Origin of the sequence: Streptomyces doebereineriae (genome assembly GCF_031845645.1) — a bacterium.
Classification (GTDB): Bacteria; Actinomycetota; Actinomycetes; order Streptomycetales; family Streptomycetaceae; genus Streptomyces; species Streptomyces canus.
On sequence record NZ_JAVREZ010000003.1, the window covers coordinates 55965 to 281863 of the forward strand.

Here is a 225899-nt window from a genome sequence, read left to right on the forward strand (position 1 = left end):
TGGACTGTGGGCCGAGCCGGACGCGGACACGCTGGAGCGGCTGCGGGCCATGTACCTGGAGCTCGAGGGCGACTTGGAGGGTGACGAGAAGTGAGTACCCCGTTTCCGTTCACGGCCGTCGTCGGCCAGGAGGACCTGCGGCTCGCGCTGCTGCTGAACGCCGTGTCACCGGCGGTCGGCGGTGTGCTGGTGCGCGGCGAGAAGGGCACCGCCAAGTCGACGGCGGTCCGCGCGCTCTCGGCGCTGCTGCCCGAGGTCGCCGTCGTCCCCGGCTGCCGTTTCTCCTGTGACCCCGCCGCGCCGGACCCGTCCTGCCCGGACGGTCCGCACGAGACGGGCAACGGCGGCATGCGCCCCTCCCGCATGGTCGAACTCCCCGTCGGCGCCTCCGAGGACCGGCTCGTCGGCGCCCTCGACATCGAGCGGGCGCTCGCGGAGGGCGTGAAGGCCTTCGAGCCGGGACTCCTCGCCGACGCGCACCGCGGGATCCTCTACGTCGACGAGGTCAACCTCCTCCACGACCACCTGGTCGACCTGCTCCTCGACGCCGCCGCGATGGGGGCGTCGTATGTCGAGCGGGAGGGCGTCTCGGTGCGGCACGCCTCGAAGTTCCTGCTCGTCGGCACCATGAACCCCGAAGAGGGCGAGCTGCGGCCGCAGTTGCTCGACCGGTTCGGGCTGACCGTCGAGGTCGCGGCCTCGCGGGAGGTGGACCAGCGGGTGGAGGTCGTGCGGCGGCGGCTCGCGTACGACGACGATCCGGCGGGGTTCGCGGCGCGTTGGGCGGACGAGGAGCGTGCCGTACGGCAACGGATCGTCGCCGCGCGGGAGTTGCTGCCTTCGGTGCGGCTTGGCGACGGGGCGCTCCGGCAGATCGCGGCGACCTGTGCCGCGTTCGAGGTGGACGGCATGCGGGCCGACATCGTGATGGCGCGCACGGCGACCGCGCTGGCGGCGTGGGCCGGGCGGACCGATGTGCTCGCGGAGGACGTGCGGCAGGCCGCGCTCCTCGCGCTGCCGCACCGCCGCCGCCGTAATCCTTTCGACGCGCCGGGACTCGACGAGGACAAGCTCGACGAGACGCTGGAGGAGTTCAGCGGCGAGGGCGACGAGGATCCCGACCCGGACGGGCCCGGTGGGGGCGGCGGGCAGCCGCCGTCGTCCGACGGGCCGCAGGCCGATGGGGGTTCCGGTGCCCAGCCGGAGGCGGGGGACGGCGGCGAGCCGCAGGCGTCCGGTGCCGGTTCCGGGGAGCAGTCCGCCGCACGGGCTTCCGAGCCCTTTCGTACCAAGGTGCTCAGCGTGCCCGGGCTCGGCGACGGCGCTGCCGGGCGGCGGTCCCGTGCGCGGACCGAGCACGGGCGGACGACCGGTGCCCGGCGACCCCGAGGGGCCCTGACCAAGCTGCACTTGGCGGCCACCGTGCAGGCGGCCGCCCCGCATCAGCGGGCACGGGGGCGGACGGGGCGTGGGCTCGTCGTCCGGCGTGACGATCTGCGGCAGGCGACGCGGGAGGGGCGCGAGGGGAATCTCGTGCTGTTCGTCGTCGACGCCTCGGGGTCGATGGCGGCGCGGCAGCGGATGAGTGCGGTGAAGGGGGCCGTGCTGTCGCTGCTCCTCGACGCGTATCAGCGGCGGGACAAGGTGGGGCTTGTGACGTTCCGGGGTTCGGCGGCGGAGGTCGCCCTGCCGCCCACGTCGTCGGTGGACGCCGCGGCAGCCCGGCTTGAGACCTTGCCGACCGGTGGGCGTACTCCGCTCGCGGCCGGGCTGCTGCGGGCGCACGAGGTGCTGCGGGTGGAGCGGCTGCGGGATCCCGCGCGGCGGGCGCTGGTCGTCGTGGTGACGGACGGGCGGGCCACCGGTGGGCCCGAGCCGGTCGCGCTCGCGGGGCGGGCGGCTCGGCTGTTCGCCGCGGACGGCGTCGCCTCCGTCGTCGTCGACTGTGAGTCCGGGCCGGTGCGGCTGGGGCTCGCCGGGCAGCTCGCGGGTGAACTGGACGGTACGGCGGTGACGTTGGACGAGTTGCGGGCCGACTCGATCGCCGGACTGGTGAAGGACGTACAGAGGAGGGCCGCGTAATGCCTCAGGGACAGCCGAGTGTGGTGCCGGAGGATGGACTGACGACTCGTCAGCGTCGTAATCGGCCGTTGGTGGTGGTGCACACGGGCATCGGCAAGGGGAAGTCGACCGCCGCTTTCGGGCTTGCCCTGCGGGCCTGGAATCAGGGGTGGCCCATCGGAGTGTTCCAGTTCGTCAAGTCGGCCAAATGGAAGGTCGGCGAGGAGAACGCGCTGCGGGTGCTGGGGGCGTCCGGGGAAGGCGGGTCGGTCGACTGGCACAAGATGGGTGAGGGCTGGTCCTGGGTGCAGCGCGACGCCCAGATGGACAATGAGGAGAAGGCCCGGGAGGGCTGGGAGCAGGTCAAGCGGGACCTCGCCGCCGAGACGTACAAGCTGTATGTGCTCGATGAGTTCGCCTACCCGATGCACTGGGGGTGGGTGGACACGGATGAGGTTCTTGATGTGCTCAGGAATCGACCCGGGACCCAGCACGTGGTCATCACCGGCCGCAACGCGCCCGAGAAGCTGGTCGACTTCGCCGATCTCGTGACCGACATGTCCAAGGTGAAGCACCCCATGGACGCCGGGCAGAAGGGGCAGAGGGGCATCGAGTGGTGACTGCTTCCGTCCCCCGGCTGGTCATCGCCGCGCCGTCCTCCGGCAGCGGCAAGACCACCGTTGCCACGGGGTTGATGGCCGCGTTCGCCGCGCGGGGGCTCGCCGTGTCTCCGCACAAGGTGGGGCCGGACTACATCGATCCCGGGTATCACGCGCTCGCGAGCGGGCGGGTGGGGCGGAATCTCGACGCGTATCTGTGTGGGCCGGAGCTGGTGGCTCCGCTCTTCCTGCACGGGGCGCGCCGGTGTGACATCGCCGTCGTGGAGGGGGTGATGGGGATGTTCGACGGGGCCGCGGGGGAAGGGGAGCTGGCGTCCACGGCTCATGTGGCGAAGCTGTTGCGGGCGCCCGTGGTGCTGGTCGTCGATGCCTCGTCGCAGTCCCGGTCCGTTGCCGCGCTGGTGCACGGGTTCGCGTCGTGGGACCCGGAGGTGCGGGTGGGGGGCGTGATCCTCAACAAGGTCGCGTCCGATCGGCATGAGGCGTTGCTGCGGGAGGCTTTGGAGTCGGCCGGGGTGCCGGTGTTCGGGGTGCTGCGGCGGGTGGCCCAGGTGGACACGCCTTCTCGGCATCTGGGGTTGGTGCCGGTCGCCGAGCGGCGGGGGGCGGCGGTGGACGCCGTCGCGGCGATGGCTGCGCAGGTCGAGCGGGGATGTGACCTCGAGGGGCTGGTTTCGCTGGCGCGGGGTGCGGGGGCGTTGTCGTGTGCGGCTTGGGATGCGGCTGAGGTGTTGGCTCAAACGCCGGAGGGGCTGGATTGTGCGAACGCCGGAGGAGGAGCCGAGACACCTAGGGGCGCGGGGAACTGCGCGACCAGCCCCCACCGACCCGCACCCGGCCACGAACCGCCGCATGGGCAGGTGATCGCCATAGCCGGTGGTCCCGCGTTCACCTTCTCGTATGCCGAGCACGCCGAGCTGCTCACCGCCGCAGGAGCCGAAGTCGTTCCCTTCGATCCGCTGAGGGACGAGCAACTGCCCGACGGGACCGCCGGCCTGGTCATCGGGGGCGGTTTCCCCGAGGTCTACGCCGCCGAGCTGTCCGCCAACGAACCGCTGCGGAAAGCCGTCGCCGCGCTCGCGGAGACCGGCGCTCCCGTCGCCGCCGAGTGTGCCGGCCTGCTCTATCTGTGCCGTGAGCTCGACGGGCAGCCCATGTGCGGGGTGCTCGATGCCTCGGCCCGGATGGAGGACCGGCTCACCCTCGGGTATCGGGACGCCGTCGCCGTCAGCGACAGTTCGCTGGCCGTCGCCGGGACGCGGATGCGCGGGCACGAGTTCCACCGGACCGTGGTGGAGCCGGAGGCGGGGGACGCCGCGGCCTGGGGTGTGCGGGTGCCCCGGCGGCGGCTCGAGGGTTTTGTACAGCGTGGTGTGCACGCGAGTTATCTGCACACGCACTGGGCCTCGGTGCCCGGTGTCGCCCGTCGGTTCGTGGAGAGGTGCCGGACGTCATGAGCAGCAGCAGGTTGATCGGGGTCGGGGTCGGGCCCGGGGATCCGGAGCTGGTGACCGTCAAGGGTGTCAACGCCCTGCGCGCCGCCGACGTGGTCGTCGTGCCCGTCATGGACACGGGTGAGAAGGGGCGGGCCGAGGCCACCGTTCTGCACTACGTGCCCCAGGAGAGGATCGTCCGGGTCGTCTTCGCTCTCAACGAGCGCAGTGATCACGCCCGGCGCGAGGCCGCCTGGGACGCGGCCGGGGAGCGGGTCGCCGAGTTGCTCGCCGCCCACTCGTGCGTCGCCTTCGCCACCATCGGCGACCCCAACGTCTACTCCACCTTCACCTATCTCGCCCAGACCATCGGCGAGCTCGTGCCCGACGCCGTCGTCGAGACCGTGCCCGGCATCACCGCCATGCAGGATCTCGCGGCGCGTTCCGGGGCCGTACTGACCGAGGGCACCGAGCCGCTCACGCTGGTGCCCGTCACCGCCGGTTCCGCCGTCCTCAAGGACGCGCTCAACGGGCCCGGGACCGTCGTCGCGTACAAGTTCGGCCGGCTGGCCGGTGAGGTGGCCGAGGCGCTCAGGGAGACCGGGCGGATCGAGGACGCCGTATGGGGATCGGCGCTCGGCATGGAGGCCGAGTCCATCCGGCCCGCCGGTGAGCTCGACGGGGCTCCCCTGCCGTACCTCTCCACCCTCATCGCGCCCGCGCGGCGGGACGGCACCCGGGGTGGCAAGTTGTGACACCCTCCGCGAGCCCCTTCAGAGCCGCCGGTTCAGCCGGCCAGGCCCACCACCAGCCAGATGAAACCCACGCCCGCGACGGTGCACAGCAGGGTCGAGCGGGCGGGGTGTTCGTGGTGGGCCTCGGGGAGGATCTCGGCCGCCGCGAGATAGAGCAGCGCGCCGCCGAAGAGACCGAGATAGCCGCCGAGCAGACCCTCCGGGATGGTCACGAACGACGTCGAGGCGGCGCCCACCACCGGGGCCGCCGCGTCGGCGAACAGCATCCCCAGCGCTCTGCGGCGGGCGTTTCCGTACAGGCTCGTGATCGTGTACGTGTTGAAGCCGTCCGCGAAGTCGTGGGCCACGACGGCGAGCGCGACGGCTGTACCCATGCCGCCGCCCACCTGGAAGGCCGCGCCGATCGCCACGCCGTCCATGGCGCTGTGGCCGACCATCGCGGCGGCTGCCGTGAGGCCCACCTCGGGCGCCCGGCCGTCCTTCTCCTCGCCGCCGTGCGCCGCCTGACGGGCGGCCAGCAGACGTTCCACCAGATGGGCCAGCAGGAAGCCGGCCACGAAGAGGAGCAGGGCCGCGGGGACGCCGAAGACCTCGTCGCCGGCCGCGTGCAGCGCTTCCGGCAGCAGGTCCAGGCCGACCACGCCGAGCATCAGGCCGCCGGCCAGTCCGAGGACCAGATGACGGCGGTCGGTCACCCGCTGTGCCGTCCAGCCGCCGGCCAGCGTCATCAGGAACGCGCCGAGCGCGACGAAGACCGCCATAGGGCCTTGGTATCCGATCAACCCCCGTTCGCGCACATCCGGCCACCGCACCGGCGACACCCTTGACACCTTTTGCAACGAGAGGACCGATTCCCATGGCCGATGCCCCCACCGGCAAGGTGACCTTCGTCGGTGCCGGCCCCGGCGCCGCCGATCTGCTGACGTTCCGGGCCGCGCGCGCCATCGCCGAGGCCGACGTCGTGATCTGGGCCGCGAGCCTGGTGCAGGCGGAGGTCCTCGAGCACGCGCACGAGGACGCGGAGATCCTCGACTCGGCGACCATGTCGCTCGAGGACGTCGTCGCGGTGTATGAACGGGCGCGCGACGAGGGCTTGAAAGTCGCCCGGATCCACTCCGGCGACCCCGCCCTGTGGGGCGGCACGCAGGAGCAGCTCGACCGCTGTGCGCGGATCGGCATCGAGACCGAGATCGTGCCCGGTGTCTCGGCGTTCTCCGCGGTCGCCGCGCTCGCGCAGCGCGAGCTGACCATCCCCGAGGTCGCGCAGTCCGTCGTGCTGACCCGGCTCGGCGGTGGCAAGACGCCCATGCCGCCCGGCGAGGAGGTGCGGGAGTTCGCCAAGCACGGCACCACCATGGCGATCTTCCTGTCGGCGGCGCGCAGCGGGCAGCTGGTGCGGGAGCTGCTCGAGGGCGGTTATCCGACCTCCACGCCGGTCGTCGTCGCCTACCAGGCGACCTGGCCGGAGGAGCTGGTCGTGCGGTGCACGATCGAGACGCTGGAGGCGACCGTCAAGGAGCACAAGCTCTGGAAGCACACGCTCTTCCTGGTCGGCCCGGCCTTGGACTCCGAGGGCACGCGGTCGCACCTCTACCACCCCGGTCACTTCCACGGGTACCGCAAGGCCGACCCAGAGGCCCGGCGGGCCCTGCGCGCGGCGCGGGGTGCCGGCACATGATCACGGTCGTGGGTACGGGGACGGGGGCGCCGCCCCAGGAGTGCCTGGCCGGCGCCGAGCTGGTGGTCGGCGGGCGGCGGCACCTGGATGCCGTACGGCTGCCGGAGGCCGCGGAGCGGATCGTGCTCGGGCCGCTGGCTCCCGCCCTCGACACCGTGGCGGAGTACCTGGAGAAGGAACGGCGGGTGGTCGTGCTGGCCTCCGGCGACCCCGGGTTCTTCGGGATCGTGCGGGTGCTGGCCGAGCGGTTCGGGCCCGCCGCGCTGGACGTGCGGCCCGGGGTCTCCTCCGTCGCCGCCGCCTTCGCGCGGGTCGGACTGCCGTGGGACGACGCGGTGGTGGTCAGCGCGCACGGGCGTGATCTCCGTACGGCGGTGAACGTGTGCCGCGCGCGACCGAAGGTGGCGGTGCTGACGGGGCCGGGGGCGGGTCCCGCCGAGCTGGGAGCCGCGCTCAGGTCCCACACCCGCGTTCTCGTCGTCGCCTCCGCCCTGGGCACCGACGACGAACGCGTCGAGCGTGTCACCCCCGCCGAGGCCGCCGCCCGGGACTGGGGTACGGCGGTGAGTGTCGTGCTGTGTCTCGACGAGTCGCGGGCGCTCGGTGCCGTGCGCACGGTAGCCGGGCCCGCGGCCCCGCCCGCCCGATGGGCCCTGGAGGAGGGCGAGTTCACCCACCGGGACTCGATGATCACCAAGTTCGAGGTGCGGGCGCTGGCGCTGGCGCGGCTCGGGCCGCGGCTCGGGGATCTGGTGTGGGACGTCGGCGCTGGCTCCGGTTCCGTGGCCGTGGAGTGCGCGCGGCTCGGCGCCGCCGTCGTCGCGGTCGAGAAGGCGCCCGACGGCGTCGAGCGGATCCGCGCCAACGCGGCCGCCCACGAGGTCGGCGTACGGATCGTGCACGGGTCCGCGCCGGACGCGCTCGCGGAACTCGACGACCCGGACGCCGTGTTCGTCGGCGGTGGTGGACGCGAACTGCCCGACATCGTCGCCGTGTGCGCGCGACGGGCCCGGCGGAGCGTCGTCGTCGCCATGGCCGCGCTCGACCGGGTGCCCGCCGTACGCGCGGCACTCACCGAAGCGGGGTTCGACTGCGACGGCGTACTGCTCCAGTCGTCCCGCCTCGCACCGCTGCCCGGGGACGTGACCCGGCTCGCGGCGACCAATCCGGTCTTTCTGCTGTGGGGTGCCAGAAACCCCGTCTCTCGTGAAGGAGTTGCTCAGTGATCGGCCTCATTTCCGCCACCGCGGCGGGGGCGGCGGCACGCGACCGGCTGGCCGCGGCATGGCCGGACCGTACGCGCGTGTACGACGGGCCCGTGGGCGACGCCGTACGGCGGGCGTTCGCGGAGTGCGAGCAGCTCGTGTGTTTCCTGGCCACGGGGGCGGTCGTACGGCTGATCGCGCCGTTGCTCGGCGACAAGGCCCGCGACCCGGGTGTGGTGTGTGTCGACGAGGGCGGGCGGTTCGCCGTGTCCCTGGTCGGCGGGCACGGCGGCGGTGCCAATGAACTCGCCCGGGAGGCCGGGGAGTTGCTGGGTGCCGAGCCCGTGGTGACGACGGCGACCGACGCGGTGGGGGTGCCCGGGCTCGACACGCTCGGGCTGCCGGTGGAGGGCGCGGTGGCCGCCGTCTCACGGGCGCTGCTGGACGGGGAACCCGTCGCCCTGCACAACGAGTCGCTCTGGCCGCTGCCGCCGCTGCCGGTCGCCGGGGAAGGGGCGTACGGCATCCGGGTCACGGACCGGCTCGTCGAGCTCTCCGAGCGGGAGGTCGTGCTGCGTCCGCCCACCCTCGTGGTCGGCGTGGGTGCCTCCAGGGGCGCGCCCAGCGAGGAGATCGTGGAGCTGGTCGAGGGTTCGTTGCGACAGGCAGGGCTGTCCGCCCGCAGCGTCGCCGAACTCGCCACCGTGGACGCCAAGGCTCAGGAGCCGGGGATCGTGGCGGCGGCCGAGCGGCTCGGCGTGCCCCTGGTCACCTACTCCGCCGAGGAGTTGGCCGCCGTCGAGGTGCCCAACCCGTCGGACGCGCCCCTCGCCGCCGTGGGCACCCCGTCCGTCGCCGAGGCCGCCGCGCTGATCGGCGGCGGTGAACTCCTCGTCGCCAAGCGGAAATCGGCCGCGCGGCCCGCCATGGCGACCTGTGCTGTCGTACGGCGTCCCGCGCGCGGCCGGCTCGCGGTCGTCGGGCTCGGTCCCGGCGCCCGGGACCTGCTCACGCCCCGCGCGAAGGCGGAGTTGCGGCGCGCTTCGGTGCTGGTCGGGCTCGACCAGTACGTCGACCAGATCCGTGATCTGCTGCGGCCCGGCACCCGGATCCTGGAGTCGGGGCTCGGGGCCGAGGAGGAGCGGGCGCGGACCGCCGTGGCCGAGGCGCGCAAGGGCCAGGCGGTCGCGCTCATCGGCAGCGGGGACGCCGGCGTGTACGCCATGGCCTCCCCCGCGCTCGCCGAGGCCTCCGACGACATCGACGTGATCGGGGTGCCGGGGGTCACGGCCGCGCTCGCGGCGGCCGCGCTCCTCGGTGCTCCGCTGGGCCACGACCACGTGTCCATCAGCCTGTCCGACCTGCACACGCCGTGGGAGGTCATCGAGCGGCGGGTGCGGGCCGCGGCCGAGGCGGACATCGTGGTCACCTTCTACAACCCGCGTTCCCGGGGCCGGGACTGGCAGCTGCCCAAGGCGCTGGCGATCCTCGCCGAGCACCGGGAGCCGGCGACGCCGGTCGGTGTCGTACGGAACGCGTCGCGGCCGGACGAGTCCGCCCGGCTGACGACACTGGCCGCTCTCGACCCGGCCACGGTCGACATGATGACGGTCGTGACCGTGGGCAACACGGCGACCCGCGACATCGCGGGGCGCATGGTGACGCCGCGCGGCTACCGCTGGCAGGAGGGCGCCAAGTGAACCGTGTCGTCCACCCGATCGAGGTGGAGTCCTACCGGCGGCTGCGCGCCCGCCTGGACACCTCGCACTTCCCGCCGCTGACCCGGGCCGTGGTGGAGAGAGTCATCCACTCCGCGGCCGATCTGGAGTACGCCACCGATCTCGTCATGGACGAGGGCGAACTGGAGAAGGCGCACACCGCGCTGCACTCCGGCGCGCCCGTGGTCACGGACGTGGAGATGGTCGCGGCCGGCATCACCGGGCGGGAGACCGTCTGCCGGCTGAGGGACGCCGAGTCGGGGCCCGGGCTGACCCGTTCGGCCCACGCCATCCGCCTCGCCCACGAGCAGGTCGGCCCGGGGGCGATCTGGGTGATCGGCAACGCGCCCACCGCGCTGGAGGAGTTGCTGACCCTGGACGCGGCACCGGCGCTCGTCATCGGGCTGCCCGTCGGCTTCGTCGGCGCGGTCGAGTCCAAGGCCGCGTTGCGCGAGAGCGGGCTGCCCGCCGTGAGCAACGTGTCCGAGAAGGGCGGTTCGGCGGTCGCCTCCGCGGCGCTCAACGCCCTGCTGTACCACCCCACCCACCCTTCCGAGGAGACATCGTGACCACCCCGCCGCCCGCCCTGCTCATCGCCGGTCATGGCACCCGGGACGAGGCCGGAGCCGAGGCGTTCCGTGACTTCGTCCGGGAGCTGGGGGCCCGCCACCCCGAACTGCCCGTCGCGGGCGGCTTCATCGAGCTCTCCCCGCCGCCGCTGGGCGACGCGGTGGCCGAGCTGGTGGAGCGCGGTGTCCGCCGGTTCGCCGCCGTACCGCTGATGCTGGTGTCCGCCGGACACGCCAAGGGCGACATCCCGGCGGCGCTGTCACGCGAGCAGGAGCGGCACCCCGGGATCTCGTACACCTACGGGCGTCCGCTGGGCCCGCACCCTGCGCTGCTGAACGTCCTGGAGCGGCGTCTCGACGAGGCGCTGGGCGCCACCGGCGGGCGCACCCCGATGGACCGGGCGGACGTGACCGTGCTGCTCGTCGGGCGGGGTTCCACCGATCCCGACGCCAACGCCGAGGTGTACAAGGCGGCCCGGCTGCTGTGGGAGGGACGCGGATACGCGGGCGTGGAGACCGCGTTCGTGTCGCTGGCCGCGCCGGACGTGCCGAGCGGGCTCGACCGGTGTGTGGCCCTGGGGGCGCGCAGGATCGTCGTGCTGCCCTACTTCCTGTTCACCGGGATCCTGCCGGACCGGGTGAAGCAGCAGACCGAGGGCTGGGCAGCCGCCCATCCGGAGGTCGAGGTGCGCTCGGCGGAGGTCATCGGTCCGGAGCCGGAGCTGCTCGACCTGGTGATGGAGCGGTACGAGGAGGCCGTCAAGGGCGATCTGCGGATGAACTGCGACTCGTGCGTGTACCGCATCGCGCTGCCGGGCTTCGAGGACAAGGTGGGTCTGCCGCAGCAGCCGCACTTCCATCCGGACGACGACGGCCACCATCACCACCACGGCCACCACCACGGCGCCCACACCCATGCGCACTGACCGAACCGGCGGCCACGACCTGCGGCACCACGGCGACGCCGAGGTGCGGGACGACGGGGCGCGGCTCACCGACCTCGCCGTGAACGTCCGCGCGGACACTCCCCCGGTCTGGCTGCGGGAACGGATCGCCGGATCGCTGGCCGGGCTCGCCGCCTATCCCGACGGGCGTGCGGCGCGGGCAGCCGTGGCGGTCCGGCACGAGGTGCCCGTGGAACGCGTGCTGCTGACGGCGGGGGCCGCCGAGGCGTTCGTGCTGCTCGCCCGTGGCCTGACGATTCGTCATCCGGTGGTGGTGCACCCGCAGTTCACGGAGCCGGAGGCCGCGCTACGGGATGCCGGGCACACCGTCGACCGGGTGCTGCTGCGGGAGGAGGACGGCTTCCGGCTCGACCCGGCGGCGGTCCCCGAGGACGCCGACCTGGTGGTCGTCGGCAATCCGACCAACCCCACGTCGGTCCTGCATCCGGCCGCCACGATCGCCGAACTGGCCCGCCCCGGGCGGACGTTGGTGGTGGACGAGGCGTTCCTGGACGCGGTGCCGGGCGAGCGCGAGGCCCTGGCCGGGCGGACGGACGTGCCCGGACTCGTCGTCCTGCGCAGCCTGACGAAGACCTGGGGTCTGGCCGGGCTCCGGATCGGCTACGTCCTCGCCGCCCCGGAGACGATCACCGCCCTGGAGCGGGCCCAGCCGCTGTGGCCGGTCTCCACACCGGCCCTCGCGGCGGCCCTGGCCTGCATGGAGCCACGCGCCGTGGCGGAGGCCGCCCACGCGGCCCACCGCGTGGCCACCGACCGGGCCCATCTCGTCGCCGGGCTGCGGGAGTTCGCCTCGGACGGGCTCCGGGTGGTCGAGCCGGCACAGGGCCCCTTCGTCCTCGTACGACTGCCGAAGGCGGCTGTCGTACGACGGCATCTGCGCGATCTCGGTTTCGCGGTGCGGCGCGGGGACACGTTCCCGGGGCTCGGCGAGGAGTGGCTGCGGCTCGCGGTGCGGGACCGGACGACGGTCAACTCCTTTCTGCAGGCCCTGGATCAGTCGGTGACGCTGGCAAGGGTTTGATGACCGGGCACCCTCTCCCCCTTCCGCGGAGTCCCACCATGCATCTCCCGCCCCACCGCCCCCGGTACGCCGCCGTGCTGGTCGCCGCCGCGCTGGCCCTGACCGGCTGTTCGGCCGGCCACGGCACCGACCGCGCTCATTCGTCCGCGTCTTCGGGGACGACCCCCACCGCGGACGCCTCTCCGAGCGCGGCCGCCGCTGCCGTCGGCCCACAGCCCCGCCCGACGGGCATCGACAACTGGCCGACGTACCCGGCTGCCAAGCAGGACGTGCCCACGGACGTGAAGTCCGCGGTGATGGCGAAGGGCTACACCGGGCAGAGCTTCCTCAAGGGACTCGCGGCCGACTGGCACATCACGCTCAGGAAGCGGCAGAAGCTCACCTTCAGCGAGCCGGCCTGGCAGGTCGGCGGAGAGGCACACCCGACCAAGAACAGCGAATTTCAAGTGGCTGCCATCTGGGACCTCTCCGGCGACCTCAGGCAGTTCTACTGCTCGGCGACCGCGAACGCCCCCCCGGTACGAGGAGTTCCTGCGCGCCTGCGTCGGTCTCGACCACCCGGGCTCCGACGCGAAGGCCGCCGCAGCCTGGCTGGACGGGGTGAAACCCCAGGTGGACAAGGCGTTCGCCAAAGAGAAGGTGCCCATCACCAGCCCTCTTCTGCGTTCGGGCAACACGGCCACCTATCTACGGAAGGGCGCCTACTCCCCGTCGGGCACCTGCCAATTGGAGATCTTCGGCACCTCCGACGCCAAGAACTGACCCCACCCCTACGCCTCCACCCGTGCCTGCACGCCGTCCGGAAACCGCACCTCCACACCCCCCTCGGCATCGACCCGCGCGCTCGCCCCGGTGTGCGGGCCGGTGCCGAGCATCACGAGGGTGACCAGAAGCGGGCCGGTGCCTTCGAGGACGGGGGTCGCGGAGTACCGCCCGTACGCGTTGGTGTCCTCGGCCGCCACGACCGTCCCGGCGCCCTCGCCCCAGCCGTACAGCCCTACGACGGCGCTGGTCAGCCCGTCGGCGCGGCGGGCCAGTGCCCAGCCTGTCCCGGACTCGACGACGGGCGGCGCGGTGTCGTCGGCGAGGGCCCAACCGCCCTCCCGTACCGGGGCGGCGGCCGCCGGGTCGATGCGGTGCACGCGGATCTCCCACGGCCCGTGCACCACGCTCACCGTCTCGACACGATGCCCGAGTGCGAGATGCCAGGAGGCTGCCCTGCCGCCTTCGCAGTGCAGCGGGTGGATACGGCCGCGACGGGACGGGGTGCCGTCGGGGGCGAGCAGGGCGAGGTGGTTGTCGGGGCCGAGGGGGGTCTCGGGGGCGGTGGCGGAGGAGTAGGCGAGCTTGGAGTAGTGCGGGCTGTCGTCGTCGGCCGCGGGCGGGGGCGGAAGGCGGTCGGTGCCGTGGTTGACGAGGCGGACGATGCCGTCGGAAGCGGTCGAGTGGATCAGCCACCCGGGGGCGGGCAGGGCGAGGACGGTGTCGGTGGTGTCGACGGGGCCGGGCTCCTCGGGGGCCGTCCACACCGGGTGGTCCGCGGGCAGCAGCAGGCCGAGGAACGCCTTGCTCGCCCAGTACGGGGAGGCGGGTCCCGAGTAGCGCTGGAGCACTCCCCCGAACGGCCGGTACCAGCCGAGGGTGAGCAGGCCGCGCTCGTCGGGGGCGCCCCGCTCGGTGAAGTGCTTCAGGGTGCCGGAGGCCAGGCGGCGGGTGACGCCGGGCGGCAGCGGGGTGGCGTCGGCGAGGGCTCCCGCCCAGAGCGGGGCGGCGGCCGCGAACCGGTAGGTGAGGGAGCGGCCCTGGTGGACGGGGGCGCCGTCGGAGCCGAAGAAGTACCGGTGGACGCCGAGGAACTCCCGCAGCCGGTCGCGGTGGCGGGACACGGTCCCCGGGTCGGCGCGCGGTCCCGCGATCCGGGCCCACAGCACCGGGTACAGGTGCAGCGCCCAGGCGTTGTAGTAGTCGAACTTCTTCCCGTCCCCGTCGGTGTACCAGCCGCCGCCCCGGTACCAGTCGTCCAGCCGGGCGAGGCCGGCGTCGATCTCCTCCCGGCTGTGCGGGGCGCCGACGGAGGCCAGGAACTCCTCCGTGATCACCTGGAAGAGCCGCCAGTTGGAGTCGTTGGCGGTCGCCCCGACGAACCGGCCGAGCCACTCGGCCACTCGGCCCCGCACACTGTCGTCGAGCCGATCCCACAGCCAGGGCCGGGACTCGTGCAGCGCGAGGGCGATCGAGGCCGCCTCCACCATCGGCTGGGCACGGTCGGCGATCGCCGGCCAGTGCTCGGGGTGGTGCGGATCGGTGCCGGCGGCGAGTCCGGCGGCGTACCGCTCGACGAGCGCGGGGCCGACCCGCCCCGCCGACCCGGCGATCCGGAAGGCGGCGAGCAGGAAGGACCGCGCGAACCCCTCAAGGCCGTCGGACCAGGCCCCGGAGTGACTGGGCGGCCCGGGCAGCCGGTACTGGGCGAAGCCCGGGGTGGCGTAGGGCAGGAGCCCGTCGAGCAGCCGGTCGGCGACGGCCTCCCAGTGGGCACGGGTCCAGCCGGTGAGGGGGGACAGCAGGGAGTCGGTGGGAGGCAGTCCGGCAAGGTGCGGCGGGTCGTCGGGGAGCGACACATGCAGCGCGGTCATACGGGGGTGAGTCCTCCGTCGGTCGGTGGTGGGGCGACGCTTTTGCGCACGACGATGTGGGTGCCCAGCAGATGACGGCTCCCGGCGGCGTGTTCGGGGTCGCGCAGGGCGATGCGTACGGCGGCGCGGCCGAGTTCCTCGGCGGGTGTCCGGACCGTCGTCAAGGGTGGGTTGAAGTCCTCGGCGAGCGGGATGTCGTTGTAGCCGACGACGGAGATGTCCGCCGGCACCCCGAGCCCGGCGTCGGCGATGGCACGCAACGCCCCCGCCGCGACCATGTCGTCCCCGGCGACCACCGCCGTGAACTCCCTGGTCTCCTTGAGCAGTTCGGCCATCGCCCGCAACCCCGCCGCCCGCCCGAGGCCGCAGTCGACGACCCGCGCGGCCGCCGGGGGCAGCCCGTGCTCGGCGAGCGCGGCCCGGTATCCCGCGACGCGCGCGTCGAGGGCGGTGTTCCCGGGCAGCCCCCCGAGAAAGACGATCCGCCGATGACCGGCGGACAGCAGGTGCCCGGTGATCGCCCGGGCCCCCGCCTCGTTGTCGAACTCGACGACCAGCGCGGGGATGTCGGGGTCAGGGGCGGGACGGCCGCACAGCACCAGCCGCGCCCCGGAGGAGTCGAGGGCCTGCGCGTAGTGGGCCACACGCGAGCGATACGCCTCGTCCTCGACGACCCCGCCGACGAGGATCACCAGCCGGGCCCCCTCCTCCCGCATCAGTTGCACGAACTCCATCTCCCGCTGCGGATCCCCGGCGGTCGCCCCGACCACGCACAGCCACCCGCGGTCGGCGGCCTCGGCCTCCACTCCCTCGGCGACCTGGGCGTAGAAGGGGCTGGTGACCTGCCGGACGACGACGGCGGCCATCTTGCGGCCCCCGCCGACCAGGGCCCGGGCATGCGCGTTGGCGACGTAGTCGAGATCGCGGGCGGCACGCAGGACACGGGCCCGGGTCGCGGCCGGCACCGGATGATTGCCGCTGAGCGCGCGTGAGGCGGTCGCCATCGACACTCCCGCGCGCTCGGCGACGTCACGGATCGTGACCCGCCGTCTGGACCCCGTGTCCGTCATGTCGTTCTCCATCCCCCGCGTCTCCTGTTCCTCCGGCGGCGCCTCACGTATTGGCCGCGTAGTCCTTCGCGAACTCCCCGGCCATTCTGTCGCCGCCCTGGGCACGCCACTTCTTGACCACCGCGTCCCACTCCGACAGCGGCAGCCGCCCGGCCACGATCCCGGTGACCGCGTCGTCGAGCAGCGCCTTGAGCGTGGTGCCCTGGGCGTTCTTGGTGCGGGACTGCAGGCCGTTGGAGGCGTTGCGGATGGCGTACGGCACGACCTTCTGCTGCCAGGAGTGCAGGGCCCGTACGGCATCCGGCATGCCCGGCACGAACAGCACCTGCGGGCCTTCGGCGAGGTACTTCAGCGGCAGGTTGGTGTTGTTCTCGACCTCGCCGAGCTTGGTGGGCTCGGGGGAGCCGTCCCTGCCGCGGGTGAAGTGGGTGCCCTCGACGCCGTAGTGGACGAGCTCCCACTCCTGACTGCCGAAGGGGGCGGCGAGGTAGTCGAGGATGCGCAGAAGGAGCTCGACGCGCTCCTTCTTGGCCTTCTTCAGGACGGTGTAGCCGAAGGAGCGGCGGGCGGCGACGACTCCGCCGGGCTTGCCGTCCACGCTGTACGGGAGGGCCGCAGCCGGGGTCAGCTTGCCCTGGGACTCACGGTACTTGGGGAGGTAGGCGCCGAAGCCGTCCTGCATGGAGCCGACGGTGCCGTTGTAGTAGAGGGTGGTGAGGTCGATCTGGGAGACGGACGTCGAGTCCGGGTAGTAGGAGCCGCCCTTGCGGAGCCGGGCCTGGTAGGCGATGGCCGCCTTGTAGCGTTCGTCCGCGGCACAGTGCTGGAAGGTGCCGTCCTTGGTGACGGCCCACTCGTTGGGCGCGTTGTGGGCGGCGGCGTGCACGGCGTTGCCGAACAGGGAGCCGTTGGCGGCCCCGAGCGCATAGGTGCGGCCGCTGGTGGCCCGCTGGGCGACGGCGGCGAAGTCCTCGGAGGTCCAGCCCTCCTTCATGCCGGCGTCGGTGAACATGCCCTGGTTGAGCCAGAGGGTGGAGCCGGGCAGCGGGCGTTCGAGGGGGATGCCGTAGATGCGGCCGCCGACGCGGCCCATGTCCTGCCAGGCGTGGGTGGGGATCCCGGCCAGGTTCGGGTACTCGCTGATCGCCTCGCCGGAGAGGTACGGCGTGAGGTCCTCGGCCCGTCGCTGCACGAACTCCGCCTCGCGGGGCAGGACGAAGCCGGAGAACAGGTTGATGATGTCGGGCAGGGTGTCGGGGTCGCCCGCCATGACCGTGGCCATCTTCTTCTGGTAGTCGGCCTGGGAGACGATCGTGTACTCGATCTTCACGCCCAGCGCCTTCTCGACGGCCGCCCAGAACCGGTTCGCCGAGGCCGGCTTGGGCGGGGTGCCGAAGGACACCGACATGACCTTGACGGTCGATCCGTCGCCGGGCGTACGGGAGACGGACTTGACGAGGTCGGCGGGGTAGGCGGTATATCCGGCCTGGACGCCCGCCTCGGTCGGGGCGAGGTCCGGCTTGGGTCCGCTCGCGGCCTTGTACGCGGGCCAGGGGGCCAGCTTCTTCCCCGCGTTGGAGACGTCGCTGTCGCCGGAGCCGGTGGAGCAGGCGGTCAGCGCACCGGAGACGGAGGCCGCCGCCGCGGACAGCAGCAGGGTGCGTCGGGACATGCTGGGCATGGGTGAATCACCTCGTGTCGGCTTGGGTCGGTCAGCTCTTGATGGCGCCGGTGAGCACGCCCTTGGTGAAGTACTTCTGGAGGAAGGGGTAGATCAGCAGGATCGGCACGGTGGCGATCACGAGGACCGCCATCTGCACGGTCTGCGGGGCGGTGACGGTGCCCTCGCCGGTGGTGGCGTCGGTGAGCCCGGAACCGGCCACCACGTAGGTGCGCAGCACCTGTTGGAGGGGCCAGTGGTCGCTCTCCAGGTAGAGGGAGGCGTAGAACCAGGAGTTCCAGTAGGCCACCGCGTAGAAGAGTCCCACGACGGCCAACGCGGCCTTGGACAGCGGCAGTACGACGGAGACCAGCACGCGCCAGTCCCCCGCCCCGTCGAGGCGCGCGGCCTCGTAGAGCTCGTCGGGGATGCCCTGGAAGAAGCCGCGCAGGACGACCAGGTTGAAGACGTTGACCAGGACGGGCAGGACCAGCGAGGCGTAACTGTCCAGCAGTCCGAGCTCCTTGACCAGCAGGAAGCTCGGGATCATGCCGGGCGGGAAGAGGAAGGTGAACAGGACCAGGAGGAGCACCGGCCGGCCGCCGAAGACTCCGGGGCGGGCCAGGGCGTAGGCGAGGGTGACCGTGCACAGGAGGCTCAGCAGGGTTCCCACGACCGTGACGCCGACGCTGACGCCCAGTGCGTGGGTGACGATGCCGCCGTCGAGGATGTCGCGATAGGCCTTGAGCGAGGGTTCGGTGGGCCACAGCACCCAGCCCCCGTTGTCGACGACCTCCTCGGTGGAGGCGAGCGAGGTCGACACGATGACGAGGAACGGCACACAGACCAGCAGCACGACGACGGCGAGGGCCACCGCCTTCGCGGCCTGCGTCACCGGCTTCGGTTTCTCCATCCATCCCGGACGGGCCTGGGCACTCACTTGTAGACCCCCTGTTCGCCGAGGCGGTGGGCGACCTTGTTGGCGGCGTAGACGAGAAGGGCGCCGACGACGCCCTTGAACAGGCCCGCGGCGGCGGCGAATCCGTAGTCGCCGCCGACGATGCCCTGGTAGTAGACGAAGGTGTCGATGATCTCGGAGGCCTCGGGGCCCACCGCGTCGCGCTGGAGCAGCATCTGCTCGAAGCCGACCGAGAGGATGTCGCCGAGCCGCATGATGAGCAGCAGCACGATCACCGGGCGGATGGCGGGCAGGGTGACGTGCCAGAAGCGCCGCCAGGGGCCCGCTCCGTCGATCGCGGCGGCCTCGTACTGCTGCTCGTCGACCTGGGCGAGGGCGGCGAGGAAGATGATCGTGCCCCAGCCGGCGTCCTTCCAGATGACCTGGGCGACGACGAGCGGCTTGAAGGCGTCGGGGTTGCCGATGATGTCGACGGTGTGCAGCCCCATGCCGTCCAGGCCGGAGTTGAGCAGTCCGGTGTCGCCGAGCAGCTGCTGGAAGAGGGCGACGACGATCACCCATGAGATGAAGTGCGGGAGATAGGCGACCGACTGCACGAACCGGCGGATGCTGCTCCGGGTGAGGCTGTGCAGCAGCAGGGCGAGGCCGAGCGGCACCGGGAAGTAGAAGACGAGCTGGAGGACGGCGATCCAGACGGTGTTGAGCACCGCGTCCCAGAACGCGGTGTCCTCGAACATCCGCCGGAAGTTGCCGAGTCCGGTCCAGGGGCTGCCCCACAGGCCGTCGAAGGGGACGTACTCCTTGAACGCGATGACGTTGCCGACCAGCGCGCCGTAGTGGAAGAGCAGGAAGTAGGCGAGGCCGGGCAGCATCAGCAGGAAGAGAGCTCTGCTCTGAAAGCGTTTTCGTCGGACGACTGCCAAGGCTCTCCCTCTTCCTGGTGGCTCAGATCGAAGAGGAAGTTAAAGCGCTTTCATACTCGGGTCAACAGTTCTGACAAAGCTGGTGAGTTGACGCAGGTCAGAGAGGCGCACCGAAGCGTGACTGCGAGTGAAAACGCTCTCAGTCAGCGGTGGGGCGGCGGGCCAGGAGGACGCTCACGACGGCCACCCACACGCCCGCGAGGACGAAGGCGAAGAACCCGACCCAGGGGATGAACACCAGCACCCCGACGACCACGGCCGCCCAGGCCAGCCAGCGGGGCAGGGGCGAGTCCGGGGCACGCACCGTGGCCAGGCCGGTGGCCAGCAGCATCAGGCCCATGCCGCCCACGAACGGGATGAAGAAGTCCTCGTTGACGGCATTGAGCGCCTGCAGCGCCTCAGGGGTCGCCGAGGACTTGTCCGAGAGGTCCAGCAGGGCCAGGGTGAGGGACGCGCCCACCAGGAAGCCCACGGCGACGAGGACGCCGCCCGAGAAGACGACGTGGTGCAGCCAGCCGTCACCGGGCGCGATGTCCCGGACCAGACGGGCGAGATGGGCGGCGAAGAAGACGAAGAGCACCGAGGCGACAACCAGGAAGTACAGGCCCACGCCGAGCTGTCCCTTGTGGTCGGAGTAGTAGAACCTCACCTGGCGGCCCGGGGCGTCGTACGCCGGGGTGTCGCCGAACAGCAGAAAGCCGATGACCGTGAACACCACGGCCACCAGACCGGTCAGGGGTGCAACGCGCATGCGGACCTCCTACACCCCCCGGCGGGGCCCACCCCCTCGTCCTCCACGGTGACAGGGATACGGGCGCTGTGCCATCCGGGAGAAGGCCGCGCGGCGGCCCGGGGCCCCTACTGCACCACCCGGCCGTTCAGCACGACCCGGAGCGGGTTCGCCAGTACGCGTACGTCCGTGCGCGGGTCCTGTTCGTACACCACCAGGTCCGCGGCGGCGCCCTCTTCAAGGCCGGGGCGTCCCAGCCACTTCCGGGCACCCCATGTGGTCGCCGACAGGGCCTCCAGCGGGGGGATGCCGGCCGTCACCAGTTCCGCGACCTCCGCCGCGACCAGACCGTGCGGGAGGGTGCCGCCCGCGTCCGTGCCCACGTAGACCGGGATGCCGGCGTCGTAGGCGTTCCGTACGGTGTCGTAGCGGCGTTCGTGGAGCCGGCGCATATGGGCGGACCAGCGGGGGAACTTGGATTCGCCGCCGTCCGCGAGCTTCGGGAAGGTCGCGATGTTGACCAGGGTCGGCACGATCGCGACGCCCCGGGAGACGAACAGCGGGATCAGGTCCTCCGTGAGGCCCGTCGCGTGTTCGACGCAGTCGATGCCCGACTCGACCAGGTCCGTCAGGGAGTTCTCGGCGAAGCAGTGCGCGGTGACCCGGGCGCCCAGGCGGTGGGCCTCCGCGATCGCCGCCTCGACGGCGTCCCGGGGCCAGCTGGGGGCCAGGTCGCCCACCTCGCGGTCGATCCAGTCGCCGACCAACTTGACCCAGCCGTCACCCCGCCGGGCCTCCTGGGCGACGTACGCGACGAGGTCCTCGGGCTCGATCTCCCAGGCGTAGTTGCGGATGTAGCGGCGGGTGCGGGCGATGTGCCGACCGGCCCTGATGATCTTCGGCAGGTCCTCGCGGTCGTCCACCCAGCGGGTGTCGGAGGGTGACCCGGCGTCGCGGATCAGCAGGGTGCCGGCCTCCCGGTCGGCCAGGGCCTGCTTCTCGGCCACGTCCTGGTCGACCGGGCCGTGCGCGCCCAGGCCCACATGGCAGTGCGCGTCCACCAGACCGGGCAGCGCCCAGCCCGACACCGTACGGATGTCACGGGCCGCGACGGGGCGGTCGTAGGAGATCCGCCCGTCGACCACCCACAGCTCGTCCCGGACGTCCTCGGGGCCGACCAGGATCCGGCCCTTCACGTGCAGCACCGTGCGATCGTTCATGGACCGCACACTAGCCAGCGGGAGGCCACTGCTCCCAGGTGGTCCCTCGAAGGGGGCCCTTGGTGTGCTCGGCGTGCGCGGCCAGGGGAACGTACGTCCCCTTCACGCGCCGTCCTCCTCCACGTCGGCCATCGCGGGGTCGAGGAGCCGGGAGAGGAAGTGGCGGGTGCGTTCATGGCGCGGGGCGCCGATCACCTGGGCCGGGGTGCCGTCCTCGACGATGGTGCCGTCGTCCATGAAGACGACCCGGTCGGCGACCTCGCGGGCGAAGGTCATCTCGTGGGTGACGACCATCATCGTCATGCCCTCCCGGGCGAGCATCCGCATGACCGCGAGGACGTCGCCCACCAGCTCCGGGTCGAGGGCCGAGGTCGGCTCGTCGAAGAGCATCACCTCGGGGCCCATGGACAGCGAGCGGGCGATCGCGACCCGCTGCTGCTGTCCGCCGGAGAGGGAGGCGGGGTAGGCGTCCGCCTTCTCCGCCAGGCCCACACGCTCCAGGTTCTCGGCGGCCACCTCGGCCGCCCGCGCCTTGCCCCGCCTCAGGACCCTGCGCTGCGGCAGCGTGAGGTTCTCGGTCACCGTGAGGTGCGGGAACAGGTTGAACTGCTGGAAGACCATGCCGATACGGCGGCGGACGGCGTCGATGTCTACGTCGGGGTCGGTGAGTTCGGTGCCGCCGACGAAGACCTGGCCCTTCGTCGGTTCCTCCAGGAGGTTCACGCACCGCAGCAGCGTCGACTTGCCCGAGCCGGAGGGCCCGATCACACAGACGACCTCGCCCTGGCCGATCTCCAGGTCGATGCCCTTGAGGACCTCATTGGTGCCGAACGACTTGTGCAGGCCGCGTACTTCGATCTCCGGCCGGCTCGTCTCAACGGTCATTTCACGGCCTCCTGGGCCTTGGCCTCCATACGGCGGACCACGAACCCGAGCGGGATCGTCACCAGCAGATAGCACAGCCCCGCGACGAGGATCGGCGTGGAGTTGGCGGTCGTACTGGCCAGGTCGCGGCCGTACTTGGACAGTTCGCGCTCCTCCAGGGTGACGCCGAGGAACAGCACGAGGGAGGAGTCCTTGAACAGGAGCACCAACTCGTTGGTCAGCGGCGGGAGGATGATCCGGAACGCCTGCGGGATGATGATCGACACCATCGCGCGGGCCGGTGAGAAGCCCAGCGAACGGGCCGCCTCCATCTGCCCCTTGGGCACCGCCTGGATGCCCGCGCGGATCGTCTCCGCCATGTACGCCGCCGCGACCAGACCGAGCGCGAGGGCGACCTTGCCGTACGTCCCGCCGATGATCTCCGTACCGGGAAACGCGAGCGGTACGGCCACGCCGATGAAGATGAAGATCAGCAGCGCGGGCAGACCGCGGAAGATCTCGATGTAGACGCCGGCGAACCAGCGGTAGGGGCCCACCGACGACAGCCGCATCAGCGCGATGACCATGCCGAGGACGAGTCCGACGACGAAGCCGGACAGCGTGTAGAGCACGGTGTTCTTCAGCGCCAGGGTGATGACGTCGGGGAACATCTGGTCGGCGATGTCCGCCTGCGCGAACTGGTTCTTCAGCCGCCCCCAGTCCGCCGACACCGCGAAGGCCACCACGACGCCGACGAAGACGACGTACTGGACGCCACGGGACAGGCTGCGCTTCTGACGTCGGGTCAGGCCCTTTTTGCGAGGCTGGAGTTGTGCGTCCGTCGCGGTCATGAGGCGGACGGAGACGCGACCGACTCGTCGTACGGACCGATCCACTTCTCGTAGAGCTTCTTGTACGTGCCGTCGGCCTTGGCGTCCGCGAGCGCCTTGTTGACGGCGGCCAGCAGCTTGGTGTTGCCCTTCTTCACCGTGAAGCCGTACTGCTCACCGGTGTTGATGTTGTCGGCGACCTGGAAGGCGTCGGCGTTGGCCTTGTTCTTGAGCCAGCCCTGGACGACCGGGTAGTCGATGACGACGGCCTTGACCTGGCCGGAGCGCAGGCCGCTCAGGACGGCGTCGGAGGACTCGAAGGAGACCGGGTCGAAGCCCTGGCTCTTGACGTAGTCCTCGCCGGTGGTCTGCGCCTGGGCGCCGAGCTGCACCTTCTTCGCCTTGGCGTCGGCGAGCGAGGAGATCCCGCTGCCCTTGGCGACCAGGAGCGCCTGGGTGGCGTCGAAGTAGGGGTCCGAGAAGTCGACGTTCTTCTTGCGCTCCTCGGTGATGGTCATGCCGGCCGCGGCCAGGTCGCACGAGCCGGAGTTGAGGAAGGCGCCGGTCTTGAAGTTCTCGAAGGGGGTGTCGAGGATCTCCTGCTTCACGCCCAGGTCCTTGGCGACCAGGTCGACGAGCGAGACGTCGAAGCCCTGGACCTTGCCGTCGATCTCCGACTGGAAGGGCGGGTACGGCAGGTGGGTGCAGGTGGTGAGCTGTCCGCCCTTGACCAGTTCGACCCCGCCCGCGGCGGTCTTCGAACCGCTGCCGCCGTCGTCGCTGGAGGTACAGGCAGCGACGAGCAGGAGCCCGGCCGTCGCGGTGGTGGCGGCCAGGACGCGGGTCCGGCGCCCGGAAAGGGTGTTCACGGGAGGCCTCCTGTGGGGGAACTGTGGGTTCCGATTATAAGGAGAAGTTTGAGTCTCTCAAACCAAACCGATGGTTGCGAGGCCGTTCAGCCTAGGAACTCGCCGGTCGTCGGGGGTGGAGGGGGAACGGTTACGCTCGTCACGTCTACCCCAGTGAGCGAAGAGAGCACCGTCGTGACGCACCCCTTCCTGGATCTGGCCCCGCTCGGCGCGGCACAGTTCGCCTCGATCGAGGACCGCGTGGCGCGGCTGCTGCGCACCGAGCAGGACGTCGTGATCATGCAGGGCGAGGCGCTGCTGCCGCTGGAGGGGGCGATCCGCTCCACCGCCGGTCCGGGTACGACCGCGCTGAACGTCATCACCGGTCCGTACGGGCAGACCTTCGGGAACTGGCTGCGGGACTGCGGTGCGACGGTGATCGACCTCGCGGTGCCGTTCCACACGGCGGTGACGGCCGAGCAGATCTCGGCGGCCTTCGAGGAGCACCCGTCGATCGACTTCGTGTCGCTGGTGCACGCGGAGGCGGCGACCGGCAACACCAATCCGGTCGCGGAGATCGGTGAGGTCGTACGGCGGCAGGGGGCGCTGTTCTATCTGGACGCGGTCGCCTCCGTCGGGGCGGAGCCGGTGCTGCCGGACGCGTGGGGCGTGGACCTGTGTGTGATCGGTGCGCAGAAGGCGATGGGCGGGCCGGCCGGCGTGTCGGCGGTGTCGGTGAGCGAGCGGGCATGGGCCCGGATGGCCGCGAATCCGGCGGCGCCGCGGCGGTCGTATCTCTCGCTGCTCGACTGGAAGGAGCGCTGGATCGACGGCGGCCGGAAGGTCCTGCTGCACGCTCCGGCCCAGCTGGAGATGCTGGCACTGGAGGCGTGCGTCGAGCGGATCGAGGCGGACGGGCTGGATGCGGTGATGGGCCGGCACCGGGCCGCCGCAGCGGCGACCCGTGCGGGGGCGCGGGTGCTGGGCGCCGGCCTGGAGCCCTATGTGTACGAGGACCGCGAGGCCGCGCCCGTCGCCACGACGCTGCGCTCCCCCTCCGGCCTGGTGGCATCGGAACTCGTCGCCCGGGCACTGGCGTCCGACCCCGCGCTGCCGCTGGCCGCGGGTGGGGGCGCGCTGGCCAAGGAGATGATCCGGGTCAACCACTACGGGGTGGACGCAACGCGGGGCGCCGTGCGGGCGAGTCTGGCGGCACTGGGCGCGGCACTGCGGGAGAAGGGACTCGCGGTGGACGTGGAAGGCGCGCTGCGCGCCGCGGAGGATGCGTGGCGGTAGTCCCCGGCCGGCCTTTTCATTAACCGGGGCATAATTGTCAGGGTAATTCCGGGGTTTATCAGAGAACAGCTTCCCGTATTCTTCTGCCCGCTTTCCCTGGACCTAAACGCAAAGATTCTGCGAACGCGAAGCGGCTGAATTCGGGGAGATCTCGTGGGGGTTACATGCCTGTGACGCGTTACACATCGTGATCCATTTGCCCCTTATTTGCTGGGCGTAACCGTACATAACGGTCACTTCTTGCGCGTCGGCGCGCGCCCGCGTGATAACACATGGACCGCCCGCACGTAACCCCATCCGGCGATGCAATTTTGAATTTCCCTCGGTAAATTCAATTCGCATGACTGCCGCACAAGCAGACCTGCAAATCGACCGGCCGACGGTCGCGGACGGAGCCGCACTGTGGCGGATCGCCCGCGACTCCGAGGTCCTCGACCTGAACTCGTCGTACAGCTATCTGCTGTGGTGCCGCGACTTCGCCGCCACGTCGGCCGTCGCACGGAACGACAGCGGGGAGCCGATCGGCTTCGTCACCGGGTACGTCCGCCCGGACCGTCCCGGCACCCTGCTCGTCTGGCAGGTGGCGGTGGACTCGGCGTACCGCGGCCGCGGACTCGCCGCCGCCCTGCTCGACGGACTGACCGCGCGACTCGTCGCCGAGCGCGGGCTGACCACTGTCGAGACCACCATCACGCCGGGCAACACCGCCTCCGAGCGGCTGTTCACGGCGTTCGCCGAACGCCGTGGCGCCGGCCTGGAGCGCGAGGTGCTGTTCGACGCGAGCCTGTTCCCCGACGGGCAGCACGACCCCGAGGTCCTCTACCGCATCGGACCCCTCTTCCCCGCCTCCGCCACTCCCTCCGCCTGACCCCCCACGCACCCGAGGAGCGATTCGTCGTGACCATCACCCAGCCCGACCTCAGCGTCTTCGAGACCCTCGAGTCCGAGGTGCGCAGCTACTGCCGCGGCTGGCCCACCGTCTTCGACCGCGCGCAGGGCAGCCGCATGTACGACGAGGACGGCCACGCGTACCTGGACTTCTTCGCCGGCGCCGGTTCACTGAACTACGGCCACAACAACCCCGTGCTGAAACGGGCGTTGATCGACTACCTGGAGCGCGACGGCGTCACGCACGGGCTCGACATGTCGACCACCGCCAAGCGCGCCTTCCTCCAGACCTTCCAGGACCTGGTGCTGCGGCCGCGCGACCTGCCGTACAAGGTCATGTTCCCGGGGCCGACGGGGACCAACGCCGTGGAGTCGGCGCTCAAGCTCGCCCGGAAGGTCAAGGGGCGCGAGGCCATCGTGTCCTTCACCAACGCCTTCCACGGGATGTCGCTGGGCTCCCTGGCCGTCACCGGCAACGCCTTCAAGCGGGCCGGCGCCGGTATCCCGCTGGTGCACGGCACGCCGATGCCGTTCGACAACTACTTCGACGGCACCGTCGAGGACTTCCTGTGGTTCGAGCGGCTCCTGGAGGACCAGGGCTCGGGCCTCAACAAGCCGGCCGCCGTGATCGTCGAGACCGTGCAGGGCGAGGGCGGCATCAACGTCGCCCGGCGCGAGTGGCTGCAGGCGCTCGCCGCGCTGTGCGAGCGGCAGGACATGCTGCTCATCGTCGACGACATCCAGATGGGCTGCGGGCGTACCGGTGCCTTCTTCTCCTTCGAGGAGGCGGGCATCACGCCGGACATCGTCACCGTGTCCAAGTCCATCAGCGGCTACGGCCTTCCGATGTCGCTCTGCCTGTTCAAGCCGGAGCTGGACATCTGGGAGCCGGGCGAGCACAACGGCACCTTCCGCGGCAACAACCCCGCCTTCGTCACCGCCACCGCCACCCTGGAGCAGTACTGGGCGGACGGGTCCGCGATGGAGAAGCAGACCCGCAAGCGTGGCGAGCAGGTCGAGCAGGGGCTCATCTCCATCACCGAGGAGAACCTGGCCGACGTGAAGGAGTACCGCGGGCGCGGGCTCGTGTGGGGCATGGAGTTCCACGACAAGGAGCGCGCCGGCCGCGTGGCGCACCGCGCCTTCGAACTCGGGCTGCTCATCGAGACGTCGGGCCCCGAGAGCGAGGTCGTGAAGCTGCTTCCGGCACTCACGATCACCCCCGAGGAACTGGACGAGGGACTCAGCATCCTCGCCCGTTCCGTACGCGAAACCGTCTGAATCACCGTCTACGTAGGAGGCATCGCAGCACCGTGATCGTCCGTTCTTTCAAGGACATCGAAGGCACCGACCGGCATGTGAGGGCAGCGTCCGGCACCTGGGAGAGCAAACGCATCGTGCTCGCCAAGGAGCGGGTCGGCTTCTCGCTGCACGAGACGATCCTGTACGCGGGTACGGAGACGTCGATGTGGTACGCGAACCACATCGAGGCCGTCGTCTGCGTCGAGGGCGAGGCCGAGCTGACCGACCACGAGAGCGGGCAGACGCACTCGATCACGCCCGGGACCATGTACCTGCTGGACGGTCACGAGCGGCACACGCTGCGGATCAAGGAGGACTTCCGCTGCATCTGTGTGTTCAACCCGCCCGTGACCGGCCGGGAGGACCACGACGAGAACGGCGTCTACCCGCTGCTCACCGAACCCGAATCCGAGGAGGTGTGACCGCACCCATGACCACCACCGTCACCGATCTCTATCCCAGCCGCGGCGCCACCGAGGTGTCGACGCCCCGCAAGGACCCTGTCGTCTGGTCGGCCCCCGGCGCGCCGGGACCGATCGCCACGGGCGAGCTGGAGGCGTTCGAGCGCGACGGCTTCCTCGCCGTCGACCAGATCATCGGCCCCGACGAAGTCCCCGTCTACCAGCGTGAGTTGGAGCGGCTCGTCACCGACCCGGACATCCGCGCGGACGAACGCTCGATCATCGAGCCGCAGTCCAAGGAGATCCGCTCGGTCTTCGAGGTGCACAAGATCAGCGAGGTGTTCGCGAGTCTGGTGCGCGACGAGCGGGTCGTGGGCCGGGCCCGGCAGATCCTCGGCTCGGACGTCTACGTCCACCAGTCGCGGATCAACGTCAAGCCCGGTTTCGGGGCCAGCGGCTTCTACTGGCACTCCGACTTCGAGACCTGGCACGCCGAGGACGGCCTGCCGAACATGCGGACGGTGTCCGTCTCGATCGCGCTGACCGAGAACTACGACACCAACGGCGGCCTCATGATCATGCCGGGGTCCCACCGCACCTTCCTCGGGTGCGCGGGGGCCACCCCGAAGGACAACTACAAGCAGTCGCTGCAGATGCAGGACGCGGGCACGCCGTCGGACGAGGCGCTGACGGCGATGGCCTCGGAGTACGGCATCAAGCTGTTCACGGGCAAGGCCGGTTCGGCGACCTGGTTCGACTGCAACTGCATGCACGGCTCCGGCGACAACATCACGCCGTTCCCGCGCAGCAACGTGTTCATCGTGTTCAACAGCGTGGAGAACCAGGCCGTGGACCCGTTCGCGGCGCCCATCCGGCGGCCGGAGTTCATCGGAGCGAGGGACTTCACGCCGGTGAAGTGACCCCGCCTCACAGCCACGACAGCGACGCGGCCCGCTCCAGTACGTTCCGTACGGCGGCCGCGTCGCCCGTGGTGTCCCGGGGAACCGTGTCCGGCGCGTGCCGCCCGCCGATCAGCAGACAGAAGTCCACGGCATCCAGGGTGAGTTCGGCGGCCACGGGATCGCTCTGCGAACCCAGGACCCACTCCTCGCCGCCCCTGACCGCGAACAGCACCGGCGGCGCCCCGGCGCCGAGGACGGTGCCGAGAACGCGGACGGCCAGCCTGACCAGCTGCCCCAGGTGCTCCTCGGGCGGCGGCGGCACGGCCAGGCCCAGGGCGCGGCCGATGTCGTCGGTGTGGATCCACGCCTCGAAGGCCCGCGCCAGGAAGTGCTCGGTGACGGGCAGCCTCAGGCCCATCAACAGGGTTGTTCCGGCGGCGAGTTCGGGATCGCGGGCATGCGGGGTGCCGAGGAGCGCGGCCGCCTGCGCGGACCAGTCGGCGACGGTCTCCTCGGGCGTACGGCCGTACTCATGGCCGATCACCTCGGCGGTACGCCTCTCCCAGGCCTCCGCCCAGTCCGCGTCCTCGTCGATCCGCGCACCCGGCACCCGGGCGTCGATCCCGAGCCGCAGGGCCAGATGTTCGTCGGCGGCCAGCAGATGGGCGACCGTGGCGTGCACGTCCCAGTCGTGCACGACCGGCGTCGACCAGCGTCCCGCCAGCTCGGGCAGCAGCGCCTCGAGCCCGGCGACGGCGGCCGCGTAGGGGGCGGCGTGCCGGGCCACGCGGGGTGGCGCGGGGCGGGCACGGAGGGCGCCGGTGAGAAGGGTGTCGAGGGGGGACGGCGGCTCGTCGAGCGGCGGGCCGGCCAGCAGCCGTACGGTCGCGCTCAGCCGTTCCGCCTCCGCCGCACAGCTCTCGCACTCGGCCAGATGCGGTGGGACCAGCCGCTCCTCGGCCGGTTCCAGGGCGCCGAAGGCCCAGGCGGCCAGCAGGTCGCGCACGTCGTCGTGATCGGTCACCGCTCGCCCCCTTCCCTGTGTTCCCCTGCCGCCATCATGCGCCCTCTTCCCACGCCGGGTCGGGTGGGTCGGCCAAAGTCTCCGCGAGGGCGCGCAGAGCGGTGCGCAGCCGGGTCTTCGCGGTGCCCTCGGGGATGCCGAGCTCGACGGCGGCCTGCCGGTAGGTGCGGCCCGCGAAGTAGGCGAGGTGCACCACCTCCCGTTGCGGCTGCGGGAGCTCGGCGAGAGCGGTGTGCAGCAGGAGGGACCGCTCCCGGTCGACGACCGCCTCGGCGGGGCCGGGAGCGGCGTCCGGGATGCCGTGCAGGGCCAGGTCGTCGGCGCGGGCGTCCTTGCGGTGCCGGGCCTCGCTGCGCACCCAGTCCACGGCCCGCCGGTGCGCCAGCACCGACAGCCAGGTCCGCAGACTGCCCCGGCGCGCGTCGAAGGCGTACGGCCTGCTCCACAGCTGCGCGAAGACCTCCTGCGCCACGTCCTCGGCCGCGGCCCCGCTGCGGGTCACGCGCACCGCGACCGCCCGCACCAGCCCGCCGTACGCCCCGTACGCCTCGGCCAGCGCGGACTCGTCGCCGTACACCAGCCGCCGGTGCAGCTCCGCGTCTGCGGGTTGCTGTACGGACGTCGTCCCGTCCGTGGACTCCACGGCACCACCACCCCTTGGTGCCCTTCCTAGCGTCCCGGGCGGCGCGGCGCCAGCGGTTCAGGCAGACAGGGCATCCAGGAGCCGGTCGACATCGGCGGCGGTGTTGTAGAGGTGGAAGGAGGCGCGCAGGTTGCCCGCGCGGTCGGAGACCTCGATGCCGGCGGCGCTCAACTCGCGCTGCCGGTGGCCGAGTCCGGGCACGGACACGATCGGCGAGCCGGGGGCCGGGAGCGGTGCGTGGCCGAGGGCGGCGAGTCCCGTACGGAAGCGGTCCGCGAGGGCGAGGTCGTGGGCGCGCACGGCGTCCACGCCGAGCTCCTCCAGGAGTTCGAGGGAGCGGCGGGTGCCCGCGTAGGTGAACAGGGCCGGGCTGACGTCGAACCGCCGGGCGGAGTGGGCCAGTTCGGCGACCGGGCCGTAGCAGCTGTCCCACGGGACCTCCCCCGCGACCCAGCCGGCCAGCACCGGCCTCAGGTCGCCGAAGTCCTCCGGCACGGCGAGGAAGGCCGCGCCGTGCGGGCCGAGCAGCCACTTGAAGGTGGTGGAGACGGTGTAGTCGTACGACCGCGCGTCCACCGGGAGCCAGCCCGTGGCCTGCGAGAAGTCGACGTAGGTGCGGGCTCCGTGGGCCCTGGCCGCTTCCCGCAGGGCGGGCAGGTCGGCGATCCGGCCGTCGGCGGACTGGGCGGCGCTGACCGCGACGAGGGCGGTGCCGGGGCGGACGGAGTCGGCGAGCCGTTCCAGCGGCACGATCCGCACCTTCAGGTCGCCGCGGGTGTGGAAGGGGTTCACGACGGAGGTGAAGTCGTCCTCGGCGGTGAGGACCTCGGCACCCGGCGGCAGCGAGGCGGCGACCAGGCCCGAGTGGGTGGAGACGGACGGTCCCGCCGCGACCCGGGCGACCGGGACGCCGGCGAGCCTGGCGAACGCGGCGCGGGACATCTCCACGTCCTGGAACAGCGGGTCCAGCGGCCTGCCCTCGGCGCGGATCAGCGCGGCCTCCTGGAGGGCGGTCACGGTGCGTGCGGGGAGCAGGCCACTGCTCGCGGTGTTGAGGAAGGTGTTCTTCGGGGCGAACTCGGCGCGGACGAGGCTCTCGAAGGTCTCCATGGCTCCACTGTGGGGCCGGAAGACCTCTCGGTCCATTGCGAATCTCTACGTGGTTTCGCCAAGGAACGCTTATACGTCCGCGCCGACCTGCGTGTTCTGTCAGCCCTGCTGGGGTACGGCGCACCCGTCGGGGCCGCAGGCCTCGGCGGAGGTGTCGCCCTGGTCGATCAGCTTCAGCGGGGAGCGGTTGCCCCAGGCCTGGGTCAGGGCCTGGGTGAAGACCTCGGCGGGCTGGGCTCCGGAGACGCCGTACGTGCGGTCCAGGACGAAGAAGGGGACGCCATTGGCACCGAGCTCGGCGGCCTCACGCTCGTCGGCGCGGACGTCGTCGGCGTAGGCGGTGGGGTCGGCGAGGACCTTGCGGACCTCGTCGGCGTCCAGGCCGGCCTCCACGGCGAGCTCCACGAGGCGCTCGTCGCCCTCGGTGTACAGGGACCTCTCCTCGGCGAAGTTGGCCCGGTAGAAGATCTGGACGAGCTCGTCCTGCCTGCCCTGTTCCTTGGCGAGGTGGAGGAGCCGGTGCAGGTCGAAGGTGTTGCCGTGGTCGCGGTCCCGGGTCCGGTAGGCGAGCCCCTCGGCGGCGGCCTGGGCGCCGAGGTTCTCCTCGCCTGCCTGGGCCTGGGCCTCGCTCATGCCGTACTTCTTGCTGAGCATCGCGAGGACGGGCTGCACGTCGCTCTTGTCCCGCCCGGGATCCAGCTCGAACGACCGGTGGACGACCTCGACGCCGTCGCGGTGCGGGAAGGCCTCCAGCGCCTTCTCGAAGCGGGCCTTGCCCACGTAGCACCAGGGGCAGGCGATGTCGCTCCAGATCTCGACGCGCATGTCTACGGCTCTCTCCAGGTCGGACGGCTGCGGAGACTCCCTCCGCTGGTTGGATGAACGTTCAAGCAGCGGGTTCCATTCCCAGGGGGCTCAGCTGCCGTCCCGCAGGTCGGCCGGCCACTCGGGCCTGAACTCGATGTGGTCGTACGTCACCACACAGCCCTCCCCCATCGGCGACTGGGCCATGAAGCCGATCAGGGCCGCGTCGGTCTCCTTCTCGTCGCCCAGGGTGAAGAGGCGGACGAAGGTCCAGTGCTTGCCGTCGCGGGAGGCGTGGAAGGCGAAGGCGCGGCCGGTGCGGCTGACCCGCAGCCACACCGAACTGCCGTCCACGGTGAAGGAGTTGCAGTCGTCGGAGTGCCCCCGGGTGACGACCGTGCAGACCGTGGGCACATCCGGGGAGTTCTCCAGGCAGAGTTTGGCCCAGGCCCGCTCGCCGACATGGACGTAGAGCACGCCCGCGTCGAACGATCCGTTGAAGCCCACCGTGACGCGGGCTATCAGCTGGAAGTCCCCCTCGGGGGCACCGAGCAGCCGCGGCGCGTCGGCGGCGGGGTCCAGGGACTCCCCGGTGGGCGGCACGAACCGGTCCTGCCGGGGGCCGGCCCACCCGGAGAGAATGCCGTCCTCGTGGGCCCAGTGCCCGTCGGGGCCGTAGGTGCGGAGAGAGAAAGGGAGTTCGGGAAGTTCGACGTCCATCCTCAGAGTTTTCCAGCTCCCTCTCCGCGCGCGGCTCTCGGGTGTTTCTAGCGCTCCAGCTGGTTGTTGAAGCGGCGGGGCAGGCCCAGCGGGTTGTCGTCCCTCAGTTCCGGCGGGAGCAGGGCCTCCGGCGCGTTCTGGTACGCCACCGGGCGCAGCCAGCGCTCGATCGCCGTACCGCCCACCGACGTCGACGTGGACGTCGTCGCCGGGTACGGGCCGCCGTGCTGCTGGGCCGGGGCCACGGCCACGCCCGTCGGCCAGCCGTTCACCAGGACCCGGCCGGCCAGCGGCGTCAGCTCCGCCAGGATCTCGGCACCACGCCCCTCGCCCGCGGCCTCCTGCGCCGACAGGTGCACCGTCGCGGTGAGGTTGCCGGGGAGCCGGGACAGCACGGCCCGCGCCTCGTCGTCGTCCTCGTAGCGGGCCACCACGGTGACCGGGCCGAAGCACTCCTCCAGGAGCAGGTCGTACGCCCCCTCGTGGGTCAGCTTGTCCGCCGCGACCGTGAGGAAGCCCGCGCTCACCGTGTGCTCGCCGCCCGCTCCGGGCGTCACCGGCGACTCGACCTCGGGAAGCTCCACGCGCTCGGCGACCCCGGCGACGAAGTTGTCCCGCATGCGGTGGTCGAGAAGGACACCCGCGTCGGTGTCGCTGACGGCGTCGGTCAGGGACTTCAGCAGGCCGTCGCCCGCCGCGCCGGACGGCACGAGGACCAGGCCCGGCTTCACACAGAACTGGCCGACACCGAGGGTCATGGAGCCCGCGAGCCCGGCGCCGATGGCCTCCGCGCGCTCGGCGGCCGCCTCCTCGGTGATCACAACGGGGTTCAGGGACCCCAGCTCGCCGTGGAACGGGATCGGCACCGGCCGCGCGGCCGCCGCGTCGAACAGGGCACGGCCGCCCTTCACGGAACCGGTGAAGCCCGCGGCCGCGACCAGCGGGTGCTTGATCAGTTCGATGCCGGCCTCGAAGCCGTGGACGAGACCGACCACGCCCGCGGGGATGCCGTGCTCGGCGGCGGCCCGGCGCAGCACGGACGCGACCAGCTCGGACAGGGCCGGGTGGTCGGGGTGGGCCTTGACGACGACGGGATTGCCGGCCGCGAGCGCGCTCGCGGTGTCACCGCCGGCGACCGAGAAGGCGAAGGGGAAGTTCGAGGCCGAGTAGACGGCGACGACGCCGAGGGGGACCTTGTAGCGGCGCAGGTCCGGGATCGGCGGGGTGGCGGTGTCGTCGGGGTGGTTGATCACCACGCCGAGGAACTCGCCCTCGTCGACGATGTCGGCGAAGGCCCGCAGCTGGTAGCTGGTGCGGGCGAGCTCGCCGGTCAGCCGGACCGGGCCGAGCGCGGTCTCGGCGTCGGCGGCTTCGACGAGGTGGTCCTTGGAGTCCTGGAGCCGGTCCGCGGCGGTGCGCAGGAAGGCCGCCCGGACGGTGCGGTCGGCGAGGGACGCGCGCGCGTCGTGCGCGGCGCGGACGGCGGCGTCCACCTCCTGGGCTGTGGCCTCGACCGCAACCTGCTCGCGCTGCTTCCCGGTTCGGGGGTCGACACTCCAGACTGGTGCTGCTGCCACCGCGGGTCCCTCCACGTGTATCTGGGTCAGCCACCAGGACCGTTCGATATGCTGAACGCTGTCCCTGATGGTGAATATGCTGTTGGAGACTATTTCCCGTCGAACGAAGGGGTCAAGGGCGATGTCGGCTGGCGAGACGGGCGGCGGGTCACAGGTCAAGTCCGCGGTACGGACGGTTGAACTGCTCGAATACTTCGCCGGACGTCCCGGCATGCACTCCCTCGCGGCGGTCCAGGAGGCCGTCGGGTACCCCAAGTCAAGTCTCTACATGTTGCTGCGCACGCTTGTCGAGCTGGGCTGGGTGGAGACCGACGCGACGGGCACGCGGTACGGCATCGGGGTGCGGGCGCTGCTCGTCGGCACCTCCTACATCGACGGCGACGAGGTGGTCGCGGCGGCCCGGCCGACGCTGGACCGGCTCTCCGACGACACCACCGAGACCATCCACCTCGCGCGTCTGGACGGCACGAACGTCGTCTACCTCGCCACCCGGCAGTCGCAGCACTACCTGCGGCCCTTCACGAGAGTGGGCCGCCGGCTCCCGGCGCACTCCACCTCCCTCGGCAAGGCGCTGCTGAGCACGTACTCCGACGAGCAGGTCCGCAAGATGCTGCCGGAGACCCTGCCCGCGCTCACCGAGCACACGATCACCGACCGCGAGAAGCTCATCGAGGAGCTGCACCAGATCCGGGAGCAGGGCTTTTCCGTGGACCGCGAGGAGAACACGCTGGGGCTGCGCTGCTTCGGCGTCGCGATCCCGTACCGCACGCCCGCGCGTGACGCGATCAGCTGCTCGGTGCCGGTGGCGCGGCTGACCCCGGCCCACGAGCAGCTGGTGAAGGACGCGTTGTTCGACGCGCGGGACCGGCTGACACTGGCCACCCGTAGGCTCTGAGGCATGCAGATCGTTCTCCGCGAGGTTCATGACAGCGATCTGCCGGTGTTCTTCCGGCAGATGAACGACCCAGAGGCCCTGCACATGGCCGCCTTCACGCCGAAGGACCCGGCCGACCGGGACGCCTTCGACGCCCACTGGAAACGGATCCGGGCCTCCGCGGACGTGCAGCGCACGATCCTGGCCGACGGGGACGTGGTGGGCAGCGCGGCCGTGTACGGCGAACCGGGCGAGCGCGAGGTGACGTACTGGATCGACCGCGCCTACTGGGGGCGCGGCATCGCCACGGCGGCGCTGCGGGAGCTGGTCGTCCAGGTGCCCGAGCGGCCCCTGTACGCCCGCGCGGCCACCGACAACACCGGCTCGCTGCGCGTCCTGGAGAAGTGCGGATTCCGGGTGACCGCCCAGGCGTCGGGGTACGCCCAGGCGCGCGGGGCGGAGATCGACGAGTTCGTGCTCACGCTGGACGCGTGAGACCGCCGTAGAAGAAGCCGTACAACAAGCCTCAAATGAACGTCCGATGAGAAAAGCGGACGCGTGGGAACGATCCGCTTCCGCCTGATCGTCTTGTCAGTGGGATGAACAAGACGATCAGGCGCGCATCGGTCTTCGCGCTGCTCCTGGTGTTCGCTCTGCTGATCCGAGCGACCTGGGTGCAGCTCTACGAGGGCCAGGCACTCGCGGACGACAACGACAACCGGCGGAACGCGATCGAGACGTACTCCTCGCCGCTCGGGAACATCATCGTGGCCGGAAAAGCGGTCACGGGTTCCGAGAAGGTGACGGACAGCGACCTCGCGTACAAGCGGACGTACACGAACGGCAAGCTGTACGCGGCGGTGACGGGCTACGCCTCGCAGGCCTACGCCCCGACCCAGCTCGAGGGCATCTACGCCGACCTCCTCAACGGCACCGACAGCCGGCTGAAGACCGTCATGGACACGGTCACCAATCAGCGGGCCGAGCCCGGTGATGTGATCACCACGATCGACCCCGCCGTGCAGAAGGCGGCCTATGACGCGCTCGGCGACAAGAAGGGCGCCGCCGTCGCGATCGACCCGACGACCGGCAAGATCCTGGCGGTCGTGTCGACGCCGTCGTACGACCCGTCCTCGCTGACGGACGCCAACACCGCGGGCAGTGCCTGGAAGCAGCTCAACGCGGACTCCGACAAGCCGCTCACCAACCGCGCGCTGCGCCAGCCGCTGCCACCGGGCTCGACGTTCAAGCTGGTCGTGGCCTCGGCCGCGCTGGAGGACGGCCTCTACTCCTCGGTGGACGAGAAGACCCAGAGCCCGGACCCGTACACCCTGCCGGGCACCACCACGGAACTCGCGAACGAGAACACCTCCGCGCCCTGCGAGAACGCCACGATCCGCACCGCGCTGCAGTACTCCTGCAACAACGTCTTCGCGAAGATGGCCGTCGACCTCGGCCAGGACAAGGTGAAGGCGATGGCCGAGAAGTTCGGCTTCAACGACGCCGCACAGGACGTCCCGGTGCGGGCCTACGAGAGCGTCTACCCGTCGGGCATGGACAAGTCCTCGACGGCTCTGACCGGTATCGGCCAGTACGACGTCACGGCCACCCCGCTCCAGATGGCCATGGTCTCCGCGGCCATAGCCAACGGCGGCAAGCTGGTGACGCCCCACATGGTGTCGACGATCACCGACAACGGCGGTGACGTCCTGAAGAACTACGACGACGAGGCGAGCACCGAGCAGATCGTCGGCTCCGACACGGCGGAACAACTCCAGTCGGCGATGCAGACGGTGGTGGAGAAGGGCACCGGCACCAACGCCCTGATCGACGGCGTCACGGTGGGCGGCAAGACGGGCACGGCCCAGCACGGCGAGAACAACAGCCAGACGCCGTACGCCTGGTTCACGTCCTACGGAAAGGCCGACGGGAAGGAGGTCGCCGTGGCGGTGGTCGTGGAGCAGTCGAACGCGGCCCGCTCGGAGGTGAGCGGCAACGGACTGGCCGCCCCCGTGGCCAAGGCCATGATGGAGGCGGCCCTCAAGAACTGAGGCGTCCCGGTGGCTACTTGGCGCCGAGGATCTGCTCGATCGGGTCGATCGCGAAGTACACGAGGAACAGCGCCGAGGTCGCCCACAACAGCCAGTGGATCTCCTTGGCCTTCCCCAGCACCGCCTTGATCACGACGTACGCCAGGAAGCCGGCCCCGATTCCGTTCGTGATCGAGTAGGTGAACGGCATCACGGCGATGGTCAGGAACGCCGGGATCGCGATGTCGTACTTGTCCCAGTCGATGTGCTTGACCTGCGTCATCATCAGGAAGCCCACGGCGACCAGGGCGGGAGCGGCGGCCTGGAGCGGGACGATGGTCAGCAGCGGGGTCAGGAACAGCGCCAGGCCGAACAGCCCACCGGTGACCAGGTTCGAGAACCCGGTGCGCGAGCCCTCACCGACGCCCGCCGCCGACTCGATGTACGACGTGGCGGAGGACGCGGAGGCCGCACCACCGGCCACCGCCGCCGCCCCGTCGATCAGCAGCACCCGGCCGAGGTTGGGCACCTTGCCCTCCTCGTCCAGCAGTCCCGCCTCCGCGGTGATCCCGACGACCGTTCCCATCGTGTCGAAGAAGTCGGACAGGATCAGCGTGAAGATCAGCAGGACGATCGTGACGATCCCCACGCCGGGCGCGCTGAAGGAGCCGAACAGGCTGAAGTGACCGATCAGCCCGAAGTCGGGGGTGTCGACGACCTTGTCGGGCCATGCCGGTGTCGTCAGCCCCCAGGCCTTGATGTCGGCGACGGAGTTGATGATCATCGCGAGGACCGTCATGGTCACGATGCTGATCAGGATCGCGCCCTTGACCTTGCGCGCGAGCAGCCCGATCGTCAGCAGCACTCCGAGGCAGAAGACGAGGATCGGCCACCCGGTGAGGGCGCCGGTGCCCCCGAGCTGCACCGGCACGGTGGTGTTCGCGGCGTCGGGGATACGGCTCACGAACCCGGCGTCCACGAAGCCGATGAACGCGATGAACAGCCCGATCCCGACGCTGATCGCCTGCTTGAGCGGTTGCGGAATGGCGTGCATGACGGCTTCCCGCAGTCCGGTGACCACCAGCACACAGATGAGCAGGCCTTCCAGGACGACAAGGCCCATCGCGTCGTCCCAGCTCATCAGCGGGGCGATCTGGAAGGCGACGACCGCGTTCAGTCCGAGCCCGGCGGCGAGCGCGAGCGGCAGGTTGCCGCCCACACCCATGATGATCGTCATCACCGCAGCCACCAGAGCCGTCGCGGTGGTCAACTGCACCGCATCCAACTGGTGTCCGAACTTGTCCTTCGCGCTGCCGAGAATGATGGGATTCAGGACAAGGATGTAGGCCATCGTGAAGAACGTGGCGAAGCCGCCGCGTATCTCACGGGCGAAGGTGGATCCCCTCTCGGAGATCCTGAAGTACTGGTCGACGGACATGCTCGATGCTCCTTGGTGCCTGAATGATCGGTGTGCGGATGCTGGCTGGATTGTTCCTGCGTTGAACGCGCTTCAGGTTTTCTTCGTGTTACGGATTCGGGGGCCGCCCCGTCATACACCGTTCGAAGGACCGTACGAAAGCACGTACTCGATCACTGCTACGCTTCCGGATCTCCGCCCGGCCACCCCCGGACGATCACATGTCATTCACATGACACGCAAAGGAGAGGGAGCCCGTGGGCACAGTCGTCGACGACGCCGCCTCCGTGGAGTTCCACGCCTTCTTCGAACGCCACTATGCCGAACTCTCCCGCCTCGCCCATCTGTTGACCGGCGAGTCGGACGCCGCCGACGATCTGGCGGCGGACGCCCTGCTGGCGCTGTGGCACCGCTGGGACCGGGTGCGCGCGGCCGACCACCCGGCGGCGTACGCGCGCGGAGTGGTCGCCAATCTGGCCCGCACCCGCATCCGCAGCGCGGTCCGTGAGCGCCGGCGCATCGCCCTGTTCTGGTCCCAGCGCGAGGAGAAGGTCGAGAACCCCGACGTGGCGGGCGTGGTCGACGTCCAGGAGGCGCTGCGCAGGCTGCCGTTCCGCAAGCGGGCGTGTGTCGTGCTGCGGCACGCGTTCGATCTCTCGGAGAAGGACACCGCGCTGGCCCTGGGTGTGTCGGTCGGTACGGTTAAGAGCCAGACCTCGAAGGGGATGGCCGAGTTGCAGCGGCTGCTCGGCCCTCAGAACGCTCCGCTGAGGATGCACGCCGCGATGGCGCGCACCGGTGACGCCGGAGGAAGGGACCGATGACCATGCGGCGGGACGTGCACGGCGAACTGCGCGCCCGGCTGCAGGACGCGGCCGAGGCGCACGAGCCGAACCGCGAGCAGATCCTCGCCCGGATCGAGCGCGGCATGTCGGAGCAGACCCGCCCCGACCACCGGGCGACCCGGCCACCGGTCTACGGCTGGGTGCGGGTGGTGAGCGCCACGGCCGCGGTCGCCTGTGTGCTGGGCCTCGGCGGTTACGCGGTGGCGTCCGCGGTCAAGGACGAGACACCCGCGCAGACGTCGGTCGCGGCCACGGGCACGCCCACTCCGTCGCCCGACGCGACCAGCCGGCCGCCCGCCCCGCCGGCGGATCCGACGCCGAGGACCACCCCCGCACAGGAGGCCGAGAAGCCGAGCGGTACGCCCTCGCGCACGCCGAGCGCCTCCACCGAGGTGCAGGCGTCCGGCGTCGAGGACGGCCCGCTGTGGTCGGACGGCTCGGTGGACCCGCACAGCAACGAGTTCTGGGCGCAGAGCAATCTGACCTTCAAGACCTTCGAGCAACTGACCGCGCTCACGGTCGAGTTGAGGATCGAACAGACCGGCGGTGTCACGAATGCCGGCGCCTGGCGCTCACTGCCCGAGGACGACTTCACGCTGACGGTCGCCAAGAAGGACAGCTTCCTCGTCTACACCTGGGTGCTCAAGGACGGCCGTACGGTCCCCAAGGGCGAGTGGGTCTTCGCCGGGCAGTACAACCACGAGCGCGGCGGCCGGGACGCGAAGGGCGACGGCTACACGGCGACGGCGACCGCGAAGTCCGGGGACCTCGCCGTGAAGGGCGACTTCGCGGCCCAGGACGACGGCGGGGACGAAGGGGACTCCTAGGCCTCTTGCCGGAGTCTTACCAAGAACCTCCGCCGGCGCGGCAACCGTTTCCTCATCAGCGGCCACTTAATGGGTGCACGGTCCCCCTGATGACGGAGCACCTTTGAGCACGCACAAGAGACCCCTCACCCGCCGGCGGGTGCTCGGCGCCTCGGCGCTCGGCGTGGCCGCCACCGGTGCCGCCGTCGCGGGAGGCACCGGCCTCCTCTCCGCCGCCTCCGCGGCGACCTTCGGCTACTCGGACGACGGCAGGAACTACGTCGTCGACACCGGAACCTCTCTGGTCTTCAAGGTCTCGAAGACGACCGGCGACCTCACGTCCCTGGTCTACAAGGGCAAGGAGTACCAGGGGTACGGCGGCAAGAACTCGCATGTCGAGTCGGGGCTCGGGGCCTCCACGGTCACCGTCGGGAAGTCCGGACCGGTCGTCCTGATCAAGGTCGTGCACGGCGCGATCACCCAGTGGTACGCGGCCCGCAGCGGCCAGAACAACGTCTACCTCTGGACGGACAAGAAGGACGCCTCCTTCACCGCGACCCGCTACATCGTCCGCCTCAAGCCCGGGATGTTCCCCAACACGGGCCCGGACAGCTGGATCGAGACCTCGGACAAGATCATCGAGGCCGGTGACGTCTGGAGGCGTGCCGACGGCACGACCCACTCCAAGCACTACTCGGGCAAGCGGACCATCGACTACGACCACGTCGGCTTCACCACCGGCTCGGTGGGCCTCTGGCTGGTGCGCTCCAACCACGAGAAGGCTTCCGGCGGTCCCTTCTACCGCTCGCTCCTGCGGCACTCGAACGACAAGGGCGCCGGGCTCTACGAGATCCTGCACTACAACGAGGCCCAGACCGAGGCGGAACGTTTCGGCCTCCAGGGTCCGTACGTCCTCTCCTTCACCGACGGTGGCGCTCCGTCGTCCGCCCTCTCCCACGACAGGCTCGACACCGGCTGGGTCGACGGTCTCGGCATCACCGGCTGGGTCGGCGCGGCAGGCCGGGGCAGGGTGGCCGGGGTGGGCCTGAAGGGCATGGACGCCGCGTACCCGTACACGGTGGGCTTCGCCAACGCGGACGCTCAGTACTGGGCGAAGGCCGCAACCGGAACCGGCGCCTACTCCTGCACGGGGATGCTGCCGGGGACGTACACCATGACCGTCCACAAAGGCGAACTCGCCGTGCACACCACGTCGGTGAAGGTCACGGCGGGCGCTGTGACCTCCCTGCACAGCCTCACGATCTCCGGCGACCCGTCCACCGCCAAGGCCGTCTGGCGGCTAGGCGACTGGGACGGCACGCCCGGCGAGTTCAAGAACGCCAAGCTGATGACGTACGCCCACCCCTCCGACGGCCGCGCGGCCAAGTGGACCGGCAACGTCACGATCGGCGGCGGGGACGAGGCGGCGTCCTTCCCGGCGTACATGTGGAAGGACGTCAACAACGGCGTCCTGGTCTACTTCAAGCTGACCAAGGCCCAGGCGGCCGTCGCGCACACGCTGCGGGTCGGGGTGACCGACGCCTTCGCGGGCGGCCGTCCCCGCGTCAGCGTCAACGACTGGGTTTCGGCCATTCCCACGGCCCCCACGCAGCCCGGCACGCGCTCCCTCACCACGGGTTCGTACCGGGGGAACAACCATTCGTTCATCTTCAACGTCCCTAGTAGTGCGTGGAAGACGGACACCACGCAGTACAACGTCCTGAAGCTCGACATCGTGAGCGGCTCGGGCGGCAGTGCCTATCTCAGCGCGGGCACGTCGTTCGACTGCTTGGACCTGCTGGCCTGAGCCCCCCTCGGCCAGCAGCTGCCGGCTGGAGCCCCCCTCGGGCCGGCACGAGGAACGCCCCGCCTGTGACGACAGGCGGGGCGTTCCGTCGTTCCCCGCTCAGTTCATCGTGGTGCCGACGGCGATGGAGCCGGTGGTCAGGAAGGCCGTCGAGGGCAGCGAACCGCCCGGCTCGCGGGCGCCGTACGCCGTGGTGGCATCCGTCGACCCGAATGCCGGAGTCGGCACCCCGCTGTCCCAGTTGTTCGCCGCGGACACCGTGGACGAACCCCGCTTCGACAGCCCGCCCTTGTTGCTCACCGCCAGATTCCGCGCCAACCGGGCCTTGCCCGTGGCGAAGTAGAACCCGGCCTCGGCATTGGAGTACGCCGTGTTGCGGTTCAGCACGATCGCCCCGGTGTTGGAGTTCTCGGTGAACCCGTTCAGCGTGTTGTCCCAGGCAGCGTTGTTGTTGACGATGTGCGCCACCGTGACGCCCCCGCCGCCCAGCTTGAACCCGTTGCCGTTGCCCTCGAAGGCGCCGTCCCCCCACCGGTTTTTGCCGTTCCCGAAGGCCCAGCTGTGCTCGACGGTGACCGGCGAGGAGAACTGCCACAGGTCGAGCCCGTCGTCGGAGTTGTTGTAAAGGCGCGCCCCGGTGATCCGGTTGCCGGTTCCGGACCCGAACTTCACGGCGATCCCGTCGGCGTTCTGCCCGTGCCCGGCGTGGTCGTAGTTGCCGTAACTGTCCAGGTTCTGCACGAGGTTGTCGCTGGTCCCGTCTCCGCGCAGGGTGAACCCGGAGTCCCCGTTGTTCGCGGTGACGAGGTTCTTGAAGATGCCGCCGACGGAGGAGGTGACCACGAAGCCCTGGGCCGGCGAGTTCTGGAAGGTGAGGTTCTGGACGGTCCAGTAGTCGCCGTAGATCCCGGCCAGCCAGGACCCGGCGGGCAGTCTGGACCCGTCGATCCTGACCTTGTCGCTGCCGTGCGCCCGCAAGGTGATCCGTGCCGAACTCGTGCCGCTGGCCGTGGACTTGAGGGTGGCCGACGGCTTGTACGTACCGGCGCGGACCTGAATGACCGTACCGGCGGTGGCGTTCTTCACAGCCGCTTCCAGCTGAGCCGTGCCGGACACGGTGACCGTCGTCGACGCGGCCTCGGCCCCGCCGCCCGACAGGCCGAGATGGACGCCACCGGCGCACGCGGCGACGGCGACCGCCGCGGCGATGGAGAGCGTGCGGGTCCGGCGGTGGCGTCCGGTGCTGTGACGCACGGAGGCATTCCTTTCCTCGGGAATGGGGACGCCCTGAAGTCGCCGCCGTGGCCGACGAGGTTGCCGCGCCTCGACGAAAACAATCGAAACTTTCGCTGCTTCTCCTCGCGCACTCATCGATTGACGTGCTGTTTCCCACTCGTAACACTCCGAAGGCGCGCACAGCCCCCAACAGAAACCCCCACACCCCCACACTCACAGGAGCGACATGCGCCCTCGTATCCTCCTCGTCGCCTGTCTCTCGCTACTGCTGGCCCTTCTCACCGCACCGCCCGGTTCCGCCCACTCAGGAGCACCACCCGTGAACCACCCCAAGTACGCCGGCTATCTCTTCGCCTACTTCACCGGTGAGGGCACCGCCGACGGCGAGCAGATCCGCTACGCCCTCAGCCGCGGCAACGACCCCCTGCACTGGCGCGAGCTGAACCAGGGCAAGCCGGTCCTGACGTCGACGATCGGCGAGAAGGGCCTGCGCGACCCCTTCGTGATCCGCTCCCCCAAGGGCGACAAGTTCTATCTGATCGCCACCGACCTGCGCATGTACAAGAACAGCAGCGGCAGTTGGGACGACGTCCAGCGGCACGGCAGCAAGTCGATCATGATTTGGGAGTCCACCGACCTGGTCCACTGGACCGACCAGCGCCTGGTGCAGGTCGCCCCGGACAACGCGGGCAACACCTGGGCACCGGAGGCCTACTGGGACGACAGCCTCGGCGAGTACGTCGTCTTCTGGGCGTCGAAGCTGTACGCCGACGACGACCCCGGGCACACGGGATCGACGTACAACAAGATGCTGTACGCGACCACGAAGGACTTCCGCACCTTCAGCGCGCCCAAGGTCTGGGACGACCCCGGCTACTCGGTCATCGACTCGACGGTCGTGAAGTACAAGGACACCTACTACCGCTACACCAAGGACGAGCGGGACCCCACCTCCAGCTCGCCCTGCGCCAAGTTCATCACCGGCGAGAAGTCGACGAGCCTGACCTCGGTCAAGTACGACCTGGTCGCGGACTGCATCGGCAGCGGTGCGATGGACCGGGGCGAGGGCCCGACGGTGTTCAAGTCGAACACCGAGAAGAAGTGGTACCTGTTCATCGACGAGTACGGCGGTCGCGGGTACGTCCCCTTCGAGACCACCGACCTCGACTCGGGCAAGTGGACCCCGTCCACGAACTACCAACTGCCCGCGAGTCCACGGCACGGCACGGTACTCCCGGTGACGCAGAAGGAGTACGACCTGCTGCTGGCCGCGTATCCGTCGACGTCCGCCTCTGTGGTGGACGCGACGGCCAAGGGTCAGAAGGGGTACGCGATCGTCACGGAGGCCGCGTCGAAGGTCGTGCTCCCGGTGCAGACCGACACCGACCTCACGCACCTCGCTCCGAAGATCGCCGTGGGTGAGGGCGCGAGCATCGCCCCCAGGTCCGGTACCCGGCGTGACTTCCGCAGGCCACAGTCGTACACCGTGACAGCCTCCGACGGCAGCAGTCGCAGCTGGACGGTCGAGGCGGTGCGGACCGGCAGCCCCGTCCTCCCCGGCCTCAACGCCGACCCCGACGTGCACTATCTGAACGGCGAGTACTGGATCTACCCGACCACCGACGGCTTCAACGGCTGGAGCGGGACACGATTCAAGGCGTACTCGTCGAAGGACCTGGTCCACTGGAAGGACCACGGGGTCATCCTCGACCTCGGCGCAGACGTGTCGTGGGCCGACAAGTACGCGTGGGCCCCGGCCATCGCGGAGAAGAACGGCAAGTACTACTTCTACTTCTGCGCAGAGCAGCAGATCGGCGTGGCGGTGGCGGACTCCCCCGCCGGTCCCTTCAAGGACGCGCTGGGCAAGCCGCTGGTGGCGAAGGGCGGCTCGCTGCAGGGCCAGATGATCGACCCGGCCGTCTTCACGGACGACGACGGGACGTCGTACCTCTACTGGGGCAACGGGCACGGCTATGTCGTCCCGCTGAACGACGACATGACGTCCTACGACGCCGCCGCGGTGAAGGACATCACCCCGGACAACTTCCGCGAGGGTTCCTTCGTGATCAAGCGGAACGGCACGTACTACTTCATGTGGTCCGAGGACGACACCCGCAGCGAGAACTACCACGTCGCCTATGCGACGGGACCGTCCCCGCTCGGCCCGTGGACCAAGAAGGGGACGATCCTGTCCAAGCGTCCCGAGTACGGCATCCTCGCCACCGGCCACCACTCCGTGGTGAACGTCCCCGGCACCGACGACTGGTACATCGTCTATCACCGGTTCGCCCTGAACGGGCCGGGGAAGCCCGGCGGCGACGGAATGCACCGCGAAACCACCGTCGACCGGCTGGAGTTCGCGGCGGACGGCACGATCAAGCCCGTGGTGCCGACCCTCGAGGGGATCCGGCCGGTGAAGAACTAGCTCACGAAGTACGTCGGGTTCGGGAGCTTGTACGTCTTGTCGGCGTAACCGCCCTCGAGGTCGGAGTACTGGTCGCCGAAGTTGGCGATGATCTCGTACCCGAGGTCCTTCTCGATGTGCGCGCGGGTGCCGGACTTGTACTGCACGGTGGTGCAGGTCCAGGTGCCCGGCGTGGCGCAGGCGCTCAGGTAGGACGGCGGGTTCGCCTTGTCCTTGAGGAACACGTGGTCGGCGTCGAGGTTCACGTCGGCGCCGATCTTCTTCAGGTTCTCGACCGCGGCCGAGCGCTGCGCCTCGCTGAGGCCCGAGTTGTAGAAGACCTCGACGCCCTTCTTCTCGGCGTACTGCACGAGCTCGGGGCTGCCGAAGACGGCCGGGCGGTCGGCCCGGTTCACGTAGTCGGCCCACGTGGTCGCGTTGTACGTGTAGTTGTAGCGCTTCTCGTAGTCGAGGCTGAGCAGCAGCGTGTCGTCGATGTCGAAGACGACGGCGGGCTTCTCACCCTTGTGGTGCGCCTTGCGGGCGGCCTGGTCGATGTACTTCCGGGCCGCCTTGTCGAGGGACGCGAGGTCCTTGGCGTACGGGCTGGTGGGGGACGCCTGGTAGACACCGTTCGCGTCGGCCGCGGTGCCGTAGTAGGTGTCGATGTCCTTGACCAGGAGCCCGATGTTGTAGGGCTCGTGTGTGGAGTTCGCCGTGGACTGACCGGCGGTGGCCGCGCCGGCGCCGTACAGGGCGCCCGCCGCGACGGCACACGCCGCGGTGACGGCTGCGATACGCAGTGACTTATGCATGACAGACGTTCTACGCGCGTCACCATGTCGGGCGCGAGACCCGCCTGGTAAAAAACGGGTCAAGCGCCCCGGGTCGGGGTTTTCAGAGGTCAGTTCATGGTGGCGCCGATGGTGGTGCTGCCCGTCGTCAGGAACGTGGTGGCGGGCAGAGTGCCGCTGGAGCTGCGGGCGTTGTACGTCGTCGAGGCGTCCGTCGACTTGAAGGCGGGGGTGCTGATCCCGCTGTCCCAGTTGTTGCCGGACGAGGTGACCTTGGAGCCCTTGTTGACCGAGCCGCCGCCGTTGCTCACCGCGAGGTTCTTGCCGAGCTTCGCGGAGCTGGTGGCGAAGTAGTAGCCCCACTTGCTGTTGGCGTAGGCAGTGGTGCGGTTGATGACGATGGCGCCGGTGTTGGAGTTCTCGGTGAACCCGTTGCCGGCGTTGCCCCAGGCGGCGGAGTTGTTGATGACGTGCGCGACGACCTCGCCGTCGCCGCCCAGCTTGTAGCCGTTGCCGTCGCCCGCGAAGGCGGAGTCGGACCAGCGGTTGACGCCGTTGCCCATGGACCAGGTGTGCTCGATGGTGACGGGAGAGGAGAAGGACCAGAAGTCCAGACCGTCGTCCGAGTTGTTGTAGAGGCGGGCGCCGGTGATGAGGTTGCCGGAGCCGGAGCCGAACTTCACGGCGATGCCGTCGGCGTTCTCGCCGTGGTTCGCGGCGTCGTAGTGGCCGTAGGAGTCGATGTTCTTGACTGTGTTGTTGACGGTCCCGTCGCCGGTGAGCGTGAAGCCCGAGTCGCCGCCGTTGATGGTCTTGATGTTGTTCCAGACCGTCCCGGTGCAGGACTGGCAGACGACCGCGCTGTCCGGGGAGTTCTGGAAGGTGATGTTGGAGACGTTCCAGTAGTCGGCGGTCAGCTTGAAGATCCAGTCGCCGTCGGGGAGCGACGAGCCGTCGATCTTCACGGTCTCCGAGCCGTAGGCCGTGAGCGTGACCGGCGCGGAGGAGCTGCCGTTGGCCGTGGACTGGAGGGTGGCCGTCGGGTAGTAAGTGCCGCCTCGGACCTGGATGACGGTGCCGGCGGTGGCGTTCTTGATGGCGTTGGACAGGTCGGTCGAGTTGCTGACGACGACTGTCGCGGCCTGGGCCTGGGTGGGGAGAACGGCGAGGCCGGAGCCGAGGGCGAGGGCGGCCGTGGCGATGAGAGCGGTACGACGAGACATGGAGTGCGGGTCCTTTCGCCGTGCTTTTTCGGGGAGGGGGGTTACAGGACGGCGTCGAGCCAGTCGAAGACCTCGTCCTGCATGCGGTCGACGAAGACGTGGCCGAGGTCGGGCCAGGTCTTCAGGTGCAACCGCTCCTCGGCGTGGCGGGAGTGCCAGACGGCGCGCAGCTTGTCGTACGCGACCTGTACGCCGTCGGCGGGGAACAGCGGGTCGAGCCCGCCGTTGAAGAAGAGCATCGGCCTGGGGGCGGCGATGCTCGCCACGTCGGGGAAGTCGAGGAACCGGGGCAGCCCCGGGTGGAGCATGTAGTAACTGGACTGCCCGCGCAGGGTGTTGTTGCCGGGCACCATCATTTCCTTGAGGCCGGTCATCCAGCAGACGGCGGCGGTGGCCGCGACGGCGTCGGTGAGCGCGGCGGTCTGCCAGGCGCGGTAGGCGCCCATGGAGAAGCCCACGGCGGCGACCTCGCGCACCCGTCCCAGCCCCGCCAGGAACCGCGCGGCCCGGGCGTCCTCCCGGGCCATGAGTCCGGCGAGGGAGGAGCCGAGGTTGTAGAAGTTGGAGGCGAGGGCCTGCTGTTGTTCGTAGGTGATCGGCCCGCGGTCGCCCCAGCCGAGCGCGTCCGCGCACAGGACGACATAGCCGCGCCGGGCCAGCTCGTCGCCGACGAACCGGCCGCTGAAGTACTTGTCCGCCCAGGCCTGCGCGGAGGTGAGCCGGGTGTCGTCGTACCAGGGCCGGACCAGTTTCTCCTTGCCGATGTCGAACTTCGCCCCGTGATCGTGGAGAAGCAGCACGGCGGGGAAGGGGCCGGGGCCGTGCGGGGTGAGCAGGGCGGCACGGACGCGTTCGTGACGGGTGAGGGAGAGGGTGACCAACTCCCGCGTGTAGCCGTCGCCTTGTGGGCCCCGGTCGAATTCTGCGTCGTACGGCGTCCCGTCCTCGCGGTCGACGAGGAGGTGCTCCTCGACCGTGGCACGGGCCGCCCGCCGCCAGGCGCGGAAGTCACGGACCGGCGAAGTGCCCCAGGCCAGTGGGAAGTCCAGCTCGGCCTTGAGCGCCGGGTGGAAGTCGGGCAGCGGACCGTCCACGACCCCGGCTTCGGCGGGGCTCACCGCTCCCCCGGCCAGCATGGCCGCTCCGGCGCCCACCACGAACGCCCGTCGGCCCACCTCACCGGCGTTCATAGGGCCTCCAGTCCCCGAGATACGTCCGCCGGGTGTGCACGGCGGCCTCCTCTGCGGTCAGCTGGGGCCGGTTGTCGGGGACGGAAATCACCGCGCCGGGACCGGAGTTGGCGTACTCCCGAAAGCGCATGGTCTGCCAGGGATAGGCCTCGCGCATGTTGGTGTAGGGCGCGACCGGGTCGATCCCGGGCCCGATCAGGCTGTTCCGCACCACGAGGGACGGCCAGGCGGTCGTCTCGTACGACGGCACCCAGGGCCGTGCCAGCTTGTACGCCGCGTCCTCGGCCCCGGAGGTGATGCGGGAGCGGACGGCGAGGATGCCGTAGGGGTTGGCACGGGCGGTGGAGGGGGCGAAGACCATGCCCTTGGGGGTGAAGGCGACGTCCCGCTGGAGGGTGTGGAAGTGGCACTCCTCGAAGACGGCGGTGGCCCGGCCGAAGACGAAGTCGACGTCGCCCTCGATGTAGCAGCGGCGGAAGTACTGCCGGTCGAAGGCGGTGAGCGCGGTCGTCTCGACGAAGAGGGTGTCCTGGTGGGCCAGGAGGCGGACGTTCTCGAAGTGGGTGCGGTCGCCGTAGGTGTAGGCGGCGACCGCCTGGGTGCCGGTGATGTCGGGGTGGTCGGCGCGCAGCCAGTCGTTGGCGAGGGTGAGGTCGCGGACGGTGAGGCCGGGGGCCGCGGAGGTGAAGGTGGCGGAGCCCGCGGTGCCGTAGGTGCCCGAACCGTCGGGCTTCTGGGTGCCGTTGGCGTTGTCGTGGATGATGACGGCGGCGCGGGGGTCGCGGACGGCGCCGCGTACGGTCAGCTCCGTCTTGTCCGCCGGGATGCTGACGACCTCGCGATAGGTGCCCGGGTGCACGACGATCGTCCAGCCGGGGCCGGTGACCGCGTCGACGGCCGCCTGGACGGAATCGCCGGGGCGGACGTGGAAGACGCGGCGTGTCCCCGCGTGGGCCGGGGCGGCCGCCGCCACGACGAGGCCGACACCGGCGCTGATCAGTGCTCGTCGCCGCATGTCAGCACTCCCCCTGCCACGGCTTCCAGTCGCCGAGGTAGGCCTCGCGGGTGGCCGACTGGGCTTGCTCGGGGGTGAGTTGGGGCCGGTTCTCCGGGACGGTGATCCTGGCGCCGGGGCCGGTGTCGCGGTATTCGGCGAAGCGCTGGTTCTGCCAGGGGAAGGCGTCCGACATGTTGGTGTAGGGGGCGGCCGCGTCGATGCCGGGTCCCAGCCAGGTGTCCCGCACCACGAGCGCGGGCCGGGCGGTGGTGTCGGAGCTCGGCACCCACGGGCGGGCCAGCTTGTAGAAGGCGTCGGGCGCTTCGCTACTGACGCGGCTCCTGGTGACGAGGTAGCCGCGCGGGTTGGCACCCGCCGTGGAGGGCGCGAAGACGAAGCCGTACGGTGCCGCCGCCAGGTCGGTCCGGTTCAGGGTCCGGAAGTGGCAGTTCTCGTAGACGGCCGTGGCCCGCCCGAAGACGAAGTCGACGTCGCCTTCGGCATAGCAGTGCGAGAAGTACTGGCGGGCGAAGGAGGTGAGGGCGATCGAGTCGGCGTAGAGGGTGTCCTGGTGGCCGAGGAAGCGGCAGTGGTGGAAGGCGGAGCGGTCGCCCTGAACCTTGATGGCGACGGCCTGGGTGCCGGTGATGCCGGGGTGGTCGGCGCGCAGCCAGTCGTTGGCGAAGGTGATCCAGCGGGCGGTGAAGCCGTCGGCCTGCACGGTCGTGGTGGCCGACCCGGTGGTGCCGTAGGTGCCGCCGCCGGGCTTGGGGGTGCCGGCCGCGTTGTCGTACACGATCACGACGTCCCGGGGGTCCTCGGAGGCGCCGATCCAGGTGGCCTCGGTGCGGGTGACGTCGACGGCGACGGTCTCCCGGTAGATCCCGGGGGCGAGGACGAGGGTCCAGCCGCTGCCGGTGGCGGCGGTGACGGCGTCCTTGACAGTGGTGTGGTCGCCGCGGCCCTTCGGGTCGACGTAGAGCGTCTGCGGCGTGAGCCGGGCGACGGGTGATCCGAAGCGGCCGAACAGGCGCCGGGCGCCCGCGTGCGCGGGGGCCGGCGCGAGGGCGAGCGCGGCCGCCGCTCCGGTGCTCGCGAGCAGGAATCCCCTTCTGGACAGGGGCAGTCGGGTGTCGTGCGCGGGCATGCGGGTGCTCCTTGGACATGCGGCTCAGGGGTGGGGTGCCTCGCGTGGGGGGTGAGGTGGGTGGCCGGGGCGGCCGCTGGATTCCGCCCCGGCCGGTCAGGGGGGCGGTGTCAGCAGACGCGCCCGGCGCCCGCGCCGCGGTCGACGATCCCCGGCACCTTCTTGGCCGGGTCGACCTTGGTGCGCAGGGTGGGCGTCCAGCCCGCGCCGGACTCCAGGGTCTCGGCGGGGATCTCGGCGTTGTGGACGGCGATCAGATCGGTGAGCTTGCCGTTGACGTAGTTGTCGGCGGCGGTGAGCGGGGAGACGTTCCACCGCTTGAGCACCTTGGCCGCGCTGACCCCCGTCGGCAGCGTGAACGCGTTGTGCTCGGCGACGAGTTGGGACTCCTTGCCGATGCCGAAGCTGTAGGCGTAGTCGTCGTTCGCCACGAAGTGGTTGTTGTAGGAGTCGACCTGGCCGAAGCGGACGCGGGGCGCGCGCTCGACGAGGTCGGAGAACAGGTTGTGGTGGAAGGTGACCTTGAGCTTGCCGCGGTCCCCCGCCGCCGTGGACTCGCTGTCGCTGTTGCCGATCAGGATCGTCTTGTCGTGCTCGGTGAAGACGTTCCAGGAGGCGGTGACGTAGTTCGCGCCGCGCACGATGTCCAGCTCGCCGTCGTGCTGCTGGTAGAGCATGCCGAAGTAGGTCGGCGCGGCGCTGTCGGGGTGGCTGCCGTCGGTGAAGGTGTTGTGGTCCAGCCACACATGAGTGGACCCGTAGACGACGGCGGTGTCGTACTCGGAGTTCCAGTTGCCCTTGTCACCGTCGGTGGGGTCCCACTGCGGGAAGCAGTCGATCGGGCTCTCGAAGGTGAGGTTGCGGACGATGACGTTGTCGACGGCCTTGATCTGCAGGCTCGCGCCCTTGAACCCGGCGTTCTTGCCGACCCCGATGATCGTGGTGTTGGCGGGCACGTTCGCCTTGATGGTCTGGTCCTGGTTGGCGGCGGAGACGCGGCGCAGCCCCTCGGGGCTGTCGGCGGGCTCGGCGCTCAGGTCGGTGTCCAGGCCCCAGGCCTCGGGCGAGTACTTCGCCAGGTAGGCGTCGAAGTCGTACCCGGGCGCCGCGAGGGAGGCACAGCCCTCGGAGACGGCGTCGATGGTCCCCTTCACCTTGATGATCTTCGGGGCGCTGCCGCCGGCGGCGAGGGCGGCCTTGAAGCCGGCCCAGTCGGTGACGGTGTAGACGTGGGCGGCGTCGGCGGCCGCGCCTCCGGTGGTGCCGGTGCCGTCGGAGGCCCAGCCGTCGCCGGTGGCGAGGGTGTCGCGGGCGGCGTCATGGCCCTTGGCCTGGGCGGTGGGGCCGGTGACCGCGAGGACCAGGGCGGCACAACCTGCCACGGCCATCACCCTTGTAATGACATGCCCATGCCATGTCTGTGCGTTCATTGTGCGGCTCTCTTTCGGCAACGAAGAAGGAGTGGTCAGACGGTGGCCGGCGACGGCCAGGTGATCCAGGACTCCGGGATCTCGGCATCGAGCCGGCAGACGTCCCGGGGCGCCAGCACCCGCCGGTGCAGCAGCTCACCTGCGACGAGCCGGGCCACGGCGATGGCACCCGGCGGATTGAAGTGCGTGTTGTCCTGCTCGGTCGCGGTCCAGTTGAAGTACCGCTTGGTCTCCTCGACCCCGAGCTTCTGCCACAGGGCGAGCGACAGCGCCTGGATGTCGAGCAGCGCGACCCCCTCCTCGGTGGCGAGCGCCCGCATCGCCGCCGGATAGTCGCCGTGGGTCGGCACGGCGTTGCCGGAGGCGTCGAACTTCCGCCGCTCGACCGAGGTGGCCAGCACGGGCCGGGCACCGCGGGCGCGGGCACCGTCGATGTACAGGCGCAGATAGTCCTGGTACGTCGTCCAGGGCTCGGTGTACCGAGTGGGGTCGGTGGTCTTCTCGTCGTTGTGCGCGAACTGGATGAGAAGAAGGTCGCCGGGCTGAATGAGGGCGAGGATCGCGTCGAGCCGTCCCTCATCGACGAAGCTCTTGGAACTCCGCCCGTTCACCGCGTGATTGGCGACGCGCCGATCCTTGTGCAGAAAGAAGGGGAGTGCCATGCCCCACCCGGTCTCGGGCGCGGCGTCGGCGTATTTCTGGGCGGCGGTGGAGTCACCGGCGATGTAGAGGGTGCGCTGTTCTTTGGCCTGAGCAGCGCCGGTTGCGCTGAAAGCGACGGGCACGGCGGCCATCGCCGCCACGGTGACCTGTCTGCGTGTGAGTGACACCTTGGGTAGCCTCTCTTCCCTCAAGGGCGCGGGGAACTGCGCGACCAGCCACGACGAACGCGCAGCTCCCCACGACCGCATTCACCCGAGCTCTTAGCCGTTCTGTTCCTTCCACTCGGCCTGAGCCTTGTTCAGCTGGTCGGCCATGGTGTCCAGGAAGTCCTTCGCACTCATGTCACCCAGCAGCACCTTCTGGAAGTTCGGCTCGTTGTCCGCCTTGGAGATGGTGTTCCAGTCGGGCAGGTAGTACGGCAGCTGGACGATGGTCGTGGAACCGTCGGTCAGCGCGGCGGCGGCCAGCTTCGTGGGCTCGGCCTCCGAGATCCAGGCGTCCTTGGCGGCGTCGTTGTTCGACGGCACCTGCCCGGCGGCCTTGTTGAACTTCGAGTTCTCCGCGGCCGAGGTCGCGAACTCGATGAACTTCCACGCCGCGTCCTTGTTCTTCGAGCTCTTGAACACCCCCATCCCGTCGACGGGGTTGGACACCTGCACCCGCTTGCCGGAGGCGCCGATCGGCTGCGGAATGCCCCGGAACTTGTCGACCCCGAGCGCCTTCACGTGGTCCTGGTAGGAGCCCAGGTTGTGGTTCAGCATCCCGATCGTGCCGGAGTCCCACTGGGCGACCATCTTGGTGAAGTCGTTGTTGAGGTCGGCCGCCGGAGTGTCCTTCTTGAACAGCGCGGCGTACTTCTCCAGCGCGGAGACGTTCTTCGGGTCGTTGACGGTGGTCTTGTCGCCGTCCCAGAACGAGGTGATCCCGCTCTGCCCGTACATCGCGTCCAGGGCCTGGGCGATGGACCCGGCACCACCGCGGATGGTGTAACCGAACTCGTTCTTCTTGGCGTCGGTGAGCTTGTCCGCGGCCTCGTAGAACTTGTCCCAGGTGGTCGGCTCGTCGAGGCCTGCCTTCTTGAACAGGTCCGTCCGGTAGTACAGCACGCCGTTGTTGGCGGAGGTCGGGATCGAGAACAGCGTCCCGTCCCCACCCCCCGCCGCCTTCAGCACGCCGACCATGTCCTCGTTGAGCTTGCCGTTCAGGGAGGACTTGGCGAGCCGGTCGTCCAGCGGCTCCAGCGCGTTCTGCGCGGAGAAGCCGGCGAGCATGGCCGCACCGACACCGCCGACGTCCGGCAGGCCGCCGCCCTGGATGGCGGTGTCGACCTTGGACTGGTACTCGGTGGACGCGATGCCGACGTACTCGACCTTGATGTCCGGGTTCGCCTTCTGGAAGTCGGCGATGATCTCCTTCCAGATGTCGGTGCGCACACCGCCGTTGTTGTCCCAGAAGACGATCTTGCCCTTGCCGCTGCCCTCGTCGCCCTTGTCACCGCCGGACCCGCTGCCGTCGTCACCGCAGGCGGTGGCGGTCAGCGCCAGGACGGACCCGAGGGCGACGGCTATGGCAGCGCGCCTGCTTCTGCGGATACTGATCTTCATTGATCGGCTCTCTTCTTCTTCTGATTCCAGCGGAGAAATGAAGTTGTGGGGGGAAGTCGGTGGCGCCCGGAAGTCAGTGGCCGGCGTACGGCGCCCAGTCGTCCGTGCCCTTGAGGTAGTTCGCGACCGTGTAGGTCCTCGCGTCGGCTGCGCTCAGCTGTGGCCGGTCCGCGCTCGGGGCCGCACCCGGCCCGAAGGTGCGGTACTCGGCGAACCGCGCGTCCTTCCACGAGAAGCCGCTCATGTCGGTCCACGGCGAGGACTTCACGGCGGCCGGCAGCTCGGTGTCGCGGATCAACACCTGGGCCACGGCGGCGGGTTCACCGCCCGGGTGCCACGGCCGTCCCAGATGGAAGGACTGGTCCGGAGCGTCGCTCACGACCTTCGACCGGGTGATCAGGAACCCGTAGGGGTTGCCCGTCCAGGTCGAAGCGGCCGTGATGTAGCCGTTGTTGGTGTCCGAGCCCCGGCTCAGCGCCCGGATCACGGACCGTTCGATCACCGTCGTCGCCCGGCCGTAGACGAAGTCGACATCGCCCTCGATGTACGAGTCGTGGATGTAGACCCGGCTGATCACGTCCAGCTTGGGGCTGTCGGTCATCAGGGTGTCCTGGTTGCCCAGGAAGGCGGTGTCCTCGAAGACGATCCGGTCACCGGTCGTCTTCATCGCGAGGGCCTGCTCGCCCTTCAGCTCGACCGCGGCCTCGTCGAAGTCGTTGCTGAAGGTGAGGTGGCGGGCGGTGACGTCGTTCGCGGCGATCCGGACCGTCGCACTGCCCGTCGAACCGCCGTACTCGGCGGGGGTGTCGTAGACGATGACGGTGTCGGACCGGTCGTGTCCAGTCCCCTGGAGCACAATCCTGGGCTTGGTCGCCGGGATGTAGACCTTGGCACGGTAGGTGCCCGGCGCGACGGCGATCGTCACCGGCACGGCGTTGCCGTCGGGCACGGCGTCCACCGCCGCCTGCACGGTCGGGTAGTCACCGGGGACGTGCAGGGTCACCCCGATCCGCTTCTGCGGTCCGGAGAACCTCGACACCAGCGAGGGCACGGCGGCGGCCGGGTCCAGCCGGTAGTCGTAGAAGGACCGCGGATCGAATGCCGTGCCCCACGCGTCCGTTCGCCCGGTCGTGTTCTTCAGGATCGACCCGCGCTGCACCAACTCGGCGGTGGCATCGGCCTGGTAGGGATGCTGGACACCGTCGTAGTAGCTGTTCTCGATGACCATCCTGGTCCTGCCGCGCGCCCAGTTCCCGTACGTCCACACCGGGTCACCGTCGGCGACCTGCGAGGACAGGTAGTTGTTGTACAGGTGGGCGTAGGCGAGGTTGTCCGCCGAGGGGTTGCGCTGTTTCGTGCCGCGGAACCAGTTGTGGTCGATCGTCATCTCGGTGAGCACATTGGTGGTCCAGCCGATCCCGAACGCCTTGTTGTGGTTCGTGAACTGGTTGTAGGAGACGGTGATGTACCGGCTGTCCTTGCGGATGTCGAGCAGCCCGTCGCCCATGTGCTCGAAGCGGTTGTGATCGATCCAGACATGGTCGACGGTGTCCATCTGGATCGCGTCGAAGTCGGTCGTCTTGCCGTCCCAGTCGCCCTCGACGTACGAGTCACGGATCGTCAGGTTGCGGATGATCACGTTGTGCGTGCCGGGGTTGAGATGGAGCTCGCCGTGGACGATCTCGCCGGTGTCGCCGACGCCGATGATCGTCTTGTTCGAGGCCACCACGATGTCCGAGCCGAAGGGCTCGACGGCTATCGCGCCCGAGACCCGAATGACGTACGGCTCCTCGGCGGCCGCGTAAGTGGCCAGCGCGGCCTCGTCGGTGACGGTCACGACCTTGCCGCCGGCCCCTCCGGTGGTACCGCCGGCGAGTGAGGCGAAGCCGTGGGCCCGGTCGCTCCAGCGGTCGACCGGAGTCTTCTCGGCAGCCTTGGCCTGCCCGATCGCCCCAAGGCTCAGCGCGGCCACAAGGCCGAGGACAGCGGCAAGGACCGTGCCGTATCCCGGTCTCTGCAAGCGCTTGCTATTAAGGTGCTGCGTCATTGCGGCTCCCAACAGGCTTACGGGTTCGGTGCGTTACAGGGGGTCGATCCTGAAGTGCGAGAAGGTTGCCGCTCCGGCGTGTCCTCCTCCGACGGGCGCGAGGGCGAACAGTCCGAGCAGGGCTCCGACCCAGCGCCAGGGGGTGGCGGCGAAGACGGGTCCGCTGGGGCGCAGGCCGTCGCCGACGTCGGAGAAGAACCGGCAGCGCGCCCCCGCGCCGATCTCGATCCGCAACCGTGCCCGTCCCGTGGGTGACAGCCGCGGATGGTCGGCGTCCCGCTCCTGCTCGGCGACGCCCTCGGCGAACCGGTGCACGAGATGGACGCTCCCGTCGGCCCCGCGCTGGAGCCCGATCCAGCTGAAGGCATCGCCCAGGACGGCGAGTCCGGCGCGTGCCCCCGGCTCCTCGCTGTGCAGTCGCAGTTCCACCTCGACCGCCGAGGGTGTGCCGGGCAGCCGTTGGGTGAGGACGTTCGGCAGTTTGCGCAGGTCGTGCGCGTCGGCCGAACGGACGCAGGTGAGCCGTAGCCCGTCGCCCGAGTGATGGGTGGCCCAGCCGGGCTGCGGGTTCGCGGTCCACTGCCACTGGCGGCCGAAGCGTCCGCCGGGGAAGTCGTCGTCGGTGGCGGGCGCCGCGTCCGGCTGCGTCGGCAGGTCGGGCTTCTCGTGTACGGCGACGGGGGCACCGTCGTCGCCGAGTACCGGCCAGCCGCCGTCGCCCCAGCGCATCGGCTGGAGGTGGACGACCCGGCCGTAGGCGCCCTTCTGCTGGAAGTGCAGGAACCAGTCCTGGCCGGACGGGGTGCGCACCCAGCCGCCCTGGTGCGGCCCGTTGACGTCGGTGTCCTGCTGCTCCAGGACGACCTTCTCCTCGTACGGGCCGAAGAAGCCGCGCGAGCGGAAGGCACCCTGCCAGCCGGTCTCGACTCCGCCGGCCGGAGCGAGAATCCAGAACCAGCCGTCGTGCCGGTAGAGCTTGGGACCTTCGAGGGTGAACCAGCCGGGGATCCGGTCGCCGTCGACGATCACCTTGCCCTCGTCGAGGAGTTCACGGCCGTCGAGGTCCATGCGGTGGCCGGTGAGACGGTTCTTGACGCCGGAACGGGACTTGGCCCAGGCGTGCACCAGGTAGGCCTCGCCGGTCTCCTCGTCCCACAGGGGGCAGGGGTCGATCAGGCCCTTGCCCGACTTGACGAGGTGCGGACGGGTCCAAGGGCCCCTGATCTCGGGGGCGTTGATCTGGAAGATGCCCTGGTCCGGGTCCCCCCAGAAGATCCAGAACCGTTCGTCGTGGTGGCGCAGCGAGGGGGCCCAGACCCCGCAGTCGTGCCGGGGCTTGGTGAACTCGCCAGCGGGTTCCAGGCGTGGGAGGGCGTGGCCGATCAGCGTCCAGTTGACCAGGTCGCGGGAGTGCAGCAGCGGCAGACCGGGGACCCGGCCGAAGCTGGAGGCGGTGAGGTAGAAGTCGTCGCCGACGCGGAGAACGTCCGGGTCGGACCAGTCGGCGTTCAGGATCGGATTCGTGTACGTCACTGGCTGACCGCCTTCCGTACCAGGGCCGCCACTTCGAGCCGGGGCAGGCGCCCGTCGGCCACGACGGTGACGATCCGGCGTACGACGGTCTCGCCGGGCGGCACGGGAAGCCGCTCCTCGGACGCCAACGAGGAGCCCACGCCCGGGTATTCGCCGGCGCGCACGAACCACGGGTCGCGGCGGGTCCGGTCGGTGGCCCCGGCGAAGACGAGCGTCCAGGTGGCGCCGGTGAGGGCGACCCAGTCGGCGCGGGTGCCGTGGATCGCGTCCTCGCCCTCCCGGTCGACGGTGAAGACGTCCGGCGCGTCCTGTTCCTTCCGGGCCCGCCAGAAGAACCCGCCGTAGGCAGCGCCCGGGCGGCCGTTGGTGGCGGGGCTGCCGATCGACAGGGGGTCCGAGGTGACGTTGGTGAGGGAGAAGGTGAAGTCCAACGCCCAGGCGGCGCCGGTCAGTTCGGTGGCCGCGACGGTACGGCGCTCGCGCAGCAGCTCGGTTCCGGAGGCGATCCAGCGCAGCTCCTCCACGAAGCCGTCCGGATCGCGCAGCTGGAAGGAGTGGTGGCGCTGGGCGCCGTGGTTGTCGAGCTCGGTCGGGCCCTGGTCGCGGACGTAGGTGCGCCCGCCCCAGAAGTTGTGCCCCTCGACGTCGGGAACGGCTACACCGACGCCGAGGTGGTGGATGTGGTCGGCGGGGCTGAGTTCGGTGACAGCCGTGCCGGCCAGGGTGGTGACGGGGTGCAGGTAGGGGCGCGGGGAGAGGCGGGCGGGCAGCTCGGGCCGGGTGACGTAGCGGCCGACCGGGCGGCCCGCGACACGCAGGACCGCGGAATCGGGGGTCGTCATGTGCTCACCTCGTTCGCGACGTGTGGCCGGGCCCAGTCGGCGCCCAGCTCGGAGTAGAGGGCGAGGCTGTCGGCGGCGGCCGCGACGAGCCCGTCGATGCCGGGGACGACCCGGCGGTCCTCGTCGGGGAGCAGGTGCCAGGCCGTCGCCGGGAGCGGGGCCGGGTCGGGGGCCAGCCGAATGGCTTCGACGACCTTCATGAAGGCGCCGGTGGCGTCCGGGACGACCAGCAGGTCGTCGCCGTCGGTGACGTGGTCGACCAGGTTCTCCAGCAGGTCGGTGCGGCCGTACTCGTACTCCTCGGGGCCGTGGCCGGCCCGCTGGAGCAGCACGCGGTCCTGCTTGTACCAGTAGGTGATCCGGCCGCGGTCGCCGTGCACGACGACGTACGGCTCGTCGGGGTCCTCCGCGCACAGGGTCACGGCGACGGTCACGTGGAGACCGTTCGCGGTGGTGACGCGGACGCAGGAGGTGTCGTCGGACTCGATGTCGTTCGCCCGCAGCAGCTCGGTCTCGATACGGGTGACGTCCTCGGCACGGCTCGCGTCGCCCAGGGCGAGGGCGGTGGCGACGGCGTGCGCGAGCGGGTTGGTCAATGCTCCGTCGATCACGTCGACGCCGTTCATCCGCCGCTTGCCCGCCCAGGGCGCACGCCGGTAGTACGCCTCGGCACGCGCCCAGGCACCGGCCCCGCCGATCCCGGTCACCTCGCCGATCGCTCCCTCCTCGACGAGCTCGCGGATCGCGGGCACGGCGTGCGAGCCCAGCGACTGGAAGCCGATCTGGCAGGCGACACCGGCCGCGGCGACTCCGTCGGCCATGCGGCGGTACTCGGCGTACGAGGGGGCGGGGGGCTTCTCCAGGAGGATGTGCACTCCTCGGGAGGCCGCCGCGAGCGCCAGGTCCGTGTGGGTCGGGATCGGCGTGCAGATCACCGCGATCCGGGCGCCGGTCGAGTCGAGGAGCGCGCCGAAGTCGGCGGACTGCTCGGGCGTCCCCAGGCCCTCGGGGATCTCGTCGCCGGTCAGCGGGATCAGCTCGCAGATCCCCGCCAGTCGTACGATCCCCTTGTCCTGCAGCCGGCGGATGTTCTCCAGGTGCCAGCGGCCGTGGCCGCGCGCGCCCGCCAGGACGATGTCTACGGTGCTCATGGGATCCTCCCTGCGCCCGCGCCGCGGGCCACCGCTCGGTCGGCCGCCTCGGCGCTGTCGATCTTTGTGTGCAGGGTAGGCGTCCAGCCGACGTCCGCCGTGAGGTCACGCTCGCTGCCCGAGTTGTAGGCGTTGTGGATCGCGAGCAGGTCCACCGGATAGCCGTTGAAGAGGGTGCCGGTCTGGTGCAGCGCGCTGCCGTTCCAGCTCTTGACGAGGTCGGCCGCCTCGATGTGGCCGGGGGTGTGGAAGGCGTTGTTCTCGGCGTGGACGGCGGACTCGGTGGAGATGCCGAGGGAGTAGCGGTAGTCGTCGTTCTTGGCGATGTACCGGTTGTTGTAGAGGTGCACCTGTCCGAAGCGGACACGGGGCGCGCGCTGTACGACGGACTCGAACTGGTTGTGGTGCAGGGTGACCCGGAGTCTGCCGCGGTCGCCGGTGGCCGTGTCGCTGTTGCCGATGAGCATCGCCTTGTCGTGGTCGGCGAACTTGCTCCAGGAGACGGTGACCAGGTCGGAGCCGTTGGTGATGTCCAGCAGGCCGTCGTGGCGGAGGTAGTTGCGGGCGAAGTAGGTGGGCTCGTCGGCGTCGGGGTGGCCCTTGTCGCTCAGGGTCACGTGGTCGACCCACACATGCGTGGAGCCGGTCAGCCAGATGTTGTCGTACGCCGTCTTCCAGTCGCCGAGGCCGCCGGTGTTGGGCTGCCAGACGGGGAAGCAGTCGTAGGCGTCGCGGAGGTCGAGGTTGCGGATGATGACGTTGGTGGCGTTCCTGACCTGAAGGCTGCCGCCCTTCAGGACCGCTCCCTTCAGTCCGACGATCGTGGTGTTGGACCCCACGAGCAGCTCGACCCGCTCGGCCTGCTGCTTCGCGGACGCCTGGCGGGCCTCCTCCTGCGGTCCGCTCGGCTTGGCGGCGCCCCAGGTGCGGGGGTCGTAGGCGGCGAGGTACTTCTTCAGGCCGTAGCCGTCGGTGGCGTAGTCGGCGCAGTCCAGGTGGTCGCCGTCGTCGTCGGTGTTGGCGTCGACGGTCCCGGCGATCCTGATGATCTTCGGGGTGGCGCTGCCGCCGTCGAGGGCACGGACGAGTCCGGCCCGGTCGGTGACGGTGTAGACGTGTGCCCCGTCGGCGGCGGAGCCTCCGGTGGTGCCTTCTCCCCCGGAAGCCCAGCCGTCGTTCGCGGGCAGGGTGTCCCGGCTGATGTCGCGGGCGTCGGCGTGCGCGGGGAGGCAGAACATTCCCACCATGCCTGCGGCGAGCGCGATATGACGGAACCTCATGCCCTCACCCCCCTGCCAGAGCCACAGACCGACCGCTGCCCCACACCCGCGACGACCCCGGCCCGACCACGACCAACCGCCCGGCACACCCGGGCCTCACCCGCACCGTGGACGGGAGGACAGAGCCCCACCACGCCCACGCCGAACCCGATACGACGCAACCTCATGCCCTCACCCCCTGCCAGAGCCGCACACCCACGCCCGCCCCGGCCCGACCGCGGCCAACCGCCACGCCCGCTCCCTCGGACGCCCGGACGTCACCCACACCGAGGAGGGCCCGGCCGACGGCACGGCCCTCGGCCCGGACGACGACTCCCATCAGGCCAAGCACCACGCTCCCCACCGCGATCCGACGGAGTCTCATCCCTTCACCGCCCCCGCGCTGAAGCCCGTGATCAGCCACTTCTGGATGAAGGCGAACACGATCACCACGGGTACGGCCGCGATGATGCCGCCGGCGGCCAGCGCTCCGAGGTCGACGCTGTCCGCGCTCATCAGGGTGTTGAGGCCGACCGGGATCGTCTGCTTGTTCTGGTTGTTGAGGAACATCAGGGCGAACAGGAAGTGGTTCCAGGAGTGCACGAAGGCGAAGGATCCGACGGCGATCAGTCCGGGCCGGAGAAGGGGCAGGACGACGATCCGGAAGGCCGTCATCCTGTTGCAGCCGTCGACCCAGGCCGCCTCCTCGAGGGAGTACGGCACGTTCTTGATGAAGTTGCTGATCAGGATCATCGACAGCGGCAGCTGGAACACCGTCTCGGCGATGATGACACTGCCCAGCGAGTTGATCATCTTCAGCTCGGCGAAGATCTCGAACAACGGCACCAGCAGCAGCGCACCCGGCACGAACTGCGAGCACAGCAGGGCCAGCATGAACGCGTTCTTGACCTTGAAGTCGAACCGGGCGAGAGCGTATCCGCCGGCCAGGGCGACGAGTGTCGTCATGACCAGGGTGGCGAGGCCGACGTACACGCTGTTCTCGAAGTAGGTGCCGAAGGCCCGCTCCGTCCACACCTTCTTGAAGTGGTCGAAGGTGATCGGCCAGGGCACGAGCGAGGTCGAGCCGGCCGGGCGCAGCGCGAAGAGCAGGATCCAGTAGAAGGGGATGAGGGTGAAGACGAGGTAGATCGACAGCGGTGTGTAGATCTGCCAGCGCGGGACCTCGTCCCAGGAAGGGCGGTGCTTGACCGCGCGCGGCGGTTCGGGTGTCTCGCGCACGGGCGCGGGTGCGACCTCTGTGGCCTCCTTGGTGATCACTTGGAACCGCCTCCGAACTTGCTCAGCCGCAGATAGACCATCGAGCAGAAGAGCAGGATCACGAACGCGACCGTGGTCAGGGCGGACGCGTAGCCGAAGTTGTGGGCGTCGACGCTGGTGTTGGCGATGTAGAGCGGCAACGTGGTGGTCTCGCCCGCCGGGCCGCCGCCGGTCAACGTGTAGAGCAGGTCGACGTTGTTGAACTCCCACACCGCGCGCAGCAGCGTGGACAGGATGATCGCGTCCTTCAGGTGCGGCAGCGTGATGTGCCAGAACTGCTTGAAGCGGCTGGCCCCGTCGACTTCGGCGGCCTCGTACAGGTCCTTCGAGACGGACTGGAGGTCGGCGAGGATCAGGATCGCGAAGAAGGGCACACCGCGCCACAGGTCGGCGACGACCGCCGCCGAGAAGACGGTGGAGGTGTCCGACAGCCAGCTCGTGCCGTAGGAGCCGATACCCATGTCGGCGAGGTAACGGGTGATGCCCGTCTGGGAGTTGTAGAGCAGCACCCAGATCGCGGACGTCAGCACTCCGGAGACGGCCCACGGTGAGAAGACCATCGCGCGCCCCAGCCCCCGGCCCACGAAGGTCTGGTTGACGATCAGCGCGAGCGCCAGGCCGAACAGCAGCTGGAGTCCGACCTCGACGAAGACCCACTTGGCGCTGAAGGTCAGCGTGTCCCAGAAGATCGGGTCCTTGGTGAAGATCTGGACGAAGTTGTCGAAGCCCGCGTACCCGTTCCGCCAGGGCTTGGTGGGGTTGTAGTTCTGCAGGCTGTAGTAGAAGACGCTGATGACCGGGTAGGCGATGAAGCCCAGCATCAGCAGGGCCGCCGGCGCGATCAGCAGATACGGCAGTCTGCGCGGCGTGGCGGAGGCACGGCGCCGCCGGGGTGGCGCGGGCGGTTTCGCCACGGCTGCGGCTTGGGCCATGACTGTTCTCCGTTCTCAGTACGTCGACGTGCGACGTGCGTTCGTCGTGCGGGAAGCGCTTTCTCTCTGCACAGGGTTGTGCCAGGTCGTGCTGTGCGATGGTGCCGCCCGCGCAAGCGGGTCGTGGTTCAGCTCGCGTACGGGTCGGCGACCTTGCCCGGGCGGGCGAGGAACTCGAAGTCGCAGCCGGTGTCGGCCTGGGTGATCTGTTCGTTGTAGAGCGCGCCGTAGCCACGCTCGTAACGCGCGGGCGGCGGTGTCCACTCCGCCCGTCGGCGCTCCAACTCTTCGTCGTCCACGTTGAGTTGGAGGACACGCGCCTCGACGTCGAGGGTGATGTCGTCCCCCGTCCGCACGAGGGCGAGCGGTCCGCCGACGTACGACTCGGGCGCCACGTGCAGCACGCACGCGCCGTAACTCGTCCCGCTCATCCGGGCGTCGGAGATCCGGACCATGTCCCGCACGCCCTGCTTGAGCAGATGGTCCGGGATCGGCAGCATGCCGTACTCGGGCATGCCCGGGCCGCCCTTGGGACCGGCGTTGCGCAGCACCAGCACGCTGTCGGCGGTGATGTTCAGCGCCGGGTCGTTGATGGTGCGTTGCATGGACCTGTAGTCGTCGAAGACGACCGCGGTGCCGGTGTGCTTGAGCAGGTGCTGCTCGGCGGAGATGTGCTTGATGACGGCACCGTCCGGGCAGAGGTTGCCGCGCAGGACGGCCACCCCGCCCTCGCTCGCGACCGGGTTGTCCCGGGTGCGGATGACGTCGTCGTTGTGGACTTCGACGCCCTCGATCTGCTCCCCGAGGGTGCCGTTCACGGTCGGCCGGTCCAGGTGGAGCAGGTCGGTGATCCGCGAGAGGAAGGCGGGCAGACCGCCGGCGAAGTAGAAGTCCTCCATGAGGTACGTCTGTCCGCCGGGCCGGACGTTCGCCAGCACCGGCACGGTACGCGCGATGCGGTCGAAGTCGTCCAGGGTGAGCTTGATGCCCGCCCGGCCGGCCATGGCGATCAGATGGATGACCGCGTTGGTGGAGCCGCCGAGCCCGAGCACCGTGGTGACGGCGTCCTCGAAGGCCTCGCGGGTGAGGATCTCGGACGGCTTGAGGCCGGTCCAGGCGAGTTCCACGGCGCGCCGCCCGGAGGCCGCGGCCATCCTCTCGTGCGCGGAGTCGACGGCCGGGATCGAGGACGCACCCGGCAGGGTCATGCCAAGGGTTTCCGCCGCCGCGGTCATCGTGGACGCGGTCCCCATGGTCATGCAGTGGCCGGGAGAGCGCGCCAACCCGCCCTGCAGCTCCCGCAGTTCACAGTCCGTCAGGTTGCCCGCGCGGTGCTCGTCCCAGTACTTCCACATGTCGGTGCCGGACCCGAGGGTCTCGCCCCGCCAGTGCCCCGGCAGCATCGGCCCCGCGGGCACGAAGATCGAGGTGACGTCGGCCGAGGCCGCGCCCATGAGCAGCGCCGGCGTCGACTTGTCGCAACCGCCGAGCAGCACCGCCGCGTCGATCGGATACGACCGCAGCAGCTCCTCCGTCTCCATCGCGAGGAGGTTGCGGTAGAGCATCGGGGTGGGCTTCTGGTACGTCTCCGAGAGCGTGGAGACCGGGAATTCGAGCGGGAAGCCCCCGGCCTGCCACACCCCCCGCTTGACCGCCTCGGCGCGCTCGCGCAGATGGACGTGGCAGGGGTTGATGTCCGACCAGGTGTTGAGGACGGCGATCACCGGGCGGCCCCGGTACTCCTCGGCCTCGTAACCGAGCTGTCGCATACGGGCGTTGTGCGACCAGGTCCGCAGCTGGCCCTCGGTGCCGTACCACTGATGGCTTCTGAGCTCTTCGGGACGCTTCCTGTCGGTCATATCGACCACCCGGCGGCTATCGCGGCGACCTCGGCGCGCTCGGCCTCGGGCAGCTCGCGGCTCGGCGGGCGCACTTCGCGGCGGCACAGGCCGAGGGAGGCGAGGGCCTCCTTGACGACGGTGACGTTGTTGGCGGAGCCGTTCGCCGCACGGAGTTCCTCGAAGCGGCGGATCTGCTCCCAGACCTTCATGGCGGCCGGGTAGTCACCGGACCTCAGCGCCTCGATCATGTTCAGCGAGACGGCGGGGGCGACGTTCACCAGCCCCGAGGTGAAGCCGGTGGCACCCGCCGAGAAGTAGGAGGGGGCGTAGGGCTCGGCGAGCCCGGCGACCCACACGAAGCGTTCGAGTCCCGCGTCCCGTGCGAAGGCGCCGAACCTGGCCGCGTCCGGGACGGCGTACTTCACGCCGATCACGTTCGGGCAGGCGTCGGCGAGTTCGGCGAGGCGGTCGCCGCTGAGCTGGGCGTTGCGGATGTACGGAACGACTCCCAGCTCCGGGACGGCCGAGGCGATCGCGCGGTGGTAGTCGACCCAGCCACCCTGCGAGACGTAGGGGTGGACGGGCTGGTGGACCATGACCATTCCGGCGCCGAGCTCGCGGGCGTGGCGGGCGGAGGCCACGGCGGTCGGGATGTCGTGACCGACGCCGACGAGGATGTTCGCCCGGTCCCCGGCCTCCTCGACGGTCAACTCGGTGACCAGGCGGCGCTCTTCGGGGGTGAGGGCGTAGAACTCGCCGGTGTTCCCGTTGGGGGTGAGGGTGGTGATCCCTCCGTCGAGCAGCCGACGCAGCAGGGCCCGGTGGGTGTCCTGGTCGACGGTGCCGTCCTCGGCGAACGGGGTCACCGGGATCGCCACCACGTCGGCCAGGGCCGTCCGCCGGGTCTCGAACGTCTCGCTGCTCATTCCTGACCTTCCTCGTCCAGCACTCCGGGGAACGCTCGTTCCACGAAGGACGCGATGTGGGCGTGCAGGGCGCGGGCCGCTCCGTCCGCGTCGCCCTCCAGGGCGAGCCGCAGGATCTCCCGGTGCTCGCCCGCCTCCCGTTCCCAGGAGGGCGAGGCCGCCCAGGCGACGGCGGAGACGAGAGCGGCCTGGTCGCGGACCTCGTCGAGCATCCGGCCGAGCAGCGGGTTGCCGCAGGGCAGGTAGAGGGAGCGGTGGAACTCCCGGTTGGCGAGGGAGCGTTCGGCGGTGTCGGTGGCGTCGTCGGCCCGGGTCAGCGCGTCCCGTGCGGCGTCGAGGGAGGCCCCGCGTCGTACGGCCCGCTTCAGCGCCTCGGGTTCGAGGAGCAGCCGGACGTCGTAGACCTCGCGCGCCATGTCCGCGTCCACCATGCGCACCGTGACGCCCTTGTACTGGCTCATCACGACGAGCCCGGTCCCGGCCAGGGTCTTGAGCGCCTCGCGCACCGGGGTCTTGGACACCCCGAACTGTGCGGCGAGTTCGGTCTCCACCAGGGCCTGACCAGGCGTCAGGCGCCCGGTGAGGATGCGGCGTTTGATCTCCTCCAGCACGTACTGCGTGCGGGAGGGGATCGGCGTGGGCACAGAGGTCATGCGCGCCTCTCGGATCTCGCGTATCGGATCTTGCGTATCTGATCTCGCGTATCGCGTCTCATATATGACGTACGAAGTACGACGCGTTGAAGGTAGGGAGGTGCGCGATGTTTCGTCAATGCTTCCGGCAAAGGAATTTGAAGTTGCGGTGAAGACGAGGGTCAGACGAGCCGGGTGGCGCCCTCGAACGCCGTACTGGTGCGCCCGGCGAAGGCGACGGCCGCACGTGCGGTGGCCGCCTCCCTGGTGAGCGTGGGTCCGACGTGGGTGACGATCAGTTCGCGCACCCCGGCCTTGCGGGCGATGTCGCCGGCGTCCTCGGGCGTCAGGTGGACCTGTTCGCCTTCGCGATGACGGTCGATGTCCGCCTCACACAGGAACACGTCCGATTCCGCCGCGAGTTCGACGAGGGCGGCGCAGGGCCCGCTGTCCCCGGAGTACGCGAAGACGCGTCCGGCGCACTCGGCGCGCAGCCCGTACGCCTCGGCGTCGTGCGCGACGGCCCGCGCGGCGAGCCGGAGGTTCCAGTGCCGGACGGCGTGGCCGTCGTACAGGGGATGGAAGGCGAGGATGCCCTCGAGGAAGCTGATGTCGGACCGCCCGAAGAACCCGGCGAGCCGATGGGCGCAGCCGGGGGGCGCGTACACCGGGATCGGGGCGGGCGGGGTGAGCCCGCCGTATGCGAAGGCGTAGACGGCGGACAGCAGATCCGCGCTGTGGTCGGCGTGCAGGTGGGAGATCCAGATCGCCGTCAGCCGGGAGGGATCCGTGTGCCGCTGCAACTCCGCGAAGGTACCGGGCCCGGCGTCCACCCACACCTCGGCGCCCCCGCCGCGCAGCAGATAGCCGGAGCAGGGGCGGCCCGGCGCCGGGTGCGGGGAGGCGGTACCGAGGACGGTGAGGCTGAGGGGCGGCATGGTGGGGAGCGTACGGTCCGGGCCCGCCGCCCGCCGCCGGTTTCCGTTCCTCTACGGCAGGGTCGTACCGGTGTCTACGGCGTCCAGCCCGGGTTCCGCCCGCTGAGCCCGATCGCCCGGTCCAGCAGCGGCGCGTCCTGCGGTACGGGGACGATCGGGCCGAAGATGGCGTCCCGGCTCGGGTCCTCCGCGGAGGCCTGGAGGAAGTCGTACGTGGCCTGGAGCGCGGCGGGGTCCGGGTCGTACGCCTGGCCGGTGGCGCGGGCCAGGTCCCAGCCGTGGACGACCAGTTCGTCGATGACGACGGCTGCGGCGATCTCTCCGGGCAGGTCGACGCCGCCCGCGCGGGTCATGCCGGTCCAGGCGGCCGGGTCGCGCCAGGCCTCGGCGAGTTCGTCGAGGACCTTGGGGAGTTCCTCGCGCCAGCCGGGGCCGATGTCCGGGACGGAGTCGGTCGGCGGGGTGTCGGTGGTGACGCCGAGGTCCTTGCGGGCGGCGTCACGGAAGGCCGCGGAGAGGCCGAGCAGGTGGCCGAGCAGGTGGTGCACCGCGTACTTCGGACACGGCGTGCTGTTCCCCAGCTGATCATCGGTGACGCCCTCGGCCAGAAGGGCGATGACGCGTGTCTGTGGTCCGAGGTCCAGGGGCGGGACGGTCATGCGGTACTCCTCGTGTTCACGGTGTCTTACGAGGTAGACCGCCCCCGCCCCGAGAACTCATCGCTCGCACATCCAGGGATCCAGGGCATCTGCCCCATCCCGACGCCGGGGCCTTAGTCCCACGATGTCCAGGCATGACGAAGACATGGGCGGTCCTGCACGACCGCAACGCCAGGCTCTTTCTCACCGCGGTGACCGTCTCGGGCTTCGGCACCTCGGCCCTGTGGCTGGTGTCCGGCATCTGGGTCAAGGACCTCACCGGCTCGGACGGCCTGGCCGCGCTGTGCATGCTCGCCATGTGGGCACCGACACTGGCGGGCCCGCTGCTCGGCGCACTGGCCGACCGGGTCCCCCGCAAGCCCCTGCTGATCGGCGGCAGCCTCCTGCCGGCGGCCCTGCTCCCAGTCCTCTTCGCCGTCGACAGCCCCGACCGGGTGTGGCTCGTCCTCACGGTCCTTTTCGTGTACGGCGCCGCAGGCGTCGTCCATGACGCGGCGGAGTCGGCTCTGGTCGCCGGCGCGGTCGCCCCGTCCCTGCTCGGCGGCTTCAACGGGCTTCGGATGGCGGTCGCAGAGGGCATGAAGCTGGTGGCGCCGCTGGCGGGAGCAGGGCTCTACGCGCTCCAGGGCGGACCGGGCGTGGCACTCCTGGACGCGATCACGTTCTTACTGGCCGCGCTGCTGTACGCCGGGCTGCGGATCCGCCAGAGCCGACCGGATCCCGTCACGCCGCCGACGAGCACTGAGAGCGAGGGCGAGCCGTCCAGGCGCACCCCCGTCGGCGCCGGAACCCGCCACATATGGGCCCACCCCATACTCCGTCCCCTGGTCCTGGCCGGAGGCACCACCATGCTCTTCGCCGGGCTCAACGGCGCGCTGATCTACGCCGTGATCGACGGACTCGGCCACTCCCCCGCGTACGCCTCTGCGCTGTACGCCGCCCAGGGTGCCGGTTCCGTGGCGGTGGGGCTGGTCTCCGGGCCCGCTCTGCGTCGGCTGGGCGAGCGCCGGTTCGCCGCGTACGGCATCGCGCTGACCGCCGTGGCCGCCGGCCTGCGGGCGATCCCGTCCGACCCGCTGGCCCTGGCGTGCAGCGCGGCGATCGGCGCGGGTCTCCCCTGTGTGCTGATCGCCGCGCTCACCGCCGTACAGCGCGAGACCCCGGACGCGCTCCTGGGCCGTGCCGTCGCCACGGCGCACACGCTGATGTACACCCCGAACGTACTCGGCCTCGCGGCCGGCGCGGCCCTGGTCGAACTGGTCGACCAGCGGCCGCTGTCGGCCCTCCTGGGCGTGGCCTGGCTGGCCACGGCGGTGCCGTTGTTTCAGAGGCCGGCCAGTGCCGCACGGATCGCGTCCAGGTCGCCGTCCGACGCCAACCCCGCGTGATACAGCCGGATCTCGGTCGCGCCCAGCTCCCGTGCCCGCGCCACGTCCGCCGCGAGCGTGCCCGGGCTGCCGCCCATCTGCGAGACGACGGGGAAGTTGGCGGCGATCACCGCGTCCTCGCGGGCCCGGGCGAACGGCGTGAGCAGGTCCGGTCCGCCCGCGCAGGGCACGACGACACCGTCCGCGACGGACAGGATGTGCTCGGGGTCGACACCCGGGTTGGCACCGACGTGGTGCGTCACGGGGTCGGCGTGCAGCAGGATCTGGAAGCCCTCGGGAGCGGCCGCGCGGACCGCGCGGACCGCCGTCTCCTGGAGCGTACGGGCGGTCTCGTCACGCCACGCGCGCGTGGCCGCCGCCGTATCGGCGCCGAGCAGCTTCTCGACCCCGGCCCAGCCCCCGTCGTCCGGCGCGCCCTGCCACAGCGGCTCCAGGGCGGCCCGTACGGCGGCGGCCAGCGAGCCGGCGTCCAGCCCCTGTTCGCCGTACCCCTCGCGGCACGTCCCGCAGAAGCAGAGCGCCATGAGGTACATCCCGGCGTCACCGAGCGGCACCCCGCCGGTCTTGTCGTGGGCGTGCAGGTGCTGGAGGCCGTACCAGCCGAGGGACTCCAGTTCGGTGCCGGCCGCGCCCGGGCGCAGCGCCGCCTCGACGGCGAGGTCGGTCAGGTACGCGCGCGTGGCGGGCTGTGCGATGCACGGGGCCCACGGGTAGCGGTCGCCGTAGGCGTTGACGACCGAGGTGTCCGGATGTTCGGCGCCCAGGCGGGAGTTGTGCGCGAGGACGACCCAGGTGTGCACCTCGAGGCCCGCCTCGGAGAGCTGCGCGGCCGCCTCGCCGAAGGCGTCGCCCGGGGCCCAGTCGCCGGCCGCGTACGGACGCAGTCCACGCCCTTCCCAGCGTGCGTCCGTCGGGTACAGCACGGAGGCGTGCTCGGCGGTGACGATGCGGTGGCGCGGGTGGCGCGGGGTCAGGGCGCGCGTGGAGTGGTAGGCGGCGGCGAGGGTCGCCTGCTGTACGCCGAGCCCGGCGATGCGGGCCGCGGCCTCCGGGTCCCCGTTGACGTCCCAGGGGTAGACGAACGTCGACGCCTTCACTGTGCCTCCTCCAGGAGCGCGTACCCGCGCTCGATGATCTCCGCGAGCTGCTTCACATGATCCTCGCCCGGCTCGTGCAGCGGCGGGCGGACCTCCCCCACGTCGAGGCCCCGCATCCGGACCCCGGCCTTCACCAGGGAGACCGCGTATCCGCGGCCACACGCGCGTAGTTCGACGAAGGGGCGGTAGAAGGCGTCGAGGAGGCGTTCGGCGGTGGCCCGGTCGCCGTCGACGAGCGCGCGGTGGAAGGCGAGGGCGATCTCGGGGGCGAAGCAGAAGACGGCCGAGGAGTACAGGGGGACGCCGATGGCGTGGTAGGCGAGCTGCGTCTGTTCGGCGGTCGGCAGTCCGTTGAAGTAGAGGAAGTCGCCGGGTACCTCGGTGCGCACCGCACTGACGATCCGCTGCATCAGGTCGAGGTCGCCGAGGCCGTCCTTGAGGCCGATGATCCCTTCGGTGCGGGCCAGTTCGACGACGGTCTCCGGGGTGAAGACGGCGTTGTCGCGCTGGTAGACGATCACCGGGAGCGCGGTCGCGGCGGCCACCTCCCGGTAGTGCCGCAGCAGCCCCTCCTGCCCGGCGACGACGAGATAGGGCGGCATGGCGAGCAGCCCGTCGGCCCCGGCCGCCTCGGCGAGCCGCGCGTACCGTACGGCGAGCGCGGTGCCGTATCCGGCGCCCGCCACGACCGGCACCCGCCCCGCCGTCTCCTCGACGGCCGCGCGGACGCACGCCTCGAACTCCTCGGGCGTGAGCGCGTGGAACTCCCCGGTGCCACAGCACGCGAACACGGCCGCGGCCCCCGCCGCCACACCCTGGCGCACATGCGCGCGGTAGGTGTCGAGATCGACGGAGCCGTCGGCGCCGTACGCCGTGACCGGGAAGAACAGCGGCCCGCTGGGGATGCCGAGTCGGTGGACGAGGTCGGCAGACGTCACAGGCTCTCCCTAGAACGAGTGGACGAGAAGAATCGCGTGCGGGATTCTGATCGAAGTTTATATTTATGAACATGGGTCGCGCCACCCTTGACGGAGTAGCGCAATGATCCTTAGCTTGTCCACGAATGTGAATACTGTGCACTCATACGGCCGTCGCCCCAAGGAGACCCGAGGATGCCCGCTCCCCGTACCGTTCTGCTCACCGGTGCCGCCGGCGGGCTCGGCACCCTGATGCGGGATCTGCTCCCGGCCTACGGCTACGACCTGCGCCTGCTCGATCTGCGGCCCATCGAGGGCGAGCCGGACGCGGTCGTCGCCGACCTCGCCGACAAGGACGCGGTGCGGGAAGCCGTACGGGGTGTCGACGCGATCATCCACCTCGCGGGCATCTCCCTGGAAGCCCCTTTCGAGAAGATCCTCAAGGCGAACATCGAGGGCACCTACAACCTGTACGAGGCCGCTCACGCGGAGGGCGTGGGACGGATCGTCTTCGCCTCCTCCAACCACGCCGTCGGCTACACCCCCCGCCCCCAGGGCGCCGACCCGCTCATCCCGATCGACACCCCGCGCCGCCCGGACACCTTCTACGGCCTGTCCAAGTCCTTCGGTGAGGACCTCGCGCAGTTCTACTGGGACAAGCACGGCCTGGAGACCGTCTCCGTGCGCATCGGCTCCTGCTTCCCCGAGCCGACCAGCGTGCGCATGCTCTCGCTGTGGATGAGCCCGGCCGACGGCGCCCGCCTCTTGCACGCGGCCCTGACCGCCGAGCAGGTCGGCCACAGCGTGGTCTACGGCTCCTCCGCCAACACCCGCCTGTGGTGGGACCTGACCACCGCGCGGGCGCTCGGCTACGACCCGCAGGACGACTCCGAGCCGTACGCGGAGAAGCTGATCGCCGAGCAGGGCGAACTCCAGGACGGCAACGAAGGGCACGCCTACCTGGGCGGCCAGTTCGTGACGGACCCGCCGATCTGGCCGTACTAACACACCCCGGGCGGACGGGCGGGCACCGAACGGGCCCGCCCGCAGCCGTGTTCGGGCACCGGCGGTGCCCGATCCCACGCCTTTTCGGACGCCCCCGCAGGTCCGAGGCGGTCACTCCGCTCCGCAAACGGGCACACACGGGCAGCATCGGACCCGCAACAGGCCTGGTCAGTCCCCCGCACCCGCTGTAGAACTTCCCCCAAGGGCCACACCGGGCCCGAACGGGCAGAGCAGCGCGTGCGAGAGGCGGGTGTCGGCCATGGACGCGAGAACCGCGGAGGAACGCCAGCGCGAAATCGTACGGGCCGCGCGCGCCACCGGCTCGGTCGACGTCAACGCGCTCGCCGCCGCACTGGGCGTGGCCAAGGAGACCGTACGACGGGATCTGCGCGCCCTGGAGGACCACGGACTGGTGCGCCGCACGCACGGCGGGGCCTATCCCGTGGAGAGCGCCGGGTTCGAGACCACGCTCGCCTTCCGGGCCACCAGCCATGTGCCCGAGAAGCGCCGGGTCGCGGCCGCCGCGGCCGAGCTGCTCGGGGACGCCGAGACCGTCTTCGTCGACGAGGGCTTCACCCCGCAGCTCATCGCCGAGGCACTGCCCAGGGACCGGCCGCTGACCGTGGTCACCGCGTCCCTGCCGGTCGCGGGGGCGCTCGCCGAGGCCGAGAACACCTCCGTCCTGCTGCTCGGCGGCCGGGTCCGCCCCGGCACCCTGGCGACCGTCGACCACTGGACGACCAAGATGCTGGCCGGCTTCGTCCTCGACCTGGCCTTCATCGGCGCCAACGGCATCTCCCGCGAACACGGCCTCACCACCCCCGACCCCGCGGTCAGCGAGGTCAAGGCACAGGCGATCCGGGCCGCTCGCCGCACGGTGTTCGCCGGCGTGCACACCAAGTTCGGCGCGGTCAGCTTCTGCCGCTTCGCGGAGATCGGCGCGCTGGAGGCGATCGTGACGAGCACGCTGCTGCCCTCGTCCGAGGCCCATCGGTACTCACTGCTGGGACCCCAGGTCATCCGGGTCTGAAGGTCGAAGTCCGAAGGTCGAACTGACGTGATCAGCGGGTCTGCCACGCCATGAAGAGCCCTATATATCCCTCTATGTCCAGGAGCGATCCATGCGAACCCAGAGCCGACGACGGCCGCCGCGAGCCACGCTCGCCATGGCCGCCGCAGGGACGCTGCTCGCCCCGCTGCTCTCCGGCTGCTGGGTCGGAGCCGGCGGTACGGGGTCGGGCGGCGACGCCATCAACGTCCTGATGGTCAACAACCCCCAGATGACCGAGCTGCAGAAGCTGACCAAGGCCCACTTCACCAAGGAGACCGGGATCAAGGTCAACTTCACCGTCCTCCCCGAGAACGACGTCCGCGACAAGATCAGCCAGGACTTCGCCAACCAGGCCGGCCAGTACGACGTGGCGACCCTGTCCAACTACGAGATCCCGATCTACGCCCGCAACGGCTGGCTGCACGAGATGAACTCGTACGTCGCCAGGGACCCGTCGTACGACGAGAGGGACGTCCTCGCGCCGATGCGCCAGTCGCTGACCGGCGACGACGGCAAGCTCTACGGCCAGCCGTTCTACGGCGAGTCGTCCTTCCTGATGTACCGCAAGGACGTCTTCGAGCAGAAGGGCCTGACGATGCCGGCCCGTCCCACCTGGACCCAGGTGGCCGACCTGGCGGCGAAGGTGGACGGCGCCGAGTCCGGCATGAAGGGCATATGTCTGCGCGGCCTCCCGGGCTGGGGCGAGGTGATGGCCCCGCTCACCACGGTCGTGAACACCTTCGGCGGCACCTGGTTCGACAAGGGCTGGAAGGCCCGCCTCGACTCCCCCGAGTTCGAGAAGGCGGTGAAGTTCTATGTCGACCTGGTCCGCGACCACGGCGAGTCCGGCGCCGCCCAGTCCGGCTTCGCCGAGTGCCTCAACAACATGACCCAGGGCAAGGTCGCCATGTGGTACGACGCCACGTCCGCGGCCGGTTCCCTGGAGGCGAAGGGCTCCCCGGTCCAGGGCAAGGTGGGGTACGCCCCCGCCCCCGTCGAGGAGACGAAGTCCTCCGGCTGGCTCTACACCTGGGCCTGGGGCATCCAGGACGCCTCACGCAACCCCGACAAGGCCTGGAAGTTCGTCTCCTGGGCCTCCAGCAAGCAGTACGAGCAGCTGGTCGGCGACCAGATCGGCTGGTCCAACGTGCCGGCCGGCAAACGCGCGTCGACGTACACCAACCCCGCCTACGTCAAAGAGGCCGCCGCCTTCCAGGAGATGACCAAGGAGGCCATCGAGCAGGCCCGGCCGAACGACCCGGGGGTGCAGCCGCGCCCCGCGCCCGGCATCCAGTTCGTCGGCATCCCCGAGTTCACCGATCTCGGCACCAGGGTCTCCCAGGAGATCAGCGCGGCCATCGCCGGACGCCAGTCCGTCGAGTCGGCCCTGAAGAAGTCCCAGCAGCTCGCCGAGAAGATCTCCGAGGAGTACGAGGGACGATGACCGCGACAACCATGGCCCCGCCGGCCACCGAGACCGTACGCACCGCGGACCCGTCGAAGGCCCGCCTCCGCGCCTGGGCCACCCGCGCCCCGCTGCTCCCCGCCCTGATCTTCATGATCGTGGTCACCCAGCTGCCGTTCGTGGCCACGGTGGTGATCTCGTTCTTCGACTGGAACTCCCTCTATCCCAAGGCCCGTCACTTCACCGGCGTCGACAACTACAAGGACGTCCTCACCGACGCGGACCTGCGCCACTCCGTGTGGACGACGGTCCTGCTGACGGTGACGGTGGTCCTGGTCAGCCTCGTCCTCGGACTGCTCCTGGCCCTGCTCCTGGACCGTCGCTTCAAAGGCCGGGGCGTGGTCCGCACCCTGCTGATCGCGCCCTTCCTGGTGGTCCCGGTGGCAGCCGCACTGCTCTGGAAACATGTGCTCTACAACCCCGAATACGGCCTGCTCAATGGGTTGTTGCACTATGTGGGCGGCCCACAGCCGGACTGGATCTCCAACACCCCGCTGCTCGCCGTCGAGGCCTCCCTGGTCTGGCAGTGGACCCCGTTCATGATGCTCATCCTGCTGGCCGGCCTCCAGAGCCGCGACCAGCAGCAGATGGAGGCGGCGCGGGTGGACGGCGCGAGCGACTGGCAGATCTTCCGCTATCTGACCCTTCCGCATCTGCGCAGGTATCTGGAGCTGGGCGCCCTGCTGGGCTCGATCTACATCGTCCAGAACTTCGACGCGGTCTTCACGATCACCTCCGGCGGCCTCGGGACCGCCAACCTCCCCTACACCGTCTACCAGAGCTTCTACCAGGCCCACGAGAACGGCCTCGCCTCGGCCGCCGGCGTCCTGGTCGTCATCGGCTCGATCATCATCGCGACCTTCGCCCTGCGCGTGGTGTCGTCCCTGTTCCGTGAGGAGGTGGGCCGGGCATGAGCACGATCGCCGTGAAACGCAAGGGAATTGGCCTGGGTCTGGTGGCCTGGCTGCTGGGAATCGTCTTCTTCCTGCCGATCGCGTGGATGGCCCTGACGTCCTTCCACTCGGAGACGGACGCGGCCACCAACCCGCCCTCCTTCGGCGCCGCCCTCACCCTGGACGGCTACCGCGAGTTCTTCGGCACCGGCGGCGGAGCGAGCCCCTGGCCGGCGCTGATCAACTCGACGGTCGCCTCGCTGGCCTCGACGCTCTTCGTCCTGCTCCTGGCCCTGCCGGCGGCGTACGCGCTGTCGATCCGCCCGGTCAAGAAGTGGACGGACGTCCTGTTCTTCTTCCTGTCGACGAAGATGCTCCCCGTGGTGGCGGGTCTGCTCCCCATCTACCTGTTCGCGAAGAACACCGACATGCTCGACAACATCTGGCTGCTGGTCATCCTCTACACGTCGATGAACCTGCCGATCGCCGTCTGGATGAGGCAGTCCTTCCTCGCCGAGGTCCCGGTGGCCGTGATCGAGGCCGCCCGCGTGGACGGCGCCCGCCTTCCGACGATCCTCGCGCGCGTGGTGGCCCCGATCGCCCTGCCCGGCATCGCGGCGACAGCCCTGATCTGCTTCATCTTCAGCTGGAACGAACTGCTGTTCGCGAGGGTGCTCACCGGCGTGGTGGCCGAGACCGCCCCCGTCTTCCTGACCGGCTTCATCACCAGCCAGGGCCTGTTCCTGGCCAAGGTGTGCGCCGCGTCGCTCGTCATCTCCCTGCCGGTGCTCGCCGCGGGGTTCGCCGCCCAGGACAAACTGGTCCAGGGCCTGTCGCTGGGAGCCGTGAAATGAAGGCCGCCGTCATCGAGTCCGTGGGCCGTGCCGTCGTCGCCGAGGTCCCGGACCCGACGCCGGGCCCGCGCGAGGTCGTCGTCGAGGTCGCCGCGTGCGGCCTGTGCGGCACCGACCTGCACATCCTCCAGGGCGAGTTCGCCCCCAAGCTGCCGATCGTGCCCGGCCACGAGTTCGCCGGCCAGGTGGTCGGCGTCGGCACCCAGGTCACCGAGCTCGCGGTCGGCGACCGGGTCGCGGTGGACCCGTCCCTGTACTGCTACGAGTGCCGGTACTGCCGTACGGGCCACAACAACCTCTGCGAACGCTGGGCCGCGATCGGCGTCACGACGGCGGGTGGCGCGGCGCAGTACGCCGTCGCGCCGGTGGCCAATTGCGTACGGCTGCCCGAACACGTCCGTACCCAGGACGCGGCGCTGGTGGAGCCGTTGTCGTGTGCGGTCCGGGGTTACGACGTCCTGCAGTCCCGCCTGGGCGCCCATGTCCTGATCTACGGCTCGGGGACGATGGGCCTGATGATGCTGGAGCTGGCCAAGCGGACCGGCGCGGCCAGCGTGGACATGGTGGACGTGAACCCGACCCGCCTGGAGACGGCCCGCCGGCTCGGCGTCTCGGCGTCCGCCGCGAACCCGGACGAGCTGGACCGTCCGCAGGGCTGGGACCTGGTGGTCGACGCGACGGGCAACGCGGCGGCGATCCAGGACGGCCTGGAGCGGGTGGCCAAGGCGGGCACCTTCCTCCAGTTCGGGGTGGCCGACTACGCGACGCGGGTGACGATCGACCCGTACCGCATCTACAACCAGGAGATCACCATCACCGGCTCCATGGCCGTCCTGCACAGCTTCGAACGCGCGGCGGAACTCTTCGCGACCGGGGTCCTGGACCCGGAGATCTTCATCAGCGACCGGCTGCCCCTGGACCGGTATCCGGAGGCGCTGGAGCAGTTCGCGGCGGGAGTGGGTCGGAAGATCGTGGTGGTGCCGTAGCCCCGCTCGGCCATTTGGCCGTCGGGTAAGGGAACGGCAAAGTGGGTCCGATCGTTCACGGGGCATGACAGCTATGACCCCCGGCTCGAACATCCCCCTGTCCGCCGCCCGCGTGACGGTGGACGTCGCCGCGCCCGTGCGGCTCGACGTATCGGGCCTGCTGCTCACCGCCGACGGCAAGGTGCGCTCCGACGACGACTTCATCTTCTACAACCAGCCCTCCGGCCCGGGGGTGACGTACCGCTCGGGCGGCGGTACGGCCCCCGACGCGATCACCGTCGACACGTCGGCCGTACCGCCCGGCATCGAGAAGATCGTCGTCACCGCCAGCCCGGACGCCGCGGGCCAGACCTTCCAGGGCATCGAGCCGACGGCCACGATCCGCAACGCGGACGACAACAGCGTGCTGGCCACGTTCACGCCGCCGCAGCTCGGCACCGAGACAGCGCTGGTGATCGTGGAGGTCTACCTGCGCAACGGCGCCTGGAAGGCCCGGGCGGTGGGGCAGGGGTACGCCAACGGGCTGGCCGGGATCGCGACGGACTTCGGCGTGACGGTGGAAGAGCCCGCGCCGACGCCCGCCGCGGCCCCCGTCGCCCCGCCGCAGCCGGTGACGCCGCCGCCCGCGCCGACCGCGCAGACCCCGGTGGCCCCGCCGGCCCCGGCCATGGACCCGCGGCTCGCCGCGTCGGCACCCGCCGCTCCCCCGGCCCCACCCGCTCCGGGCGCCGGGAAGATCAACCTCGACAAGGGCCGGGTCAGCCTCCAGAAGAACCAGACGGTGTCCCTGGTCAAGGGCGGGCAGCCGCTTCTCTCCCAGGTCAAGATGGGTCTCGGCTGGGAGCCCGCGTACCGCGGCAAGGACATCGACCTCGACGCGTCCGTCATCGCCTACGGGCCGCAGCGCAACCACATCGACAGCTGCTACTTCGGCAAGCTGTCCATCGTCGGCGGCGCGATCAAGCACTCCGGTGACAACCTCACGGGTGAGGGCGGCGGTGACGACGAGGTGATCGTCGTCGACCTCGGCCGGCTCCCCCAGGAGGTCACCGGCCTCGTCTTCACGGTCAACTCCTTCTCCGGCCAGAAGTTCACCGAGGTCGCCAAGGCGTACTGCCGCCTCATCGACGCCGCGAGCGGAGAGGAACTGGTCCGCTTCGACCTCACGAACGCCGAGGCGCAGACGGGCGTGATGATGGCCAAGCTGATCAAGCAGTTCTCCGGCGAGTGGGAGATGACGGCGATCGGCGACTTCGTGAAGTCCCGCACGGTGAGGGGGATGGTGAAACCTTCGGCACAGGCGCTCTAGTGCCCGATGCGGTGCGTGGCCAGGCGGTGAGTGGTGGGGGCCGCGCGGATCGGCCCCCGCCGACTGCCGCGCCTCCTGGTAAATCCGTTGCCGCAGCGCCGGCATCTTCGATCGAATGCCTCCATGACTCATGACGGCCCTGTGGACCATCTGGAGCAGAACCGACGGTTTTGGGATGACGAGGCGGCCGCGTGGCACGGGCCGCTCGCCCGTGATCACTGGGCGCGGACGGAACCGTCCTGGGGACTGTGGGCCACCCCCGAGTCGCAGGCCTCCGTGCTTCCCGACGGCATCGACGGGATGCGCGCCATCGAGCTGGGCTGCGGTACCGCCTACGTTTCCGCCTGGCTCGCCAGAGCGGGCGCCCACCCGGTCGGGATCGACGTCTCGGAGAAGCAGCTCGCCACCGCTCAAGCGATGCAGGCGGAGTTCGGCATCGACTTCCCCCTTGTCCTGGGCAATGCCGAGAAGGTGCCCTACGAGGACGACACCTTCGACTTGGCGATCAGCGAGTACGGCGCCTCGTTGTGGTGCGACCCCTACCAGTGGATCCCGGAGGCGGCCCGGCTCCTCGTTCCCGGCGGCCGGCTGGTCTTCATGCGCTACTCACCACTGTTCGCGCTGTGCGTGCCGCCCGAGGGACCGCCGTCCACGACCCTGACCCGCGGGCAGTTCGGCCTGACCCGGCTGCACCGCGGATCACACGTGGAGTTCGTCCTGCCGCACGGTGAGATGATCCGTCTGCTTCGGTCCTGCGGCTTCGTCGTCGAAGACCTGATGGAGATTCAAGCGCCCCGTTCTGCCCACAGGGACTATGAGGACGTTCCCGCCGACTGGGCCCGGCAATGGCCCAGCGAGGAGATCTGGAAAGCGCGGCTGGCAGGCTGACCCACGACCGGCTACGCCCGCAGCCCCTCGGTGAGCAGTGACAGGTACCGCCGGATGGACTCGCCCCCGCCGTCCGCCAACTCCGCCGCACCGACGACCCCGTGTGCCAGCCGCAGCAACTCGATCGGCTCGACATCCGCGCGCAGCGTCCCCTCCGCCCGCGCCGCCTCCACAAGCCGCGTCGCCGCCCCCCGCACATGCGTCCCGCACACCGTGAGCACCGCATCACTCGCGTCCGCCACCGCCGACCCCAGCAGCGTCTTCAGCCCGCGCACCTGAATCGTCCCGACGCACAGCTCGTACAGCCACTCCGCCAGCGCCTCCCCCGGCGGCAACTCCTCCGCGAGCTCGTCGGCCCGGCGCGCGAACCCCTCGACGCGGTCCACGTACGCCGCCTCCAGCAGGGCCTGCCGCGTCGGGAAATGCCGGTACAGCGTCCCGGACCCCACACCGGCCCGCTTGGCGATGTCGTCCAGCGACGCACCCTCCCCATGCTCGGCGAAGGCCTCAGCCGCCACCTTCAGCAACCGCTCGTAGTTGCGCCGAGCGTCCGCGCGCATGGGTCTGACCTGCGTCATCCAGATACTCCTTGCGAACCGGAGACTCTCCCCGCATGGTACCGAACCCTGGCCTGTCCCCTCAGGTCAGTCGACCTGAGGCGTGCAGCGCGTCGAACACCATCCGGTCCACGGCCGAGACCCGCTCACGATCGCCGTAGCCGAACCAGTCCGACTCCTCGATCTCGCTCGAGGCAATCAGCGGACCGGTGTACTCGGCGGTGTAACAGATCATCCGGAACTCGGTGGGTCCGTCGTCGTCCCTTCGCGTCTCGAAGGTGCCGACGTGCACCATCGTGGCCGTGTCGACCCGGGACCGGAGTTCTTCGTCGATCTCGCGCGCCAAGGTCTCGGCATCGGACTCACCCGGCTCCCGCTTCCCGCCCGGGAAGTAGAAGACATCCAGACCGCGGCTGCGGGTCACCAGCACCCGCCCGTCACGCACTACAACCCAGGCCACCTTCTCCGGAACGCCCTCGCTCTTCCCCATGCCCGGACCCTACGCGTTTCACATCTTCGTGGCCCCCGCCGCCAGGTCCCGCAGAAAGTGCCGTGCGCCGATCAGGAAGACGACGATCAGCGGCAGGACGCTCATCAGCGCACCTGCCATCACCACCGCGTAGTCGGTGTTGTAGGCGATGTTGAGGTTGGCGAGGGCGACCTGGAGGGTCACCTTGTCGGGGTTGACCATCACCACGAGGGGCCAGATGTAGTCGTTCCAGAGGCTGATGAAGGTGAAGATGCCGAGGAAGGCGAGCGCGGGCCGGAACAGCGGCAGCGCGACCTGCGCGTAGAGCCGGAAGAAGCCGGCACCGTCGATCCGGCCGGCGTCGAGGAGTTCGTCCGGCAGCGAGTTCTGGGCGTACTGGCGCATCCAGAAGATGCCGAACGCGTTGGCCGCCCCCGGGATGATCAGCGCTTTCAGCGTGCCCGCCCAGCCGAACTCGGCCATGGTGACGAACTGCGGCACCAGCGCCAGCTGCGACGGGATCATGTACGTCGCCATCAGGACGCCGAAGAGAATCCTCTTGCCCGGGAACTCGTACTTGGCGAAGGCGAAGGCCGCCAGGGAGTCGAAGAACAGCACCAGCAGCGTGCCGACCGTGGCCACCACGACCGTGTTGAAGAGGGAGGTGAAGAAGTCGATGCGGTCGATCACCTCCCGCATGTTGTGCAGGAGTTGGGTGCCGGGCACCAGCCGGGGCGGGTAGGCCAGGATGTCCTGGGTGGTGACGGAGGCCATCACCACCAGCCAGTAGAAGGGGAAGAGGGAGACCAGCACCCCGAGGAGCAGGGCAGCCCGTACCAGGACCCGGGTCCGCCTGCTGCCGGCGCCGATCGCGAGACCCGCGTTGGAGCTCGTGTGTTCAGCGGCCATTGCGGCCTCCCTTGCGCAGCAGCGGGATGCCGCGGCGGTCGTCGCGGTCGCCCCCGGACACCAGCCGCCAGTTGATGACGGCGAAGACGGCGATCAGCGCGAAGAGGATCCAGCCCATCGCGGCGCCGTAGCCGAACTGGAGGTCGTTGAAGGACTTCTGCCACAGATAGAGCACGATCGTCATGCCTTCCTGGCCGGGGCCGCCCGCGGTGCCCGGGTCGTCCGAGTAGAACAGCACCTGCGACTCGGTGAAGATCTGGAGGCCGCCGATGGTGGACGTGATGATGGCGAACAGGATCACCGGCCTGAGCTGCGGCACGACGACCCGGAACAGCACCTGGCGGCTGCTCGCCCCGTCGACCCGGGCGGCCTCGAAGAGCTCGTTCGGGATGGCCTGGAGACCGGCCAGGAAGATCAGGGCGTTGTAGCCGACCCACCGCCAGATGACCATGAGGGAGATCGCCGACTTGATCCCGAGGGAGGAGGTCAGCCAGCCGATGCCGTCCACCCCGACCGCCTTGAGCAGCGAGTTGGCGAGCCCGGCCTGCGCGAAGACCGACCCGAACACGATGGTCATGGCGACCATGGAGGTGACGTTCGGGATGAAGTACGCCACCCGCCAGGCGGCCGAGTACCGCACCTGCGAGTGCAGCAGGAACGCCAGCACCAGCGCCAGAAACAGCATCGGCACCGTGGACATGAACCAGATCTCAAAGGTGTTGACGATCGAGTGCCAGAACACCGAGTCGTGCAGCAGCCAGTAGTACTGCCTGAGCCCGACGAACTTCATGCTCCCGATGCCGTCCCAGTCGTGGAAGGACAGGTAGAACGAGAAGAACACCGGGAAGGCGCCGAAGGCGGCGAAGAGGATGTAGTACGGCGAGATGGCGATGTACGGCGGAAGATGACGCCGCCACCTGCCCCGCGGTGCCTCCGTACGGGCGGGCGCCTCGGTGCTGTCGGACGCGGGTGCCTGTGCCAGGGTCGCCATGTCAGCTCACCCCTCGCTGGGCGAGCGCCCGTTCGGCGGCGTTCATGGCGTCGCGCCAGGCCTTGTCGGGGTTCTTGCCGAGCGTCTCCACGTTCGTCAGCTCCTGGTAGACCGGGGTGTTCGCGGTGTTCTCGTAGGCGCTGAAGAAGATCACCGGGGCCTTCTTCGCCGCCGGTCCGAAGACGTCGACGGGGATCTGCCCGCCGAAGAACGGGTCCGGTTCGCGCATCGCCGGCTGTGAGTAGACGGCCGGGGTGGTGGGGAACAGCGACATCTCCTGATAGCTCTTCAGCTGGTTCGCGGGGCCGAGCATCCACTTCAGGAAGGCGAACGCCCCTTCCGGGTCACGGCAGTAGCGGGTGATGCCGACGTAGGACCCGCCGTAGTTCGCCGGGCCGTCCGGCATGGTGGTCAGCCGCCACTTCCCCGAGGTCCTGGGCGCGGTGTCCTTGAGGGTGCCGATGTACCAGACCGCGTTGTTCATCGTGCCGATACGGCCGCCGCTGAGGGCCGAGTTGAAGTCGGGCGTGCCGTCCAGGGTCCGGGCGCTCAGCCCCTGCCGGTAGGTCTCGACGGCCAGGTCCCAGGCGCGCTTCACATGTTCCTGGTCGCCGATGAAGCGATTGTCGGCGTCCACGAACTGCTTGGGGCTCTGGTAGAGCGCCATCCGGAACACATAGGCGATCTGCGAGACCAGATACGGGTGGCTCGGCGCCTTCGCCTTGAGGGTCTTGCCGACCTGGAGGTACTTCTCCCAGGTCGAGGTGGCCTCGGCGACCTCCTCCGGCTCGGTGGGCAGACCGGCCTGCTCGAACAGGTCACGGCGGTAGTAGAGCCCGGTGGGACCGGCGTCCAGCGGGAAGCCGATCATCCGGCCGGCCGGGCTGATGCAGCTCTTCCACTTCCAGGCGAGGTACTCGTCCTCGACGGCGTCCGCACCCAGGTCCTTCAGGTCCACGAACTCGTTCTCGTCCGGGAAGTAGTCCCCGATCGGGGAGTTCAGACAGGCCAGGTCCGGCACATAGGCGCGGGCCGCCATGACGGTCCGCAGCTTGCCCCGGTAATCGCCCGCGATCGGGGCACCCTTGACCTTCAGCCCGCTCGCCCCCGGCACGCCACGTGCGGAGGTGGCGAGCAGCTTGTCGCTCAACGAGCCGTTCCAGTACCAGATCGTCAGGTGGTCGGTGCCCGCGGAGATCGAGCCGCTCGCGCTCCCGCACCCCGACAGGCCCAGCAAAGCGGCACCCGCCCCGCCGAGAGAGGCGCCGAGCAGGCGCCTGCGGGACATCGTTCGGTGTGGCATGGGCGCGCACCCGCTTTCCGGGACAGGGTAGGACAACGATGTCAAGCTCCCGTGAACGTTCACGTGAACGTTGCCGACGAGTATTGGGGTGGCTGAAAAGAGGAGTCAAGACGTGTGCGGGCGCGATGTGTTGAGTGCCTGTAATTTGCTGCCGACAGTGCCGCCCTCAGGCGGGGTGTGTCTCGTCGACCACGTATCCGCGCCGCTTGTCCACCACGTTGCGCAGCGGTCGGCCCTCGAGGTGCCGGGTGAGGTTGTCGAGGAACACCTCGACGAGCGCCTCCCGCTCGCTGGTGGTCTCGCCCGCCGTGTGCGGGGAGATCAGCACGCCGGGCATGTCCCACAGGGGCGATTCGGCAGGCAGCGGTTCCTGGGCGAACACGTCGAGCGCTGCGCCGCCGAGCCGCCCGGCGGCCAGGTGGTCGACCAGCGCCTCCTCGTCGACGAGTCCGCCCCGGCCTACGTTGATCAGCCGTGCCCCCGGCTTCATGGCGGCGAGCACGGGGGCGTCGACCATGCCCCGGGTGCCCTGGGTGAGGGGTGCGGCCAGGACGACGTAGTCCGCTTCCGTCAGGGCGGAGCGCAGGGTCGACGCACCGTGGACCGTGCCGAAGTCGGGGTCGTCCGTGCGGGCCTTGCGGCCCGCACCGCACACCCGCATCCCGACGGCGCGCAGCAGCCGGGCGATGGCCCGGCCGATCGGACCCGTCCCCCAGACCAGCACCGTGCGTCCGGTGATGCCGTCACTGGGGCGCGGACGCCACTCGCGGCGCCGCTGGTGCTCCCAGGTGCCGGGGAAGTCCTTGGCGAGGGCGAGGATCAGGCCGAGGACGTACTCGGCGGTCGGCTGGTCGTAGACCCCGCGGGCGTTGGTCAGGACAACGCCCGGATCGTCCACCAGGGCGGGGAACAGGAAGGAGTCCACGCCCGCTGAGGCCGCGTGGACCCAGCGGGGTGCCTTGTCGGGGTTGTCGGGCCAGGCCTCGCGGATGGCCGGGGTGATGGTGACCCAGGCCAAGAGGGCGTCGGCACCGGGGAGGAGGTAGGGCAGTTCCTCCTCGGTGGCGTAGACGGTGTCCGCGAGGCATTCGATGAGTGCGGTGGCGGGGGGCCGGTTGCCGCGGTAGAGGACGACGAGTCGCTCGGGCATGTCAGGCTCCGACGGGGACGGCGATGTACTTGTACTCCAGGAACTCGTCGATGCCGACGCGCCCGCCTTCGCGGCCCAGGCCTGACTGCTTGACGCCGCCGAAGGGCGCGGCGGGGTTGGAGACCAGTCCGGTGTTGAGGCCGATCATGCCGCTTTCGAGGCGTTCGCTGACGCGCAGGGCGCGGTCGAGGTTCTGGGTGAACAAGTAGGCGGCCAGGCCGAATTCGGTGTCGTTGGCGGCGGCTATGGCCTCGTCCTCGGTGTCGAAGGTACGGATCGCGGCGACGGGGCCGAAGATCTCGGTGTCGATGATCGCCGAGTCGGGGGCGATGCCGGTGAGGACGGTGGGCGGGTAGAAGCAGCCCGGCCCTTCGGGGAGTTCACCGCCGGTCAGGACGGTGGCACCGCGCTTGACGGCGTCCCGCACCAGGTCGTGGGCCTTGCTGCGGCCGGCGTTGTCGATGAGGGGGCCGACGTCGGTGCCGGCTTCGGTGCCGTCGCCGACCTTCAGTGCGGCCATGCGGGCGGCGAGGCGGGTGGCGAACTCGTCGGCGACGGAGGTGTGGACATAAATGCGGTTGGCGGCGCAGCAGGACTCGCCCATGTTGCGCATCTTGGCGACCATGGTGCCTTCGACGGCGACGTCGAGGTCGGCGTCGTCGAAGACGATGAGGGGGGCGTTGCCGCCCAGTTCCATCGAGGTGCGGATGACGGTGTCGGCGCACTGGGCCAGCAGGATCCGGCCGACCTGGGTGGAGCCGGTGAAGGAGAGTTTGCGGATCTTCCCGCCGCGCAGGAGGGGTTCGACGACGGCGGCGGCATCGGTGGTGACGACGACGTTGAGGACGCCGTCGGGCAGACCGGCTTCCTTCAGGATCGCGGCGAGGGCGAGGCTGGTCAGGGGGGTCTGGGGGGCGGGTTTGAGGACGATGGTGCAGCCGGCGGCGATGGCGGGGCCGATCTTGCGGGTGCCCATGGCCAGGGGGAAGTTCCAGGGGGTGATGAGCAGGCAGGGGCCGACGGGCTGGCGGGTGACCAGCAGGCGGTTCCTGCCGTCGGGTGCGGTGGTCAGCCCGCCGTCGATACGAACGGCCTCCTCGGAGAACCAGCGGAAGAACTCCGCGCCGTAGGCGACTTCGGCACGCGCCTCGGCCAGGGGCTTGCCCATCTCCAGGGTCATCAGCAGCGCGAGGTCCTCGGTGCGCGCGATGATGATGTCGTAGGCGCGGCGCAGGATCTCGCTGCGTACCCGGGGCGGAGTGGCGGCCCAGGCGGCCTGCGCGGCTACCGCCGCCTCGACGGCACGCCGGCCGTCCGCGGGAGAGGCGTCGGCGACCTGACACAGCTCCTCGCCGGTGGCCGGGTTGTCGACGGACAGGGTCCGGCCGGACTCGGCGTCCTGCCAGCCACCACCGATGAACAGCTGCTTGGGAACATCACGGACGACAGTCATCGTGGGTATCTCCTTGGATGTGTGGTGAGGGGCTGCCGACCGGTCAGCGGATGCGGTCCAGCGTCTTGTAGTAGGCGCCCGCGAAGGGCAGGAACCAGGCGGTGCCGTTGTAGAGGGGGATGCGGGGCGGGGCCAGGTCGCGGACCGGGCTGGCCTCGGGGTGGCCGTCCATCACCTCGGCCATGACCTGCCCCATGTGCGTGGCCATCTGCACGCCGTGGCCCGCGTATCCCATGGAGTAGTGGACGCCGTCCTCGGTCTGCCCGGCGTGCACGATGCGGTCCATCGCGAAGCCGACGGAGCCGCCCCACACGTACTCGACCTTCGTGCGGGCGAGTTGGGGGAAGATCTCGCACATCTCACGGAACAGGACGGCCCCGCTCTTCTTGTCCGAGGTGGGGTCGGAGGGTGCGAAGCGGGCGCGGCCGCCGAACAGCAGCCGGTTGTCCGGGGTGAGCCGGAAGTAGTGGCAGACCTGGTTGGAGTCGACGATGAGGCGGGCCTTGGGGATGACGTCCCGGGCGAGGTCCTCGCCGAGCGGCTCGGTCACGATGATGAAGCTGCCCAGGCAGACCTGCCGGCGGCGCAGCCACGGGAAGTTCTTGTCGGTGTAGGCGTCGGTGGCCATCATGACCTGCCCGGCACGGATCACACCGCGCTCGGTGCTGACCTCGAACCGGCCCGCGGCGGTGCGCCGCACGCCGATGGCAGCGTTGCGCTCGTGGATCTCGACACCGGTGCGCTCGCACGCCTCGGCCATGCCGCGCACGAAGCGGCCGACGTGCAGTGCGGCGCTGAACGGGTCGAGCAGGCCGCCGTGGTAGGCGTCGGATCCGATCTCGGACCGCAGTTCGGACTTGCCGACCAGAGTGGTCTCGTGTCCGAAGTACTTGGCCAGGTCGCGCTGTTGGGCCTTCTTGTTCTCGAAGTGCGCGGGGCGGGACGCGACGCCCAGGCGTCCGACGCGGCGGAACTGGCAGTCGATGGACTCCTCTTTCACGAGCCGCTCGACGGTGTCCACGGCCTCGCCGTAGGAGTTGTAGATCTCGCGGGCCCGCTCCGGTCCGTACCGGCGGATGGCCTGACCCACGCCGATCGTGAAGCCCAGGTTGGCCATGCCGCCGTTGCGCGCGGAGGCACCGGAGCCGATCTGGCCCTTCTCGACGAGGGTGACGCGGGCGCCCTTGCGGGCGGAGTGGAGGGCGGTGGACAGACCCGTCAGGCCGGCGCCGACGACCACCAGGTCGGTGTCCTCGGTCAGAGGCTTGCCGGACCGGTCGGGAAACACCCCAGCGGTTTCTATCCAGTAGGGAATCGTCTTCATTTCGGGTCCTCTGCGGGGAGTTTCGAAGTGGCTCAGGTGAGCGGTTCGACGGGGAGGGCGTGCCGGCCGTCGCGGTGGCCGCCGAGTTTGCGGACCAGGGCGACCAGGGCGAGGGCCAGGACGGCCAGGGCGATGAGGACGGCACTGACGGCGGTGACGGTCGGGTCGACGTCGAACTGCAGGGCGTTGAAGACCAGGACCGGCAGGGTGCGGGTGTCGGGGGTCGACATGAACTGGGCGATGAAGAACTCGTCGAAGCTGGTGATGAACGAGAACACCGCGGCGGCGATCAACCCGGGGGTGGCCAGGGGGAAGGTGATGCGCCGGGCGATGGTCATCCGGTTGGCGCCCATGCTGGCGGCGGCGTCTTCGAGCCGTTCGTCGATGCCCCTCAGCGTGGAGATCATGATGAGGATGGCGATGGGCGCGGCGAGCACGGTGTGACCAAGAGCTATGGCCAGGGGGCTGCCGAGCATGCCGGCCGGTTCGAAGAACAGGAACAGGCCTAGCGCGATGACCACTTGGGGGATGAGCAGCGGAGCCAGGACCAGCCCGTAGACCGCCGTGTGCAGGGGCAGTCGGCCGCGGGCCAGGGCGGTGGCCGCGGTGGCCCCCAGGATGAGGGAGAACACGGTGGTGAGGGAGGCGATGAGGCTGGACAGGGCGATGGAGGTGGCCCAGTTGCCGCCGGGCGCGGCCATCTGCTCGTACCAGTGGGTGCTGTACTCCTTCGGCGGGAAGGTGCCGATGCCGTCGGCGCCGAAGGAGGTGACCAGGATGATGACGATGGGCATCGCCAGGAACAGCAGGATCGCGGTGGCGCTCAGGGCGCGGCCGATGTGTCCGGCCCGGGTGGCGGGCAGTTCCATCATGAGCTGCTCCTTCGTGCGGCCGCCTGCTTGCGGCGGAGCTTGGCCAGGCCGAGCACGCCCAGTCCGGCGAAGGTGAGCAGGAGCAGGATCACGCCGAAGGCGGCGGCGGAGTTCCACTGGTCCTGCTTCATCACCTGCTGGTCGATGAGCGCGGCTACGACGGTCTGCTTGTCGCCGCCCATCAGGGCCGGGGTGATGTAGTAGCCCAGGCACAGGATGAAACTGAGCAGCCCTGCGGTGCCGATACCGGGCGCCACCAGCGGCAGGTAGATCCTGCGGAAGATCGTCAACCGGCTCGCGCCGAAGCCTGCCGCCGCGGCCAGGAGCCGGCCGTCAACACCGCGCATCACGCCCTGCAGGACCAGGACCGTGTAGGGCAGCATCACCGAAGTGGTGCCGATGACCACACCGGTCTCGTTGTAGAGCAGCGGGAACGGGGCCCCGGGCACGTGCAGGGAAGTCAACAGCGTGTTGATCAGGCCGTGGTCACCGAGCATGATGATCCACCCGTAGGTGCGCACCAGGGCACTGATGAAGTGCGGCACCACCACGATCAGCATGGCCAGCGCGGCGAAGACGGGCCGCATCCGGGCGATGGCGTGCGCCAGGACGAAACCCACCAGAAGACTGAGCACCGCGGTCTCGGCGGAGATCCGCAGGGTGGAGAGGAGCACGGACAGGTTCACGCCGCTGAGGGCGTCGGCGTACCAGTGCAGGGTGAATCCGCCGCTGTCGCCCTTGAGGCTCAGCGAGAGCACGCCGATGATCGGGTACACGAACAGCACCAGCAGGAACACCGTGACGGGGACGGCGTTGACCAGGGCGAGTCGGGAGCGGTGCCCGCGCATCGCGGACGTTCTCACACGCACCTTGCCGGGTGCGAGAGCGGTGCCGGCCACGGCTCACCCCCCGTCCGTCGCGTCGAAGACGCTGACGTCGTCCCGGTCGGCGGTGACACACACCCGCTCGCCGGGACGCGGTGGGACGGCGGCGGTCTCGATCCGCAGCGGCTGCGTCCCCGGAGCGGCACCGTCCAGGCGGACGGTGATCCGGGTCAGCGAGCCGACGTAGACGGCGGTCTCGACCGTGCCGGAACAGCAGCCCTCCTCGGCACCGACCATGCGCAGCTTGCCCGGCCGCACCGCGGCTCGCACGCTCTGTCCGGGCACGCAGGGGTGGGCGCGGGCCGTGAGGACGCCGCCGGTGTCGAGGCGCACGCGGGTGCAGTCGTCTGCTCCACCGTCCTCGGCCTTGCCGGTGAGGAAGTTGGCGGCGCCCAGGAAGTCCGCGACGAACGGCGTGCAGGGGCGTTCGAACAGGCCGCGGGGGGTGTCGAACTGCTCGATGCGGCCGTCCTTCATGATGGCGATCCGGTCCGACAGGACCAGCGCCTCCTCCTGATCGTGCGTCACATAGATGACGGTCAGGCCGAGTTCGCGCTGGATGGACTTGATCTCGGTCTGCATCTGGTCGCGGAGCCTCTTGTCCAGCGCACCCAGCGGTTCGTCCATCAGCACGATCGGCGGACGGTAGACCAGGACCCGGCACAGGGCGACCCTCTGCTGCTGACCACCGGAGAGCTCACGGGGCTTGCGGCCGGCGAACTTCGACAGGCCCGCCGCCTCCAGGGTCTCCCCCACCCGGCGGCGGATCTCCGCCTTGTCCACCCCGCGCAGTTGCAGGGGGAAGGCGACGTTCTCGGAGACGGTCATGTGCGGGAAGAGCAGGTACTGCTGGAAGACGAACCCGAAGTCCCGCTTGCCCGGGTTGAGTTCGGTGATGTCCCGGCCGTCGACGGTGATGCTGCCGGAGTCGGGCTCGGTGAACCCGGCCAGCATCATCAGCGTGGTCGTCTTGCCGGAACCGGACGAGCCGAGGAAGGTGACGAACTCACCCGCCGCGATCTCCATGTCCACGCCGTCGACCACCGTCGTCCCGCCGTAGGACTTGGACAGCCCCGTCACCGACAACGACTTGCCCGTCGGTGCGGAGGAGCGAGGGGCCAGGGCGGCGGCGAGGTCGTCGGCGGACAGCTTTGCGGCGGTCAGACTCCGGGTCCGCTCAGGCATCGGCCCACTCCTGCCAGCGCTTGGTGACGGCGTCACGGTTCTTGTCCCACCAGGCGGCATCCGCGTCGAACCCGATCTTGAGGTTCTGCGGCGAGGTCGGCAGCGTGGCCAGGACGTCCTCCGAGAGCAGCTTGGTTGCCGCCGGGACGACCGGGCCGCCGGTGGGACTGAGTTTGGCGAACGCCGCCTGCACCTCGGGGCGCAGCGAGAAGTCGATCAGCTGGTAGGCCGCGTCCGTGTTGCCCGCGCCCTTCGGGATGCCCCAGCCGTTGGCCATCCTGCGGGCACCGTTCCACTGGTAGGCGACCGGCTGCCCCTGCTTGATCAGCTCGTCCGCGCGGCCGCCCCACAGGCTGGTCGCGACGACTTCCTTGCGGCCGAGCAGGACGGCCGGCAGGGCGCCGGTGTTCCAGAACTTCTTCACCTCGCCGCGGATTCGGGACATCGACGCGAACGCCCGGTCCACATCCAGCGGATACAGCCTGTCCAGCGGCACACCGTCGGCCAGCAGCGCGAACTCCAGCTCCGGCAGGTCCACCTCCGCGCTCTGCAGCGAGCGGGGGCCGCTGAAGGAGTGCGTGTTCCAGAAGTCGGCCCAGCTCTTCGGGGCACGCTTGAGGCTGTCCGTGCGGTACGCCATCACGCTCGCCCACACGTTCTTGCCGACCGCGTACTCCGGCAGGTTGTGCTCCGCGATCCCGGCACCCTTGACACTCTTCAGCCGGTCGTGGTCCACCGGCTCCAGACACTCCAGCCGCGCCATCTTCTGGAAGTTCAGCAGTGTGTTGTCCAGCAGGTCCACCTGCGGACGGCCCTGCTTGACCTGGGCGATGATCTGCGCCGACTGGTAGTTGACCGTCGTGACCGTGATGCCGGTCTCCTTGGCGAACGGCTCGTAGATCGCCTCGGTCAGGGCGTCGTTGTAGGCGCCACCACTGTTGCTGACGACGAGCCGCTTCTTTCCGCCGCCCGAGCCGCGGCTTTCGCTGCTGCCCATGAGGGTGCCGCAGCCGGTCACCACGGTGGCGGCGGCCAGCGCGCCTGTGGTGCGGAGTACGGTTCTGCGGCCTATCCGGTTGGCTTCCATCGGGCGCCTCCTGGTGAGGGTCTGGATTCGGGGGAACGGAAAACGCTGGGGTGGGGGGGTCCTTCGGGGCTGTCCGTGCGGGACGGTGTGCGTCGTGATTCAGATGCCGAGCATCGTGTTGAGCTCGTCCAGGGACTTCACCGGCACGTAGTCGTAGCCGTGGGTGACCGGGTCGCAGCCCCGGTCCAGGAGGATGAGGTTGCGGAAGCCCATGTCGTGCATCGGCATCAGGTCGTAGCGGGTGTGGGAGGAGACGTGCACGAAGTCCTCGGGGGACGCGTCGAGTTGGTCGAGCATGTACTCGAACGCGGCGTACCGGGGCTTGTAGTAGCCGGCCTGCTCCGCGGTGAAGACCGCGTGGAAGTCCGCCCCGAGCCGGGGCACGCTCTCCTCCAGGTAGGAGTCCCCGGCGTTGGAGAAGATCACCAGCTTGTAGTTCTCGCCCATCTTCTTCAGCGGTTCCGGCACGTCGGCGTGCGGGCCCCAGCTGCGCACGCCGTCGGCGAACCGCTGGCCCGCGTCCGGCGCCGCCTTCACACCCCACTTGCGGCAGACCCGCTCGAAGGAGTCCTGCAGCACCTGCTCGTAGGGGTAGTACTCGCCGCGGACCTGGTCGTAGCGGTAGCCGCGGAACTCCCGGACGAACTGGTCCCAGTGCTCCGCGGGGATCTGGTCGCCGACGAGCTCACGGGTGATGGGGGTCATGGGCCACTCGATCAACGTGCCGTAGCAGTCGAACGAGACGTACTTCGGCCGGAACTGAAACGACGGAATGGGCATGGAAGAACTCCAGTTCTTTGCTGCAGGAAACAGGCTGCGATTCGGCATTTGTCGCTACTTTTCCGGCACACCTGTGACGGACTTCCCCATGGGGGAGGCGAGGTGACTTCGGGTCAGACGGCGCCGGCTGCGGCCGGTGCCAGGAAGTCGACGGGATGGTCGGTGGTGCCGTCCAGGGCGAGGTCGGCGGCGATCTCGCCCATGGCGGGCGACAGTTTGAAGCCGCTGCCGGAGAAGCCGGCCATGACGATGATGTCGTCCTCGCCGGGGAGGCGGCCGACGAGCGGGTTCCCGGAGTCGGTGTAGCCCTCCATGTAGGCCGACATCCTGATGGGGTCGGGGTTCAGGTCGGGCATCAGCTCGCTGATGAACTCGCGCATGGTGGCGAGTTCCTCCGGGTGGACCGTCCGCTCGAGCCGTTCGGGGTCGGCCACCGGCAGATGGCGCGCGGAGTGGAGACCCAGCTTGAAGGAGAGGCCCAGCTTGACGGACATGCCGTCGGGCGACGGCAGCCCGTAGCAGTCGTGGGGTGTGCTGCGTACGAAGGCGGGGGCGCCGCCCGCGAACCAGTCGTGGCGGGTGGGGAGGTGCCAGGAGCTGATCAGCCGGCGGACGTCGACCGCCCGCGGCAGGTCCGGGAGCAGGGTGTTGATCCAGGGGCCCACGGTGACCACCGCGGTGTCCACGTGACCCGTGCCCTGGTCGGTGACGATGTGCACCCCGCCGCCTGCCGCGGGCGCGATCTCCCGCACCGGGGTGTAGCGGTGCAGTCGGGCGCCCAGCTGCTCGGCACGGGCGGCGGCGGCCTGGATCGACGCCTCGGGCCTGAGGACGGCGCCCATCCGGTCGAGGACGGCGGTGTGCCCGTCCGGGAGGCGGTGTTGCGGGTAGCGGCGGGCGAGTTCCTCCCGGTCCAGTACCTCGTGATCCAGCCGGTGGGTGGAACCGGCGGCGAGCAGGAGGCTCATGGAGGGCGAGGCGGTTTCGCCCATCACCAGGCATCCGCTGCGGCGTCGCAGAGCGAATCCGGTCTCGCCCTGCAGGTGGTCCCACATCCGGTCGGCGAGCCGCAGCAGCGGAATGTAACGGGGTTCGCCCAGGTGTGCGGCTCGGAAGATGCGGGTCTCGCCCCCGGCCGCACCGCGGTCGTGACCCGGCGCGTACCGGTCGTAGCCGATGACCTCGGCTCCGCGGGCGGCCAGTCGCCACATGGCCTGGCTGCCCATGCTGCCGGCACCGATCACGGCGACGCGCTTCGGGATGCGCATGAGGTCGCTCCTTTCGATGGTGTGGTCCGGGTGGCAGTGGGCCCCAGCACGGTGCGGACATCGTGGGGACTCTTCCGGTTCAGGTCCCTCTGGGGATGGCGTTCACTCTCGGCCCGGGGGAACCTGCAGGTCAACCCACACTGTGTTCCACCTGACAGCCTTCTCGAGACGGTCTGTCACTGCGGACGACCGGGCCGCACAAAATGCCGGGCCCCTCTTGTCACGGTGAGTGGCCGGTGCGAGGGTGACCCCGATCCCCTCGGATGAGAGCACCCCCTATGCCGCCCAGACGTCCCGCAAACGGGCACTTCCCCACGATCACGGAAGTACTGCGCCTGCCCGTGCTCGCCGAGGGGATGCCGCGCGTGCTGGCCGGTGAATCACAGCTGGACAGGTCGGTGCGCTGGGTGCATGTCACCGAGCTGCTCAATCCCGCCGATTTCCTGGAGGGCGGCGAGCTGGTGCTGACGACCGGCATGCCGTACCCCGAGGACGCCTCCGAGCTGCGGGACTACGTCGACCAGCTCGCCGACGTCGGCGCGGCCGGTCTGATCGTGGAGCTCGGTTACCGGTACCGGAAGGTGCCCGGCGAGCTGGTGGCGGCGTGCCGTGCCCGTCAAGTGCCGCTGGTCGAGCTGGCCCGTGGCGTCCGGTTCATCGACGTCACGCAGACGGTGCACGCGCTCATCCTTGACGCCCAGGGAGCCCTGCTGCGGCGCGGGAGGGACATCCAGGACGTCTTCACCGCCCTGACGCTGCGGGGTGCGGATCCCGAGGAACTGGTGCACACCACCGCGGAGCTCACCGGAGCCCCGGTGGTGCTGGAGGATCTCAACCACCGGGTCCTGATGTGCGAGCTGCTCGGCCGGCCGTACGAGCCGGTGGTGTCGGCCTGGTCGCGGCGTTCACGGGCCGCCCCGACGCCGGAGAGGATCACGCCGAGCGGCCCGGAAGGCTGGCTGATCGCGCCGGTGCAGGACCACCAGGGGCTGTGGGGGCGGCTGGTCCTGCTGGAGGGCAGGCTGAAGGCGGAGCCCGACCCGGAACACGTCCTGGTGCTGGAGCGGGCGGCGGTCGCGCTGACCATGGCGCGCCTCGCCGGGCCTGCCTGGTGGGAGCGCCGGGCCCACCGCTCCGTACTGCGGGACCTGTACGAACGGCGTTTCCGCTCCCCCGCGGACGCGCGCGCCCGCGCCGAGGCACTGGGGCTCCCGACCCTCGGGCACCGGCTCTTCGCCTTGGTCATCCGCCACACCCACACCGGCAGCGAGGGTGAGCACCTCGACGAACGGATCGCGAAGGCGCTGGCGCAGACCGGCGTCCGCGCCCTGGTCGGCGAGACGGCCCCGGGCCGGATCGGTGTACTTCTGGCACTGGCACAGGCGAGCGCCTGGCAGCCGGTCGCCGAGCGGATCGGCCGTCTGACCCGGGAGGAGCTGGGACCGGAGGCCGTCGTCGCCGTCGGCCCCGGGGTGACCGACCTCGCCGGGATCGCCCGGTCGTGGCAGGAGGCGGAGCAGACGGCCGAGGCCATCACACCGGCCTCCCCGGAGCGCTGGTTCTACGTCCCCGCCGACGTCCGACTGCCGGAGTTGCTGGGCGTCCTGCGGGAGGACACCCGTCTTCAGCGGTACGCGGAACGGCAACTGACCCGCCTCATCGAGCACGACGACCGCAACAACGGCGATCTGCTCCCGGCACTGCGCGCCTATCTGGCGGCGGCCGGGAACAAGTCGGTCGCGGCGAAACGCGCCGGCATGTCCCGGCAGGCCTACTACCAGCGCCTCCACACCATCGAACGGCTCCTCGGCTGCGACCTGGAATCAGGCCTGCAGTGCACGTCCCTGCACGTCGCGGTGCTGGTCCTGGACGCCGGGGAAGCAGCTGTTCCCGGCGCATGACGGGCACGCCCGCGTCGTCTCCGGACTCCGTACAGCCTGCCAGGCAGGGGGAAGAAACCGACGCCTCGGATACGCCAGGTCTCAGGCCGAGGCGCGTACCACCAGCTCAGGTGCCACCCAGGCGTCCGCGCCGGTCAGCGGCTTCTCGCCGGCCCGCAGCCGCGCGACCTGCTCGACCGCCAGCCGCCCGAGCCGGCGCTTGTCGAGCCGCAGGGTGGTGAGGGCGGGTTCCACCAGTTCGCCCAGGGAGAGCCCGTCGAAGCCCAGCACGGCCAGGTCCTCCGGCACCCTCCGGCCCCGGCGCCGGGCGGCCCGTATCGCGCCGACGGCGATCAGGTCGTTGAAGCCGAACACCGCGGTCAACTGGGGCCGGGCGTCGAGGAGTTGCTCCATCGCCGCCTCGCCGCCCGCGACGCCGTGGCCGTCCGACATCGCGATCCAGCCGTCGTCGACCGGCAGCCCGTGCCGCCGTACCTCGGCCAGGAACGCCTCGCGACGGGGGCCGGGGGTGAGCCGGTCCCCGTCCAGCATGCCGATCCGCCGGTGACCTGCCCGGACCAGGTGGGCGATGCCCTGTTCGAGACCCGCCGCGGCATCGATCCCGACGGCCGCGAACCGGGTCTGCTGCGGGCCGCGTTCCAGCAGGACGAGCGGCAGACCGCCGAGGTACCGGGCGAGGACCTCGTCGTCGTTCTTGAAGTAGCCCATCACGGCGTCCGCCTGGTGGGACAGCACGCCGAGCGCCTCCCGCTCCTTGGCACCGTCGGTGCGGGTGTCCCACACCACGACCTGCCAGCCACGCTCCTCGGCGGCCTCCAGCACCCCGGCCGCGACCTCGGGAAAGAACGGATTCATCAGGTCCGGAATGACCAGCCCCGCGGTCACCGTCCCCTTCCGCACCAGCCCGCGCGCGAACCGGCTGGGCCGGTAGTCCAGCATCCGCACGGCTTCGAGCACCCGCGCCTTGGTGTCCGGGTCGATCTCGCCCTTGTCGTTCACCGCCCGCGAGACCGTCTGCCGTGACACTCCCGCGAGCTGCGCCACGTCGTGAATCGTCGCCCGGCGACGAGGACCGTCGGACGCGTGACCACCGGGCTCCCGCTGCTGCTCGTCGGTCCACATGCAGTGCACTGTATCCAGCCCTCACGGGAACGGGCCCGGCCCGGGCTAGAACAGCGCGCTGTACCCGTTGAGGGCCGGCTGCCCTCCGAGGTGGGCGTAGAGCACGGTGGAGTCCGCGCCGATCTCGCCCCGCCGGACCAGGTCGATCATTCCGGCCATCGACTTGCCCTCGTACACGGGGTCGGTGACCATCCCCTCGGTGCGGGCGGCGAGGCGCATCGCCTCCAGCGTGATCGCGTCGGGGATGCCGTAGACACCCGCGTGGTAGCGCTCGTCCAGCTCTACGTCCTCCTCGGTCAACTCCTTGTGTACGCCGATGAGTTGCCCGGTGCCGTGGGCGATCCGCGCGATCTGTTCCCGGGTGGCGACGGGCTTGGCGGAGGCGTCGATGCCGAGCACGCGCCGGGGCCGGCCGCCCGCCTCCTCCAGCGCCCGGAACCCGGCGACCATGCCGGCCTGGGTGGAGCCGGTCACCGAGCAGACCACGACCGTGTCGAAGAAGACGCCCAACTCGCGTTCCTGGTCCGCGACTTCATAGGCCCACGCGGCGAAGCCGAGGCCGCCGAGCGGGTGGTCGGAGGCACCGGCGGGGATGGCGTACGGCTTGCCGCCCCCTTCCTCGACATCCCTGAGCGCCTGCTCCCAGCTCTCCTTGAACCCGATCCCGAACCCGGCCTTCACCAGCCGTACGTCGGCCCCGGCGAGCCGGCTGATCAGGATATTGCCGACCTTGTCGTAGACGGCGTCCGGCCAGTCCACCCAACTCTCCTGCACCAGCACGCACTTGAGCCCGGCCCGGGCGGCGCAGGCGGCGACCTGACGGGTGTGGTTGGACTGGACCCCGCCGATCGAGACGAGGGTGTCGCAGCCCTTGGCGAGGGCGTCCGCGACCAGGTACTCCAGCTTGCGGGTCTTGTTGCCGCCGTACGCGATCCCGGAGTTGCAGTCCTCGCGCTTGGCCCACAGCGCGGCGCCGCCGAGGTGCGCGGTGAGGCGCTCCAGGCGGTGGACGGGGGACGGCCCGAAGAGGAGGGGGTAACGGTCGTAGGACGAAAGGGGCATGGGGACCTCCCGGGTCGGTCGCTGTGGGCTCAGTCGCTGTCGGCCAACTCGGCAAGGCCCCGCCAGATCTCCGCCGTGACCCGGACCGCCTCGTCCACGTCACCGGCCGCGCAGGCCTCGATCAGCCGGTCGTGCAGGCCCGCCGAGCGGCAGTTGCCGCCCTCGCCGAAGCGCCGGCGCTCCAGCCTGCGGATGAGAGGGGTGTAGCGGGCGGTGGTGGCGGCGGCCGCGCGGTTGCCGCTGACGCGGACGAGGACGTCGTGCAGGGCGTCGTCGGCGTGCAGGGCTTCGTCCACGTCACCGGCGGTGACGGCGGCCGCGAACCGTGCATTGGCCGCGCGCATCGTCTCGATGTCGGCGGCGAACAGCCGGGGCACGGCGACCCGCGTGACCAGTTCGTGCATGGCCCCGACCACCGCGGCGGCGTCCCGCACGTCGGCGGCGACGACCTGGGTCACCCGCGTGTAGCTCTGCGGCTTGCTCTCCAGCAGCCCCTCGTCGACGAGCCGCGCGAAGGCCTCCCGCACCGGCGCGCGCGACAGCCCGAGCCGCTCGGCGAGATCGGCGTCCCGCACCACCGCTCCGGGCTCGATCTCCCCGGCCACGATGGCGTCCCGGATGGATGCGTAGGCGCGGTCCCGGAGAAGCGTGCGGGCGAGTGGTCGGATGGCCTCCATGAAGTGAAATGTTAGATGTCAATCATCGCCGCGCACAAGGGCTCGGACAGGTAAGTGGCCCGCACCCCCCGTGAGGTGCGGGCCACGTTCGGGGCTCAGGCAGCCCAGGGCCAGTCGGCGTCCTGGGCCGCCTCGAGCAGCGGAACCATCCGGAAGGCCGCGTCCGAGAGGCCTCCGAAGGTGTGGCGGTTGCCGGTGCCGGAGGGGCCGTGGCCCGCCCGGTACCCGGCGAGGTTCCAGGTGTAGACCGGTACCTCGGCCGGGATCTGCTCGGTCGGGCCGCCGTGCCGGTTGTACGTGTACTGCTCGTCGGTGACGATCAGCACCCGGTCCTGTCCCCGGTAGTGCGCCCGGACGGCCGAGGTGGTGTCGGTGCCGCCCAGGTCGCCGAAGCGGCTGAGGATCTTCAGCACCGACTCGCCCTCGCCGAAGGTCAGACGCCGGCTCGTGGTGCCGAACTCGACGAGATCCGCGTCGGCCGCCCGCAGCGCGAGCGCCGTGCCGAAGATCGCCGCCGCGTCGGCCCGGTTGAGCCGCGAGCGGTCGGACAGCCGCGTCCACATCGAGCCGGAGCGGTCGACGAGCACCAGGGTCCGGCCGGGCAGCGCGGGCACGTTGGCCAGCGAGTGGCCGAGCGCCTGCTCCAGCGGGTAGGACCAGCGCAGCGACGGCGCGTGCTGGTACGCGGCGAGGTACCGGAAGGGGAACTGCCGCGAGCGTACGACCTCCGCCGGATCGCTGATCCGGGCCGCCACCTGGGCCGCGACCTCGTCGGAGACTCCGGCCTCGTCGAAGTTGCGCAGGTTGCGGAGCAGTGCCATCGCGCCCATGGACGGAATCACGGCCTCCCAGGCCGCCCTGTCCATCGGCCCCTGCAGCCAGCCGGCCAGCGCCTCCCACGTCATCCCGGCCGCGGCCAGCCGCTCGGCCCCACCCCCGGACGTGACCACCGCACGCCGTCGGCCGGCCGGCACCGCCATCAGCTCGCGGTGCGCGGTCAGGACCCGGCTCGACTCGGGCGGCACGGCCGTGTCCGGGTTGTGCCGCCGGTCGAGGGCGTACTGGAACAGCTCGCCCTGCCACGGCTTGTCCGGGTCCGGCGCCGCGTGCACGAGGTTGAGGATGTCGCCGAAACGGTAGCCCTTGGACGCGGTGTCGTACTTCAGCAGCGACTTGCCGTGGTACAGACGGCGTACGGCGTCGGCGATCCCGCGCTTGACGGGCTTCGGGACGTTACGGCCGTACTGCGCCGTCCAGTAGCCGAGGAACTCGCCGGGCTCGTCGGGCCGCTGAAGTACGGAGGCCACGACCTCGCGGTTCGAGGGGCCGTCGGTGGCGCCCGCGTCGAGGCGCGCCTTGACGTACTCGGCGGCGCCCACGATCGAGGCGGTACGGAGGTTGCCCTCGCCGCGCAGCCAGCCGAGCAGGCCGGCGGTCCAGGCCGGGTCGGTGACGGCGAGCTGCCGCACGAGCGTGGCGAACCGGTCGTCGCGGTCCGCGCCGGACTCGTAAGCGGTCTGCTGGGAGACGAAGTTGGCGATCGCGAGCAGAAACAGCTCGGAGCGTGCGTCACGCTCACGGCCCCGGCCGCCCTCGTACGTCCGCAGGATGCGTCCCGTCGACGTCACTCGCGAGGTGGGACGGGCCCGCGCAGCCTTCTTGTTGAATCGCGTCATGGTGAATTCCCCCGAATTCGTTTCCGTTTCGGAGGGAGACTCAGCAAATGGAGGGTGCCCGAGGTCGAAGTCGACTGCGGTGCTTATAAACTGGCGCGTCTTCCGTTCCGCCACACCGACCCTGAGTCAATGACGGGATTCGAACCCGCACGAGGGTTTCCCCCCACCAGTTCCCGAAGTATCCGCCGCCTGCGCACCGGGCACCCAGCATGAGCTGCGCCTCCCGAGATCAAAATGCTCGCACCGGGAGGTGCATGAAGTTGTGGTGTCCAGAGTTCAGATCGGCGGAACCGACATTAGGTGCTCTGCCTCTGAGCTACACCGGCACGTGGTACCGGTGGCGGGATTCGAACCCGCGGCCTCCCCATTAAGAGTGGAAGTAGGTCCTGCCTTCGCACCTGGACGTTCATCACTCTAGGAGGCGTGCCGCGGGCCGGGCGAGCGAATTAAATTCAGCCGCGCTTCTGCCGCTTCCACGGCCCCGTGATCGCCAGCATGATTCCCGGGGTCTGGATGTTGGCGTACAGCGTCCGGCCGTCGGGCGAGAAGGTGACGCCGGTGAACTCGCTGTACTCGGGCTCCTCTTCGGTGCCGAGGTTCAGTTCATTGCGGGCGATGGGGTACGTGCGGCCGCTTTCGGTGGCGCCGAACAGGTGCTGGACGCCCTCGCCGTCCTCGGCGATGACCAGGCCGCCGTACGGGGAGACGGTGATGTTGTCGGGGCCGTCGAAGGCGCCGTCCTTCGACGGGTCGGGGTTCACACCGAGGAGGACCTTCAGGGTGAGGGTGCGGCGCTTGGGGTCGTAGAACCAGACCTGGCCGTCGTGCTGGACGGGGCTCTCCTCACGGGCGTACGAGGAGACGACGTACGCGCCGCCGTCGCCCCACCACATGCCCTCGAGCTTGCGGGCGCGGGTGACCTGGCCGTCGGTGAACTGTTTGCGGACGGAGACCGTCTTGGCGTCGCGGTCGGGCACGTCGACCCAGTCGACGCCGTACACCGTACCGATCCTGGTGGCGCGGGAGAGGTCGTCGACGAACTTGCCGCCGGAGTCGAAGCACTTGAAGGCCTGCAGGACCCCCGCGTTGTCGTCGAGGGTGCGCAGCTTGCCGCGGCCGTGGTGGAAGCCCGCCGGCGGGGTCCAGCGGAAGAGCAGGCCGTTGGGGCCGGAAGCGTCCTCGGTCAGGTAGGCGTGGCCGCGCTTGGGGTCGATGACGACCGCCTCGTGGGCGTACCGGCCGAACGCCTTGACGGGCTTGGGGTCGCGGTTGGCGCGGCGGTCCTCGGGGTCGACCTCGAAGATGTAGCCGTGGTCCTTGGTCATGCCGTTCTGGCCGGCCTTGTCCTCGGTCTCCTCGCCGGTGAGCCAGGTGCCCCAAGGGGTGCTGCCGCCCGCGCAGTTGGTGGAGGTGCCGGCGATGCCGACCCACTCGGCGACATGCCCGTGGCGGACCTCGACGACCGTGCAGCCACCGGAGGCGGCGGGGTCGTAGACAAGGCCCTCGGTGAGCGGCACAGGGTGGGGCCAGTTGGCACGCGGGCCCTTGAGCTCGTGGTTGTTGACCAGGAGGGTCGCGCCGCGGGGGCCGCAGAAGGTGGCCGTACCGTCGTGGTTGGACGGGGTGAACTCGCCGGACTCCAGCTTGGTCCTGCCGCTGTAGGTGATGACCTTGTACGTGAACCCGGCGGGCAGCGCGAGCAGGCCCTCGGGGTCGGCGATCAGCGGCCCGTAGCCGACACCGCCGTGGGCGCCCGCGATCTCCGCGCCCTCGCTCTCGACGTCGGTGGCCGCGAGCGCGTTGGGTGCGGTGGCGAGGGCGCCGACACTGCCCGCCAGCGCGACACCGGCTCCGGTGATCGCGGATTTCGCGGCAAAGTCCCTGCGGGTGAGCGACATGGTGTCTCCTGAGACGGTGGGTATGCCGTGGAGGGTGGGGGACCTCGGGTCGGCGCAACGGTCCCGCCCATGTCTGAACACCAGCTGAACAGCGAGAGGACTCAGGGGAGTGGCTTGAATGAATCAACACAGGGTGATGGGGATTCCTTTAAGGGGCGCGGGGAACTGCGCGATCAGCCCCCACACACCCGCACCCGCCGTTCGACGGTCAACCCCCTTGCTGCGACCGCGCCTTGAACGCAGCCTTCCGCGCCTCCTTCGCCACCCGCTTGTCCGGATGCAACCGCCCCATCGCCTCCAGCACATCCGCGGTGGCCGGGTGGTCGACCCGCCAGGCCGCCGCGAAGAACCCACCGTGCTGCTGGGCCAGTCCTTCCACCAACGCCTGCAACTCCTCGGAGTTCCCCTCCGCGGCCAGCTGCGCGGCAATCGTGTCGACGGTCAGCCAGAACACCATGTCCTGGGAAGGCGGGGGCACATCCCCGAACCCCCGCTCGGTCAGCCAGACCCGGGCCAGCCCACCCAGCTCGGCGTCGTCGAGGACCTCCCGCAACGCGGGTTCGGCGACCGCACCGACCAATGACAGCGCCTGCTGACACCGCAGCCTGCGCAAGGGTGCGCCCGAGTCGCTCCCCCGGGCCGCCGTCAGCAGTTCCCGGACCGCCGCGAGAGGTTCACGCCGGTCCAGCCACTGCTCGGTCTCGGCCTGCGCGGCGGAGGGCGGGAACGTCGAGGTCCCGTCGAGCAGCGCGTCCGCTCCCTTGTCGGCGAGATCGCCGACGGCCGGTGCCGTGATGCCCGCCTCCAGCAGCCGCGACCGCAGCCCGTACAGCCCGAGTGGGGTGAGCCGGACCATGCCGTACCGGGAGACGTCGGTCTCGTCGACGACCGCGGCGGGCTCCTCGTCGGCGTCCGCCATCAGCGCCTCGTCGACGGGCTGGTACTCGACGATCCCCACCGGCTCCAGGACCCGGAACTGATCGTCCAACCGCATCATCGCGTCGGACACCTGCTCCAGGACGTCGTTGGTCGGTTCGCCCATGTCGCTCGGCACGATCATCGACGCGGCGAGGGCGGGCAGCGGCACGGGGCCGTCGCCGGGGCCGTCCTCGCTGACCGTGAGCAGGTAGAGGTTCCCGAGCACACCGTCGAGGAACTCCTGCTCGGCCTGCGGGTCCCAGTCCAGGGAGGCGAAGTCGACCTCGCCGCCGTCGTCCATGGCGTCGACCAGATCGTCCAGATCCGGCACGCTCGCGTCGGCCAGCGCCGTTTCCAGCGCCGTCAGCCACACGCCGAGCACGTCCTGCGGGGACCCGGACAGCAGAGCCAGGTCCTCGCCGGTGGCGACCGTGCCCTCCTCCTCGTCGACGATCTCGACGAGCCCGGTGTCGACGGCCACCCGCCAGGCCTCGCTCGCGTGGGCCGCCGCCTCGTCCCCGGTCAGTCCGAGGTGTGCGGCGGCCGCGGGCAGCTGCTCCTCGGCGAGTCCGCCCCCGGCGTCGACCCGCGTGTCCTGGCCGGCCCAGCGGGCGAGCCTGGCGGCCCGGGCGAGCAGCGGCGTGGACAGGGCGTCCCGCGCCAGCTCCGCTTCGGGGTGCAGCCGCACCGGCGGCAGGGGGGAGCTGTCTGACATCGGCTGGTTCTCCTAGGACGCGTCGTGCCACTCAGCCGCTCAGCGTAGACGGATATCCACCTATGCCGCCCGGTTCATGTCCCCGACAGGGTCCGTACATGGCTGAAACCTTGACAACTGGACTGACCAGGCAGGAGATTGACGCGCGTAGAAATCCGGCGGACATCTGTTCACTGTAGTTTCTACGCGCGTCGCCACCGCCCCACAGGTCGCGGCTCCCACCGTTCCTCGTTCACCCTCGTCCCGGCGCCTACGTTCGTCCCCGGAGGGATCCCGTTGCCGAGCAAGAAGTCCGCGCGTCTCGCCGCGCTCACCGTCGCCGCCCTGTCGGCGGCCTCCACCGTCGTCCTCGTCTCGCCCGCCCACGCGGCCGGCGTGAGCATCCATGACATCCAGGGCGCGACCCGGATATCCCCGTACGCCGGTCAGAAGGTCGCGGATGTGGCCGGAATCGTCACCGGTGTGCGCACCTACGGTTCCTCCAAGGGTTTCTGGATCCAGGATCCGAACCCCGACGCCGACCCGGCCACCAGTGAGGGCGTGTTCGTCTTCACCAGCTCCGCCCCGAAGGTGGCCGTCGGTGACGCCGTCACGGTCAGCGGCACGGTCTCGGAGTACGTCCCGGGCGGCACGTCGACCGGGAACCAGTCGCTGACCGAGATCACCAAGCCGACCGTCACGGTCGTCTCCAGCGGCAACGCGGTCCCCGCCGCCACGGTGATCGACGCGAGGTCGGTGCCGGCCGCCTACGCCCCGGCGGGCGACCCCGCCGCGGGCAACTCGATCAACGGCCTGACACTGGAGCCGAAGAAGTACGCCCTGGACTTCTACGAGTCCCTGGAGGGCATGAACGTCAAGGTCGCCGACACCCGCGTGGTCGGCGCGACCGACCCGTACACCGAGCTGTGGGTGACGGTGAAGCCGCGCGAGAACACCACGCGCCGCGGCGGCACCCTCTACGGCTCCTACACGTCGCAGAACACCGGACGCCTGCAGATCCAGTCGCTGGGCTCGACCTCCGCCTTCCCCGTCGCGAACGTCGGTGACGTCCTCACCGGCTCCACCGCGGGCCCGCTGGACTACAACCAGTTCGGCGGCTACACCCTGGTGGCGAACGAGATCGGCACGCTGAAGAGCGCCGGTCTCGAGCGGGAGACCACGCAGAAGCAGAAGAACGGCGAGCTGGCGGTCGCGACGTACAACGTCGAGAACCTCGACCCGACCGACGCCACCTTCGAGGAGCACGCCTCCGCGATCGTGAACAACCTGAAGTCGCCCGACATCGTGTCCCTGGAGGAGATCCAGGACAACAACGGCGCGAAGGACGACGGCACGACCGCCGCCGACGTGACGGTGAACAAGCTGATCGACGCGATCGTCGCGGCGGGCGGCCCGAGGTACGAGTCGCGCTCGATCGACCCGGCCAACGACACCGACGGCGGCGAGCCGGGCGGCAACATCCGCCAGGTCTTCCTCTTCAACCCGGAGCGGGTCTCCTTCACGGACCGCGCGGGCGGCGACGCCACGACGGCCGTCGGCGTGACGAAGACCCACGGGAAGGCCGCGCTGACGGTCTCCCCGGGCCGTATCGACCCGACGAACACGGCCTGGAACAGCAGCCGCAAGCCGCTGGCCGGCGAGTTCGTCTTCCGTGGCCGCACGGTCTTCGTGATCGCCAACCACCTCAACTCCAAGGGCGGCGACTTCGGCCTGAGCTCGGCGACCCAGCCGGTGCCGCGCAGCTCGGAGATCCAGCGCCACCAGCAGGCGACCCTGGTCAACGCCTTCGTCAAGGACATCCTCGACACCCAGAAGAACGCGGACGTCATCGCCCTCGGCGACATCAACGACTTCGAGTTCTCCGACACCGCGAAGATCCTGGAGGGTGACGGCGAGCTCTGGTCGGCTATCAAGTCGCTGCCCAGGAGCGAGCGTTACACCTACGACTACCAGGGCAACCAGCAGGTCCTGGACCAGATCCTGGTCAGCCCGTCGATCCGGCGCGGCTGCGACTTCGAGTACGACAGCGTGCACATCAACTCGGAGTTCAACGACCAGATCAGCGACCACGACCCGCAGGTGCTGCGCTTCAAGCCGTAACCCACGAGGGGTCAGGCCTGGTTGAACACTCCGTTCAGCCAGGCCTGCCACTCGCTCTCGCACTCCTTGATGTCGGAGTCGGGTGCGAAGTCGTGCAGGGAGATCCCGACCGGGTGGCCCCAGTGGTTGCGGCCGAAGACGCGGGTGAGGCTCCGCTCGGTGCGCAGCCCGATGAAGTACGGGTTGCGGAAGTCGACCACGGCGTCGAAGGTGTCCGGCCCGTGGACCGTCACGCGCGTACCGGCGGCCACGTCCTCGCCGACGCCGAGCGCCCGCCCCACGACGGCGAGGGCGTCGGGGGCCTTGGACGCCTCGGGTCCGTCGAAGGTCGCGAAGGCGGCCGGGCGGGGCGCGAAGTGGGTCAGGTACTCGCGCAGGGTGTGCAGATAGAAGTCGGTGTGCTTGGCGGCGCCGTCGTACTGGTTGTCCCAGTCGTCGACGAAGATCCCGCTGTGCACGTACCGCACCCAGGCCCGCCGGCCTTCGTCACGGGGTTCGACGGTGTAGTCGAGCTGGTTGAGGCTCTGCTCGGAGATGCCGTCGACGTCCTCGACCCGGTTGGTGTAGCGGTGCGGCGGATCCCAGGCGGTGATCGTGGACCCGAAGGGCCCCTTGCCGCCGACGCGGGGCTCGGGCGGCTCCATCGGCCACAGATAGCCGCCGGTTCCGGTGGTGATCGCCTCCCACACCTGCTCAGGGGTGGCGTCGACCTCGAACTCGCGGGCGATCTCGAACTCTTTGGACATGATCTACTCCAACTCGGTCTGTTTCAGCGTGGGATGGACGGCCACCACGATCCGGTGGTCACGGCCCCCCTCGGCGTCCGGGGCGTCGTACTTGCGGATCAGGCCGGTGACTCCGGCCGTCAACTCCTCGATGAACGCGGCCCGTTCGGCGGCCGAGGCGAAGCGCACCTCGCCGTCCAGCGCGTACGTCGCCAGCCGCTTGCGGGCCTTCGCCGCGCCGGTGATCAGCGAACCGACATCCCGCACCAGCCGGGCACCCAGTGCCAGCAGCCAGCGCGCGGAGAGCTGGTCTCGGAAGCGGTCCGGGTCGGGCTGTACGGCGGCGAGGGCGAGGGGTGAGATCACGTACGACGCCGCGGTCGCCCGCATCAGCCGTTCGGTGACGTTGCCCTTGCGGCGTTCCCCGGCGAGCTCGACCAGGCCGTGCCGCTCCAGCGCCTTCAGGTGGTAGTTCACCTTCTGTCTGGGCAGCCCGACCTTGCCGGCCAGCATGGCGGCCGACGCGGGGCCGGCCGCCAGCTCGGCGAGCAGCCTCGCCCGTATGGGGTCCAGGGAGACGGCTGCGGCCTCGGGGTCCTCGATCACGGTGACGTCCAGCATGGGTCCACCGTCTCACCGAACACTTTTTTTGTCCAGACGGTTCGAGTTTTCGGTGGGAGGCCCTAGCCGGGAATCAGCCCGAGAGCGTGGTCGTACCTGCTGACCGTGGTGCTCTTCAGCCCCGGCCAGGTCTGCACGCGCTCCCAGCGTTCCGTGGCCGAGCCGATCCCGTCCCCCGGCGCGGCGAGCGCGTCGAGATGGGCCTGGGCGCTCTCCCACTCGGCGTAGTTGAGGACGCGGGTGCCGTCGGTACTGAGGTGGAAGTGGGCGCTGATACCGCCGGGGTGCGGGTTCGGCTCGCTCTCCAGCGCGTCGAGGACGGCGTCCACCCAGGCGCGCTGGCGGTCGGGGTCGGGTCCGTCGAACTCGATGTCGACGATCACGATGCAGCCGGGGACGCGCGGGTCACCGTCCCGGGCGACGCTGCGGTAGTGCCGGTAGCGGCCGAGGCCCAGCCGCTCGATGCCCGGAACGACGGTGTCGATCTCGTCCACACGCTCCTGCCGGTGAGTCTTGACGAAGGCCTCGTAGGCCTGCTCGCTCACCCACTGCGAGTAGTGCATCAGGGTGGCGGTGTCGTGCCCGCGGTAGAGGTGATAGCCGAGCAGGCCGTCGGCGGGCCAGGGCCGCCGCTCCCAGACGGCGGCGACGGCCTCGACGGTCTGCCGCTGGCGCAGGGGGGTGCCCACACGCCAGTGACTGAAGAAGGGGGCACCGGCGCGAGGGTCGGTCAGGTCGGGGTGAGTGTCGGTACGTCGTGTCATACCGACCACCCTTCAACCTCAACCAAGATTCAGGTCAAGTCGGCGGTTCGGGGGGTGGTTTCGGGAGACCCGCCACGGCATGGACGAGCAGGCCGAGGACCAGCCGAACAGCCCCTCCAAGTTGCCCGCGCGATCCTGGCGTGCGGTGCTGCGGCGCACGGCGAAGGAGTTGCTGGACGACGAACTCGCCGACCGCGCGGCGGCGTTGACGTACTACGGCGTCCTGTCGCTGTTCCCCGCCCTGCTGGTGATGGTCTCCCTGCTGGGCGTGGTGGGACAGCGCGCCACGGACAAGATCCTGGACAACATCGGGGACCTCGCGCCGGGTCCGGCCCGGGACATCCTGCGGGACGCGGTGGTCCAGCTCGGCGACAGCGGCGGCACGGGCAGCGTGCTCGCGATCGTCGGCCTGCTCGCCGCGCTGTGGTCGGCGTCCGGGTATGTCGCCGCGTTCATCCGTACGTCCAACGCGGTGTACGACCTTCCCGAGGGGCGTCCGGTGTGGAAGCTGACGCCGCTGCGGCTGGCGCTGACCGTGACGTTGATGCTGATGCTGGCGGCGAGCGCGCTGATCGTGGTGTTCACGGGCCCGCTGGCCGAACGGGCGGGCAGGGCGGTGGGGTTCGGCCACGCGGCGATCGCGCTCTGGGGCGTGACCAAGTGGCCGGTGCTGCTGCTCCTGGTCGTCCTGATGATCGCGCTGCTGTACTGGGCGGCCCCCAACGTCCGCGGCCGCGGCTTCCACTGGATCTCGCCGGGCAGCGTCCTCGCCACCCTGGTCTGGCTCGCCGCCTCCGCGGGCTTCGCTCTCTATGCCGCCAACTTCGGCTCCTACAACAAGACATACGGCACCCTCGCCGGCGCCATCGTCTTCCTGGTGTGGCTCTGGCTGACGAACCTGGCGATCCTGCTGGGCCTGGAGTTCGACGCGGAACTGGCCCGGGAGCGGGCGATCGTCTCCGGCGAGGCCGAGCCGGCTCAGGAGCCGTACGTGGAGCCCCGGGACACGCGGAAGTGGCCGCCGAGGCTGCGGGCGAACCGCGGGCGGTGACGGTACGCACAAGGCTGGGCGCGGGCCACCGCCCGCGCCCAGCCGTACGCACCGCTCACTTCTTGGGGTACCGCCACGACACCACGACGACCGTGGCCACTGCCGCGCCGACGATCAGCGTCGGCCGCGGATGCCGTATCGCGGCCATGACCAGGGGCCGGGCCGGCCTGGGCACGCTGTGCTCCGCCCTGCGCTCCAGGGCGGCACTCGTCTGCGAAGCCTTGCCCTGGGTGACATGGCCGGCCCGCAGCGTCCGGTCCTGGACCTGGTGACCGGACTTCACCGCCTTGTCCTGGACCTTGTGTCCGGCTTGCGTGGCCCGGTCGTGCACGGTGTGACCGGCCTGTGCGGCGCTGCTGCGCAGCTGCACGGTCATCGCGCCCGCCTTGTCCCTGAGGTCTGCCGCACGGGCCCGTGCGCGGCCCTTCACGTCCATCTTTCCTGCCAACTCCTCTACCGTGTCGCCGAGTTCGCTGCGGGTCCGCTCGATCTGGCGCCGCAGCTCATCGGGTCCCTTGGCCCCCGTCACGGGGGGCTCGCCGCTCGTCCTGTCCGTCATCGGTGCGCCCTTTCCCTGATCTCCTCGACGTCCGCCTTGACGCTGCCGAGGGCCTCCTCGGGCGTCGGGGGTGTGGCACGGCGCAGCTGGGCGCGACCGGTGGCGGCGAGCACCCCTGCGATCACGAACAGCACGGCCGTCACGATCAGCGCCGAGGCCCACACCGACAGCACCAGGGAGAGGGCGGCGGTGGCCGTTCCGGCCAGGGCGAGCAGTCCCGCGTAGGCGAAGGCGCCGGCCGCACCGAGCAGCCCGCCGCCTTTTCCGGCCCGCCGGCCCTTCTCGGCCAGCTCTTCCTTCGCGAGGGCGACTTCTTGCCGCACCAGCCGCGAGACCTGTTCGGTGGCCTGTCCGACGAGTTCGCCCACCGAGTGATGTTCGTCGTGCACCGGCCTGGGGGCCGTGGTTCCGGTCACGGTGTTCCGCCTCCTCTCGGTCGGAACTCCCGGGTACCCGGCCCGGCCCCCGCTACCCCTGCGGACCGCCGTCCGGGCCAGGCTGTCCGAGCCGGGCCAGCTGGCTCTGGAACCAGTCGAGCCGGGCCTGCAACAGAGCCGCCTCGGCGGCCAGTTCGGGCACCCCGAGACCCTCGGGCGTCCCGAGGTCACCTTGCGTGAGCACCGTGGCGGGCCGTGCCACCACCCGCAGCCCCTCTCCGGCCAGCCGCGCGAACCCGGCGAGCGAGACGGCCGTACGACCGCGCAGGCAGCCCGCACAGGAGGGCGACAGGGCCCGCCAGCCGGGTCTGCCCCAGTCGGCGTCGGCGAGGGCCGCCGCGACCGTGCCGCAGGCGCAGGGTCCGACGGTGGCGGTCCGCACCCGCTGGCGGGCGTAGCGGAAGCCGAGCTCGAAGCGGAGGTAGCGGCCGAGGACCAGGACGTCGAGGAGGACGGCCGTACGGTGCTCGGCCGTGCACAGCAGTGCCTCGGCCGCCGCGCGGTCGTGCACGCAGTGGAAGCCGCAGTCGCAGCGGCGGTTCGGCGCCCGGTGCCGCAGGCCATAGACGCAGGACGCGTCGGCCAGGACTCCGTACGGCAGCGCGCCGCCGAGCGACACACCGGTGAACCCGGCCCGGGTGCCGTCCTGGGACAGCACCGGGTGGGCGATCTTGTATCCGGTCGGCGGCTCCGTCGGGCGTTCCTCCGGAAGCCGCAGTCTCATCGGGCCGCCGGAACCTCTTCGGGAGCCTTCAGCTCCTTGATCTCCTCGGGGAGCTCGAGCTCCTCGTCGTGGATCTCCGGCCGCTCTTCCGCGACTCCGGTGGCGAGTGCCTTGCCGAGCTTCATGACGCCTCCAGGACCAGGGGTCGTGCACCGTCCTGACCATGGTGACCCATGCGGGCCCGATTTGGACATAGGGCCTTTTCGCAGCATCGCTTACCGGTACACCGTAGAAGAATTAAGTGGAGCTTCACGGTCGGTGTGCCGAGACTACGCGTATGACGACACCCGCCCCGCCCTTCGGCCGCGCCCTCTGCGCCATGATCACGCCCTTCGACGAGGCCGGCGCCCTCGATCTCGACGGCGCGCAGGCGCTCGCCGACCACCTGGTGACGGAGGGCTGTGACGGGCTCGTCCTCTCCGGCACCACGGGCGAGTCGCCGACCACGACGGACGCCGAGAAGGCCGCCCTCGTCACGGCGGTACGGGAGGCGGTGGGCGAGCGGGCGTCGGTGGTGGCGGGGGTGGGCACCTTCGACACCCGGCACACGGTGGAGCTGACCCTCGCGGCCGAAAAGGCGGGCGCGGACGGGGTGTTGGTGGTCAGCCCCTACTACAGCAGGCCACCGCAGGACGCGCTGGAGGCACACTTCAGGGAGATCGCGGACGCCTCCGGACTGCCCGTCATGCTCTACGACATCCCGGGCCGCACCGGCACCCGCATCGAGCCGGAGACGATGATCCGGCTCGCCGAGCACCCCCGGATCGTCGCGGTCAAGGACTGCTCCTACGACCTTCTCGGCACCCAAAAGGTCCTGAACCGCACGGAGTTGGCGTACTACGCGGGCTGCGACGAGCACATCCTCGCCCTGTACGCGGTGGGCGCGGCGGGCTACGTCAGCACGGTGGCCAACGTGGTTCCGGCTCAACTCCGCGCGATCCTGGACATGTTCGAGGCGGGCGACACCCCCGTGTCCGCCCGCCTCCAACAACGGGCCACGCCGCTGATCGAGGCGATGATGTCGGCGGGCCTGCCCGGCACGGTCACTGCCAAGGCCCTCCTCCACGCGCTCGGTCTCCCCGCGGGCCCGGTCCGCGCCCCGCTGCGGCCCGCCGGCCGGGAGGCGGCCGACGGGCTGCTGGCGGAGTACGAACGACTCGTGGCCGCCTGATCAGGGCTGGGCGAAGACCGGCTCCCAGCGTCCGGCGTTCCCCGCGTTGCCCGCTTCGCCCTCGATGCCCTCGTCGCTCTGCCGGAAGCCGCTGAGCGGGGTCTCCTTGTCGCTGCCGATGGTGACCAGCACGAGCCGCTGATGGAACTCGCTCTTGTCGTTCTTGCCGATGTCCCAGGCGATGAGCTGCTTGTTGCCCACCCAGGCGAGCAGCTGCTGTCCGTGCACCTCGGTCGTCTCACCGGTCGCGGCATCGACGATCCAGGAGGAGGTCTTCCACCTCTTGCCCGCGAATTCACCGGCGACGAGGCTGCCGTCCGGCGACTTCCCCGCGTCCACATACCACTGCAGGTGCTTGTCCTTCGCCGGTGTGGGGACCTTGTTGCCCTTGAGGTCCCAGAACTCCTTGCCGATGTCCCCCATGGGGTTCCCGGACCAGACGTGCAGGCCGTCGTCGGTGAGGGCGAAGTCCTGGCGGGAGTTGAGGACGGAACCCCCGAGCTCGCCGTCGTCGGAGGCGAGCTTCACCTCGTTCCAGTCGCCCTTCCCGGAGGCCACGTCGAGGACGTAGAAGCCGGAGCGGCTCGACGTCCACTCCGGGCTCCATTCGATGTCGCCCTCGGTCTTGACCCGCAGATCGGGATTCTTGGCGTACGTCGTCGCGACCAGCTTGCGGCCGTCCCGGGAGAAGGCAAGCCCGCCGACCCCGCGTTCGACCGGGATCCACCGCTCGACCTTGCCGGTGGTCAGATCGAGCAGGCCGATCCGCGAGGTGGGCAGGTCCTGTTCGAGGACGGCGGCGGTCTTCGCGCCGGGCGCGACGGCGACCCAGGACCAGTCCACGGTTTTGGCGTACTTGCCGGTCTTCGGGTTCAGCAGGTGGTAGGTGCGCTGGTAGACGGCGGTCTCCGCGGTCTTCTTGACCGTGTCCGGGATGAAGTACCCGGCCAGGGTCGTGCCCCCGACGGAGATCTCCTCGCGCGGTGGCGACTGGTCGGGGTGGGCCTTCGTCTTCTTCTCCACCACGACGCCACCGCCCCCCGAGGGCCGTACGTCGTGCTTGCCGGAGTCCAGCAGCGGCACCCCGACCCCGACGGCGACCACGGCCACCGTGACGACCGCGGCGGCCGCGATCCTGCGGGTACGGCGGCGGCGCCGGACGGCGAGCACCCGGTCGGCGAACCCCGCTGCCGCGGGGGGCTGTTCGGCGGCTTGCTCGCGCAGCGCGTCGCGCACGATGTCGTCGACGTTCACTGACGCACCTCCACGGGCGAGTAGTCACGGGACTCGGACCGCTCGGCCTGGGCGGGCCCGAGGGCGGCCAGTTCGGGCGCGAGCTGACGCAGCCGGGCCAGCGAGCGGTGGGTGGTGGACCGTACGGTTCCGACGGAGCAGCCGAGGAGCCGCGCCACGTCGGCCTCGGGCAGGTCCTCGAAGTAGCGCAGCACCAGCACGGTGCGCTGGCGTGCGGTGAGCCGGGACAGGGCCTGGCGCATCACCAGGCGCAGTTCGGCCGCGGCGGCGGTGTCGGCGCCGGGCTCGCCGCTGCCCGCTGGTTCGGGCGGCTCGGCGACACTGACCTCCCGGCGGGGCCACTTCAGCCGCCAGCGGCTGACCTGCTGGCGGTAGAGGACCTGCCGTACATAGGCCTCGGGTTCGTCGATCTTCTGCCACCGCCCGGCCGTCTTGACCAGGGCGTTCTGCAACAGGTCCTCACCGGCGTGCTGGTCTCCCCCGCACAGCAGCACAGCGGTCTTCAGCAGGGCGGACGATCTGCTGTCCACGAAGTCCCGGAAACTCTCCAGCCCTTCGGCATTCATCGTCACCTTCTCTTCCCCGGCGACGCCTGTGCGCCGCCCCTCCGACCCTTGTGACGCGTGCCGTGGCCCGCCGCTATGCCACCGCCACGAAAAAAAAGTCGCCGTAGCGGAATTCGATCCGCTACGGCGACTTCCACACGAGGTGGCGGGTCAGTTCCAGGAGTACCCGTCGCCGATCAGCAGCAGGTGTTCCAGCACGTCCTCCATCGGGTCGTCGACCTGGCCGACGTTGACCAGGCCGACCCGGGGCCCGTTGTGCGAGGCGGTGTTGGTCTCGTCGGCGTGCGCGCTGCCGACGGGCACGAGACACACCGTCGCCAGGACCGTCAGCCCGCGAGCCACCGCCCTCTTCCGCACATTCCTCATCGCTCGACCCCTCGTTCGTCGTTTCGGCTTCTGATCGGACTCTGCGTCCACCCGTTCATCTGCTGAAACACGTCAGAGGTCACGCCGAGTAACCCGTAAGTGATCTTTGTCAGTGCCGGAGCGGCTCAGTTGTGGCTGTGCAGGATGTCGTTGAGGCCGCCCCAGACCGCGTTGTTCGGGCGGGCCTCGACCGTGCCGGTGACCGAGTTGCGGCGGAAGAGGATGTTCGAGGCGCCGCTCAGCTCACGGGCCTTGACGATCTGGCCGTCGGGCATGGTGACCCGGGTGCCCGCGGTGACGTAGAGACCGGCCTCGACGACGCACTCGTCGCCGAGCGCGATGCCGACGCCCGCCTCGGCGCCGATCAGGCAGCGCTCGCCGATGGTGATGCGGACGTTGCCGCCGCCGGAGAGCGTGCCCATGGTGGAGGCGCCGCCACCGATGTCGGAGCCGTCGCCGACCACGACACCGGCGGAGATGCGGCCCTCGACCATCGACGTGCCGAGCGTGCCCGCGTTGAAGTTGACGAAGCCCTCGTGCATGACGGTGGTGCCGGCGGCGAGGTGCGCGCCGAGGCGGACCCGGTCGGCGTCGGCGATCCGGACGCCCTTGGGGGCCACGTAGTCCGTCATGCGCGGGAACTTGTCGACCGAGGTGACGGTGAGGAACAGACCCTCGGCGCGGGCGTTGAGCCGCACCTTCTCGATCTCGTCCACGGCGACCGGGCCGAGCGAGGTCCAGGCGACGTTGGGGAGGAGGCCGAAGATGCCGTCCAGGCTCTGGCCGTGCGGCTGGACCAGTCGGTGCGACAGCAGGTGCAGACGCAGGTAGGCGTCGTGCGTGTCGAGCGGCTTCTCGTCGAGGGAGGCGATGACCGTGCGGACCGCGATCACCTCGACGCCACGGCGGGCGTCCGGCCCGATCGCCTTGGCGGCACCTTCGCCGAGCAGTTCGACGGCCTTCTCGGCCGACAGCCGCTCGGTACCGGCGGGGCCGGGCTCGGCCGAGAGTTCGGGAGCGGGGAACCAGGTGTCGAGTACGGTGCCGTCGGCGGCGACGGTGGCGAGGCCTGCGGCGATGGCGCCGGTGGTGCGCGGAGCAGTCGTGTCGGTCATGAGGGAAACCTAACCGGCACAGGCCATACGATGCGAACCCTGCACGGGGACGTCTCAGGAGTCGGGCGGCCCGACCCCCGGCCGTCATCACGTGACACCCAGCAGAAGATCACCTGGGCCGGTAGGGCTCACCCGGGCCGGCGGGGATCACGGGCGGACGGTGGGGACACCCTGGGCCGGCTGGGGGCCACCCGCCGTCAGTTGAGCTCACGGGGGCCCACGGGAATCACCCGAAGCCATGGGGGTCACCTGCGGTCGGCGGGGCTCAGCCGTGGTCGGGGGGGCACCCGGGGTCGGGCGGAACCGCCCACGGTCGCGCAGACCACGTGCGGCGACGGGGACCACCCGCGGTCGGCGGAGACCATCCGGTCGGCCGGGACCACGCACGGTCGCGCAGACCACCCGCGGTCGGCGGGGACCATCTGCGGTCGGCGGAGACCACCCACAGTCGCGCAGACCACCCAGGCCGACCGGGACCTCCCGCAAACGGCGGAGATCACCCAGGCCAACGGGAGCCAGCCACGGTCCGCCGGAACCGCCCACGGTCGCGCGGATCACCCGCGGCCGGTGGGGATCACCCGTCCCAGTACCTCCCGTGCATACCCCTCGTCGTACGGCGCCCCGGTCAGCAGCACCTGGAGGCAGATCCCGTCGGCCAGGGCGACCAGCGCCCGTGCCGTGACCGGGTCCGTGCGGTGGGCGAGGCGTTCGGCGAGGTCGTCGGCCCATTCGGCGGCGACGGGGCGCAGGGCGGGACGGCGCAGGGCGGCGAGGTACAGCTCGTACTCCAGCTCGACGCCGGTGCGGTCGCCGCCGAGCCAGTCGCCGAGGACGCGGGCGAGGCCGGCGGCCAGGTCACCGCCGGGGTCGTCCAGGGCGCCGTTCGCGGCGACCGCCTTGGCGAAGCCCTCGCTGGCCTGGCGCAATGCCGCGACCATCAGCTCATCGAGGCTCTTGAAGTGGTACGTCGTCGAACCGAGCGGCACATCGGCCTCGGCGGCGGCGCTGCGGTGACTGAGCCCCGCGAGCCCCTTCTCCCCCACGACCCGGATGGCCGCGTCGATGATCCGCTGCCGCCGCTCGGGATCATGCCGCCGCGCCATCAGTGCGCCCCGCCCAGGTTCAGCACCACGACCCCCAGGATGATCAGCGCGATCCCGGCGGCCTTGGTGGCCGTCATCCCCTCCCCGAGGAAGAGCATCCCGATCCCGACGATGGCCGCGGTGCCCACCCCGGCCCAGATCGCGTAGGCCGTGCCGACCGACACCGTCTTGAGCGTCTGGGCGAGCAGCGCGAAGGAGAGGACGTATCCCAGCACGGTCAGCAGTGAGGGCCCGAGCCGACTGAAGCCCTCGGTGTACTTCATGGCCGTGGTCGCTCCGACCTCGGCGGCGATGGCTCCGGCGAGCAGCAGGTATCCCATGTGTACGAGCGTACATAACGGCGGGTTGCCGTCGTCGCGTGTGGGCGGGCCGAGAGCCCGCTGAGCGAGGAATGTGGAAACCGGCCGGTTCAAAGGGCTGCTCGGGACCGCCGGTAACCACTAGTGTTCCCCCGGAAACACTTGTGTTTCACCATTCACATACCGCGCCACCACAGCAGCGGCACGTCGCCTCGCGCCGCGCCGGAGGAACAGCGCATGCCCGAAGACAAGTCCCGGCCGCCCCAGAACCGCCCCTGGGAGAACGGCTGGACGTTGGACACCTCCCGCACGCCCGGCACCCGACGGCTCTATCTCGCCGGGGCGCTGGCGGTGGCCACGATCATCGCCTGCGTCGCGGCGATAGCCGCCACTGACAACAAAGGTGACGATTCGTCAAAAACCGCACGGGACGATGGAGGTCTGATCTCCTTCTCCTCGCAGCCCGCGACGACCACGGCACCGCAGGGCGACAGCGGCCTCTCGTCGGTGTCCCCCACTCCCCGGGGCCCCCGGCAGCAGGGCACCGGCCCCACCGTCGCGGTCACGGCCACCCCGAATCCGCCCAAGCCCACCGCCTCCAAGGGCAGTTCGTCCAAGCCGAAGCCCTCGGTGACCTACCGTTCGGTGCGCTCGGTCAACTACCCCGACCGCTATTGGCACGTGGACGACGGCTATGTGGGCCTGGACCCGGTCCGCGGTTCGGAATCCCGCGAGGATTCCACCTTCCAGCAGGTCAAGGGCCTGGCGAACGCCTCCTGTTACTCCTTCACCACCCATGACGGCAAGTACCTGCGCCACCGCAACTTCGTCCTGCGGGCCGACCGCGACGACGGCTCGTCCCTCTTCCGGCAGGACGCCACGTTCTGCCCCCGGGACGCCGCCTACACCAGCGCGACGATGCTGGAGTCGGTGAACTACCCCGGCTACTTCCTCCGCCACAGCAACTTCGTGATCCGCCTGGAACGCTTCGAGTACAGCTCGCAGTATCTGTCGGACTCGTCGTTCCAGCTGGTGGCAGGATTGGGCTGAAGCCGTCGGGGGGCGTATGGCGAAGGAAGCGAAGTACCCAGAGTTCGGTGCGGCAGTGCGGAGCCACATTTCTGACTCCGGACTCACGCTCGACCGTATCGACGAAGCGTCGCGGAAGTCTCGGCGCATACGCCTGACTCGGACGACGCTGAGCAGCTGGCAGACCGGACAGAGTCGGCCGCAGAGTTGGGCGGCGCTGGAAAGCCTCCTCACCATCGTCAGTGAGCTGTCCGGCATCTCTTGGAACCGAAAGAGATGGCAGGGTCTCTACGGGGGCACGACGGCAGAGCCGTCCATGCCCTCGTCATCGGCCAAGCCCAACCCCTCACACACCCTCGTGCGTGATGCCGACCCCGTCCTGCTGGGCGTACGCCAGGCACGTAAGTCGGCAGAGCACGGTCCGGTGCCGCCCTATGTCGAAAGAGACGCCGACCACGAGATCGATAAGGCCCTCCAAGCGGCAGCGGTCGGCGGCGGTCTGGTCCTGATCAGAGGGGATTCCACCGCCGGCAAGTCCCGTGCGGCGTTCGAAGCGATGTCCCGTGCGCTGTCCGACCGGCGGTTGCTGATCCCCGGGCGCGGCATGTCGCTGGACTCCTGCGTCGAAGAGGCCCGCGCCCTGTCCCGCCGAGGTCATCAGTGCGTGGTGTGGTTGGACGACCTTGAGCACTACCTGGGTCCGTCCCTGCTCGATCAGGTCGTCCTGCGTGAGCTGGTCTGTCTGCGAGCCGTTCTCCTCGCCACCATGCGGCTGTCGGAGTACGACCGTCGCACGCCTCGGCTGACAGGAACAGCGAAGGGGGACGACGCCTATTCCCGGATCGATCTCAGCGACCCGGTACTCAAGGCTGCCCACATCATCGACCTGCGACGCAGATGGAGCGACGCCGAACTCGCTCGCACCGGGACCCAGACCGATCCGCGGCTCCTCGAAGCGCTGCGCCACCACAAGCGATATGGCATCGCCGAATACGTCTCCGCGGGCCCGCCTCTGTGGGACCGCTGGCACAACGCCCGCTATCTGGGCGGAAATCCGCGCGGACACGCCCTGGTGTCGACGGCCGTCGACCTGGCCCGCTGCGGGCTCGTCCCGGTGTCCACCGAGCTGATCGCCTCGCTGCACTCCCGCTACCTCGCAGACGAGGAGAGCGCAATGCTCTCGCCGGAGCCTCTGGAAGAGGCCATGGCATGGGCCTGCCAGGACCCTCTCGGGGCGAGCCGACTCCTGATGCCCGCCGGACAGGACCTGTGGCGCCCCTTCGACTACCTGGTCGACACCCTGTCCCAGTTGCCCGACGCACCTCCCGTTCCCGATGCCGTCCGCGAGACCGCCGTGGAGCACGCGAGGTCTGTTCAGGAGCGCTACAGCGTGGGTGTCTCCTGCTACCGGGCCGAGCGGATCGATCTGGCGTTGCGTGCCTTCCTGCCGTCCGCCGAAACAGGTCACGTGGACTCCATGCTGTACGTCGGCTCCATCTTCCTGGACCAGAACAGGGAGGCAGAAGCAGAAACCTGGTGGCGTCGGCTGGCGAAGGCGGGCAACGCCCGAGGCATGCTCAACCTGGGAGTTCGGTCCCACCGCAAAGGGCAGCGGAAGAAGGCTGAAAAGTGGTGGCGCCGGGCCTTCGACGCGGGGTTGCCCGACGCCGCGGCCAGGCTGGCCAATGTTCATGAGGACCGCGGCGAGCATGAGGAAGCCGAAAGGCTGTGGCGCATCGCGCTCGACGCGGAGGTCCCGGAGGCCTACTTCCGCTTCGGTCTCCTCGCCTATCAGCGAAACGAGTACGAGGAAGCGGAACGGCTCTATCTGGAGGGGGCCCAAAGAGGCCACCGCGAGTGCACCACGAACCTGGCCCAGGTGTTCCTCGCACGGGAAGACTACGAGGAGGCAGAGAAGCTCTACCTCATTGCCGCAGAGGCAGGGGACTGCGTGGCCATGCGTGCCCTCGGACTCCTCAATGAGTGGCGCGGTCGAATCCATCCTGTGGACGAGGACCCGGAGGAGCGCAGTCGGCGGATCGGTGAGTCTCTACAGAATCTCTTCCACGAGGCCGAACGGGAAGGGAAGTGGAACGGGGCGGCCAGGAGTGCCAGGGAGTGGTACCAGCGTGCCTTCGACAGTGGTGACCTGACGTCCTTGCGGCTCCTCGGAAATCTCTATCAACGGCGTGCCAAGTACGGGAAGGCTCACAAGTGCTACCGACGTGCCGCCAAGCTAGGTGACCCTGCGTCCGCCGCCTACTTCAACAAGCCCGTTCTCGCCTACGTCCGGGCGCACGACGTCCCCTTCGACGAAGAGGACAAGTGGGACGAGACCCCTTGGCGGCCGAGTCCACGCACGCTTCGCGTTCTTGAGGCGGCCTTGGAAATCGAGGCGGACATGGCTGCCGAGGGATTGAAGGAGCTCCAGGACCGACCGATCACGACCTCGGACTGGGCCATCGGCTGCTTCGACGTTCTGCCATCGCAGACCTGGAACCAGAGCCTGGTCTGGCGGCAACAGATGATCCAGACTTTCGATGACCTCGCCAAGGACATCAAGGAGGGGCATTCGCCCCGCCCTCGCAGCACAGGTGAGGAAATGGCACTGCATCTCGCGCTGGAACACGCCGCGGCGATCACGGAGGACAGCCCCGACCTGGCCGAGGAGTTCACCGAAGGGCTCCCCGAACAACCCGACGACTACGACTGGTTCACCTGCAAGGATCTTCTGTTCGAGGACCACGACGTGCTGATGCTGTACGAGCCGTGGATGGAGGGGATCGAGGACCCCGGGGACAGCGTGAACCAGCACATGGACATGGCGAACCTCCATCCCGATGACTGGTTCAAACCGTTCCGGAGTGAGGACGCCCGCGATCCCGACCGGGATTTCCGGTACTGAACCGGACCGGTCCGGATATCCCGTCCACCCTTCGTGACCTGCGAGGACCGTGCTCCGAGCGCGGTCGTCACAGGCGGGACGGCACCTCGTGGAGATTCGATCACCCGGTCCGCACATCCGGTTCCGTCGAAAGGCACACCGTGTCCCTGCCCGAGGTGCTCCTCCTGTTGCTCGTCCCGCTGATCTGCGTGCTCTCCCTGCTCGTGGCCTTCCTCGCCGCGCTCCGCGGGCTGCACGGGAATCAGCGAATCAGCGCCTTTCGGACGTTCGTCCGTGCAATGCGCCGCTGAACGGAGCGAGGCCCCCGGAACATCTCCGGGGGCCTCGACGGGGTCGATCGGCTGCTCAGACGTTGAAGCCGAGCGCCCGAAGCTGCTCCCGGCCGTCGTCCGTGATCTTGTCCGGCCCCCACGGCGGCATCCACACCCAGTTGATGCGGAGTTCGCTCACGAGGCCGTCCGTGGCGGACTTGGCCTGGTCCTCGATGACGTCCGTCAGCGGGCAGGCCGCCGAGGTCAGGGTCATGTCGAGGGTCGCGATGTTCGCGTCGTCGATGTGGATGCCGTAGATCAGGCCGAGGTTGACGACGTCGATGCCCAGCTCGGGGTCGACGACGTCGTACAACGCCTCGCGGACCTCTTCCTCCGACGCCGGCTTCATCTCAACGGTCTCGCTCATGCGGTCTTCCTTTCGACGTCGGCGTCGGCGCCCAGCGCCTGGGCCGTCGCGTCCTTCCACGCCATCCAGCTGAGGAGGGCGCACTTGACCCGGGCCGGGTACTTGGAGACACCGGCGAACGCGACCGCGTCCTCCAGCACCTCTTCCATCGCGTCGTCGGGCTCGATCCTGCCCTTCGACTGCATCAGTTCCAGGAAGGTCTCCTGGATCTTCTGCGCCTCCGCCAGGTCCTTGCCGACCAGCAGATCGTTCAGGACGGACGCACTGGCCTGGCTGATCGAGCAGCCCTGGCCCTCGTACGAGACATCCTCGATCGTCTTGCCGTCGTACTTCACACGGAGGGTGATCTCGTCGCCGCACGTCGGGTTCACATGGTGCACCTCGGCGTCGCCATCCCTCAGACCACGCCCGTGCGGGTGCTTGTAGTGGTCCAGGATGACTTCCTGGTACATCGAGTCCAGCTTCACGGTTTCAGCACGCCCTTCAGCCGAAGAAGTTCCGTACGTGCTCCAGCCCCTCGACCAGTGCGTCGATCTCGGCCGGCGTGGAGTACAGATAGAACGACGCTCGCGTGGTCGCGGGAATTCCGTACCGCAGGCACACCGGCCGTGCGCAGTGGTGACCGACCCGGACCGCGATGCCCTGCTCGTCGAGGACCTGGCCCACGTCGTGCGGGTGGATGTCGCCGAGCGTGAAGGAGATCGCCGCGCCCCGGTCCTCGGCGGTGGCCGGACCGATGATCCTGAGGTCCGGGACCTCCGCGAGGCGCTTCACCGCGTACTCGGTGATCGCGTGCTCATGGGCGAGGATCTTGTCCATGCCGATCGCGTTCAGATAGTCGATGGCGGCACCCAGACCGACCGCCTGAGCGATCGGAGGCGTGCCCGCCTCGAACTTGTGCGGCGCCGGGGCGTACGTCGACGAGTGCATCGACACGGTCTCGATCATCTCGCCGCCGCCCAGGAACGGCGGCAGGTCCTCCAGGAGCTCCTGGCGGCCCCAGAGCACGCCGATACCCGTCGGGCCGCACATCTTGTGACCGGTGAAGGCCACGAAGTCGGCCTGGAGGGCCTGTACGTCAAGCGGCATGTGCGGCGCGGCCTGCGAGGCGTCGATGCAGACCAGCGCGCCGACCTCCTGCGCGCGGCGGACTATCGCCTCGACCGGGTTGACCGTGCCCAGGATGTTGGACACCAGCACGAAGGAGACGATCTTCGTCTTCTCCGTGATGATCTCGTCGATGTTGGACAGGTCGAGCCGGCCGTCGTCGGTCAGACCGAACCACTTCAGCTTCGCGCCCGTGCGCTGCGCGAGCAGCTGCCACGGCACGATGTTGGAGTGGTGCTCCATCTCGGTGATGACGATCTCGGTCTCGTGGTCCACGCGGTAGGGCTCGTCGGCCCAGCCCAGCATGTTCGCCACGAGGTTGAGCGACTCGGAGGCGTTCTTGGTGAAGATCACCTCGTCGCGGCTCGGCGCGTTGATGAAGGCGGCGACCTTGTCGCGCGCACCCTCGTACAGCGCCGTGGCCTCCTCGGCGAGCACATGCACACCGCGGTGGACGTTGGCGTTGTAGCGCTCGTAGTACTCACTCAGGGCGTCCAGTACCTGGCGCGGCTTCTGCGAGGTCGCCGCGTTGTCCAGGTAGACGAGCTTCCGGTCGTCGTGGACCAGACGGTCCAGGATGGGGAAGTCCTTGCGGATCGCCTCGGTGTCGAGGAGGCCCGGCAGCTGTGTCACGCGGATACGCCACCCTTCGTGTATGCCTCGTAGCCCTCGTTCTCCAGCTTGTCGGCGAGCTCGGCGCCGCCGGACTCGACGATGCGACCGCCGGAGAAGACGTGGACGAAGTCGGGCTTGATGTAGCGCAGGATGCGCGTGTAGTGCGTGATCAGCAGGGTGCCGACCTCGCCGGTCTCACGGACGCGGTTGACGCCCTCGGAGACGACCCGCAGGGCGTCGACGTCGAGGCCGGAGTCCGTCTCGTCGAGGATCGCGACCTTCGGCTTGAGCAGCTCGAGCTGGAGGATCTCGTGGCGCTTCTTCTCACCGCCGGAGAAGCCCTCGTTGACGTTGCGCTCGGCGAAGGCCGGGTCCATGTTGAGCCGCTGCATGGTCTCCTTGACCTCCTTCACCCACGTCCGCAGCTTGGGGGCCTCGCCGCGGATGGCGGTGGCGGACGTACGGAGGAAGTTGGAGACCGAGACGCCGGGGACCTCGACCGGGTACTGCATCGCCAGGAACAGGCCCGCGCGGGCGCGCTCGTCGACGGACATCTCCAGGACGTCCTCGCCGTCGAGCGTGACGGTGCCGCCGGTGATGGTGTACTTCGGGTGACCCGCGAGCGAGTAGGCGAGCGTCGACTTGCCGGAGCCGTTGGGGCCCATGATGGCGTGCGTCTCGCCCTGCTTCACGGTGAGGTCGACGCCCTTGAGGATCTCCTTCGTGGCGTTGTCGGCCTCGACGGTGACGTGCAGGTCTCGGATTTCAAGCGTTGCCATGGGTGCCTCAGGACTCCTGGGAAAGGGAGACGAGCACGTCGTCCCCTTCGATCTTTACGGGGTATACGGGGACGGGGCGCGTCGCGGGAAGGCCGGACGGTTTGCCGGTGCGCAGGTCGAAGCTGGAGCCGTGCAGCCAGCACTCGATCTGGCAGTCCTCCACCTCGCCCTCGGAGAGCGAGACGTTCGCGTGCGAGCAGATGTCGTGGATGGCGAACACCTCCCCCTCGGTCTGCACGACCGAGACCGGCGTGCCGTCGAGTTCCACCCGCTTCGGGGTGTCCTCCTCCAGCTCGCTCAGCCCACAGGCGCGTACGAAAGCCATCAGACGGTGGCCTCCAGCTCCTCGTCGATCTTCACGAGAAGGCGCTCTTCGATGTCGTCGACGCCGATCTGCTGGACCAGCTCGGCGAAGAAGCCGCGGACGACGAGGCGCCGGGCCTCGTCGGCCGGGATGCCGCGGGCCATCAGATAGAAGAGCTGCTCGTCGTCGAAGCGGCCGGTCGCACTCGCGTGGCCCGCTCCGACGATCTCGCCGGTCTCGATCTCGAGGTTCGGCACGGAGTCGACCCGGGCGCCGTCGGTGAGGACGAGGTTGCGGTTCATCTCGTACGTGTCCGTGCCCTCGGCCTTGGCCTCGATGAGCACGTCACCGATCCACACCGCGTGGGCGCCCTCGCCCTGGAGCGCGCCCTTGTAGGCGACGTTCGACTTGCAGTGCGGGGTGTTGTGGTCGACGAGGAGGCGGTGCTCCTGGTGCTGGCCGGCGTCGGTGAAGTACAGGCCGAACAGCTCGGCCTCGCCGCCGGTGCCGGCGTAGGCGACGCGGGGGTGCAGCCGGACGAGGTCGCCGCCGAAGGTGACCACGAACGACTTGAAGGTGGCGTCCCGGCCGATCAGCGCGTTGTGCTGGGCCACGTGCACGGCCTTGTCGTCCCAGTCCTGGACGGAGACGACGGTCAGCTTGGCGCCGTCCCCGAGGACGTAGTCGAGGTTGGCGGCGAGTACGGCGTCACCGGTGTGGTCGATGACCACCACGGCCTCGGCGAAGGCTCCGAGCTCCACGACCTGGTGGGCGTAGGCGGTCCCGCCCTCGCCGTGCACGGCGATACGGATCGGCTCGGTGAGCACCGTCTCCTTGGGGACGGTGATCACGCCGGCCTTCTCGAACGCCGAGTACGCCTGGGCGGCGATGCGGTCCACCGGGGTGCCGGCCTTGCCGAGCCGGGCGTCGTCGCGGCCGACGGTCTCGATCACGACCCCCTCGGGCGCCGCGATGTCGACCTTCACACCGTCGCCGGTGGCGACCGCGGTGCCGTCGTGCAGCCCGCGCAGTCGCTCCAGCGGCGTGAACCGCCACTCCTCCTCGCGGCCGTGGGGGACCGGGAAGTCCGCCACGTCGAAGGACGGGGGCGCGCTCATGCGCGTGGCGACGGTCGACTCGGCGGCCACCGCGATCTGGCCGGCGGTCGTGCTGCCCACCGGGATGTTCTGAGCCTCAGCCATGGCTGTCGGTCTGCTCTCTTCCTACGTCAGATTTCGCTAGCTGCTGTTGGGGAGACCGGTCTTAACCGACCGCGCCTTCCATCTGCAGCTCGATCAGCCGGTTGAGCTCGAGGGCGTACTCCATGGGGAGTTCCTTCGCGATGGGCTCGACGAAGCCGCGCACGATCATGGCCATCGCCTCGAACTCGCTCAGACCACGGCTCATCAGGTAGAAGAGCTGGTCCTCGGAGACCTTGGAGACGGTCGCCTCGTGGCCCATGGACACGTCGTCCTCGCGGACGTCCACGTAGGGGTACGTGTCGGAGCGGGAGATGGTGTCGACGAGCAGCGCGTCGCACAGCACGTTGGACTTCGAGCCGTGCGCGCCCTCGCCGATCTCGACGAGACCGCGGTAGGACGTACGGCCGCCACCGCGCGCCACCGACTTGGAGACGATGTTGGAGGAGGTGTTCGGCGCCATGTGGACCATCTTGGAGCCGGCGTCCTGGTGCTGGCCCTCGCCCGCGAAGGCGATGGACAGGGTCTCGCCCTTGGCGTGCTCGCCCATCAGGTAGACGGCCGGGTACTTCATCGTCACCTTGGAGCCGATGTTGCCGTCGATCCACTCCATGGTCGCGCCCTCGTACGCCACGGCGCGCTTGGTGACCAGGTTGTAGACGTTGTTCGACCAGTTCTGGATGGTCGTGTAACGGCAGCGGGCGTTCTTCTTGACGATGATCTCGACGACCGCGGAGTGCAGCGAGTCCGACTTGTAGATCGGCGCCGTACAACCCTCGACGTAGTGCACGTAGGCACCCTCGTCGACGATGATCAGGGTCCGCTCGAACTGGCCCATGTTCTCCGTGTTGATACGGAAGTAGGCCTGGAGCGGGATCTCCACGTGCACGCCCTTCGGCACGTAGATGAAGGAGCCGCCGGACCACACCGCGGTGTTGAGCGACGCGAACTTGTTGTCGCCGACCGGGATGACGGTGCCGAAGTACTCCTTGAAGAGCTCCGGATGCTCCTTCAGGGCCGTGTCGGTGTCCAGGAAGATGACGCCCTGCTCCTCCAGGTCCTCACGGATCTGGTGGTAGACGACCTCGGACTCGTACTGGGCCGCGACACCGGCGACGAGGCGCTGCTTCTCCGCCTCGGGGATGCCGAGCTTGTCGTACGTGTTCTTGATGTCCTCGGGCAGGTCCTCCCAGGACTCCGCCTGCTTCTCCGTGGAACGCACGAAGTACTTGATGTTGTCGAAGTCGATGCCGGAGAGGTCCGAGCCCCAGTTCGGCATGGGCTTCTTGCCGAACAGGCGCAGACCCTTGAGGCGGAGCTTGGTCATCCACTCCGGCTCGTTCTTCTTGGCGGAGATGTCCCGGACGACGTCCTCGTTGATACCGCGCTTGGCAGAGGCACCAGCCACGTCGGAGTCGGCCCAGCCGTATTCGTAGTTGCCCAGACCCTCGAGCTCGGGGTGGGCAGTCTCCTCGATGGGGAGTGTCATGCGGGGTTCCTCCCGGCGGTACTTGCGGATGCGTTATCAGTGGTCTGGGAAATCTTGGGGATGAACGTCGTGCAGACGCCGTCGCCGTGCGCGATGGTCGCCAGTCGCTGGACGTGCGTTCCGAGCAGCTGGGAGAAGATCTCGGTCTCCGCGTCACAGAGCTGGGGGAACTTCTCAGCGACATGGGCCACCGGGCAGTGGTGCTGGCAGAGCTGCTCGCCGACCGGTGCGCTCCGCGCCGTAGCAGCGTACCCGTCCGCGCTCAGGGCCTTGGCCAGGGCTTCGGTGCGCTCCTCGGGGGCGGCGGCCTCGACGACCTTGCGGTATTCCTCAGCCTGCGCGGCGATCCTCGCGCGCGCAAAGGCCACGACCGCCTCGTCCCCGCCGAACCGCTCCTGGATCCAGCTCAGGGCGTCCGCGGCGAGCTTGTCGTACGACTGGTCGAAGGCGTCCCGGCCGCAGTCGGTGAGTGCGAAGACCTTGGCGGGGCGGCCACGCGTCCGCGCGCCGTACACCCGCTGCTCCCGCGCCTCCACGACCTCGTCGGCCGCCAGGGCGTCCAGATGACGTCGTACGGCCGCATGGGTGAGACCCAGTCGGCCGGCCAGCTCGGCGACGGTCGACGGGCCGTGGTCCAGGATGGATCGCGCGACGCGGTTGCGGGTGGACCGCTCACCGGTCGCGAGCTCCTCCTGAGGGGCCCCCGTGGGGGTCTCCCGAGCCTCGCCGACGTTTTTCACAACGCCATTGTTGCGTAATTCCTCAGGACCGGGCAACCCGCGTCCCACCCGATGGACGGTGCCCTGCATCACTTAGGCATCCCTAACCTGACCTGGGAGAACGATCTTTGATCGATCAAACCGGTGGCATATCGCGGCCCTGTCAGGGACACTCCGGAACCATGCCGACACCACCTCCCACCGGCCCACTTGTCACCCGCGACACCCTCGCGGGGCAGCTGCGCGAACTGGGTGTCCGCAGCGGCGAGATCCTCCTCGTGCACTCCTCCCTGAGCGCCCTCGGCTGGGTCTGCGGAGGCTCGGTCGCGGTGGTCCAGGGACTGCTCGACGCCCTCGGCCCGGACGGCACCCTCGTGGTCCCCACCCAGACCGGCGACCTCTCCGACCCGGCGGTGTGGAGCAACCCGCCGGTGCCCGAGGAGTGGTGGGACACGATCCGGGCGACCATGCCCGCCTACGACCCCCTCGTCACGCCCTCGCGCGGGGTCGGCGTGATCCCGGAGACGGTGCGCACCTGGCCCGGCGCCCGGCGCAGCGCGCACCCGCAGACCTCCTTCGCGGCGATAGGCCCCCGCGCGCATGCGGTCCTGGACGGCCACGCCCCCGACTGCCGCCTCGGCGAGCACAGCCCGCTGGCCCGCCTCGAGGCCCTCCACGCGCGCGTGCTGCTCCTCGGCGCGGGCTACGACACCTGCACGAGCTTCCATCTCGCCGAGTACCGCGTCCCGGCCCCGCTGGTGAGGGTCGGCCGCCCGGGACCGGACGGGTGGGAGGTGGTGACGGAGGTCTCGATCACCTCGGACCGCTTCGACGAACTGGGCCACGACTTCGAGCGCGACCGGGCCGTCGTCGTACGCGGAAAGGTGGGCGCGGCCGACGCTCGGCTGTTCCCGGTGGCGGACGCCGTGCGGTACGCGCAACGGTGGCTGACGCTGCACCGGTCACGGGAGGACACCCCCTGGAACGCCCTGGGTGGAGATCCGGGTGGAGATCCTGCACCCGCCCGACTGCGGCGCGGACGGCGAACCTAGACTCGGGCCCATGCGAAGTGAGCCCGTGGTCCAGGTCCACGCCCTGGTGAAGCGGTACGGCACCAAGACCGCCGTGGACGGCCTCGACCTGGTGGCCCGGGCGGGCGTGACCGCCGTACTCGGGCCCAACGGAGCGGGCAAGACGACGACGGTCGAGACCTGCGAGGGATACCGTCAGCCGGACTCCGGCACGGTCCGGGTCCTGGGCCTCGACCCGGTGCGGCAGGCCCGTGAGCTGCACCCGAGGATCGGCGTGATGCTGCAGTCCGGGGGCGTGTACTCGGGTGCCCGGGCCGACGAGATGCTGCGGCACGTGGCCAAGCTCCACGCACACCCGCTCGACGTGGACGCGCTGATCGAGCGGCTGGGCCTCGGCAACTGCGGCAGGACGACGTACCGGCGGCTGTCCGGCGGCCAGCAGCAGCGGCTGGCGCTCGCCATGGCCGTGGTCGGCCGCCCGGAGCTGGTGTTCCTGGACGAGCCGACCGCCGGCCTGGACCCGCAGGCCCGCCGCGGGACCTGGGACCTGGTCCGCGACCTGCGCGCGGACGGCGTCTCGGTCATCCTCACCACGCACTACATGGACGAGGCCGAGCAGCTCGCCGACGACGTGGCGATCATCGACGGCGGCCGGGTCATCGCCCAGGGCACGCCGGAGGAGCTGTGCCGGGGCGGCGCCGAGAACACCCTGCGCTTCATGGGCCGCCCCGGGCTCGACGTGGGCTCTCTCCTGAAGGCCCTCCCCGCCGACTGCTCGGCGGCGGAACTGACCCCCGGCTCCTACCGGGTGGTGGGCAAGGTCAATCCACAACTGCTGGCGACGGTGACGTCCTGGTGCGCCCAGCACGGCGTGATGCCGGAGAAGATCTCGGTGGAACGGCACACCCTGGAAGACGTGTTTCTGGAGCTCACGGGCAAGGAGCTGCGCGCGTGACGGCCACCGGTATGTACACCCCGAAGCCGGGCGCGGCACCGCTGGGACGCATGATCGCGACCCAGGCGGTCCTGGAGACGAAGATGCTCCTGCGCAACGGCGAACAGCTCCTGCTGACGGTGGTGATCCCGACCCTGGTTCTGGTCCTGTTCAGCTCGGTGGACATCATCGACACGGACGAGGGCAAGGCGGTGGACTTCCTCACCCCCGGCGTCCTGGCCCTCGCCGTCATGTCGACGGCCTTCACGGGCCAGGCGATCGCGACCGGCTTCGAACGCCGATACGGCGTCCTGAAGCGCCTGGCCTCCTCCCCGCTCCCCCGCTGGGGCCTGATGACGGCGAAAACGGCATCCGTCCTGGTGACGGAGATCCTCCAGGTGATCCTGCTGACAGTGATCGCCTTCGCGCTGGGCTGGTCCCCGCACGGCAACCCGTTGTCCGTGCTGCTCCTGCTGATCCTGGGCACAGCGGCGTTCTCGGGCCTCGGCCTCCTGATGGCAGGCACCCTGAGGGCGGAGGCGACCCTGGCCGCGGCGAACCTGGTCTTCCTCCTGCTGCTGGTGGGCGGCGGAGTGATGGTCCCCCTGTCCAAGTTCTCTTCAGGCGCCCAGGACGTACTGCGCCTGCTGCCGATCACGGCCCTGTCGGACGGCCTGCGGGACGTGCTGCAGCACGGGGCCGGGGTGCCATGGGGCGACCTGGGGATTCTGACGGTGTGGGCCGTGGCGGCCCTGGCCCTGGCCGGACGCTTCTTCCGCTGGGAGTGAGTCGGGGTCAGCGGACCCACATCTGGGACACGATCGGGCCGAAGGCCGGCGTCGCCTGATAGTTGCCGAGGCGGGTCGACGTGAAGGCCACCTGCTTGAAGTTCACCACAGGGAGCCAGAGCGCCTCGTCGATGACCCTCCGGTCGATCCGGGTCCACAGCTGCCGCGCTCTGCCGGGATCGACGCGCTCGGCGGCCTGCGCCGTGTCGACGAGCCGGTCGAAAGACGGAGAGCAGTACTCGGCGTAGTTCAGGGTGCCGGGACCGTCGGCCGGCTTGAAGCCGTCACAGGTGAGGAGGGGGGTGAAGAAGGTGCCCGAGGACGGATAGTCGGGCGTCCACCCCTGGAACACCAGCTGGGCCCGTGTCCGCGAGTCCCCCACCGTGTTCCAGTAGCGGTCGTCAGGCAGAACGTGCAAGGTCGCCCGGTAGCCGAGTTCGTCCAGGAGGTCCACGAGGTACGCGGCGGCGCGGCGGGCGGACTCCATCCTCCAGGTCCACACCCCCACCGTCATGCCCCGGGTGCCCGACTCCGCGATCAGCTTCCTGGCCCTGGCGAGATCGGGCCCCCGCCACACGCCGTCCGCGCCCGGCTCCCGCGTGTACGGACAATAGGACCCATAGCCGGGAAAGCCCTTGGGCAGGGACTGGCAGGTGGACGACACGATCTGGGACCCGCCCATCAGGTCCACCAGCCGGTCGCGGTCCACGGCGTAGGACAGCGCCCGCCTGACCCGCCGGTCGTCGAAGGGCGGCACCCTCGTGTTGAACGTCTCGTACACCGTGAAGAACGAGGAGCTCGTGTGCAGGCGCGTCGGATACCGCACGGCGAGCTGCCGGAGATAGGACGATTCGGGGTTGGTGTTCAGCTGGATCGCCAGGTCCGCCCGACCGGCGTTCACCTCTGCCACCTGTTGCTGCGTCGTTTCCAACGTCCGCCAGCGGATGACGTCGGGATATCCGGCCGGCTGGGCCACATGGGACCACTCCCGGAAGAACGGGTTCCGCTTCAGCGTGAGCTGCTTGCCCTTCCGGTAGTCGGCCACCTGGTACGGGCCGGTCGCGGGCAGTGGACGGAAGCCGACGTTCGGGTCCTGGACACCTGGAGGCGTCGGCACGACGAACATCGTGAGCTTGTACAGAAACGCCGGGTCCGCAGCGGTGAGGTGGAAGGTCACCGTGTTCATGTCGTCGTCGGTGCTGATCCCGTGCGAGAGGTCGCACCGCTGTGGACGGGCCACACACGCGGCGCCGCCGACGATCCTCGTGAAGTACCCGGGATTGCCTTCGTGGGTGGTCAGAGCCCGCCGGGCGCCCCGCAGGAAGTCAGCCGGTGCGACCCGGCGGCCGTCGGAGTACCGCAGCCCCCGGCGCAGTGCGAACGTGTAGGTGCGCCCGCCGTCGGTGGGCCGCGGGAGTTCGTCGGCCAGGTCCGGAACCAGGGTGAGCTCCGATCCGCCGGGCGACTGGCGCCAGCCCACGAGGTGGTCGTAGGCGACGCTGAGGGCCAGGCCGGCCTCCGCGTTGTAGACGCTCGCCGGATCGATGCCGTAGTCGATCGCACCACCCCAGCCCAGCACGGTCAACGTGCCGCCCCGGTGTCCCGGCGCCGCGAGGGCGCGTCCCGCCGCCCACACCGTGCCCCCGGCCAGGGCGAGCCCCCGCGGCGCGCTGCCTGTGGGGATCGTGCGCAACGGCCGGCCCGTACGGGGATCGAGCCGGACGACGGTGGCGTCGTACTCGTTGCTCACCCAGACGCCGTCCGGTCCCGCCACCACGGCACGAGGACCGTCACCCACCTCCTGAGTGGTGACCACGCCGGTGCGGGTGTCGATGCGGGAGACGGTGAGCGAGAGCCCGTTGGCGACCCACACCGCCTCCTGGGTGACGGCGATCCCCTGTGGTCCCGCGTCCACCAGGACGGGCCCGCGCGCCTGGGCCGTGCCGGCGTCGACCGGGGTCACCGTGCCGTCGAGGCTGTTGGCGACCCACACGGTCCGCTCACCCACACCGATACCCGCGGGCCCACCGCCCACCGCGACGGCCTTTCCGGCCCGTCCGGTCTCCGTGTCGATCCGCCGGACGGCGTTGTCCCCGCCGAGCGCGACCCACACCCCGGCGGGGCCGGCTGATATGGCCGAGGGCAGGTTGCCCACGGGCACCGTGTCGACGACCCTGTCGGCCGAGGCGTTGATCCGCGAGACCGTACCGTCCCCGCTGTTGGCCACCCACACGTCGTCGCCGCTCACCGCGACGGCGACCGGATCGGAGCCGACGGGGATGAGCTGCACGGCACGGGTCCGCGGATCGATACGGCTGACGGAGTCGTCACCGTTGTTCGCCACCCACACCGACCCGGCCCCGTACGCGAGCCCGTCCGGGCTCTGCCCCACCGGCACCGGCGCACCGGCATCGCCTGACAGCGCGCCGACGGTGTTGGCCGACAGCACCCGGGCGGCCGGGCGGGGCGCGCCGGCCCCGGAGACGAGGCCGGCGCACAGAGCGGCGATCGCCGTGAGGGCGACGCCCGGGGCCGCGAGGTGCCGGCGCCGCTGTCCTGGCACGGTTCGCGGTGGCGGAGACCCGGCGGCCGGGTCGTGCGCCAGGATCGCCCGGTGTACCCGCCGTACCGACTCGTCCGGGTCCAGGCCCAGTTCCTCCCGCAGCTGTTCCCGTAAGCGCTGGTAGCAGGTCAGGGCCTCGGCCTGCCGGCCGCACCGGTACAGGGCCAGCATCAGCTGCGCCGAGAGCCGTTCCCGCAGCGGATGCCCGGCGGCCAGCTGCTCCAGCTCGCCCACGACGGTCGTGTGTCGCCCCAGCGCCAGGTCCGCCTCGATCCGGGCTTCGAGCGCCGACAGGCGCAGTTCCTCCAGTCGGGCGGCCTCCCGCCGTACGAATCCGTGGTCACCCACGTCCTCCAGCACCGCGCCCCGCCACAGTGCGAGGGCGCGCCGAAGGGTCGTGCCCGCCTCGGCGTACCGGCCGGCGTCCAGCGCCTCCCGCCCCTCCCGCAGCCCGGCCTCGAAGCGGCCGGCGTCGGTGGCCAGGGGCCCGGCCCTCAGCAGGTAGCCGTGATTCCGGCTCTCGAGCACCTCGCCCGGGGCGCCGCGGGCCCGATCCGGCTCCAGCGCCCTGCGCAGATGGAAGACGTACGTCTGCACCGAGGTGACCGCCCCGTCCGGCGGTTCGCCGTCCCACACCTCGTCGATCAGCCGGTCCGTCGGGACCGTCCGGTTCAGCTCGACGAGCAGGAGGGCCAGCACGGCCCGTTGTCGCGGCCCGCCCAGCGGGAGAGCTGCGCCGGAACGCACGACTCGTAAGGGGCCGAGGATGGCGAACTCCGTGGCCGCCATGGCGCACCGCCCCCGTTCCAAGCCGGTGCCAAGGCCCTCCAAGCACCTGCCAAGGAGCCTAGCGACGCGAGGCGCTGAAGTGTGTCCCAGTTCACACAAATGTCGCTCGTCGAGGGATGTTGCGGCCGGAGAGAAAGAAGTGCCATGAACACACGACAGCGCCGTACGCTGCTGGGGCTCACCGCTGTGGCGACGGGGATGGGCATGTTCACCACGGCAGCGGACGCGGCGGTGCCTCCGCCGGAGGCACCACAGGCACCGGTGTCCGGTTACACGTACGTCGAACGGTCCAGCCGTCTCAGCTCCGACCCCGCGCGCTCCGTCAGCGCCCCCTGCCCGAGCGGCAAGGTGGTCCTGGCCGGCGGCGTGCGGATCGTGGGCGGCGGCGGTCGCGTGCTCCTGCGCGGCTCATATCCGGGCCACTCGGCGTCCGGGCACAGGTGGCTCGCGACAGCGGAGAGGATCGGTGGCAGGACCCCGGCCAGGTGGTACCTGCGGGCCTACGCGGTGTGCGCCGACAAGCCCGCGGGTCTGACGTATCGCACGGTCCCCTCGGCGTTCAACTCGAACAGCGGCAAGTCCATCACCGGCACCTGCCCCGCCGGTACACGGCTCGTCGGCGCCGGTGCCCGGCTGAGGGGCGCTAGTCACCGGGTCGGCATCAACTCCGTGACCATGACCCAGCTCACCCAGCGCTCTGCCTCGGCCCGGGCGGCGGAGGCGGTGGCCACGAACCTGCCCTGGTCCGTCGCGGTCCACCTCGCGTGCGCCGGGCCGCTCGCCGGCCAGACGTTCCGCGAGAGCGGCTGGAAGGCGGCCGTCGGCCGGGCCCAGTCCCGGACGGTGGTGGTCGACTGCCCGCGGGGCACCCGGGCGTTCGGCGCGGGCATGCGGCTGGCCGGAGCTTCGACCACGCTCAACCGTCTCGTCCCCGTTGAACTGCGCCCGACGCAGTCACCGGCCGGTGCTCGGGTGACCGTGTCCGAACTGGCACCCGGACGAGCCGCCACCTGGTACGTCAAGGCCCAGGTGATCTGCGCCCGCTGACCCTCCGGCACGGGGTGCGGAGAAAACGAGCGGGGTGCCCGAAACGGCGCCCCGCTCCCCCATCGCCCCCCTCGTGAACGCGTGCACAAGCGGCCCCCTACGATGGAACGCGTGCCGAACCTGACCCGCGCCGACGCCGTAGCGGCCGTCCGCAACCCGCTCGCCTTCATCGCCGCACGCTGGACCCCGACTCCCCGGACGGTTCAGCGGGCGGCTCTCGCCGCGCTCGTCATGGCGGTGGTCATCGTGGTCACCGGCGGGGCGGTGCGGCTGACCGGGTCGGGGCTCGGGTGCCCGACCTGGCCCACATGCACGGACGACTCGCTGACCGCGACCCGCGCGATGGGGGTGCACGGTGCCATCGAGTTCGGCAACCGGATGCTCACCTATGTGCTGTGCGCCGCCGTCGGGTGGGCGATCATCGCCGCGCGCTCCGAGAAGCCGTACCGGCGCAGCCTGACCCGGCTGGGCTGGGCACAGTTCTGGATCGTGATGAGCAACGCGATCCTCGGCGGCATCGTCGTCCTCGTGGGTCTCAACCCGTACACGGTGGCGGCGCACTTCGTGGCGACGACGGCCCTGATCACGGTCGCCGCCGTGATGTGGCAGCGCACCCGCGAGGGTGACACGGCACCCCGTCCGCTGGTCGGCAAGCCGGTGCAGCAGCTGGTGTGGTTCATGGTCGCCGCCGCCGCCCTGCTGATCCTCGTCGGCACCGTCGTGACCGGCGCCGGACCGCACGCCGGTGACTCCAGCGAGGTCGAGCGGATGCCGCTGGACTGGGAGACCGTGGCCAAGGTGCACGCCGTCCTGGCCTGGATCGTGGTGTCGCTGACCTTCGCACTGTGGTTCATCCTCAAGGCGGTCGACGCCCCCAAGGGCCCCCTGCACCGCACCCGCGACCTCTTCCTGGTCCTCCTCTCCCAGGGCGTCATCGGCTACGTCCAGTACTTCACCGACCTGCCCGAGTTCCTGGTCGGTCTGCACATGCTCGGCTCGGCCCTGGTGTGGATCGCGGTCCTGCGTGTCCTGCTGGCCCTGCGGGAACGGTCCGAGGGCGAGCCGACCGAAATCCCGGCTCAGTCGTACGCCGCCACCAGTTCGTCGATCGCCGGGCCCAGGTAGCCGCGGGTCAGCGCCGTTCTGTTCTCGACGGCGGGTCCGGGCTCGCCGTACCGGCGCCTCCGGATGTCCTCGACGACCTCCACGGGCGCCCCGAGCCCCGGCAGCAGTTCCAGTGCCTCGCGTTTCGAGATCAGTCGGCCCTCGCGCAGGGTCACGCTCGCCCGGGCGAAGGTCAGCAGCCCCAGGTCGACCCACACGTCCCGGGTCCACAGCGGGGCGTTGCCGAGGGCCGGGCGCCAGAAGTCGCGCTGGTCACGGACGACGAAGTCGGTGAGCTCGCGGTCCGACACCGGCGGCAGCAGTTCCGCGGGCGGTTTCCCCAGCAGCACCCGCCCGAAGCTGTGCAGTTCGCGCTGGGTCACCGCGGTGACCGGCCGCTTGAACAGCTCCTCGTACGCCCAGGTGAGGTGGCGGCGGCCCGGATCGGCCGACGGTGTCAGGTAGGTGCAGTGCAGCTGCCCGGACAGCGGCTCGGCCCGCAGCCGGGCGTGGGCCTTCGCCAGCCGCCAGACCGTACGGGGTGTCAGCGAGGGCAGGACGACGATCAGGTCCAGGTCGCTGCGGCCCTCCTGGTAGTCGCCGCCCGCGAGGGAGCCGTGGGCCCACACGGCGACGGGGTCGAGCGGGGCGAGCCCGGTCAGGAAGCGGTCGAGTAACACCTCGGTCTGCATGCACCCATCCTGTACAGCTCACTCCAGCCCGTACACCCTGCGCGCGTTCCCCGCCGCGATCAGGCCCGCCACCCGCTGCGCGTCCGCCAGCGACCAGGCACCCTCCGCGACCCAGCCGCCCAGCACCCGGGCCAGCGCCTCGCGGAACAGACGGGCGCCCACGACATGCAGTTCGGGCAGGCTGTGGGCCCCGCTGGAGAAGACGATCTTGCCGAAGGGGGCCAGTTCCAGGATCTCCGCGAGGACGGTCGCCGCGCGGGCGCCGGTGCGGACGAGGGCGGCTCCGGAGTCGGCGTAGACGTGCGGGAAGACGCCGGCGAGATGGGCGGCGTGCCGGTGGTAGGGGTAGCTGTGCAGCAGGACGAGGTCGGTGCCGAGACCCGCGGTGGCCCGGACGAAGTCGGTGAGCAGCACCGGGTCGGTGCGGTCGATGCGCAGACCCGGTTCGCCGAGCCCGGCGTGCAGCTGGAGGGGCAGGCCCGAGGCGGCCGCGATCCACAGCAGGTGCCGTAACAGAACGGGGTCGGACAGCTCACCGCCCACCCGGCGGCCCGCCAGCCATCGGCCCGCCGCGCCCCGCACCTCTCCCGGCCCCGGCGGCTCGGGTGCGAGCGCCAGGCCGTGCCGTACCCCCGCCACCGATGTGAAGGCGACCGCGCTCGCGGCAGCTCCGTGCACGGACTCGGCGAGGTTGGCGAGGAAGGACTCGACGGTGCCGGAGGTGTCGGCGACCTGTTCGGCGAGGAGCTCCAGGCGCACGATCTCGCGGGCCTCGGCGGCCGCGGTGGAGGCCAGTTCGGTGGGTCCTGTGAGGTCGCCGGGCAGCCCGGTGTCGACCAGATACGTCGTGATCCCACTGCCGCGCAGCAGCCTGCGGCCCGCTTCCAGTACGCCGAGTTCCCGGCGCCGGGCCAGATAGCGGGCGGGCAGACAGTGCGGTTCCAGGCCGAGCAGAGGCGGGCACCATCGTCGTACGGCGAAACCCGTCTGGGTGTCGAACAGCGTGGTCCCCGGGGCGGGCGGGCCCTCGGTACGGGCCAGCTGGGTCTCGAAGGTGCCGAGACCCAGCTCCGTCCTCAGTACGCCGTGGCAGTACTGGTCCACGAGGGACGGCGTTTCGATCATCCGGGCTCCCCGTTGCTGGACCGTGTCACTGCTCACAGGTCCTAACGGGTGAACCGGGCATCAGGTGTTGGTGTCACACACCCCGTGCGAAAGGCCGGCGGGCCTCAGCCGTTCGAGGGGCCGCCCACCTGGATGCCCGCCATCCGGGTCCACTCGTACGGCCCCGTCCTCACCTTCGCGGCGAACTCGCCGTCGAACTCCTCGTGAACGGTGATGCCGGACTTCTCGACGGCCTTCTCGGCGATCTCGTACGAGGGGGCCACCAGGTCTCCCCAGCCGCCGTCCTCGCCGACGAGGACGATCCGGGTGCCGCGGTCGCCGATGTAGGCCAGCTGGCCCTCGGCGCCGCCGTGCTCCTTGGAGAAGGCGCTGATCTGCTTGGCGAGCCGGGCGACCTTGCGCTCGGCCTTCGCGTCAACCTGCTGCGTGTCTGCCATGACCAGGATGCTACCGACGGGTAGAGGGAACGGCGACGTGACCCTTACCTCAGGAAGGGGTCGACCGCCACCGCGAGGAAGAGGATCGACACATAGGTGATCGACCAGTGGAACAGCCGCATCTCCTTGAGCTTCCCGCCCGTCACCTCGGCCTTGGCACGGTTCTGCAGTCCGTGCGCCTCCCACAGCCAGAAGCCGCCCGCGAGCAGCGCGACCGCCGTGTAGAACCAGCCGGTGTAGCCGAGCGGCGTCAGCAGCAGCGACACGGCGACCATCACCCAGCTGTAGATGACGATCTGCTTGGCGACCACCTTGTTGGAGGCGACCACCGGCAGCATCGGGACGCCCACGCGCGCGTAGTCCTCGCGCACCTTCATGGACAGCGGCCAGTAGTGCGGCGGCGTCCAGAAGAACATGACCAGGAAGAGGATGATCGGCGCCCACGACATGGAGTTCGTGACGGACGACCAGCCGATGAGGACCGGCAGGCAGCCGGCGATGCCGCCCCACACGATGTTCTGCGAGGTACGGCGCTTGAGAATCATCGTGTAGACGACGACGTAGAAGAGGAGCGCGCCGAGGGAGAGCCAGGCGCTCAGCCAGTTGACGGCGAGTCCGAACAGGAGCGTCGAGACGACCGCCAGCGTGATGCCGAAGGCCAGACACTCGCGCGGCGACACCATGCCGGTCACCAGTGGACGCTGCGAGGTGCGGTCCATGAGCGCGTCGATGTCGCGGTCGATGTACATGTTGAGGGCGTTGGCGCCGCCCGCCGAGAGGTAGCCGCCGACGCAGGTGAGCAGGACCAGCTTCAGGTCCGGCACACCCTGCTGCGCCAGGAACATCACCGGAACGGTGGTGATGAGCAGCAACTCGATGATCCGAGGCTTGGTCAGCGCCACGAACGCCTTGACACGGGCCCCGAACGGCCGGTGAACCGGGCTCTGGCTCGCACCGAGCACACCCGCTGGACGGGATTCGACGGCCGTCACGCACACCCCTACAGAGACATCCCAGCAAGCCTCACCCGTGTGAAGTCCCGGTAAAGGCTCGCGCGTACCACGCCACTGTAGACGTTGCCCATACCCCGATATTCGCGGGGGTCGGGTCGTGTCCGGGGAGGCCCCCGGAAGAGCTCGGGCGCACTCGGTTGAGCACTCTTACGAGCGGCTGCGTATTCAGTTGCCAAATGCGGTACTGGCCAGTCGGGAGGCGGATGTCCGCGCGGCCCGGCAGTCTGGAATGACTCGAAAAAACGCACGTACTTACGGGGGTAGGCTCGACAACGGCCGGGCGTCCCGTGCACCGGCATTTCGACATGCGTGACATGTGGAGAGGAGCCCTGACCCAGGGTGAGCACCAAGCCGACCACCACAGACCTCGAGTGGACCGAGTTGGACCAGCGGGCCGTCGACACCGCCCGCGTCCTGGCCGCCGACGCCGTACAGAAGGTCGGTAACGGCCATCCCGGTACGGCGATGAGCCTGGCGCCCGCCGCCTACACCCTCTTCCAGAAGGTGATGCGGCACGACCCGGCCGACCCCGACTGGGTCGGACGCGACCGCTTCGTGCTGTCCGCCGGCCACTCGTCCCTGACCCTCTACACCCAGCTGTACCTGGCCGGTTTCGGCCTGGAGCTGGACGACCTGAAGGCGTTCCGGACCTGGGGCTCGAAGACCCCGGGCCACCCGGAGTACGGCCACACCAAGGGCGTCGAGACGACCACCGGTCCGCTCGGCCAGGGTGTCGCCAACGCCGTCGGCATGGCGATGGCCGCCCGCTACGAGCGCGGTCTGTTCGACCCGGAGGCCCCCGAGGGCACCTCCCCCTTCGACCACTTCGTCTTCGCCATCGCCGGTGACGGCTGCCTCCAGGAGGGCATCTCCGCCGAGGCGTCCTCGATGGCCGGCCACCAGAAGCTCGGCAACCTCGTCCTGCTGTGGGACGACAACCACATCTCGATCGAGGGCGACACCGAGACGGCCGTCTCCGAGGACACGGTCAAGCGGTACGAGGCGTACGGCTGGCATGTGCAGCGCGTCGCCCCGAAGCCGGACGGCGACATCGACCCGCATGCCGTCTACAACGCGATCGAGGCCGCGAAGAAGGTGACGGACAAGCCGTCCTTCATCGCGATGCGCTCGATCATCGCCTGGCCCGCCCCGAACGCGCAGAACACCGAGGCCGCGCACGGCTCGGCGCTCGGCGACGACGAGGTCGCGGCGACCAAGCGGGTTCTGGGCTTCGATCCGGAGCAGTCCTTCGAGGTCGCGGACGAGGTCATCGAGCACACCCGCCAGGCGCTGGAGCGCGGCCGTCAGGCCAGGGCCGAGTGGGAGAAGTCCTTCCAGGAGTGGCGGAGCAACAACTCCGAGCGCGCGGCCACGTTCGACCGCATCGCCGCGGGTGAGCTGCCCAAGGACTGGGAGTCCTCGATTCCGGTCTTCGAGCCCGGCAAGGGTGTCGCCACGCGTGCCGCGTCCGGCAAGGTCCTCCAGGCCCTCGGCGCGGTCATCCCCGAGCTGTGGGGCGGCTCCGCCGACCTGGCGGGCTCGAACAACACCACGATCGACAAGAACAGCTCGTTCCTCCCGGCGGACAACCCGCTGGCGGAGGCGGACCCGTACGGCCGCACGATCCACTTCGGCATCCGCGAGCACTCCATGGCCGCGGAGATGAACGGCATCGCGCTGCACGGCAACACCCGTATCTACGGCGGTACGTTCCTCGTCTTCTCCGACTACATGCGCAACGCCGTCCGGCTCTCGGCGTTGATGCACCTGCCGGTGACGTACGTGTGGACGCACGACTCCATCGGCCTCGGCGAGGACGGCCCGACGCACCAGCCGGTCGAGCACATCGCCTCGCTGCGCGCGATCCCCGGCCTGAACGTGGTCCGCCCGGCCGACGCCAACGAGACCGCGATCGCCTGGCGCGAGATCCTCAAGCGCTGGACCAAGGAGTTCGGCAAGGGTGCCCCGCACGGCCTGGCGCTGACCCGTCAGGGTGTGCCGACGTACGAGCCCAACGAGGACGCCGTCAAGGGCGGTTACGTCCTGTTCGAGGCCTCCACCGGGACTCCCGAGGTCATCCTCATCGCCACCGGTTCCGAGGTGCACGTGGCCGTCGAGGCGCGCGAGCAGCTGGAGGCCGACGGGGTGCCGACGCGCGTCGTCTCCATGCCGTCCGTGGAGTGGTTCGAGGAGCAGGACCAGGGGTACCGGGACAGCGTCCTGCCCCCGGCCGTGAGGGCCCGTGTCGCGGTCGAGGCGGGTATCGGTCTCACCTGGCACAAGTACGTCGGGGACGCCGGTCGCATCGTTTCCCTGGAGCACTTCGGTGCTTCCGCGGACGGCAAGGTCCTCTTCCAGGAGTTCGGCTTCACTGGCGAGAACGTGGCCGCGAAGGCGCGGGAATCTCTCGCCGCCGCCCAGCGCTGACGCTCACATACGACACGTAGGAGATGTAATTCCATGACAGACGCACTCAAGCGCCTCTCCGAGGAAGGCGTGGCGATCTGGCTGGACGACCTGTCGCGCAAGCGGATCACGTCCGGCAATCTCGCCGAACTGATCGACCAGCAGCACGTCGTGGGCGTCACCACCAACCCGTCGATCTTCCAGAAGGCGATCTCCGAGGGCGACGGCTACGACCAGCAGCTGTCCGACCTCGCCGCCCGCAAGGTCACGGTCGAAGAGGCCATCCGCATGATCACCACGGCGGACGTCCGGGACGCGGCCGACATCCTGCGCCCGGTCTTCGACGCCACGGGTGGCCAGGACGGTCGCGTGTCGATCGAGGTCGACCCGCGCCTGGCGCACAACACCAAGTCGACGGTCGCCGAGGCCAAGCAGCTCGCCTGGCTGGTCGACCGCCCCAACACCCTCATCAAGATCCCGGCCACCCGCGCCGGCATCCCGGCGATCACCGAGGTCATCGGCCTCGGGATCAGCGTCAACGTCACGCTGATCTTCTCGCTGGAGCGCTACCGCGAGGTCATGGACGCGTTCCTGGCCGGCCTGGAGAAGGCCAAGGAGCGGGGTCTCGACCTGTCGAAGATCCACTCCGTGGCGTCCTTCTTCGTGTCCCGTGTGGACACCGAGATCGACAAGCGCATCGACGCGCTCGGCACCGACGAGGCCAAGGCCGCCCGCGGCAAGGCCGGCGTCGCCAACGCGCGCCTCGCCTACCAGGCGTACGAGGAGGTCTTCTCGGGCGAGCGCTGGTCGAAGCTGGAGAACGCCGGCGCGAACAAGCAGCGTCCGCTGTGGGCCTCGACCGGCGTCAAGGACAAGGCCTACAAGGACACGCTGTACGTCGACGAGCTGGTGGCGCCGAACACGGTGAACACCATGCCCGAGGCGACCCTGTTCGCCACCGAGGACCACGGCCAGATCCGCGGCAACGCGGTCGCCGGTACGTACGAGCAGGCCCGTGCGGAACTCGACGCCGTCGAGAAGCTCGGGATCTCGTACGACGAGGTGGTGCAGCTCCTGGAGGACGAGGGCGTCGAGAAGTTCGAGGCGTCCTGGAACGACCTGCTCAAGTCGACCGAGGCGGAGCTTCAGCGCCTCGCCCCATCGGAGGGCTGAACCCTTGTCGAGCAGCAACCCGCTGCGTGACCCCGCCGACCGACGGCTCCCGCGTATCGCGGGGCCGTCGGGCCTGGTCATCTTCGGCGTCACGGGCGATTTGTCACGAAAGAAGCTCATGCCCGCCGTGTACGACCTGGCGAACCGGGGTCTGCTGCCACCGGGCTTCTCGTTGGTCGGATTCGCCCGGCGGGACTGGGAGAACGAGGACTTCGCGGAAGTCGTCCACGACGCGGTCAAGGAGCACGCCAGGACGCCGTTCCGCGAGGAGGTCTGGCAGCAGCTCATCCAGGGGATGCGCTTCGTCCAGGGCACTTTCGACGACGACGACTCGTTCGAGCGGCTGCGCGACACCATCGACGAACTCGACAAGGCACAGGGCACCGGCGGCAACTTCGCCTTCTACCTGTCCGTGCCGCCGTCGGCCTTCCCTGTGGTCATCCAGCAGCTGAAGAAGCACCGGCTGGCCGACCAGTCGAGCGGCTCCTGGCGGCGCGCGGTCATCGAGAAGCCCTTCGGCCACAACCTCAAGTCGGCCGAGGAGCTCAACGCGACCGTCGAGGAGGTCTTCGCCCCGGACCAGGTCTTCCGCATCGACCACTACCTGGGCAAGGAGACCGTCCAGAACATCCTGGCGCTGCGCTTCGCCAACACGATGTTCGAGCCGATCTGGAACCGGTCCTTCGTGGACCATGTGCAGATCACGATGGCCGAGGACATCGGCATCGGCGGCCGGGCCGGCTATTACGACGGCATCGGCGCCGCCCGTGACGTCATCCAGAACCACCTGCTCCAGCTCATGGCCCTCACGGCCATGGAGGAGCCGGCCTCCTTCGACGCGGACGCGCTGGCCGCCGAGAAGACCAAGGTGCTCGGCGCGGTGAAGCTGCCGAAGGACCTGGGCCGGAACACCGTGCGCGGCCAGTACGCGGCGGGCTGGCAGGGCGGCGCGAAGGCGGTCGGCTACCTCCAGGAGGACGGTATCGACCCCCAGTCCAAGACCGACACGTACGCGGCCATCAAGGTGGAGATCGACAACCGCCGCTGGGCGGGCGTCCCCTTCTATCTGCGCACCGGCAAGCGCCTGGGCCGCCGGGTCACCGAGATCGCGGTGGTCTTCCAGCGGGCGCCCCACTCCCCCTTCGACACGACGGCCACCGAGGAGCTCGGCTCCAACGCGATCGTCATCCGTGTCCAGCCCGACGAGGGCGTCACCGTCCGCTTCGGCTCCAAGGTGCCGGGCACCTCGATGGAGATCCGGGACGTGTCCATGGACTTCGCCTACGGCGAGTCGTTCACGGAGTCCTCTCCGGAGGCGTACGAGCGCCTGATCCTCGACGTCCTGCTCGGCGACTCGAACCTCTTCCCCCGCACGGAGGAGGTCGAGCTGTCCTGGAAGATCCTCGACCCGATCGAGGAGTACTGGGACACGCACGGCAAGCCCGCCCAGTACCCCTCCGGTACCTGGGGCCCGGTCGAGGCGGACGAAATGCTCGCACGAGAGGGACGGAGCTGGCGCCGGCCATGAAGACAGACCTCACGGACACCACCGCCAGCAAGATCAACAAGGCGCTGGTCAAGGGCCGCCGGGACATCGGCACACCGGCCGTCGGCATGGTGCTTACGCTGGTCATCGTCACGGACGAGGAGAACGCCTACGACGCCCTCAAGGCCGCCAACGACGCGTCCCGCGAGCACCCCTCGCGCACGCTGGTGGTCATCAAGCGGGTGTCGAGGAGTCCTCGTGACCGCACCCAGTCCCGCCTCGACGCCGAGGTGCGGGTGGGCGCCGACGCCGGCACCGGCGAGACGGTGGTGCTGCGGCTGTACGGCGAAGTCGTCGACCACGCCCAGTCGGTCGTCCTTCCGCTGCTGCTGCCGGACGCGCCGGTCGTCGTCTGGTGGCCGGTGGACGCACCGCTCGACCCGGCCGGGGACCCGCTCGGGGCGCTCGCCCAGCGGCGGGTCACCGACACCTACTCCTCCGAGCAGCCGGTGCGCGAGCTGACGGCGCGCGCCGACACCTACACCCCGGGCGACACCGACCTCTCCTGGACCCGGATCACGCCGTGGCGCTCGATGCTGGCCGCCGCGCTCGACCAGGTCACCTGCGAGGTGGACGCCGTCGAGGTGGAGGGCGAGGAGTTCAACCCGAGCTGCGAGCTGCTGGCGATGTGGCTGGCGGACCGGCTGGACGTGCCGGTGAAGCGGTCGCTGTCGAGCGGGCCGGGCCTCACGGCCGTACGCCTGCACACGGACAGCGGTCCGATCGTCCTGGACCGCGCGGACGGCTCGCTCGCCACGCTCTCCATCCAGGGTCAGCCGGACCGGGCCGTGGCGCTCAAGCGCCGGGACACCGCCGAGCTGATCGCGGAGGAGCTGCGCCGCCTTGACCCGGACGACACGTACGCCTCCGCGCTGCGGTTCGGGGTGGAACGGCTGAACCCGTCGGCGCCCTTTCCGGAACCGGCTCCCAAAGGAGAACCAGTCCCCGTCGCCGGCGAACCCGGCTCCGGAGATTCCGTCTCCGCGGAGCCGGCCGCAGTCGGAGCCTCCGCGGAAGTCGCCGTCAAAGCCCCTGTCGAGGGCCCTGCGAAAGCTTCCGGGCAGGAAGCGGCGCCGTCGGCATCGCTGAAGCCGGTCCCCTCCGGGCTGTCCGGGAAGGCGGCGAAGTGAGCACCCCGCAGCTGGTCGTGCACCACGACAAGGAGCTGATGGCCCAGGCCGCCGCGGCCCGTCTGATCACGAAGATCGTGGACGCGCAGGCCTCCCGGGGCTCGGCGTCCGTGGTCCTCACGGGCGGCCGCAACGGCAACGGCCTGCTCGCCGCCCTGGCCGCGGCGCCCGCCCGGGACGCCGTCGACTGGAGCCGTCTGGACCTGTGGTGGGGCGACGAGCGCTTCCTGCCCGAGGGCGACCCGGAGCGCAATGTCACGCAGGCCCGCGAGGCCCTGCTGGACGCCGTACCGCTGGACCCCAAGCGTGTGCATGCCATGCCCGCGTCGGACGGTCCGCACGGGCACGACGTGGAGGCCGCGGCGGCGTCCTACGCCGAGGAGCTGGCCCGTGCGGCCGGTCCCGAGAACCATGGCGCGGTCCCGACCTTCGACGTCCTGATGCTGGGCGTGGGCCCGGACACCCACGTGGCGTCCCTGTTCCCGGAGCTCCCCGCGGTACGGGAGACCGAGCGCACGGTCGTCGGCGTCCACGGCGCCCCGAAGCCACCGCCGACCCGGGTCACCCTCACGCTGCCCGCCATCCGCGCGGCCCGTGAGGTCTGGCTCCTGGCGGCCGGCGAGGACAAGGCGCAGGCCGCGGCGATCGCCCTGTCCGGCGCGGGTGAGATCCAGGCGCCGGCGGCCGGGGCCCGTGGCCGGGCCCGCACCCTGTGGCTGCTGGACTCGGCGGCGGCCTCCCAGCTGCCGAGGTCGCTGTATCCGCCGGCTTCGTCGTAACAGCCGCCTTCCAGAAGGCGGTTCGGACGCCGGGCCCCTCCCAGGAGGGGCCCGGCGTCCGCGTTCTCACTGCCGTCCGCGCAGCTCCCGGTACGTCGTCACCAGAGCCTTCGTGGACGCGTCCAGGCCCGGCACCTCAGCGCCCTCCGTGAGCGCCGGCTCGACGCGCTTGGCCAGGACCTTGCCGAGCTCGACGCCCCACTGGTCGAAGGAGTCGATGTTCCAGATCGCGCCCTGGACGAACACCTTGTGTTCGTAGAGCGCGATGAGCTGGCCGAGGACCGACGGGGTCAGCTCGCGGGCCAGGATCGTCGTCGTCGGGTGGTTGCCCTGGAACGTCTTGTGCGGGACCAGCTCCTCGGCCACCCCCTCCGCACGCACCTCGTCCGGGGTCTTGCCGAAGGCCAGCGCCTGGGTCTGGGCGAAGAAGTTCGCCATCAGCAGGTCGTGCTGCGCCCTGAGGGCGTCGGACAGCTCGGCGACCGGCCGGGCGAAGCCGATGAAGTCCGCCGGGATGAGCTTGGTGCCCTGGTGGATGAGCTGGTAGTAGGCGTGCTGCCCGTTGGTGCCGGGCGTGCCCCACACCACCGGACCGGTCTGCCACTCCACGGGGTTGCCGTCACGGTCCACCGACTTGCCGTTGGACTCCATGTCCAACTGCTGGAGGTACGCGGTGAACTTCGACAGGTAGTGGCTGTACGGCAGCACGGCATGCGACTGCGCGTCGTGGAAGTTGCCGTACCAGATGCCCAACAGGCCAAGGAGCAAAGGAACGTTGGACTCGGCCGGGGCGGTGCGGAAGTGCTCGTCGACGAGGTGGAAGCCGTCGAGCATCTCGCGGAAGCGGTCGGGCCCGATGGCGATCATCAGCGCCAGGCCGATCGCCGAGTCGTAGGAGTATCGGCCGCCGACCCAGTCCCAGAACTCGAACATGTTGGCCGTGTCGATGCCGAAGTCCGACACCTTCTCGGCGTTCGTCGACAGCGCCACGAAGTGCCGGGCGACCGCCTCCTGATCCGCTTTCAGCTCACCGAGCAGCCACGCGCGCGCCGAGGTGGCGTTGGTGATCGTCTCGATGGTGGTGAAGGTCTTCGAGGCGATGACGAACAGCGTCTCGGCCGCGTCCAGGTCGCGGGTGGCCTCGTGCAGGTCGGCACCGTCGACGTTCGACACGAAGCGGACGGTGAGGTCGCGGTCGGTGAAGCCGCGCAGGACCTCGTACGCCATCGCGGGGCCCAGGTCGGAGCCGCCGATGCCGATGTTGACGACGTTCTTGATGCGGCTGCCGGTGTGGCCGGTCCACTCGCCGGAGCGGACCCGGTTCGCGAAGTTGCTCATCTTGTCGAGCACCGCGTGCACGCCCGGTACGACATTCTCCCCGTCGACCTCGATCACGGCGTCCCGCGGGGCGCGCAGCGCGGTGTGCAGCACGGCCCGGTTCTCGGTCGTGTTGATCTTCTCGCCGCGGAACATGGCGTCCCGCAGGCCGAAGACGTCGGTCGCGGCGGCGAGTTCGCGCAGCAGCCGCAGTGTCTCGTCGGTGACGAGGTGCTTGGAGTAGTCGACGTACAGGTCACCGACCCGCAGTGTGTACCCGGTGCCGCGACCGGCATCGGCGGCGAACAGCTCCCTCAGCCGCACCTCGCCGAGCTCTTCGCGGTGCTCGGCCAGCGCGGTCCACTCGGGCGTCCGGTTGAGCCTGGTACGGCCGTCTGCGTTCATGTCCGACTTCAGCCTTCTTTCGTGCCTGTGCCAGCTGGTCCAACCTAGTTGATCAGCGCATCAGCCAGGCGATGGACAGTACGAAGAAGCCCGTCGCGAAACAGGGCAGGGCGCACCCGCGCAGCGCGTCAGCCGCGCCTGAAACCGCTCCGGCCAGGCACCTCTCGGTGTCCGGCCGGCTGTCGACTCTAGATCTCGCCCCTCAGTTTGGCGAGCGCCTCGGCGAGGATCGCCTCGCCGTCGGCGTCGCTGCGCCGCTCCCGTACGTACGCGAGATGCGTCTTGTACGGCTCGGTGCGCGGCGGGTCCGGCGGATTGTCCCGGTCCTGTCCGGCGGGAAAGCCGCAGCGCGGGCAGTCCCAGGTATCGGGGACCTGCGCGTCGCTGGCGAAGCTGGGCTGCGTCTCGTGCCCGTTGGAGCACCAGAAGGAGATGCGCAGACGGGGCGCGGACTCGCCCCGCTCGGCTTCGCCCATCGGCCCCGCCCCGACCCGGCTACCTCGGATCGCGTTGCCACTTGCCACGGTCGTAACTCCCTGCGTGATGGTGCCGCGAAGCGAGTCGGCGTGTCGCTTCGTTGCGAGCGCCTCAGTCTACGTAAGGCCCAACGCGCGTCCAGTGATTGGAGTTACAGCCCCCACACCTAGACGCAAGCCCCATGATAGGCCGCGCTCAGCTGCGCGTACCGAACATGGGGCCTTACGTGCGGAATGTACGTGCTGTGTGTGGCGTCGCCGCTCAGCTGTTCGTCTTCATGAGGAGACCGAGCACGATAATGCACGCGAACCACAGCAGACCGACCACGATGGTGATCCGGTCGAGGTTGCGCTCGGCGACCGAAGAGCCGCCGACGGAGGACTGCATACCGCCACCGAACATGTCGGAGAGGCCGCCGCCCTTGCCCTTGTGCATGAGCACCAGCAGCATCATCAGGCCGCTGAAGACGATCAGGGCGATCGAGAACCCCATAACCACGGCTGGACCAACTTCCTCGGATCTGGATGGACGACAGGGGCACAGCCTCAGGGCTGTGCCCCCGCAAGGGTACGACGGATCCCGCTTACCGCATACTCACTGGTCCCGGAAGCGCACGATCTTGACGAACTCATCGGTATCGAGTGACGCACCGCCCACGAGCGCCCCGTCGATGTCGGCCTGCGCCATGATCTCGGCGACGTTGCCGGCCTTGACGGAGCCGCCGTACTGGATGCGGACCTGGTCGGCCAGCTCCTGCGAGTACAGCTCGGCGACCTTGCCGCGGATGGCGGCGCAGACCTCCTGGGCGTCCTCCGCGCCGCAGACCTTGCCGGTACCGATGGCCCAGACCGGCTCGTAGGCGATGACGACCGACTCGGCCTGCTCGGCCGGGAGGTCCTTGAGGCCGCCCTCGACCTGGGCGAGGGTGTGGGAGACGTGGTTGCCCGCCTCGCGGACGTCCAGCTCCTCGCCGACGCACAGGATCGGGGTGAGGCCGTGCTTGTAGGCGGCCTTGACCTTGGCGTTGACGATCTCGTCGGTCTCCGCGTGGTACTGGCGGCGCTCGGAGTGGCCGATCGCCACATACGTGCACTTCAGCTTGGCCAGCATCGAGCCGGAGATCTCGCCGGTGTACGCGCCGGAGTCGTGCGCCGAGAGGTCCTGGGCGCCGTACTTGATCTTGAGCTTGTCGCCGTCGACCAGGGTCTGCACGGAGCGCAGGTCGGTGAAGGGCGGCAGGACGGCGACCTCGACGGCCTCGTAGTCCTTGTCCGCGAGGGCGAAGGCGAGCTTCTGGACGTGGGCGATGGCCTCGAGGTGGTTGAGGTTCATCTTCCAGTTGCCCGCCATGATCGGCGTGCGCGTGCTCATGTAGGTCAGTCCTCCAGTGCGGCGAGGCCGGGGAGCGTCTTGCCCTCGAGGTATTCGAGGGAGGCGCCGCCACCGGTCGAGATGTGGCCGAATGCGTTCTCGTCGAAGCCCAGGGTCCGGACGGCCGCGGCGGAGTCGCCACCGCCGACCACCGTGAAGGCCGAGGAGTCGAGGAGAGCCTGGGCGACCGCCTTGGTGCCCTCGGCGAATTCGGGGTGCTCGAAGACGCCCATGGGACCGTTCCAGAAGACGGTGGCGGCGTCGGTGATCTTCGAGGCGTACAGCTTGCCGGACGCCGGGCCGATGTCCAGGCCCATCCGGTCGGCTGGGATGTGGTCGGCGGCGACGGTGGTGGAGTCGGCCGGGGCCTTGGTCTTCAGGTCCGGGAACGCGGGGGCGACCACCGCGTCGACCGGCAGGACCAGCTCGACGCCGGTCTTCTCGGCGCGCTCGATGTACTCCAGAACCGCCGGGATCTGGTCCTCCTGGAGGAGGGACGCGCCGACCTCGTGGCCCTTGGCCTTGAGGAAGGTGAAGGCCATGCCCCCGCCGATGAGGATGCGGTCGGCCTTGCCGAGCAGCTCGTCGATGACGGCGAGCTTGTCGGAGACCTTGGCGCCGCCGAGCACGACCACGTAAGGGCGCTTGACGTCGTCGGTGAGCTTCTTCAGGACGCCGACCTCGGTGGCGATGAGGTGCCCTGCGTAGTGCGGCAGCCGGGCCGGGAGGTCGAACACCGAGGCGTGCTTGCGGTGGACCGCGCCGAAGCCGTCGCCGACGTAGACATCGGCGAGGGCGGCGAGCTGGTCCGCGAAGGCGCCGCGCTCGGCGTCGTCCTTGGAGGTCTCGCCGGCGTTGAAGCGGAGGTTCTCGACGACCGCGACCTGGCCGTCGGCGAGGCCCGCGACCGTGGCGGTGGCCGACTCGCCCACCGTGTCGGTCGCGAACTCCACGGGGGCGTCCAGGAGTTCACCGAGGCGGGCGGCCGCCGGGGCGAGGGAGAAGGCCGGGTCCGGAGCGCCCTTGGGGCGGCCCAGGTGCGAGGCGACGACCACGCGGGCGCCCGCGTCGGCGAGGGCCTTCACGGTCGGCAGAACGGCTCGGATACGGCCGTCGTCGGTGATGGTGGTGCCGGACAGCGGCACGTTGAGGTCGGCGCGGACGAAGACCCGCTTGCCGGCCACCCCTTCGGCGAGGAGTTCGTCGATCGTCTTCATAAAGGGGACTCCTGAGGAGGGCTCTGGATCGTACGAAAGCTGATCACGTGAGTGAGGGCTCGGGCAACGCGTCCTCACGCTGCCCGAGCCCTTGCTCACACACCTAGGTGCCTGATCGGTCGATCAGAGCTGGTTGCCGACGAAGACCGTGAGGTCGACGAGGCGGTTGGAGTAGCCCCACTCGTTGTCGTACCAGCCGAGGATCTTCACCGAGTTGCCCTCCTGGACCATGGTCAGGGAGGAGTCGAAGGTGCAGGAGGCCGGGTCGCTGACGATGTCCGAGGAGACGATCGGGTCCTCGGTGTACGACAGGTAGCCCTTGAGGTCGCCGTCCTCGGAGGCCTTCTTGAACGCGGCGTTGACCTCGTCCTTGGTGACCTCGCGCTGCAGCGTCACGACCAGGTCGGTGGCCGAGCCGGTGGGGACCGGGACGCGCATCGCGATGCCGTCCAGCTTGCCCTTGAGCTGCGGCAGGACCAGCGCGGTGGCCTTCGCGGCGCCCGTCGTGGTCGGGATGATGTTCTCGGCGGCGGCGCGGGCGCGACGCAGGTCCGAGTGCGGGAAGTCCAGGATGCGCTGGTCGTTGGTGTACGCGTGGACCGTCGTCATCAGACCCTTGACGATGCCGAAGTTCTCGTCGAGCACCTTGGCCATCGGCGCCACACAGTTGGTGGTGCAGGAGGCGTTGGAGATGACGTGGTGGTTGGCCGCGTCGTACTTGTCCTGGTTGACGCCCATCACGATGGTGATGTCCTCGTCCTTGGCCGGAGCCGAGATGAGGACCTTCTTGGCGCCGCCCGCGATGTGCTTCTCGGCGTCGGCCTTCTTCGTGAAGATGCCGGTCGACTCGACGACGATGTCGACGCCCAGCTCGCCCCACGGGATGTCGGCCGGGTTGCGCTCGGACAGCACCTTGATGGTGTGACCGTCGACGGTGATCGTGTCGGCGGTGTGCGACACCTCGGCCTTGAGGCGGCCCAGGATGGTGTCGTACTTCAGCAGGTGCGCGGTGGTCGCGGTGTCACCCAGGTCGTTGACAGCCACGATCTCGATGTCAGCACCCTGCTCCAGCAGCGCGCGGAAGTAGTTACGACCGATGCGGCCAAAGCCGTTGATGCCTACGCGGATCGTCACGAACCGATCTCCTCGTTGGTACGCCGGTTGTGAGACCGGCGAGCTGTATGGGATGTCCCCGACCACCCCCGACCCTACCTCCCTGAGCCCGGCGTGGTGACATCGAGATGCCCCATACACGGCAGTGCGGTCCGTACCCGCCAGTAGGGGTACGGACCGCCCTGGACCGAGATCTCCGGTCACCCGAAATGACTACATCGAGTCACCCGGGGTTCACCCGCCGATGGCCGCGAGTGCCTTGGCGAGAACGGCCTTGCGGTCGGCCGCCGCGGTGACGTGCTCCAGGCCGAAGCCCAGCAGCACGGTGTCGTCCGTGGTGACCGCTCCGTAGGTCTTGAACAGCTCTCCGGCGCGCCCCCAGTCCTTCACGACCGCGGGACTGCCCGCGGGCGGGCCGGGCACGCTCCACGCGCCGAGCGAGGTCTCGAAGCCCTCCGTCTCCACGGCCTGGCCGCCGGCGACGACCGAGGTGTTGTCGACGAGGACGCCGCGACCGCCGGATCCGGGGTCGGTGATGTAGCTGAAGGACACCTCGACCTTCTTGCCCGCGTACGCGGAGAGGTCGAAGGAGACCTCCTGCCAGCCGGCCGAGGCCCCGGTGAGGCTGTTCCACTGGCCGCTGGTGCCGGAGGCCGTGCAGCCGTCGGCGCCCTGCGTCAGATACCGCTTGAGCGCGGGGTGGGCCGCGATGAAGAACCCGGCCTCGCACTCGGCGGGCACGGCATTGGTGGTCGCACCGTTCTTCTCCGGGAGCGTGGTCCAGTCGTCCGCCCCGGCGGTGTGCGCCTCCAGGACGGCGTGGTCGTAGCCCTCCTCGGTGTCCCACAGCATCCGGGTGCGCAGCGTGGGCGCCTGCGCGGCGGTCACCTGGGTGAGGTCGATGGTGCGGGTGAGGCGGTTCCAGGCGTAGTCGCTGTGCGTGACGGCCGCCATGGAGGTGCCCTCGTACGGTCCGTACGGGTTGGGCGTGCCGGGGTACGTGCCCGCTCCGGCGCTCGCGAACTGCGGGAAGGTCGCCGCGGGCAGGTTGTCCGAGGTGACGCTGAAGGATCCGGCCGCGTCCAGCGGGTTGCCGGGTGCGGCCCCGAGGCCCGCGCCGGCTCCGGTCAGTTTGCCGGTGCCCTGGAAGGCCGTGGCGCCCGGTAGGGTCGTACGGGTGTAGGCGCCCAGGTAGTACTGGCTGAAGTCGTTCGACAGGGTGCCGCCGCCCAGGTCGACGTTGCCGCCGGCCCGCTCGCCTGCCTCGACCAGCTTGCCGCCCTCGTTCAGGAAGGCGCGCAACTGGAGCTGGGTGGGGTTGCCCGGGACGGCCGCGCCCGTGTAGTGGACGACGGTCCTGAAGTGGTCCAGCACGCCGAGCGCGTCGGGCGCGCCCTGCGTGGCGACGTTCCAGACGATCGCCCGGCGGCCGGCCGCCTTGAGGGCGTCCACGTAGGTCTGCGCCTGTGTGGCGGTCGCGCCCTCCTCGGCGACCACGAGCACGTCCGCGCGCGGCCGCTCGGCCACCGTGTAGGTGAAGTGCGCGCTGGAGCCGGTCTTTCCGCTCTTCGTCCGGCCGGTGAACCAGACCTCGACCCTGTCGCCCGGATTGCCGTCGGCGACCTTGGCGCGGTACTCGTCGAAGTAGAGGTTGTCCTCACCGCCGTACGTCTCGCCGCCCTTCCAGGCCTTGAGCGCCGTGTCCTTCGTACGGCCGCCGTTGACGCGGTACTTGAGCTCCTTGTCGCGCACGGACCTGCGTACGACGACGGAGACCTCCTGGTCCGCACCGCGCGAGTAGGACGTGGTGAACGGCTTCGGGGTGAAGTCGGGGGCCTTCAGACCGAGCGAGGACTTCGGCTGGTCGGGCGTGGCCGCGGACTCGGCGACGGAGAGCGCGAACGGGATGTTCTTCTCGAACTCCTGCTGGATGAGCTTCTCGTCGTCCGGGAAGTTGAAGACCGACTGGCAGTCCGCCGCGTTCCACTGGTCGTTCGGGTCGAGGTCCGAGGCGGTCTGGCAGGTCGACATCTCGGGGGTGTACATCGCCAGGCCGTTGACGTTCGACGCGTGGCCGTCCGCCTCGCCGTTGGTGGTGTACAGCTCCGAGGAGACCTGCGGACGGTAGCCGGGGATCGCGGAGTTGTCCGGGGTGCCGGCGAGCGCCTTGTACATGATGTCGTCGGGCGTGTCGGTGGCCACCTGCCAGCCGACGCCGTAGAGGAGGAGTTCGGCGGCGGAGTGGTAGTTGATCCCGTACGTGAAGCCGATCCGCTTCTCGAAGGCGTCCAGCGCCTTGGTCTCGGGCTCCGAGGAGGGGGACGTGCCGCGGTAGGTCTCACTGGTGGGGTTGGGGGACGAACCCTCGTTGTCGTAGCCCCACTTGTAGGAGAAGTTGCGGTTGAGGTCGACGCCGTCGCCTACGCCGACGGTGCCGTCGCCGTTGTTGTCGTGCAGGTTCTTGCGCCATAGGCGGTTGTCGTCGCTCTGGAAGGTGTAGTCGTAGCCGTCGGGGTTGGCCGACAGGACGAACCACAGCTCGGTGGAGTCGACGATCTTCTTGACGCGCTTGTCGCTCTTGTAGTTGTCGACGTAGTGGTGGAGCAGCCGGCGGGTCATCTCCGGCGTGATCCACTCGCGCGCGTGCTGGTTGGACATGTAGAGGACGGAGGGTTTGGCGCCGTCCTTGGACTTCTTCGCGTTCTTGGTCAGTTTGAGCGCGAGGATGTCCTTGCCGTTCACGGTCTTGCCGATGGAGACGACCTTGGTGAGGCCGGGGTTGGCCCGGGCGGTCGCGAGGATCTCCTCCTGGAGGCCGCCGCTTCCGCTGTACGGCCGGAAAACACCCTCGGCGGCCTTGTCCACGCGGGCCTCGGCCTTGGCGGTCAGGGTGTGCTCGGTGAGCTCGACGCCCTGCCCTTCGAGCTTCTGGGCCTCCTGGTCGGTGAGGTAGACCTCGACGGTCGCGGTGCCCTTGGCGGGCACCTGCTCGCTCAGTTCGTGGCCGTCCTGCCCGGCCGCCAGCAGCAGGGGTACCTGCCCGCTGGTCACCTCGGCGCGGAAGACCTTGACTTCGTTCGGATCAGGAGAACTGGCGCTCTGCGCGGCCTGGGCGACGGGCGCGAGGCCCGCGCCGCCGAGCAGGAGCGCGCCAACGGCGAGGATCGGTCTCGCTCTTCGTCTCATGAGCCCCCCTTGCGGTGGTCCGCCACAGCAGCGAACAGATGCCAGGCTCATGACAGTTGATGATCCAGTCAAGGGCGCCTCGCGAATACGCAAACGCCGGTGCCGACGTCCCAAGTGGGCGTCGGCACCGGCGTGGTGAGTGACGGTCAGCCGACCAGGTTGTCGGCCATCTCCTCGGTGATGCTGGACTCCGTGCCCGGGATACCGAGGTCCTGGGCCCGCTTGTCGGCCATCGCCAGCAGGCGGCGGATACGGCCGGCCACGGCGTCCTTGGTCAGCGGCGGGTCCGCGAGCGCGCCCAGCTCCTCCAGGGAGGCCTGCTTGTGGTCCATGCGCAGCCGCCCGGCGGCGGCGAGGTGCTCGGGCACGTCGTCGGCGAGGATCTCCAGGGCCCGCTGGACCCGGGCACCGGCCGCCACGGCCGCGCGCGCGGAGCGGCGGAGGTTGGCGTCGTCGAAGTTGGCGAGCCGGTTCGCCGTGGCCCGCACCTCGCGGCGCATCCGGCGCTCCTCCCAGGCGAGCACCGACTCGTGGGCGCCCAGCCGGGTGAGCAGGGCACCGATCGCGTCACCGTCCCGGACGACCACGCGATCCACTCCGCGGACCTCGCGGGCCTTGGCGGCGATCGAGAGGCGGCGGGCGGCGCCGACCAGGGCGAGCGCGGCCTCGGGGCCCGGGCAGGTCACCTCCAGGGAGGAGGAGCGGCCGGGCTCGGTGAGCGAGCCGTGCGCCAGGAAGGCACCGCGCCAAGCGGCCTCGGCGTCGCAGGTGGCCCCCGAGACCACCTGCGGCGGCAGCCCCCGGATCGGCCGGCCCCGGCCGTCGACCAGGCCCGTCTGGCGGGCCAGCTGGTCACCGCCGGCGACGACCCGGACGACGTAACGCGAACCGCGGCGCAGTCCGCCCGGTGCCATCACGATCAGTTCGGAGCTGTGGCCGAAGATCTCCAGGATGTCCCGCTTGAGCCGGCGGGCCGCCATCGCGGTGTCCAGCTCCGCCTCGATCACAATGCGCCCGCTCACCAGGTGGAGGCCGCCGGCGAACCGCAGAATGGCGGAGACCTCCGCCTTTCTGCAGCAGGTCCGGGTGACGGGAAGCCGGGAGATCTCGTCCTTCACCGCTGCCGTCATCGCCATGGGCCGATCCTTCCATGCATCCGAAAAATACGGTCGTACGCGGCGGCCAACAGCTCCGGGTCGTGCCTCGGGGTCCCGTCGGGCCGGGCCACCGGCGCCAGCTCGACCGCGGCGCCGAACCGCTTGGCGGCGTCGGTCAGGGAATCGCGGTCGGGCACGGCGGCCTGGTCGGCCAGCACCACGTCCAGGGCGAGTTTAGGGGCGTGTCGTCCCAAAACCTCCAAATGACGCTGCGGTGAGAAGCCATCGGTTTCTCCCGGCTGCGGTGCGAGGTTCAGGGAGAGTACCCGGCGCGCCTTCGTCTGGGTGAGGGCGTCCAAAAGTTCGGGCACCAGCAGATGCGGGATGACCGAGGAGAACCACGAGCCGGGCCCGAGGACCACCCAGTCCGCGTCCCGGACCGCCTCCACCGCCTCGGGGACGGCGGGCGGGTCGTGCGGCACGACGTGCACCGACTGCACCTCACCCGGGGTCAGAGCCACGGTCGCCTGTCCGCGTACGGTCTCCACGTCCTCGGGCCGGTCCGGGTCGTGCCCCTTGACCAGGGCCTGGAGCTCCAGGGGTACGGCGGACATGGGCAGCACGCGCCCGTGCGCGCCGAGGAGTCTGCCGACCAGGTCGAGGGCCTGGACATGGTCGCCGAGCTGCTCCCACAGGGCGACGATGAGCAGGTTGCCGACCGCGTGTTCGTGCAGGTCGCCCTTGGACTGGAAGCGGTGCTGGATGACCCGGGCCCAGGTCTGGCCCCAGTCGTCGTCGCCGCACAGCGCGGCCAGCGCCTTGCGCAGGTCGCCGGGGGGCAGGACGCCCAGCTCGTCACGCAGGCGCCCGCTGGAGCCGCCGTCGTCGGCCACGGTGACGACGGCGGTGAGGTCGCCGGTGATCCGGCGCAGTGCGGCGAGCGAGGCGGACAGGCCCATGCCACCGCCGAGCGCGACCACCTTGGGCTGGGCGCCGCGCCGGCGGGGTCTCGCACCCCGGGCCTCGACGGGCCGGGTCGCGCGCGCTTCGGGGACGACCCTGCGCAGCCTGCTCAGCCGCGGACTACGTGCGGTCATTCCCGTCCCATGTCCCGGTGTACGACCACCGTCTCCACACCCTCGGCCGCGAGGCGCGCGGCGAGCTTCTCCGACGTGGCGACCGAGCGGTGCTTGCCGCCGGTGCAGCCGATGGCGATGGTCACGTACCGCTTGCCCTCGCGGCGGTAGCCGGCCGCGATGAGGCGCAGCAGCTCGGCGTAGCGGTCGAGGAACTCCTTGGCGCCGGGCTGGTTGAAGACGTACGCCGACACCTCCTCGTTGAGGCCGGTGAAGGGGCGCAGCTCCGGGACCCAGTGCGGGTTGGGCAGGAACCGCATGTCCGCGACCAGGTCGGCGTCGACCGGGAGGCCGTACTTGAAGCCGAAGGACATGACGGTGGCCCTGAGCTCGGGCTCCTCCTCGCCGGCGAACTGGGCGTCCATCTTGGCGCGCAGCTCGTGCACGTTGAGGCTGGAGGTGTCGATGACCAGGTCGGCGTCGCCGCGCAACTCGCGCAGGAGCTCGCGCTCGGCGTCGATGCCGTCGACGATGCGGCCGTCGCCCTGGAGGGGGTGCGGGCGGCGCACGGACTCGAAGCGGCGCACCAGGGCCTCGTCGGAGGACTCCAGGAAGACGATCCGCCGGGTGACGTGCTTGGACGCCAGGTCGGCGAGGGACTCGCGGAGGTTGTCGAAGAAGCGGCGGCCGCGGACGTCGACGACCACGGCGATCCGCGCGACATTGCCCTGGGAGCGGGCGCCGAGCTCCACCATGGTGGGGATCAGCGCGGGCGGGAGGTTGTCGACGACGAACCAGCCGAGGTCCTCCAGACACTTCGCGGCGGTCGAGCGCCCGGCGCCGGACATCCCGGAGATGATCACCAGCTCGGGGATGGCCGCCTCCGGGACTCCGGCAGCGTCGGCGGGTGCGCCCGTACTCACCTGTGCGTCTTCTCCGCCCTGGTCCTGTTGTTCTTCGTGCTCGTTCACATTCATGTCTCCTGCCCCCGTCGTTCGTCCGGGGCACCCGCCGTCACGGGTTCCCCACCGGAACCCGTGGTGCCGGGTTCCTCCTCATCCATGATCTCTCCAGTCGCCGTGTTCACGGCGGGCGCGGCCGGGGCCGCCTGGGCGAGGGCCACGGCGATCGTCTCGGCCGTCTTGCGGCCTATGCCGGGGACCTCGCAGATCTGGTCGATGGTGGCGGATCGTAGTTTCTTCAAGGACCCGAAATGTTTCAGCAGGGTCTGCTTGCGCGTGTCCCCAAGGCCGGGGACGTCGTCGAGCGGGCTCGACCGGAAGCGCTGGGCCCGCTTGGTGCGCTGGTAGGTGATCGCGAAGCGGTGGGCCTCGTCACGGACCCGCTGCAGAAGGTACAGGCCTTCGCTGGTGCGGGGCAGCACGACCGGATCGTCATCGCCCGGCAGCCAGACCTCCTCCAGGCGCTTGGCGAGGCCGCAGACGGCGATGTCGTCGATGCCGAGCTCGTCCAGGGCCTTCTTGGCGGCGGCGACCTGGGGCTGTCCGCCGTCGACGACGACGAGCTGGGGCGGGTACGCGAACTTCTTCGGGCGGCCGTCGTCGTCCTTGAGGCCGTTCTCGGGGGTGCCCTCCTCGGGAAGGTCGTCCACCCACTCGCCCGTCTTCTCCTTCTCGGCGAGGTAGCGCCGGAACCGGCGGGAGATCACCTCGTGCATGGACCGGACGTCGTCCTGGCCGGCGAAGCCCTTGATCTGGAAGCGGCGGTACTCGCTCTTGCGCTGGAGTCCGTCCTCGAAGACGACCATGGACGCGACCACGTCGTCGCCCTGGAGGTGGGAGATGTCGTAGCACTCGATCCGCAGCGGCGCGCTGTCCAGGTCGAGGGCCTCGGCGATCTCCTCCAGGGCACGCGAGCGCGTGGTCAGGTCGGAGGCGCGCTTGGTCTTGTGGAGGACGAGTGCCTGCTGGGCGTTGCGCTGCACGGTCTCCATGAGGGCCTTCTTGTCGCCGCGCTGCGGGATGCGCAGGGAGACTCCCGAGCCGCGGCGCTCGGTCAGCCATTCCTGGACCGGCTCGACCGGGTCGGGCAGGGCCGGGACGAGGACCTCCTTGGGGACGGAGTCCCCCTTCTCCTCGCCGTAGAGCTGCTGGAGGGCGTGCTCGACGAGGGCGCCGGTGGTGATCTCCTCGACCTTGTCGGTGACCCAGCCGCGCTGGCCCCGGACGCGTCCGCCGCGCACGTGGAAGATCTGGACGGCGGCCTCCAGCTCGTCCTCGGCGACCGCGATCAGGTCGGCGTCGGTCGCGTCGGCGAGCACGACCGCGCTCTTCTCCATGGCCTTCTTCAGGGCCCCGATGTCGTCGCGCAGGCGGGCCGCCCGCTCGTACTCCATCTCCTCGGCCGCGTCCGTCATCTGCTGCTCGAGACGGCGGATGTAGGTGCCGGTGCGGCCGGCCATGAAGTCGCAGAAGTCCTCGGCCAGGTCGCGGTGTTCGTCGGCGGAGACGCGGTCGACGCAGGGCGCCGAGCACTTGCCGATGTACCCGAGGAGGCAGGGGCGGCCGGTGCGGGCGGCGTTCTTGAAGACGCCGGCGGAGCAGGTGCGGACCGGGAAGACGCGCAGGAGGAGGTCGACGGTGTCGCGGATCGCCCACGCGTGCCCGTACGGCCCGAAGTACCTGACGCCCTTGCGTTTCTGGCCGCGCATCACCTGCACGCGCGGGAATTCCTCGTTCATCGTCACCGCGAGGTAGGGGTAGCTCTTGTCGTCGCGGTACTTGACGTTGAACCGGGGGTCGAACTCCTTGATCCAGGAGTACTCCAGCTGGAGGGCCTCGACCTCCGTGGACACCACCGTCCACTCCACGGACGCGGCCGTGGTCACCATCGTGCGGGTGCGGGGGTGCAGGCTCGCCAGGTCCTGGAAGTAGTTCGCCAGGCGCTGACGCAGGCTTTTCGCCTTTCCGACGTAGATCACCCGGCGGTGCTCGTCGCGGAACCTGTACACCCCGGGAGAGTCCGGGATCTCCCCGGGTTTGGGGCGGTAGCTGGAGGGGTCGGCCATGTCTCACACCCTACTGGCGAGGGCTGACAGTCCGGCGAGCCTGTGGACAACGGCCAAGGTCTGTCGGGCGGATCTTGTGCGGAACCCGACGGAGGCGGCCGGGGCTGTCCGCCGGACAGGTCCTAGTCTTCTGAGTCAGGAATTCTGTTCAGATAGCTGGCGAGGCGTTCGAGGATCTCGTCTGCGGTCTTCGTCCAGACGTAGGGCTTGGGGTCGGTGTTCCATGCGGCGATCCAGGCCCGGATGTCCTTCTCCAGCGCCTGGACTGTCTTGTGGACGCCTCGTCGTATCTGCTTGTTCGTCAGCTCGGCGAACCATCGCTCGACCAGGTTGAGCCAGGACGACCCGGTCGGGGTGAAGTGCAGGTGGAAGCGGGGGTGGGCCAGCAGCCACGTCTTGATCGCCGGGGTCTTGTGGGTGGCGTAGTTGTCCAGCACCAGATGGACGTCCAACCCTGCCGGGATCTCCTGGTCGAGCTTGATCAGGAACTTCTTGAACTCCTCGGCGCGGTGCCGGCGGTGAAGGGAGCCGATCACGTTGCCGGTGGCCACCTCCAGCGCGGCGAACAGCGTGGTGGTGCCCGCTCGGACGTAGTCGTGGGTGATGCGCTGGGGAACTCCGGGCATCATCGGCAGCACCGGCTGAGAGCGATCCAGGGCCTGGATCTGCGACTTCTCGTCCACGCAGAACACCAGCGCCCGCTCGGGCGGATCCAGATACAAACCGACCACGTCGTGGACCTTGTCGACGAAGTACGGGTCCGTCGACAGCTTGAACGTCTCCGAGCGGTGCGGCTGCAGGCCGAACGCCCGCCAGATCCGCGACACGGTCGACTGCGAGAGCCCCAACTCCTTGGCCATCGCCCTCGTCGACCAGTGCGTGGCGTTCCTCGGCGTGGTCTCCAGCGTCCTTTTGACCACCGCTTCGACCTGATCATCAGTGACCGTCCTGGGGCCGCCCGAACGGGGCATGTCACCCAGCCCGGCGATCCGGTGCTCGACGAACCGCAACCGCCACCGCCCCACCGCATGCGCTGTCGAACCGAGCTGAGCAGCAACGTCCTTGTTCGACGCGCCGGTGGCACAGGCCAGGATGATCCGGCACCGCAAGGCCCATGCTTGCGGCGTCGAACGGCGCCGCACCCATCCCTCCAGCGCAGCCCGTTCTTCATCCGACAGCGTCAACTCGGCCTTCGGCCGCCCAGTCCGTGCCACCCAGCAAGCCTACACATCTGAACAGAATTCCTGACTCAGAAGACTAGCGGGACTCCAGGAATGTCAGCACGGCCAGCACCCGGCGGTGGTCGTCGGTGTCCTCCGTGAGGGCGAGTTTGCCGAGGATGCTGCGGACGTGTTTCTCGACGGTGCCCTCGGTGACCCACAGGCGGCGGCCGATGCCGGCGTTGGAGCGGCCCTCGGCCATCAGGGCGAGGACCTCGCGCTCGCGGGCGCTGAGACGGGCGAGCGGGTCGTCGCGGCGTTGGGCGGAGAACAGCTCCTGCACCAGGGAGGGGTCGACCACCGAGCCGCCCCGGTGGATGCGCTCCAGGGCCTCGATGAACTCGTCGACGACCGTGACCCGGCTCTTGAGGAGGTAGCCGACCTTGCGCCCGCTCGCCAGCAGTTCCAGCGCTTCCTCGACCTCGACGAACGCGGACAGGACGAGGATGCCGGTGTCGGGGTGGCGCTCACGGATGGTGCGGGCGGCCTTGAGACCTTCGGTCGAGTGGTCCGGAGGCATCCTTATGTCGACGATCGCCAGTTCGGGGCGTTCCTCGTCGACCAGTTCCAGGAGCCGCACCGCGTCACCGGCCTGGCCCGCGACCTGGAATCCGACGCGCTCGCACAGGCTGGCGAGACCCTCCCTGAGCAGGATGTCGTCGTCGGCGAGGACGACCCGTCCCCGTGCCGGCTGCTGTGCTGCGTCGTCCATGACCCCGGTCCCCCTCGCCAGGCCTGTGCGGTGCGTCGTCCAAGGTCGGAGCTCCCCCCGGACCCGCCCGCTGCCCGCTGCCCGCGCCCAACAGCCTGCCCCACCCTTGGGTTTACGGCTAGCCGGAAGCGGAATTGGAGGCCTGCCGTGACGACATCAGGACGTGTCCGGGCGATTCTCGAACCAGTGCAGATGCAGTCCGACCGGCCGTCCCGGGCGAGGGACGGAAGGTCGCACGGCCGAAGGGTGCGGGACATGCGGCGGACACGGATCGAGAAACAGCGGCGGCCGGTCCGCGCCCGTCGGTACCCGGACGAGACGTACGGCACGGTCGACGTCCTGGATCCGAGGGACCCGGACATCGTGCGTGCCAAGCGCCTGCGGACCGCACAGAACGGCGGAACCCACCGCCTCTAGAGCCGGACGGATGCCTCTTCCGTCCGACAGGACCGCCCGGAGCGTACGCGATGTCACCCAGTTCAGGTTCCCCCACCTGGACGAACTCCCCGGCGTGCGCCTCGGGCGGTCACCGGTCCGGCGAGGGCCCGCCCAGGGGCAGCCGCACGTCCATGGTCGTGCCCTCGCCGGGCGGGCTGCTGACCGCCAGCTTGCCGCCGATCGCCTCGACCCGGTCGATGAGACCGATCAGCCCGGAACCGCGTCCCGGCTCGGCGCCGCCGGCGCCGTCGTCGCGGATGGTCAGCTCCAGGACGCCGTCCCGGATCTCCGCCGAGACCTCCACCACGCGCGCGTGCGCGTGTTTCGCCGCGTTGGTGAGGCATTCGGAGGTCACGTAGTAGGCGGCCACCTCCAGTTGTTCCGGCAGCCGGGCCGGGGGCAGCTTCAGGTCGAGCTCGACGGGGACGGCGGAGCGGCGGGCCAGGGAGCGCAGGGCGGGACCCAGGCCGCCTTTGGAGAGGATGGCCGGGTGGATGCCCCGGGCCACCTGGAGCAGGTCCTGGAAGGCGTCGTCGAGCCCCTTGCCGACATGTACCAGCTGTTCGGCGAGCTCCGAGGACCGGTCGGTCACCAGGGTCTCGGCGAGCCGCAGATCCAGCTGGAGGGCGACGAGCCGCTGCTGGACCCCGTCGTGCAGATCGCGCTCGATGCGCCGCCGGGAGGCGTCCGCCGCGGCCACCACACGCGCGCGTGAGGCGGTCAGCTGGTCGCGGCTGTCGGCGTTGGCGATGGCGGTGGCGACGAGTTCGGTGAAGTCGGCCAGCCGCGACTCGGTGCCCACCGGCAGCACCTCCAGGGGAGAGGCCGCGACGACGAAGCCCCACAGCCGGTCGTCGACGACGATGGGCGCGCCCACGGCGTGGCCGACGTGGGCGGCGCGCCGGGTCCTGGTGACCGCGTCGATCGCCTCGTACCCCGCCTCGCTGCGCTCCTTGCGCGTCGCCTCCTCGAGTTCTTCCGGGATGCCGAGCACGGTCCCGAGGACCGTCTGGCTGCCGTCGGGCTCCTGGCGCAGCACGGCCGCGGTGGTGTCCAGCAGGTCCCCCACCTCCTCGGCCACCCTCGCGAACACCTCGGACGGCGGGGCGCCGTGGGCCACCAGGGTGGCGACCCGGCGCAGGGCGGCCTGTTCCCGGGCGGTGCGGCGGCTCTCGGTGACGTCGCGGGCGGTGGCGTAGATGAGGCCCTGTTCCAGGACCGGCCGGGCGCTCCACTGCAGCCAGCACTCGGTGCCGTCCGCGCGCAGGTAGCGGTTCTCGAACTCGGCCACCTCGACGCCGCCGGCCAGCCGCGCGAGGGCCGCACGGGTGGTGTCCCGGTCCTCCTCGTGCACGAACTCGATGAACGGCATCGACAGGATCGTCTCGCGCGGGTGGCCCAGGATGCGCTCGAAGGCCGGGTTGACCCGCTTGAAGTAGCCGTCGGTCCCGCTGATGCAGAGCAGGTCCAGCGAGAGGTTGAAGATGCTCGCCAGTTCCTGCTCGGCCTCCTCGCGCCGCCCGTGCGCCGCCGCGAAGGAGGACATGGTGCTGTTCATTCCGCCCAGCAGCTGGCTCCATGTGCCCTCGAAGGAGGCCTCGTCGGCGCGGTGTTCGAGGCGGTTGTGGTCGATCGCCGTGTTCATGGCGCGGATCTCGGCGGCCAGCCGCTCGGTGGTCACACGCAGTTCGCGGAAGGTGTCGGCGACATCACCCAGTTCGTCGCGGCCCGCGTACCGGATGTCGTACGAGAGATCGCCGTACGACAGTGCCCGGGCGCCCGCGGCGACCTGGCCCAGGGGCCGGGTGATCGACCGGCTGAGCGCGAGCGCGAGGAAGGTGACGAGGGCGAGCACGGCCAGGGAGGCGGTGAGGTCGCGCACCACGCGCACCTCGGCCTCGCGGCGGTCGTGGCCGGCCGTGGCGTCGAGTGCGCCGGCGGCCCGGTCCTGTATGCCGCGCAGGGAGTCGATGCGGGCCCCGGAGTCGGCGAGCCAGCGCTCGTACGAGGGCCAGGCGGCGGTCTCCGGGCGGGCGGTGGCGAGCAGGTCGCGAACCCTGCGGACGGCTCGGCCGGGGTCCCTGAACTGGATGACGTACAGCTGGGTCCGCAGTTCGGCCGAGGTGTTCTCCCGGAAGGCGTCCAGCTGGGCCGTCTCGAGCGCGGGCCAGCGTCCGGCGCCGGTGGGTCGGCCCGCGGAACCGGCGAGCAGGGCGGCGACCTCCACCTGTTCCCGGTCGGCGGCCTCGATGGCCCGCAGGAGCGCGATGTGGGCGTCGGCTGCGCGGCCCGAGGCCCGGGTGGGGCGGCCGGCTTCGAGCGCGGTGACGTCGTGGAGCAGGGTGGTCTCGACGTTGCCGTACTGCTCGGCGATGTCGGGGGCGGTGAGTGAGCCGGTGGTGATCTGGACGCGCAGGGAGTGCAGTTGACGGCCGAGGGCGTCGAGGTCGCCGGCGATGTCGGATCCGGACCACGAGGCGGCGCGGGTCACGGCGCGCTCCAGGACCCGGTCGGTGGCGCGTTCGGCCCCGGTCCGCTCCGCCGGCGTGTCCGTTCCGGGGCGCAGCCGGGCCTTGACGGCGGCGAGCCGCTCTCCTGCGACGGCATCGGTGACCTCGGCCGTCGCGAACGACACCTCGGTGCCGGTGTGGAAGTCGCGCAGGGTCCGTGCTTCCCGCCACTGGGCCACGGAGCTGAAGGCGGTGAAAGCGAGCAGCCCGGTCACCGGCAGCAGGACCAGCAGCATCAGCTTCCGGCCGACGCGCAGCCGGGCGAGCAGCGGGACGCGGTGCGGGACCCCGGAGCTTCGTCTGAGCGGTGAGCGGCGCATGACAGGGCCTCAGGTACCGACGCTTCCGTGCATGGTGCCGTTGGGTTCCGTCATGCGAAACACCCCTCTGTGGAGGGCGCTTTCACACGCCCGTGCAGGGCGTGGTCGGTCGTGGCCCAGCCTCATCAGCATGCCCGCGAACTCCGCTGCCGTCCATGCGTCCCGTGAGCCACGCGACCGGGCACGTCGACGGCTCACGGTCCGTCCTTCGGGTAACCGTCGTGGGCGGCGAGGTCCTTGTCGATGGCCTCGACCGCCTCGTCGAGCGTGGCCTTCACCGGAGCCCTGTCGATCATGATCTTCGGGAAGGCCCGGGAGAACGCCTCGGTGATCGCCGGGTAGGCGGGTGTGCGCGGCCTCGGCCGGGCCACGCCGTCCGTCAGCTGCTCGATGAACAGGCGCTCGGCACCGCCCTCGGCGTACTCGGGCGAGAGCTTCACCGCGCTGTGCGTGGCCGGGATCGCGCCGTTGGCCACGCTCATCCGGTGGATCTGGTCCGGATTCAGCAGATAGGCGAGGAAGCGCCACACGGCGTCGCCGTCGGCGTCGCCCGAGGTCACGCCCCACTGCCAGGAGCCCATTCCGGTCACGGTGCCCTCGCCGAAGTCGGGCAGCGGCACGATCGCCAGGTCACCGGGGAACTTCCTGGTGTAGTCCGGATACCACCAGTGGCCTGTCCAGGAGATGACACTGCGCTCCTGGACGAAGGCCTGTTCGCTCCTGCCGGGCTCGACGAGCCCCTCCCGCACCCAGTTCTGCAAGGTGGTGAGCGCCTCGACCGACTCGGGTCCGTTCAGGAAGCCGTCGGCGGTCCGGAACGTCCTGGGGTCGATGAGATCCCCGCCCGCCGACCACACCACGGGCGCGAAGCCGTAGGTGTTCCACTCCTCGCCGGGTTTCGCGTCGGCGAGGCCCATGTCGAGCGGGTACCGGTACCCCGCCTTGCGCAGGGTGCGCAGGATGTCCGTGAACTCGCGGGCGGTCCAGGCGTCCTCGGTGCCCCGGGGAACACGGATGCCGGCCTTCTTCAGCACCGACGGCCGCACATAGAGCCCGAGCCCGGAGTCGAAGGTGCCGATCCCGTACAACCTGCCCGCGTAGGTGCCCTGTTGGCGGATCGAGGGCAACAGGTCCTTCCGAAGGCCGTCGGACAGGCAGGAGTCGATCGGCTTGATCCTGCCGGACCAGGCATGGCTGTAGAGCCGGGGTCCGTCGAAATCGAGCAGGTCCGGCAGGTCGCCGCTGGCCGCGGCGGAGAGCACCAGTTCGTTGTACGGCCGCTGCTCGGGCAGTGTGACGACCTCGACCCGCACCTCCCGCTGCGCCCTGTTGAAGTCCTGGACCTGGCGGCGCAGCGTGTTGTACTCGGCGCTCGGCCCCGCGTGGAACCACACGGTGACCTGCGCGGTGCCGTCGATCCTGCCGTCGCAGGTGGAGTCGGTGCGGGTCCGCTCGCCTCTGTCGCCTCCCCCGCCACCGCACGCGGCGAGCAGCAGCGCGGCTGCCACCAGCCCCGCGGCCAGGGCGCGACGCCCACGGCCTCTTCCGACGTCTCCGAGCGGCGCTTTCATCGCACACCCCCACTCGACCGGACTCGCACGGCCTCCCCAGGGCAGCCCACATGCTACCGCCCGTGACCTCCGGCTGCGCTGGGTGAGCGGGAACTGACGTATTCGGCACAGGACTTGAGCACATTCCAGGTGCCGGGAAGCAATCCGTCCCGACTCTTTCCGGGTAGCCGGAAAGCGCGATCCCCGGACGGTTGGGACCCTGTGCGCATGTCCATGCGCTGTCTTCTCGTCGATGACAGCATCCGGTTCCTGGAGGCCGCGCGAAGTCTGCTGGAACGCGACGGGATACCTGTCGTCGGCGTCGCACTGTCGGGTACCGAGGCTCTCGCACGGGCCGCGGAGCTGACCCCTGACGTCGTCCTGGTCGATCTCGACCTCGGTGGCGAGAGCGGGTTCGACGTGGCGGTGGAGCTGGCCCGCAGTGTCTCCTGCGTCATCATCCTGATCTCCACGCACGCGCTGGACGACGTCCAGGAGCTGGTCGCCGGCAGTCCGGCGCGCGGCTTTCTGCCCAAGTCGGCGCTGTCGGCGCGGGCGATCAGGGAGTTGCTGGGCGGCGACGGGGAGGCCCCGCCCGCCTGAAACGGAGGGGCCACCATCCGGCCGGTAGTGCGCCATCGTTCGGCGGCAGGTGTTGTCGGGACTTGGTCAACACGCTTCAATGCGGGGGAACTCGGGGCCGGGAACGACGGCGTACGGATGTGAAGCCCCCTTGCGGCACTGCCGCGGACGGCCCCGACACACCCTCACGAACGGCCTGACCAGCCGCCCGGACCTGCACAGAAAGGCCCCTGCATGCCGCACGCCACACAGCACGCGGATGTCGCGACCGCCGCCGAAGCGGAACTGGACACGGCCCTGCGAGGCGGCCCCTTCCACGTCGCGCTGCGCGCCGCGATCGCGGCCCGGGGGCTGCCGCTGCAGCGCGTCCAGCACCATCTGACGCGGTACGGGGTCAGGGTGGGCGTCACCAGCCTGAGCTACTGGCAGCAGGGTGCCCGGCGCCCGCAGCGTCCCGAGTCGCTGCGGGCCGTACGGGCGCTGGAGGAGATCCTGCAGCTGCCGGAGGAGTCGCTGATCCGGCTGCTCGCCGAGCACGACGACCGGTCGGCCGCGGGGCAGCCCGCGGCCCGTTCCTACCGCTCCCTCCTCGCGGCCTCGGACGTCCTCGAACAGCTGCTGGGCGAGCTGGACTCACCGCCCGACGGCGGGCTGCACACTCTCGGCCACCACGAGCGGATAGACATCGGGGCGCACCGCGAGCTGCGTGGTCGCGAGTCGCACCACATCGTGCGCGCCCACCGTGAGGGCGTCGACCGTTTCATGGCCGTCCACCACGGCGACCCGGGGTGCAGGCCCGAGCGCATGACCGTGCACGCCCTGGAGAACTGCCGTACGGGACGCGTCCGTTCGCACCACGACACAGGGGTGCTCGTCGCCGAGCTGCTCCTCGACGCCCGGCTGCGCGCGGGTGACACCTTCCTGTTCCGCTACTGCGTCGAGGACGGCACGGCCGGAGTGTCCCGCGAGTACGTCCGCGGCTTCGGCTCACCAGGCGGTCAGTACGCGCTCCAGGTCCGCTTCGACGCGAACGCCCTGCCCCTGCGCTGCCACCGCTTCGCCCAGCACTCCCCCGCGGCGCCCCGCAGCGGCCGCCAGGAACTGGCCCTCACCGGCCACCACCACTCGGTGCACCTCGTCGAGCCGCGGGTGCGGTCGGGGGTCGTGGGGATCGGGTGGGACTGGGAGTGAGCGGGGTGACGTCAGGTCGCTGACGGCACGTAAACGTTTGCGCAAGCGTTTACGTGCAGTGCTGAATGGGATACCTTCCGAGCCGTGGGCCGCCGTTCCGGTGCCCTGTGGGCGTCCTTCCGGGAGGGGAACCCGATGCCGACCATGGCCGACGTGGCACGCAGCGCGGGGGTGTCCGTGGCGACCGTCTCGCACGTCCTCAACGGCACCCGGCCGGTCCTGCCCCACACCCGCCAGGCCGTGCTGGACGCCGTCGACGAGCTCGGTTACACCCCCAACACCCTCGCCCGCTCCCTGGTGACCTCCCGCACCCGCTCCATCGGGCTCGCGGTGTCGGCGATCAGCAATCCGTACTTCACGGAGATCCTCCAGGGCGTCGAGGCGGGCGCACTGGAACACGGCTACAGCCTGCTCATCGCCGATCCGCACGACGATCCCGACCACGAGTGCAAGGTCGTCCAGCTGCTGCACGAGAGGCGTGTGGACGGCATGATCGTCGCGCCCTCGGCGGACCCGCGCGAGCTCGTCTCCTATCTCGGGCGCCACCGGGTCCCTACGGTGTTCCTCGACCGTGTGATCGACGGAGTGATCGAAGGAGTGGTCGGCGGTGCGGTCGAGGACCCGGCGGACGGCCCGCAGCGCTTCGACCAGGTCTGCGCCGAGAACACCGGGCCGACGGCCCGGCTGGTCACCCATCTCGCCGGACGCGGCCACCGGCGCATCGGCCTGGTGGCGGGCCTGCCCGGGCTGAGCACCACCGCCGAACGGATCACCGGATACCGCCAGGGCCTCACCGCCGCCCGTCTCCCCTACGACGACGACCTCGTCGTCCACGGCGACTCCGAGTCGGCCGGAGCCGAACGGGCCACAGCCACCCTGCTCTCCCGCGCCGCACCGCCCACCGCCCTCGTCACCGCCAACAACGCCATGACCATCGGCACCCTGCGCGCCCTGCGCGACCGCGGCCTGTCGGTACCGGACGACCTCGCCCTGTGCTGCTTCGACGACTTCGCCTGGGCCGACCTGTTCTCTCCCCGGCTCACCGCGATCGCCCAGCCCAGCAGGGAGATCGGCGCGCAGGCGGTCCGGGTGCTCCTGGAACGCCTCGCCGCGCCGGACCGGCCCGCCCGGACCGTGCGCCTCGACTGCACCTTCGTCCACCGCACGTCATGCGGCTGCCCCGACTCCGGGGAGCGGGGGCGGTCATCGCAGTCCTCCCAGCGTTCCCGGCGTTCTCAGTCCTCCCAGCCCCCTCAGCCCCCTCAGCCCTCGCAGTTCGAGAAAGGAAGCGTCTCGTGATCGTCGTCGCCGGTGAGGCCCTGATCGACCTGGTACCGCAGGGCAGAGGCGCCCTCGCGAGCCTCACGCCGGCGCTCGGCGGCGGCCCCTACAACACCGCCGTGGCCCTCGGCCGGCTCGGCTCCCCCACCGCCTTCTGCTCCCGCACCTCGCTCGACGCCTTCGGCGAGGCCCTGCTCGACGGGCTGCGGGAGGCAGGGGTGGACGTGTCCCCCGTACAACGCGGTGCGGAACCCACCACGCTCGCCGTGGCCACGATCGACACCAACGGCTCGGCCGCCTACTCCTTCTACGTCGACGGCACCGCCGACCGCCTGTTCGCCGCCCCCGCCTCACTCCCCACCGACACGCGCGCGGTGTCCTTCGGTACCTGCTCGCTCGTCCTGGAACCGGGGGCGAGCGCCTACGAGGAACTGCTGCGGACCGCGGCCGCGCAGGGTGTGTTCACCGCGCTCGACCCGAACATCCGGGCCGGGCTCATCCCCGACGCGGACGCCTACCGGGCCCGGTTCAAGAGCTGGCTGCCGTCGGTGTCGCTGCTCAAGCTCTCCGAGGAGGACGCGCTGTGGCTGGGCGGCACCCCGCGCGAGTGGCTGGCCTCGGGGCCCTCGGCCGTCGTGGTCACCCATGGCGGTGACGGGCTGACCGTGTTCACCCGGGACGGGGCGGCGCTTGCCGTGCCGGGCGAGAAGGTCGACGTCGTGGACACCATCGGCGCCGGCGACACCGTGAACGCGGCCCTGCTGCACGGCCTGGACACCCTCGACGCGCTGTCCCCGGCGGCGCTCGCGGGCCTGGGCGTCGAGGACTGGACCCGGCTGCTGCGGTTCGCGGCACGCGCGGCCGCGATCACCTGCTCACGGGCGGGGGCGCAGCCGCCGTACGCGTCCGAACTGGGCGGACTGTAGCGGAGCGAGCGGTGCCCCCCGGGGAGTTCCCGCGGGGCACCGCTCGTCGCGCGTCTTCTTCGGATGTGTTCGGCTCGCCGCCCCGGCGTCTCAGGCCTTGCGGGCCCGGGTCGTCTTCTTGGCGGGCGCGGCCTTCTTGGTGGTCGTCGTCCTGGCCGTCGCCGTCTTCTTCGCCGTCGACTTGGCGGCGACCGTCTTCTTCGCCGCGGCCGTCTTCCTGGCCGGTGCCTTGCGCGGGGCCTTCACCGCGGCCCCGTCGCTGATCCGGTCGGCGCCGAGGATCTCCCTGAGGAACTTGCCGGTGTGGCTGGCCGGGACTCCGGCGACCTCCTCCGGGGTGCCCTCGGCGACGACGAGTCCGCCGCCCGCACCGCCCTCGGGGCCCATGTCGACGACCCAGTCGGCCGTCTTGATCACATCGAGGTTGTGCTCGATGACGATGACGGTGTTGCCCTTGTCGACCAGGCCGGACAGGACCTTCAGCAGCTTGCTGATGTCCTCGAAGTGCAGACCGGTGGTCGGCTCGTCCAGGACGTAGACCGTACGGCCGGTGGATCGCTTCTGGAGTTCGCTGGCGAGCTTCACGCGCTGGGCCTCGCCACCGGACAGGGTGGTCGCGGCCTGGCCGAGACGGACGTAGCCGAGACCGACGTCCTTGAGGGTGTTGAGGTGGCGGGCGATCGCGGGGACGGCCTCGAAGAACTCCGTCGCCTCCTCGATCGGCATGTTCAGGACGTCGGCGATGGACTTGCCCTTGTAGTGGACCTCCAGGGTCTCCCGGTTGTAGCGGGCGCCGTGGCAGACCTCGCAGGGGACGTAGACGTCCGGGAGGAAGTTCATCTCGATCTTGATGGTGCCGTCGCCCGCGCAGTTCTCGCAGCGGCCGCCCTTGACGTTGAAGGAGAAGCGGCCGGGCATGTAGCCGCGGACCTTCGCCTCGGTGGTCTCGGCGAACAGCTTGCGGACGTGGTCGAAGACGCCGGTGTACGTCGCCGGGTTGGACCGCGGGGTGCGGCCGATGGGCGACTGGTCGACGTGCACGACCTTGTCGACGAGGTCGTCGCCGTCCACGCGCGTGTGCCGGCCCGGGACGCTCCTCGCGCCGTTGAGCTCGCGCGCCAGGTGCGTGTACAGGATGTCGTTGACCAGCGTCGACTTGCCGGAGCCTGAGACACCGGTGACCGCGGTGAACACGCCCAGCGGGAAGGACACGTCGATGTCCTGGAGGTTGTTCTCGCGGGCTCCGTGCACCGTGAGCTTCCGGGACGGGTCCAGGGGACGGCGGATGTGGGGCAGCGGGATGGCCTTCTTGCCCGACAGGTACTGGCCCGTCTCCGACTCGGCGTTGACGAGCAGCTCCTTCAGGGAGCCGCTGTGCACGACCTTGCCGCCGTGCTCGCCCGCGCCGGGACCGATGTCGACGATCCAGTCGGCGACCTTGATGGTGTCCTCGTCGTGCTCGACGACGATGAGCGTGTTGCCCATGTCGCGCAGCCGGACCAGGGTCTCGATCAGCCGGTGGTTGTCGCGCTGGTGCAGGCCGATGGACGGCTCGTCGAGGACGTACAGGACGCCGACGAGTCCGGAGCCGATCTGCGTGGCCAGACGGATGCGCTGGGCCTCGCCGCCGGAGAGGGTGCCGGCCGCGCGGTTCAGCGAGAGGTAGTCCAGGCCGACGTCGACCAGGAACTTCAGTCGTTCGTTGACCTCCTTGAGCACCCGCTCGGCGATCTTCTTGTCACGGGCGCTGAGCTTCAGCTCACCCAGGAAGTCCGCGCAGTCGCTGATGGACATGCCGGAGACCTCGGCGATCGACTTGCCCATGACGGTGACCGCGAGGACGAGCGGCTTGAGGCGGGTGCCCTCACAGGTGGGGCAGGGCACCTCGCGCATGTAGCCCTCGAAGCGCTCGCGGCTGGCGTCGCTCTCGGACTCGCTGTGCCGGCGCTTGACGAAGGGAACGGCACCCTCGAAGGGGGTCGTGTAGACCCGCTCGCGGCCGTACCGGTTGCGGTAGCGGACCTCGATCTGCGTCTTGTGGCCGTGGAGCAGGGCCTTCTTGGCGCGCTGGGGCAGCCCGGCGAAGGGGATGTCCGTCCGGAAGCCCAGCGCGTCCGCGAGGGCACCGATCAGACGGCCGAAGTAGTCCTTGGTGTGCCCGTGCGACCAGGGGTGGATGGCGCCCTCGTCGAGGGACTTGTCCTCGTCGGGGACGATCAGCTCCGGGTCGACCTCCATGCGCGTGCCGATGCCGGAGCAGTCGGGGCAGGCGCCGAAGGGTGAGTTGAAGGAGAAGGAACGGGGCTCCAGCTCCTCGAAGGACAGGTCGTCGTACGTGCAGTACAGGTGCTCCGAGAACATGCGCTCGCGCTCGGGGTCGTCCTCGGGGAGGTCGACGAAGTCGAGCACGACCATGCCGCCGGCGAGGCCGAGGGCGGTCTCCACCGAGTCGGTGAGACGGCGCTTGGCGGACTCCTTCACCGTGAGGCGGTCGATGACCACCTCGATGGTGTGCTTCTCCTGCTTCTTCAGCGTGGGCGGGTTGGAGAGCTGGATGGTCTCGCCGTCCACGCGCGCACGGCTGTAACCCTTGGTCTGGAGATCGGCGAAGAGATCGACGAACTCTCCCTTGCGCTCGCGCACCAGCGGCGAGAGCACCTGGAAGCGGCTCCCCTCCGGCAGCTCCAGGACCTTGTCGACGATGGCCTGCGGCGACTGGCGCGAGATCGGGCGACCGCACTCCGGGCAGTGCGGCTTGCCGATGCGCGCGAAGAGCAGGCGCAGGTAGTCGTAGACCTCGGTGATGGTGCCGACCGTCGAGCGCGGGTTGCGCGAGGTCGACTTCTGGTCGATGGAGACCGCGGGCGAGAGGCCCTCGATGAAGTCGACGTCGGGCTTGTCCATCTGGCCGAGGAACTGGCGGGCGTACGAGGAGAGCGACTCCACGTAGCGACGCTGGCCCTCGGCGAAGATGGTGTCGAAGGCCAGGGAGGACTTGCCCGACCCGGACAGGCCCGTGAAGACGATGAGCGAGTCGCGAGGCAGGTCGAGCGAGACGTTCTTCAGGTTGTGCTCGCGCGCGCCACGGACGATGAGACGGTCGGCCACGCCGGTCCGCACCTTTCTTGGCTTGAGAGGAGTGACAGGGGCGGGGCCCCCGTGCTTTCTCAGACTAGGGGGAGCCACTGACAACGCCGGTCGGATTCCCCGGAGGCATAACAATCCCCGACCATCCAGCATGCCCGACGCCGCACCCGACCATATAGCACGCGCTTTCGATTTACGGCACTGCTTCACCACCTTCACCCAAAGGTGTGGCGGGGCTAGGGTCAGCACCATGATTGATCACGCTCATGACCTGGTGTCTGTACGTGGTGCGACCGAGCGGCTCCTGACCGCAGCCGCCACGTTGGACAACGCGTCCGTGACCGAGTCGTCACGGCTGCCGGGCTGGAGCCGCGGCCATGTCCTCGCCCACCTGTCCCGCAATGCCGACGCCCTCGTGAACGTTCTGCGGGGGCAGCCCATGTATCCCTCAGCGGAAGCGCGCGACGCCGACATCGAGCGCGACGCCCCGCGCCCCCTCGACGTCCAGCTCGCCGACCTCCGCGACAGTGCCGAGCGCTTCCAGGAGGCGGGGGCTGCACCGGCCGACTGGTCGCGCACGGTCGAGCTCCGCAACGGGGTCACCGACTCGGCGTCCCGGGTGCTGTTCCGGCGGTGGATCGAGGTGGAGCTGCACCACGTGGACCTCGGGATCGGGTACGAGCTGGAGGATCTTCCGGAGGACTTCGTCCAACGCGAGATCACCTTCCTGGCGGAGCGGTTCCTGGGACACCCCGACGTGCCTTCCCTCCTGATCGAGGAGGACGACGGCCGCCGGATCCCGACGGGCGGCCACGGGGACATCGCGCTCGTCGTCACAGGGCGCCGGGCCGACCTGCTCGGCTGGCTGGCCGGCCGCCGCGACGGCTCGGCACTGACGGTCCACGACGGCACCCTCCCCCCACTGCCCCCGCTATAGGCTGACCGCCATGACGTACAGCGGACAGGTGACGGTCGGCGGGCCCGCCGACGTGCACGAGCTCAAGGACCTGATGATCACCAAGATCGCGGTCGGCCCGATGGACAACAACGCCTATCTGCTGCGCTGCCGGGCCACCGACGAGCAACTGCTGATCGACGCCGCCAACGACGCGGACACCCTGCTGGGCATGATCGGCGACGACGGCATCGCGTCCGTCGTCACCACGCATCAGCACGGCGATCACTGGCAGGCGCTCGCCGCGGTCGTCGCGGCCACGCGCGCGCGTACGTACGCCGGAAGGGACGACGCCGAAGGCATCCCCGTGCCCACCGACGTCCTGGTCGACGACGGCGACGTCATCCGCGTGGGGCAGGTGGAGCTGACCGCGCGCCACCTGGTCGGGCACACACCGGGCTCGATCGCCCTCGTCTACGACGACCCCCACGGGCATCCCCATGTGTTCACCGGGGACTGCCTGTTCCCGGGAGGGCCTGGCCGGACAACACAGCCAGAGGACTTCCAGAGCCTGATGAGCGGCCTCGAGGCGAAGGTGTTCAGCCTGCCGGACGAGACGTGGATCTACCCAGGGCACGGTAACGACAGCAGCCTCGGAGCGGAACGGCCGCATCTTCAGGACTGGTGGGCGCGCGGCTGGTAGGCCGGCTACTTCTCGGAGTTCAGCAGCGCGGTCACGAGAGCCTCGAAGATTGCCACGTTCTTTGGCTGTTTGAGGCCCAGGTCGGCAGCGGTATCCGTGACGCTCTTCTTCCTCGGCCTGGTGCCGCTGGGTTCGAGGATGCCGACCATGCAAAGCATGTCCTTGTGGCGTTCGCCCAAGATCTCGCCGAAGGTCTTCCATGGATCGACGGGGGGCTTGTACTTCCCTGCCGCGATGGCTGTTATGTCGCTCTCCGGCAGGCCAGTTTCCTTGGCGAGTCTGGCTCGGCCGTCTGCGGTGGCGAGGTCGTAGCCCTTTAGTCGTGCCCGTGTCGCGATGTACTGCCCGAACTGTCGCGAGTCTAAAGGCTTCTTGCTGGCCATCTATTGGTCCTTCCGCAGGGGAATGCAGCAGCATGACACCTGGGCGGCTGGTTGGGTATACCGCCTTCTATTCTTCGGCTGTGGCTGCGTCGTCGATGTAAGCCTGCGCGCCACGAACGATTGCTCAGCCGCGGTCTCGACCTCCGGCTCCCACCAGTCGTCCGTCGCCAGGTCAGCGGGAGTTGTCTCTCCATCGATGAGCCTCACCGCCATCCGGCGCAGAGCGTGGCGTCGTGCCAGGCCCCGATCCGGCAACCCGATCCCGGACTCGGCAAGTGCTTGCTCGAACGCATCCCGAATATCGCGGGCTTTCCGGTTCCGGTGTCGTTCCTTCTGCTCTCATGACTCCTACGGTGTCAGCGCCGTTTCGGTCTCCGACCGACGTCATGGACGCCGTTGCCGGCGGGCGTTCCCGCCGGTTACCCGTGCTTGTCCGGTTCGGCGACGGCGAAGGCGCGGTATCCGCCGAGATCTCGGGCTGGGCGAGGACGTCGCCGCGGTGTACGACTCGGACCGGACCCGGGGCCATCATCGGATGCTGATCCGCCGGCGTAGCGAGGTCGTGTCGGACATTCAGCAAGACCACCGTCGTCGTCATCACCGCGAAGTCCGCCGGGCGCAGGGTCTTCGGCCTCGCCACCGCAGGCGTCCGTCTCGCTTGACCTCCTGCGCGTCAGTCCGGCAGCCAGTGCAGCTCGTGCGCCAGGGTTTTGGCGACGGCACGGATGCGGCGGTGTAGTGGCGACTGCTCGCGTGGGAGGACCAGGTGGATCGTCAGGCTGGGCGCGCCTCGCAGCGGTCGCCAGGTGAGACCGGCCGGTTGTGCCGTGGCCGCGGCTTCTCCGGCCGGGGCGAGGGTGACCCCGTCGCGCAGGTCGCGCTGAGACATGTCGAAAGAGACTGCGGGCGTGTGGAATCGGGGGTGTGGTCGGGTGTCTCGGAACAGTGCGGACAGCTGATCGTGGATCACGGGGTTGGCCGCACGGTCCGGGAGTCGCAGCGGATACGCGGCCGCGTCGGCGATCTCGATCTCCGCGTGTTCGGCCAGCGGATGGTGCTGCGCCAGCTGGACCCCGATGCGCGCACGCCGCAGCAGGAACCGGCGCACGCCACGGCCCGGCTGTTCACCGCGGGTGATCCCGGCATCGATGCGGCCGTCGGCGACCGCGGGGGAGATCTCCGGTGTCGCCATCGGGACCGCGCCGACCTCGAGTCCGCTGTTGCCGCGAATCAGCCTGTCCACCAGGGCCGGTGCCGTCTCGGCCCCGGTGCTGAGGCTGTATCCGATGCGCAGCGTGCCCAGTTCACCGGCCGCCGCGCTCCGGGCGGTGTCCCACGCCCGGTCCAGCGCCGCCAGCGCGGGCGGCGCGGACTCCGCCAAAGCCGCACCGGCCGTGGTCAATACGACGCTACGTGTGTTGCGGACCAGCAGGGCCGTACCGAGTTCCGCCTCCAATCGGCGCATCCGGGCGCTGAGTGCGGGCTGTGCGATACCGATCCGTGCGGCCGCGCGGGTGAAGTTCAACTCCTGTGCCAGCACCAGGAAGTACCGCAGGCTCACCGTATCCGGCGCCACGTGCTCTCCCTGCCGATTGATAACAATCCGTTCTGAGTCTAGCCCGTACCGATCTTTCCCTCGACCGCACATCAAGCCCTAACCTGCGCATGCCGGGATCGATCGATCTGAGTGCCGATTCGAAGTCGGACGTGTCCAGCCGAACACAGGAGGTTTCCATGGCTAAGGGCTACTGGGTCAGTGTCTACCCCGCCATTTCCGACCCTGCGAGGCTGACTGCCTACGACAAGCTGGCCGGTCCGGCTGTCCAGGCTGGGGGCGGGCGCGTCCTGTCCCGGATCCCGTCCCGTGGCGGTCGAGTCGTCGCCCACGAGGCCGGAATCACGCAACGCGTCGTTCTGATCGAGTTCGACAGCTTTGAACACGCCGTCGCGGCATACGAGAGCGAGGCATACCAGAAGGCGCTGATGGCCCTCCCCGACGGCGTCGAGCGCGACTTCCGCATCGTCGAAGGCATCGACTGACCGGAGGGCCCAGCCATCGCTGAGCATCCGTCACCTGGTACGCACACGGTGCCCATTGCCCGACCACCGACTTGCCTCATGAACGCCGGGCAGTGCCCAGACGAGGCCGCCGCCCGCGACTGACGAACCATCAGCCGGCCAGCGAGGTGAAGCTGACGGCCTGCCCGGTCGCGTCCGCCGCCAGCAGGTTGGCCGCCGTCACCTCCCAGCGCAGAGTCCCGAACTTCTCCGACCAGTGCGGCTGGGGGTGGTCGCCCGCCCACTTCGTGGTCTTCGACCTGCTGCGTGCGGGCGCCGACCTGACCGGACAGCCCTATGAGGTCCGCCGAAGGGCCCTGGAACAGCTCTTCACCGACCACCGGCTCCAGGCGCCCTGGACGCTGTGCCCCTCCACCACCGACCAGCAGCAGGCCACCGAGTGGCTCCAGTGGTCCACGGTCGGACTGGAAGGGCTCGTCTTCAAGCGCCTTGACCAGCAGTATCTTCCCGGCCGGAGAGCCTGGCACACATACCGATGCGTTTCATACAACGGCGGGCAACGCGGCCGGACGCAGATACCTCTTGCCCGGTCACAGCCCTGGACGCCCACGCAACCCCCTCGGCCTCGCCGACACCTTGAGACACCACGGTCTGCCCGCCCGCGCTGCACGGAACACCGCCATGATGGACGCCCTGGTAGACCTGCCGCCCATGGTCATCGCCGACCTGCTCGGCATCCACCCCAAGACAGCCGAACGCTGGGCCACCCTCGCCGGCGGGAACTGGTCCGATTACTTGGCAGCGCGACGGGCCGGCCCGTAGGGCCAGGCAGTTGAGCAGGGCAGTGTTCCGAGTCTGCGCTATTGGGGGACGGTGAGCAGGATGCGGCCGTGGCCACCGCCGGCGTCGACGCGGTCATGGGCCTTGGCGATGTCGTCCAGCGGGTAGCGGTCGCCGACGGCGACGGTGAGGGCGCCGACGGCGGCGGCGGAGGTGAGGTCGCGGGCGGCCTGGCGCTTGGCCTCGGCGGGGAAGTCGTCGCTGCCGAGCAGCCGCAGGGTGACGTTGTTGAACAGCAGCGGCCAGAAGGGGATCTCGGTGCGGTCCGCGTGGGTGGCATAGGCGGCGATGACGGCATTGTTGGCGGCGACGGCGTTGTCGAGATCGGCGTTGTCGGACAGCGCGACCTCGATGATCCGGTCGACGCCCCGCGGCGCGTACGAGCGGATGGCAGCGGCGGGCTCGCCAGTGTCCAGGGCGACGGCGTGGGCGACGGCCGGGTCGACGTGGTCGAGGTCCGCGGTTCGGCGGACGGTGGCCATCACGGTGGCGCCGGCCCAGTGGGCGAGCTGGGCGGCCAGGGAGCCGACGCCGCCGAGAACTCCGTGGACCAGGACCAGTCGGCCGTCGACCGGGCCGTCGGCGAAGACGGTGCGGTGGGCGGTGATGCCGGGGATGCCGAGGCTCGCGCCCAGCTCGTCACTGAGGTGGTCGGGCAGAGGTACGGCTTGGTGGTCGGGTACGACGGTGTACTGGGCGGCGGTGCCGAAGGGGCGGTAGGACTGGGCGCCGTATACCCAGACCCGTTGTCCGACGCGGTGGGCGTCGACTTGGTCGCCCACGGCGTCGATGACTCCGGCGGCGTCGCTGTGCGGGATCACCCGCGGGAAGGGCATGGACGAGCCGAGCCAGCCGCGCCGTTTCTTGGTGTCGCCGGGGTTGACGCCCGAGACGGTGACACGGACGCGGACCTCGTCGGGGCCGGGGACGGGATCAGGGAGTTCACCGACGTGCAGCACATCGGCGGCGGGTCCCTGGGCGTCGTACCAGGAAGCAAGCATGGAGGTACCTCCGTGGGCAGTCAGCTCGCGGGAGCGGCGGGCGCATGTGGATCGCTGTCGGTGCAGGCGGTGTCGAATACGGGCGGCTTCTCCCCGAGGGTCTCGCGCAGCCAGGTCCGTTCGGCGCGGCTGGTGGCGCGGGCGGTGAGCAGCATGCCCCGCCGGTAGGGGTCGGCGACCTCCTCGGCACGCAGGGGCCGCTCGTTGTCGTAGAAGAAGCTCGCCGGCTCTTCCAGGAACTCCAGCCGCCTGCGCAGCACCGCGTGCTGTTCGGCCACGTCGGACAGGTGGGAGAGGAAGGCCAGGACGACGTAGAACCGGGTGAAGTCGGTGATCTCGTGGTCGGCGGGCTTGCGCAGACGCTGAAGCATCTCGGCCCGCCCGGCCGCGGTCAGGCTGAGCACGTATCGGGCCGCCCCCGCGGCCGGGTCTGCGCGCCGCTCGATCAAGCCCGCCCTGGTCAGACGATTGATCGCCGGATACAGGCTGCCGTCACTGACCGGCCGCGTATAGCCGGTCAGCTGTGAGACGCGGCGGCGCAGCTCGTGTCCAGGCAGGGGTCCCTCGGCGAGGTAGCCGAGTATCGCGAGTTCCAGCATGAGTCCATCTTCGCACGCGAACATCGAATCGATGTGAACATCGAATCGATGTGAACATCGATTCGATGTTACGCTCGCCAGGTACCCGCCCAAACGTCTCTGGAGAGGCACAGCAAGATGCCGTCGCAGTCCACCGAGTCAGTGATGAACCGTTTCGTCGAGTTCATCAACACGGGCAACGAGGATCTCGCCCGCGAGGTCATTTCTCCGGACGCGGTGTTCCATGCGCCAAGCCACCCGGAACCACTGCGGGGGCCCGATGGGTACTTGGAAGTCACCGGGATGATGCGCAGCGCCTTCCCCGACGTCCAGTGGACGCTGGAGGAGACGGTCGCCGAAGGCGACACCGTGGCCGCGCGGTTCACCATGCGGGGAACCCACGACGGTGAATTCTTCGGGATCCCGGCGAGCGGCAACAAGATCTCGGTGCAGGCCATGAACTTCTACTACCTGGCCGACGGCCGGATCGTCGGCGAACGCGGCCAGCCCGACCTCCTCGGGGTGATGCAGCAGATCGGTGCCCTACCGGCGCCGTGAATCTTGTATGGAAGCTCTGAACATCGCGCCGTGAGGTACGGCCGGGGGCCCGACCGACCCCGGACGCACGCTCCAGAGTCCGAATGATTCTGCCGGGCCCGCACTGCATCCGCGCGCTCAGTCGCCCGCCGCTGCTGCGGCAGCGCGAGCGCTTCCCACGTCTCCCCCGATCGCGGCCCCACGAGGCCGTCGAAAGCGTCGAGGTCGAATGCCGGCCTCAACCGGCGCGCCTCGTTCTGCGCGTCCGTGATCTGCTTGGCCAGCTTCGCCGTGATGCGCCGCAACTGCTCACGGGTAATGACCCCATCCGCGTAGTCGTCCGCCGCCGCCTCCTGGCGCGCCTTCAACGCCTCCGCCCGCTCAAGCGCCGCCAGGGCCGCCGAGTCGTCTCCGCGGAAGACCTCGGCCGCCTCGGGCCGCGACAGCACCCCCACAACTACCCGCCCCACGTAGCGGTCGAGCGCTTCCTCGTTCCGGCCGACGCAGCCGCGCGCGTCGTAGACGTACGTCGGCTGCTTCCTGCCCCGGGACGCGTTCCCCTTCAGCGCAACCCGGAGAACCGACCCGCACGTGGCGACTTCGCCCCACGTCAGCAGGTGTTTCCGCCCTCCCCGGCAGCTCCTTCGCGGGCGGCCTCGATGGCGTCGGCCATCAGCCGGTCGTACTCGGGGCGTTCCTCACCCGAGTGCGCGCTCACTGCCGGAGTGGCGCGCGCGGGGGTGGTGAATCCCGGGGTGTGCGCCCCGCGCATACCCCTCGCACGCGCCCCGTGTGAACTCTTCACACACGCCCGTGTCACGCACGCGCTCCCGGCGCACATGGTTGCGCAGTCAACTGGGAGCAGCCCCGCACAGGATGACGGCTCCTGCGCGGTACGGGCCGCCGGTCTTTCTATCCCCGCCCTCGACCGGCGGCCCCGGCGTCCTGTCCGAAAAGCGTTCACAAGAATGCAACACACGTTCCCAATATGCGGACAATTGGCGTCGTGACCTCGACAAACGGGACTTTGGACTGTCACTCTCCCGCCATGCACCTTGCCCCCCGCGCACTGCGCCGCGCCGCCGTCGCGGCATCCATAGCCCTGCTCGCCACCGCCGTCGGCTGTGCTCCGCAGTCGGAGGACGACGCGAACGCCAAGGCCTCGGGGTCGACCGGAACCACCTGCGCCAAGGGCAAGTTGGCCACCAAGAGCTCAGGAAAACTGACCGTCGCGACCGACGAGCCCGCGTACGAGCCGTGGTTCAAGGACGACAAGCCCGCGAGCGGCAAGGGCTTCGAGTCGGCCGTCGCCTACGCCGTGGCGAAGCAGCTCGGTTATGACAACAGCGCCGTCGTCTGGCAGAGCGTCCCCTTCAACAAGGCCTTCGCACCGGGTGAGAAGACCTTCGACTTCGACATCAACCAGGTGTCGATCAGTGCCGAGCGCAAGAAGGCCGTGGACTTCTCGTCCGGTTACTACGACGTGCGTCAGGCCGTCATCGCGCTCAAGGGCACCAAGGCCGCCAAGGCGAAGAGCATCGCGGACCTGAAGGGCCTCAAGCTGGGCGCCCAGGTCGGCACGACCAGCCTCAACTACATCGAGGACGTGGTGAAGCCGACGCGGGAAGCCGCCGCGTACGCCAAGAACGACCAGGCCAAGTCCGCGCTCCAGAACGGCCAGGTGGACGCCATCGTCGTCGACCTGCCGACCGCCTTCTACATCACGGCGGCCGAGGTGACGGACGGCACGATCGTCGGGCAGTTCGAGAACCAGGGCGGCACTCCGGAGCAGTTCGGGCTCGTCCTCGACAAGGGCAGTGCGCTCACCTCATGCGTGACGGCCGCCGTCGACGCCCTGCGCAAGGACGGCACGCTCGCCAAGCTGGAGCAGGAGTGGCTGTCGGACGCCGTCGACGCCCCGGTGCTCAAGTGACGCTCACGAAGGACGAGTCCGGCGCCGGGACACCGGAGGCGGACGACTCGTACACACCGTCGCAGCGGCGGATCGAGCGGGAGCGTCTCAAGCGTGCCCGCGCCCGCCGCGCGACGGCGATCGCCGCGGTCTCGACCCTGGTCACCGCCGTCGTGCTCTATCTGGTCGTCGTCAGCGCGCCCGGCTGGCCGCGCACCAAGGAGACGTTCTTCAACGGGCAGTACGCGCGCGAGGCGTTCCCGAAGGTCCTCGAAGGGCTGTGGCTGAACGTCCGGCTGCTGCTGATCTGCGGTGTCGCCGTGCTGGTGCTGGGCATGCTGATCGCCATCGCCCGCACGCTGCGCGGCCCGGTGTTCTTCCCGCTGCGCTTCCTGGCCGCCGCCTACACGGACTTCTTCCGCGGGCTTCCGCTCATCATCAACCTCATGATCGTCGTCCTGGGCGTCCCGGCGCTGCGGCTCCAGGGCGTGACGGTCGACCCGGTGCTGCTGGGCGGTACGGCCCTCACGCTGACGTATTCGGCGTACGTGGCCGAGGTGTTCCGCGCCGGCATCGAGTCCGTGCACCCCTCGCAGCGCGCCGCCGCCCGCTCGCTGGGTCTCTCCAACCGGCAGGCGCTGCGTCATGTGGTGCTCCCGCAGGCCGTGCGCCGCCAGGTGCCGCCCCTGCTGAACGACCTGGTGTCCCTCCAGAAGGACACGGGCCTCGTGTCGATCGGCGGCGCGATCGACGCCGTACGGGCGGCGGACATCATCGTCGGACGCAGCCTCAACTACACGCCGTACATCGTCGCGGGCCTGGTGTTCGTGGCACTGACCATCCCGATGACCCGCTTCACGGACTGGGTGACGGCACGGATGGACCGCAGGCGGGCCCAGGGAGGTACCACATGAGCGACGCACCGGTGCTGCGGATGGAGTCCGTCCGCAAGACCTTCGGCGACTCGGTCGTGCTGCGGGACGTCGACCTGCAGGTCGCCCCGCACACGGTGACCGCACTGATCGGTGCCTCCGGCTCCGGCAAGTCGACCCTGCTGCGCTGCGCCAACCTCCTGGAGGAGATCGACGACGGCGCCATCTGGCTGGACGGCGAGGAGATCACCGATCCGCGCGTCGACCAGGACGCGGTACGGCGCCGTATCGGCGTGGTCTTCCAGGCGTACAACCTCTTTCCGCACATGACGGTGCTGGAGAACATCACGCTGGCCCCGCGCCGGGTGCACGGAGTGGCCCGCGCGGAGGCCGAGGAACACGCTCGCGAGCTTCTGGAGCGGCTCGGGCTGGGTGGTAGGGCCGGCGAGTACCCCGACCGGCTCAGCGGCGGTCAGCAGCAGCGGGTGGCGATCGTGCGGGCTCTCGCCGTACGCCCCCGCCTGCTGCTGCTCGACGAGATCACCGCGGCCCTCGACCCGGAGCTGGTGGGCGAGGTTCTGAACGTCGTGCGCGACCTGAAGGGCGACGGCATGACCATGGTGCTGGCCACGCACGAGATGGGCTTCGCGCGGGAGGTCGCCGACCAGGTTTGTTTTCTGGACTCGGGTGTGGTGCTCGAGCGCGGGACGGCCGGGCAGATCTTCGGCGACCCGCAGCAGGAGCGCACGCAGCGCTTTCTGAAGCGGATCGTGGAGGCGGGGCGGCTGTAGCGGTGGCGAAGCGGCGGTAAGGACCGTGCGCCTAGGACATCGGTCCTTACACGTCGGCCTGGGCCGGCCCCGCCAGTGCCGCGACGCGCTCCACGCCGAAGACGTACCCCTGCACCCCGCAGCCGGCGATGACTCCGTCCGCGCGCAACGAGACGTAGGAGTGGTGCCGGAAGGACTCGCGCCGGTGGATGTTGGAGATGTGCACCTCCAGCACCGGCAGTCCGTCACAGGTGTTGAGGGCGTCCAGGATCGCGACCGACGTGTGCGAGTAGGCACCCGGGTTGATGACGATCCCGCAGTGCTGGAGCCTCGCCTCGTGGATCCAGTCGACCAGCTCGCCCTCGTGGTTCGACTGCCGGAAGTCCACCGTGCCGCCGTGCGCAGCTGCCGCCTTGGCGCACAGGGCCTCGACGTCGGCCAGGGTGTCCTTGCCGTAGATCTCCGGCTGACGCTGACCCAGCAGGTTCAGGTTGGGGCCGTTGAGAATCATGATCGGGGCGTTGGCCAGGGTGCGGGGCACGGTTCCTCCGGTCGGTGAAGGCGGGCTGCTCGGACCCGGTTTATCACGGTGCGCCACGCGTGGTGTGGCCCGTACCCTCCGGGCATGACGACGATCTCGTACCCGCCCAAGCCCGTACCCGGCGACCGCATAGCCGTCATCTCCCCCGGCGCCGGTCTGCCGGGGCTCTTCCCGCGCCCCTACGAGTTGGGGCTCGAGCGGCTGCGCAAGGAGTACGGGCTGGAGCCGGTCGAGTATCCGTCGACCCGCAGGATGGGCTCGACGCCCCAGGAGCGCGCCGACGACATCCACGCCGCGTTCGCCGATCCGGCCGTCAAGGCGGTCATCGCGTCCATCGGCGGCGACGACCAGATCACCGTGCTGCCGTTCCTGGACCGGGAGTTGATCCGGGCGAACCCGAAGCCGTTCTTCGGGATGAGCGACAACACCAACCTGCTCGCGTTCCTGTACAGCACCGGCATCGTCGGCTACCACGGCGCGACCGTGATGACCGCGCTCGGACGGCCGGTGGCCATGAGCGCGCTGACCGCCGACTCCCTGCGGGCGGCCCTGTTCACGTCGGGCGAGTACGAACTGACTCCCGCCGCCCGCTGGCGGGACGTCGACCGCGACTGGGCGGACCCCACCACCTTCGACTCCGAACCGGAGACCCGTCCCGGCAACGGCTGGACCTGGGTGAACGCCGACCGGACGGTGGAGGGCCGGGCCTGGGGCGGCTGTCTGGAGATCCTGGGCTGGCTGCTCATGACCGACCGCGAGATCGCGCGTGACCTGAGTCAGTACGACGGCGGAGTGCTGCTCCTGGAGACCTCGGAGGAGATGCCGAGCGACGTCGAGGTCTTCCGCACCCTGCGCAACATGGGCGAGCGCGGACTCCTCCAGCGCTTCTCCGCGCTGTTGTGGGGCCGCCCCAAGTCGTGGGCCTTCGACCGCCCCAACAGCCCCGAGGAGGCGGATCGTTACGCCGCCGACCAGCGCGAGGCCGTACTGCGGGCCATGCGCGTATATGCCCCGCACACCACCATCGTCTTCGATGTGGACTTCGGACACACCGATCCACAGCTCGTCATCCCCTACGGCGGTCTCGTCCGTGTCGACGGTCCCGCCCGGCGCATCACCGTCACGTACTGATCACGCCCGAGCGCGCTCACGCGCCCCCGTAACCGCCGATCACCGTGGGTAGTTGACGCGGCATGCACGACGTACGCACAGTAAAGGCGCCCTCCATGCCGCGGCTCGCGGCCGCCTCGCTCGCCGGGACGGCCATCGAGTTCTACGACTTCTTCGTCTACGGGACGGCCGCGGCGCTGGTCCTGGGGCCGCTGTTCTTCCCGACGTTCTCCCCGTTGGCGGGGACGCTGGCCGCCTTCGGGACGTTCGGCGTGGGGTTCGTCGCACGGCCGCTCGGGTCGGTGCTGTTCGGGCACATCGGGGACCGGCACGGACGGCGGCCGGTCCTCGTGGCCTCACTGCTGCTGACCGGCGTCGCCACGGTCGCGGTCGGCTGTGTGCCGACGTACGACACGCTCGGGGTGGCCGCGCCGGTGCTGCTTCTGGTGCTGCGTTTTCTCCAGGGGCTGGGGCTCGGCGGGGAGTGGGGCGGGGCCGTGCTGCTGACCGCGGAGCACGCGCCCGCCGAGCGGCGCGGGCTGTGGACGAGCTTCCCGCAGGTGGGGCCCGCGCTGGGCTTCCTGCTCGCCAACGGGGTGGTGCTGGCGCTGTCGACCGCGCTGTCCGAGGCGCAGTTCGCCGCGTGGGGCTGGCGAGTGCCGTTCTGGGCTGCCGGGGTGTTGGCGGCGGTGGGGCTGTGGCTGCGCTCCTCGCTCCCGGAGAGCCCCGGTTTCCTGGAGATCGACGACCACGCGCGCGTGCCGCTCGCCGAGGTGGTGCGCGACCATGGGCGGCTCGTCCTGCTGACCGCCGGGGCGCTCGCGATCGGGTACGCGATCTTCTACACCGTGACGACGTGGTCCCTCGCCTACGGGACGGAGCGGCTCGGGGTGAGCCGTGCCGTCATGCTGACCTGCATCATGGCCGCGGTGCTGGTGAAGGGCTCGCTCACGCCGGTGGCGGCGCTGCTCGGCGACCGGTACGGGCGGCGGCCGTTGTGTCTGGCCGGGTGCGCGGCGGCAGCGCTGTGGATGTTCCCGATGGTGGCATTGCTCGCGACCGGGGAGCCGCTGCTGATCTTCCTCGGATTCCTGGGCGCGATGATCGCGTTCATCACGATGTTCGCGGTGGTCGCCGCGTATCTGGCGGAGCTGTACGAGCCGCGGGTGCGCTGCACGGGTGCCGCGGTCGGCTACAACCTCGGCGGGGTCGTCGGTGGCGCGCTCACGCCGATCGTGGCGACGGCGCTGGTGGAGCACGGCGGGCGGGTGCCCTGGGGGGTGGGTGCGTATCTGACCGGGATCGCGCTGCTCAGCCTGGGGTGTTTCGCGTTGCTGCCGGAGACGCGCCCCGTGCCCGTGGCGGTGGCGGAGCTCGCTATGGATTGACCGCCAGTTCCAGGTAGGCCGCGAACAGCACCAGATGGACACCGCCCTGGAGCGGTGTGGCCCGGCCGGGAACCACCGTCAGCGAGCTCACCACCACGGTCAGGGCCAGCAGCACCATATGGGTGGAGCCCAGGCCGAGGACGAGCGGGCCGGAGAGCCAGACGGAGGCCAGAGCGACCGCGGGGATGGTCAGGCCGATGCTGGCCATGGCCGAGCCGAGAGCGAGGTTGAGGCTGGTCTGCACCCGGTCGCGGCGTGCGGAGCGCAGTGCGGCGATGGTCTCGGGGAGCAGCACCAGCAGGGCGATGATCACACCGACGACGGCTTGGGGAAGACCCGCCTTGGCGACGCCGGACTCGATGGTGGGCGACACTCCCTTGGCCAGGCCGACCACTCCGATCAGGGCCAGGCCCAGCAGGCCCAGGCTGGTCAGCGCGGCACGGGCGGTGGGCGCGTCGGCGTGGTCCTCGGTGGTGATCACCTCGCCCTGACGGGTGATCGGGAGGAAGTAGTCGCGGTGCCGTACTGTCTGGGTCGCCACGAACAGGCCGTACAGGATCAGCGAGGACAGCGCGGCGAAGGTCAGCTGGGTGGCGGAGAACTCCGGGCCCGGCTTGCTCGTCGTGAACGTCGGCAGCACCAGGCTCAGCGTGGCCAGGGTGGCGACCGTGGCGAGGGCGGCGCCGGTGCCCTCGGGGTTGAAGACCGCGGTGCCATGACGCAGTGCGGCCACGAGGAGGCTGATGCCGACGATGCCGTTGCAGGTGATCATCACGGCCGCGAAGACCGTGTCCCTGGCCAGGGTCGAGCTCTTGTCGCCGCCGTCCACCATCAGGGTGACGATCAGGGCGACCTCGATGATCGTGACGGCGACGGCGAGGACGAGGGAGCCGAACGGTTCACCGACCCGGTGGGCGATCACCTCGGCGTGATGCACGGCGGCCAGCACGGCCCCCGCGAGGACCAGGGTCACGAGCACGACGACCGCGCCGGGCAGATCGCGCCCCCAGGTGAACACCAGCAGGACGACCGCGAGCACCGGCACGGCGGACGTCCAGCTCGTGGTGAGCGTCCGGAGCCGAGCGATCATGCAGCGATCGTCGCAGAGGCCGACCGGACGCGCACTCCCCCGGGGCTACTTGAGCTCGCCCGACTCCAGGACGTCGCAGTTGGTGTAGACGCGCTCGCCGACGCTCAGCGCGGCCAGCTGCTCCGCGAGTTTGCTCGTCTCGGGGTCCTCACTGTTGCGCATGGCCTCGTCGTACGACTCGAACTCGAGCAGAGCCAGATAGTGGTTGGGCTTGTCCCGGTCCTTCAGGAGCATGCGGTGGGTCGGGCCGCCCGTCCTGCCCGCGTTGCGCTGCCCCGCCTCCTGCAGCAGCAGCTGCATCTCGTCCAGGCGCTCGGTCTCGAAGCCGATGATCTGCACGAACTTCATGGGTGTCTCCAGCCGGCCACGGCGCCCCCGGGCCGGGGAACGCGCTCTGGAACCAAACAAGCACCGGGAGCGATACCCGGCAATTCGCCGCGCTCCGCTCCCGGTGGTGGTTCTCTCTACGTCTGCCGCGGTCAGGCCTCGATGCTGTCCTTCGGAGCGCCTTCGCCCTCCGCCTGCGCCGCCTCGGCCGCCGCCTGCTTCCTGGTGGCCATCAGACTGGTGATCGTGGTGACGATCAGGACCGCGCAGATCACGCCGAGCGAGACCGGAATGCTGATCTCGGGGACGTGGACCCCGGACTCGTGCAGGGCGTGCAGCACCAGCTTGACGCCGATGAAGCCCAGGATGATCGACAGGCCGTAGCTCAGGTGGACCAGCTTCTTCAGCAGACCGCCGATGAGGAAGTACAGCTGCCGCAGACCCATCAGGGCGAACGCGTTGGCCGTGAAGACGATGTACGGGTCCTGGGTCAGGCCGAAGATCGCGGGGATCGAGTCGAGCGCGAAGAGCACGTCGGTGGTGCCGATGGCGAGCATCACGACCAGCATCGGGGTCATGACCCGCTTGCCGTTCTCCTCGATCCACAGCTTGGTGCCGTGGTAGCGGTCGGCGACGCCGAACCTGCGCTCGGCGGCCTTGAGCAGCTTGTTCTCTTCCCAGTCCTCGTCGTCCTCGTCGGCTCGGGCTTCCTGGATGAGCTTCCAGGCGGTCCAGATGAGGAAGGCGCCGAAGATGTAGAACACCCAGGCGAAGCTGGCGAGGATCGCGGCACCCGCGGCGATGAAGATGGCGCGCAGCACCAGTGCTATGAGGACACCAACGAGAAGCACCCGCTGCTGGTACTGCGAGGGCACCGCGAACTTCGCCATGATCAGGACGAAGACGAAGAGGTTGTCCACGCTCAGGGACTTCTCGGTGATGAAGCCCGCGAAGAACTCTCCGCCGGCCTGGCCGCCGCCGAAGACGAGCAGACCGAGCCCGAAGAGGCCGGCCAGGGCGATCCAGACGACCGTCCAGATGCCCGCTTCCTTGATGGACACGTCGTGCGGCTTGCGGCCGATGAAGAAGTCGACCGCGATGAGGGCCGCGAGGCCCACGATCGTCAGGACCCACAGGGTCACGGAAACATCCACAGTTCCTCCGGCAATACGTAACGGCAAGTAACCAGCGTCGTCGCGCTGCCGGAGGTCTCTTCCACCCACGGTGGGCCGACGCCCCGGGATCAGGCCTGATCCGTATTGACGGGTACGCCGCAGTCGACAGGGAGTACTCCCCTCCGTGCCACCAACCGTACCCAATCACCAAGTAAAGGTAAAGCGATTGGCAAAAGAAAGGTCAAAATCCCAGGTGGGAGTCCCTTTACGTGTACTTGGTACGAGCCTCCGCGACCTGGTTCAGGACCTGTTGGACCACCTGGCTGCCGGGTGGGACGAGCGCGGGCTCGTAGGTCCAGGCATGCCCGACCCATGGGTCGGCGAGGTGGTCGTCGGGCACCGGAGTCAGTCGCATGAGCGAGCGCCACAGGGGGTCGAGGAGGGGGCCGTAGGCGGAGGCCTCCTCACGGTCCGCGACCATCATCAGGTGGACGCCGACGGACGGTCCCTCGTCCGCGAGGTAGCGCAGCTGGGTCACGGCCCGGTCGTCGAAGCCGTGCGGGAAGTCGTTGACGATCAGGAGTTGCTCGGAGGTGTCGAGGCCGGGCGGGAGGGAGTCGGCCGCGCCGCCGCGCACCGCCATCTGCACGAGGTCAACGCGCTCGGTGAGGCGGGCCAGGACGTCCGCCACGCCCGCGGCGCCGACGGCGGGCGGGGCCGCGAGCACACCGGTCCACACCAGCGGGGCGAGCGCCTGCGCCCCCGACCCGGCCGGGTCGATGACGTGCAGGGTGTAGTCCCCGGCAGGGTGGACGGCGAGGAGCCGGGCCGCGAGCGCGACGGCCGTGTCCATGGCGAGGCGGTGCAGTTCATGGGAGTCGAGGAACGAGCCGTCGAGGGATCCGGCGGCTCCGCTGTCGATCCACAGGCCGCGCTCCAGCGGCAGCCGGATCAGCATCGGGATACGCAGTTCGGCGCACTCGGGCAGATGCAGATCACCCAGGCGCACGGCCATGGGCGCCTCGAACGGCACCCGGTAGCCGTGCCAGACGGGGTTGTCCCAGCGGGCGTACGCCAGGGGCAGGGCGGGTTCGACCACCTCGGACTCGGCGGTGAGCTGGCCGAGATCCCGGTCGTAGGCCGCGCGGGCCTGTTCGACGAGCTGGGCGTGCTTGGCACGGGCCGCCTCACGTGCGGCGTCGCCCTGCCCGCCGATTCGGTTGCGCGGGTCGGCGAGGGCGGCGTCGAGCTCCTTCTCCATGCGCGAGTCGGCGAAGTCGACGGCGCTGCGGTACGCGGCCGTGGAGCGCGCCAGGTCCTCGAACATGCCCCACACCTGGTTGTAGAGCCGCTCCTCCATGGACCAGCCGGTCGCGTCCCCGGCGACGGGCCGTGCGGGCTGCCCCGGCGGAACGGGGGGCGCGGCGGGCGGAGGCGGGGGCGGGGCTGCGTTCTGCCGTCGGGGGTGGCTGTAGTCGATCGGGCCGCCGACGGTGGGCGCGGGAGGCTGAGCGGCGGACGCGTCCGCGGGCACCTGGGTGGGTCCGGGCTGCGGCCCGCCGGTTGCCGGGGCGCCCTGCGCGCCGAACGGAGAGGCGGGCTGCGATGCACCGGAGGCCGGGCCGCCGTTCGGGGTCGTCGGCTGCGGCGGTGTGCCCGGAGGCTGTGTGCCGTACGGCGACAGCGGCTGCGGGGCTACGGCACCGGAGGCGCCCTGGGTCGCGGAAGAGCCCTGTTCCGGGCCCGGTGCCGGCGTGGCCGTCTGACGGGCGCGGTCGCCGTCTGTCGTGCGGGCCGGGGGCGTCACTGCCCGGGCCAGCCCCTGGGCCACCGCCTCCTGGATGGTGTTCGCGAGCTGGTGGGCCTGGGGAAGGCCCTGGTCGGTGAGGAGTTCGGTGAGACCGCCCGCGTAGCCCTGGCCGACGGCGCGCACCTTCCAGGCGCCCTGGCGGCGGTAGAGCTCCAGCGCGACGACCGCCGACTCGGCGTCCAGGCCGGTGACGGTATAGCTGGCGAGCTCGGTCCCATCGAGGCCCGTGACCGCGACGAAGGGAGCGGCGACGGCGCCGAAGCGCACGGGGCCGCCCGCCGAGGGCAGGGCGAGCAGCACATGGACCCGGTGAACGGCCTCGGGCAGGGCGCCGAGATCGACCGCGAGGCGGTGATCGGCGGCCGCCTGCCGGGAGACCTCGAGCCCAGGCAGGGTGGGCGCACCTGGGTGGAGGACCCACTCGACGCCGTGCACCGTGCCGTGCTCGTCCCCGAGCGTGGCTCCGGCCACGACCGGCGTACCGGCCGCGATCCGGATCTCGAGACGGGCCTGGGAGAGCGGGTGGTTCTGCCCCCGCACCAGCTCGGCCGTCATCGCCTTCTCCCCCTGTGTCGTGGTGTCGGTCGGGTGCCGCTCGGCGGGCCGGTTACAGGTGCGGCAGGATCGCCGGCATCAGGTCCTGGAAGGTGCGGCCGTTGGCCGGGGTGCCGAGGGCCGTCATGGTCCAGCCCGGGCCCGTCCGGTGCACCTTCGCCATGATCTGGGCGGTGTAGGCGCCGCCGCCGGCGAGCGTGTAGCGGGCCAGCTCGTCACCGTTGGTCTCGTCGACCAGTCGGCAGAAGGCGTTCTGCACCTCCTGGAAGGTCTGGCCCGTGAAGGAGTTCACGGTGAAGACGATCTGGTCGATGTGAACGGGGACGCGGGCCAGGTCGACGAGGATCGCCTCGTCGTCCCCGCCCTGGCCGACGCCGCCGACGAGGTTGTCACCGGTGTGCTTGACCGAGCCGTCGTCGCTCACCAAGTGGCGGAAGAAGACGACGTCGACGGGCTGCTTGTCCGCGAACAGGACGGCGGAGGCGTCGAGGTCGACCTCCCGCGTGCGCGTGCCGAACAGGCCGCGCCGGGGTGCCGCCTGCCAGCCGAGGCCCATGCGCACCGCGGTCAGGCTGCCTCCGTCGTTCTTTTGCAGACTGATGGCCTGACCCTTGGTCATGTTGACGGTCACGCGCCGAACCCCTCTCGCTGCTGTCCCCTGTTACCGCGGTGCCCGCGGTTGTCCAGAACCCTACGCAGGGGCACCGACGGTGACGCACCCCGGAGCGCACTTTGTGTCGGTCTTGCAACACAGCGCGATGGGGGTCAGGCCAGGCCGGCCTCCTTCATCTGCCGGAGCTCCTTCTTCATCTCGGAGACCTCGTCGCGCAGCCGGGCCGCGATCTCGAACTGAAGGTCGGCGGCGGCGGCACGCATGCGTGCCGTCATCTCCTCGATCTGCTCGGCGAGCTGGGCCGCGGGGCGGTCGGTCGGGACGGTTTCCTTGGTCTTGCCCTTGGCGGCCTTGGTGCCGGCCGCCGCCTTGCCGAGGGCGGGCACGGGGGCCTTGGCTGCCTTGCCGTCCTTGCCCTGGCGGTAGCCGGAGCCGAGCAGCTGCTCGGTGTCGATGTCCTCGCGGGCGATCTGCGCGACGATGTCGTTGATCTTCTTGCGCAGCGGCTGGGGGTCGATGCCCCGCTCCGTGTTGTACGCGACCTGCTTCTCCCGGCGCCGGTTGGTCTCCTCGATGGCCTTCTCCATCGCCGGGGTGATCTTGTCGGCGTACATGTGGACCTGGCCGGAGACATTGCGCGCGGCGCGGCCGATGGTCTGGATCAGGGAGGTGCCGGAGCGCAGGAAGCCCTCCTTGTCGGCGTCGAGGATGGCCACCAGGGACACCTCGGGCAGGTCGAGGCCCTCACGCAGGAGGTTGATGCCGACGAGGACGTCGAACTCGCCGGAGCGCAGCTCACGCAGCAGCTCCACGCGGCGCAGGGTGTCGACGTCGCTGTGCAGATAGCGGACCTGGATGCCGAGCTCCAGGAAGTAGTCGGTGAGGTCCTCGGCCATCTTCTTGGTGAGCGTGGTGACCAGGACGCGCTCGTCCTTCTCGGTCCGGGTGCGGATCTCATGCACCAGGTCGTCGATCTGGCCCTCGGTGGGCTTGACGACGACTTCGGGGTCGATGAGGCCGGTGGGCCGGATGATCTGCTCGACGAAGCCGTCCCCGCGCGAGAGCTCGTACTTGCCCGGCGTCGCCGACAGATAGACGGTCTGGCCGATGCGCTCCGTGAACTCCTCCCACTTGAGGGGGCGGTTGTCCAGGGCGGAGGGGAGCCGGAAGCCGTGGTCGACGAGGGTGCGCTTGCGGGAGGCGTCGCCCTCGTACATCGCGCCGATCTGGGGCACGGTCACATGCGACTCGTCGATGACGAGGAGGAAGTCGTCCGGGAAGTAGTCGATCAGGGTGTGCGGCGGGGAACCGGGCGAGCGGCCGTCGAAGTGCATCGAGTAGTTCTCGACGCCCGAGCAGGAGCCGATCTGGCGCAGCATCTCCAGGTCGTACGTCGTGCGCATCCTCAGGCGCTGGGCCTCCAGCAGCTTGCCCTGCTTCTCGAGCTCGGCCAGGCGCTCCCCGAGTTCCTTCTCGATGTCGTTGACGGCCCGCTCCATGCGCTCGGGTCCCGCGACGTAGTGCGAGGCAGGGAAGACGTACAGATGGTCGTCGTCACTGATGATCTCGCCGGTGAGCGGGTGGAGCGTGGACAGTGCCTCGATCTCGTCGCCGAACATCTCGATGCGGACGGCGAGTTCCTCGTAGACCGGGAAGATCTCGATGGTGTCGCCGCGCACCCGGAAGGTGCCCCGGGTGAAGGCCAGGTCGTTGCGCGTGTACTGGATGTCGACGAAGCGGCGCAGCAACTGGTCACGGTCGATCTCGTCGCCGACCTTGAGCGCGACCATGCGGTCCACGTACTCCTGCGGGGTACCGAGGCCGTAGATGCAGGAGACCGAGGCGACCACGATGACGTCCCGGCGGGTGAGCAGCGAGTTGGTCGCGGAGTGGCGCAGGCGCTCCACCTCCTCGTTGATCGAGGAGTCCTTCTCGATATAGGTGTCCGACTGCGGGACGTAGGCCTCGGGCTGGTAGTAGTCGTAGTACGAGACGAAGTACTCGACGGCGTTGTTCGGCAGCAGCTCGCGGAATTCGTTCGCCAGCTGGGCTGCCAGCGTCTTGTTCGGGGCCATCACGAGGGTGGGGCGCTGGAGCTTCTCGATCATCCACGCGGTGGTGGCGGACTTTCCGGTGCCGGTCGCGCCGAGCAGGACGACGTCCTTCTCACCTGCCTCGATGCGCTTGGCCAGCTCGGCGATGGCCGCGGGCTGATCGCCGCTGGGCTGGTAGGGGCTGACGACCTCGAAGGGCGCCACCGTACGTTCGATGTGAGAAACGGGCCGCATGGAGTCCACCGTACGACTCCCCACTGACAACGCGTCCCGATCAGGGGCTTCGGGCGGAGGAGGGGCCGGTGGGTCAGCGGTTCTGGGGGGTGCGGGAGTCGCCGTGCGCCAGGTTCCGGCGGGGGCGGAGCGAGGGACGGCGGTCGGCCGGGTGGTGGACGAGTTCGCGCGCGGGGACGCCGGGCTTGTTCTCGGCGGGCGACCACACGGGTTTGCCCATGACCATCAGCGGATCGAACATCACGACGACACCCGCGATCAGCAGGAAGGCGAGCGGCCCGATCATCATGGGCGCGAGCAGAGAGGGCGAGTCACCGGCGACGGGGGCGGACGTGCGGTGCACATGGACGCTGAGGGCGGCCATGCCGGTGTAGTGCATGCCCGTGACGGCGAGGCCCATGACCAGGCTCGCGCCCACGCTCCACAGGAATCCCCTGACCTGCCCGGCGGCCCAGAGGGCGGCGGTGGCGGCGACGACGGCTATGACCACGGAGATGGCGACGGTGACGGTGTTGTACTCCAGCTGCCCGTTCAGGCGCATCCCCGCCATGCCCAGGTAGTGCATCGAGGCGATGCCCAGGCCGGTGACGGCACCGCCGGTCATCAGGGGTGTTCCGGTCGCGCCCCGGTAGCCGACGATGAAGACCCCGACGCCCACCATGACGATGGCGACGCCCAGGCTCGCGAAGGTGATGGCCCTGTCGTAGTGGATGGGTGCCTGTTCGACCTTGAATCCCATCATCGCGACGAAGTGCATGGTCCAGATGCCGGAGCCGATCGCCGCCGAGCCGAGGGCCAGCCAGCCGGGTCGCCAGGACCGGCTGACCAGCATGGATCTGGTGGTGCAACGCAGGCCGAGGGCGCCGCCGAGGCAAGCCATGAGGTAGGCCACCAGCGGTGTGACGAGTCCGTAGCTGAATCCGTCGACCGTGCCTTGCATGCGCGGCTACCTTCCGCCCTCTTACGTCCTGGAATTCCCTGAAATGTGCCTCTTCCCGGCACCGCCCGAGCGGTCGGGGTCGAGGCAGAGAGTATGACTCCCACCGGAATGGTCGAACGATTTTCCGGCAAAGAAACACGCCCTTGCCCCAGTTGTGCGGCACTGGTGAGCGGACTTGGGACACGACCATTCAGGATGTGGCCATTCTGTACCCCACTGCCGTTGACCCGGTGCTGTCACAGTTGTGCTGTACGTGATTGCTCGACGCGAGGAGTACGTATGCACGCGCGCGCTGCGACCGCCATGACCACCGCGTTCCTGGGGACCGCCGCCCTCCTGCTTCCCGCAACCGACGTCCGAGCCGTCGAGGACGGCACACCGCCCGCGATCATCGCCCACCGGGGCGCCTCCGCCTACGCCCCCGAGAACACCCTGGCCGCCGTCGACAAGGCCGCACGGCTCGGCGCCGTCTGGGTCGAGAACGACGTCCAGCGCACCAGGGACGGCAAACTCGTCGTCCTCCACGACGACAGCCTCCGGCGCACCACCGACGTGGCGCGGGTGTTCCCCGGTCGGGCGCCCTGGAAGGTGAAGGACTTCACCGCCGCCGAAATCGCGCGTCTGGACGCGGGAAGCTGGTTCGGCGCCGCCTACGCGGGCGCGCGCGTGCCGACGCTCAAGCAGTATGTGCACCGCGTCGATCTTCACCATCAGAAGCTGCTCCTCGAACTCAAGAACCCCGAGCTGTACCCGGGCATCGAGCAAGAGACGCTCAAGCTCCTCAGCAACGAGGGGTGGCTCGACCGGAAGCACCGGAGCAGGCTGGTCGTGCAGAGCTTCAGCGCGGCCAGTCTGCGGACCGTCCACGATCTCAAGCCCGCTGTGAAGACCGGCTTCCTCGGAAGGCCGCACGTGGCGGACCTGCACGCTTACGCGGTCTTCGCCGACCAGATCAACCCGTCGTACGCCGCCCTCTCCAGGGCGTACGTCTCCGCAGTCCAGGCTTTCACGGGTCCGCACGGCAGGCCGCTCGAGGTCTCCACCTGGACCGTCAACACCGCGGACGCGGCGCGGCTGGTCGCCGGGTACGGCGTCGACGGCATCATCACCAACAAGCCGGACGTGGTGCGGGACGCTCTGCGCGAGTAGCGGCCTGTTCGCTCGGGCCGCCGGGTGTTGTCAGTGCCGGCTCGTACGGTGGACTCATGAACAGCCAAGGGCAGGACGAGCAGCGGGTCGTGTGGACCGTCGTCGGCACGGGCATCGGGCCGCTGCTACTGGCCGCGACCGACGAGGGCCTGGTCAACGTGGTCTTCCACGCCACCGAGCCGGTCCGCGACAAAGCGCTGGAGCGACTCGCGTCCCGGCTGGGTAGCGAGCCCGTCGAGGCGCCCGGCTCCGCGCTGCTGGCCGAGGCGATACGCCAGGTCGAGGCGTACTTCGCGGGCGAGCGGCGCGACTTCGAGCTGTCCCTGGACTGGTCTCTGATCTCGGGCTTCAACCGGCAGGTGCTCCGCGAGCTGGCCTCCGGTGTGCGGTACGGCCAGGTCGTCGGGTACGGCGATCTGGCCGGACGGGTCGGCCAGCCGGGTGCCGCGCAGGCCGTGGGGGTGGCCATGGGCTCCAATCCGCTGCCGGTCGTCGTGCCCTGCCATCGGGTCGTGGAGAGCGACGGCGGCATCGGCGGGTTCGGCGGCGGTCTGGAGACCAAGCGGAAGCTGCTCGCGCTGGAGGGCGTGCTGCCCGAGCCCCTGTTCTGACGCGCGACCGGCATCCCTTCGTGACGGACCGCGCGCGACGGCCGGCCGGAAGGCCGACCCGCTAGCAGACTCCGCCATGCGCACAGCCACTGGAATCCGAGGCTCGGAGCCGAAGGGACGGCGATCAGACATGAGCGGAAACAGGGCAGTCGCGTATCTCAAGCCTGGCGCGGAGCTTCGGCTGCGAGACCGTCGACGTGTCGCAGGGCAGCGTGGAGGACCAGATCGCGCAGATACTCGGGGAGCCCGAGGTGGACGCCGCGGTCGACGCGGTCGGCTTCGAGGCCCGAGCCCACGGCAAGGACGCCCCGGAGGCACCGCGACGGTCCTCAACTCGCTGATGGGCATCACACGCGCGGGCGGTGCGCTGGGTGTCCCGGGCCTGTATGTCACCGATGACCCCGGTGGGGTCGACGACGACGCCAGGAGCGGGACGCTGAAGGTACGGCTCGGGCTCGGCTGTGCCAAGAGCCACCGTTTCACCACCGGACAGTGCCCGGTGATGAAGTACCACCGGAGTTTGATGATGGCGATCCTGCACGGCCGTGTGCACATCGCCAAGGCGGTCAACGCGACGGTCATCGGGCTGGACGACGCACCGCGCGGCTACGCCGAGTTCGACCAGGGCGCCAGCCGTAAATACGTGCTCGACCCGCACGGAGCGCTGACCGGCGTAATGCCGGTCTGACATCTCGCGGGAGGGAGCCGCACGCGCGTGGCGTGCGGCCTCCTCACGCGTCAGTCCGCGTCAGTCCGCGTCAGTCGTAGTGGCGCGCCTCGAAGACGTTCCCGTCCGGGTCGCGGAAGTAGAAGCTGCGTCGGGCCATTCCGCGGGCGCCGAAGGAGTCGTGCGAGAGCTCCGAGACGGGCACGGACCCTTCCTCGAGGCGGGCGCGGAGTGTCTCGAAATCGTCGGCGGGCAGGGCCAGGCAGACATGATTGACGGGGTGTCCCGCGCTCTCGGCAGCGCCAGGGACCATTTTCATGTGGTCCGCCATGGTCAGCGGCATGAGGTCGAAGATGGTCTCGTCGTTGAGCCGTACGGAGGGGAAGGACACCGCCCCCGCGGCGAAGTCGGTGAGCCTCACGGGTTCCATGCCCAGGGTCTTCTCATAGAAGTCGGCCGAGGCAACCGGGTCACGGACCCAGAGGACGACATGGTCGAGTCGTGTCGAGTTGTCCTTCATGCACTCCAGGCTGGTGTCGTCCTCCACAGCTCGCAAGGGTTTGACCGGACGTGCCGCCCGCCAGAGATGAGGGAAGACCGAACGACAGGAGGCAGGCCCGTGGTGCTGGTGGTGTCCGAAGAGGTGCGCGAGGCGATCGACGCGCGTCGACCCGTGGTGGCCCTGGAGTCCACGATCATCGCGCACGGGCTGCCGCGTCCGCGCAATCTGCAGGTGGCGCTGGAGCTGGAGGACGTCGTACGGCGGCAGGGAGCCGTACCGGCGACGATCGCCGTACTGGACGGGCGGCCCCAGGTCGGCCTGGACAAGGAGCAGTTGGAGCGGGTCGCCAACGAGGACGGGATCCGCAAGCTGGGTCACCGTGATCTGCCGCTCGCGGTGGCCGCGGGGGTGAGCGGGGCGACCACCGTGTCGGCGACGGCGCAGCTGGCGGCCCTGGCCGGGGTGGAGGTGTTCGCGACGGGCGGGCTCGGCGGGGTGCACCGGGAGTGGACGACGACCCAGGACGAGTCGGCCGACCTCGGCCTGCTGGCGCGCACATCGATCACCGTGGTGTGCGCGGGCGTGAAGTCCATCCTGGACGTGCCCGCGACGCTCCAGCGACTGGAGACGCTGGGGGTCGCGGTCGCCGGGTACGGGACGGACCGTTTCCCCGGCTTCTATCTGTCCGACTCCGGTTACCCCGTGGAGTGGCGGCTGGACTCCCCGCAGCAGGTCGCGGAGGTCATGCGGGCGCGGGAAGCGCTGGGCGCGCCCGGCTCCGCGCTGATCGTCGCCAATCCCGTCCCCGAGGAGGAGCAGCTGGACCCCGACCTGCACGCGCGCGTGCTCGCGGCGGCGCTGCAGGCGTGCGAGGAGGCCGGGGTCACCGGTCAAGGGGTCACGCCGTTTCTGCTGGACTACCTGGTGCGGCACACCGACGGCGCCTCGCTGAGCGCCAACCTGGCGGCGGTGCGCGGCAACGTGCGGCTGGCGGGGCGGATCGCGGCGGCCCGGGCCGGGGCGTGACGACGGACGGGCTCGGTACCGCCGCGGCCGGCCCAGGTGGCGCCCTGCTGGTCGTCGGGGACGTCATCACGGACGTCGTCGCCCGGCACCGGGGGCCGCTCGCCGCGGGCACGGACACCGCCGCCGCGATCCGTACGGTGCCGGGCGGGGCAGGGGCCAACGTGGCCTGCTGGGCCGCCCGCCGGGGCGGTGCGGAGGTACGGCTGCTGGGGCGGGTGGGCGCGGACGCGGCCGCGTGGCACGAGCGGAAGCTGGCCGAGTGCGGGGTACGGCCACGGCTCGTCGTCGATCCGGAGGCTCCGACCGGGACGGTGATCTGCCTCGTGGACACGGGTGAGGCCGCCGAGCGGACGTTCCTCACGGACAGCGGCGCCTCGCTGCGGCTCGAGCCGGACGACTGGTCGGACGCGCTGCTCGACGGTGTGGCATGGCTGCACCTGTCGGGCTATCTGCTGTTCTCGGAGCCGAGCCGGGCACTGGTGGCGGTGGCCCTGGAGTCGGCACGCGCGCGTGGTGTTCCGGTGAGCCTTGACCCGGCGTCGGCTGGCTTCCTCCGGGAGCTGGGGGTGGACCGCTGCCTCTCGCTGGTCCAGGGGGTGGACGTCCTGCTGCCGAGCCGGGACGAGGCGTGCCTGCTCACCGGGCTGCCCGACGCGGCGGACGCGGCGGCCAAGCTGAGCCGCCACGTCCCGCTGGTGGTCGTCAAGCAGGGAGCGGAGGGTGCGGTGATCGCCCGCTCCGGCACCGTGTACGCCCACGTGCCTGCCGTAGCGGCGACGCCCCGGGACACGACCGGGGCGGGCGACGCCTTCACGGGTGGGTTCCTCGCGGCCCTGCTGGTGGGCGCCGCACCCGAGGACGCGGCGGCGGACGGATGCCGGGCTGGTGCGCTGGCGGTGGAGCGGGTGGGCGGGAGACCTCCGATGCCGGACTGACGACCGACAGCCCGGCGCCCCGGCTGCCGCTCCCGTCCTACGCCTTGCGGCCCCACGCCGAGATCAACGGGGCCGTGGCCAGGTCCATCGTGCCGGTGGCGACGTTGGCGAGGTGGCGGTCGATGTCCTCGTCCGTGGCGAGGCCCGCAGTGACCAGCTGCTCGCGGATCTGGCGGATCGTGGCGGACTCCAGGGCGGCGCAGGCCGGCGAGGCGAGCGGGAAGTAGGCGTCGGCCGCCACCTGGCGCAGACCGGCCTCGCGAAGCAGGCGCGGGAGGGTGCGGCCGTAGGAGAGGTCGGCGCCGCGGTCGGCGAGCAGCCGGCGGAACCCCTGGCGCAGCCGGTTCGCCAGTTGCTGCTCGGGGCCGCGCTCGTCGGGGCAGGTCAGGGGTTGCAGTGCGGGGTCGGCGTCCTCCAGCAGGAGCCGTCCGCCGGGGCGCAGGGACTTGATCATCGACCGCAACGCCCGTTCCCGGTCCGGAACATGGACGAGGACGAGCCGGGCGTGCACCAGGTCGAAGTCCTCCCCCGGCGGTTCCTCGGCGCTCACGTCGTGCACGCGTACCTCCACCGGCGGGCGGGCCGCCGCGGCCAGGCGCGTGGTGTCGATGTCGGTCGCGACGACCTTTCCGGTCGGACCGACCTTCTTGGCCAGCCAGGACACCACCGACGTGCCGCCTGCGCCGACCTCCCAGCAGCGCCAGCCGGATCCGATGCCGAATCCTTCGATGTGCCGGAAGGTCGTGGGGTCGAAGAGGGTGGCGAAGGCGTCGAAGCGCTCTCCCGCCTCCGTCTGCCGGTTGTCGAGGAGATACCGGTCTGCTCGTGTCATGCCGCGATGATCCCAGTTGGCGTGCTTGTCCGAAACGGACGACGCGGTCCTACGACGAGTTGCCGGCCTCCGTCCGACGAGGCGACTGCGCCGAGGCGGGCGCAGGCGGTTGTCCACAGGCGGGAACCAAGCGGAACCTCCCCCGCCCACAGGCTCACCCGACGCTTACGTCGGCCTGGCAAACTGGCCTGCCAGGACGCGGACACGCGTCGGTGGGAGATCCACGCGAGGAGATCCAGATGTCCATGGCAGGGAATCTGCGAAAGGTCACGAGCCTCGGCAGCGTCGGTGGCCTGCGCAAGGTGGCCCGGCTGGCCCGGCGGCGTCCGCGCGTCGACCTGAGCCACCACGCCCGCTCCCCGCTGGGCACCTCGGTCGTCAATTGCGTGACGTACAAGGAGGGGGCCCGGATCCCGGTCGAGGGTGATCTGGTCGACACCGTGGAGCGTGTGCGCAAGAGCCGTGACGGCTTTGTCTGGCTCGGCCTGCACGAGCCGTCGGACCATGAGTTCGAGGGCATCGCGGACCTCTTCGACCTGCACCCGTTGGCCGTCGAGGACGCGGTCGAGGCACATCAGCGCCCGAAGGTGGAGCGCTACGGCGAGACGTTGTTCGCGGTGTTCAAGACGGTCTGCTACGTCGAGCACGAGGAGCTCACGGCGACGAGCGAGGTGGTCAACACCGGAGAGATCATGGTGTTCGCCGGCGAGGACTTCGTGATCACGGTGCGGCACGGCAGTCACGGATCGCTGGGGCCGCTGCGCGAGGAGCTGGAGTCCGATCCCCAGCAGCTCGCCAAGGGGCCGGCCGCGGTGCTGCACGCGATCGCGGACCATGTGGTCGACGACTACCTGGACGTCACCGACTCGATGCAGTCGGACATCGACCTGGTCGAGACGGCGGTGTTCGCGGAGAACGGCGCCCGGGTCGACCCGGGCCGCATCTACCAGCTCAAGCGCGAACTCCTGGAGCTGAAGCGGGCGGTGGTCCCGCTCAGCCGCCCGCTCGAGGAGCTCTCCACGCGGCCGATCCACGTCGTCGCCCCGGAGATACAGGCGTACTTCCGCGACGTCTCCGACCATCTGCTGCGTGCCAAGGAGCAGATCGCCGCGTTCGACGAACTGCTCAACTCGATCCTGCAGGCCCACCTCGCGCAGGTGACGGTCTCGCAGAACGAGGACATGCGCAAGATCACGGCCTGGGCCGCGGTGATCGCCGTCCCGACGATGGTCTGCGGTGTGTACGGCATGAACTTCGACCACATGCCGGAGCTGCACTGGACGTTCGGCTACCCGTTGGTCATGGGCGTGATAGCCGTCGCCTGTGCCGTGCTGTACCGCGGCTTCCGGCGCAACGGCTGGCTGTGACCGGGGTCGTCCGCGGGACAGTCAGTGGGTGGTGGAGCTGCGTGCGTAGACGCTCTCGGCCCAGCCGGCGATCTGCTCGTCCGTCAGGTGCCGGGCCAGGTCCGCCTCGCTGATCATGCCCACCAGTCGCTTGTCCTCGATGACGGGGAGCCTGCGGATCCGGTGCTCCTCCATCTCGTGCAGGACGTCGGTGACGTCGGCGCTCGCGTCGATCCAGCGGGGTGTGCCCTGGGCCATCTCCCCCGCGGTGACCTTGGCCGGGTCGTGGCCCACGGCCACACAGCCGATGACGATGTCGCGGTCGGTGAGGATGCCGCACAGCCGTTCGTTCGCGTCACTGATGGGCAGGGCTCCGACGCCGAGTTCACGCATCAGCTCGGCGGCGCGGTCGAGGGTCTCGTGAGCGGGGATCCACTGGGCACCCCGGTGCATGATGTCTCCGGCGGTGGTCATGGAGTACCTCCCGGTGCCGGACGGCCGGCGCGGCGCGGGCGGCACCGCAAGTCCCGGCGCCCTACATTCTCGTCGCGCCCACGGGAGCCCGCACCCGGAACCTGTCGGTGACGGCGGCCGTGCTCACGCAGCGACGCACAGTCCTCGGACGGGCCGGGTCAGCCGCTCCACGCCGGGTGGCGGGGGTCGTCGGCGCGGACAAGGACGTCGGCCGTGCCGGCCGGGTCGGTCTCGTCGGCGTAGCGCTCGTAGGCGGGGAGGGTCCAGTGGTCGGGCTCGGGGGTACGGCGGCGGAGGGCGCCCTCGGAGAGGAGGACGTGGACGGTCAGGTCGAAGGGGAACCAGTGGTGCAGCAGGAGGGGGCCGTGCAGCAACAGGACGCCGCCGGGCGGGAGACGGACGTAGGGACTGCGGGTGGCGCGGTCGGTGACCGGGTCCCACAGGTCGGGCAGGACTCGGCCGTCGCCGCCGGGTTCGAGGGGGCCGAAGACCTCGCGCCAGAGAGCGCCGGTGTCGAACCAGCCGCTGTAGTAGGCCTCCAGATCGTGGTGGCCGTATTCCAGACGGAGCGAGGCGGGGCGCAGGAAGCCCTCCATGCCGACGACGAGCGAAGGGCGGCCGCGTATGCGCAGAGCCTCAGCGACCCGCTCGGCGAGTTCGCCGGGGCGGGCTGCCGGGGCGCCGTCGAGGGCGATGCGGGGCCAGGGGCTGCCGTCGGCCGGCTTCAGGTCGAGGAGCCGGTCGGCCAGCTGTTCGCCGAGCCGTTCCCAGGTGATCGCTTCGAGTCGCACACCGCCATGATGCGTCAGCCGATGTGCGGAAGGCGTCGCGCTCGGGGACCCGGTGGGCGGCGGGCAGGGGTCACCACGCCGGTTGGTCGGTGTCGGTAACCAGCGTGGCTGGGGAATGAACCCCTCATGGCAGGCCTCTCGACTCCCCCGACCCCTGGCGGACCTCTTGTCGTCCAGCCGTTGAGGAGACGGCATTGTGCGGAGTGCCGGGGCGGGCCGTTGGCGATGCTCGTCGTCGAGGGCGGGGCGCCGCGGTGTCTCGACTGCGCCGACCTCGGGCACCTGGTGTTCCTGCCGCGCGGGGACACCGCGCTCACGCGCCGCTCGCGGGAGGAGAGCGCGCTGTCGGCGGTCGTCGTGCGGTTCAACCGGCGCAGGGGGCGTTACGAACGGCAGGGCGTCCTCGTCGAGGAGGCGGGGCTGGCGCGGGCCGAGGAGCGGTGTCTGGCTGACGCGGAGGCGCGGCGGCGGCGCCGGGCGCGGGACGCGCGGCGGCGGGCGGTGGAGGACGTGCGGTTCGCCGAGGCGTTCGCGGCGGAGATACGGCGGTTGTTTCCGGGGTGCCCTGATGGTCGGGCCCGGGCCATCGCCTCGCATGCGTCCCTGCGCGGCAGCGGGCGGGTGGGGCGGAGCGCGGCGGGACGAGCTTTGTCGGAGGGCGCGGTGGTGTCGGCGGTGGTGGCTTCCGTGCGGCATGTGGACACGCCGTATGACGCGTTGCTGATGAGCGGGGTGACGCGGCATGAGGCACGGCGACGGATCTCGGGGGGTGTGGAGGCGGTGCTCAGGGGGTGGCGGGTTCCGGGAATGGTGGAGGAGGTGGCTCAGGCGCCTGGCTGAGGGCTCCGGCATCGGCCGCTGCGGCCCGGCTGAGACGGAGGACCGGTGGAACAACTGGTGTGGCGGATCTTCGGAGTTCGGGTGGGGTGGACGTTTGGTTATGAGGGTGCGCGCCATGGCCATGGTTCGGGGGGTGGGGGCGGTATTCACTGGTGGGGACAGGTGGTGCTGGGCCTGGGGCTCGGCCGGAGGCGGGAGCTGGTGTGGTGATGATCGAGGGGCCTTACTTCGGGCTGGTCGTGCTGGGGGTGCTCGGGACCGGGCTGGTGGCCGGGGTCTTCTGTGCGTTCTCGACCTTTGTGATGAGGGGGCTCGCCGAGTTGCCGCCCGCGCAGGGCGTCGCCGCGATGAACGCGATCAATGTGACCGCGGTGCGGCCGCCGTTCATGGCCGTGTTCGCGGGCTCCGCGGTGCTGTGCGCGGTGATCGCGGTGGTGACGTTCGTGCTGTGGCCGGACGAGGGGACGGTGGAACTGCTGGTGGGCAGCGCGCTGTACCTGTTCGGTTCCTTCGGGCTGACGATGGTGGTGAACGTGCCCCGCAACGACGCCCTGCTCAAGCTGGACCCGGGCACCCCGGAGGCGGCGGCGTACTGGCCGACGTATGTGCGCGAGTGGACGATGTGGAACCACGTCCGCGCGGTCGCCTCGGGCGCGGCGGCGCTGGCGTACGTGCTGGCCCTGACGTGAGCCTTCCGCACACTGTCCGAGTACCGAGAAAGCGCTGTCCCAGCGGCTGACCGGCACTCTGCGCGAGGGGCCGATCAGCCGTATCGTGGCCGAAAGGAGTTCCGCAGGAGTGCCGCCCGATGACGCACGGCCACGGCGGACGCGTCGGCGTCACCAGCGTGAGCAAGGAAGACGGCCATGGCCGATCCCAAGGGATTCATGACCACACCTCGCCAGGACTGGCCCCGCAGGCCGGTAGAGGAACGGGTCCGGGACTGGGACGAGGTGTACGTCCCCGGGGCGCTGCTGCCCATCATCAGCAAACAGGCGGACCGCTGCATGGACTGCGGCATCCCGTTCTGCCACGACGCCTGTCCGCTGGGGAATCTCATCCCCGAGTGGAACGACCTGGTCTCGCGGGAGGACTGGAGGCAGGCCGCCGACCGGCTGCACGCGACGAACAACTTCCCCGAGTTCACGGGAAAGTTGTGTCCGGCGCCGTGCGAGGCGGGCTGTGTGCTCGCCATAAACCAGCCGGCGGTCACCATCAAGAACGTCGAGGCGGCCGTCGCCGACCGGGCCTGGGAGCTCGGGTTCACACCGCCGCGACCACCGGACCGGTTGTCCGGGCGGACCGTCGCGGTGATCGGGTCGGGGCCGACCGGGCTCGCCGCGGCACAGCAGTTGACCCGGGCGGGGCACACGGTCGCCGTCTACGAGAAGGACGACCGGCTCGGCGGGCTCATGCGGTACGGCATCCCCGAGTTCAAGATGGAAAAGCACCATCTGGAGCGGCGGATCGAGCAGATGCGGGCCGAGGGGACGAAGTTCCGTACGTCGACGGTGGTCGGGCGCGACGTCGGGGCGGCGGAGCTCAGGGGGCGGTACGACGCGATGGTGATCGCCACGGGGGCCACGGCGTGGCGTGAACTGGACGTGCCGGGGCGGGAGTTGGCCGGGGTTCAGCAGGCCATGGAGTATCTGCCGTTGGCCAACCGGGTGCGCGAGGGTGATCTGGCGGAGTCCCCGCTGTCGGCCGCCGGGAAGCATGTGGTGATCGTGGGCGGGGGTGACACGGGGGCCGACTGTCTGGGGACCGCGGTGCGTGAAGGGGCCGCGTCCGTGACCCAGTTGGACATCTATGCGCAGCCGGGTGGTGAGCGGGACGAGGATGCCGAGCCGTGGCCCACGTATCCGAAGATCTACCGGATGTCGGCGGCGCACGAGGAGGCCCGGGATCTGGAGACCGCGCCCGCGGCCGACGCGGACGCGCGGTTGTTCGCGGCGTCCACGCTGCGCTTCACCGGGGACGGGGACGGGCATGTGCGGTCGCTGCATCTCGTCGAGGTGGACGCGGCGAGGCGGCCGGTGGCGGGGACGGGGCGGACGATTCCCGCCGACCTTGTGCTGCTGGCGCTGGGGTTCTCCGGGCCGGATCCGGGGGATGGGCTCGTGGAGCAGTTGGGGCTGGGGATGGAGCCCCGGGGGACGGTCGCGCGGGATGCCGGGTTCGGTACGAATGTGCCGGGGGTGTTCGCTGCGGGGGACGCCGCTCGGGGGCAGTCGCTGATCGTGTGGGCGATCGCCGAGGGGCGGGCGGTTGCGGCGGCGGTCGACCGGTATCTGACGGGGAGTTCGCGACTGCCGGCGCCCATCGGGCCGTACGACCGGCCGATGACGGTGTAGCGCGGCGGACGGGCCTGGAGGTGCGGCGAGTTCGGCACCGCTGGGGTGCGCCGTCGCGGCGGAACGAGGTACCGGCAGACAGCACAGACCGCCGGACCAGTGCACCGGGCGCCGCGAAACACCGCCGACACCCTCCCTCGCCCCTGGTGGCCCGGCTCCACCCGAGCCCGCCTACTTCCCCGGCCCCCACCTCACCCCCGCTCGTCCGTCCCCGCCACCTTCGCGGTCGACAGCGCCACCCTGTTCCATGTGTTGATCGCGAGGATCAGGGACAGTACGTGGGCCAGTTCCTGCTCGTCGAAGCAGGCCGCGGCCTCCGCGTAGACCGTGTCGGGGACTCCGCCGTCGGCCACCAGCGTCACCGCCTCCGTGAGGGCCAGGGCGGCCTGTTCCTTCTCCGTGAAGAAATGGCGGGCCTCTCGCCAGACCGGGACCATGTGGAGGCGGTCCTCCGTCTCGCCGGCCTTGCGGGCGTCGTTGGTGTGCATGTGGAGGCAGTACGCGCAGTGGTTGAGGTGCGAGGCGCGGATCTGGATCAGTTCGACGAGGGTGGGGTCGAGGCCCTCCCGGGCGGCCGCGTCGAAGCCGATCAGGGCCCGGAACACCTTCGGGGCGGCCTTCGCGAAGTTCAGTCGAGCCGTACCTGTCACGTTCGTGTTCGTCGTCGTCATGTGATCAACCTACGGGCCGGAAAGACCGGCTGTAGGGTGCATTTCCATGGCGGAATCGTGGGTCAATTACGCGGAGCGGATCGGCTCCGACCTGCACCTCGACCTCTCCGGTCCGGGGAGCAAGCGGGCCGCGCTGATCCGGGCGCTGCGGGACGCCGTACACAGTGGGCGGCTCGCCCCCGGCACCCGGCTGCCGCCGTACCGCTCACTCGCTGCCGATCTCGGCGTCGCCCGCAACACGGTGGCCGACGCCTACGCCGAACTCGTCGCCGAGGGCTGGCTCACAGCACGCCAGGGCTCCGGCACCCGCGTCGCCGAACGGTCCCGGCCGCTCCACCCCGCCGTACGCCAGAGAAAGCCGGCCCCCCACCCACGCGCGCGTTCCACCCGCCACGACCTCCGCCAGGGCACCCCCGACGCCTCCGGCTTCCCCCGAACCGCCTGGCTCGCCTCCTACCGCCGGGCCCTCCACCAGGCCCCCAACGAGGTCTTCGGGCCCGGTGACCCCGCCGGCCGGCCGGAGCTCAGAGCGGCCCTCGCCGGATACCTCGCACGCGCGCGTGGCGTGCGGACGGAGCCGGACCGGATCGTCATCTGTTCCGGGTTCGCGCATGCCCTGCGGCTCCTCTTCGGAGACGGGGGCGGGCAGCCCCTGCGCGGCCCCCTGGCCGTGGAGGCGTACGGACTGCCCTTCCACCGGGAGCTGCTCGCGGCCGAGGGCGTCCGGACCGTGCCGCTCCCCCTCGACGAACACGGCGCACGCGTCGACCGGCTGACGCGCGAGCGGGCCGTACTGCTCACGCCCGCGCACCAGTTCCCCACCGGCGGTCCGCTGCACGCCGAGCGCCGGGCGGCGGTGGTCGACTGGGCACGCGCGCGTGGCGCGGTGGTGCTGGAGGACGACTACGACGGGGAGTTCCGCTACGACCGCAAGCCCGTCGGCGCCCTGCAGAGCCTCGACCCCGAGCGGGTGATCCTGATCGGCTCGGTCAGCAAGAGTCTGTCGCCCGCGGTTCGGCTGGGGTGGATGGTGCTCCCCGAGCGGTACGTCGGTGACGTCCTCGCGGCCAAGGGCGAGCGGGAGGCCTGGGCGAGCGTGCTCGACCAGCTGGCCCTCGCCGACCTCATCGTCTCGGGGTCCTACGACCGTCACGTACGGCAGATGCGGCAGCGGTACCGCGGCCGTCGGAACCGGCTCGTCGCCGCGCTGGCCGAGCGCGCGCCGCACATCGAGGTCAGCGGGGTCGCGGCGGGTCTGCACGCGGTGCTGCGGCTGCCGCCGGGCACCGAGCGGTCCGCCGTCAAGGCCGCGATCTGGCAGGGCGTCGCGCTGGACGGGCTCGCGGAGTTCCGTCACCCCGACACGGACATGCCGGTCCACGACGGCCTGGTCGTGGGGTACGCGACACCTTCCGAGCATGCGTACGCGGCGGCGCTGGAGGCACTGTGCGGGGCGCTGCCGCCGGGCGGGACGCAGGCGTCGTAGGAGACAACGGCACCCGCTGACCTCCCGGGGTCTGCCTCCGACGAGCCCCCGCCCGTCCGCTTTTGCCAAGGGACGAGCGCGCGTCCCCCTGTTGGCGGCCGGTCTGGAGGGTCGGCGATGACGACGCTCGACGAACGTCACGGAGAGGGCGCTCGCGGACATGGGCATCACCACGGTCGTCGACCTGCGCGCCGAGGACCTGAGCGCGGCCCAGCTCGCCGGACCCGAGAAGGCGGGGCGTCCGGTCCGGCGTTCGTGCACTGCGGTGCGGGAGTCGGCCGCACCGGCACCACGGCGGCGGCGTATCTCGTGAAGACCGGTGAGCAGTCGTCGGCGTCGGCGGTCCGGCGCAATCTCGCGGTCGGACCGCCGTCGATCGAGCAGATCTAGCTGGTGGATGCCCCGCGACGCATGGCGTCCTGGTTCTGAGTGTGCCTCCGAGGTACGAGTCGTTCATCCGCGGGATGCGGTTTGGTGGTGTTCATCTCAACCATTAAGTGACTGCTGATCAATTGAGCACTGAGGTCAGGAGAGCAGGAAGTCGGCCACCCCCGCCTTCGCGCCCTCGATGAACGCGGTCATCTCGTCGGTGGTGTAGATCAGCGCCGGTCCGTCCGGATCGGTGGACTGGCGGACGGCGATCCGGCCGTCGGCGAGCTTCATCGCCTCCAGGCAGTTGCCTCCGTTGCCACCGCTCCACGGCTTGTGCCAGCCTTCGCTCCCCAACTCCCGGGCGGGCATGCCGTTGTAGACGGGTCGGCGCGGCTTGATGCGATTCATTCACAGCTCCTTGCGGAGATCCCGGAGGATCTCCTTCGTGCGATGTGCCGTAGCGGCCTGCGCCGCCATGCGGTCCATGACCTCGAGATGGGTCGCCACCTCGACGCGCGCGTCCAGATAGATCGCGCCGGTCAGGTACTCGCTGTAGACCATGTCCGGAAGTTCGGGCACGGCGAATCGGAAGAGCACGAAGGGCCCGTACGTGCCGGGGTGCGGCCCGTTGGCGAACGGGGCGACCTGCAGCGTCACGTTGGGCAGCTTCGTTGCCTCGAGCAGTTTGTCGATCTGGGCACGCATCACCTCCTGGCCGCCGACGGGGCGGCGCAGCACGGTCTCGTCCATGACGACCCACAATCGGGGCGCGTCCTGACGGGTGAGCAGTCCCTGCCGTTCCATGCGCAGGGCGACATGGCGCTCGATGTCCTCGGGGCTGGTCTGGCCGATGGCGCCCGAGCGCAGGACGCCACGCGCGTAGTCCTCCGTCTGCAGCAGACCGGGGATGAAGTGCGGCTCGTACTCGCGGATGAGCGCGGCCGCGCCCTCCAGGCTGACGTGCATCGAGAACCAGCCGGGCAGCACGTCGTGGAAGCGCTGCCACCAGCCGGGGCGGTTGGCGTCCTCGGCGAGCTGTACGAAGTCCTCGGCCTCCTGGTCACTGACGCCGTAGGCCTTCAGCAGAAGCTGGAGGTACGGGATCTTGAGCCCCACCTCGGCCATCTCCATACGGCGGACGGTGGCGGGGGCGACACGGAGGATGCGGGCGGCCTCCTCGCGCTTGAGCCCGGCGCGTTCCCGCAGGTCCAGCAGGCGCCGGCCGAGGACGACCTGGCCGACCGTCGGCGCGGACCGCGGTTCGCTCACGCTCCACCTCCACGAAGTCATGTACGGGCGTCACGGCCACCAGCATGCTGACAGCCCAGCGGCGCCATTCGAAGACCTGATTCGAAGATCTGTACGGATACGAATACCGCTGCGTACGGATCTCCGGTGATCCCAACTGGCGCCGCTCAAGATGCTGTTGCGAGCAGTGTGCCACGGCCTCTCACCGCGTCACACAGCACTCTGCATTTTTCAGAGTGACACTTGCCAAGTGTTCACGACGGGGCGATAGTGGCAAGCGTGATTCCGTCCCCGCCCTTAGGAACAGACGCTGCCGTAGGCCACCCCCAGGGTCTCGGTGCTGTCCCGGGAGAGGGGCCCGACAGGGCCGCTGCCCGGCGCCGGTTCCGTTTCGAGCTGGCCGCGCATCCGGGTTCTCCCGCGCAGGCCAGACGCCTGACGAGGGCGCGGCTGACCCATTGGTCGGTCTGCGAGGACACCTGCGACTCGGCCGCCCTGGTCGTCTCCGAGCTGGTCACCAACGCGATCGTGCACACCGCGAGCAGCCGTGTGGTCTGCGAGCTGCACGACGATGACGACCTGGTGCGAATAGCCGTACGTGACGAGGGCTGCTCGCCGGGTGAACCAAAGCCGTCCCCGCAGCGCGGCGAGGAGGAGCACGGGAGGGGACTGCTCCTCGTCGACTCCCTCTGTCACGCGTGGGGCGCCCATGAGCACGGCCCCGGTCTGCTGGTCTGGGCGGAGCTGCCGCGCAAGGCGGACGAGCCCCGCGAGGACACGGGACCGCGCAACGATCTGGGCTGGGGAGCCCCTCCCAAGCCGGTTCCCTCCGGCGGATCGCGCCAGGGCGACGAGGCCGAGGAGCATCACAGAGCGGCGCCCGTGAGCGAAGCGCGCGATCACGGAGCCGGGGGCGCGGGCGCATGGGCGTGAGCGGCGGATCCGGCGGCCAGGTGCTGACCATGGACACGCTGGTCCGCCTAGGCCGTGGGCTGCGGGCGCCGGGGACGCCGCGCAGGCTGGCCGTTCCGGAGGGGATGACGGTGCCGCTGGGCTGCGACGCGGTGGGGGTGCCGGTGCAGTTGAGCAGAGAGCTGGTGTCCCGGTTGCCGCGGGTCGGGTGTGTGTACGCCGATGACACGCACTGGTGGTGGATCGTTCCTGCCGACTCCGACTACGCGCTCGAATGGCCCAGGCCTGCCCAGTACGCCACCGGGGCGGTTGTTCCGGACGCCCCGGTGGTGCCGTCTCTTGTTCACCGGGCCGAGGGGACGTTGCCGTACACGCCGCCGATCCCTCTCTACCTGGCGTTGTGCCGGCTCACGGGGACCACTCCCGGTTGGTCCCGGCCGGTCAGCTCAGCGGGTTAGCTCCGCCGGAAGGCCGTCTTTCGGGTGCGGATCCGTGAGGGCCGGCCGCGCCCGCGCGGCGGAGCCACAGATCGACACACCCCGCGCCCCCTGTGCGGCGCGTTGTACGCCCGCGTGTTTTCACTGCTCCCTTTCGCGCCCTCCCTCCATGGGGCCCGCCCCGCCATAGTTGCCCCGTCCAGGATCGGGGGAGGTCTGCGGTGGGGAAACGGCGTGGCACTGAGCAGCCCGGAGTCTCCGAGTCGGAGCGGCTGCTCTTCGGGGGGCCGCTGAGGTACGACACGGGCTGGAACTCCCACTCCGACGCGTTTCTGGAGCTGGGGTTCCGGGCCATGGTGGTGCGGCTGCCGTCACTGTTGTCGGCGAGTCTGCGGCTCGCCTGGCAGGCGGACCGGCGGGCGGCGCGGACCGTGCTGGCCGCCGAGGTGACCCGGGGTCTCGCGCAGGCGGTGAGTCTGCTCGCGGTCAACAGTGTGCTGGGCCGGCTGATCGGCGGGGGCGCGCTGGAGGACCGGCTGCGAGGGGCCGTGCCCGCCTTGGTCACCATGGCCGCCGTGATGCTCCTCGGGGCGCTGCTGCGGGCCGCGTCGACGCATGCCACCGGCCGCCTGGAGCCCAAGGTGGAGCGGGTGGCGACCGAGCGGTATCTGGAGCGGGCGGCCACCGTCGAGCTGGCCGCGATCGAGGACCACGCCTTCCACAAGCTTCTGGACACCGCGCAGTACGGCGCCACCTCGGCCCGCCGGATGATCTCGTTCGCGACGCGGGTGGTCAACGCGATGATCTCGCTGATCGCGGCGGCGGGCGTGCTGACCGTGCTGCACCCGGCGCTGCTGCCGCTGCTGGTCACGATGACGATCCCGAGCGGCTGGGGCGCGCTCACCATCGCGCGCCGCCAGTACGAGTCCTTCCACACCTGGGTGCAGCACGTGCGGGCGGGCCGCCTCCTCGGCGCCCTGCTGATCGAGCCGGAGGCGGCGCCGGAGATCCGCGTCCACGGAGTGGGGCCGTTCCTGCTCAGGCACTACCGCGCGATGGCGGAGACGGCGGAGACGGAGCAGGCCCGACTGGCCAGGCTCGCGGCCCGGACGGGGCTGATAGCGGCGGCCTGGACGGGCCTGGCGACGGTGGCGACGTACGCGACACTGGGCGGGCTGCTGCTGGCGGGCGCGATGGCGCTGTCGGTGGCGGGTACGGCCGTGATCGCCGTGCGCACCGGCTCGCAGAGCCTGAACACCCTGGTCATCGAGATGAACGCACTGCACGAGGAGGCGCTGTTCGTCGGCGACCTCCAGCGGCTCTACACGGAGGCCGCCGAGCGGGCGATCCCGGAGGGCGGGGCCGCGCTGCCGGACGAGCCGCGCGAGATCCGCTTCGAGAACGTCTCCTTCACCTACCCGGGTGACGCGACCCGTCCCGCGCTCGACGATGTGACCCTCGCCCTGCCGCTCGGCAAGATCGTCGCGCTGGTCGGGGAGAACGGCTCCGGCAAGACCACCCTGGTCAAGCTGCTCGCGGGGCTGTACGCCCCGGACCGGGGCCGGATCCTGTGGGACGACCTGGACGCGGCGCACGCGGACCGGCAGCTGCTCGCCGAGCGGGTCGCGATGGTCGCCCAGGACTTCAAGCGGTGGCCGTTCACCGCCCGTGTCAATGTCGCGGTGGGCCGCTCCTCGGTGCCGCTCACGGAGGAGCGGGTGTCCGGCGCGGTCGCCGAGGCCGGCGCCGGGGAGGTGCTGGCCGATCTGCCGCGCGGCCTGGACACGCTGCTGGCCCGCAACTTCAGCGGCGGGCACGAGCTGTCCGGCGGGCAGTGGCAGCGGCTCGGGATCGCGAGGGCCGCCTACCGGCGCGGTCGCATCCTGATCGTGGACGAGCCGACGGCCGCCCTGGACGCTCGGGCCGAGCTGGAGGTCTTCGAGAAGATCCGCGCGCTGGCCGGCACCGGTCAGACGGTCATCCTGATCACCCACAGGCTGGCGTCCGTGCGCCACGCGGACCTGGTGCACGTCCTGGAGCAGGGCCGGCTCGTGGAGTCGGGCACGCCCGACGAGCTCCTGGCCTCCGGTGGTGTCTACGCGGAGCTGTACTCGCTCCAGGCCGAGCAGTTCACGGCAAAGGTGCCCGCCAAGGAGGCGGGCTGACCTCACGCGACAGCGTCTACCGCTGCCTCTCCACTGCGGACGATCACCAGGAACGTGTCCGTCGCGAGGTCCATGACGACCTCCGCCGGCAGTCCCTCAAGACGCCTCGCCTGCGCGAACTCCTCCGCCGGCCACGATCCGCGCGGCCCGCCAGCGGGAAAGCGTTCGAGCACTGTTCGCCCGTTCACCACCCTGCACCTCCAGAAAGCGTTGCACTCCCCGTAGGAGCGCTTGTAGGAGTTAACGCCTTCCAGGGCCCGAAAGCCTCGGTGAGTTGCCGTACTGAGACGTAGCCGACACAGATTCACCCCGGAGTGTGAGGGTCCCGTCACGGTGCGACGATCTACATCACCCTCCGTGTCAGTCCTCGTACTCGTCGTGATACCGCATGCGTACGCTGCCCGCAGGCGCCCCGAGAGCGGACGCGCGCCCCTTGGGTTCCTCCCATTCCTCCTGCCGCCCCAGTGCGGTGAGGTCGAGGAAGCTGGTGGTCGAGCCGAGTCCGTCGAGGCCGCGCTCATAGGTCGAGTAGGTGTGGAAGACCTGGTCGCGGTCGCGCAGGAAGCAGCTGATGCCGGGCCGCTCGGCCGGCTCGCCGTCGATCTGCAGGGTGGCCTCGAAGTCGTGGTTGAAGTCGCCGCCGTACGACGAGTACCAGGGCACGGTCCATCCCATTCGCGCCTTGAACGGCAGGATCTTCGTATACGGCGCTCTCGACACGGCCGCGAACGTCGTCCCCCGCGCCTTCAGATGGGCCAGGTGTCCGATCTGGTCCAGGAAGGCGGAGCAGCTGCGGCAGCCCGCGTCCCACTCGGGCGCGAACATGAAGTGGTAGACGACGAGCTGGCCGCGCCCCTCGAAGAGGTCGAGCAGGGTGGCCTTGCCGTCACCGCCTTCGAAGACGTACTCCTCCTCGACCTCGACCATGGGAAGCCTGCGCCGCTCGGCGTTCAGGGCGTCCCGCGCGCGCGTGGCCGCCTTCTCCCTGACCAGCAATTCCGCGCGCGCCGCGCGCCATTCGTCCCGAGAGACGATCTCCGGAAGCGCCATGGGGTCCCTCCTGTGCGACGGTCCGTCCGGGGTGGTGACCGTGGGGAGGGGCGGAACTCATCGCTGTCGCGGGAAATTTCCGGGACGGGCTCTCCGGGACGGGTTGATGCTGTGCCGGGACCGGTCGACTCAGTACGCCACCTGGAGCGCGAGCAGACCTCGGGCGCGCAGGGAGTTGCGCCACCTCGGGGTGGGCTCGGCGAGCGCGAGATCCGGGAACCGTTCCAGTAGCGCGGCCAGGGCGATCTCGGTCTCGGCACGGGCCAGCGGGGCGCCGAGGCAGTAGTGGATGCCGTGGCCGAGGGCGAGGTGGCCGGAGGCGTCGCGGGCGAGGTCCAGACGGTCGGGGTCGGAAAAGCGGTCGGGGTCGCGGTTGGCGGCGGACGGGGAGACCCAGACCGTCTCGCCCGCGGGCACGGTGACCCCGCCGATGGTGACGTCCTCGACGGGAAAGCGGCGGATGGCGAGCAGGGCAGGGCCCTCATACCGGAGGAACTCCTCGACGGCCGCGGGGAGTCGGGCCGGGTCCTCGCGCAGGGCGGCGAGCTGTCCGGGGTGTTGGAACAGGGCGAGCACCGCGTTCCCGATCAGCTGCACGGTGTTCTCGTACCCGGCGAAGAGAATGAGGAAGGCCAGTGACATCAGCTCGTCCTCGCTGAGCCGGTCGCCCTCGTCGCGGACGGCGATCAGATCGGAGAGCAGGTCGTCGGCGGGTTCCCGGCGCTTGTCGGCGAGGAGCCGCGTGAAGAAGCCGAGCATCGCCACGACCGCCTCCTTGGCCGCTGCGGGTCCGGCCGCCGCGTCCGGCGCGACGAGGGTGTCGGTCCACACCCGGAAGTCCAGCCGGTGCTCGTCCGGAATGCCGAGCAGGTCACAGATGACCGTGATCGGGAGGGGCGCGGCGTAGGAGGCGATGAGATCGGCGGTCCCATGGGAACCGAGCTCGTCGAGGAGCCGGTCGGCGGTGCGCCGGATCGGCCCGCGCAGCTGCTCGATCCGACGCGGGGTGAAGGCCCGCCCGACCAGCCGACGGATCCGGGTGTGGTCCGGCGGATCCATGTTGAGCAGGTTGGCGTCGAGGGCGGGCGGCAACGAGAACCCCTTGTACGTCCCCGCCGTGGCGTACCGCTTGTCCAACGACAACCGCGGATCGGCGAGAGCCGCCCGCACGTCGTCGTACCGCGTGACGATCCAGGCGGGTGTCCCGTCGGGCCCGGCGATCCGATGCACGGGCGCGGTGTCGCGCAGGCGCCGGTACACGTCGTAGGGGTGGTCGAGGAGGCCGTCGGCGGGATCCATGAACGTCAGCCTAGCGGCGCGGAGATCACGGGCTGCCGGACTCGGTGACGCCCTGGGCGAGTTGACCCACGACATCCAGGACTCCCTGGCCGAAGGCGGTCGGGGCGACCAGGATGCCGAGGACGAGGACGATGGCCACGGTCAGCCACTGGTCGGAGCGGCTTCGAGCCTGCACGCGGCGGCGAATCCGCACGAAGATGACGACAGCGAGCAACACCGCGACATTGATCGTCAGCTCCACCGCGCCGGCCCCCTCAGACGGATGCGTCCCGGCTTTCCTGTGTAGCGTGAACCGACCCACCGTGTCCCACCGGTCACCGTCAGTTGGCGCCAAAGCGCCCTTCCCGGGCCTGATTTCAGGTGTCGTATTCCTGAATCCGCCTGCCGTGGCTCCGGTCCAGGAGGGCGGGCAGGCGCTTGCTCAACTCCTCCGTCACCGACGGGACATCGATGGTCAGCAGCTCACGGTCCCGCATCAGCACGCGGCCGTCGACGATCGTCGTACGGACATCGGAGGAGCGGGCGCTGTGGACCAGGGTGGCGGCGAGATCGTGGACGGGCTGGGTGTGCGGGCCGGTGAGGTCGACCAGGATGATGTCGGCACGCCGGCCCGGGGCGATGCTCCCGACGACCTCACCGAGACCGACCGCGCGAGCGCTCTGGAGGCTCGCGTGGTGCAGGGCTTGACGGGACGTCAGCCAGCGCGGGTCACCGGTCGTCGACTTCTGGATCAGCGCGGTGAGCGCCATCGACTCCCATACGTCGAGGGAGTTGTTGGAGGCGGCCCCGTCCGTGGCGAGTCCGACGGGGATGCCGATGTCGCGCAGGGCGCGCACGGGCGTGGTGGTGGGCCAGGCGAACTTGAGGTAGCCGCGCGGGGCGGTCGCAACGGCCGTAAGACCGGAGGCACTTGCGAGGATCGGCAGGTCGCTGTCGAGGATGCCGGAGCCGTGCGCGATCAGGACGTCCGTGTCGAGGATCCCGGTGCGCCGCAACACCTCGATGGGCGTCACCCCGTGCCGGGCGAGGCTCGTCTCGGTCTGGTCGCGGTTCTCGGCGGCGTGGAGATGGACGGGGAGTCCGTGCTCCCGGGCGAGCAAGGCGGTCGCGGTGAGGTCGCTGTCGTCCACGGTGTAGGGCGCGTGCGGGGCGAGCGCCGTGGTGATGCGGCCACCGGCGCCGCCACGGTGCCGTAGCGCGAACTCCAGGGACTTCTCCCGCCCTTGGGGCCCCTGCGAGGAGAAGTACGCCTCGCCGAGATGTGCGCGGATTCCGCACTCCTCGACCACCGCGGCGACGGCGTCCATCGAGAAGTAGTGGTCGGCGAAGCAGGTGACACCGCCCCGGATCATCTCGGCGCAGGCCAGTCGCGCCCCCAACTCCACATCCGTCTCGGTGAGGTTGGACTCGACCGGCCAGACGACGTCGTTGAACCACTCCTCGGTCGGCAGATCCTCGGCGACCCCGCGCAGGGCGACCATGGGCGCGTGGGTGTGGCAGTTGACGAGCCCGGGAAGGGCGATCTGCCCCCGCCCGTCGATGCGCTCCGCCGCGGGCAGTTCCTCGGCCTGCGCGCTGCTGATCACCGACTCGATGACACCCTCCCGTACGACGATCGCGGCGTCGTGCACGAACCCGACCTGCTCTTGATCGTCGTGCGTGAGCACCGTGCACGGGGTGATGATGAGACCTGCGGGAGAAGGCGTCATACAGGCACCGTACGACGCGGTCGTGCCCTCGCAGTGGGTGAACCGCGCATCCCGTCGCCGCTCTGTCGCGGCGGCTCGGGCACCTGCACTCTGGCCTCACCGCACCGCCCGTCGTACGCCTTCCGGAAGGGGTCCGGCATGCTCGTCGGCACCTGGAATCTAGAGAATCTGATGCTGCCGCACAGCGGCGACGGCGCTCCCGGGACCGAGGCCGAGTACGAGGCGAAAGTGGAGGCCCTCGCCTCCGTGATCACCGCGCTCGACCCGGCGCTGCTGGGCGTCCAGGAGGTCAGGCAGGAGGAGACACTCGACGATCTGGTCAAGGCGATCGGCGGGGAGTGGCACACTGCGCTCTCCCGGCACGCGGACCACAGGGGCATCCGCGTCGGCTTCCTCAGCCGTACCCCCCTGCGGATACGGCGGGACGCCCACGCGTTCGCGGACAAGCTGCGCCCCGTGCAGGGTGACGACGGCATCGAGCCCGACGCGCACGACAAGGTGACCAGCCGCGGCTTCCTCGCCGTGGAGACCGACACCGGCGACGGGGTGCTCCAGGTGGCGGTCGCCCATCTCAAGTCGAAGCTGCTGTCGTATCCGGGCACGGGTGGCCGGAGCCGCTTCCAGCCGCACGACGAGGCCGAACGGGCCCGGTTCGGCGCCTACGCCCTCTACCGGCGGGCGGCCGAGGCGACGACCCTGCGCGCCCTCGCGGACTTCCTGCTCGAAGGCGCCGGGACCGAACGGGACGTGATCGTCCTCGGCGACATGAACGACGTGGTGAACGCCGCCACCACACAGATCCTGCTCGGTCCGCCCGGCTCGGAGCTCGACAAACCGCGCGCGTTCAACAAGTCCGACCTCGGCGATCCGTTCCGGCTGTGGGACATCGCCCCGCGCATACTCGAAAAGCGCCGCTTCTCCCGCGTCAGCTTCGGACGCGCCGAACTGATCGACCACGTCCTGGTGAGCCACCGTCTGGCCCGCCGCATCGTGGAGGCGGGGACGGGCCTGCCCGAGCACCGGGACGACGCCCTCGTACTGCCGTCGGTGGACGAGGATCCGACGAAGCGGGTGGGGACGCCCGGGTCGGACCACGCACCGGTGTGGGTACGGGTGTGACTCCCAACCGGCTCTAACCCGCGAGGGGAACTTCGGGCAGCCGGACCCCCACTCGCCCGCGCCCGTCGTCAAGTCGGCCGAGTTCGCCGAGGAGTTCGGTGAGCCGTTTGACCTGTTCGGGGGCGAGCCGCCCGGAGTCGTCGAGGTGGACGGCGCACGCGGTGGTCGTGTCGACGATCCCCTCGAGCACGGCGACGATCTCGTCGGCGCCCTCCGAGTGCCGGGCGAGCGCGGGGAGTTCGGCGGCGGCGAGGGCGATGGAGGTACGGGCCTCGGCGAGCGCGCGGTAGGCCTCGCGGCGGAGGGTCCAGCGCCGGGCGCGGGCGTCGTCGGTGGGGGTGTCCCGTACGACGGACCCGGCGCCTCGTGGGGCAGGCCGCGCGGTCTGCCGAAGCACAGGCCGCACCGGCTCCCGTGGAACAGGCCCTTCGGTCTCCCGCAGAACATGCGTGAGGTACGCCTCGGCCGCGCCGCTCGCCGCGGCCAGCCGGGACCGCACTCCCCCGCCCCGCTGCCCCGGCATCGGCAGATGCCCCACGAGCAGCACGATGGCGCAGGCGAGCAGGGTCTCGGTGATCCGGCCGGCGGAGGCCTGCGGCTCGCCGCCCACCATCACGAGCGCCAGGACGAGGACCGTGACGACGGCGGTCTGCGCGGCGAAGTGCCGGGTGGCCACGGGAATGAGCGCCCCGCTGACGGCGACGAGCGCGATGAGTCCTTCGGGCCGCGGCAGCACGAGCGCGAACCCGGCGAAGACCAGCGCTCCGAGGACGGTCCCGGCGGCCCGGCACAGCACCCGGGAGACGAGCGGTCCGAGGTCGGGCTTGACGAGGAAGACGGTGGTGGCGGGCAGCCAGTACCAGTGCTGGTGCTCCCCGTACCAGTGGGAGTGGTGCAGCGCCTGTGCCACGGCGACGCTTGCCCCGAAGCAGAGGGCGACCCGCAGCCCGTACTCCCGCCCGCCGGCCCCGAAAACGGACCGCAGCACGCCCCGGACGGTGAGCCGGCGCCGGTGCAGATCCCCGCCCCGGCCCCGGTCGAAGGCGTCGGCGGCCCGCAGCAACGCGTCGTCGAGTGCCCGCAGCGCGGGCGCCGAACGGGCGGGCGCGGGCAACGGCCCGGTGTGCGTGTTCTCCCGTACGGCGACGGCGAGCCGTCGGGGCCCCGCGGAGGCCCGCCCGGGCACCGCTTCCTCCGCCCAGGCGAGCGCGGTGGCGGCCTCGGCGAGCGGCAGCGCGGCGGCGTACTGCGCGTGCAGCCGCCGCTCGGCGCCCGAGCTGGCGTACCGCCGCAGCCGGGGACCGGTGAGCGCGTCCTGCGCGTGATCGAGGGCGGCGGTGAGCGCGACGCGCCGCGCGGTGGCGTTCTCGCTCCCCGCAGCGTCCAGGAGTGCGGCGACGGCCTCGTACACCTCGGCGACAGCTGCCCGCTCGCCGTCGAACCGGAAGTCCCCGACGAGGGCACCGGGGGTGGGCAGCACGAGCCGCAGCGCGAGCAGCCAGCAGGCCCCGCCGAGATACACGACGGCCCGCAGTCCCCCTCCCTCCGGCAACGGCATGCCCGCCCCGATCGCCGAAGCGACCAGCAGCTGCGTACCGGCCCCGGAGGCGACGGGTCCGACGGCGCTGACACCCCCCGCGACCAGCCCGACAAGGGTCAGCAGCACGGTCAGCGGGACCGCCCCGATGTGCTCCCCCGCGGTGGTCCCCAGGAACATCCCGGCCGCCCCCGCGAGCGCCGGCACCCCGATCCGCTTGACGGAGACCCGCCGGCTCCCGGGCCGGTCGTTGATCCCGGCGAGCATGGCGGCGATGGCGGCGACGACACCGAGAGAGGTGCGGTCGGCGAGTACGGCGACCAGGAGGATGGGCCCGGCCGACAGCGCACCCCGCACCACGGCGTTCCAGGGAATCGGCCCACGCTGAGCACGCAGGGCGTGCGCGAGCCAGGGCGGTAGGGCGAATGACACAGGGCTCCTGTCGTCTGGGGGAGGCGGGGGTGTGCCTTCGGGCGACGGTGGCCGGGCGTTGGGCTGTGGTGTCCACGGTAGATCGCGTTCTTGGACGGTCCGGGACGCTTGTGTTACTCACGTGTGACGATGTGTGCAAAGGCCACGTTCTTTATGAACGCAACCCGGGAAGGCGAGCCGACGGCCACTCAGTTCGCTGTGTCGAACAACTCCCGGAGCTCCGCGACCGCGCGGACGGCCGACCCCGGTGATGCCGTCAAGGACTCGACTATCCGGTCGACCTCCCGCAGTCCGGCCCGCTCCAGCAGCCGCTTCTCGTTCGTCACCCACTCCCCCCGCCCCGCCAGCACCGAGTGCCCCATCTGGACGGCGGCCGTGGCCAGCGCGCCCGCGGTTTCGGTGAGGCGGGCGGCCGGGGCGTGGTGGGCCTCGGCATAGGCGAGGGTGGCGTGGGCGGTGTCGCGCCAGCGGGCGGCGGCCGAGGCACGGAGTTTCGGCGGGTAGGCCGAGGGGCGCGGGAGGTCACCCCTCAGGACCTGGTTGATCGCGAGCTCGGCCACGATCAGGTAGGTGGGGATTCCCGCGAGATGGAACAGCAAGGGCTCCACCCGGAACCGCCCCTCCTCCGCCTCCGCCAGTTCCCGTTCCACCACATCGAGGTCGCGGTAGTGGACGTCGACCCGCCGCCCGTCGATCGTCAGCCAGGCTCCCCCGTTGAACACCCCGCCACCCCAGCCGCCGATCTCGGACACCTCGCCCTCCCAGCCGAGGGCACGGAGATCGGCCGGGTCGAAGGCACCCCGGTAGTAGACCGCCAGGTCCCAGTCACTGTCCGGCCGTGCGGTCCCCTGGGCGCGGGAGCCGCCGAGGGCAACGGACCGGACGGCGGGGAGGGCGGCGAGCCGGTCGGTGGTGGTGTCGAGGAAGTCGGCGTCGGAGAGTGTGGGGGACATGGGCGCAGCGTACGAAGCCCGGGGGCGGCCCTCCACGGATTTACGCGGCCGATGATGCAACCCGTTTTCCCGGTCCCGGAAATTCAGGTGCGGTCCCGCCCCCCGCCCCCGATGATCGGAAAGTTGTCCGCCGTTCACCCCAGGAGTCCACGTGATCCAGCGCGTCACCGCAACGGCCCTCTTCCCGCCGCCGACCTACTCCCACGCCTCCGTCGTGGAGGCCGGCACGAAGCTCGCGTTTCTGGCCGGGTCCGTTCCGCTGGACGCGAAGGGGAACCTCGTCGGTGAGGGGGATCCGGCGCGGCAGGCCGAGCAGGTGATCGCGAACCTTCGGGAGCAACTGCACGCGGTGGGAAGCGACTTGGAGCATGTGCTGGCCACCGATGTGCACGTCGTGAGCAGCGAGCCGGCGGTGCTGTCCGCCGTGTGGGAGGTCGTGGAGGCTTCCGGGCTGAGCACCGGTCCGCACTCGTCGACGCTGATCGGGGTCGCCTGCCTCGGCTACACGGGCCAGTTGGTGGAGATCACGGCTACGGCCGTGGTGCCGGAGAGGGCCTCCCGATGAGCACGGTCGTCATCCGCCGGGCCACCGCCTCCGACGCCTCCGCCACGGCCGACGTCTATCTGCGTTCCTTCGCCGCCGCGTTGCCGACGGTCGTACGGCCCCGGTCCGACGACGAGGTGCGCGCCTACATCCGGGACGTCGTGGTGCCGTCGCGGGAGACGTGGGTGGCTGCGGCGGAGGAACAGGTCGTGGGCCTCATGGTTCTCGCCGGCGATCTGCTGTCCCAGCTGTATCTCGACCCCGACTGGCGGGGGCGCGGCATCGGCGACCGGTTCGTCGCGCTCGCCAAGGAACGCAGTCCGCAGGGGCTGAGCCTGTGGACCTTCCAGGTCAACAAGCCGGCCCACCGCTTCTACGAACGTCACGGCTTCGTCGAGGCCGAGCGCACCGACGGCAGCGGCAACGAGGAGCGGGAGCCGGACGTGCGGTATGTCTGGCTCCCCTGAGAGGGGTCAATCCGACGGCCCTCCCCACACCCGCCTCTTCGGCACCGGCTTCGCATACCCGCCCGCCCGACTGGTGTTCAGCCCCAGCCCCACCAGCGACTCCGCGAGCTTCACCGCCGCCCCCACCCCGTCGACGACGGGAAGCCCCAGCTTCTCCCCCACCGTCCGCTGCAGCCCGGTCATCCCCGCGCACCCCAGCACCAGGACCTCGGCGCCCGCCTCCCGCACCCGCTCGGCGGCCGCCAGGAACGCGGCCTCCGTGCGGTCGGCGTCACTGAGGTCGAGAACCCCCAGTCCGGTCCCGACGACGGCGGCGCAGTTGCGCCCCACCCCCGCCAGCTCCAGGCTGTCCTCGATCTGCCCGCACGACCGCTCCAGCGTGGTCACCACGCC

At 70.2% G+C, this 225899-nt stretch carries 213 protein-coding genes and 2 pseudogenes (2 of these 215 cut by a window edge); 84 read left to right on the forward strand and 131 right to left on the reverse strand.

The genetic code is table 11. The features are described 5' to 3' along the window. The 5 genes in view from cobN to cobI are tightly spaced (each overlapping or abutting the next) and all read left to right on the forward strand, a layout consistent with a single transcriptional unit that may run on beyond the window. Nucleotides 1–94: the final stretch of a cobaltochelatase subunit CobN gene (cobN, locus tag RNB18_RS09805; RefSeq protein WP_311713737.1), read on the forward strand. It extends 3563 nt beyond the left edge of the window; only the last 94 of its 3657 coding nucleotides appear in the window; its start codon lies off the left edge, out of view; the stop codon is at nucleotides 92–94. Beyond that, nucleotides 91–2082: a putative cobaltochelatase gene (locus RNB18_RS09810; RefSeq protein ID WP_311713738.1), complete on the forward strand. Its 1992-nt coding sequence runs from the start codon at nucleotides 91–93 to the stop codon at nucleotides 2080–2082. Before cobN ends, RNB18_RS09810 begins: the two co-directional genes overlap by 4 nt. After that, entirely contained in the window at nucleotides 2082–2681 is a 600-nt protein-coding gene (gene cobO / locus RNB18_RS09815; RefSeq protein WP_057618233.1) for a cob(I)yrinic acid a,c-diamide adenosyltransferase, read from the forward strand. Before RNB18_RS09810 ends, cobO begins: the two co-directional genes overlap by 1 nt. Then, a complete protein-coding gene (locus RNB18_RS09820; protein ID WP_394817605.1) occupies nucleotides 2678–4138 on the forward strand; it encodes a cobyrinate a,c-diamide synthase in 1461 nt (486 codons plus the stop codon). The genes cobO and RNB18_RS09820 overlap by 4 nt, the downstream gene beginning before the upstream one ends. After that, complete coding sequence (cobI, locus tag RNB18_RS09825) at nucleotides 4123–4869, forward strand: precorrin-2 C(20)-methyltransferase (RefSeq protein WP_311713740.1); 747 nt, start codon at nucleotides 4123–4125, stop codon at nucleotides 4867–4869. Before RNB18_RS09820 ends, cobI begins: the two co-directional genes overlap by 16 nt. 32 nt (nucleotides 4870–4901) lie before the next feature. Here the strand turns inward: cobI and RNB18_RS09830 are convergent, their stop codons facing one another. Continuing rightward, nucleotides 4902–5630, reverse strand: coding sequence for a ZIP family metal transporter (locus tag RNB18_RS09830; protein WP_057618235.1), 729 nt, complete (start codon nucleotides 5628–5630; stop codon nucleotides 4902–4904). Between the two features lie 95 nt (nucleotides 5631–5725). Here RNB18_RS09830 and cobM point away from each other — a divergent pair, with 95 nt between their 5' ends. The 7 genes from cobM to RNB18_RS09865 all read left to right on the forward strand — a co-directional run bounded on the left by cobM (nucleotide 5726) and on the right by RNB18_RS09865 (nucleotide 12787). Beyond that, nucleotides 5726–6547 carry a precorrin-4 C(11)-methyltransferase gene (gene cobM, locus RNB18_RS09835; protein WP_311713741.1) on the forward strand — a complete coding sequence of 274 codons (822 nt, stop codon included), beginning with the start codon at nucleotides 5726–5728 and terminating at the stop codon, nucleotides 6545–6547. After that, nucleotides 6544–7773: a precorrin-6y C5,15-methyltransferase (decarboxylating) subunit CbiE gene (cbiE, locus tag RNB18_RS09840; protein ID WP_311713742.1), complete on the forward strand. Its 1230-nt coding sequence runs from the start codon at nucleotides 6544–6546 to the stop codon at nucleotides 7771–7773. Before cobM ends, cbiE begins: the two co-directional genes overlap by 4 nt. After that, the gene (gene cobJ / locus RNB18_RS09845) at nucleotides 7770–9452 is read left to right on the forward strand and encodes a precorrin-3B C(17)-methyltransferase (RefSeq protein WP_311713743.1); all 1683 of its coding nucleotides are present in this window, start codon (nucleotides 7770–7772) and stop codon (nucleotides 9450–9452) included. Before cbiE ends, cobJ begins: the two co-directional genes overlap by 4 nt. After that, a complete protein-coding gene (locus tag RNB18_RS09850) occupies nucleotides 9449–10039 on the forward strand; it encodes a precorrin-8X methylmutase (protein WP_311713744.1) in 591 nt (196 codons plus the stop codon). The genes cobJ and RNB18_RS09850 overlap by 4 nt, the downstream gene beginning before the upstream one ends. Continuing rightward, nucleotides 10036–10965, forward strand: a complete 930-nt coding sequence (locus RNB18_RS09855) for a sirohydrochlorin chelatase (RefSeq protein ID WP_311713745.1) — start codon at nucleotides 10036–10038, stop codon at nucleotides 10963–10965. The genes RNB18_RS09850 and RNB18_RS09855 overlap by 4 nt, the downstream gene beginning before the upstream one ends. Beyond that, nucleotides 10955–12025 carry an Rv2231c family pyridoxal phosphate-dependent protein CobC gene (gene cobC / locus RNB18_RS09860; protein ID WP_311713746.1) on the forward strand — a complete coding sequence of 357 codons (1071 nt, stop codon included), beginning with the start codon at nucleotides 10955–10957 and terminating at the stop codon, nucleotides 12023–12025. The genes RNB18_RS09855 and cobC overlap by 11 nt, the downstream gene beginning before the upstream one ends. Before the next feature lie 600 nt (nucleotides 12026–12625). Then, on the forward strand, nucleotides 12626–12787 hold the full coding sequence (locus RNB18_RS09865) for a hypothetical protein (RefSeq protein WP_311713747.1): 162 nt from the start codon (nucleotides 12626–12628) through the stop codon (nucleotides 12785–12787). An 8-nt stretch (nucleotides 12788–12795) separates the two neighbouring features. On the opposite strand, the gene RNB18_RS09870 is transcribed toward RNB18_RS09865, so the two are convergent. From RNB18_RS09870 to RNB18_RS09915, 10 genes are all read right to left on the reverse strand, one after another. Then, nucleotides 12796–14661, reverse strand: a complete 1866-nt coding sequence (locus RNB18_RS09870) for a DUF2264 domain-containing protein (protein WP_311713748.1) — start codon at nucleotides 14659–14661, stop codon at nucleotides 12796–12798. Continuing rightward, nucleotides 14658–15731: a LacI family DNA-binding transcriptional regulator gene (locus RNB18_RS09875; protein WP_311713749.1), complete on the reverse strand. Its 1074-nt coding sequence runs from the start codon at nucleotides 15729–15731 to the stop codon at nucleotides 14658–14660. Before RNB18_RS09875 ends, RNB18_RS09870 begins: the two co-directional genes overlap by 4 nt. A 43-nt stretch (nucleotides 15732–15774) precedes the next feature. Next, nucleotides 15775–17412, reverse strand: a complete 1638-nt coding sequence (locus RNB18_RS09880) for a type 2 periplasmic-binding domain-containing protein (RefSeq protein WP_311713750.1) — start codon at nucleotides 17410–17412, stop codon at nucleotides 15775–15777. Nucleotides 17413–17443: 31 nt separating this feature from the next. Continuing rightward, a complete protein-coding gene (locus RNB18_RS09885) occupies nucleotides 17444–18331 on the reverse strand; it encodes a carbohydrate ABC transporter permease (protein WP_311713751.1) in 888 nt (295 codons plus the stop codon). Next, entirely contained in the window at nucleotides 18328–19182 is an 855-nt protein-coding gene (locus tag RNB18_RS09890) for an ABC transporter permease (protein WP_311714249.1), read from the reverse strand. The genes RNB18_RS09885 and RNB18_RS09890 overlap by 4 nt, the downstream gene beginning before the upstream one ends. A gap of 190 nt (nucleotides 19183–19372) precedes the next feature. Continuing rightward, nucleotides 19373–19984, reverse strand: a complete 612-nt coding sequence (locus RNB18_RS09895; RefSeq protein ID WP_311713752.1) for a DUF4386 family protein — start codon at nucleotides 19982–19984, stop codon at nucleotides 19373–19375. Between the two features lie 107 nt (nucleotides 19985–20091). Beyond that, on the reverse strand, nucleotides 20092–21183 hold the full coding sequence (locus RNB18_RS09900; protein ID WP_311713753.1) for an amidohydrolase family protein: 1092 nt from the start codon (nucleotides 21181–21183) through the stop codon (nucleotides 20092–20094). A gap of 102 nt (nucleotides 21184–21285) precedes the next feature. Beyond that, entirely contained in the window at nucleotides 21286–22068 is a 783-nt protein-coding gene (locus RNB18_RS09905; protein WP_311713754.1) for an amino acid ABC transporter ATP-binding protein, read from the reverse strand. Then, nucleotides 22065–22898: an amino acid ABC transporter permease gene (locus RNB18_RS09910; RefSeq protein ID WP_311713755.1), complete on the reverse strand. Its 834-nt coding sequence runs from the start codon at nucleotides 22896–22898 to the stop codon at nucleotides 22065–22067. Before RNB18_RS09910 ends, RNB18_RS09905 begins: the two co-directional genes overlap by 4 nt. Then, nucleotides 22895–23746, reverse strand: coding sequence for a transporter substrate-binding domain-containing protein (locus RNB18_RS09915; protein ID WP_311713756.1), 852 nt, complete (start codon nucleotides 23744–23746; stop codon nucleotides 22895–22897). Before RNB18_RS09915 ends, RNB18_RS09910 begins: the two co-directional genes overlap by 4 nt. A gap of 174 nt (nucleotides 23747–23920) precedes the next feature. On the opposite strand from RNB18_RS09915, the gene RNB18_RS09920 reads away from it, so the two are divergent. The 5 genes from RNB18_RS09920 (at nucleotide 23921) to thpD (ending at nucleotide 28532) form a co-directional block, all read left to right on the forward strand. Next, entirely contained in the window at nucleotides 23921–25021 is a 1101-nt protein-coding gene (locus RNB18_RS09920) for a pyridoxal-phosphate-dependent aminotransferase family protein (protein WP_266525863.1), read from the forward strand. Between the two features lie 340 nt (nucleotides 25022–25361). Then, complete coding sequence (gene ectA / locus RNB18_RS09925; protein WP_311713757.1) at nucleotides 25362–25889, forward strand: diaminobutyrate acetyltransferase; 528 nt, start codon at nucleotides 25362–25364, stop codon at nucleotides 25887–25889. 29 nt (nucleotides 25890–25918) lie between these two features. Then, nucleotides 25919–27190 (forward strand): diaminobutyrate--2-oxoglutarate transaminase, encoded by a 1272-nt coding sequence (ectB, locus tag RNB18_RS09930; RefSeq protein ID WP_280856773.1) that lies wholly within the window; start codon nucleotides 25919–25921, stop codon nucleotides 27188–27190. A gap of 32 nt (nucleotides 27191–27222) precedes the next feature. After that, on the forward strand, nucleotides 27223–27633 hold the full coding sequence (locus tag RNB18_RS09935) for an ectoine synthase (RefSeq protein WP_057618254.1): 411 nt from the start codon (nucleotides 27223–27225) through the stop codon (nucleotides 27631–27633). Between the two features lie 8 nt (nucleotides 27634–27641). Beyond that, entirely contained in the window at nucleotides 27642–28532 is an 891-nt protein-coding gene (gene thpD / locus RNB18_RS09940; protein WP_311713758.1) for an ectoine hydroxylase, read from the forward strand. A gap of 7 nt (nucleotides 28533–28539) precedes the next feature. On the opposite strand, the gene RNB18_RS09945 is transcribed toward thpD, so the two are convergent. The 6 genes from RNB18_RS09945 to RNB18_RS09970 form a co-directional block, all read right to left on the reverse strand. Next, entirely contained in the window at nucleotides 28540–29538 is a 999-nt protein-coding gene (locus tag RNB18_RS09945; RefSeq protein WP_311713759.1) for a maleylpyruvate isomerase family mycothiol-dependent enzyme, read from the reverse strand. A gap of 34 nt (nucleotides 29539–29572) precedes the next feature. Continuing rightward, nucleotides 29573–30181 carry an RNA polymerase sigma factor gene (locus RNB18_RS09950; protein ID WP_311713760.1) on the reverse strand — a complete coding sequence of 203 codons (609 nt, stop codon included), beginning with the start codon at nucleotides 30179–30181 and terminating at the stop codon, nucleotides 29573–29575. A gap of 57 nt (nucleotides 30182–30238) precedes the next feature. Then, complete coding sequence (locus tag RNB18_RS09955) at nucleotides 30239–31291, reverse strand: aminotransferase class V-fold PLP-dependent enzyme (RefSeq protein WP_311713761.1); 1053 nt, start codon at nucleotides 31289–31291, stop codon at nucleotides 30239–30241. Between the two features lie 99 nt (nucleotides 31292–31390). Beyond that, the gene (locus tag RNB18_RS09960) at nucleotides 31391–32116 is read right to left on the reverse strand and encodes a DsbA family oxidoreductase (RefSeq protein WP_311713762.1); all 726 of its coding nucleotides are present in this window, start codon (nucleotides 32114–32116) and stop codon (nucleotides 31391–31393) included. Nucleotides 32117–32206: 90 nt separating this feature from the next. After that, nucleotides 32207–32815 carry a DUF1349 domain-containing protein gene (locus RNB18_RS09965; protein WP_311713763.1) on the reverse strand — a complete coding sequence of 203 codons (609 nt, stop codon included), beginning with the start codon at nucleotides 32813–32815 and terminating at the stop codon, nucleotides 32207–32209. A 47-nt stretch (nucleotides 32816–32862) separates the two neighbouring features. Further along, the gene (locus RNB18_RS09970) at nucleotides 32863–34392 is read right to left on the reverse strand and encodes an aldehyde dehydrogenase (NADP(+)) (protein ID WP_311713764.1); all 1530 of its coding nucleotides are present in this window, start codon (nucleotides 34390–34392) and stop codon (nucleotides 32863–32865) included. Nucleotides 34393–34513: 121 nt separating this feature from the next. Between RNB18_RS09970 and RNB18_RS09975 the strand changes: the two genes are divergently transcribed. The 3 genes from RNB18_RS09975 (at nucleotide 34514) to RNB18_RS09985 (ending at nucleotide 37317) form a co-directional block, all read left to right on the forward strand. Then, nucleotides 34514–35287 carry an IclR family transcriptional regulator gene (locus RNB18_RS09975; RefSeq protein ID WP_020121403.1) on the forward strand — a complete coding sequence of 258 codons (774 nt, stop codon included), beginning with the start codon at nucleotides 34514–34516 and terminating at the stop codon, nucleotides 35285–35287. Nucleotides 35288–35290: 3 nt separating this feature from the next. Further along, nucleotides 35291–35761 carry a GNAT family N-acetyltransferase gene (locus RNB18_RS09980; RefSeq protein ID WP_311713765.1) on the forward strand — a complete coding sequence of 157 codons (471 nt, stop codon included), beginning with the start codon at nucleotides 35291–35293 and terminating at the stop codon, nucleotides 35759–35761. Between the two features lie 104 nt (nucleotides 35762–35865). Then, nucleotides 35866–37317, forward strand: a complete 1452-nt coding sequence (locus RNB18_RS09985) for a peptidoglycan D,D-transpeptidase FtsI family protein (RefSeq protein WP_311713766.1) — start codon at nucleotides 35866–35868, stop codon at nucleotides 37315–37317. Between the two features lie 13 nt (nucleotides 37318–37330). Here RNB18_RS09985 and RNB18_RS09990 read toward each other — a convergent pair whose 3' ends face one another. Then, nucleotides 37331–38734 (reverse strand): NCS2 family permease, encoded by a 1404-nt coding sequence (locus RNB18_RS09990; RefSeq protein ID WP_311713767.1) that lies wholly within the window; start codon nucleotides 38732–38734, stop codon nucleotides 37331–37333. A 236-nt stretch (nucleotides 38735–38970) separates the two neighbouring features. On the opposite strand from RNB18_RS09990, the gene RNB18_RS09995 reads away from it, so the two are divergent. The 3 genes from RNB18_RS09995 to RNB18_RS10005 all read left to right on the forward strand — a co-directional run bounded on the left by RNB18_RS09995 (nucleotide 38971) and on the right by RNB18_RS10005 (nucleotide 42171). Continuing rightward, the gene (locus tag RNB18_RS09995; protein ID WP_057618265.1) at nucleotides 38971–39537 is read left to right on the forward strand and encodes a SigE family RNA polymerase sigma factor; all 567 of its coding nucleotides are present in this window, start codon (nucleotides 38971–38973) and stop codon (nucleotides 39535–39537) included. After that, nucleotides 39534–40385: a hypothetical protein gene (locus RNB18_RS10000; protein WP_311713768.1), complete on the forward strand. Its 852-nt coding sequence runs from the start codon at nucleotides 39534–39536 to the stop codon at nucleotides 40383–40385. Before RNB18_RS09995 ends, RNB18_RS10000 begins: the two co-directional genes overlap by 4 nt. A gap of 103 nt (nucleotides 40386–40488) precedes the next feature. Beyond that, nucleotides 40489–42171, forward strand: a complete 1683-nt coding sequence (locus RNB18_RS10005; RefSeq protein WP_311713769.1) for a rhamnogalacturonan lyase B N-terminal domain-containing protein — start codon at nucleotides 40489–40491, stop codon at nucleotides 42169–42171. Between the two features lie 99 nt (nucleotides 42172–42270). Here the strand turns inward: RNB18_RS10005 and RNB18_RS10010 are convergent, their stop codons facing one another. Further along, the gene (locus tag RNB18_RS10010) at nucleotides 42271–43425 is read right to left on the reverse strand and encodes a right-handed parallel beta-helix repeat-containing protein (RefSeq protein ID WP_311713770.1); all 1155 of its coding nucleotides are present in this window, start codon (nucleotides 43423–43425) and stop codon (nucleotides 42271–42273) included. 208 nt (nucleotides 43426–43633) lie between these two features. Between RNB18_RS10010 and RNB18_RS10015 the strand changes: the two genes are divergently transcribed. Next, complete coding sequence (locus RNB18_RS10015; RefSeq protein WP_311713771.1) at nucleotides 43634–45832, forward strand: family 43 glycosylhydrolase; 2199 nt, start codon at nucleotides 43634–43636, stop codon at nucleotides 45830–45832. Here the strand turns inward: RNB18_RS10015 and RNB18_RS10020 are convergent. The 21 genes from RNB18_RS10020 to RNB18_RS10120 all read right to left on the reverse strand — a co-directional run bounded on the left by RNB18_RS10020 (nucleotide 45829) and on the right by RNB18_RS10120 (nucleotide 68897). Further along, nucleotides 45829–46626 (reverse strand): HAD family acid phosphatase, encoded by a 798-nt coding sequence (locus RNB18_RS10020; protein ID WP_311713772.1) that lies wholly within the window; start codon nucleotides 46624–46626, stop codon nucleotides 45829–45831. The two genes, RNB18_RS10015 and RNB18_RS10020, sit on opposite strands and share 4 nt — an antisense overlap. Before the next feature lie 89 nt (nucleotides 46627–46715). Then, nucleotides 46716–47828: a right-handed parallel beta-helix repeat-containing protein gene (locus tag RNB18_RS10025; RefSeq protein WP_311713773.1), complete on the reverse strand. Its 1113-nt coding sequence runs from the start codon at nucleotides 47826–47828 to the stop codon at nucleotides 46716–46718. Nucleotides 47829–47869: 41 nt separating this feature from the next. After that, nucleotides 47870–49018 (reverse strand): dienelactone hydrolase family protein, encoded by a 1149-nt coding sequence (locus RNB18_RS10030; RefSeq protein WP_311713774.1) that lies wholly within the window; start codon nucleotides 49016–49018, stop codon nucleotides 47870–47872. After that, a complete protein-coding gene (locus RNB18_RS10035; protein WP_311713775.1) occupies nucleotides 49005–50033 on the reverse strand; it encodes a pectinesterase family protein in 1029 nt (342 codons plus the stop codon). The genes RNB18_RS10030 and RNB18_RS10035 overlap by 14 nt, the downstream gene beginning before the upstream one ends. A 1-nt stretch (nucleotide 50034) precedes the next feature. Further along, nucleotides 50035–51162, reverse strand: coding sequence for a pectinesterase family protein (locus RNB18_RS10040; RefSeq protein ID WP_311713776.1), 1128 nt, complete (start codon nucleotides 51160–51162; stop codon nucleotides 50035–50037). Nucleotides 51163–51272: 110 nt separating this feature from the next. Continuing rightward, nucleotides 51273–52592 (reverse strand): pectate lyase family protein, encoded by a 1320-nt coding sequence (locus RNB18_RS10045; protein WP_311713777.1) that lies wholly within the window; start codon nucleotides 52590–52592, stop codon nucleotides 51273–51275. Between the two features lie 35 nt (nucleotides 52593–52627). Further along, nucleotides 52628–53422: a rhamnogalacturonan acetylesterase gene (locus tag RNB18_RS10050; protein WP_311713778.1), complete on the reverse strand. Its 795-nt coding sequence runs from the start codon at nucleotides 53420–53422 to the stop codon at nucleotides 52628–52630. Nucleotides 53423–53515: 93 nt separating this feature from the next. Next, nucleotides 53516–54859: an ABC transporter substrate-binding protein gene (locus RNB18_RS10055; RefSeq protein ID WP_311713779.1), complete on the reverse strand. Its 1344-nt coding sequence runs from the start codon at nucleotides 54857–54859 to the stop codon at nucleotides 53516–53518. A gap of 73 nt (nucleotides 54860–54932) precedes the next feature. Further along, nucleotides 54933–56906 (reverse strand): pectinesterase family protein, encoded by a 1974-nt coding sequence (locus RNB18_RS10060; RefSeq protein ID WP_311713780.1) that lies wholly within the window; start codon nucleotides 56904–56906, stop codon nucleotides 54933–54935. 33 nt (nucleotides 56907–56939) lie between these two features. Beyond that, on the reverse strand, nucleotides 56940–58439 hold the full coding sequence (locus tag RNB18_RS10065) for a glycoside hydrolase family 43 protein (protein ID WP_311713781.1): 1500 nt from the start codon (nucleotides 58437–58439) through the stop codon (nucleotides 56940–56942). Beyond that, the gene (locus tag RNB18_RS10070; RefSeq protein ID WP_311713782.1) at nucleotides 58436–59281 is read right to left on the reverse strand and encodes a DUF6807 domain-containing protein; all 846 of its coding nucleotides are present in this window, start codon (nucleotides 59279–59281) and stop codon (nucleotides 58436–58438) included. Before RNB18_RS10070 ends, RNB18_RS10065 begins: the two co-directional genes overlap by 4 nt. Beyond that, entirely contained in the window at nucleotides 59278–60432 is a 1155-nt protein-coding gene (locus tag RNB18_RS10075) for a Gfo/Idh/MocA family protein (protein ID WP_311713783.1), read from the reverse strand. The genes RNB18_RS10070 and RNB18_RS10075 overlap by 4 nt, the downstream gene beginning before the upstream one ends. Continuing rightward, nucleotides 60429–61712, reverse strand: coding sequence for a pectate lyase family protein (locus tag RNB18_RS10080; protein WP_311713784.1), 1284 nt, complete (start codon nucleotides 61710–61712; stop codon nucleotides 60429–60431). Before RNB18_RS10080 ends, RNB18_RS10075 begins: the two co-directional genes overlap by 4 nt. 163 nt (nucleotides 61713–61875) lie before the next feature. Next, entirely contained in the window at nucleotides 61876–62076 is a 201-nt protein-coding gene (locus RNB18_RS10085) for a hypothetical protein (protein ID WP_311713785.1), read from the reverse strand. Continuing rightward, nucleotides 62073–62969: a carbohydrate ABC transporter permease gene (locus RNB18_RS10090; RefSeq protein WP_311713786.1), complete on the reverse strand. Its 897-nt coding sequence runs from the start codon at nucleotides 62967–62969 to the stop codon at nucleotides 62073–62075. Before RNB18_RS10090 ends, RNB18_RS10085 begins: the two co-directional genes overlap by 4 nt. Continuing rightward, entirely contained in the window at nucleotides 62966–63901 is a 936-nt protein-coding gene (locus RNB18_RS10095) for a carbohydrate ABC transporter permease (RefSeq protein WP_311713787.1), read from the reverse strand. The genes RNB18_RS10090 and RNB18_RS10095 overlap by 4 nt, the downstream gene beginning before the upstream one ends. Before the next feature lie 128 nt (nucleotides 63902–64029). Next, the gene (gene araD, locus RNB18_RS10100) at nucleotides 64030–65760 is read right to left on the reverse strand and encodes an L-arabinonate dehydratase (RefSeq protein ID WP_311713788.1); all 1731 of its coding nucleotides are present in this window, start codon (nucleotides 65758–65760) and stop codon (nucleotides 64030–64032) included. Continuing rightward, on the reverse strand, nucleotides 65757–66668 hold the full coding sequence (locus RNB18_RS10105) for a dihydrodipicolinate synthase family protein (RefSeq protein ID WP_311713789.1): 912 nt from the start codon (nucleotides 66666–66668) through the stop codon (nucleotides 65757–65759). Before RNB18_RS10105 ends, araD begins: the two co-directional genes overlap by 4 nt. Then, the gene (locus RNB18_RS10110) at nucleotides 66665–67321 is read right to left on the reverse strand and encodes a GntR family transcriptional regulator (RefSeq protein WP_057618286.1); all 657 of its coding nucleotides are present in this window, start codon (nucleotides 67319–67321) and stop codon (nucleotides 66665–66667) included. The genes RNB18_RS10105 and RNB18_RS10110 overlap by 4 nt, the downstream gene beginning before the upstream one ends. Before the next feature lie 161 nt (nucleotides 67322–67482). Further along, on the reverse strand, nucleotides 67483–68238 hold the full coding sequence (locus tag RNB18_RS10115; RefSeq protein ID WP_311713790.1) for an MBL fold metallo-hydrolase: 756 nt from the start codon (nucleotides 68236–68238) through the stop codon (nucleotides 67483–67485). A gap of 74 nt (nucleotides 68239–68312) precedes the next feature. Beyond that, the gene (locus RNB18_RS10120; protein ID WP_311713791.1) at nucleotides 68313–68897 is read right to left on the reverse strand and encodes a TIGR03086 family metal-binding protein; all 585 of its coding nucleotides are present in this window, start codon (nucleotides 68895–68897) and stop codon (nucleotides 68313–68315) included. Between the two features lie 134 nt (nucleotides 68898–69031). Between RNB18_RS10120 and RNB18_RS10125 the strand changes: the two genes are divergently transcribed. Beyond that, entirely contained in the window at nucleotides 69032–70285 is a 1254-nt protein-coding gene (locus RNB18_RS10125; protein ID WP_311713792.1) for an MFS transporter, read from the forward strand. Here RNB18_RS10125 and RNB18_RS10130 read toward each other — a convergent pair. Together RNB18_RS10130 and RNB18_RS10135 are read right to left on the reverse strand one after the other, a co-directional pair. Next, nucleotides 70222–71382: a hypothetical protein gene (locus RNB18_RS10130; protein WP_311713793.1), complete on the reverse strand. Its 1161-nt coding sequence runs from the start codon at nucleotides 71380–71382 to the stop codon at nucleotides 70222–70224. The genes RNB18_RS10125 and RNB18_RS10130 overlap by 64 nt on opposite strands. Continuing rightward, on the reverse strand, nucleotides 71379–72320 hold the full coding sequence (locus RNB18_RS10135) for a 5-dehydro-4-deoxyglucarate dehydratase (protein ID WP_311713794.1): 942 nt from the start codon (nucleotides 72318–72320) through the stop codon (nucleotides 71379–71381). The genes RNB18_RS10130 and RNB18_RS10135 overlap by 4 nt, the downstream gene beginning before the upstream one ends. A 174-nt stretch (nucleotides 72321–72494) precedes the next feature. Here RNB18_RS10135 and RNB18_RS10140 point away from each other — a divergent pair, with 174 nt between their 5' ends. The 8 genes from RNB18_RS10140 to RNB18_RS10175 all read left to right on the forward strand — a co-directional run bounded on the left by RNB18_RS10140 (nucleotide 72495) and on the right by RNB18_RS10175 (nucleotide 80750). Continuing rightward, nucleotides 72495–73304 (forward strand): NAD-dependent epimerase/dehydratase family protein, encoded by an 810-nt coding sequence (locus RNB18_RS10140; RefSeq protein ID WP_311713795.1) that lies wholly within the window; start codon nucleotides 72495–72497, stop codon nucleotides 73302–73304. Between the two features lie 259 nt (nucleotides 73305–73563). Then, nucleotides 73564–74334, forward strand: a complete 771-nt coding sequence (locus RNB18_RS10145) for a DeoR/GlpR family DNA-binding transcription regulator (protein ID WP_266525145.1) — start codon at nucleotides 73564–73566, stop codon at nucleotides 74332–74334. Between the two features lie 91 nt (nucleotides 74335–74425). Beyond that, nucleotides 74426–75799, forward strand: a complete 1374-nt coding sequence (locus RNB18_RS10150) for an ABC transporter substrate-binding protein (protein ID WP_311713796.1) — start codon at nucleotides 74426–74428, stop codon at nucleotides 75797–75799. Beyond that, a complete protein-coding gene (locus RNB18_RS10155) occupies nucleotides 75796–76734 on the forward strand; it encodes a carbohydrate ABC transporter permease (protein ID WP_059206220.1) in 939 nt (312 codons plus the stop codon). Before RNB18_RS10150 ends, RNB18_RS10155 begins: the two co-directional genes overlap by 4 nt. Continuing rightward, nucleotides 76731–77567 (forward strand): carbohydrate ABC transporter permease, encoded by an 837-nt coding sequence (locus RNB18_RS10160; RefSeq protein ID WP_311713797.1) that lies wholly within the window; start codon nucleotides 76731–76733, stop codon nucleotides 77565–77567. The genes RNB18_RS10155 and RNB18_RS10160 overlap by 4 nt, the downstream gene beginning before the upstream one ends. Beyond that, nucleotides 77564–78553 carry a zinc-dependent alcohol dehydrogenase family protein gene (locus RNB18_RS10165; RefSeq protein WP_266525151.1) on the forward strand — a complete coding sequence of 330 codons (990 nt, stop codon included), beginning with the start codon at nucleotides 77564–77566 and terminating at the stop codon, nucleotides 78551–78553. Before RNB18_RS10160 ends, RNB18_RS10165 begins: the two co-directional genes overlap by 4 nt. 73 nt (nucleotides 78554–78626) lie before the next feature. Continuing rightward, complete coding sequence (locus tag RNB18_RS10170; protein WP_311714250.1) at nucleotides 78627–79862, forward strand: TerD family protein; 1236 nt, start codon at nucleotides 78627–78629, stop codon at nucleotides 79860–79862. Between the two features lie 123 nt (nucleotides 79863–79985). Beyond that, a complete protein-coding gene (locus RNB18_RS10175) occupies nucleotides 79986–80750 on the forward strand; it encodes a class I SAM-dependent methyltransferase (protein WP_311713798.1) in 765 nt (254 codons plus the stop codon). A gap of 11 nt (nucleotides 80751–80761) precedes the next feature. Here the strand turns inward: RNB18_RS10175 and RNB18_RS10180 are convergent, their stop codons facing one another. The 14 genes from RNB18_RS10180 to solA all read right to left on the reverse strand — a co-directional run bounded on the left by RNB18_RS10180 (nucleotide 80762) and on the right by solA (nucleotide 94982). Then, the gene (locus RNB18_RS10180) at nucleotides 80762–81328 is read right to left on the reverse strand and encodes a TetR/AcrR family transcriptional regulator (RefSeq protein WP_311713799.1); all 567 of its coding nucleotides are present in this window, start codon (nucleotides 81326–81328) and stop codon (nucleotides 80762–80764) included. Between the two features lie 61 nt (nucleotides 81329–81389). Further along, entirely contained in the window at nucleotides 81390–81797 is a 408-nt protein-coding gene (locus RNB18_RS10185; RefSeq protein ID WP_311713800.1) for an NUDIX hydrolase, read from the reverse strand. 18 nt (nucleotides 81798–81815) lie between these two features. Next, nucleotides 81816–82685: a carbohydrate ABC transporter permease gene (locus tag RNB18_RS10190; protein WP_311713801.1), complete on the reverse strand. Its 870-nt coding sequence runs from the start codon at nucleotides 82683–82685 to the stop codon at nucleotides 81816–81818. Further along, nucleotides 82675–83676 carry a carbohydrate ABC transporter permease gene (locus RNB18_RS10195; protein ID WP_311713802.1) on the reverse strand — a complete coding sequence of 334 codons (1002 nt, stop codon included), beginning with the start codon at nucleotides 83674–83676 and terminating at the stop codon, nucleotides 82675–82677. The genes RNB18_RS10190 and RNB18_RS10195 overlap by 11 nt, the downstream gene beginning before the upstream one ends. A 1-nt stretch (nucleotide 83677) precedes the next feature. Beyond that, a complete protein-coding gene (locus RNB18_RS10200) occupies nucleotides 83678–84979 on the reverse strand; it encodes an ABC transporter substrate-binding protein (protein WP_311713803.1) in 1302 nt (433 codons plus the stop codon). 166 nt (nucleotides 84980–85145) lie between these two features. Beyond that, nucleotides 85146–86129, reverse strand: a complete 984-nt coding sequence (locus RNB18_RS10205) for a D-2-hydroxyacid dehydrogenase (RefSeq protein WP_311713804.1) — start codon at nucleotides 86127–86129, stop codon at nucleotides 85146–85148. 1 nt (nucleotide 86130) lies between these two features. Then, entirely contained in the window at nucleotides 86131–87582 is a 1452-nt protein-coding gene (locus RNB18_RS10210) for an NAD-dependent succinate-semialdehyde dehydrogenase (RefSeq protein ID WP_311713805.1), read from the reverse strand. Between the two features lie 43 nt (nucleotides 87583–87625). Continuing rightward, a complete protein-coding gene (locus RNB18_RS10215) occupies nucleotides 87626–88906 on the reverse strand; it encodes an NAD(P)/FAD-dependent oxidoreductase (RefSeq protein ID WP_311713806.1) in 1281 nt (426 codons plus the stop codon). Nucleotides 88907–88938: 32 nt separating this feature from the next. Further along, on the reverse strand, nucleotides 88939–89778 hold the full coding sequence (locus RNB18_RS10220) for an ABC transporter permease (protein ID WP_311713807.1): 840 nt from the start codon (nucleotides 89776–89778) through the stop codon (nucleotides 88939–88941). Beyond that, nucleotides 89775–90641 carry an ABC transporter permease gene (locus RNB18_RS10225; protein WP_311713808.1) on the reverse strand — a complete coding sequence of 289 codons (867 nt, stop codon included), beginning with the start codon at nucleotides 90639–90641 and terminating at the stop codon, nucleotides 89775–89777. Before RNB18_RS10225 ends, RNB18_RS10220 begins: the two co-directional genes overlap by 4 nt. Nucleotides 90642–90680: 39 nt before the next feature. Further along, nucleotides 90681–91847, reverse strand: a complete 1167-nt coding sequence (locus tag RNB18_RS10230; RefSeq protein WP_311713809.1) for an ABC transporter ATP-binding protein — start codon at nucleotides 91845–91847, stop codon at nucleotides 90681–90683. Next, entirely contained in the window at nucleotides 91840–92934 is a 1095-nt protein-coding gene (locus RNB18_RS10235; protein WP_311713810.1) for a polyamine ABC transporter substrate-binding protein, read from the reverse strand. Before RNB18_RS10235 ends, RNB18_RS10230 begins: the two co-directional genes overlap by 8 nt. 99 nt (nucleotides 92935–93033) lie before the next feature. Beyond that, nucleotides 93034–93714, reverse strand: a complete 681-nt coding sequence (locus RNB18_RS10240; RefSeq protein WP_311713811.1) for a haloacid dehalogenase type II — start codon at nucleotides 93712–93714, stop codon at nucleotides 93034–93036. 113 nt (nucleotides 93715–93827) lie between these two features. After that, complete coding sequence (solA, locus tag RNB18_RS10245) at nucleotides 93828–94982, reverse strand: N-methyl-L-tryptophan oxidase (protein WP_311713812.1); 1155 nt, start codon at nucleotides 94980–94982, stop codon at nucleotides 93828–93830. Nucleotides 94983–95260: 278 nt separating this feature from the next. Here solA and RNB18_RS10250 point away from each other — a divergent pair, with 278 nt between their 5' ends. Next, on the forward strand, nucleotides 95261–96883 hold the full coding sequence (locus tag RNB18_RS10250; RefSeq protein ID WP_311713813.1) for a PucR family transcriptional regulator: 1623 nt from the start codon (nucleotides 95261–95263) through the stop codon (nucleotides 96881–96883). Nucleotides 96884–96964: 81 nt separating this feature from the next. Here RNB18_RS10250 and RNB18_RS10255 read toward each other — a convergent pair whose 3' ends face one another. The 6 genes from RNB18_RS10255 to RNB18_RS10280 all read right to left on the reverse strand — a co-directional run bounded on the left by RNB18_RS10255 (nucleotide 96965) and on the right by RNB18_RS10280 (nucleotide 104951). After that, the gene (locus RNB18_RS10255) at nucleotides 96965–98005 is read right to left on the reverse strand and encodes a LacI family DNA-binding transcriptional regulator (protein WP_311713814.1); all 1041 of its coding nucleotides are present in this window, start codon (nucleotides 98003–98005) and stop codon (nucleotides 96965–96967) included. 45 nt (nucleotides 98006–98050) lie between these two features. Further along, complete coding sequence (locus RNB18_RS10260; RefSeq protein ID WP_311713815.1) at nucleotides 98051–99067, reverse strand: 1-aminocyclopropane-1-carboxylate deaminase; 1017 nt, start codon at nucleotides 99065–99067, stop codon at nucleotides 98051–98053. Between the two features lie 29 nt (nucleotides 99068–99096). Then, the gene (locus RNB18_RS10265) at nucleotides 99097–99744 is read right to left on the reverse strand and encodes a GntR family transcriptional regulator (RefSeq protein ID WP_311713816.1); all 648 of its coding nucleotides are present in this window, start codon (nucleotides 99742–99744) and stop codon (nucleotides 99097–99099) included. Nucleotides 99745–99839: 95 nt separating this feature from the next. Beyond that, nucleotides 99840–101420, reverse strand: a complete 1581-nt coding sequence (locus RNB18_RS10270) for a TROVE domain-containing protein (RefSeq protein WP_311713817.1) — start codon at nucleotides 101418–101420, stop codon at nucleotides 99840–99842. A 452-nt stretch (nucleotides 101421–101872) separates the two neighbouring features. Then, entirely contained in the window at nucleotides 101873–103318 is a 1446-nt protein-coding gene (locus tag RNB18_RS10275) for an alkaline phosphatase PhoX (RefSeq protein ID WP_311713818.1), read from the reverse strand. 208 nt (nucleotides 103319–103526) lie between these two features. Continuing rightward, nucleotides 103527–104951, reverse strand: coding sequence for a hypothetical protein (locus RNB18_RS10280; protein ID WP_311713819.1), 1425 nt, complete (start codon nucleotides 104949–104951; stop codon nucleotides 103527–103529). A gap of 276 nt (nucleotides 104952–105227) precedes the next feature. Between RNB18_RS10280 and RNB18_RS10285 the strand changes: the two genes are divergently transcribed. After that, entirely contained in the window at nucleotides 105228–107051 is a 1824-nt protein-coding gene (locus tag RNB18_RS10285; RefSeq protein ID WP_311713820.1) for an endonuclease/exonuclease/phosphatase family protein, read from the forward strand. 11 nt (nucleotides 107052–107062) lie between these two features. Here RNB18_RS10285 and RNB18_RS10290 read toward each other — a convergent pair whose 3' ends face one another. The 3 genes from RNB18_RS10290 to RNB18_RS10300 all read right to left on the reverse strand — a co-directional run bounded on the left by RNB18_RS10290 (nucleotide 107063) and on the right by RNB18_RS10300 (nucleotide 109161). Next, entirely contained in the window at nucleotides 107063–107797 is a 735-nt protein-coding gene (locus RNB18_RS10290) for an SRPBCC family protein (protein ID WP_311713821.1), read from the reverse strand. Between the two features lie 3 nt (nucleotides 107798–107800). Further along, nucleotides 107801–108397, reverse strand: coding sequence for an ArsR/SmtB family transcription factor (locus RNB18_RS10295; RefSeq protein WP_062038448.1), 597 nt, complete (start codon nucleotides 108395–108397; stop codon nucleotides 107801–107803). Nucleotides 108398–108459: 62 nt separating this feature from the next. Next, nucleotides 108460–109161 carry an antibiotic biosynthesis monooxygenase gene (locus RNB18_RS10300; protein WP_311713822.1) on the reverse strand — a complete coding sequence of 234 codons (702 nt, stop codon included), beginning with the start codon at nucleotides 109159–109161 and terminating at the stop codon, nucleotides 108460–108462. A gap of 79 nt (nucleotides 109162–109240) precedes the next feature. Between RNB18_RS10300 and RNB18_RS10305 the strand changes: the two genes are divergently transcribed. After that, entirely contained in the window at nucleotides 109241–110212 is a 972-nt protein-coding gene (locus RNB18_RS10305; protein WP_311713823.1) for a YihY/virulence factor BrkB family protein, read from the forward strand. 55 nt (nucleotides 110213–110267) lie between these two features. On the opposite strand, the gene RNB18_RS10310 is transcribed toward RNB18_RS10305, so the two are convergent. From RNB18_RS10310 to RNB18_RS10325, 4 genes are read right to left on the reverse strand one after another with little or no spacing between them, the layout of a single operon-like run. Next, nucleotides 110268–110771, reverse strand: a complete 504-nt coding sequence (locus RNB18_RS10310; RefSeq protein ID WP_311713824.1) for a DUF3618 domain-containing protein — start codon at nucleotides 110769–110771, stop codon at nucleotides 110268–110270. Continuing rightward, nucleotides 110768–111187 (reverse strand): phage holin family protein, encoded by a 420-nt coding sequence (locus RNB18_RS10315; protein WP_057618328.1) that lies wholly within the window; start codon nucleotides 111185–111187, stop codon nucleotides 110768–110770. Before RNB18_RS10315 ends, RNB18_RS10310 begins: the two co-directional genes overlap by 4 nt. Nucleotides 111188–111239: 52 nt before the next feature. Continuing rightward, nucleotides 111240–111932: a hypothetical protein gene (locus RNB18_RS10320; protein WP_311713825.1), complete on the reverse strand. Its 693-nt coding sequence runs from the start codon at nucleotides 111930–111932 to the stop codon at nucleotides 111240–111242. Then, entirely contained in the window at nucleotides 111929–112057 is a 129-nt protein-coding gene (locus RNB18_RS10325) for a hypothetical protein (RefSeq protein WP_263973619.1), read from the reverse strand. Before RNB18_RS10325 ends, RNB18_RS10320 begins: the two co-directional genes overlap by 4 nt. Before the next feature lie 152 nt (nucleotides 112058–112209). On the opposite strand from RNB18_RS10325, the gene dapA reads away from it, so the two are divergent. Then, on the forward strand, nucleotides 112210–113103 hold the full coding sequence (gene dapA, locus RNB18_RS10330) for a 4-hydroxy-tetrahydrodipicolinate synthase (protein ID WP_311713826.1): 894 nt from the start codon (nucleotides 112210–112212) through the stop codon (nucleotides 113101–113103). Here the strand turns inward: dapA and RNB18_RS10335 are convergent, their stop codons facing one another. From RNB18_RS10335 to RNB18_RS10360, 6 genes are all read right to left on the reverse strand, one after another. Then, complete coding sequence (locus tag RNB18_RS10335) at nucleotides 113104–114357, reverse strand: YncE family protein (protein ID WP_311713827.1); 1254 nt, start codon at nucleotides 114355–114357, stop codon at nucleotides 113104–113106. Beyond that, on the reverse strand, nucleotides 114354–114923 hold the full coding sequence (locus tag RNB18_RS10340; RefSeq protein WP_311714251.1) for a SigE family RNA polymerase sigma factor: 570 nt from the start codon (nucleotides 114921–114923) through the stop codon (nucleotides 114354–114356). The genes RNB18_RS10335 and RNB18_RS10340 overlap by 4 nt, the downstream gene beginning before the upstream one ends. A gap of 150 nt (nucleotides 114924–115073) precedes the next feature. Continuing rightward, on the reverse strand, nucleotides 115074–115289 hold the full coding sequence (locus RNB18_RS10345; protein ID WP_059206192.1) for a hypothetical protein: 216 nt from the start codon (nucleotides 115287–115289) through the stop codon (nucleotides 115074–115076). Nucleotides 115290–115414: 125 nt separating this feature from the next. Continuing rightward, complete coding sequence (dapD, locus tag RNB18_RS10350; RefSeq protein WP_311713828.1) at nucleotides 115415–116404, reverse strand: 2,3,4,5-tetrahydropyridine-2,6-dicarboxylate N-succinyltransferase; 990 nt, start codon at nucleotides 116402–116404, stop codon at nucleotides 115415–115417. Between the two features lie 554 nt (nucleotides 116405–116958). Further along, complete coding sequence (locus RNB18_RS10355; protein WP_311713829.1) at nucleotides 116959–117507, reverse strand: TetR/AcrR family transcriptional regulator; 549 nt, start codon at nucleotides 117505–117507, stop codon at nucleotides 116959–116961. Further along, entirely contained in the window at nucleotides 117507–117827 is a 321-nt protein-coding gene (locus RNB18_RS10360) for a DMT family transporter (protein WP_057618334.1), read from the reverse strand. The genes RNB18_RS10355 and RNB18_RS10360 overlap by 1 nt, the downstream gene beginning before the upstream one ends. Nucleotides 117828–118043: 216 nt before the next feature. On the opposite strand from RNB18_RS10360, the gene RNB18_RS10365 reads away from it, so the two are divergent. From RNB18_RS10365 to RNB18_RS10375, 3 genes are all read left to right on the forward strand, one after another. Continuing rightward, nucleotides 118044–118856 (forward strand): AbfB domain-containing protein, encoded by an 813-nt coding sequence (locus tag RNB18_RS10365; protein WP_311713830.1) that lies wholly within the window; start codon nucleotides 118044–118046, stop codon nucleotides 118854–118856. Nucleotides 118857–119151: 295 nt separating this feature from the next. After that, nucleotides 119152–121740 (forward strand): tetratricopeptide repeat protein, encoded by a 2589-nt coding sequence (locus RNB18_RS10370; RefSeq protein WP_311713831.1) that lies wholly within the window; start codon nucleotides 119152–119154, stop codon nucleotides 121738–121740. A gap of 140 nt (nucleotides 121741–121880) precedes the next feature. Then, nucleotides 121881–122030 (forward strand): hypothetical protein, encoded by a 150-nt coding sequence (locus RNB18_RS10375; protein WP_311713832.1) that lies wholly within the window; start codon nucleotides 121881–121883, stop codon nucleotides 122028–122030. Between the two features lie 55 nt (nucleotides 122031–122085). Here RNB18_RS10375 and RNB18_RS10380 read toward each other — a convergent pair whose 3' ends face one another. The 8 genes from RNB18_RS10380 to RNB18_RS10415 form a co-directional block, all read right to left on the reverse strand. Continuing rightward, entirely contained in the window at nucleotides 122086–122418 is a 333-nt protein-coding gene (locus RNB18_RS10380; RefSeq protein ID WP_028809645.1) for a metal-sulfur cluster assembly factor, read from the reverse strand. Next, nucleotides 122415–122885, reverse strand: coding sequence for a Fe-S cluster assembly sulfur transfer protein SufU (gene sufU, locus RNB18_RS10385; protein ID WP_311713833.1), 471 nt, complete (start codon nucleotides 122883–122885; stop codon nucleotides 122415–122417). Before sufU ends, RNB18_RS10380 begins: the two co-directional genes overlap by 4 nt. Nucleotides 122886–122901: 16 nt before the next feature. Beyond that, nucleotides 122902–124158 carry a cysteine desulfurase gene (locus RNB18_RS10390; RefSeq protein ID WP_311713834.1) on the reverse strand — a complete coding sequence of 419 codons (1257 nt, stop codon included), beginning with the start codon at nucleotides 124156–124158 and terminating at the stop codon, nucleotides 122902–122904. Beyond that, on the reverse strand, nucleotides 124155–124919 hold the full coding sequence (sufC, locus tag RNB18_RS10395) for a Fe-S cluster assembly ATPase SufC (protein ID WP_311713835.1): 765 nt from the start codon (nucleotides 124917–124919) through the stop codon (nucleotides 124155–124157). Before sufC ends, RNB18_RS10390 begins: the two co-directional genes overlap by 4 nt. Nucleotides 124920–124926: 7 nt before the next feature. Beyond that, nucleotides 124927–125244, reverse strand: coding sequence for a non-heme iron oxygenase ferredoxin subunit (locus RNB18_RS10400; protein WP_057618340.1), 318 nt, complete (start codon nucleotides 125242–125244; stop codon nucleotides 124927–124929). Continuing rightward, nucleotides 125244–126425: a Fe-S cluster assembly protein SufD gene (gene sufD / locus RNB18_RS10405; protein WP_311713836.1), complete on the reverse strand. Its 1182-nt coding sequence runs from the start codon at nucleotides 126423–126425 to the stop codon at nucleotides 125244–125246. Before sufD ends, RNB18_RS10400 begins: the two co-directional genes overlap by 1 nt. 61 nt (nucleotides 126426–126486) lie before the next feature. Further along, nucleotides 126487–127911, reverse strand: coding sequence for a Fe-S cluster assembly protein SufB (sufB, locus tag RNB18_RS10410; RefSeq protein WP_057618342.1), 1425 nt, complete (start codon nucleotides 127909–127911; stop codon nucleotides 126487–126489). Further along, nucleotides 127908–128651: a helix-turn-helix transcriptional regulator gene (locus tag RNB18_RS10415; RefSeq protein ID WP_057618343.1), complete on the reverse strand. Its 744-nt coding sequence runs from the start codon at nucleotides 128649–128651 to the stop codon at nucleotides 127908–127910. The genes sufB and RNB18_RS10415 overlap by 4 nt, the downstream gene beginning before the upstream one ends. Nucleotides 128652–128812: 161 nt before the next feature. On the opposite strand from RNB18_RS10415, the gene RNB18_RS10420 reads away from it, so the two are divergent. The 3 genes from RNB18_RS10420 to RNB18_RS10430 are packed head-to-tail and all read left to right on the forward strand — an operon-like array spanning nucleotide 128813 to nucleotide 131383. After that, complete coding sequence (locus RNB18_RS10420) at nucleotides 128813–129682, forward strand: aminoglycoside N(3)-acetyltransferase (protein WP_311713837.1); 870 nt, start codon at nucleotides 128813–128815, stop codon at nucleotides 129680–129682. Nucleotides 129683–129692: 10 nt separating this feature from the next. Next, a complete protein-coding gene (locus tag RNB18_RS10425; protein ID WP_311713838.1) occupies nucleotides 129693–130616 on the forward strand; it encodes an ABC transporter ATP-binding protein in 924 nt (307 codons plus the stop codon). Continuing rightward, nucleotides 130613–131383, forward strand: a complete 771-nt coding sequence (locus RNB18_RS10430; protein ID WP_311713839.1) for an ABC transporter permease — start codon at nucleotides 130613–130615, stop codon at nucleotides 131381–131383. The genes RNB18_RS10425 and RNB18_RS10430 overlap by 4 nt, the downstream gene beginning before the upstream one ends. A 7-nt stretch (nucleotides 131384–131390) precedes the next feature. On the opposite strand, the gene RNB18_RS10435 is transcribed toward RNB18_RS10430, so the two are convergent. After that, nucleotides 131391–134735 (reverse strand): ABC transporter substrate-binding protein, encoded by a 3345-nt coding sequence (locus tag RNB18_RS10435; RefSeq protein WP_311713840.1) that lies wholly within the window; start codon nucleotides 134733–134735, stop codon nucleotides 131391–131393. Between the two features lie 144 nt (nucleotides 134736–134879). On the opposite strand from RNB18_RS10435, the gene RNB18_RS10440 reads away from it, so the two are divergent. Together RNB18_RS10440 and RNB18_RS10445 are read left to right on the forward strand one after the other, a co-directional pair. After that, nucleotides 134880–135782, forward strand: a complete 903-nt coding sequence (locus tag RNB18_RS10440; protein WP_311713841.1) for a hypothetical protein — start codon at nucleotides 134880–134882, stop codon at nucleotides 135780–135782. Nucleotides 135783–135884: 102 nt separating this feature from the next. Continuing rightward, nucleotides 135885–136907: a COX15/CtaA family protein gene (locus RNB18_RS10445; protein ID WP_311713842.1), complete on the forward strand. Its 1023-nt coding sequence runs from the start codon at nucleotides 135885–135887 to the stop codon at nucleotides 136905–136907. Here RNB18_RS10445 and RNB18_RS10450 read toward each other — a convergent pair. From RNB18_RS10450 to RNB18_RS10465, 4 genes are all read right to left on the reverse strand, one after another. Continuing rightward, on the reverse strand, nucleotides 136862–137578 hold the full coding sequence (locus RNB18_RS10450) for a nucleotidyltransferase domain-containing protein (RefSeq protein ID WP_311713843.1): 717 nt from the start codon (nucleotides 137576–137578) through the stop codon (nucleotides 136862–136864). The genes RNB18_RS10445 and RNB18_RS10450 overlap by 46 nt on opposite strands. 18 nt (nucleotides 137579–137596) lie before the next feature. After that, entirely contained in the window at nucleotides 137597–138703 is a 1107-nt protein-coding gene (locus RNB18_RS10455; protein WP_311713844.1) for an amidohydrolase family protein, read from the reverse strand. Nucleotides 138704–138807: 104 nt separating this feature from the next. Next, the gene (locus tag RNB18_RS10460; RefSeq protein WP_266525243.1) at nucleotides 138808–139140 is read right to left on the reverse strand and encodes a hypothetical protein; all 333 of its coding nucleotides are present in this window, start codon (nucleotides 139138–139140) and stop codon (nucleotides 138808–138810) included. A 44-nt stretch (nucleotides 139141–139184) separates the two neighbouring features. Then, a complete protein-coding gene (locus RNB18_RS10465) occupies nucleotides 139185–140138 on the reverse strand; it encodes a heme o synthase (RefSeq protein ID WP_311713845.1) in 954 nt (317 codons plus the stop codon). Between the two features lie 354 nt (nucleotides 140139–140492). Here RNB18_RS10465 and tkt point away from each other — a divergent pair, with 354 nt between their 5' ends. Genes tkt through pgl form a run of 5 tightly spaced genes read left to right on the forward strand, consistent with a single transcriptional unit; the run spans nucleotide 140493 to nucleotide 147187 of the window. Continuing rightward, on the forward strand, nucleotides 140493–142580 hold the full coding sequence (tkt, locus tag RNB18_RS10470; RefSeq protein WP_311713846.1) for a transketolase: 2088 nt from the start codon (nucleotides 140493–140495) through the stop codon (nucleotides 142578–142580). A 33-nt stretch (nucleotides 142581–142613) separates the two neighbouring features. Further along, a complete protein-coding gene (tal, locus tag RNB18_RS10475; RefSeq protein ID WP_266525249.1) occupies nucleotides 142614–143732 on the forward strand; it encodes a transaldolase in 1119 nt (372 codons plus the stop codon). 4 nt (nucleotides 143733–143736) lie between these two features. Continuing rightward, the gene (gene zwf, locus RNB18_RS10480) at nucleotides 143737–145260 is read left to right on the forward strand and encodes a glucose-6-phosphate dehydrogenase (protein WP_311713847.1); all 1524 of its coding nucleotides are present in this window, start codon (nucleotides 143737–143739) and stop codon (nucleotides 145258–145260) included. Further along, on the forward strand, nucleotides 145257–146408 hold the full coding sequence (gene opcA / locus RNB18_RS10485; RefSeq protein ID WP_311713848.1) for a glucose-6-phosphate dehydrogenase assembly protein OpcA: 1152 nt from the start codon (nucleotides 145257–145259) through the stop codon (nucleotides 146406–146408). The genes zwf and opcA overlap by 4 nt, the downstream gene beginning before the upstream one ends. Further along, on the forward strand, nucleotides 146405–147187 hold the full coding sequence (pgl, locus tag RNB18_RS10490; protein ID WP_057618355.1) for a 6-phosphogluconolactonase: 783 nt from the start codon (nucleotides 146405–146407) through the stop codon (nucleotides 147185–147187). The genes opcA and pgl overlap by 4 nt, the downstream gene beginning before the upstream one ends. Before the next feature lie 66 nt (nucleotides 147188–147253). Here the strand turns inward: pgl and pgi are convergent, their stop codons facing one another. The 13 genes from pgi to RNB18_RS10555 all read right to left on the reverse strand — a co-directional run bounded on the left by pgi (nucleotide 147254) and on the right by RNB18_RS10555 (nucleotide 163406). Next, on the reverse strand, nucleotides 147254–148909 hold the full coding sequence (gene pgi / locus RNB18_RS10495) for a glucose-6-phosphate isomerase (RefSeq protein ID WP_311713849.1): 1656 nt from the start codon (nucleotides 148907–148909) through the stop codon (nucleotides 147254–147256). Between the two features lie 188 nt (nucleotides 148910–149097). Beyond that, nucleotides 149098–149433 carry an RNA polymerase-binding protein RbpA gene (locus tag RNB18_RS10500; protein WP_003957010.1) on the reverse strand — a complete coding sequence of 112 codons (336 nt, stop codon included), beginning with the start codon at nucleotides 149431–149433 and terminating at the stop codon, nucleotides 149098–149100. Nucleotides 149434–149647: 214 nt separating this feature from the next. Then, nucleotides 149648–149878 carry a preprotein translocase subunit SecG gene (gene secG, locus RNB18_RS10505; RefSeq protein WP_020120079.1) on the reverse strand — a complete coding sequence of 77 codons (231 nt, stop codon included), beginning with the start codon at nucleotides 149876–149878 and terminating at the stop codon, nucleotides 149648–149650. A gap of 102 nt (nucleotides 149879–149980) precedes the next feature. Then, on the reverse strand, nucleotides 149981–150757 hold the full coding sequence (gene tpiA, locus RNB18_RS10510) for a triose-phosphate isomerase (protein WP_311713850.1): 777 nt from the start codon (nucleotides 150755–150757) through the stop codon (nucleotides 149981–149983). Between the two features lie 5 nt (nucleotides 150758–150762). Continuing rightward, entirely contained in the window at nucleotides 150763–151974 is a 1212-nt protein-coding gene (locus tag RNB18_RS10515) for a phosphoglycerate kinase (protein WP_311713851.1), read from the reverse strand. Between the two features lie 123 nt (nucleotides 151975–152097). Beyond that, on the reverse strand, nucleotides 152098–153108 hold the full coding sequence (gap, locus tag RNB18_RS10520) for a type I glyceraldehyde-3-phosphate dehydrogenase (protein ID WP_057618359.1): 1011 nt from the start codon (nucleotides 153106–153108) through the stop codon (nucleotides 152098–152100). 213 nt (nucleotides 153109–153321) lie between these two features. Next, nucleotides 153322–156273: a M14 family metallopeptidase gene (locus RNB18_RS10525; RefSeq protein ID WP_311713852.1), complete on the reverse strand. Its 2952-nt coding sequence runs from the start codon at nucleotides 156271–156273 to the stop codon at nucleotides 153322–153324. Between the two features lie 146 nt (nucleotides 156274–156419). Continuing rightward, nucleotides 156420–157409 carry a DNA-binding protein WhiA gene (gene whiA, locus RNB18_RS10530; protein WP_030039584.1) on the reverse strand — a complete coding sequence of 330 codons (990 nt, stop codon included), beginning with the start codon at nucleotides 157407–157409 and terminating at the stop codon, nucleotides 156420–156422. Beyond that, nucleotides 157400–158467: a gluconeogenesis factor YvcK family protein gene (locus RNB18_RS10535; RefSeq protein WP_311713853.1), complete on the reverse strand. Its 1068-nt coding sequence runs from the start codon at nucleotides 158465–158467 to the stop codon at nucleotides 157400–157402. Before RNB18_RS10535 ends, whiA begins: the two co-directional genes overlap by 10 nt. Continuing rightward, the gene (gene rapZ / locus RNB18_RS10540; protein ID WP_280856866.1) at nucleotides 158464–159423 is read right to left on the reverse strand and encodes an RNase adapter RapZ; all 960 of its coding nucleotides are present in this window, start codon (nucleotides 159421–159423) and stop codon (nucleotides 158464–158466) included. The genes RNB18_RS10535 and rapZ overlap by 4 nt, the downstream gene beginning before the upstream one ends. After that, the gene (uvrC, locus tag RNB18_RS10545; RefSeq protein WP_311713854.1) at nucleotides 159420–161474 is read right to left on the reverse strand and encodes an excinuclease ABC subunit UvrC; all 2055 of its coding nucleotides are present in this window, start codon (nucleotides 161472–161474) and stop codon (nucleotides 159420–159422) included. The genes rapZ and uvrC overlap by 4 nt, the downstream gene beginning before the upstream one ends. A gap of 122 nt (nucleotides 161475–161596) precedes the next feature. Next, complete coding sequence (locus RNB18_RS10550; RefSeq protein ID WP_311713855.1) at nucleotides 161597–162688, reverse strand: IS630 family transposase; 1092 nt, start codon at nucleotides 162686–162688, stop codon at nucleotides 161597–161599. 43 nt (nucleotides 162689–162731) lie between these two features. Beyond that, a complete protein-coding gene (locus tag RNB18_RS10555; RefSeq protein ID WP_311713856.1) occupies nucleotides 162732–163406 on the reverse strand; it encodes a response regulator transcription factor in 675 nt (224 codons plus the stop codon). A gap of 255 nt (nucleotides 163407–163661) precedes the next feature. Between RNB18_RS10555 and RNB18_RS10560 the strand changes: the two genes are divergently transcribed. Then, nucleotides 163662–163823 (forward strand): hypothetical protein, encoded by a 162-nt coding sequence (locus tag RNB18_RS10560; RefSeq protein WP_311713857.1) that lies wholly within the window; start codon nucleotides 163662–163664, stop codon nucleotides 163821–163823. Between the two features lie 109 nt (nucleotides 163824–163932). Here RNB18_RS10560 and RNB18_RS10565 read toward each other — a convergent pair whose 3' ends face one another. Both RNB18_RS10565 and RNB18_RS10570 read right to left on the reverse strand, forming a co-directional pair. Further along, nucleotides 163933–166674 (reverse strand): PAS domain S-box protein, encoded by a 2742-nt coding sequence (locus tag RNB18_RS10565; protein ID WP_311713858.1) that lies wholly within the window; start codon nucleotides 166672–166674, stop codon nucleotides 163933–163935. Nucleotides 166675–166868: 194 nt separating this feature from the next. Next, on the reverse strand, nucleotides 166869–168245 hold the full coding sequence (locus RNB18_RS10570; RefSeq protein ID WP_311713859.1) for an ABC transporter substrate-binding protein: 1377 nt from the start codon (nucleotides 168243–168245) through the stop codon (nucleotides 166869–166871). A 207-nt stretch (nucleotides 168246–168452) separates the two neighbouring features. Between RNB18_RS10570 and RNB18_RS10575 the strand changes: the two genes are divergently transcribed. The 4 genes from RNB18_RS10575 to RNB18_RS10590 all read left to right on the forward strand — a co-directional run bounded on the left by RNB18_RS10575 (nucleotide 168453) and on the right by RNB18_RS10590 (nucleotide 172204). Further along, the gene (locus RNB18_RS10575) at nucleotides 168453–168827 is read left to right on the forward strand and encodes a response regulator (RefSeq protein WP_311713860.1); all 375 of its coding nucleotides are present in this window, start codon (nucleotides 168453–168455) and stop codon (nucleotides 168825–168827) included. A 213-nt stretch (nucleotides 168828–169040) separates the two neighbouring features. Next, on the forward strand, nucleotides 169041–169997 hold the full coding sequence (locus RNB18_RS10580; RefSeq protein WP_311713861.1) for a hypothetical protein: 957 nt from the start codon (nucleotides 169041–169043) through the stop codon (nucleotides 169995–169997). Between the two features lie 135 nt (nucleotides 169998–170132). Then, nucleotides 170133–171296, forward strand: a complete 1164-nt coding sequence (locus RNB18_RS10585; protein ID WP_311714252.1) for a LacI family DNA-binding transcriptional regulator — start codon at nucleotides 170133–170135, stop codon at nucleotides 171294–171296. Beyond that, complete coding sequence (locus RNB18_RS10590; protein ID WP_311713862.1) at nucleotides 171293–172204, forward strand: carbohydrate kinase family protein; 912 nt, start codon at nucleotides 171293–171295, stop codon at nucleotides 172202–172204. Before RNB18_RS10585 ends, RNB18_RS10590 begins: the two co-directional genes overlap by 4 nt. A 90-nt stretch (nucleotides 172205–172294) precedes the next feature. Here RNB18_RS10590 and uvrA read toward each other — a convergent pair whose 3' ends face one another. Next, nucleotides 172295–175312 (reverse strand): excinuclease ABC subunit UvrA, encoded by a 3018-nt coding sequence (uvrA, locus tag RNB18_RS10595; protein WP_311713863.1) that lies wholly within the window; start codon nucleotides 175310–175312, stop codon nucleotides 172295–172297. Between the two features lie 229 nt (nucleotides 175313–175541). On the opposite strand from uvrA, the gene RNB18_RS10600 reads away from it, so the two are divergent. Then, the gene (locus tag RNB18_RS10600; RefSeq protein WP_311713864.1) at nucleotides 175542–176228 is read left to right on the forward strand and encodes a maleylpyruvate isomerase family mycothiol-dependent enzyme; all 687 of its coding nucleotides are present in this window, start codon (nucleotides 175542–175544) and stop codon (nucleotides 176226–176228) included. Nucleotides 176229–176238: 10 nt separating this feature from the next. Next, nucleotides 176239–176889, forward strand: a complete 651-nt coding sequence (locus RNB18_RS10605; protein ID WP_311713865.1) for an MBL fold metallo-hydrolase — start codon at nucleotides 176239–176241, stop codon at nucleotides 176887–176889. Nucleotides 176890–176894: 5 nt separating this feature from the next. Here RNB18_RS10605 and RNB18_RS10610 read toward each other — a convergent pair whose 3' ends face one another. Both RNB18_RS10610 and RNB18_RS10615 read right to left on the reverse strand, forming a co-directional pair. Beyond that, nucleotides 176895–177272: a hypothetical protein gene (locus RNB18_RS10610; RefSeq protein ID WP_311713866.1), complete on the reverse strand. Its 378-nt coding sequence runs from the start codon at nucleotides 177270–177272 to the stop codon at nucleotides 176895–176897. A gap of 673 nt (nucleotides 177273–177945) precedes the next feature. Then, on the reverse strand, nucleotides 177946–178848 hold the full coding sequence (locus RNB18_RS10615) for a LysR family transcriptional regulator (protein ID WP_311713867.1): 903 nt from the start codon (nucleotides 178846–178848) through the stop codon (nucleotides 177946–177948). Between the two features lie 158 nt (nucleotides 178849–179006). On the opposite strand from RNB18_RS10615, the gene RNB18_RS10620 reads away from it, so the two are divergent. The 3 genes and pseudogenes from RNB18_RS10620 (at nucleotide 179007) to RNB18_RS10630 (ending at nucleotide 180113) form a co-directional block, all read left to right on the forward strand. Continuing rightward, nucleotides 179007–179312: a DUF1330 domain-containing protein gene (locus RNB18_RS10620; protein ID WP_311714253.1), complete on the forward strand. Its 306-nt coding sequence runs from the start codon at nucleotides 179007–179009 to the stop codon at nucleotides 179310–179312. A 146-nt stretch (nucleotides 179313–179458) separates the two neighbouring features. Beyond that, nucleotides 179459–179806: pseudogene (locus RNB18_RS10625) on the forward strand (ATP-dependent DNA ligase); the annotation flags it as partial. Nucleotides 179807–179975: 169 nt separating this feature from the next. Next, entirely contained in the window at nucleotides 179976–180113 is a 138-nt protein-coding gene (locus tag RNB18_RS10630) for a hypothetical protein (RefSeq protein WP_311714266.1), read from the forward strand. 38 nt (nucleotides 180114–180151) lie between these two features. Here the strand turns inward: RNB18_RS10630 and RNB18_RS10635 are convergent, their stop codons facing one another. Further along, a complete protein-coding gene (locus RNB18_RS10635) occupies nucleotides 180152–181132 on the reverse strand; it encodes an NADPH:quinone reductase (RefSeq protein ID WP_311713868.1) in 981 nt (326 codons plus the stop codon). Between the two features lie 20 nt (nucleotides 181133–181152). Further along, a complete protein-coding gene (locus tag RNB18_RS10640) occupies nucleotides 181153–181731 on the reverse strand; it encodes a PadR family transcriptional regulator (RefSeq protein ID WP_311713869.1) in 579 nt (192 codons plus the stop codon). A 144-nt stretch (nucleotides 181732–181875) separates the two neighbouring features. Between RNB18_RS10640 and RNB18_RS10645 the strand changes: the two genes are divergently transcribed. From RNB18_RS10645 to RNB18_RS10660, 4 genes are all read left to right on the forward strand, one after another. Beyond that, on the forward strand, nucleotides 181876–182268 hold the full coding sequence (locus RNB18_RS10645) for an ester cyclase (protein WP_311713870.1): 393 nt from the start codon (nucleotides 181876–181878) through the stop codon (nucleotides 182266–182268). Between the two features lie 1027 nt (nucleotides 182269–183295). Further along, the gene (locus RNB18_RS10650) at nucleotides 183296–184180 is read left to right on the forward strand and encodes an ABC transporter substrate-binding protein (protein ID WP_311713871.1); all 885 of its coding nucleotides are present in this window, start codon (nucleotides 183296–183298) and stop codon (nucleotides 184178–184180) included. Continuing rightward, a complete protein-coding gene (locus tag RNB18_RS10655; protein ID WP_266380285.1) occupies nucleotides 184177–185073 on the forward strand; it encodes an amino acid ABC transporter permease in 897 nt (298 codons plus the stop codon). The genes RNB18_RS10650 and RNB18_RS10655 overlap by 4 nt, the downstream gene beginning before the upstream one ends. After that, on the forward strand, nucleotides 185070–185822 hold the full coding sequence (locus RNB18_RS10660; RefSeq protein ID WP_311713872.1) for an amino acid ABC transporter ATP-binding protein: 753 nt from the start codon (nucleotides 185070–185072) through the stop codon (nucleotides 185820–185822). Before RNB18_RS10655 ends, RNB18_RS10660 begins: the two co-directional genes overlap by 4 nt. A 46-nt stretch (nucleotides 185823–185868) precedes the next feature. Here RNB18_RS10660 and aroQ read toward each other — a convergent pair whose 3' ends face one another. Next, nucleotides 185869–186342, reverse strand: a complete 474-nt coding sequence (gene aroQ / locus RNB18_RS10665) for a type II 3-dehydroquinate dehydratase (protein ID WP_059206156.1) — start codon at nucleotides 186340–186342, stop codon at nucleotides 185869–185871. Between the two features lie 84 nt (nucleotides 186343–186426). On the opposite strand from aroQ, the gene RNB18_RS10670 reads away from it, so the two are divergent. Both RNB18_RS10670 and RNB18_RS10675 read left to right on the forward strand, forming a co-directional pair. Further along, complete coding sequence (locus tag RNB18_RS10670) at nucleotides 186427–187473, forward strand: S66 family peptidase (RefSeq protein WP_311713873.1); 1047 nt, start codon at nucleotides 186427–186429, stop codon at nucleotides 187471–187473. Between the two features lie 95 nt (nucleotides 187474–187568). Next, nucleotides 187569–188840 (forward strand): MFS transporter, encoded by a 1272-nt coding sequence (locus tag RNB18_RS10675; RefSeq protein ID WP_311713874.1) that lies wholly within the window; start codon nucleotides 187569–187571, stop codon nucleotides 188838–188840. Here the strand turns inward: RNB18_RS10675 and RNB18_RS10680 are convergent. From RNB18_RS10680 to RNB18_RS10710, 7 genes are all read right to left on the reverse strand, one after another. Then, nucleotides 188830–189930, reverse strand: a complete 1101-nt coding sequence (locus tag RNB18_RS10680) for a calcium:proton antiporter (protein WP_311713875.1) — start codon at nucleotides 189928–189930, stop codon at nucleotides 188830–188832. The genes RNB18_RS10675 and RNB18_RS10680 overlap by 11 nt on opposite strands. Before the next feature lie 45 nt (nucleotides 189931–189975). After that, nucleotides 189976–190278 (reverse strand): hypothetical protein, encoded by a 303-nt coding sequence (locus RNB18_RS10685; RefSeq protein WP_311713876.1) that lies wholly within the window; start codon nucleotides 190276–190278, stop codon nucleotides 189976–189978. A 131-nt stretch (nucleotides 190279–190409) separates the two neighbouring features. Beyond that, nucleotides 190410–191411 carry a TerC/Alx family metal homeostasis membrane protein gene (locus tag RNB18_RS10690; RefSeq protein WP_311713877.1) on the reverse strand — a complete coding sequence of 334 codons (1002 nt, stop codon included), beginning with the start codon at nucleotides 191409–191411 and terminating at the stop codon, nucleotides 190410–190412. Between the two features lie 226 nt (nucleotides 191412–191637). Further along, nucleotides 191638–193737: a TerD family protein gene (locus tag RNB18_RS10695; protein WP_311713878.1), complete on the reverse strand. Its 2100-nt coding sequence runs from the start codon at nucleotides 193735–193737 to the stop codon at nucleotides 191638–191640. A gap of 52 nt (nucleotides 193738–193789) precedes the next feature. Beyond that, entirely contained in the window at nucleotides 193790–194368 is a 579-nt protein-coding gene (locus RNB18_RS10700) for a TerD family protein (RefSeq protein WP_311713879.1), read from the reverse strand. 134 nt (nucleotides 194369–194502) lie between these two features. Further along, nucleotides 194503–196638: an excinuclease ABC subunit UvrB gene (uvrB, locus tag RNB18_RS10705; RefSeq protein WP_311713880.1), complete on the reverse strand. Its 2136-nt coding sequence runs from the start codon at nucleotides 196636–196638 to the stop codon at nucleotides 194503–194505. 73 nt (nucleotides 196639–196711) lie between these two features. After that, nucleotides 196712–197578 carry an MHYT domain-containing protein gene (locus tag RNB18_RS10710; protein WP_311713881.1) on the reverse strand — a complete coding sequence of 289 codons (867 nt, stop codon included), beginning with the start codon at nucleotides 197576–197578 and terminating at the stop codon, nucleotides 196712–196714. Nucleotides 197579–197857: 279 nt separating this feature from the next. Here RNB18_RS10710 and RNB18_RS10715 point away from each other — a divergent pair, with 279 nt between their 5' ends. The 4 genes from RNB18_RS10715 to RNB18_RS10730 all read left to right on the forward strand — a co-directional run bounded on the left by RNB18_RS10715 (nucleotide 197858) and on the right by RNB18_RS10730 (nucleotide 200026). Beyond that, on the forward strand, nucleotides 197858–198727 hold the full coding sequence (locus RNB18_RS10715) for a glycerophosphodiester phosphodiesterase (protein ID WP_311713882.1): 870 nt from the start codon (nucleotides 197858–197860) through the stop codon (nucleotides 198725–198727). A 56-nt stretch (nucleotides 198728–198783) separates the two neighbouring features. Next, nucleotides 198784–199338: a methylated-DNA--[protein]-cysteine S-methyltransferase gene (locus RNB18_RS10720; RefSeq protein WP_311713883.1), complete on the forward strand. Its 555-nt coding sequence runs from the start codon at nucleotides 198784–198786 to the stop codon at nucleotides 199336–199338. A gap of 197 nt (nucleotides 199339–199535) precedes the next feature. Then, nucleotides 199536–199679, forward strand: coding sequence for a hypothetical protein (locus RNB18_RS54080; protein WP_311713884.1), 144 nt, complete (start codon nucleotides 199536–199538; stop codon nucleotides 199677–199679). Continuing rightward, complete coding sequence (locus tag RNB18_RS10730; RefSeq protein ID WP_311713885.1) at nucleotides 199679–200026, forward strand: hypothetical protein; 348 nt, start codon at nucleotides 199679–199681, stop codon at nucleotides 200024–200026. The genes RNB18_RS54080 and RNB18_RS10730 overlap by 1 nt, the downstream gene beginning before the upstream one ends. 70 nt (nucleotides 200027–200096) lie before the next feature. Here the strand turns inward: RNB18_RS10730 and RNB18_RS10735 are convergent, their stop codons facing one another. Further along, nucleotides 200097–200525 (reverse strand): VOC family protein, encoded by a 429-nt coding sequence (locus RNB18_RS10735; RefSeq protein WP_311714254.1) that lies wholly within the window; start codon nucleotides 200523–200525, stop codon nucleotides 200097–200099. 99 nt (nucleotides 200526–200624) lie between these two features. Between RNB18_RS10735 and RNB18_RS10740 the strand changes: the two genes are divergently transcribed. Then, entirely contained in the window at nucleotides 200625–201533 is a 909-nt protein-coding gene (locus tag RNB18_RS10740) for a pseudouridine-5'-phosphate glycosidase (RefSeq protein WP_311713886.1), read from the forward strand. After that, nucleotides 201530–202468 (forward strand): carbohydrate kinase family protein, encoded by a 939-nt coding sequence (locus tag RNB18_RS10745; RefSeq protein ID WP_311713887.1) that lies wholly within the window; start codon nucleotides 201530–201532, stop codon nucleotides 202466–202468. Before RNB18_RS10740 ends, RNB18_RS10745 begins: the two co-directional genes overlap by 4 nt. Nucleotides 202469–202505: 37 nt before the next feature. Here the strand turns inward: RNB18_RS10745 and RNB18_RS10750 are convergent, their stop codons facing one another. Next, a complete protein-coding gene (locus RNB18_RS10750; protein ID WP_311713888.1) occupies nucleotides 202506–203300 on the reverse strand; it encodes a methyltransferase domain-containing protein in 795 nt (264 codons plus the stop codon). A 239-nt stretch (nucleotides 203301–203539) separates the two neighbouring features. Between RNB18_RS10750 and RNB18_RS10755 the strand changes: the two genes are divergently transcribed. Then, nucleotides 203540–204667 carry a magnesium and cobalt transport protein CorA gene (locus tag RNB18_RS10755; protein WP_311713889.1) on the forward strand — a complete coding sequence of 376 codons (1128 nt, stop codon included), beginning with the start codon at nucleotides 203540–203542 and terminating at the stop codon, nucleotides 204665–204667. A gap of 21 nt (nucleotides 204668–204688) precedes the next feature. On the opposite strand, the gene RNB18_RS10760 is transcribed toward RNB18_RS10755, so the two are convergent. Both RNB18_RS10760 and RNB18_RS10765 read right to left on the reverse strand, forming a co-directional pair. Then, nucleotides 204689–205120 carry a CBS domain-containing protein gene (locus tag RNB18_RS10760; protein WP_311713890.1) on the reverse strand — a complete coding sequence of 144 codons (432 nt, stop codon included), beginning with the start codon at nucleotides 205118–205120 and terminating at the stop codon, nucleotides 204689–204691. Between the two features lie 158 nt (nucleotides 205121–205278). After that, nucleotides 205279–205911: a nucleoside/nucleotide kinase family protein gene (locus tag RNB18_RS10765; protein ID WP_311713891.1), complete on the reverse strand. Its 633-nt coding sequence runs from the start codon at nucleotides 205909–205911 to the stop codon at nucleotides 205279–205281. 126 nt (nucleotides 205912–206037) lie between these two features. Between RNB18_RS10765 and RNB18_RS10770 the strand changes: the two genes are divergently transcribed. The 3 genes from RNB18_RS10770 (at nucleotide 206038) to RNB18_RS10780 (ending at nucleotide 209105) form a co-directional block, all read left to right on the forward strand. After that, on the forward strand, nucleotides 206038–206751 hold the full coding sequence (locus tag RNB18_RS10770; protein ID WP_311713892.1) for a DUF2293 domain-containing protein: 714 nt from the start codon (nucleotides 206038–206040) through the stop codon (nucleotides 206749–206751). 209 nt (nucleotides 206752–206960) lie between these two features. Beyond that, nucleotides 206961–207440 carry an anthrone oxygenase family protein gene (locus tag RNB18_RS10775; protein ID WP_311713893.1) on the forward strand — a complete coding sequence of 160 codons (480 nt, stop codon included), beginning with the start codon at nucleotides 206961–206963 and terminating at the stop codon, nucleotides 207438–207440. A 177-nt stretch (nucleotides 207441–207617) separates the two neighbouring features. Continuing rightward, entirely contained in the window at nucleotides 207618–209105 is a 1488-nt protein-coding gene (locus tag RNB18_RS10780) for a glutamate synthase subunit beta (protein ID WP_311713894.1), read from the forward strand. A gap of 191 nt (nucleotides 209106–209296) precedes the next feature. On the opposite strand, the gene RNB18_RS10785 is transcribed toward RNB18_RS10780, so the two are convergent. Beyond that, nucleotides 209297–209776, reverse strand: a complete 480-nt coding sequence (locus RNB18_RS10785) for a carboxymuconolactone decarboxylase family protein (protein WP_311713895.1) — start codon at nucleotides 209774–209776, stop codon at nucleotides 209297–209299. A 46-nt stretch (nucleotides 209777–209822) separates the two neighbouring features. On the opposite strand from RNB18_RS10785, the gene pdxR reads away from it, so the two are divergent. Together pdxR and RNB18_RS53650 are read left to right on the forward strand one after the other, a co-directional pair. Further along, nucleotides 209823–211262, forward strand: a complete 1440-nt coding sequence (pdxR, locus tag RNB18_RS10790; protein ID WP_311713896.1) for a MocR-like pyridoxine biosynthesis transcription factor PdxR — start codon at nucleotides 209823–209825, stop codon at nucleotides 211260–211262. A gap of 145 nt (nucleotides 211263–211407) precedes the next feature. Continuing rightward, a pseudogene (locus RNB18_RS53650) lies at nucleotides 211408–211649 on the forward strand (protein-tyrosine phosphatase family protein); the annotation flags it as partial. 138 nt (nucleotides 211650–211787) lie between these two features. On the opposite strand, the gene RNB18_RS10800 reads toward RNB18_RS53650, so the two are convergent. After that, nucleotides 211788–212042: a DUF397 domain-containing protein gene (locus tag RNB18_RS10800; protein WP_123988480.1), complete on the reverse strand. Its 255-nt coding sequence runs from the start codon at nucleotides 212040–212042 to the stop codon at nucleotides 211788–211790. Further along, nucleotides 212043–212903 (reverse strand): helix-turn-helix domain-containing protein, encoded by an 861-nt coding sequence (locus tag RNB18_RS10805; protein WP_311713898.1) that lies wholly within the window; start codon nucleotides 212901–212903, stop codon nucleotides 212043–212045. It lies immediately after the preceding gene. Nucleotides 212904–213152: 249 nt separating this feature from the next. Between RNB18_RS10805 and RNB18_RS10810 the strand changes: the two genes are divergently transcribed. From RNB18_RS10810 to RNB18_RS10820, 3 genes are all read left to right on the forward strand, one after another. Continuing rightward, a complete protein-coding gene (locus tag RNB18_RS10810) occupies nucleotides 213153–213815 on the forward strand; it encodes an ATP-binding protein (RefSeq protein WP_311713899.1) in 663 nt (220 codons plus the stop codon). Then, on the forward strand, nucleotides 213806–214252 hold the full coding sequence (locus tag RNB18_RS10815; protein ID WP_311713900.1) for a hypothetical protein: 447 nt from the start codon (nucleotides 213806–213808) through the stop codon (nucleotides 214250–214252). The genes RNB18_RS10810 and RNB18_RS10815 overlap by 10 nt, the downstream gene beginning before the upstream one ends. Before the next feature lie 200 nt (nucleotides 214253–214452). After that, nucleotides 214453–216396 carry an ABC transporter ATP-binding protein gene (locus RNB18_RS10820; RefSeq protein WP_311713901.1) on the forward strand — a complete coding sequence of 648 codons (1944 nt, stop codon included), beginning with the start codon at nucleotides 214453–214455 and terminating at the stop codon, nucleotides 216394–216396. A 2-nt stretch (nucleotides 216397–216398) separates the two neighbouring features. Here RNB18_RS10820 and RNB18_RS10825 read toward each other — a convergent pair whose 3' ends face one another. The 5 genes from RNB18_RS10825 to RNB18_RS10845 all read right to left on the reverse strand — a co-directional run bounded on the left by RNB18_RS10825 (nucleotide 216399) and on the right by RNB18_RS10845 (nucleotide 220454). Then, nucleotides 216399–216584, reverse strand: coding sequence for a hypothetical protein (locus tag RNB18_RS10825; protein WP_079162746.1), 186 nt, complete (start codon nucleotides 216582–216584; stop codon nucleotides 216399–216401). A gap of 172 nt (nucleotides 216585–216756) precedes the next feature. Further along, entirely contained in the window at nucleotides 216757–217446 is a 690-nt protein-coding gene (locus tag RNB18_RS10830) for a DUF899 domain-containing protein (protein WP_311713902.1), read from the reverse strand. A 129-nt stretch (nucleotides 217447–217575) separates the two neighbouring features. Further along, complete coding sequence (locus RNB18_RS10835) at nucleotides 217576–218745, reverse strand: cytochrome P450 family protein (protein ID WP_311713903.1); 1170 nt, start codon at nucleotides 218743–218745, stop codon at nucleotides 217576–217578. A 25-nt stretch (nucleotides 218746–218770) separates the two neighbouring features. Next, the gene (locus RNB18_RS10840; RefSeq protein ID WP_280856911.1) at nucleotides 218771–218986 is read right to left on the reverse strand and encodes a hypothetical protein; all 216 of its coding nucleotides are present in this window, start codon (nucleotides 218984–218986) and stop codon (nucleotides 218771–218773) included. A gap of 115 nt (nucleotides 218987–219101) precedes the next feature. After that, nucleotides 219102–220454, reverse strand: a complete 1353-nt coding sequence (locus RNB18_RS10845; RefSeq protein ID WP_311713904.1) for an amidohydrolase — start codon at nucleotides 220452–220454, stop codon at nucleotides 219102–219104. Between the two features lie 138 nt (nucleotides 220455–220592). On the opposite strand from RNB18_RS10845, the gene RNB18_RS10850 reads away from it, so the two are divergent. Continuing rightward, entirely contained in the window at nucleotides 220593–221573 is a 981-nt protein-coding gene (locus RNB18_RS10850) for an endonuclease/exonuclease/phosphatase family protein (protein WP_311713905.1), read from the forward strand. Nucleotides 221574–221586: 13 nt separating this feature from the next. Here RNB18_RS10850 and RNB18_RS10855 read toward each other — a convergent pair whose 3' ends face one another. Both RNB18_RS10855 and RNB18_RS10860 read right to left on the reverse strand, forming a co-directional pair. After that, nucleotides 221587–223542 carry an FUSC family protein gene (locus tag RNB18_RS10855; protein WP_311713906.1) on the reverse strand — a complete coding sequence of 652 codons (1956 nt, stop codon included), beginning with the start codon at nucleotides 223540–223542 and terminating at the stop codon, nucleotides 221587–221589. A 188-nt stretch (nucleotides 223543–223730) separates the two neighbouring features. Further along, nucleotides 223731–224495 (reverse strand): nucleotidyltransferase domain-containing protein, encoded by a 765-nt coding sequence (locus RNB18_RS10860; protein ID WP_311713907.1) that lies wholly within the window; start codon nucleotides 224493–224495, stop codon nucleotides 223731–223733. A gap of 151 nt (nucleotides 224496–224646) precedes the next feature. On the opposite strand from RNB18_RS10860, the gene RNB18_RS10865 reads away from it, so the two are divergent. Both RNB18_RS10865 and RNB18_RS10870 read left to right on the forward strand, forming a co-directional pair. Further along, on the forward strand, nucleotides 224647–225060 hold the full coding sequence (locus tag RNB18_RS10865) for a RidA family protein (RefSeq protein ID WP_311713908.1): 414 nt from the start codon (nucleotides 224647–224649) through the stop codon (nucleotides 225058–225060). Then, nucleotides 225057–225506: a GNAT family N-acetyltransferase gene (locus tag RNB18_RS10870; RefSeq protein WP_311713909.1), complete on the forward strand. Its 450-nt coding sequence runs from the start codon at nucleotides 225057–225059 to the stop codon at nucleotides 225504–225506. The genes RNB18_RS10865 and RNB18_RS10870 overlap by 4 nt, the downstream gene beginning before the upstream one ends. Before the next feature lie 6 nt (nucleotides 225507–225512). Here the strand turns inward: RNB18_RS10870 and RNB18_RS10875 are convergent, their stop codons facing one another. After that, nucleotides 225513–225899: the 3' portion of an aspartate/glutamate racemase family protein gene (locus tag RNB18_RS10875; protein ID WP_311713910.1), read on the reverse strand. 333 nt of this gene lie beyond the right edge of the window; 387 of the gene's 720 nt are visible here — the last part of the coding sequence; the start codon falls outside the window, past its right edge; its stop codon occupies nucleotides 225513–225515.

Bases quoted from the DNA above. Each gene is read 5' to 3' on its own strand.
- RNB18_RS10640 (WP_311713869.1), bottom strand. From the start codon at position 181,731: ATGCTGGAACTCGCGATACTCGGCTACCTCGCCGAGGGACCCCTGCCT.
- RNB18_RS10735 (WP_311714254.1), bottom strand. From the start codon at position 200,525: ATGAAGGACAACTCGACACGACTCGACCATGTCGTCCTCTGGGTCCGT.
- RNB18_RS09880 (WP_311713750.1), bottom strand. From the start codon at position 17,412: ATGCCCAGCATGTCCCGACGCACCCTGCTGCTGTCCGCGGCGGCGGCC.
- RNB18_RS10205 (WP_311713804.1), bottom strand. From the start codon at position 86,129: ATGCCCGAGCGACTCGTCGTCCTCTACCGCGGCAACCGGCCCCCCGCC.
- RNB18_RS10230 (WP_311713809.1), bottom strand. From the start codon at position 91,847: ATGCCTGAGCGGACCCGGAGTCTGACCGCCGCAAAGCTGTCCGCCGAC.
- RNB18_RS09905 (WP_311713754.1), bottom strand. From the start codon at position 22,068: ATGACCGTTGAGACGAGCCGGCCGGAGATCGAAGTACGCGGCCTGCAC.
- araD (WP_311713788.1), bottom strand. From the start codon at position 65,760: ATGACCGACAGGAAGCGTCCCGAAGAGCTCAGAAGCCATCAGTGGTAC.
- RNB18_RS10800 (WP_123988480.1), bottom strand. From the start codon at position 212,042: ATGAATCGCATCAAGCCGCGCCGACCCGTCTACAACGGCATGCCCGCC.
- RNB18_RS10215 (WP_311713806.1), bottom strand. From the start codon at position 88,906: ATGAAGACGATTCCCTACTGGATAGAAACCGCTGGGGTGTTTCCCGAC.
- RNB18_RS10280 (WP_311713819.1), bottom strand. From the start codon at position 104,951: ATGTCAGACAGCTCCCCCCTGCCGCCGGTGCGGCTGCACCCCGAAGCG.
- RNB18_RS10025 (WP_311713773.1), bottom strand. From the start codon at position 47,828: ATGTCTCGTCGTACCGCTCTCATCGCCACGGCCGCCCTCGCCCTCGGC.
- RNB18_RS10675 (WP_311713874.1), top strand. From the start codon at position 187,569: ATGCCGCGGCTCGCGGCCGCCTCGCTCGCCGGGACGGCCATCGAGTTC.
- RNB18_RS10000 (WP_311713768.1), top strand. From the start codon at position 39,534: ATGACCATGCGGCGGGACGTGCACGGCGAACTGCGCGCCCGGCTGCAG.
- RNB18_RS10150 (WP_311713796.1), top strand. From the start codon at position 74,426: ATGCGAACCCAGAGCCGACGACGGCCGCCGCGAGCCACGCTCGCCATG.
- RNB18_RS10140 (WP_311713795.1), top strand. From the start codon at position 72,495: ATGCCCGCTCCCCGTACCGTTCTGCTCACCGGTGCCGCCGGCGGGCTC.
- RNB18_RS10460 (WP_266525243.1), bottom strand. From the start codon at position 139,140: ATGGCAGACACGCAGCAGGTTGACGCGAAGGCCGAGCGCAAGGTCGCC.
- RNB18_RS10720 (WP_311713883.1), top strand. From the start codon at position 198,784: ATGAACAGCCAAGGGCAGGACGAGCAGCGGGTCGTGTGGACCGTCGTC.
- RNB18_RS10045 (WP_311713777.1), bottom strand. From the start codon at position 52,592: ATGAACGCACAGACATGGCATGGGCATGTCATTACAAGGGTGATGGCC.
- ectA (WP_311713757.1), top strand. From the start codon at position 25,362: ATGACTGCCGCACAAGCAGACCTGCAAATCGACCGGCCGACGGTCGCG.
- RNB18_RS10160 (WP_311713797.1), top strand. From the start codon at position 76,731: ATGAGCACGATCGCCGTGAAACGCAAGGGAATTGGCCTGGGTCTGGTG.
- RNB18_RS10300 (WP_311713822.1), bottom strand. From the start codon at position 109,161: ATGACACGACGTACCGACACTCACCCCGACCTGACCGACCCTCGCGCC.
- RNB18_RS10070 (WP_311713782.1), bottom strand. From the start codon at position 59,281: ATGACGACCCCCGATTCCGCGGTCCTGCGTGTCGCGGGCCGCCCGGTC.
- RNB18_RS09975 (WP_020121403.1), top strand. From the start codon at position 34,514: ATGTCGGCTGGCGAGACGGGCGGCGGGTCACAGGTCAAGTCCGCGGTA.
- RNB18_RS10115 (WP_311713790.1), bottom strand. From the start codon at position 68,238: ATGCCGCCCCTCAGCCTCACCGTCCTCGGTACCGCCTCCCCGCACCCG.
- RNB18_RS10605 (WP_311713865.1), top strand. From the start codon at position 176,239: ATGACGTACAGCGGACAGGTGACGGTCGGCGGGCCCGCCGACGTGCAC.
- rapZ (WP_280856866.1), bottom strand. From the start codon at position 159,423: ATGAATGTGAACGAGCACGAAGAACAACAGGACCAGGGCGGAGAAGAC.
- RNB18_RS10355 (WP_311713829.1), bottom strand. From the start codon at position 117,507: ATGGCGCGGCGGCATGATCCCGAGCGGCGGCAGCGGATCATCGACGCG.
- RNB18_RS10120 (WP_311713791.1), bottom strand. From the start codon at position 68,897: ATGACCGTCCCGCCCCTGGACCTCGGACCACAGACACGCGTCATCGCC.
- RNB18_RS10080 (WP_311713784.1), bottom strand. From the start codon at position 61,712: ATGAGGTTCCGTCATATCGCGCTCGCCGCAGGCATGGTGGGAATGTTC.
- RNB18_RS09980 (WP_311713765.1), top strand. From the start codon at position 35,291: ATGCAGATCGTTCTCCGCGAGGTTCATGACAGCGATCTGCCGGTGTTC.
- RNB18_RS10185 (WP_311713800.1), bottom strand. From the start codon at position 81,797: ATGGGGAAGAGCGAGGGCGTTCCGGAGAAGGTGGCCTGGGTTGTAGTG.
- uvrB (WP_311713880.1), bottom strand. From the start codon at position 196,638: ATGCGGCCCGTTTCTCACATCGAACGTACGGTGGCGCCCTTCGAGGTC.
- thpD (WP_311713758.1), top strand. From the start codon at position 27,642: ATGACCACCACCGTCACCGATCTCTATCCCAGCCGCGGCGCCACCGAG.
- RNB18_RS10310 (WP_311713824.1), bottom strand. From the start codon at position 110,771: ATGACGGACAGGACGAGCGGCGAGCCCCCCGTGACGGGGGCCAAGGGA.
- RNB18_RS10635 (WP_311713868.1), bottom strand. From the start codon at position 181,132: ATGCTTGCTTCCTGGTACGACGCCCAGGGACCCGCCGCCGATGTGCTG.
- RNB18_RS10110 (WP_057618286.1), bottom strand. From the start codon at position 67,321: ATGACCTCTGTGCCCACGCCGATCCCCTCCCGCACGCAGTACGTGCTG.
- RNB18_RS10030 (WP_311713774.1), bottom strand. From the start codon at position 49,018: ATGAACGCCGGTGAGGTGGGCCGACGGGCGTTCGTGGTGGGCGCCGGA.
- uvrC (WP_311713854.1), bottom strand. From the start codon at position 161,474: ATGGCCGACCCCTCCAGCTACCGCCCCAAACCCGGGGAGATCCCGGAC.
- RNB18_RS10260 (WP_311713815.1), bottom strand. From the start codon at position 99,067: ATGCCCCTTTCGTCCTACGACCGTTACCCCCTCCTCTTCGGGCCGTCC.
- RNB18_RS10535 (WP_311713853.1), bottom strand. From the start codon at position 158,467: ATGACCGCACGTAGTCCGCGGCTGAGCAGGCTGCGCAGGGTCGTCCCC.
- RNB18_RS10220 (WP_311713807.1), bottom strand. From the start codon at position 89,778: ATGATGGAACTGCCCGCCACCCGGGCCGGACACATCGGCCGCGCCCTG.
- RNB18_RS09870 (WP_311713748.1), bottom strand. From the start codon at position 14,661: ATGACCGCGCTGCATGTGTCGCTCCCCGACGACCCGCCGCACCTTGCC.
- RNB18_RS10060 (WP_311713780.1), bottom strand. From the start codon at position 56,906: ATGACGCAGCACCTTAATAGCAAGCGCTTGCAGAGACCGGGATACGGC.
- RNB18_RS10775 (WP_311713893.1), top strand. From the start codon at position 206,961: ATGATCGAGGGGCCTTACTTCGGGCTGGTCGTGCTGGGGGTGCTCGGG.
- RNB18_RS10270 (WP_311713817.1), bottom strand. From the start codon at position 101,420: ATGACGCGATTCAACAAGAAGGCTGCGCGGGCCCGTCCCACCTCGCGA.
- tal (WP_266525249.1), top strand. From the start codon at position 142,614: ATGACAGACGCACTCAAGCGCCTCTCCGAGGAAGGCGTGGCGATCTGG.
- RNB18_RS10525 (WP_311713852.1), bottom strand. From the start codon at position 156,273: ATGAGACGAAGAGCGAGACCGATCCTCGCCGTTGGCGCGCTCCTGCTC.
- RNB18_RS10630 (WP_311714266.1), top strand. From the start codon at position 179,976: ATGGACGCCCTGGTAGACCTGCCGCCCATGGTCATCGCCGACCTGCTC.
- secG (WP_020120079.1), bottom strand. From the start codon at position 149,878: ATGGGGTTCTCGATCGCCCTGATCGTCTTCAGCGGCCTGATGATGCTG.
- RNB18_RS10400 (WP_057618340.1), bottom strand. From the start codon at position 125,244: ATGGCTTTCGTACGCGCCTGTGGGCTGAGCGAGCTGGAGGAGGACACC.
- RNB18_RS10145 (WP_266525145.1), top strand. From the start codon at position 73,564: ATGGACGCGAGAACCGCGGAGGAACGCCAGCGCGAAATCGTACGGGCC.
- RNB18_RS10095 (WP_311713787.1), bottom strand. From the start codon at position 63,901: ATGGCCCAAGCCGCAGCCGTGGCGAAACCGCCCGCGCCACCCCGGCGG.
- pgi (WP_311713849.1), bottom strand. From the start codon at position 148,909: ATGAACGCAGACGGCCGTACCAGGCTCAACCGGACGCCCGAGTGGACC.
- RNB18_RS10165 (WP_266525151.1), top strand. From the start codon at position 77,564: ATGAAGGCCGCCGTCATCGAGTCCGTGGGCCGTGCCGTCGTCGCCGAG.
- RNB18_RS10755 (WP_311713889.1), top strand. From the start codon at position 203,540: ATGTCCATGGCAGGGAATCTGCGAAAGGTCACGAGCCTCGGCAGCGTC.
- dapD (WP_311713828.1), bottom strand. From the start codon at position 116,404: ATGACCGACACGACTGCTCCGCGCACCACCGGCGCCATCGCCGCAGGC.
- dapA (WP_311713826.1), top strand. From the start codon at position 112,210: ATGACGACACCCGCCCCGCCCTTCGGCCGCGCCCTCTGCGCCATGATC.
- RNB18_RS10255 (WP_311713814.1), bottom strand. From the start codon at position 98,005: ATGTGGACCGACGAGCAGCAGCGGGAGCCCGGTGGTCACGCGTCCGAC.
- sufD (WP_311713836.1), bottom strand. From the start codon at position 126,425: ATGGCTGAGGCTCAGAACATCCCGGTGGGCAGCACGACCGCCGGCCAG.
- RNB18_RS10850 (WP_311713905.1), top strand. From the start codon at position 220,593: ATGCTCGTCGGCACCTGGAATCTAGAGAATCTGATGCTGCCGCACAGC.
- RNB18_RS10125 (WP_311713792.1), top strand. From the start codon at position 69,032: ATGACGAAGACATGGGCGGTCCTGCACGACCGCAACGCCAGGCTCTTT.
- RNB18_RS10860 (WP_311713907.1), bottom strand. From the start codon at position 224,495: ATGTCCCCCACACTCTCCGACGCCGACTTCCTCGACACCACCACCGAC.
- RNB18_RS10155 (WP_059206220.1), top strand. From the start codon at position 75,796: ATGACCGCGACAACCATGGCCCCGCCGGCCACCGAGACCGTACGCACC.
- RNB18_RS09910 (WP_311713755.1), bottom strand. From the start codon at position 22,898: ATGACCGCGACGGACGCACAACTCCAGCCTCGCAAAAAGGGCCTGACC.
- RNB18_RS10570 (WP_311713859.1), bottom strand. From the start codon at position 168,245: ATGAAAGCGCCGCTCGGAGACGTCGGAAGAGGCCGTGGGCGTCGCGCC.
- RNB18_RS10845 (WP_311713904.1), bottom strand. From the start codon at position 220,454: ATGACGCCTTCTCCCGCAGGTCTCATCATCACCCCGTGCACGGTGCTC.
- RNB18_RS10830 (WP_311713902.1), bottom strand. From the start codon at position 217,446: ATGGCGCTTCCGGAGATCGTCTCTCGGGACGAATGGCGCGCGGCGCGC.
- RNB18_RS10015 (WP_311713771.1), top strand. From the start codon at position 43,634: ATGCGCCCTCGTATCCTCCTCGTCGCCTGTCTCTCGCTACTGCTGGCC.
- RNB18_RS10370 (WP_311713831.1), top strand. From the start codon at position 119,152: ATGCCCTCGTCATCGGCCAAGCCCAACCCCTCACACACCCTCGTGCGT.
- RNB18_RS10770 (WP_311713892.1), top strand. From the start codon at position 206,038: ATGGCAGGCCTCTCGACTCCCCCGACCCCTGGCGGACCTCTTGTCGTC.
- RNB18_RS10730 (WP_311713885.1), top strand. From the start codon at position 199,679: ATGGGCATCACACGCGCGGGCGGTGCGCTGGGTGTCCCGGGCCTGTAT.
- RNB18_RS10180 (WP_311713799.1), bottom strand. From the start codon at position 81,328: ATGACGCAGGTCAGACCCATGCGCGCGGACGCTCGGCGCAACTACGAG.
- RNB18_RS10555 (WP_311713856.1), bottom strand. From the start codon at position 163,406: ATGGACGACGCAGCACAGCAGCCGGCACGGGGACGGGTCGTCCTCGCC.
- RNB18_RS10235 (WP_311713810.1), bottom strand. From the start codon at position 92,934: ATGGAAGCCAACCGGATAGGCCGCAGAACCGTACTCCGCACCACAGGC.
- cobO (WP_057618233.1), top strand. From the start codon at position 2,082: ATGCCTCAGGGACAGCCGAGTGTGGTGCCGGAGGATGGACTGACGACT.
- RNB18_RS10515 (WP_311713851.1), bottom strand. From the start codon at position 151,974: ATGAAGACGATCGACGAACTCCTCGCCGAAGGGGTGGCCGGCAAGCGG.
- RNB18_RS10275 (WP_311713818.1), bottom strand. From the start codon at position 103,318: ATGTCGCTCACCCGCAGGGACTTTGCCGCGAAATCCGCGATCACCGGA.
- RNB18_RS10710 (WP_311713881.1), bottom strand. From the start codon at position 197,578: ATGCAAGGCACGGTCGACGGATTCAGCTACGGACTCGTCACACCGCTG.
- RNB18_RS09890 (WP_311714249.1), bottom strand. From the start codon at position 19,182: ATGCTGCCCGGCCTCGCCTACTTCCTGCTCTTCCACTACGGCGCGCTG.
- RNB18_RS10305 (WP_311713823.1), top strand. From the start codon at position 109,241: ATGGACGAGCAGGCCGAGGACCAGCCGAACAGCCCCTCCAAGTTGCCC.
- solA (WP_311713812.1), bottom strand. From the start codon at position 94,982: ATGCGCATCCCGAAGCGCGTCGCCGTGATCGGTGCCGGCAGCATGGGC.
- RNB18_RS10075 (WP_311713783.1), bottom strand. From the start codon at position 60,432: ATGAGCACCGTAGACATCGTCCTGGCGGGCGCGCGCGGCCACGGCCGC.
- RNB18_RS10680 (WP_311713875.1), bottom strand. From the start codon at position 189,930: ATGATCGCTCGGCTCCGGACGCTCACCACGAGCTGGACGTCCGCCGTG.
- RNB18_RS10325 (WP_263973619.1), bottom strand. From the start codon at position 112,057: ATGAAGCTCGGCAAGGCACTCGCCACCGGAGTCGCGGAAGAGCGGCCG.
- RNB18_RS10455 (WP_311713844.1), bottom strand. From the start codon at position 138,703: ATGATCGAAACGCCGTCCCTCGTGGACCAGTACTGCCACGGCGTACTG.
- RNB18_RS10575 (WP_311713860.1), top strand. From the start codon at position 168,453: ATGTCCATGCGCTGTCTTCTCGTCGATGACAGCATCCGGTTCCTGGAG.
- RNB18_RS09900 (WP_311713753.1), bottom strand. From the start codon at position 21,183: ATGAACGATCGCACGGTGCTGCACGTGAAGGGCCGGATCCTGGTCGGC.
- RNB18_RS09955 (WP_311713761.1), bottom strand. From the start codon at position 31,291: ATGGAGACCTTCGAGAGCCTCGTCCGCGCCGAGTTCGCCCCGAAGAAC.
- RNB18_RS10560 (WP_311713857.1), top strand. From the start codon at position 163,662: ATGCGGCGGACACGGATCGAGAAACAGCGGCGGCCGGTCCGCGCCCGT.
- pdxR (WP_311713896.1), top strand. From the start codon at position 209,823: ATGGCGGAATCGTGGGTCAATTACGCGGAGCGGATCGGCTCCGACCTG.
- RNB18_RS10175 (WP_311713798.1), top strand. From the start codon at position 79,986: ATGACTCATGACGGCCCTGTGGACCATCTGGAGCAGAACCGACGGTTT.
- RNB18_RS09960 (WP_311713762.1), bottom strand. From the start codon at position 32,116: ATGCGCGTCGAGATCTGGAGCGACATCGCCTGCCCCTGGTGCTACGTG.
- RNB18_RS10420 (WP_311713837.1), top strand. From the start codon at position 128,813: ATGCCGACACCACCTCCCACCGGCCCACTTGTCACCCGCGACACCCTC.
- RNB18_RS10195 (WP_311713802.1), bottom strand. From the start codon at position 83,676: ATGGCGACCCTGGCACAGGCACCCGCGTCCGACAGCACCGAGGCGCCC.
- RNB18_RS09965 (WP_311713763.1), bottom strand. From the start codon at position 32,815: ATGGACGTCGAACTTCCCGAACTCCCTTTCTCTCTCCGCACCTACGGC.
- tpiA (WP_311713850.1), bottom strand. From the start codon at position 150,757: ATGAGCACGCGCACGCCGATCATGGCGGGCAACTGGAAGATGAACCTC.
- RNB18_RS10835 (WP_311713903.1), bottom strand. From the start codon at position 218,745: ATGGATCCCGCCGACGGCCTCCTCGACCACCCCTACGACGTGTACCGG.
- RNB18_RS10685 (WP_311713876.1), bottom strand. From the start codon at position 190,278: ATGAAGTTCGTGCAGATCATCGGCTTCGAGACCGAGCGCCTGGACGAG.
- RNB18_RS10435 (WP_311713840.1), bottom strand. From the start codon at position 134,735: ATGGCGGCCACGGAGTTCGCCATCCTCGGCCCCTTACGAGTCGTGCGT.
- RNB18_RS10670 (WP_311713873.1), top strand. From the start codon at position 186,427: ATGACGACGATCTCGTACCCGCCCAAGCCCGTACCCGGCGACCGCATA.
- RNB18_RS10620 (WP_311714253.1), top strand. From the start codon at position 179,007: ATGGCTAAGGGCTACTGGGTCAGTGTCTACCCCGCCATTTCCGACCCT.
- RNB18_RS09875 (WP_311713749.1), bottom strand. From the start codon at position 15,731: ATGACGGACACGGGGTCCAGACGGCGGGTCACGATCCGTGACGTCGCC.
- RNB18_RS09985 (WP_311713766.1), top strand. From the start codon at position 35,866: ATGAACAAGACGATCAGGCGCGCATCGGTCTTCGCGCTGCTCCTGGTG.
- RNB18_RS10780 (WP_311713894.1), top strand. From the start codon at position 207,618: ATGGCCGATCCCAAGGGATTCATGACCACACCTCGCCAGGACTGGCCC.
- sufC (WP_311713835.1), bottom strand. From the start codon at position 124,919: ATGGCAACGCTTGAAATCCGAGACCTGCACGTCACCGTCGAGGCCGAC.
- cobM (WP_311713741.1), top strand. From the start codon at position 5,726: ATGGCCGATGCCCCCACCGGCAAGGTGACCTTCGTCGGTGCCGGCCCC.
- cobC (WP_311713746.1), top strand. From the start codon at position 10,955: ATGCGCACTGACCGAACCGGCGGCCACGACCTGCGGCACCACGGCGAC.
- RNB18_RS10425 (WP_311713838.1), top strand. From the start codon at position 129,693: ATGCGAAGTGAGCCCGTGGTCCAGGTCCACGCCCTGGTGAAGCGGTAC.
- RNB18_RS10715 (WP_311713882.1), top strand. From the start codon at position 197,858: ATGCACGCGCGCGCTGCGACCGCCATGACCACCGCGTTCCTGGGGACC.
- RNB18_RS10170 (WP_311714250.1), top strand. From the start codon at position 78,627: ATGACCCCCGGCTCGAACATCCCCCTGTCCGCCGCCCGCGTGACGGTG.
- RNB18_RS10660 (WP_311713872.1), top strand. From the start codon at position 185,070: ATGAGCGACGCACCGGTGCTGCGGATGGAGTCCGTCCGCAAGACCTTC.
- RNB18_RS10565 (WP_311713858.1), bottom strand. From the start codon at position 166,674: ATGCGCCGCTCACCGCTCAGACGAAGCTCCGGGGTCCCGCACCGCGTC.
- RNB18_RS09990 (WP_311713767.1), bottom strand. From the start codon at position 38,734: ATGTCCGTCGACCAGTACTTCAGGATCTCCGAGAGGGGATCCACCTTC.
- RNB18_RS10365 (WP_311713830.1), top strand. From the start codon at position 118,044: ATGCCCGAAGACAAGTCCCGGCCGCCCCAGAACCGCCCCTGGGAGAAC.
- RNB18_RS10445 (WP_311713842.1), top strand. From the start codon at position 135,885: ATGGAACGCGTGCCGAACCTGACCCGCGCCGACGCCGTAGCGGCCGTC.
- RNB18_RS10085 (WP_311713785.1), bottom strand. From the start codon at position 62,076: ATGAGACTCCGTCGGATCGCGGTGGGGAGCGTGGTGCTTGGCCTGATG.
- RNB18_RS10035 (WP_311713775.1), bottom strand. From the start codon at position 50,033: ATGCGGCGACGAGCACTGATCAGCGCCGGTGTCGGCCTCGTCGTGGCG.
- whiA (WP_030039584.1), bottom strand. From the start codon at position 157,409: ATGGCGATGACGGCAGCGGTGAAGGACGAGATCTCCCGGCTTCCCGTC.
- RNB18_RS10580 (WP_311713861.1), top strand. From the start codon at position 169,041: ATGCCGCACGCCACACAGCACGCGGATGTCGCGACCGCCGCCGAAGCG.
- RNB18_RS10200 (WP_311713803.1), bottom strand. From the start codon at position 84,979: ATGCCACACCGAACGATGTCCCGCAGGCGCCTGCTCGGCGCCTCTCTC.
- RNB18_RS10585 (WP_311714252.1), top strand. From the start codon at position 170,133: ATGCCGACCATGGCCGACGTGGCACGCAGCGCGGGGGTGTCCGTGGCG.
- RNB18_RS10815 (WP_311713900.1), top strand. From the start codon at position 213,806: ATGGGCGTGAGCGGCGGATCCGGCGGCCAGGTGCTGACCATGGACACG.
- RNB18_RS10240 (WP_311713811.1), bottom strand. From the start codon at position 93,714: ATGCCCATTCCGTCGTTTCAGTTCCGGCCGAAGTACGTCTCGTTCGAC.
- RNB18_RS10610 (WP_311713866.1), bottom strand. From the start codon at position 177,272: ATGGCCAGCAAGAAGCCTTTAGACTCGCGACAGTTCGGGCAGTACATC.
- RNB18_RS10320 (WP_311713825.1), bottom strand. From the start codon at position 111,932: ATGAGACTGCGGCTTCCGGAGGAACGCCCGACGGAGCCGCCGACCGGA.
- sufB (WP_057618342.1), bottom strand. From the start codon at position 127,911: ATGACACTCCCCATCGAGGAGACTGCCCACCCCGAGCTCGAGGGTCTG.
- RNB18_RS10250 (WP_311713813.1), top strand. From the start codon at position 95,261: ATGCCGCCCAGACGTCCCGCAAACGGGCACTTCCCCACGATCACGGAA.
- RNB18_RS10055 (WP_311713779.1), bottom strand. From the start codon at position 54,859: ATGAAGATCAGTATCCGCAGAAGCAGGCGCGCTGCCATAGCCGTCGCC.
- RNB18_RS10650 (WP_311713871.1), top strand. From the start codon at position 183,296: ATGCACCTTGCCCCCCGCGCACTGCGCCGCGCCGCCGTCGCGGCATCC.
- RNB18_RS10265 (WP_311713816.1), bottom strand. From the start codon at position 99,744: ATGGAGGCCATCCGACCACTCGCCCGCACGCTTCTCCGGGACCGCGCC.
- cbiE (WP_311713742.1), top strand. From the start codon at position 6,544: ATGATCACGGTCGTGGGTACGGGGACGGGGGCGCCGCCCCAGGAGTGC.
- RNB18_RS10290 (WP_311713821.1), bottom strand. From the start codon at position 107,797: ATGTCCAAAGAGTTCGAGATCGCCCGCGAGTTCGAGGTCGACGCCACC.
- RNB18_RS10750 (WP_311713888.1), bottom strand. From the start codon at position 203,300: ATGACACGAGCAGACCGGTATCTCCTCGACAACCGGCAGACGGAGGCG.
- RNB18_RS10105 (WP_311713789.1), bottom strand. From the start codon at position 66,668: ATGAGCAGCGAGACGTTCGAGACCCGGCGGACGGCCCTGGCCGACGTG.
- opcA (WP_311713848.1), top strand. From the start codon at position 145,257: ATGAAGACAGACCTCACGGACACCACCGCCAGCAAGATCAACAAGGCG.
- RNB18_RS10785 (WP_311713895.1), bottom strand. From the start codon at position 209,776: ATGACGACGACGAACACGAACGTGACAGGTACGGCTCGACTGAACTTC.
- RNB18_RS10600 (WP_311713864.1), top strand. From the start codon at position 175,542: ATGATTGATCACGCTCATGACCTGGTGTCTGTACGTGGTGCGACCGAG.
- RNB18_RS10340 (WP_311714251.1), bottom strand. From the start codon at position 114,923: ATGAATGCCGAAGGGCTGGAGAGTTTCCGGGACTTCGTGGACAGCAGA.
- RNB18_RS10360 (WP_057618334.1), bottom strand. From the start codon at position 117,827: ATGGGATACCTGCTGCTCGCCGGAGCCATCGCCGCCGAGGTCGGAGCG.
- RNB18_RS09830 (WP_057618235.1), bottom strand. From the start codon at position 5,630: ATGGCGGTCTTCGTCGCGCTCGGCGCGTTCCTGATGACGCTGGCCGGC.
- RNB18_RS10295 (WP_062038448.1), bottom strand. From the start codon at position 108,397: ATGCTGGACGTCACCGTGATCGAGGACCCCGAGGCCGCAGCCGTCTCC.
- RNB18_RS10695 (WP_311713878.1), bottom strand. From the start codon at position 193,737: ATGACGGCCGAGCTGGTGCGGGGGCAGAACCACCCGCTCTCCCAGGCC.
- RNB18_RS10450 (WP_311713843.1), bottom strand. From the start codon at position 137,578: ATGCAGACCGAGGTGTTACTCGACCGCTTCCTGACCGGGCTCGCCCCG.
- RNB18_RS10210 (WP_311713805.1), bottom strand. From the start codon at position 87,582: ATGACTGTCGTCCGTGATGTTCCCAAGCAGCTGTTCATCGGTGGTGGC.
- RNB18_RS10870 (WP_311713909.1), top strand. From the start codon at position 225,057: ATGAGCACGGTCGTCATCCGCCGGGCCACCGCCTCCGACGCCTCCGCC.
- RNB18_RS10440 (WP_311713841.1), top strand. From the start codon at position 134,880: ATGAACACACGACAGCGCCGTACGCTGCTGGGGCTCACCGCTGTGGCG.
- RNB18_RS10190 (WP_311713801.1), bottom strand. From the start codon at position 82,685: ATGGCCGCTGAACACACGAGCTCCAACGCGGGTCTCGCGATCGGCGCC.
- RNB18_RS10020 (WP_311713772.1), bottom strand. From the start codon at position 46,626: ATGCATAAGTCACTGCGTATCGCAGCCGTCACCGCGGCGTGTGCCGTC.
- RNB18_RS10040 (WP_311713776.1), bottom strand. From the start codon at position 51,162: ATGCCCGCGCACGACACCCGACTGCCCCTGTCCAGAAGGGGATTCCTG.
- RNB18_RS10345 (WP_059206192.1), bottom strand. From the start codon at position 115,289: ATGAGGAATGTGCGGAAGAGGGCGGTGGCTCGCGGGCTGACGGTCCTG.
- RNB18_RS09895 (WP_311713752.1), bottom strand. From the start codon at position 19,984: ATGCGCGTTGCACCCCTGACCGGTCTGGTGGCCGTGGTGTTCACGGTC.
- RNB18_RS10645 (WP_311713870.1), top strand. From the start codon at position 181,876: ATGAACCGTTTCGTCGAGTTCATCAACACGGGCAACGAGGATCTCGCC.
- RNB18_RS10380 (WP_028809645.1), bottom strand. From the start codon at position 122,418: ATGAGCGAGACCGTTGAGATGAAGCCGGCGTCGGAGGAAGAGGTCCGC.
- RNB18_RS10760 (WP_311713890.1), bottom strand. From the start codon at position 205,120: ATGACCACCGCCGGAGACATCATGCACCGGGGTGCCCAGTGGATCCCC.